Annotated in this window: 184 protein-coding genes, 2 tRNA genes and 1 pseudogene (2 of these 187 running past the window's edge); 95 read left to right on the top strand and 92 right to left on the bottom strand. The window is 56.3% G+C overall.

Annotation, left to right across the window (positions count from 1 at the left end; all coding sequences use genetic code 11):
• The 4 genes in view from hutU to argE are tightly spaced (each overlapping or abutting the next) and all read left to right on the top strand, a layout consistent with a single transcriptional unit that may run on beyond the window.
• Positions 1-1,553, top strand: the 3' portion of a protein-coding gene (gene hutU, locus RBB75_RS12060; RefSeq protein ID WP_353068231.1) for a urocanate hydratase. It extends 142 nt beyond the left edge of the window; only the last 1,553 of its 1,695 coding nucleotides appear in the window; its start codon lies beyond the left edge, outside the window; its stop codon occupies positions 1,551-1,553.
• The gene (gene hutI / locus RBB75_RS12055) at positions 1,550-2,773 is read left to right on the top strand and encodes an imidazolonepropionase (protein ID WP_179636869.1); all 1,224 of its coding nucleotides are present in this window, start codon (positions 1,550-1,552) and stop codon (positions 2,771-2,773) included. Before hutU ends, hutI begins: the two co-directional genes overlap by 4 nt.
• Positions 2,770-4,158: a formimidoylglutamate deiminase gene (locus RBB75_RS12050; RefSeq protein ID WP_179636867.1), complete on the top strand. Its 1,389-nt coding sequence runs from the start codon at positions 2,770-2,772 to the stop codon at positions 4,156-4,158. The genes hutI and RBB75_RS12050 overlap by 4 nt, the downstream gene beginning before the upstream one ends.
• Positions 4,155-5,291 carry an acetylornithine deacetylase gene (argE, locus tag RBB75_RS12045; RefSeq protein WP_179636865.1) on the top strand — a complete coding sequence of 379 codons (1,137 nt, stop codon included), beginning with the start codon at positions 4,155-4,157 and terminating at the stop codon, positions 5,289-5,291. Before RBB75_RS12050 ends, argE begins: the two co-directional genes overlap by 4 nt.
• 52 nt (positions 5,292-5,343) lie before the next feature.
• Here the strand turns inward: argE and RBB75_RS12040 are convergent, their stop codons facing one another.
• Positions 5,344-6,792, bottom strand: coding sequence for a glycoside hydrolase family 125 protein (locus RBB75_RS12040; protein WP_353068230.1), 1,449 nt, complete (start codon positions 6,790-6,792; stop codon positions 5,344-5,346).
• Between the two features lie 244 nt (positions 6,793-7,036).
• Here RBB75_RS12040 and RBB75_RS12035 point away from each other — a divergent pair, with 244 nt between their 5' ends.
• Positions 7,037-9,385 carry a GH92 family glycosyl hydrolase gene (locus RBB75_RS12035; protein WP_353068229.1) on the top strand — a complete coding sequence of 783 codons (2,349 nt, stop codon included), beginning with the start codon at positions 7,037-7,039 and terminating at the stop codon, positions 9,383-9,385.
• A 46-nt stretch (positions 9,386-9,431) separates the two neighbouring features.
• Positions 9,432-10,466 (top strand): glycosyl hydrolase family 18 protein, encoded by a 1,035-nt coding sequence (locus RBB75_RS12030; protein ID WP_353068228.1) that lies wholly within the window; start codon positions 9,432-9,434, stop codon positions 10,464-10,466.
• A 63-nt stretch (positions 10,467-10,529) separates the two neighbouring features.
• Here RBB75_RS12030 and RBB75_RS12025 read toward each other — a convergent pair whose 3' ends face one another.
• The 7 genes from RBB75_RS12025 to RBB75_RS11995 form a co-directional block, all read right to left on the bottom strand.
• Positions 10,530-11,969 carry an efflux transporter outer membrane subunit gene (locus tag RBB75_RS12025; RefSeq protein WP_353068227.1) on the bottom strand — a complete coding sequence of 480 codons (1,440 nt, stop codon included), beginning with the start codon at positions 11,967-11,969 and terminating at the stop codon, positions 10,530-10,532.
• Positions 11,966-13,267 (bottom strand): efflux RND transporter periplasmic adaptor subunit, encoded by a 1,302-nt coding sequence (locus RBB75_RS12020; RefSeq protein WP_353068226.1) that lies wholly within the window; start codon positions 13,265-13,267, stop codon positions 11,966-11,968. The genes RBB75_RS12025 and RBB75_RS12020 overlap by 4 nt, the downstream gene beginning before the upstream one ends.
• A gap of 55 nt (positions 13,268-13,322) precedes the next feature.
• Positions 13,323-16,496: an efflux RND transporter permease subunit gene (locus RBB75_RS12015; protein ID WP_353068225.1), complete on the bottom strand. Its 3,174-nt coding sequence runs from the start codon at positions 16,494-16,496 to the stop codon at positions 13,323-13,325.
• A 141-nt stretch (positions 16,497-16,637) separates the two neighbouring features.
• Positions 16,638-17,309, bottom strand: coding sequence for a TetR/AcrR family transcriptional regulator (locus RBB75_RS12010; protein WP_179636854.1), 672 nt, complete (start codon positions 17,307-17,309; stop codon positions 16,638-16,640).
• A 310-nt stretch (positions 17,310-17,619) separates the two neighbouring features.
• Positions 17,620-18,534: a sugar phosphate isomerase/epimerase family protein gene (locus RBB75_RS12005; protein ID WP_353068224.1), complete on the bottom strand. Its 915-nt coding sequence runs from the start codon at positions 18,532-18,534 to the stop codon at positions 17,620-17,622.
• 168 nt (positions 18,535-18,702) lie between these two features.
• The gene (locus tag RBB75_RS12000) at positions 18,703-20,181 is read right to left on the bottom strand and encodes a PLP-dependent aminotransferase family protein (RefSeq protein WP_353068223.1); all 1,479 of its coding nucleotides are present in this window, start codon (positions 20,179-20,181) and stop codon (positions 18,703-18,705) included.
• A 173-nt stretch (positions 20,182-20,354) separates the two neighbouring features.
• Complete coding sequence (locus tag RBB75_RS11995; protein WP_353068222.1) at positions 20,355-20,810, bottom strand: hypothetical protein; 456 nt, start codon at positions 20,808-20,810, stop codon at positions 20,355-20,357.
• Between the two features lie 693 nt (positions 20,811-21,503).
• On the opposite strand from RBB75_RS11995, the gene RBB75_RS11990 reads away from it, so the two are divergent.
• From RBB75_RS11990 to RBB75_RS11960, 7 genes are all read left to right on the top strand, one after another.
• On the top strand, positions 21,504-22,190 hold the full coding sequence (locus RBB75_RS11990) for an STAS domain-containing protein (RefSeq protein WP_353068221.1): 687 nt from the start codon (positions 21,504-21,506) through the stop codon (positions 22,188-22,190).
• Positions 22,191-22,376: 186 nt separating this feature from the next.
• Positions 22,377-22,550 (top strand): hypothetical protein, encoded by a 174-nt coding sequence (locus tag RBB75_RS11985; RefSeq protein ID WP_353068220.1) that lies wholly within the window; start codon positions 22,377-22,379, stop codon positions 22,548-22,550.
• A complete protein-coding gene (locus RBB75_RS11980; protein WP_179636845.1) occupies positions 22,547-24,010 on the top strand; it encodes a sensor histidine kinase in 1,464 nt (487 codons plus the stop codon). The genes RBB75_RS11985 and RBB75_RS11980 overlap by 4 nt, the downstream gene beginning before the upstream one ends.
• 69 nt (positions 24,011-24,079) lie before the next feature.
• A complete protein-coding gene (locus RBB75_RS11975) occupies positions 24,080-25,126 on the top strand; it encodes a YncE family protein (protein WP_257030840.1) in 1,047 nt (348 codons plus the stop codon).
• 42 nt (positions 25,127-25,168) lie between these two features.
• A complete protein-coding gene (locus RBB75_RS11970; protein ID WP_353068219.1) occupies positions 25,169-26,644 on the top strand; it encodes a TolC family protein in 1,476 nt (491 codons plus the stop codon).
• A gap of 2 nt (positions 26,645-26,646) precedes the next feature.
• The gene (locus RBB75_RS11965) at positions 26,647-27,972 is read left to right on the top strand and encodes an efflux RND transporter periplasmic adaptor subunit (RefSeq protein WP_353068218.1); all 1,326 of its coding nucleotides are present in this window, start codon (positions 26,647-26,649) and stop codon (positions 27,970-27,972) included.
• Positions 27,972-31,136, top strand: coding sequence for an efflux RND transporter permease subunit (locus RBB75_RS11960; protein WP_434557133.1), 3,165 nt, complete (start codon positions 27,972-27,974; stop codon positions 31,134-31,136). The genes RBB75_RS11965 and RBB75_RS11960 overlap by 1 nt, the downstream gene beginning before the upstream one ends.
• Positions 31,137-31,297: 161 nt before the next feature.
• Here RBB75_RS11960 and RBB75_RS11955 read toward each other — a convergent pair whose 3' ends face one another.
• The 3 genes from RBB75_RS11955 to RBB75_RS11945 all read right to left on the bottom strand — a co-directional run bounded on the left by RBB75_RS11955 (position 31,298) and on the right by RBB75_RS11945 (position 39,460).
• Complete coding sequence (locus RBB75_RS11955; RefSeq protein WP_353068217.1) at positions 31,298-34,120, bottom strand: TonB-dependent receptor; 2,823 nt, start codon at positions 34,118-34,120, stop codon at positions 31,298-31,300.
• 449 nt (positions 34,121-34,569) lie between these two features.
• Positions 34,570-35,820 carry an alpha/beta hydrolase family protein gene (locus tag RBB75_RS11950; RefSeq protein ID WP_353068216.1) on the bottom strand — a complete coding sequence of 417 codons (1,251 nt, stop codon included), beginning with the start codon at positions 35,818-35,820 and terminating at the stop codon, positions 34,570-34,572.
• Positions 35,821-35,998: 178 nt separating this feature from the next.
• Positions 35,999-39,460 carry a TonB-dependent receptor gene (locus RBB75_RS11945; RefSeq protein WP_353068215.1) on the bottom strand — a complete coding sequence of 1,154 codons (3,462 nt, stop codon included), beginning with the start codon at positions 39,458-39,460 and terminating at the stop codon, positions 35,999-36,001.
• 178 nt (positions 39,461-39,638) lie between these two features.
• On the opposite strand from RBB75_RS11945, the gene RBB75_RS11940 reads away from it, so the two are divergent.
• From RBB75_RS11940 to dctA, 8 genes are all read left to right on the top strand, one after another.
• Positions 39,639-41,006: an NAD-dependent succinate-semialdehyde dehydrogenase gene (locus RBB75_RS11940; protein ID WP_353068214.1), complete on the top strand. Its 1,368-nt coding sequence runs from the start codon at positions 39,639-39,641 to the stop codon at positions 41,004-41,006.
• Between the two features lie 130 nt (positions 41,007-41,136).
• Positions 41,137-41,946, top strand: coding sequence for a FadR/GntR family transcriptional regulator (locus RBB75_RS11935; protein ID WP_179636833.1), 810 nt, complete (start codon positions 41,137-41,139; stop codon positions 41,944-41,946).
• 16 nt (positions 41,947-41,962) lie between these two features.
• A complete protein-coding gene (locus RBB75_RS11930; RefSeq protein ID WP_353068213.1) occupies positions 41,963-42,856 on the top strand; it encodes an NAD(P)-dependent oxidoreductase in 894 nt (297 codons plus the stop codon).
• Positions 42,853-43,845: a thiamine pyrophosphate-dependent dehydrogenase E1 component subunit alpha gene (locus RBB75_RS11925; RefSeq protein ID WP_179636829.1), complete on the top strand. Its 993-nt coding sequence runs from the start codon at positions 42,853-42,855 to the stop codon at positions 43,843-43,845. The genes RBB75_RS11930 and RBB75_RS11925 overlap by 4 nt, the downstream gene beginning before the upstream one ends.
• The gene (locus tag RBB75_RS11920) at positions 43,838-44,836 is read left to right on the top strand and encodes an alpha-ketoacid dehydrogenase subunit beta (RefSeq protein WP_179636828.1); all 999 of its coding nucleotides are present in this window, start codon (positions 43,838-43,840) and stop codon (positions 44,834-44,836) included. Before RBB75_RS11925 ends, RBB75_RS11920 begins: the two co-directional genes overlap by 8 nt.
• A gap of 40 nt (positions 44,837-44,876) precedes the next feature.
• Positions 44,877-46,217, top strand: coding sequence for a M24 family metallopeptidase (locus RBB75_RS11915; protein WP_179636827.1), 1,341 nt, complete (start codon positions 44,877-44,879; stop codon positions 46,215-46,217).
• A gap of 36 nt (positions 46,218-46,253) precedes the next feature.
• The gene (locus RBB75_RS11910) at positions 46,254-47,432 is read left to right on the top strand and encodes a dihydrolipoamide acetyltransferase family protein (RefSeq protein ID WP_179636826.1); all 1,179 of its coding nucleotides are present in this window, start codon (positions 46,254-46,256) and stop codon (positions 47,430-47,432) included.
• Between the two features lie 79 nt (positions 47,433-47,511).
• Positions 47,512-48,810, top strand: a complete 1,299-nt coding sequence (gene dctA / locus RBB75_RS11905; protein ID WP_179636825.1) for a C4-dicarboxylate transporter DctA — start codon at positions 47,512-47,514, stop codon at positions 48,808-48,810.
• 131 nt (positions 48,811-48,941) lie between these two features.
• Here the strand turns inward: dctA and RBB75_RS11900 are convergent, their stop codons facing one another.
• Both RBB75_RS11900 and RBB75_RS11895 read right to left on the bottom strand, forming a co-directional pair.
• Complete coding sequence (locus RBB75_RS11900; RefSeq protein WP_353068212.1) at positions 48,942-50,966, bottom strand: LVIVD repeat-containing protein; 2,025 nt, start codon at positions 50,964-50,966, stop codon at positions 48,942-48,944.
• Positions 50,963-51,745 (bottom strand): DUF305 domain-containing protein, encoded by a 783-nt coding sequence (locus RBB75_RS11895; RefSeq protein ID WP_257030838.1) that lies wholly within the window; start codon positions 51,743-51,745, stop codon positions 50,963-50,965. The genes RBB75_RS11900 and RBB75_RS11895 overlap by 4 nt, the downstream gene beginning before the upstream one ends.
• Positions 51,746-51,854: 109 nt before the next feature.
• Between RBB75_RS11895 and RBB75_RS11890 the strand changes: the two genes are divergently transcribed.
• Positions 51,855-52,847 (top strand): TolB family protein, encoded by a 993-nt coding sequence (locus tag RBB75_RS11890; RefSeq protein ID WP_179636824.1) that lies wholly within the window; start codon positions 51,855-51,857, stop codon positions 52,845-52,847.
• A 62-nt stretch (positions 52,848-52,909) separates the two neighbouring features.
• Here the strand turns inward: RBB75_RS11890 and RBB75_RS11885 are convergent, their stop codons facing one another.
• The 12 genes from RBB75_RS11885 to RBB75_RS11830 form a co-directional block, all read right to left on the bottom strand.
• A complete protein-coding gene (locus RBB75_RS11885; RefSeq protein WP_353068210.1) occupies positions 52,910-53,596 on the bottom strand; it encodes a hypothetical protein in 687 nt (228 codons plus the stop codon).
• A gap of 38 nt (positions 53,597-53,634) precedes the next feature.
• Positions 53,635-55,167: a hypothetical protein gene (locus RBB75_RS11880; protein WP_179636822.1), complete on the bottom strand. Its 1,533-nt coding sequence runs from the start codon at positions 55,165-55,167 to the stop codon at positions 53,635-53,637.
• A gap of 43 nt (positions 55,168-55,210) precedes the next feature.
• Positions 55,211-57,085: a sensor histidine kinase gene (locus tag RBB75_RS11875; RefSeq protein ID WP_353068209.1), complete on the bottom strand. Its 1,875-nt coding sequence runs from the start codon at positions 57,083-57,085 to the stop codon at positions 55,211-55,213.
• Positions 57,075-57,815: a response regulator transcription factor gene (locus tag RBB75_RS11870; protein ID WP_306459656.1), complete on the bottom strand. Its 741-nt coding sequence runs from the start codon at positions 57,813-57,815 to the stop codon at positions 57,075-57,077. Before RBB75_RS11870 ends, RBB75_RS11875 begins: the two co-directional genes overlap by 11 nt.
• A gap of 153 nt (positions 57,816-57,968) precedes the next feature.
• Entirely contained in the window at positions 57,969-59,255 is a 1,287-nt protein-coding gene (locus tag RBB75_RS11865; RefSeq protein ID WP_179636818.1) for an O-antigen ligase family protein, read from the bottom strand.
• Positions 59,256-59,278: 23 nt separating this feature from the next.
• The gene (locus RBB75_RS11860) at positions 59,279-59,749 is read right to left on the bottom strand and encodes a c-type cytochrome (RefSeq protein ID WP_179636816.1); all 471 of its coding nucleotides are present in this window, start codon (positions 59,747-59,749) and stop codon (positions 59,279-59,281) included.
• Positions 59,750-59,751: 2 nt separating this feature from the next.
• On the bottom strand, positions 59,752-60,117 hold the full coding sequence (locus RBB75_RS11855; RefSeq protein WP_179636814.1) for a cupredoxin domain-containing protein: 366 nt from the start codon (positions 60,115-60,117) through the stop codon (positions 59,752-59,754).
• Between the two features lie 232 nt (positions 60,118-60,349).
• On the bottom strand, positions 60,350-61,540 hold the full coding sequence (locus tag RBB75_RS11850) for a glycosyltransferase family 4 protein (protein ID WP_179636812.1): 1,191 nt from the start codon (positions 61,538-61,540) through the stop codon (positions 60,350-60,352).
• Entirely contained in the window at positions 61,537-62,877 is a 1,341-nt protein-coding gene (locus tag RBB75_RS11845) for an oligosaccharide flippase family protein (protein ID WP_353068208.1), read from the bottom strand. The genes RBB75_RS11850 and RBB75_RS11845 overlap by 4 nt, the downstream gene beginning before the upstream one ends.
• Positions 62,874-64,205, bottom strand: a complete 1,332-nt coding sequence (locus RBB75_RS11840) for a Wzz/FepE/Etk N-terminal domain-containing protein (protein WP_257030837.1) — start codon at positions 64,203-64,205, stop codon at positions 62,874-62,876. Before RBB75_RS11840 ends, RBB75_RS11845 begins: the two co-directional genes overlap by 4 nt.
• A gap of 123 nt (positions 64,206-64,328) precedes the next feature.
• Positions 64,329-67,202, bottom strand: coding sequence for an SLBB domain-containing protein (locus RBB75_RS11835; RefSeq protein WP_353068207.1), 2,874 nt, complete (start codon positions 67,200-67,202; stop codon positions 64,329-64,331).
• A 670-nt stretch (positions 67,203-67,872) separates the two neighbouring features.
• Positions 67,873-69,135 (bottom strand): nucleotidyltransferase family protein, encoded by a 1,263-nt coding sequence (locus RBB75_RS11830; protein ID WP_218884474.1) that lies wholly within the window; start codon positions 69,133-69,135, stop codon positions 67,873-67,875.
• A gap of 395 nt (positions 69,136-69,530) precedes the next feature.
• Between RBB75_RS11830 and RBB75_RS11825 the strand changes: the two genes are divergently transcribed.
• Entirely contained in the window at positions 69,531-70,529 is a 999-nt protein-coding gene (locus RBB75_RS11825; protein ID WP_179636808.1) for a hypothetical protein, read from the top strand.
• Positions 70,526-70,840, top strand: coding sequence for a c-type cytochrome (locus tag RBB75_RS11820; RefSeq protein ID WP_353068206.1), 315 nt, complete (start codon positions 70,526-70,528; stop codon positions 70,838-70,840). Before RBB75_RS11825 ends, RBB75_RS11820 begins: the two co-directional genes overlap by 4 nt.
• 244 nt (positions 70,841-71,084) lie before the next feature.
• On the opposite strand, the gene RBB75_RS11815 is transcribed toward RBB75_RS11820, so the two are convergent.
• Together RBB75_RS11815 and RBB75_RS11810 are read right to left on the bottom strand one after the other, a co-directional pair.
• Entirely contained in the window at positions 71,085-72,089 is a 1,005-nt protein-coding gene (locus RBB75_RS11815) for an aldolase (protein ID WP_179636804.1), read from the bottom strand.
• 162 nt (positions 72,090-72,251) lie between these two features.
• Positions 72,252-73,490 (bottom strand): putative sugar O-methyltransferase, encoded by a 1,239-nt coding sequence (locus RBB75_RS11810; RefSeq protein ID WP_353068205.1) that lies wholly within the window; start codon positions 73,488-73,490, stop codon positions 72,252-72,254.
• A 381-nt stretch (positions 73,491-73,871) separates the two neighbouring features.
• Between RBB75_RS11810 and RBB75_RS11805 the strand changes: the two genes are divergently transcribed.
• From RBB75_RS11805 to RBB75_RS11785, 5 genes are all read left to right on the top strand, one after another.
• A complete protein-coding gene (locus tag RBB75_RS11805; protein WP_179636800.1) occupies positions 73,872-74,894 on the top strand; it encodes a phytanoyl-CoA dioxygenase family protein in 1,023 nt (340 codons plus the stop codon).
• Positions 74,891-76,741, top strand: a complete 1,851-nt coding sequence (locus tag RBB75_RS11800) for an ABC transporter ATP-binding protein (RefSeq protein ID WP_353068204.1) — start codon at positions 74,891-74,893, stop codon at positions 76,739-76,741. The genes RBB75_RS11805 and RBB75_RS11800 overlap by 4 nt, the downstream gene beginning before the upstream one ends.
• A gap of 116 nt (positions 76,742-76,857) precedes the next feature.
• Positions 76,858-78,138 (top strand): hypothetical protein, encoded by a 1,281-nt coding sequence (locus tag RBB75_RS11795; RefSeq protein WP_353068203.1) that lies wholly within the window; start codon positions 76,858-76,860, stop codon positions 78,136-78,138.
• A complete protein-coding gene (locus RBB75_RS11790; protein ID WP_353068202.1) occupies positions 78,122-78,901 on the top strand; it encodes a DUF2306 domain-containing protein in 780 nt (259 codons plus the stop codon). Before RBB75_RS11795 ends, RBB75_RS11790 begins: the two co-directional genes overlap by 17 nt.
• A gap of 124 nt (positions 78,902-79,025) precedes the next feature.
• Positions 79,026-80,054 (top strand): flavin reductase, encoded by a 1,029-nt coding sequence (locus RBB75_RS11785; protein ID WP_353068201.1) that lies wholly within the window; start codon positions 79,026-79,028, stop codon positions 80,052-80,054.
• 126 nt (positions 80,055-80,180) lie between these two features.
• Here RBB75_RS11785 and ribA read toward each other — a convergent pair whose 3' ends face one another.
• Together ribA and RBB75_RS11775 are read right to left on the bottom strand one after the other, a co-directional pair.
• Complete coding sequence (gene ribA / locus RBB75_RS11780; RefSeq protein ID WP_353068200.1) at positions 80,181-80,873, bottom strand: GTP cyclohydrolase II; 693 nt, start codon at positions 80,871-80,873, stop codon at positions 80,181-80,183.
• On the bottom strand, positions 80,870-82,972 hold the full coding sequence (locus tag RBB75_RS11775; RefSeq protein ID WP_353068199.1) for a glycosyltransferase 87 family protein: 2,103 nt from the start codon (positions 82,970-82,972) through the stop codon (positions 80,870-80,872). Before RBB75_RS11775 ends, ribA begins: the two co-directional genes overlap by 4 nt.
• 278 nt (positions 82,973-83,250) lie before the next feature.
• Between RBB75_RS11775 and RBB75_RS11770 the strand changes: the two genes are divergently transcribed.
• The 11 genes from RBB75_RS11770 (at position 83,251) to RBB75_RS11720 (ending at position 95,142) form a co-directional block, all read left to right on the top strand.
• Positions 83,251-84,759: a B12-binding domain-containing radical SAM protein gene (locus RBB75_RS11770; protein ID WP_179638725.1), complete on the top strand. Its 1,509-nt coding sequence runs from the start codon at positions 83,251-83,253 to the stop codon at positions 84,757-84,759.
• 136 nt (positions 84,760-84,895) lie between these two features.
• The gene (locus tag RBB75_RS11765; RefSeq protein ID WP_353068198.1) at positions 84,896-86,335 is read left to right on the top strand and encodes a B12-binding domain-containing radical SAM protein; all 1,440 of its coding nucleotides are present in this window, start codon (positions 84,896-84,898) and stop codon (positions 86,333-86,335) included.
• A gap of 63 nt (positions 86,336-86,398) precedes the next feature.
• Entirely contained in the window at positions 86,399-87,745 is a 1,347-nt protein-coding gene (locus RBB75_RS11760; RefSeq protein ID WP_257030833.1) for a B12-binding domain-containing radical SAM protein, read from the top strand.
• A complete protein-coding gene (locus RBB75_RS11755) occupies positions 87,745-88,557 on the top strand; it encodes a class I SAM-dependent methyltransferase (RefSeq protein WP_353068197.1) in 813 nt (270 codons plus the stop codon). The genes RBB75_RS11760 and RBB75_RS11755 overlap by 1 nt, the downstream gene beginning before the upstream one ends.
• 86 nt (positions 88,558-88,643) lie before the next feature.
• Entirely contained in the window at positions 88,644-89,546 is a 903-nt protein-coding gene (locus RBB75_RS11750) for a class I SAM-dependent methyltransferase (RefSeq protein WP_353068196.1), read from the top strand.
• Entirely contained in the window at positions 89,543-91,006 is a 1,464-nt protein-coding gene (locus tag RBB75_RS11745) for a B12-binding domain-containing radical SAM protein (protein WP_179636780.1), read from the top strand. The genes RBB75_RS11750 and RBB75_RS11745 overlap by 4 nt, the downstream gene beginning before the upstream one ends.
• On the top strand, positions 91,003-92,955 hold the full coding sequence (locus RBB75_RS11740) for a methyltransferase domain-containing protein (RefSeq protein WP_353068195.1): 1,953 nt from the start codon (positions 91,003-91,005) through the stop codon (positions 92,953-92,955). The genes RBB75_RS11745 and RBB75_RS11740 overlap by 4 nt, the downstream gene beginning before the upstream one ends.
• A 49-nt stretch (positions 92,956-93,004) precedes the next feature.
• Positions 93,005-94,027 (top strand): radical SAM protein, encoded by a 1,023-nt coding sequence (locus tag RBB75_RS11735; protein WP_179636776.1) that lies wholly within the window; start codon positions 93,005-93,007, stop codon positions 94,025-94,027.
• Positions 94,028-94,224: 197 nt separating this feature from the next.
• Positions 94,225-94,485: a hypothetical protein gene (locus RBB75_RS11730; RefSeq protein ID WP_179636774.1), complete on the top strand. Its 261-nt coding sequence runs from the start codon at positions 94,225-94,227 to the stop codon at positions 94,483-94,485.
• Between the two features lie 6 nt (positions 94,486-94,491).
• A complete protein-coding gene (locus tag RBB75_RS11725; RefSeq protein ID WP_353070384.1) occupies positions 94,492-94,827 on the top strand; it encodes a VOC family protein in 336 nt (111 codons plus the stop codon).
• A 78-nt stretch (positions 94,828-94,905) separates the two neighbouring features.
• Positions 94,906-95,142 carry a hypothetical protein gene (locus tag RBB75_RS11720; RefSeq protein WP_179636771.1) on the top strand — a complete coding sequence of 79 codons (237 nt, stop codon included), beginning with the start codon at positions 94,906-94,908 and terminating at the stop codon, positions 95,140-95,142.
• A 119-nt stretch (positions 95,143-95,261) separates the two neighbouring features.
• Here RBB75_RS11720 and RBB75_RS11715 read toward each other — a convergent pair whose 3' ends face one another.
• Positions 95,262-95,528 (bottom strand): hypothetical protein, encoded by a 267-nt coding sequence (locus RBB75_RS11715; RefSeq protein ID WP_353068194.1) that lies wholly within the window; start codon positions 95,526-95,528, stop codon positions 95,262-95,264.
• A gap of 713 nt (positions 95,529-96,241) precedes the next feature.
• On the opposite strand from RBB75_RS11715, the gene RBB75_RS11710 reads away from it, so the two are divergent.
• From RBB75_RS11710 to RBB75_RS11695, 4 genes are all read left to right on the top strand, one after another.
• Positions 96,242-98,038: an HAD-IIIC family phosphatase gene (locus RBB75_RS11710; RefSeq protein ID WP_179636769.1), complete on the top strand. Its 1,797-nt coding sequence runs from the start codon at positions 96,242-96,244 to the stop codon at positions 98,036-98,038.
• Complete coding sequence (locus RBB75_RS11705) at positions 98,031-98,273, top strand: acyl carrier protein (RefSeq protein ID WP_179636767.1); 243 nt, start codon at positions 98,031-98,033, stop codon at positions 98,271-98,273. The genes RBB75_RS11710 and RBB75_RS11705 overlap by 8 nt, the downstream gene beginning before the upstream one ends.
• A 77-nt stretch (positions 98,274-98,350) precedes the next feature.
• Positions 98,351-99,787, top strand: a complete 1,437-nt coding sequence (locus RBB75_RS11700; RefSeq protein WP_179636765.1) for an MBOAT family O-acyltransferase — start codon at positions 98,351-98,353, stop codon at positions 99,785-99,787.
• A gap of 9 nt (positions 99,788-99,796) precedes the next feature.
• Complete coding sequence (locus RBB75_RS11695; RefSeq protein WP_179636763.1) at positions 99,797-100,705, top strand: hypothetical protein; 909 nt, start codon at positions 99,797-99,799, stop codon at positions 100,703-100,705.
• An 832-nt stretch (positions 100,706-101,537) separates the two neighbouring features.
• Here the strand turns inward: RBB75_RS11695 and RBB75_RS11690 are convergent.
• The 4 genes from RBB75_RS11690 to RBB75_RS11680 all read right to left on the bottom strand — a co-directional run bounded on the left by RBB75_RS11690 (position 101,538) and on the right by RBB75_RS11680 (position 103,009).
• The gene (locus RBB75_RS11690; RefSeq protein ID WP_353068193.1) at positions 101,538-102,131 is read right to left on the bottom strand and encodes a tyrosine-type recombinase/integrase; all 594 of its coding nucleotides are present in this window, start codon (positions 102,129-102,131) and stop codon (positions 101,538-101,540) included.
• A complete protein-coding gene (locus tag RBB75_RS21110) occupies positions 102,092-102,433 on the bottom strand; it encodes a phage integrase central domain-containing protein (RefSeq protein WP_373563102.1) in 342 nt (113 codons plus the stop codon). The genes RBB75_RS11690 and RBB75_RS21110 overlap by 40 nt, the downstream gene beginning before the upstream one ends.
• Complete coding sequence (locus tag RBB75_RS11685; RefSeq protein ID WP_353068192.1) at positions 102,394-102,654, bottom strand: Arm DNA-binding domain-containing protein; 261 nt, start codon at positions 102,652-102,654, stop codon at positions 102,394-102,396. The genes RBB75_RS21110 and RBB75_RS11685 overlap by 40 nt, the downstream gene beginning before the upstream one ends.
• A 265-nt stretch (positions 102,655-102,919) precedes the next feature.
• Positions 102,920-103,009 (bottom strand) — tRNA-Ser (locus RBB75_RS11680).
• 367 nt (positions 103,010-103,376) lie between these two features.
• On the opposite strand from RBB75_RS11680, the gene RBB75_RS11675 reads away from it, so the two are divergent.
• From RBB75_RS11675 to RBB75_RS11650, 6 genes are all read left to right on the top strand, one after another.
• Positions 103,377-104,843 (top strand): hypothetical protein, encoded by a 1,467-nt coding sequence (locus RBB75_RS11675; RefSeq protein WP_179636761.1) that lies wholly within the window; start codon positions 103,377-103,379, stop codon positions 104,841-104,843.
• Positions 104,844-105,560: 717 nt separating this feature from the next.
• Positions 105,561-105,764, top strand: a complete 204-nt coding sequence (locus RBB75_RS11670; protein WP_179636759.1) for a hypothetical protein — start codon at positions 105,561-105,563, stop codon at positions 105,762-105,764.
• Positions 105,765-105,948: 184 nt separating this feature from the next.
• Complete coding sequence (locus RBB75_RS11665; protein ID WP_353068191.1) at positions 105,949-106,536, top strand: ferritin-like domain-containing protein; 588 nt, start codon at positions 105,949-105,951, stop codon at positions 106,534-106,536.
• Positions 106,537-106,987: 451 nt separating this feature from the next.
• Positions 106,988-107,590: an RNA polymerase sigma factor gene (locus tag RBB75_RS11660; protein WP_353068190.1), complete on the top strand. Its 603-nt coding sequence runs from the start codon at positions 106,988-106,990 to the stop codon at positions 107,588-107,590.
• 444 nt (positions 107,591-108,034) lie between these two features.
• Positions 108,035-108,541: a zinc ribbon domain-containing protein gene (locus tag RBB75_RS11655; protein WP_179636753.1), complete on the top strand. Its 507-nt coding sequence runs from the start codon at positions 108,035-108,037 to the stop codon at positions 108,539-108,541.
• Positions 108,542-108,589: 48 nt separating this feature from the next.
• Positions 108,590-109,009 carry a DUF6632 domain-containing protein gene (locus RBB75_RS11650; protein ID WP_353068189.1) on the top strand — a complete coding sequence of 140 codons (420 nt, stop codon included), beginning with the start codon at positions 108,590-108,592 and terminating at the stop codon, positions 109,007-109,009.
• Positions 109,010-109,290: 281 nt separating this feature from the next.
• Here the strand turns inward: RBB75_RS11650 and RBB75_RS11645 are convergent, their stop codons facing one another.
• Complete coding sequence (locus tag RBB75_RS11645) at positions 109,291-109,989, bottom strand: GNAT family N-acetyltransferase (protein WP_353068188.1); 699 nt, start codon at positions 109,987-109,989, stop codon at positions 109,291-109,293.
• A gap of 487 nt (positions 109,990-110,476) precedes the next feature.
• Between RBB75_RS11645 and RBB75_RS11640 the strand changes: the two genes are divergently transcribed.
• The 4 genes from RBB75_RS11640 (at position 110,477) to RBB75_RS11625 (ending at position 117,569) form a co-directional block, all read left to right on the top strand.
• Positions 110,477-111,916 carry a trypsin-like peptidase domain-containing protein gene (locus RBB75_RS11640; protein WP_353068187.1) on the top strand — a complete coding sequence of 480 codons (1,440 nt, stop codon included), beginning with the start codon at positions 110,477-110,479 and terminating at the stop codon, positions 111,914-111,916.
• A gap of 204 nt (positions 111,917-112,120) precedes the next feature.
• Complete coding sequence (locus tag RBB75_RS11635) at positions 112,121-114,511, top strand: GAF domain-containing protein (protein ID WP_353068186.1); 2,391 nt, start codon at positions 112,121-112,123, stop codon at positions 114,509-114,511.
• A gap of 8 nt (positions 114,512-114,519) precedes the next feature.
• Positions 114,520-115,422, top strand: a complete 903-nt coding sequence (locus RBB75_RS11630; protein ID WP_353068185.1) for an efflux RND transporter periplasmic adaptor subunit — start codon at positions 114,520-114,522, stop codon at positions 115,420-115,422.
• The gene (locus RBB75_RS11625; protein ID WP_353068184.1) at positions 115,419-117,569 is read left to right on the top strand and encodes an HlyD family efflux transporter periplasmic adaptor subunit; all 2,151 of its coding nucleotides are present in this window, start codon (positions 115,419-115,421) and stop codon (positions 117,567-117,569) included. The genes RBB75_RS11630 and RBB75_RS11625 overlap by 4 nt, the downstream gene beginning before the upstream one ends.
• Positions 117,570-117,732: 163 nt before the next feature.
• On the opposite strand, the gene RBB75_RS11620 is transcribed toward RBB75_RS11625, so the two are convergent.
• The 10 genes from RBB75_RS11620 to RBB75_RS11575 form a co-directional block, all read right to left on the bottom strand.
• A complete protein-coding gene (locus RBB75_RS11620) occupies positions 117,733-118,017 on the bottom strand; it encodes a hypothetical protein (protein WP_179636741.1) in 285 nt (94 codons plus the stop codon).
• Positions 118,018-118,211: 194 nt separating this feature from the next.
• Positions 118,212-119,624: a sigma 54-interacting transcriptional regulator gene (locus tag RBB75_RS11615; protein WP_179636739.1), complete on the bottom strand. Its 1,413-nt coding sequence runs from the start codon at positions 119,622-119,624 to the stop codon at positions 118,212-118,214.
• Between the two features lie 127 nt (positions 119,625-119,751).
• Positions 119,752-121,434 carry an energy transducer TonB gene (locus tag RBB75_RS11610; protein ID WP_179636738.1) on the bottom strand — a complete coding sequence of 561 codons (1,683 nt, stop codon included), beginning with the start codon at positions 121,432-121,434 and terminating at the stop codon, positions 119,752-119,754.
• Positions 121,435-121,492: 58 nt separating this feature from the next.
• Positions 121,493-122,374 (bottom strand): signal peptidase I, encoded by an 882-nt coding sequence (lepB, locus tag RBB75_RS11605; protein WP_353068183.1) that lies wholly within the window; start codon positions 122,372-122,374, stop codon positions 121,493-121,495.
• Entirely contained in the window at positions 122,371-123,201 is an 831-nt protein-coding gene (gene rnc / locus RBB75_RS11600) for a ribonuclease III (protein ID WP_353068182.1), read from the bottom strand. Before rnc ends, lepB begins: the two co-directional genes overlap by 4 nt.
• A 219-nt stretch (positions 123,202-123,420) precedes the next feature.
• Positions 123,421-125,148, bottom strand: a complete 1,728-nt coding sequence (locus RBB75_RS11595) for a tetratricopeptide repeat protein (RefSeq protein ID WP_353068181.1) — start codon at positions 125,146-125,148, stop codon at positions 123,421-123,423.
• A 145-nt stretch (positions 125,149-125,293) separates the two neighbouring features.
• Positions 125,294-125,953, bottom strand: coding sequence for a haloacid dehalogenase type II (locus tag RBB75_RS11590; RefSeq protein WP_353068180.1), 660 nt, complete (start codon positions 125,951-125,953; stop codon positions 125,294-125,296).
• Between the two features lie 140 nt (positions 125,954-126,093).
• On the bottom strand, positions 126,094-126,453 hold the full coding sequence (locus RBB75_RS11585; protein ID WP_353068179.1) for a nuclear transport factor 2 family protein: 360 nt from the start codon (positions 126,451-126,453) through the stop codon (positions 126,094-126,096).
• 50 nt (positions 126,454-126,503) lie between these two features.
• Positions 126,504-127,187: a zf-HC2 domain-containing protein gene (locus RBB75_RS11580; RefSeq protein WP_353068178.1), complete on the bottom strand. Its 684-nt coding sequence runs from the start codon at positions 127,185-127,187 to the stop codon at positions 126,504-126,506.
• A complete protein-coding gene (locus RBB75_RS11575) occupies positions 127,184-127,900 on the bottom strand; it encodes an RNA polymerase sigma factor (protein ID WP_353068177.1) in 717 nt (238 codons plus the stop codon). Before RBB75_RS11575 ends, RBB75_RS11580 begins: the two co-directional genes overlap by 4 nt.
• 210 nt (positions 127,901-128,110) lie before the next feature.
• Here RBB75_RS11575 and RBB75_RS11570 point away from each other — a divergent pair.
• Positions 128,111-128,186: transfer RNA gene (locus RBB75_RS11570), tRNA-Ala, on the top strand.
• Positions 128,187-128,450: 264 nt separating this feature from the next.
• Positions 128,451-128,708 carry a hypothetical protein gene (locus RBB75_RS11565; protein WP_353068176.1) on the top strand — a complete coding sequence of 86 codons (258 nt, stop codon included), beginning with the start codon at positions 128,451-128,453 and terminating at the stop codon, positions 128,706-128,708.
• 185 nt (positions 128,709-128,893) lie between these two features.
• Here RBB75_RS11565 and RBB75_RS11560 read toward each other — a convergent pair whose 3' ends face one another.
• The 4 genes from RBB75_RS11560 to RBB75_RS11545 all read right to left on the bottom strand — a co-directional run bounded on the left by RBB75_RS11560 (position 128,894) and on the right by RBB75_RS11545 (position 134,775).
• Positions 128,894-129,532, bottom strand: coding sequence for a TetR/AcrR family transcriptional regulator (locus RBB75_RS11560; protein ID WP_353068175.1), 639 nt, complete (start codon positions 129,530-129,532; stop codon positions 128,894-128,896).
• A 145-nt stretch (positions 129,533-129,677) separates the two neighbouring features.
• Positions 129,678-130,895 (bottom strand): esterase, encoded by a 1,218-nt coding sequence (locus tag RBB75_RS11555; protein WP_353068174.1) that lies wholly within the window; start codon positions 130,893-130,895, stop codon positions 129,678-129,680.
• Between the two features lie 190 nt (positions 130,896-131,085).
• Positions 131,086-131,268: a hypothetical protein gene (locus RBB75_RS11550; protein ID WP_179636729.1), complete on the bottom strand. Its 183-nt coding sequence runs from the start codon at positions 131,266-131,268 to the stop codon at positions 131,086-131,088.
• A 507-nt stretch (positions 131,269-131,775) separates the two neighbouring features.
• On the bottom strand, positions 131,776-134,775 hold the full coding sequence (locus RBB75_RS11545; protein WP_353068173.1) for an alkaline phosphatase family protein: 3,000 nt from the start codon (positions 134,773-134,775) through the stop codon (positions 131,776-131,778).
• A 423-nt stretch (positions 134,776-135,198) separates the two neighbouring features.
• Between RBB75_RS11545 and RBB75_RS11540 the strand changes: the two genes are divergently transcribed.
• From RBB75_RS11540 to RBB75_RS11520, 5 genes are all read left to right on the top strand, one after another.
• Entirely contained in the window at positions 135,199-138,297 is a 3,099-nt protein-coding gene (locus RBB75_RS11540; RefSeq protein ID WP_179636727.1) for a TonB-dependent receptor, read from the top strand.
• A 52-nt stretch (positions 138,298-138,349) separates the two neighbouring features.
• Positions 138,350-138,838: a hypothetical protein gene (locus tag RBB75_RS11535; RefSeq protein WP_179636726.1), complete on the top strand. Its 489-nt coding sequence runs from the start codon at positions 138,350-138,352 to the stop codon at positions 138,836-138,838.
• A 100-nt stretch (positions 138,839-138,938) separates the two neighbouring features.
• Positions 138,939-139,610: a heavy metal response regulator transcription factor gene (locus RBB75_RS11530; protein WP_179636725.1), complete on the top strand. Its 672-nt coding sequence runs from the start codon at positions 138,939-138,941 to the stop codon at positions 139,608-139,610.
• Positions 139,591-141,054, top strand: a complete 1,464-nt coding sequence (locus tag RBB75_RS11525; protein WP_179636724.1) for a heavy metal sensor histidine kinase — start codon at positions 139,591-139,593, stop codon at positions 141,052-141,054. Before RBB75_RS11530 ends, RBB75_RS11525 begins: the two co-directional genes overlap by 20 nt.
• A gap of 211 nt (positions 141,055-141,265) precedes the next feature.
• Entirely contained in the window at positions 141,266-141,757 is a 492-nt protein-coding gene (locus RBB75_RS11520; RefSeq protein ID WP_373563101.1) for a MarR family winged helix-turn-helix transcriptional regulator, read from the top strand.
• Here the strand turns inward: RBB75_RS11520 and RBB75_RS11515 are convergent.
• The 5 genes from RBB75_RS11515 to RBB75_RS11495 form a co-directional block, all read right to left on the bottom strand.
• Complete coding sequence (locus tag RBB75_RS11515) at positions 141,744-142,202, bottom strand: hypothetical protein (protein WP_353068172.1); 459 nt, start codon at positions 142,200-142,202, stop codon at positions 141,744-141,746. The genes RBB75_RS11520 and RBB75_RS11515 overlap by 14 nt on opposite strands.
• A gap of 18 nt (positions 142,203-142,220) precedes the next feature.
• On the bottom strand, positions 142,221-143,633 hold the full coding sequence (locus RBB75_RS11510; RefSeq protein WP_179636721.1) for an alginate export family protein: 1,413 nt from the start codon (positions 143,631-143,633) through the stop codon (positions 142,221-142,223).
• A gap of 65 nt (positions 143,634-143,698) precedes the next feature.
• Positions 143,699-144,295, bottom strand: a complete 597-nt coding sequence (locus RBB75_RS11505) for an isochorismatase family protein (protein WP_353068171.1) — start codon at positions 144,293-144,295, stop codon at positions 143,699-143,701.
• A 405-nt stretch (positions 144,296-144,700) separates the two neighbouring features.
• Positions 144,701-148,504 (bottom strand): pullulanase-type alpha-1,6-glucosidase, encoded by a 3,804-nt coding sequence (gene pulA / locus RBB75_RS11500; RefSeq protein ID WP_353068170.1) that lies wholly within the window; start codon positions 148,502-148,504, stop codon positions 144,701-144,703.
• A 380-nt stretch (positions 148,505-148,884) separates the two neighbouring features.
• Complete coding sequence (locus RBB75_RS11495; RefSeq protein WP_353068169.1) at positions 148,885-149,301, bottom strand: hypothetical protein; 417 nt, start codon at positions 149,299-149,301, stop codon at positions 148,885-148,887.
• Between the two features lie 337 nt (positions 149,302-149,638).
• Here RBB75_RS11495 and RBB75_RS11490 point away from each other — a divergent pair, with 337 nt between their 5' ends.
• The gene (locus tag RBB75_RS11490; RefSeq protein ID WP_353068168.1) at positions 149,639-150,043 is read left to right on the top strand and encodes an STAS domain-containing protein; all 405 of its coding nucleotides are present in this window, start codon (positions 149,639-149,641) and stop codon (positions 150,041-150,043) included.
• 414 nt (positions 150,044-150,457) lie between these two features.
• A complete protein-coding gene (locus RBB75_RS11485) occupies positions 150,458-150,751 on the top strand; it encodes a DUF1330 domain-containing protein (protein ID WP_353068167.1) in 294 nt (97 codons plus the stop codon).
• Between the two features lie 47 nt (positions 150,752-150,798).
• On the opposite strand, the gene RBB75_RS11480 is transcribed toward RBB75_RS11485, so the two are convergent.
• Positions 150,799-151,272, bottom strand: a complete 474-nt coding sequence (locus tag RBB75_RS11480) for a DUF4188 domain-containing protein (RefSeq protein WP_353068166.1) — start codon at positions 151,270-151,272, stop codon at positions 150,799-150,801.
• Between the two features lie 305 nt (positions 151,273-151,577).
• Here RBB75_RS11480 and RBB75_RS11475 point away from each other — a divergent pair, with 305 nt between their 5' ends.
• The gene (locus tag RBB75_RS11475; RefSeq protein ID WP_353068165.1) at positions 151,578-152,714 is read left to right on the top strand and encodes a multiheme c-type cytochrome; all 1,137 of its coding nucleotides are present in this window, start codon (positions 151,578-151,580) and stop codon (positions 152,712-152,714) included.
• Between the two features lie 3 nt (positions 152,715-152,717).
• Here the strand turns inward: RBB75_RS11475 and RBB75_RS11470 are convergent, their stop codons facing one another.
• From RBB75_RS11470 to RBB75_RS11460, 3 genes are all read right to left on the bottom strand, one after another.
• Positions 152,718-154,187, bottom strand: a complete 1,470-nt coding sequence (locus RBB75_RS11470) for a tetratricopeptide repeat protein (protein ID WP_353068164.1) — start codon at positions 154,185-154,187, stop codon at positions 152,718-152,720.
• Between the two features lie 74 nt (positions 154,188-154,261).
• On the bottom strand, positions 154,262-157,546 hold the full coding sequence (locus RBB75_RS11465) for a carboxypeptidase-like regulatory domain-containing protein (protein WP_179636711.1): 3,285 nt from the start codon (positions 157,544-157,546) through the stop codon (positions 154,262-154,264).
• Positions 157,547-157,731: 185 nt separating this feature from the next.
• Positions 157,732-158,790, bottom strand: a complete 1,059-nt coding sequence (locus tag RBB75_RS11460; RefSeq protein WP_257030829.1) for a LacI family DNA-binding transcriptional regulator — start codon at positions 158,788-158,790, stop codon at positions 157,732-157,734.
• A gap of 307 nt (positions 158,791-159,097) precedes the next feature.
• On the opposite strand from RBB75_RS11460, the gene RBB75_RS11455 reads away from it, so the two are divergent.
• From RBB75_RS11455 to RBB75_RS11445, 3 genes are all read left to right on the top strand, one after another.
• Entirely contained in the window at positions 159,098-160,087 is a 990-nt protein-coding gene (locus tag RBB75_RS11455) for a GRP family sugar transporter (RefSeq protein WP_353068163.1), read from the top strand.
• A 24-nt stretch (positions 160,088-160,111) separates the two neighbouring features.
• On the top strand, positions 160,112-161,056 hold the full coding sequence (gene rbsK / locus RBB75_RS11450) for a ribokinase (RefSeq protein ID WP_179636709.1): 945 nt from the start codon (positions 160,112-160,114) through the stop codon (positions 161,054-161,056).
• Positions 161,057-161,410: 354 nt separating this feature from the next.
• Positions 161,411-163,282 carry a formylglycine-generating enzyme family protein gene (locus tag RBB75_RS11445; protein ID WP_353068162.1) on the top strand — a complete coding sequence of 624 codons (1,872 nt, stop codon included), beginning with the start codon at positions 161,411-161,413 and terminating at the stop codon, positions 163,280-163,282.
• A gap of 45 nt (positions 163,283-163,327) precedes the next feature.
• On the opposite strand, the gene RBB75_RS11440 is transcribed toward RBB75_RS11445, so the two are convergent.
• The 7 genes from RBB75_RS11440 to RBB75_RS11410 all read right to left on the bottom strand — a co-directional run bounded on the left by RBB75_RS11440 (position 163,328) and on the right by RBB75_RS11410 (position 174,344).
• Positions 163,328-163,660: a hypothetical protein gene (locus RBB75_RS11440; protein ID WP_353068161.1), complete on the bottom strand. Its 333-nt coding sequence runs from the start codon at positions 163,658-163,660 to the stop codon at positions 163,328-163,330.
• Positions 163,661-163,744: 84 nt separating this feature from the next.
• Positions 163,745-164,155 carry a hypothetical protein gene (locus RBB75_RS11435; protein WP_353068160.1) on the bottom strand — a complete coding sequence of 137 codons (411 nt, stop codon included), beginning with the start codon at positions 164,153-164,155 and terminating at the stop codon, positions 163,745-163,747.
• 128 nt (positions 164,156-164,283) lie between these two features.
• Positions 164,284-164,490 (bottom strand): hypothetical protein, encoded by a 207-nt coding sequence (locus tag RBB75_RS11430; protein WP_353068159.1) that lies wholly within the window; start codon positions 164,488-164,490, stop codon positions 164,284-164,286.
• A gap of 178 nt (positions 164,491-164,668) precedes the next feature.
• Positions 164,669-165,235 (bottom strand): cupin domain-containing protein, encoded by a 567-nt coding sequence (locus RBB75_RS11425; protein WP_179636705.1) that lies wholly within the window; start codon positions 165,233-165,235, stop codon positions 164,669-164,671.
• 707 nt (positions 165,236-165,942) lie between these two features.
• Positions 165,943-167,211 (bottom strand): anti-phage dCTP deaminase, encoded by a 1,269-nt coding sequence (locus RBB75_RS11420; RefSeq protein ID WP_353068158.1) that lies wholly within the window; start codon positions 167,209-167,211, stop codon positions 165,943-165,945.
• A gap of 106 nt (positions 167,212-167,317) precedes the next feature.
• Positions 167,318-170,830 (bottom strand): vitamin B12-dependent ribonucleotide reductase, encoded by a 3,513-nt coding sequence (locus tag RBB75_RS11415; protein ID WP_353068157.1) that lies wholly within the window; start codon positions 170,828-170,830, stop codon positions 167,318-167,320.
• A 499-nt stretch (positions 170,831-171,329) separates the two neighbouring features.
• Entirely contained in the window at positions 171,330-174,344 is a 3,015-nt protein-coding gene (locus RBB75_RS11410) for an IPT/TIG domain-containing protein (RefSeq protein WP_353068156.1), read from the bottom strand.
• A 335-nt stretch (positions 174,345-174,679) separates the two neighbouring features.
• Between RBB75_RS11410 and RBB75_RS11405 the strand changes: the two genes are divergently transcribed.
• Positions 174,680-175,180, top strand: a complete 501-nt coding sequence (locus RBB75_RS11405; RefSeq protein WP_353068155.1) for a hypothetical protein — start codon at positions 174,680-174,682, stop codon at positions 175,178-175,180.
• A gap of 27 nt (positions 175,181-175,207) precedes the next feature.
• Positions 175,208-176,530, top strand: a pseudogene (locus RBB75_RS11400) (glycosyltransferase family 39 protein); the annotation flags it as partial.
• 6 nt (positions 176,531-176,536) lie between these two features.
• Here RBB75_RS11400 and RBB75_RS11395 read toward each other — a convergent pair.
• Complete coding sequence (locus RBB75_RS11395; protein WP_353068154.1) at positions 176,537-177,013, bottom strand: HNH endonuclease signature motif containing protein; 477 nt, start codon at positions 177,011-177,013, stop codon at positions 176,537-176,539.
• A 176-nt stretch (positions 177,014-177,189) separates the two neighbouring features.
• Here RBB75_RS11395 and RBB75_RS11390 point away from each other — a divergent pair, with 176 nt between their 5' ends.
• From RBB75_RS11390 to RBB75_RS11380, 3 genes are all read left to right on the top strand, one after another.
• Entirely contained in the window at positions 177,190-177,828 is a 639-nt protein-coding gene (locus tag RBB75_RS11390; RefSeq protein WP_353068153.1) for a thioredoxin family protein, read from the top strand.
• Between the two features lie 72 nt (positions 177,829-177,900).
• Complete coding sequence (locus RBB75_RS11385; protein WP_353068152.1) at positions 177,901-178,551, top strand: carbonic anhydrase; 651 nt, start codon at positions 177,901-177,903, stop codon at positions 178,549-178,551.
• Positions 178,548-179,462 (top strand): bestrophin family protein, encoded by a 915-nt coding sequence (locus tag RBB75_RS11380; RefSeq protein WP_353068151.1) that lies wholly within the window; start codon positions 178,548-178,550, stop codon positions 179,460-179,462. The genes RBB75_RS11385 and RBB75_RS11380 overlap by 4 nt, the downstream gene beginning before the upstream one ends.
• Before the next feature lie 61 nt (positions 179,463-179,523).
• Here the strand turns inward: RBB75_RS11380 and RBB75_RS11375 are convergent, their stop codons facing one another.
• Positions 179,524-179,784, bottom strand: coding sequence for a hypothetical protein (locus RBB75_RS11375; RefSeq protein ID WP_179636696.1), 261 nt, complete (start codon positions 179,782-179,784; stop codon positions 179,524-179,526).
• Between the two features lie 137 nt (positions 179,785-179,921).
• Positions 179,922-180,806, bottom strand: a complete 885-nt coding sequence (locus tag RBB75_RS11370; protein WP_353068150.1) for a magnesium transporter CorA family protein — start codon at positions 180,804-180,806, stop codon at positions 179,922-179,924.
• Positions 180,807-181,002: 196 nt separating this feature from the next.
• On the opposite strand from RBB75_RS11370, the gene RBB75_RS11365 reads away from it, so the two are divergent.
• On the top strand, positions 181,003-182,925 hold the full coding sequence (locus tag RBB75_RS11365; protein WP_179636694.1) for a M1 family metallopeptidase: 1,923 nt from the start codon (positions 181,003-181,005) through the stop codon (positions 182,923-182,925).
• Between the two features lie 44 nt (positions 182,926-182,969).
• Here RBB75_RS11365 and RBB75_RS11360 read toward each other — a convergent pair whose 3' ends face one another.
• The 3 genes from RBB75_RS11360 to RBB75_RS11350 all read right to left on the bottom strand — a co-directional run bounded on the left by RBB75_RS11360 (position 182,970) and on the right by RBB75_RS11350 (position 185,530).
• A complete protein-coding gene (locus tag RBB75_RS11360) occupies positions 182,970-183,518 on the bottom strand; it encodes a DUF2007 domain-containing protein (RefSeq protein ID WP_353068149.1) in 549 nt (182 codons plus the stop codon).
• Positions 183,519-183,769: 251 nt separating this feature from the next.
• A complete protein-coding gene (locus RBB75_RS11355) occupies positions 183,770-184,621 on the bottom strand; it encodes a JmjC domain-containing protein (RefSeq protein ID WP_179636692.1) in 852 nt (283 codons plus the stop codon).
• Positions 184,622-184,828: 207 nt separating this feature from the next.
• Positions 184,829-185,530 (bottom strand): ABC transporter ATP-binding protein, encoded by a 702-nt coding sequence (locus RBB75_RS11350; RefSeq protein WP_353070383.1) that lies wholly within the window; start codon positions 185,528-185,530, stop codon positions 184,829-184,831.
• A gap of 123 nt (positions 185,531-185,653) precedes the next feature.
• On the opposite strand from RBB75_RS11350, the gene RBB75_RS11345 reads away from it, so the two are divergent.
• From RBB75_RS11345 to RBB75_RS11325, 5 genes are all read left to right on the top strand, one after another.
• Positions 185,654-186,247 carry a hypothetical protein gene (locus RBB75_RS11345; protein WP_353068148.1) on the top strand — a complete coding sequence of 198 codons (594 nt, stop codon included), beginning with the start codon at positions 185,654-185,656 and terminating at the stop codon, positions 186,245-186,247.
• 575 nt (positions 186,248-186,822) lie between these two features.
• Positions 186,823-188,178 carry a hypothetical protein gene (locus RBB75_RS11340; protein ID WP_179636690.1) on the top strand — a complete coding sequence of 452 codons (1,356 nt, stop codon included), beginning with the start codon at positions 186,823-186,825 and terminating at the stop codon, positions 188,176-188,178.
• A 73-nt stretch (positions 188,179-188,251) separates the two neighbouring features.
• Positions 188,252-188,662, top strand: coding sequence for a hypothetical protein (locus tag RBB75_RS11335; RefSeq protein ID WP_179636689.1), 411 nt, complete (start codon positions 188,252-188,254; stop codon positions 188,660-188,662).
• A complete protein-coding gene (locus RBB75_RS11330; RefSeq protein ID WP_179636688.1) occupies positions 188,662-189,342 on the top strand; it encodes a C39 family peptidase in 681 nt (226 codons plus the stop codon). Before RBB75_RS11335 ends, RBB75_RS11330 begins: the two co-directional genes overlap by 1 nt.
• A 40-nt stretch (positions 189,343-189,382) precedes the next feature.
• Complete coding sequence (locus tag RBB75_RS11325) at positions 189,383-190,636, top strand: transporter (protein ID WP_353068147.1); 1,254 nt, start codon at positions 189,383-189,385, stop codon at positions 190,634-190,636.
• A gap of 16 nt (positions 190,637-190,652) precedes the next feature.
• On the opposite strand, the gene RBB75_RS11320 is transcribed toward RBB75_RS11325, so the two are convergent.
• Complete coding sequence (locus RBB75_RS11320) at positions 190,653-191,018, bottom strand: hypothetical protein (RefSeq protein ID WP_353068146.1); 366 nt, start codon at positions 191,016-191,018, stop codon at positions 190,653-190,655.
• Positions 191,019-191,209: 191 nt separating this feature from the next.
• Between RBB75_RS11320 and RBB75_RS11315 the strand changes: the two genes are divergently transcribed.
• The 5 genes from RBB75_RS11315 to RBB75_RS11295 all read left to right on the top strand — a co-directional run bounded on the left by RBB75_RS11315 (position 191,210) and on the right by RBB75_RS11295 (position 198,184).
• The gene (locus RBB75_RS11315) at positions 191,210-191,590 is read left to right on the top strand and encodes a holo-ACP synthase (RefSeq protein ID WP_353068145.1); all 381 of its coding nucleotides are present in this window, start codon (positions 191,210-191,212) and stop codon (positions 191,588-191,590) included.
• A 260-nt stretch (positions 191,591-191,850) separates the two neighbouring features.
• Positions 191,851-192,936, top strand: coding sequence for an MlaD family protein (locus RBB75_RS11310; RefSeq protein ID WP_353068144.1), 1,086 nt, complete (start codon positions 191,851-191,853; stop codon positions 192,934-192,936).
• A 192-nt stretch (positions 192,937-193,128) separates the two neighbouring features.
• Positions 193,129-195,207: a M13 family metallopeptidase gene (locus tag RBB75_RS11305; RefSeq protein WP_434557132.1), complete on the top strand. Its 2,079-nt coding sequence runs from the start codon at positions 193,129-193,131 to the stop codon at positions 195,205-195,207.
• 235 nt (positions 195,208-195,442) lie between these two features.
• Entirely contained in the window at positions 195,443-196,699 is a 1,257-nt protein-coding gene (locus tag RBB75_RS11300; protein ID WP_353068142.1) for a beta-propeller fold lactonase family protein, read from the top strand.
• Positions 196,700-196,804: 105 nt separating this feature from the next.
• Positions 196,805-198,184 (top strand): lactonase family protein, encoded by a 1,380-nt coding sequence (locus RBB75_RS11295; RefSeq protein ID WP_179636682.1) that lies wholly within the window; start codon positions 196,805-196,807, stop codon positions 198,182-198,184.
• 910 nt (positions 198,185-199,094) lie between these two features.
• On the opposite strand, the gene RBB75_RS11290 is transcribed toward RBB75_RS11295, so the two are convergent.
• Together RBB75_RS11290 and pyrH are read right to left on the bottom strand one after the other, a co-directional pair.
• Positions 199,095-200,321 (bottom strand): acyltransferase family protein, encoded by a 1,227-nt coding sequence (locus RBB75_RS11290; RefSeq protein WP_353068141.1) that lies wholly within the window; start codon positions 200,319-200,321, stop codon positions 199,095-199,097.
• Positions 200,322-200,644: 323 nt separating this feature from the next.
• Positions 200,645-201,349 carry a UMP kinase gene (pyrH, locus tag RBB75_RS11285; protein WP_179636681.1) on the bottom strand — a complete coding sequence of 235 codons (705 nt, stop codon included), beginning with the start codon at positions 201,347-201,349 and terminating at the stop codon, positions 200,645-200,647.
• Between the two features lie 218 nt (positions 201,350-201,567).
• Here pyrH and RBB75_RS11280 point away from each other — a divergent pair, with 218 nt between their 5' ends.
• Complete coding sequence (locus tag RBB75_RS11280) at positions 201,568-201,993, top strand: hypothetical protein (RefSeq protein ID WP_353068140.1); 426 nt, start codon at positions 201,568-201,570, stop codon at positions 201,991-201,993.
• Positions 201,994-202,214: 221 nt separating this feature from the next.
• Here RBB75_RS11280 and RBB75_RS11275 read toward each other — a convergent pair whose 3' ends face one another.
• Together RBB75_RS11275 and RBB75_RS11270 are read right to left on the bottom strand one after the other, a co-directional pair.
• Entirely contained in the window at positions 202,215-202,799 is a 585-nt protein-coding gene (locus RBB75_RS11275) for a beta-class carbonic anhydrase (RefSeq protein ID WP_353068139.1), read from the bottom strand.
• Positions 202,800-202,870: 71 nt separating this feature from the next.
• On the bottom strand, positions 202,871-203,311 hold the full coding sequence (locus tag RBB75_RS11270; protein ID WP_353068138.1) for a hypothetical protein: 441 nt from the start codon (positions 203,309-203,311) through the stop codon (positions 202,871-202,873).
• A 225-nt stretch (positions 203,312-203,536) separates the two neighbouring features.
• On the opposite strand from RBB75_RS11270, the gene RBB75_RS11265 reads away from it, so the two are divergent.
• Positions 203,537-203,791 (top strand): hypothetical protein, encoded by a 255-nt coding sequence (locus tag RBB75_RS11265; protein WP_179636677.1) that lies wholly within the window; start codon positions 203,537-203,539, stop codon positions 203,789-203,791.
• Here RBB75_RS11265 and RBB75_RS11260 read toward each other — a convergent pair.
• The 6 genes from RBB75_RS11260 to RBB75_RS11235 all read right to left on the bottom strand — a co-directional run bounded on the left by RBB75_RS11260 (position 203,788) and on the right by RBB75_RS11235 (position 210,272).
• Positions 203,788-204,450 (bottom strand): translation elongation factor Ts, encoded by a 663-nt coding sequence (locus RBB75_RS11260; protein ID WP_179636676.1) that lies wholly within the window; start codon positions 204,448-204,450, stop codon positions 203,788-203,790. The genes RBB75_RS11265 and RBB75_RS11260 overlap by 4 nt on opposite strands.
• Positions 204,451-204,595: 145 nt before the next feature.
• Positions 204,596-205,531, bottom strand: a complete 936-nt coding sequence (rpsB, locus tag RBB75_RS11255; protein ID WP_179636675.1) for a 30S ribosomal protein S2 — start codon at positions 205,529-205,531, stop codon at positions 204,596-204,598.
• Between the two features lie 259 nt (positions 205,532-205,790).
• Positions 205,791-206,186, bottom strand: a complete 396-nt coding sequence (gene rpsI / locus RBB75_RS11250) for a 30S ribosomal protein S9 (protein ID WP_020712730.1) — start codon at positions 206,184-206,186, stop codon at positions 205,791-205,793.
• 93 nt (positions 206,187-206,279) lie between these two features.
• Complete coding sequence (rplM, locus tag RBB75_RS11245) at positions 206,280-206,783, bottom strand: 50S ribosomal protein L13 (protein WP_179636674.1); 504 nt, start codon at positions 206,781-206,783, stop codon at positions 206,280-206,282.
• Between the two features lie 533 nt (positions 206,784-207,316).
• Entirely contained in the window at positions 207,317-208,453 is a 1,137-nt protein-coding gene (locus RBB75_RS11240) for an acyltransferase family protein (RefSeq protein ID WP_353068136.1), read from the bottom strand.
• A 127-nt stretch (positions 208,454-208,580) separates the two neighbouring features.
• The gene (locus tag RBB75_RS11235) at positions 208,581-210,272 is read right to left on the bottom strand and encodes a hypothetical protein (RefSeq protein ID WP_353068135.1); all 1,692 of its coding nucleotides are present in this window, start codon (positions 210,270-210,272) and stop codon (positions 208,581-208,583) included.
• Positions 210,273-210,460: 188 nt separating this feature from the next.
• Here RBB75_RS11235 and RBB75_RS11230 point away from each other — a divergent pair, with 188 nt between their 5' ends.
• Positions 210,461-211,468, top strand: coding sequence for a hypothetical protein (locus RBB75_RS11230; protein ID WP_353068134.1), 1,008 nt, complete (start codon positions 210,461-210,463; stop codon positions 211,466-211,468).
• A gap of 374 nt (positions 211,469-211,842) precedes the next feature.
• On the top strand, positions 211,843-212,556 hold the full coding sequence (locus tag RBB75_RS11225; RefSeq protein ID WP_179636670.1) for a DUF4386 domain-containing protein: 714 nt from the start codon (positions 211,843-211,845) through the stop codon (positions 212,554-212,556).
• A 17-nt stretch (positions 212,557-212,573) separates the two neighbouring features.
• Here the strand turns inward: RBB75_RS11225 and RBB75_RS11220 are convergent, their stop codons facing one another.
• The 5 genes from RBB75_RS11220 to RBB75_RS11200 form a co-directional block, all read right to left on the bottom strand.
• Complete coding sequence (locus tag RBB75_RS11220) at positions 212,574-213,164, bottom strand: hypothetical protein (protein ID WP_179636669.1); 591 nt, start codon at positions 213,162-213,164, stop codon at positions 212,574-212,576.
• Between the two features lie 252 nt (positions 213,165-213,416).
• Positions 213,417-214,241 (bottom strand): alpha/beta fold hydrolase, encoded by an 825-nt coding sequence (locus RBB75_RS11215; protein ID WP_179636668.1) that lies wholly within the window; start codon positions 214,239-214,241, stop codon positions 213,417-213,419.
• 252 nt (positions 214,242-214,493) lie between these two features.
• Complete coding sequence (locus tag RBB75_RS11210; protein ID WP_179636667.1) at positions 214,494-215,174, bottom strand: hypothetical protein; 681 nt, start codon at positions 215,172-215,174, stop codon at positions 214,494-214,496.
• A 92-nt stretch (positions 215,175-215,266) separates the two neighbouring features.
• On the bottom strand, positions 215,267-216,358 hold the full coding sequence (locus RBB75_RS11205; RefSeq protein WP_179636666.1) for an ABC transporter permease: 1,092 nt from the start codon (positions 216,356-216,358) through the stop codon (positions 215,267-215,269).
• Positions 216,359-216,431: 73 nt separating this feature from the next.
• Positions 216,432-217,958 (bottom strand): hypothetical protein, encoded by a 1,527-nt coding sequence (locus tag RBB75_RS11200; protein WP_179636665.1) that lies wholly within the window; start codon positions 217,956-217,958, stop codon positions 216,432-216,434.
• Between the two features lie 343 nt (positions 217,959-218,301).
• Between RBB75_RS11200 and RBB75_RS11195 the strand changes: the two genes are divergently transcribed.
• Positions 218,302-218,718 carry a helix-turn-helix domain-containing protein gene (locus RBB75_RS11195; protein WP_179636664.1) on the top strand — a complete coding sequence of 139 codons (417 nt, stop codon included), beginning with the start codon at positions 218,302-218,304 and terminating at the stop codon, positions 218,716-218,718.
• Positions 218,719-218,993: 275 nt separating this feature from the next.
• The gene (metK, locus tag RBB75_RS11190) at positions 218,994-220,166 is read left to right on the top strand and encodes a methionine adenosyltransferase (RefSeq protein ID WP_179636663.1); all 1,173 of its coding nucleotides are present in this window, start codon (positions 218,994-218,996) and stop codon (positions 220,164-220,166) included.
• A gap of 79 nt (positions 220,167-220,245) precedes the next feature.
• On the opposite strand, the gene RBB75_RS11185 is transcribed toward metK, so the two are convergent.
• Complete coding sequence (locus RBB75_RS11185) at positions 220,246-220,866, bottom strand: TetR/AcrR family transcriptional regulator (protein ID WP_179636662.1); 621 nt, start codon at positions 220,864-220,866, stop codon at positions 220,246-220,248.
• A gap of 80 nt (positions 220,867-220,946) precedes the next feature.
• On the opposite strand from RBB75_RS11185, the gene RBB75_RS11180 reads away from it, so the two are divergent.
• Both RBB75_RS11180 and RBB75_RS11175 read left to right on the top strand, forming a co-directional pair.
• On the top strand, positions 220,947-222,056 hold the full coding sequence (locus RBB75_RS11180; protein WP_179636661.1) for an aldo/keto reductase: 1,110 nt from the start codon (positions 220,947-220,949) through the stop codon (positions 222,054-222,056).
• 199 nt (positions 222,057-222,255) lie between these two features.
• Positions 222,256-223,215: a transglutaminase-like domain-containing protein gene (locus tag RBB75_RS11175; protein ID WP_353068133.1), complete on the top strand. Its 960-nt coding sequence runs from the start codon at positions 222,256-222,258 to the stop codon at positions 223,213-223,215.
• 1 nt (position 223,216) lies between these two features.
• Here RBB75_RS11175 and RBB75_RS11170 read toward each other — a convergent pair whose 3' ends face one another.
• Positions 223,217-223,717 (bottom strand): DUF3455 domain-containing protein, encoded by a 501-nt coding sequence (locus RBB75_RS11170; protein WP_353068132.1) that lies wholly within the window; start codon positions 223,715-223,717, stop codon positions 223,217-223,219.
• Between the two features lie 117 nt (positions 223,718-223,834).
• Here RBB75_RS11170 and RBB75_RS11165 point away from each other — a divergent pair, with 117 nt between their 5' ends.
• The 4 genes from RBB75_RS11165 to ahcY all read left to right on the top strand — a co-directional run bounded on the left by RBB75_RS11165 (position 223,835) and on the right by ahcY (position 228,302).
• Positions 223,835-224,962 carry a bifunctional transcriptional activator/DNA repair enzyme AdaA gene (locus RBB75_RS11165; protein WP_353068131.1) on the top strand — a complete coding sequence of 376 codons (1,128 nt, stop codon included), beginning with the start codon at positions 223,835-223,837 and terminating at the stop codon, positions 224,960-224,962.
• Between the two features lie 61 nt (positions 224,963-225,023).
• Positions 225,024-225,314, top strand: coding sequence for a hypothetical protein (locus RBB75_RS11160; RefSeq protein ID WP_353068130.1), 291 nt, complete (start codon positions 225,024-225,026; stop codon positions 225,312-225,314).
• 16 nt (positions 225,315-225,330) lie between these two features.
• Positions 225,331-226,632 (top strand): MFS transporter, encoded by a 1,302-nt coding sequence (locus tag RBB75_RS11155; RefSeq protein ID WP_353068129.1) that lies wholly within the window; start codon positions 225,331-225,333, stop codon positions 226,630-226,632.
• A gap of 203 nt (positions 226,633-226,835) precedes the next feature.
• On the top strand, positions 226,836-228,302 hold the full coding sequence (gene ahcY, locus RBB75_RS11150) for an adenosylhomocysteinase (protein WP_353068128.1): 1,467 nt from the start codon (positions 226,836-226,838) through the stop codon (positions 228,300-228,302).
• Between the two features lie 262 nt (positions 228,303-228,564).
• Here the strand turns inward: ahcY and RBB75_RS11145 are convergent, their stop codons facing one another.
• The 3 genes from RBB75_RS11145 to RBB75_RS11135 all read right to left on the bottom strand — a co-directional run.
• Entirely contained in the window at positions 228,565-228,903 is a 339-nt protein-coding gene (locus tag RBB75_RS11145) for a hypothetical protein (RefSeq protein ID WP_353068127.1), read from the bottom strand.
• Positions 228,904-229,092: 189 nt separating this feature from the next.
• The gene (locus tag RBB75_RS11140; protein WP_353068126.1) at positions 229,093-229,845 is read right to left on the bottom strand and encodes a DUF4397 domain-containing protein; all 753 of its coding nucleotides are present in this window, start codon (positions 229,843-229,845) and stop codon (positions 229,093-229,095) included.
• Between the two features lie 181 nt (positions 229,846-230,026).
• Positions 230,027-230,686 carry the 3' portion of a PP2C family protein-serine/threonine phosphatase gene (locus RBB75_RS11135; protein WP_353068125.1) on the bottom strand. 1,815 nt of this gene lie beyond the right edge of the window, so 660 of the gene's 2,475 nt are visible here — the last part of the coding sequence; its start codon lies off the right edge, out of view; the stop codon is at positions 230,027-230,029.

The raw sequence follows: 230,686 nt of genomic DNA, 5'->3' as shown, positions 1-230,686 counted from the left end.
GAGGGCGCGGGAAGGCGGCGCGGAACTGGGAGGCTTACCATACGCTGGTTCAGACGCTCGATCGCCTGAAGAACCACGAGACGATGCTGGTGCAGTCGGGGAAGGCGGTGGCGGTACTGGAGACGCATCCGCTGGCTCCGAGGGTGTTGATTGCTAATTCGAATCTGGTGCCGCACTGGGCTAACTGGAACGAGTTCGACAAGCTGGATCGTGCAGGTTTGATGATGTACGGACAGATGACGGCGGGCTCGTGGATCTATATCGGGACACAGGGGATTCTTCAGGGGACCTACGAGACTTTTCTCGGAGCGGCGCAAAGGTACTTCAATGGGTCGCTGAAGGGAACAATTACGGTGACTGCCGGCCTGGGGGGCATGGGAGGCGCGCAGCCGCTGGCGGTTAAGCTGGCTGGAGGAGTGAGTATCTGTATTGAGGTGGATGAGAGCCGTATTCAGCGTCGCATTGCTACGCGGTATCTGGATGAGGTGGCGACGTCGCTGGAAGATGCGATTGCGCGGGCAACGGTGGCACGCAAGGAGGGCCGCGCGGTTTCGATCGGATTGCTGGGAAATGCGGCAGCGATTTTGCCGCAGATCGTACGATTGGGTTTTGTGCCTGATGTTGTTACAGATCAAACGAGTGCGCATGATCCGCTCTATGGCTACTGGCCGATTGCCAAAGAAGATGAAGATTTGACGGCGCAGCGTAGTCGGGAGCCGGAGCGTTATCTCGACCGTGTGCGCGTCGATATTGCACAGCATGTTCAGGCAATTCTGGAGCTGCAGCGGCGGGGTGCGATCTGTTTTGACTACGGCAACAATCTGCGAGCGCAGGCGAAGATCGCCGGTGTGAACAATGCGTTCGACTATCCGGGATTTGTGCCTGCGTTTATTCGTGATTCTTTCTGCGAGGGGCGAGGACCGTTCCGGTGGGTTGCCCTTTCTGGTGATCCGGCTGACATCGCAGCTACCGATGCGGCTCTGCTCAAACTTTTTCCTGAGGATGCGCGGTTGAATCAGTGGCTTCCTTGGGCCGGAGAGCATGTCGCTTATCAGGGTCTGCCTGCGCGTATATGCTGGCTGGGCTATCGGGAGCGAGATAAGGCCGGCCTTCTGTTCAACCAGATGGTGCGGGATGGCCGGCTGAAGGCTCCGATTGTCATCGGTCGCGATCATCTGGATGCCGGGTCGGTTGCGAGTCCGTACCGCGAGACCGAGGCTATGCTGGATGGTTCGGACGCTGTCTCCGATTGGGCACTGCTGAACTTTGCGACAGGAATCGCCAGCGGGGCTGGGTGGATGAGCTTTCATCATGGGGGCGGTGTGGGCATGGGATACAGTCAGCATGCCGGGTTGGTCGCTGTGGCTGATGGCAGCGAGGAGGCGGATCAACGATTGCGGCTCTGCCTGACCAACGATCCGGCGATGGGCGTGATTCGCCACGCCGATGCGGGGTACGAAAAGGCCCACAGGATCGCGGCCGAACGTGGCCTCGATAGGCCGGGCATTCAAAGTGCAGATAGCGTCAGTTCAGATGGCACCGGGGCAAAATGAGCGAGTTGCTTTTGACCGGGATCTCGCAGGTGGTCACTTCGTTTGGGCAGGGGCCGAAGCGTGGGGCAGCGATGGGGCAACTACAAGTTGTTCCAGAGGCGGCAGTTGCTGTGGATGCGGGCGGAATCTCGTGGATTGGACCGGAGCGTGAGTGGCGTGGCTCTGCTAAGTCGGTGATTGATCTTGGCGGTCGCGCAGTCGTTCCTGGGCTCGTCGATCCACATACCCATGCAGTGTGGGCGGGTGATCGTCTTGCCGACTTTGAAGCACGCAGTAACGGGGCAACCTACGAAGAGATTCTCGCAGCGGGCGGCGGGATATGGCATACGATTCGTGAGACCGCGGAGAAGAGCAGTGAGGAGATGGCGGCGCTTGCGTTGCCTCGCATCGAGGCACTACAGCGTTCGGGCGCTACGACTATCGAGGTGAAGTCTGGTTACGGATACACGCTCGAAGCGGAGTTGCGAATGCTTGAGGCTGTTCGTTTGCTGCAGGAGCAAACTCGAAGTCGCCTGGTCCCTACTTTGCTGATTCACATTTGTCCTGAAGAGCTTGGCGAGCGACAAATTTATCGTGAGATGATTTGCAACAAGTTGATACCGGAGGTTGCGAGGCGAGGTCTCGCTTCTTCGGTGGACATCTTTGTTGAGCATCATGCGTGGAGCGCTGAAGATGCGAGGATCGTGCTCGCTTGTGCGCAGGCGGCTGGGTTGAGTATCAAGATGCATACGGAACAATTTCAACGGGTGGGCGGTCTGGAGTTGGGAGTGGAGATCGGAGCTCTGAGTGTCGATCATCTTGAAGTCTGTTCGCCCGAGCAGTGTGGGTTGGTCGCGAGGTCGAAGACGATTGCAACGATTCTGCCGGGCGTGAGTCTTCATCTCGGCCTTACTGCTGCGCCAGGGCGAGCGCTGATCGATGCTGGTGCTGCGGTGGCGATCGGCACTGACCTGAATCCGGGGTCGAGCCCTCTGTTCTCTACGGCAGTGGCGATGGGCCTGGCGGTGCGACTGAATGGACTGACGGCGCCGGAGGCTCTGACCGCGTGCACGGTGAATGCAGCGGCGGCGCTTGGGCTTTCGAATGTTGGGAGGCTTGAGGTTGGGATGCAGGCAGATCTGCTTGTGCTTGAGAGTTCCGACTGGCGAGACCTGCCTTACACGCTTGGACAAAATATGGTGCGTGAGGTCTGGGTCGCCGGACGAAAGCAGGCTGCATGAGCGTGTCTTATCAGCCGGATCTTGTTTATGTCGACGGGCGATTTCGGAGTGGTTATGAAGTTGTTGTCGCGAAGGACGGAACGATCTCCTCGATTGGACCCGTTAAGACGGACAGCGTCTCCGAGGTTCGGCGTTTGCCAGGTCGTGCTCTGTTGCCGGGAATGATCGATATTCATTCGCACTCGTTTCAACGTGCGTTGCGCGGCAAGGCGGAGTCGAGGCGCAGGAGTGGACCTGACTTCTGGTCGTGGCGGAACATTATGTATCGCTGCGCGCTTGCGCTGACGCCGGAGGAGATCTACGACGTTGCCCGCATGGCGTTCCTTGAGATGACGCTTGCGGGCATCACTACCGTTGGGGAGTTTCACTATCTTCACCGCACACCGGCGGGTGAAGCCTATGCCGATCCGAATCTGCTGGCGACGCAGGTGATTCGCGCTGCGGAGAGTGTTGGGATACGGATCGTTCTGCTTCGGTGCGCCTATGTTCGGGCGGGCTTCACGCTTCTTCCGGACTCTGGGCAGATCCGTTTTATCGAGCCGGATGTGGAGAGATTTTTGCGTGATTCGGAGACGTTGCGGAGTGAGATTGCTGCGATGTCTTCGACGGTTAGCTTTGGGCTTGCTCCGCATAGTGTCCGGGCTGTTCCGCGTGACTATCTCAAGGCTGTTTCGAACTGGGCGCAGACGCATGGTCTGCCGATGCATATGCACGTTGCAGAACAGCCTGCGGAGATTGAGGCTTGCGTTGCTGAGTATGGAACGACTCCTTTTGCGTTTCTCGATGAGCTTGGGCTGATGACGCCGGACTTTACCGCGATCCATGCGATCCATGTGCAGGGTGGCGAGATTGAGCGGATGGGACGCGGAAAGATTACGGTGGGGGCTTGTCCTACGACGGAGCGAAATCTCGGGGACGGGATTCTTGATGCGGATGCTTTGATCGATGCGGGGGTTTCGATTGCGTTCGGGACGGATAGCCATACGCAGACGGATGCGCTGGAAAATGCTCGCGAGCTGGAATCGAACTTGCGTCTGCGACACCTGCAACGTGCAGTCCTAGATGGTCGACAGGGTGAAACTTTGCCGGTTCTGCTATTCGACTTCGCGACGCGCGCTGGGGCTCGATCGCTGCATGTTGAGGCGGGGGCGCTGGAGGCTGGTAAGGCTGCCGACTTCTTTACGGTCGATCTCTCTGAGGCTTCGATTGCGGGAAGTCTGCCTGATGAGTTGCTGACTAATATTGTGTTCAGCATGTCTCCGCGGGCGATCCGGGATGTTGTCGTCGATGGGAAGGTCGTCGTCGACAGCGGATGTCATGCGCTGCAGGACGAGATCGTGGAGGCTTTTCGCAGAGTGCAGACGCGGCTGGGGACAGAGCTATGATCCGTCCACAGGCACTGCTGCAGGAGCTGGTGGCGATTCCGAGTGTGTCCAGCATGAGCAATCGCCCGGTGGTGGAGTGGATTCAGAGGTTTCTTGAACCGCTTGGGTGGCATTCTCGCCTGTTTTGCTATGACGATGAGGCGAGCGTGGAGAAGGTGAATCTTGTTGTCTCGCCTCAGCCGATGGGAGAGGGGAGGATTGAGGCGGAGCTTGCTATCATCTGCCATACGGATACGGTTCCCTTCGCCGCTGAATGGACGGACGCAACGGCGCTGCGTGAGCGGGATGGGATGCTGCATGGCTGTGGCGCCTGCGATGTGAAGGGTTTTCTTGCGTGCGTGCTTGCTACGGCTGCGTCGGTGGATGCTGGTGGGATGAAGAAGCGGCTTTGCCTAGTGTTTACTGCGGATGAAGAGGTTGGTTGCCGGGGAGCTCGTTTTCTTCTTGAGGCTGACGCGATTCGTGCGCGGTACGCGATCGTCGGGGAGCCTACGTCGCTTACTCCTGCGCGCGCTGGGAAGGGCTATTGTCTTGCTTCGATCAAGGTAACGGGGCGAGCTGCACACAGCGCTTTTCCTGAGGCTGGGAGGTCGGCCATCTTTGCTGCGGCGCGGTTGCTGCGAGAGATTGAGGATCTGGCAGTGGAGTTGATGGCGGACCGGAATGATGCTTTTTCTCCGCCATGGACGACGTTGAATGTTGGTGAGATTCGCGGAGGGACGGCCAAGAATGTTGTCCCGGCTGAGTGCTCTTTTTTGTTGGAGTGGAGACCTGTTCCTACGCAGCGTCCGGAGGTTGTTCTTGAGCAGCTGCTTGAGGTTGTTCGTCATTTCGAGGAGGAGAGCCGGGACGGGTTTAAGATACAGGTTGAGGTTTTGAGGATGGAAGGCGGGTTTGAGACTCGCATCGATAGTGCCGTGATTCAGGCTGTGTTGAAAGAGACTGACTCGGAGGTCCAGACTATCGCCTTTGGCACGGAGGCACCATGGCTTGCCCGAATGGGCGCTGAAGCAGTGGTGATTGGACCAGGATCTATGCTGACAGCGCATAGTCCACGCGAGTGTGTGCCTATTGCGGAGCTCGAGGAGTGCGTTGTGATTTTGCGGCGGGCGATCAAGCAGCTTTGCGGCTAGAGACTTCGTCTGTTTGGTTGCTTCTTTGAATGTTGCTCGAGCCGCGTGTGGGTTAGCGGGCTACCTGAAGTAACGCAGGACGGGTCGTGGCGACGTTCGCGACGAGTTCGCCAAAGAGCGAGTTGGCCCAGGCGAACCAGCTTCTCGTGAACTTTGTGGCGTCGTTGCGATTGAAGCTCTCGTGCATGAAGCCTGATCCAGCGCTGGCGTGTTTCAGCATGGCAAGGGCGTGGGCGATCTCTTTGTCCGATTGACTGGTGAGGGCGTAGGTGGTGATGGACATGGGCCAGATCATGTCTTTGCCTTCGTGTGGTCCGCCGATTCCCTCACCTGCGCTTCCCTGAAAGAACCATGGATTGCGTTCGCTCCAGACGAAGCTGCGAGTGCGGGCGTAGAGCGCGGCGTCGGGTGAGCTGTGAATGTAAGGAAGTCCGAGCAGGCTTGGTACGTTGGCATCATCCATGAGAAGTTGGCTGCCGTAACCGTCCACCTCGTACGCCCAGATAGTTCCCTCTGCGGTCTGCGCCACGGCATGTTGTTGGAGTGCCTTCTTGACCTCGCCTGCTAGTGCGTCCGCCTGATTGGCGAGAGCTGAGTCATGGAGGATCTCGTTGGCCATCTGCGCGAGATAGCCGAGGGTTGTGACGGCGAAGAGATTTGATGGGACTAGGAATGGGAAGGTGCAGGCGTCGTCCGATGGGCGAAAGCCGGATGCGATGAGGCCAACGGGCAGTACCGGAGCGCCGTATCCGTCGCCGGGCAGGGTTTCGGTCGGCGTCTTTGAGGTGCGTTGGAAGTGATAGGGGCCGGGGCCTTGCCTGCGCTGCTGAACGCGCATGGTCTCGACGACCAGCTTCATTGCGGCGTGCCAAGTTTTGTCGAAGGGAGAGGAGTCTCCGGTGGCGCGCCAGTATCCGTAGGAGAGACGGATCGGATAGCAGAGCGAGTCCAGCTCCCATTTTCGCTCGCCAACGCCCTGCTTCATCTCGGTCGAATCTGTTCTGCTCCACTCGAGCGGCGGCGCGTCTAGATTCGCCATGAAGGCATTCGCGTAAGGGTCGATGAGGATGCATCTGGCCTGTCGACGGATGATGCCCTCGAGCATCAGGCGAAGTTGCGCGTCCTTCGCAGCCAGCGGAAGATAGGGCCACACCTGGGCCGAGGAGTCGCGCAGCCACATTGCGGCAATGTCACCTGTGATGACTGCTGTATCCGGCTTGCCTGCGAAGGTGCCGAATTCGATAGTTGTGTCGAGTGTGTTGGGGTAACAGTTTTCAAAGAGCCATGCCAGTTCGGGATCGCCGATTTTGCTGCTCGTGTTCGTAAGGTAGGCTTCGACGGCTGGACTGTGAAATTTTCTGTCCTGAACGGCAGGCCGTTTGGAGGGAAATGAGGAAGGCGGTGCGTCTGCAAAGACGGTGGAGGGTTGAAGCGTAGCAGCTGCTGTGGCTCCCGCTGTCATTCGGAGCATGTCTCGGCGGCTGATTTTATCGTTTTTCATCTTTGGTCAAAAGCTCCGGATAAGAAGGTTCGGCTATGGTCCGTCGACACGGAAAGCCTACTTTTTCGAAAACACTTCAGAGTGATGACTTTTTGATCGATGATCAGTCAATATTTTGATCGAATTATCTCTCTGTTCAGTTTAGTCTACGTCAATAGAGCAAGTGTTTGTGAAAGACGCGAGGCTGTCTGAGCGACACTGGTTTTTAGATTCAACATTCCGACTCAGTATCTATGGAGCATCAGTGATTTCCAGAAGAAAATTTCTTGGCGGCGTCTCGGCTGTGTATGCGGTGGGTGCGACTGAGACCAGCGCGTTTGGCAGAGTGATCCACAAGTCCAGAAAGACGGATGAGACCTTCGACGCCGCATCGCTGGTTGATATACGGATCGGTACTGGCGGACATGGACATACGTTTCCTGGAGCTACGGTGCCTTTCGGTGCGGTCCAGCTCAGTCCTGATACTTTCAATGATCAATGGGATTGGTGCTCGGGTTATCACATCTCCGACACGTCGATTATGGGCTTCAGCCATACTCACCTGAGCGGTACGGGCTGTGGCGATCTGCTCGACTTTCTGGTGATGCCTGGAACCGGTGAGTCGAAGATTGTTCCTGGTCCGCGTAGTAATCCAGACGCTGGCTATCGCTCGCGATTTGACCACGCAGACGAACATGCCGAACCGGGTTACTATTCTGTTCTTCTGAAGGACTATGGAGTTCGCGCCGAACTGACGGCCACAGAGCGAACCGGACTGCATCGATACAGCTTTCCTACGTGCAAGGATGCTCCGAAGTCTGGCCATATCATCGTCGACCTTGAGCATAGCTACGCCTACAACGGCCAGTCTGCCGTGGTCACCGCTTCGCTAGAACGTACTGCACCCGACACACTCGCGGGAGGCCGTACCACCAAAGCGTGGGGCGATGGGCGTCAGATCTACTTCACGATGAAGTTCTCTCAGCAGCCGGCTCGGGTCGTCTTTTATCAGGAGGGTATTGAGGTACAGGATGGGACGCAGGCGCTGACAGGCAAATCCCTAAAGTGCGTTCTGTTCTTTGACACGGCGAAGGATCCAGTGATTCTGGTGAAGACCGGGATCTCGGGCGTCAGCGCGGAGTCTGCTGCGAACAACTTGAAGGTTGAGCTACCGGGATGGGACTTTGAAAAGGTTCGCCGCAGCGCGAGGGAGAAGTGGAATCAGCAGCTCTCGCGCATCAAAATCAAGACTGAGAATGAGACCCATCAGCGAATCTTTTATGCTGCGCTGTACCACGCCTCTGTTGGGCCTTCGCTCTTCGACGATGTCGACGGTCGCTATCGAGGGATGGATAAGCAGATTCACAAACTTCGTGACGGGCAGCGAAACTACACTGCGTTTTCGCTGTGGGATACCTATCGAGCTACGCATCCTCTGTACACGCTGATGTCCGCGGATCGCGTGCCGGACTTTGCGAACGCGCTGATTCGCATGGCGGAGGAGAGCCCCGCAGGAATGCCGGTGTGGCCGCTGCAAGGTTGCGAGACCGGGACGATGACCGGATATCACTCGGCTGCCGTGATAGCAGAAGCATGCAATAAGGGCATTGCAGGTGTGGACTACGAACGCGCTTACAAGGTGATGATGAAGCGCGCCATGGTGGATGATTATCGCGGCCTCGGATATTACCGCTCGAAGGGTTATATTCCTTGCGACCTCGAAGAAGAGTCGGTCAGCAAGACGTTCGAATACTGCTATGACGACTGGTCAATCGCACACGTGGCGAAGAAGCTTGGGCACTCGGACGATGCAACGATGCTGGTGGAGCGATCGCGCAACTATCGCAACTACTACGATCGCTCCATGAACTTTGCGCGACCCAAGCTGGCGAACGGGGAGTGGGCTGCGCCGTTTGATCCGATTGAGATGGGCACCTCCAAGAAGTGGCGCGACTTTACCGAGTCGAACTCTTGGCAGACTACGTTTGGGATCCAGCACGATGCTGCGGGATTGATTGAGATTCTTGGTGGACAGAAGCAGTTTCTCGAGAAGCTCGATCAGTTGTTCGATCAGCCTTCGACGCTGCCTGCCGACGCTCCACCAGATATCGCCGGGCTGGTGGGTCAATACGCGCATGGCAACGAACCGTCACATCATATCGCCTATCTTTATGCCTACGCAGGCCAACCGCACAAGACTCAGGCGCGTGTGCGCATGTTGATGGAGAAGATGTATGCTGCGCTCCCGGATGGATTGCAGGGCAACGAAGATGTGGGCCAGATGTCGTCGTGGTACATCCTGAGTTCGCTGGGTTTTTATTCTGTCGACCCTGTGAGCGGCAACTACATCTTTGGGACACCTTTGTTCGATCAGGTCAACGTTCAACTGGGCAACGGCAAGCAGCTTGAGATTATTGCGCATCGCCACTTGGCGAGCGATCAATATATTCAGTCGGTCACCTTCAATGGAAAGCCGCACACGAAGTCCTGGTTCAACCATCGGGATATTGTGAATGGCGCGCGCATCGTCTTCGAGATGGGTGACAAACCGAATCTCGAGTTTGGGTCTCAGCCGACGGACGTTCCGCCTTCGTTGACTCTTGAGAACACCTAGAACGCACGACTTATCGAATTTGCTTTCAGCTATGTGAAAGGTCTTGATGACGAAGCTTCTGCTCTGCCTTTTCTTTGTCGTGCCAACAGTCTTCGCGCAAACGAAGACGCTGTTTTATATGACTGATCATCCAGATTCTGTTCGCGATTTCATGGAGCATCAGACCAAGATCGATATCATCGTTCCGACCTGGTATGGCGTTGATTCGAACGGACTGGTGTACGGGGAGCCGGATCCGAGCGTGATGCGCGTGGTGAAACAGAGACATATCTCCCTGTTCCCCATTATCGCTATCTTTGACAAGACCGGTGTGCATTCGTTGCTTGCCAGCGATCAGGCGCAGACGGCGTTGATTGGTTCGCTGATCTCTGAGTGCAAGCAGAATGGTTATGACGGCTTTCAGCTCGACTTTGAGAATATCTCGTGGACCGATCGAGATGCTCTCTCGGCTACGGTGAAGCGCATCGCCGATGCTATGCACCGAGAACACCTGCAGTTGCAGATCGCGGTTGTTCCTAACGCGCCGGGACACCCAGGCCACAGCGCCTTCAGCAAGTGGATCTTCGCGGATTGGCGTGGCGTGTTCGATCTGAAGGCGCTTAGTGAGTCGGTCGACCTGATCTGCCTGATGACCTACGATCAGCACACGCGATGGACTACGCCTGGGCCGGTCGGGGGATGGGTGTGGATGAATGAGAATTTGGATTATGCGCTGAAGGTCGTGCCAAGGGAGAAACTATCGCTCGGAGTTGCACTCTATGGATACCACTGGTACGCCGGCGATCCAGGGCTCAACGACAAGGAACAGAAGCCGAACATTACGGCAGATTACATTAGCGCCGCTGACGTACAGACTTTGCGTGATACCTACGACGGCCATGAGCAATGGGACCCACAGGATCACAGCGCTTATTTTTTCTTCTATCGGGATCAGATGCGCGAGTGGATTTTTTATACCGAAAAGCGGGGATTCGCAGATCGCTACAGCCTCGCCAAGGAACAACACCTACAGGGGATTTGTGCGTGGGTTCTCGGGCAGGAAGATGAGGCTATCTGGAGTGTTCTGCCAGAGCGACGATAGCGGAGGATCGGTGTCGGCTCAACATACATGTGAACCGACGCCTTCTTTGATGAGTGAATCGCCCTAGTTGGCGGGGAGTTGAGCGGAGTTCCAACCGCCTCCAAGCGCCATCTGCAACCGAGTACTTGCGACAATTCTCCGAGAGACTAAAGAGGCAGCAGCTCTCTCATCTGTCAGTTCGATTGTCTGATTCGTCAGCACTTCCAGGTAGGGAGCGAGACCGCGTTTGTAGCGAAGTGTGGAGAGTTCCGTGCTCTTTTTTGCTGCATCTACTGCTTTGGCCTGGACCGATGCTTCTTGTTCCAACACTCGTAGGGCGGACAGCTGGTCTTCTACATCGCGAAACGCCGAAAGCACCTGCTCACGATAGAGAGCTGTGGCCTGCTCTCGTTGCGCAATTGCCAAGTCCATCTGTGCTCTTCTACGACCGGCGTCGAAAAGAATCTCATCGGCCGAGGGACCAGCGTTCCATTGCGTGCTGGTTGAGTTAAAAAGATTGCTGATCGTACTGCTTTGCACGCCGCCACCTGCACCAAGAAAGATGGTGGGATAGTAGGCGGACTTCGCAACGCCGATTAGAGCATTCGCTGAGGCAACACGACGTTCTGCGGCCGCAATGTCCGGGCGCCGCTCGAGCAGTTCCGATGGAACACCGGTGGGGATAGCAGGCGGATCGCCGATCATCGGATGTTCTGCGATGTGAAAGCCTGTTGCGGGTTCTCCTATAAGAACAGCGATTGCGTGTTCGAACTGTTCGCGCTGTACTCCAATATCTATGAGCTGAGCCCGAGTTTCTTCCAACTGCGCCTTCGCCTGCTGGACGTCACTATCCGAACTTAGTCCACCTGTCAGGCGGTCCTCTGTGAGTTGAAGGGCTTCGGTATAAGCATCGATCGTCGATCGGAGAAGTTGTAGCTGAAGGTCCAGTCCTCGGATCTGAAAGAAGGTGACAGCGAGTAGTCCCTGGAGACTGAGCTGAGTGTTTGCTAGATCCGCGGATGTCGCCTGTGCATTGGCTGCGCTCGACTCAATCTGCCTGCGGATGCCGCCCCACAGATCGGGCTCCCAGGAGATATTTAGCGGAATGAGGAAGTCCCAGTAGCTCGCGGCCGTGTTGACCGGTCTCAAAGGAGCGTTGTTTGAGATGCGATTGCGGGATGCGCCGGCGCCTAGCGATACAGTTGGGTAGAGCGAGGAACGATTTTCGCGAACAAGATCGTGGGCCTGATCGTAAGCCTGGAGAGCAGCGGCAATGTTCTGGTTAGCGGTCGCGCATCGCTGCTCAAGATTGTTGAGTTCATTATCCTGATAGACGGCCCACCACGTTCCTCGGTCTACTCCATCAGCCGGCTTAGCAGAGGCCCAATCACCGTTGTGTCCGTCGTCCGTGTAAGCGGGAGGGGCCGGCATGGCTGGAGCCTTATAGTTTGGTCCAACTTTGCATCCGTTCAGCAATAAGGTGCCGAGCAACACTCCTGTGAGCGATAAGACGCGGGCCTTCATCGCTTCCCCTCGGGCGCCTGTGTTTGATTATTGCTGTTATTGATAACGCGGACTTCCTCTCCGTCGAGTATTGAGTCGGGCGGGTTGCCGACGATGGGTTCTCCCGGCTTGAGGCCAGCTAGAATTTCGACAGTCGTACCGTAGTCGCGGCCTGGCGTCACCCGCGTCATGTGAACATGATGATTGGCATCCACCGTCGCGACCCGCAAGCCGTCCGGTTCCAAGATCAGCGCACTCACGGGCACTATGAGGGCCGGTGCGTCACTCGACACACTCAGGTGTACCTCAGTGTAGCTACCTGGAAGGAGTTCGCCGCTACGATTGTCTACGTCTACCTCTGCGAGTAGGGTTCGCGTTGCAGGATCGACCGAGTCCGACGAACGAACAAGCTTGCCTTGAAAGGTGCGGCCTGGGTACTGCGGCAGAGTCAACTTTGCGATCGTTCCGTTCTTGGCGTCGGGTGAATAGATCTGCGGCACGTTGATAAACACGCGGAGAGTGCGAACAGCGGATATGTCAAAGATCTCCTTGTTTCCCGAGATCGTTCCGGCTCCGGCGGTGGTAGTGCTGCCGGTAGCTGAGATGAGCTGTCCTATATCGATGTTGCGGGCTGTGATCACACCATCGAAGGGCGCGACGATACGTTCGAAGGAGACCAACTCCTCCAACCGCTGTACATTCGCTTGAGACGAGGCTACCTGCGTACTCCTTGCTTCCAGCGCCTGCACTGCGTTGTCGGTGTCTTGTTGCGAGACGGCGTTGCGGCCTATCAGGTCGTTGTAACGATCCGCCGTAACCTTCGCGATACCGGCGTTGCTCTTTGCTGTTGCGAGGTCTGCCTTCGCGGAGGCGAGTTGTTGATCGAGTTCAGGCGTTTCGATCACGGCAAGTAGTTCGCCCTTGCGTACCGGTGCTCCAATGTCGTGATACCAGGCTTTGACATAGCCGGTTGTCCGCGCATAGATCGGCGCCAAGGCAAAGGCCTGAATGTTGCCTGGAAGCACGATCTCCCTAGCATTCTGCTGCATGACCGGTTGCTCCAACGTTACGGGCGGGGCAGAGGTATTCTCGGTGTACTTCGTCAGTTCCGCACTTGCATGTTTGCGCGAGACGATACCGACAGCTGCCACAACCGCAGCTACTATCAGCGCGATCACGACAATAGACAGCAAGGATCGGCGCGAAACCTTCGGCGGTTCAGGCTTTGTCTGCGCAACGTCGTGCCGAGCTGGCTGCTCTTCCGTTTTGCCTGGGTCTTGATTTGGTTCTATCTTTTGCTCGTCGGGATTCATTGCCATCTCTCCAAATGCGCTGCGGGCGCGGCGTTCCATAGGTTGAACGATCCTGAGCTACTCATAGTGATTCTTCCGCGTCCTGGGCCACGGGAGGAGGATCATTTCGATGCATAAACGAAAAGAAGACCGGAACGAAGGTTAGCGTTCCAAAGGTAGCCAGTAGCAGCCCTCCAATGACGGCACGGCCGAGTGGCGCGTTTTGTTCGCCTCCGTCGCCGAGTCCGAGGGCCATTGGCACCATGCCGATGATCATTGCGAGTGCGGTCATGATTACTGGACGGAATCGCGTGAAACCGGCTGAGAGTGCCGCGTCGAGAGCATTCATTCCCAGGTCCATCTGCTCTTTCGCAAAGCTGACTACGAGAATAGAGTTTGCCGTCGCTACACCCACGCACATGATTGCGCCAGTCAGTGCGGGGACGCTGATGTGTGTGCCGGTTAGAAACAGCAACCATACAATTCCGGCCAAAGCCCCGGGTAGCGCGGCGATGATGATGAATGGGTCGAGCCAACTCTGGAAGTTCACTACGATGAGCGCGTAGACGAGCACGATCGAAAATAGAAGTCCATAGACCAGCCCCGTGAAGGAGGTGTGCATCGTCTGGATCTGCCCGCGAACAAAGAGCTGGGTTCCACGAGGCAATTTGCCTTGGCTGTCTTTGACTATCTGTTCAATCCTGGTTGAAACGCTTGCAAGATCTGTCCCTTCCACCGCACCATAAATATCGATTACTGGCCGCGCGTTGTAGAGACTTACCGTTCCTTGTTCGACCCCTCTTCGAATGGAGGCTAGATTGCCGAGAATCTGGGGTTGCTGCGTCGAGCCATTTGTTGCGATAGGAAAGTTCTCAAGCTGTTGCAGGCTTTGCACGTTATATTGTGGCGTCTGCACGGCGATGTTGTAGCTGACATGATTCTGAGGATTGAGATAAAATGTTGGATTGGTCTGGAAGCTGCCGCTAAGACTGGTAAGCACACTGTTTGTGACGTCTCGCTGGCTATACCCTACCTGCTGGGCGCGAGTGCGATCGACATCGATGGTCCATGTTGGTAGATTGAACGGCTGTTGAATTCGAAGATCGGTCGTTCCTGGAATATGACTGATCTGCTGCATCATCTGCTCGGCGAGGACGCGATTTTGTGCGACCTGCTGTCCAACAACCTGAACGTCAATCTGCGCCGGCAAGCCGAAGTTCAGGATCTGGCTCACCATATCGGTTGGCAGATAGTAGAACTCTGTACCGGGAAACTGCGTGGTAAGTTTGTCACGCAGGCTATGAGTATATTCGGCTGTGGGGTGATGCTTTTCGTCGAGAGAGACCAGAATGTCTGCGTCTGCCGTACCCACAGGAGCGGAGTTCGAGTAAGAAAGATTCAGGCCAGAGTAAGGGATGCCGATGTTGTCGATAATTGAGGTTAGCTCTGCGGCTGGGATTTCGCGACGAATTACGTCTTCGATCTGATCGCAAAGCCTGGCCGTATCTTCTATCCTGGTGCCGGTGTGAGCACGGACGTGCAGTTTGAATTGTCCTCCATCCACTGACGGGAAAAAGTCCTGTCCCAGCCATGGATAGAGAAGCACCAGAGAAGCTAGCCAAAAGGCCCCAATCGATAGGAGAAACGGGACTCGATATTCCAAAAATAAGTGCAACAGGCCGTGGTACCAATTGCGCAGTTTTTCAAAGTACTTTTCAAAGGTGAGCTGGAAGCGAACCAGGGGGTTGCGGCTGACTTGGGCTGTTTGTCCCTCTTGATGCGGTTTCAACAGGTACTTCGCCATCGTTGGGACAATCGTTCGCGATAGGAAGTATGACGCGAGCATTGCAAAGACCACTGCCTCCGCCAGAGGAACGAACAGATAGCGGGCCACGCCTCCGAGAAAGAACATAGGAACGAAGACGATACAGATTGAAATCGTTGAAACGAATGCGGGGACTGCGATCTGGGCTGCGCCATCGAGAATCGCCTGCTCTACCTCCTTGCCCTCTTCGAGATTGCGATTGATGTTCTCGATTTCGACAGTCGCGTCGTCTACGAGAATACCGACCGCCAATGCCAATCCACCGAGCGTCATGATGTTGATTGTTTCGCCGAGTGCGGCCAGCATCAGGAGGGAGCAGATCACCGACAACGGGATGGAAATCGCGATAGTCACGGTGGAACGCCAGCTGCCGAGAAACAACAAGATCATCGCAGCGGTAAGGCATGCGGCGATTAACGCCTCGCGAACGACGCCGCTGATTGCCCCCCGGACAAAGACCGATTGGTCGGCAATCGGTTGTATCTTCAGGGCTGGAGGCAACTGAGCTGCGATCAGCGGAAGCTGGGCCCGCACGTTGGAGATGATTTGCAACGTCGAGGAGTTCCCTGTCTTTTGTATTGTCATCAACGAAGCGCGCTGCCCGTCGACGCGCACGATATTGGTCTGCGGAGGAAATCCATCGCGGACATTCCCGATGTCGCGAATGTAAGTAGTCGCGCCATTTACCGTTTTTATAGGCAGATTATTCAGTGCGGCAATCGAACTTGGGGCGCTGTTCGTTTCTACCTGGTAGTCAATATGTCCCATCTTCATGTCGCCAGCTGGCAGAATAATGTTCTGCGCAGACACGGCGTTGACGACATCTGAGGCGGAAAGACCATAGGCCTGCAGTTTTTGGGTGTCAATATCCACCTGGATTTGGCGCTGCTTCCCCCCATAGGGGTATGGCGTGGAAGCGCCCTGAACTGTAGCCAGCTGTGTGCGGATGAAGTTGGTGCCGAAGTCGTTCAACTGCTGTTCGCTGAGACCGCGGCCAGACAATCCAAGCTGCAACACTGGGACGCTCGAGGCGCTGTACTGGATTACCAGCGGCGGTGTTGTACCCTGCGGATCCTGGCGAAGAACTGTCTGCGAGACAGCCGTAACCTGTGCCACGGCCTGCGCGATGTTTACCGACGGCTGAAAGAAAACTTTTACTACGGAGACGCCATTCAACGTCTGAGATTCGATGTGTTCGATGTCGTTGACTACAGTCGTCAGATTTCGTTCGTAGGGCAGAACGATGCGATCGTTCAGCTGCTCGGGCGACAATCCTGCGTAGGCCCACACGATGGACACGACCGGGATATCGATGTTCGGAAAGATATCGACGGGCGTCCGCAGCATGACGACGGGGCCGATGACGAACAAGAGCAGCGACAAGACGACAAAAGTATAAGGTCTCCTAAGCGCGAGACGAACGATCCACATCAAAGCTCCTTGGGCGATACTTTCTTATTTTTGCCTACTGCGTCAGAGGCTTCGTAAGTGATGTCATTGTAAAAACGGCTACGTTTGAATCATGTAAAACCAAGCGTTTAGAAATAAGATGCCGCGATGGCAGAACAAGACTCAAAGTTGCCCGTTGCGGCGGTTTATTAGAGAAGACAATTTCTTCCGAGGACGCTGATAATCAAGTCGCCTCAACCCTCCAAATACAGCTTCGACCATTGCCTCGGACTCTGAGTCATTGAGTGAGCCGTGGCCGGCGAGCAATCGAAAGATCGTGGGCCCGTAGATTAGGTCGAGAACGATCTCCCCATCGATAGCGTTGCGAATCTCTCCACGATCTACGCCGCGCCGCCACATGACACGCGCGGCGTCTCTGCGGGCATAGAGAAAACGTTCTCGAAACGAGGCCAGAAATCTCGGATCACTCTGCCCTTCTGCAATGAACTGGCAGAAGAGCCGCCCCAGAGTAGATGTGTAGAAAGTGGTCAATGACTTCAATTGCTCGGTAAAATCTTCTTCCGCCGACCCCGTATCCGGGGTTGGAACTCTGTCGGTCATTCCGGCCAGATAAGCGTCCAAGGCCACCATGCTCTTGTTAGGCCACCACTTGTAGATCGTGGCTTTGCTGACACCCGCTCGCCTCGCGATCGCGTCCGCAGTCACTTTGCGCAGAGATTCGCGCTCCAACAACTGAAGTGTCGCCTTGAGAATAGCGGCTTTTGCCTCGAGACTGCGGTGTCTCCCGCGTTTTTTCGGCTTCTCCGTATCTTTCAGGGTTTGCTGTTTTCTCATACGTCTGTTTCTCAACAAAAACATGCAGGGCGATACCAGCTGCTCGGGTAAATCTGCACCTTCATCCTTAGCAGTGAGACTCTGCAATGATTGTGAACTATACGTTCAGTATATATAATTGCGAACAATTAATCGAGTGACGAGTCTCTCCTTGAAAGGACGAGTCTTTCCGGCAGATTGTTTCGCCAATTTTTTATTAATCGGTGATTTTAGAGTGTTTCCGGCTGATTTCAGGGACGACACGGCGCAGCGCTTGAAAATCAAGGCTTGAGGTCTTACAAAGGTTGATTGTCTGGAGAAACGGCGCTCTCTAAACCGTGAGTTTTTTCATGTAGTCGGCGTCGATTTTGAGCGCTTCCAGCGGCGGGATGTCATATGCCTCCTGCTCGACAAAGTAATGCCTGATGTTTGCTTTCTTCGCAGCCTCAAAGACTGGACGATAATCCAAGGTTCCCTTCCCCAACTCGGCGGCGGGGGGCGGTTCCATGACAGACGCCGGCTTATCGGTGTGCTTGAAGTCCTTGACGTGGAGCATGGAGATTCGAGAAGGATAGCGCTTAAGATAGTCCACCGGATTGGCACCGCCGACGATGACCCATCCGCAGTCCAGTTCGAAGGTCACTAACTCGGGATCGGTCAAGCGGATCATCTCGTCGAGTGGGATGACATTATCCTGTTTGCCAAACTCCATAGTGTGGTTGTGATAGCCGAACTTCATGCCCGCGGCCTTCACTTTTTCACCAAACTTGTTGAACTGATCGGCGTTCCACCGATAGTCCTCCAAGGTGAAGGAGTGGATCAGTGAAGGATAAGATGTGTCTTTCAGCCGGGATGGGTCCTTGATTCCAGGGAAGGCGCAGATGATGTAGTGCACGCCAAGCTCTTTGTTGAAGGCGACGATCTTATCAAAGTCTTTGCTCAGATTCGAGTAGGAGTAGTGAGCGCTGACGCACGTGAGGCCAGCAGCCGACATCGCGCTCTTGACCTGCTGGGGCGAGTGGTCGTAGTAGCCCGCCGCCTCGACCTCCTGATAGCCAAGGGCGGCAAGCTGTTTGAGTGTTCCTTCGTAGTCCTTTGCGAGCATCTCGCGGACTGAGTAGAGCTGGAGGCCGATCGGGAGACCGAAGGGGGAGGCTGATAGTCGATTAGTCTTGAGAAGAGAGGAGCCACAGACGATCGCGGCAGTGGCAGACTGGAGGAAGTTTCTACGTGTGTGACGGGTCATCTGGATCCTCTACTCCTCAGGGGTTAATCGTTAGGCAAAGCGCCTCTATCATTCTTTGGACGCAACTGGGTGCTCTGCCGTCGCGCTGATTCAACGATGATCACAGTACATCACATCTGAAATAGTTGCCAGAGAACGAAGGAGCGAATCGATTGGATCAGAGTTCCATCAAGAGAGAAAGGCGTGAGCCAGTTTTTCTGCTGCGAGAACTAGCTCCTCTTCGCTGCGAGCTGCGAAGGTAAAGACGAATTGGACGTGCCCGGGGCGCTCTACCTCGGAACATGCGGGCCAATAGACGCGCTCTAACCGCACGCCGGCGGCTAGGGCTCGCTCGAAGGCCTCGGGTTCGGCGAGGTCGATCTGGAAGTCCGCCAGGAAGTGCATCCCTGCATGATCTCCGTAGATTGTGACTCTGCGGCCGAAGTGTTTCTGTAACGATTCGACCAGCACGGCGCGCCGCTTCCGGTAGATGATCCGCATCTTTCTGACATAGGGTTCAAGGTGTCCCTCGGTGAGAAAGTCTGTGAGGATGCGCTGGTCAATTGAAGAGCTTTGAAGATCGCAGAGCAGCTTAGCCCCTGTGAATACGTCCTGAAAGGCAGGGGGCACTACGAGATAGCCCAGCCTCAAGGTGGGGAACAAGAGTTTGGAAAAGGTTCCGATGTAGAGGACGGGAGCATTGGGCACCATCCCCTGGATGGAGGGGAGCGGCCTCTCGTTGTATCGATACTCGCTGTCGTAGTCGTCCTCCAGGATCAGTGCACCTGTCTGCTTTGCCCACGCCAGCAGGTCCATGCGGCGTGCGACCGAGAGCGCAACTCCTCGGGGGTACTGGTGCGAAGGGGTGACGTAGACAAGCTTCACCGCCTTGTCGCTGTGTTTTTTGAGTTGCGAGACTTGCATTCCGTGGCGGTCGACCGGGATGGGGAGGAGGGTGGCGCCCTGGGAGGAGAAGATTCGACCGGCGAAGCGGTACCCCGGCGCTTCCATGGCGACGTAGTCGGCGGGATCGAGGAAGATTCTTGCGGCGAAGTAAAGGGCCTGCTGCGATCCGCTGGTGATGATGATCTGATTTGGATCGCAGACGACGGCACGGGACATGCGCAGATAGTGGGCCACGGCTACGCGGAGATCGGTGCTTCCACTGAACTCCTGGGTATATTGCAGGAGGGTTGAAGGATCCTCCTGCATGCGTCTGACCAGGAGCCTGGTCCAAAGCTTTCGCGGAAAGGAGCTTACATCTGGCCCGTGCGAGTCGAGGCGGATGAGCTCGGGGGGGATGGGGGGGCGGATCGGCGCATTGATGAGCTTTCCATAGATGGAGAGCCGGACGGGCACAGGGCTCTCGAGCTCTGGATCGATCGCTATGGGGACGCTGGAGGCGTACATATCGGTTTCGGGCAGCGAGGAGCAGACGAAGGTTCCCGAACCGCGACGGGTTTCGAGATATCCCTCCGAGATCAGGCGCTCGTAACACTCGGTGACGGTGATTCTCGAGACGCCGAGCGAGCTGGCCAGAGCGCGTGAGGCGGGCAATTTAATGCCAGCCTCGAACCTTCCTCCGACGATTCCGTCGCGCAGACCGTCGTAGATCTGGCGATAGAGAGCGATCGGAGAGATGGGATCGAGATTTAAGGCTACTTCCATAGCGTTGGATGAGAGGTCTACGTTGTGGACCGGGGGCTTGTTCCCTTAAGTGGCTTGTTCCCTATGTCCCCTTAGACGCCAGCCAAGCTCACTAGTCAGGTTCCATGCTGCGGAGCCTTGCCCCGATTGGCAAGGCTCTCCGGCATTTTTCCGGCGGGCTACGGGCCAGGGAGCTATCGGGGACTGGGGTCGACGGCGAGGTCCCGGCCCGATTTGGTTCGAGCGAGGGTACGGACGATGGAGGCGGCTGCGGGTTCGATGGTGACGGAGCGGGCGTTGGTGGAGGCGAGCTGGAGACCGTAGAGGAGGACCGCCGCCCTTTTAGAATCAATGCGATTGCGGGCGAGGGCAGCAACGAGCAGGGAGATGGAGACCTGAATGGACTCGACATCTTCGAGTGGGGGCAGGTCGAGTTCAAGGGGAAGGGCCTCCGGCAGATACTGGGGCACTCCGGTCGCCGAAGGTGGATTGTCCGGCTGGCTTGGGGGCAGGGTGGGGGCGGTTTCGAGCAGAGTTCTGTGGCGGCGGAGGAGGCGAGAGTGGAAGTAGCAGAAGGCGGAGACGCCGAGAGAGGGTGATTTGCAGCGGCGTCCGTTGGTTTTGATGTGGCGACAGATGGCGGTTTTCATGTTTGCGGCTCCTTTGGAGTGCGGTTGGTACCCCCCTCCCCCCTACGGGGTATTTTGGGGGCAAGTGGAATGGATGCAATGATTTAGCGGAAGGGCGTGTCGCTAAACCATTGCATCCAGGTGGGTTACGGCTAAAATACTTGTTTTGTTTTAGTTAGTGGAATTTTCGTGCGGTTTCCTTTCTCTAAGGGGCTCTTTGGCTGCGAGATGGATGCTGCATTTCATGGTGCTTCGGTGACTCCTTCGTGGTGAGTTGGTGGTGATTGGTGGGACGTTAAATGCGAAGGGCTGCTGCAGCTTTCGCCGCAGGCAGCCCTTGGTTTTGATCTCTTATTTAATTGTAACGAATTGGATATAACTCATACGCCAAATTTGGCGAAGATTTTTTGAATTATTTTTTTTGATCGAAGCTCTGTCCTGCCGGACGGGCGCCCTGCGCGGGCAGCGGTCACTTCGTGACTTGTATACCGCTTCGTGTGGCGCTCCCATTAGTCGCAAGCGGGAGTTGGTGCCGACCAACGGGAGGACCGTGGATATTAGGTTCTGGGAGCGGTGAAAGAAGAATGGCTTTGGAGCGGTTTGCGGTGCGATGATTGGGGACCACAGCTTCAGGTCATCATTATTCTTCCTGCGGGTTATTCTTCCTGCGGGGCGAGTGCGATCCCGTGTCGAGCCTGGCTGACGAGGTAGTCCATGCTGTTAAGTCTGAGTTCGCGGTTTGTTAGAAACGTCTACCTGATTCAGTGCAAGGGGCGTATTGTTCTGGGCGCTGAGGTGAAGGCGCTGGAGGCAATGCTGGATGAGGGGGCGCGTGAGTTCTCTCGGCTGGTGGTGGAGTTGAGCGAGGTGAGCCGGCTGGACAGCATTGGGCTGGGTCTGCTGGTGCGATTCTCCGAACGGATGCGCCGACGCGGGGGCGATCTTCGGCTGGCTGGGCCGCCGAAGTTTCTTACGGACCTGCTGAAGTTGACGAAGGTCTCCGCTTTGCTGGAGAGCTATGCGACCGAGGAGGAGGCGATTCAGTCGTATTTGAGAGAGCGGCCGACGGTGGCGACGCAGAAGCAGGAGGGCCCGCGGGTGCTGGTGGTGGATGAGTCGGCGGACCTTTGCGTGTTTGTGAGGACAGTGCTGATGCAGCATGGATATGACGTGAGATCGACCTGCTCATTCCGCGACGCGAAGACGCTGCTGCAGGTGGAAGGGATAGAGTATCTGGTGGTGGGGCCGAGCACTCCGCGTCTGTCTGCAGAGACGGTGATGCAGTCGCTGACGGCGCTGGCTCCGCGGGCGAAGGCGCTGCAGCTTGATCCTGAGTTCAAGATTCGAGATGTGCAGGAGGCTAGTGATGCGCTGCTGCAGTTGTTTGCGAGCGGCGATTAGGGCGGGAGAGAAGTGGTAGAAGCTTTCGAGCCAAAGCCGGTTGATCGGCATGTGCGCTGTAAGACGCTCTGTGCGCTGCAAGACGCTCTGTGCGCTGCAAGACGCTCTGTGCGCTGCAAGAATTGTTCGGCCTATGGGCAATTTAAGGCTGTCTTAAGCTTTGTGTGGTGAGATCTATTCATGCGTGTGCTGCTGGTTGAAGACGAGATCCGCCTAACTGAAGACGTGGGGCACGCACTGCGCGAGGGGCAAGGCTTCACGGTGGACCATGCCGAGGATGGGCGGATGGGGTTGGATGGCCTGACGGTGCTTCGCCGGCTTCGCGAACGAGGCAATAGCACCGGAGGCGAATCGGCATGAAGAGTTACTCGCTGACGCGGCGACTGATTGCGGCTGTGCTCCTGGTGGAACTGTGCTCACTGCTGGCTTTGATTGGAATCGCCAGTGTTTATGAGGGCATTTCACACTTTCGCGCGTTCGATGTAACGCTTCGCGGCCGGGTGGATTCGGTACTGGGAGCGGTGCAGGACGCAGAAGACCCTGAAGACAACCTGATGCTTTATGGAACCGAAGGGCTGGCTCCGCGGCGAGACATTTATATCGTTCGCGACGACCGTGGCCGCGTGATCGGGTCGCAGGGGTGGCCGGGGGGCGAGCAGGAGCTGGCCAGTAAGGACACGCGGGAGTTTCGCAATCTGACGGTTGGAGGGATTCACTATCGCGTCATACGCAGGCCCGGTCTGCGGATCGTCGATCCGGGGGATGCGAAAGGTGGCATTGCCCGGCATGTCATTATTCTCTACGGCTCGCGCACTCATCCGGTGTGGGAGCGAGTGCGGAATGCCATAGCGTTCTATGCACTCTCGGGCCTCCTGCTGCTGATGATCACCGGCGTTGTGCTGCTGCACCTTTTGCGCAGCGGACTTCAACCGTTATACGAACTGGTCGAGCAGGCGGGCAAGATCTCGGTCAACTCGTGGAATCTGGGTCCCTCGAGTCAGGCCCGCTATGTGCGGGAGCTTGAGCCGCTTGTCTCGGCCATTGAGTCGGCGCTGCTGAGGCTGGAGCAGTCCTTCGCGCAACAAAAGCAGTTTGTCAGCGATGCAGCCCACGAACTGAAGACCTCGGTGGCGGTGGTGAAGTCTTCCTTTCAGCTTCTGACGATGCGGTCGAGGTCGGCGAAGGAGTATGAAGAGGGGCTTGAGCGAGTGAGGATCGACTCGGAGCGGATGGAGGAGCTTGTCGCCAAGATGCTAACCCTGGCGCGGCTTGAGGATGGCGCGGAACAGCCGGAGTCGTATCGGATGGTGGAACTTGGCGATGTTCTCCGTGATGTGGCGGAGCACTTTCGGACGCTGGCGAGCTTCCACCGCATCAACCTGGTGATCAACGCGGAGAGGCCGGTCTTCGTTTCCTGCGATCCCGACCAGGTTCGGCTGCTCTGCTCGAACCTGATTCATAATGCGATTCAGCATAGCGGGGAGGGCGCAGAGGTTCGCGCGATCGTAACGAGCCGGGACAGTGTGGCCCGATTGGTTATTGAAGACGATGGAATCGGAGTTCCAGAGGAGGTACTTCCTCATGTCTTCGACCGTTTCTATCGTGGAGACCCGTCGCGTAGTCGACGAACGGGCGGTACGGGTCTGGGGCTGGCGATCTCAAAGGCGATCGTTTTGCGATACCACGGAGCGATAAGCCTGGAGAGCAGGCCGGGACAGGGCACGAGCGCTATTGTTACTCTGCCACTGGTCCAGATCGCAACAGAGAAAACGTATCCTGGGACCGCGAGTAGCCGGGAAAAAGGAGTTCCTACTTCTTAAGCGTACATTAAGCCAGCTCTGCGATATTTGTAGGGAACAAATTTTCTTTCATTCTGGAGTGTTTTTGACATGCCGAATACAAGCAGACGAGTCGTCTCTTCTCTCCTCTTTGCCGCATCGACGCTGGTTCCCTTCTTCACGATAGCGTCTGCTACGGCGCAAAAACCATTTCAGATTGAACAACGATGGACCATCGGAGGCACGGGAGGTTGGGACTACCTGACGGCCGATCCGGCAACACACCGCCTTTACATCGCGCATCTGACCCGGGTCGACGTCGTCGATACCACGACTGGAAAGGTGATCGGAGCGATTGAAGGATTGACCCGATGCCACGGCGTCGTCATCGCTCCCGATGGCAAGACCGGCTTCGTCTCCGATGGCGGAGCAAACGACGTTGTGGTGTTCGATACCTCCAACTTCGCGACGCTGACGAAGATTCCGGCCGGAACCAATCCTGACGGCATCGTCTACGAGGGCTCTACCAACACGCTCTGGGCGTTCAACGGAACCAGCAAGAACGCGACGGTGATCGATGCAGCCAGTCGCAAGGCAATCGGTACGGTCGCGCTGCCCGGCAAACCGGAGTTTCCGCAGAGCGACGATGCAGGAACTGTCTTCGTCAATATTGAAGATAAGAACAGCATCGTGCGACTGGACGCCAAGGCGCAGAAGATTTCGGCTACGTGGGCTCTGTCCGGGTGCGACTCACCGTCTGGGCTGGCCTTCGATAAGGAGGGCGGACGTCTGTTTTCGGTCTGTGACGGTAAGAAGATGGCCATCACCGATTCGCACACCGGCAAGTCACTGGGTACGCCGACCATTGGCGATGGGCCTGATGCCGCTGGATATGACGCAAGCAAGAAGCTGGCCTTCTCTTCGAATGGCGATGGCACGTTGAGCGTCGTCGATGCCAGCAAGGCAACGTATCCAGTGATTCAAACGCTGCCGACGATGAAGGGCGCGAGAACGATGGCGTTCGACTCGTCAACCGGAAAGATCTACACGGTCACGGCCAAGTTCGGCGCCACCCCGCCTGCAACCGCTGCGACTCCTCGCCCGCGACCCTCTATTCTGCCCGACAGCTTTACGGTGCTGGTGATCGGCCAAGACTAGCCGCGGGAGATCGTCCGTGCAATGGGTGTGTGCAAGTAAACCATGAAACGAATCTTTTTATTCAATCCGATCTTCGCGTTTGGCTGGGTGATGGCACTGGTCCTCGCGCCATCACCAGCTGAAGCGTGGCAGACGACAACTTCCGGGGTAGCTGCACCGGAGCTTACAGGTGCGCCGCAGAGTGCAGCCTCGCCAACAACTGACGCTGGAGCCACGCAGGCGAATGGTGGCGTGATGGCACAGGCGAGTGTGCAGGGTACGAACCAGGCTGGTCAGGCCGTTACGCTTGACCAGGCGCTGTCGCTGGCAAGGGCGAACGAGCCCGCATTTGCCGCGGCGGTGGCAGCGAGTAAGACGGCACAGCTTGACCGATCAATTGCCCGGGCGGCGTTGCTTCCCTCTGTGGTGTACCACAATCAGTTTCTCTATACTCAGCCGAATGGGGCGCGTAACGGGACCGGCTCGATCGGGACGACACAGCCTTCGCCCAGGTTCATCGCCAACAATACAGTGCACGAGTACATCAGCCAGGGCGTGGCTACCGAGACGATTGGGCTTGCACAGTACACTGCTCTGGCTCGCGCTGGTGCGGCTGCTGCAATTGCCAGTGCAGAGATGGAGATTAGCCGCAGGGGTTTGACCTCGACGGTCGTCGGACTTTTTTACAATTCAACTGCTGCGCAGCAACGGATTGTCGTTCAACAGCGCGCCACTGACGAAGCTGCCGACTTTGTGAAGCAGACGCAGCAGCGCGAAGCGGCAAGAGAGGTGGCCCATGCGGATGTCATCAAGGCGCAGTTGACGCTGCAACAACGGCAGCGAGATCTTGGAGACGCTCAATTGCAGGCGCAGAAGGCTCGGCTTGATCTTGGCGTGCTGCTGTTTCCTGATCCGCGCTCGCCGTATAGTGTGACGCTTCCTGCGGCAACTTCGCTTCCGGAGCGAACGGTGGTGGAGACACAGGCCGCCGCGAATAATCCTGAGTTGAAGAGCGCTCTGGCAACGCTGCGAGCGAAGGATCTCGACATTACGACAGCGCGTGCTGCTTACCTGCCGGACCTGGTGCTGAACTACTCGTATGGTATCGATGCTCCGCAGTTCGCCGCGAATGGCCCTGACGGTGTTCGCAACCTTGGCTACTCCGCTTCGGCGACGCTCGATATTCCTGTGTGGGACTGGTTTGCGACGCAGCACAAGATTAAACAGGCGCACATTCTTCGTGATGCTGCCAAGGTGGCACTGACTTCGACGCAGCGCACCTTGATCGCCCAGCTTGATGAGTTTTATGGAGAGGCTTCCCTCGCTCACGATCAGCTTGCTTCGCTGGAGTTGAGCGTGCAGACGGCGCGGGAGAGCCTTCACCTGACACGGATGCGCTACTCCGCCGGCGAGGCGACTGTTCTCGAAGTTGTCGATGCGCAGAACTCGTTGACCAGCGCAGAGCTTGCGTATCAGGACGGCACCATTCGCTATCAGCTTGCGCTGGCAAATCTTCAACTACTTACGGGGACGATTTAACCGTGGCCGACAAAATGGTAACTACGACGACTCAACGGGCTGGGACACCGTCATTGGCCGTGTCTTTGCTGTTCCTGTCTGCTTCCCTGCTGCTTCAGAGCGGCTGCAAGAAGGCGGACGATTCAGCCGATAAGCCAGTGGTCACAGTGCAAGCCGTCCATCCCACGAGCGGCTCGATCACTGAGGAGATTGACGCAGATGCAATACTTGCTCCTGTTGCGCAGGCCGCAATTTTACCTAAGGTGACTGCGCCGGTGCGTAAGTTTTACGTTCAACGCGGCTCCCATGTTAAGGCCGGCCAGCTTGTGGCAACGCTTGAAAACGAAGATCTCGCGGCGGCCGCGATGGATAACAAAGGCGCGTTCGATGCAGCGCAAGGGGCCTATGCGACGGCAACGCAGTCTGCGGTTCCTGAAGAGCAAACCCGATCGCGGCTTGATCTGGAGCAGGCCAAGGCGACGCTCGATCTGGACAATAGCATCCTCGAGGCCCGCAAGCAGTTGCTGGCTCAGGGAGCGATACCTGGCCGCGATTACGATACTGCGCGAACGACGGCACTACAGGCGCAGGCCGCTTACGATATCGCGAAGCAGAAGTACGAGGCACTTACCAAGGTTGGCACCAGCGCTTCGCTAGAGTCGGCCAAGGGGACGCTCGCCTCTGCAAAGGGAAAGTACCTGGGTGCGCAGGCGCAACTTAGTTACACCAACATCAGAACGCCGATCTCTGGCGTTGTAACGGATCGACCACTGTTCGCAGGGGAGACTGCCGCTGCAGGAACTCCCGTTGTGACGGTGATGGATACCTCTTTCATGATCGCGAAGCTGCACGTCGCACAGATTCAGGCACAGCGACTGAGCCTGGGCTCTCCCGCTACGATTACGGTACCGGGAGTCGAGGAGCCCGTGGATGCCAAGGTTTCGCTGATCAGTCCGGCGCTCGACCCTGGCAGCACGACGGTGGAGGTCTGGCTGCGAGTACCCAATTCCAAGGGTCATCTGAAGGCCGGAACTTCGGTGCGCGCTACTCTTAAGGGAAAGACTGTGGAGAATGCGCTGCTGATTCCGACGGAAGCAGTTCAGCGGTCGCCAGAGGGCGCGGGCAAGATCGTCATGGTGGTCGGCGCGGACGGCGCGGCTGCAAAACGAGCGGTCACAGTAGGCATACAGACTGACGAATCAGCGGAGATCCTTAGCGGTCTCAAGCCGAGCGATACGGTGATTACGACTGGCGGCTATGGGCTGGACGAAGGCACGAAGGTGAAGGTGGGGCCGGCCGAGGAGAAAGGTTCGGCAGGCAAGAGCGACGACGATGCGGGAGGCAAATAGTGAGTCTGCCGAATGCACCTACCGCCGACGAAAAAAGCTTTTGGCTGACGCGTACCGCCAAGCCGATCTTCTTCTTCCTCATCGTGCTCACGATTGCCGGCATTTACGCGGCCTTCCAGGTACCGATCTCTGTCTTTCCGGATACTAACTTTCCGCGTGTGGTCATTGGCGTCGATAACGGTGTGATGCCGGTTGAGCAGATGCAGGTCACGATCACGAAGCCTATTGAAGATGCCGTCAACAGTGTTCCCGGACTGATGACGGTTCGCAGCACAACCAGTCGTGGATCTGCCGAGGTGAGTCTGTTCTTCGACTGGAGTGTGGACATGTTCCGCACGCTGCAACTCACTGACTCCGCTTTGGCGAAGATACAGTCGAGCCTGCCCAGTACAGCGAAGATTACGACGAACCGGCTGACCTTCGCGACCTTTCCTATCCTGGGGTATGCGCTGACCGCAGATGACCGAGGGCCTAACACCGTGTCACCCACGGCTCTCTGGCAGATTGCGACCTATGACCTCAAGCCTCCTCTGAATCGCGTTACCGGGGTGAGCACGGTTGTGGTTCAGGGCGGTAAGGTTCCCGAGTTTCACATTGTTCCGGATCCTGCGCGCTTGCAGATCGCGGGCATCACCGTTCTCGATCTTGTGAACGCGGTGCAGACGTCGAATATCATCGATTCTCCGGGGCTTTATGAGGCCGATCATCAGCTGATCCTTGGGCTGGTGGGAGCGCAGGCGCATGATGTGGAGTCGCTTGGCCGACTCGTCGTCAAGACCACGGCGGCCGGTGTTCCGATTCACATCTCGGATGTAGCAACCCTGGGGCCGGCTACTCTTCCTGTGTATACCGCCGTCGACGCCAACGGCATACCGTCTGTGTTGCTCAACATAACGCGGCAACCTAACAGCAACACGGTTGCCGTGGCTGCCGCGGTCGCCGTCGAGATCGCCCAACTCAGCAAGACTCTACCCGCGGGGGTTCATCTCACACCGTTCTACGATCAGTCGGAGCTTGTTCGTGAGAGCATCGCCAGCGTTCGCGACGCCATTCTGATTGGCCTTTTGCTGGCGTGCGTGATTCTGTTTTTATTTCTGCATGACTGGACTTCTTCGCTGATCGCCGGGCTGGTGATACCTGTCACCGTTGCAGTTACAATTCTTTTTCTCTGGATCATCGGACAGAGCTTTAACCTGATGACGCTTGGCGGACTTGCCGCCGCTATCGGTCTTGTCATCGACGACGCGATCGTGGTCGTGGAAAATATCGTCGTGCATCGGGATCGTGGGCAGTCCCGCGTCGATGCGGTACGGACCGCTCTGCACGAGATCACGATTCCTCTTATTGGATCTACCGTTACCCCTGTAGTCGTCTTCCTTCCTTTAATCGCAGTTACCGGGGTGACCGGCAGTTTCTTCCGAGCGCTGGCTGTGACCATGACTGCGGCTCTTCTCACGTCACTCCTGTTGGCTTTAACCTTTACGCCTGCGCTTTCACTTTCGCTTCTGCGTGAGCGTCGTGAAGATGCCCCCTTGAAGCCGTCTGAGGAGAACGCAGCCGCGAACCATGACGATAATGGTCCTTTTATGCGCCGCGTGCTTAGCTTGCACAACCGCGTTCTCGGCTGGACGATTCGTCGAACCTGGGCTCTGGCAGCCATCTCCGGCGTTCTTATCGTCGTTGGCTACTTAGCTTATAACGCACTTGGATCCAATCTGCTGCCAGCGATGGATGAAGGGAGTTTTATCCTTGACTACATCATGCCTGCGGGCAGTTCTCTTGCGACGACGAACAAGGCTCTTGATCGAGTGGAAAAGATCCTCCGCGATACGCCGGAGGTTTCGATTACAACACGCCGCACCGGTCTTCAGCTTGGCCTCGCTGCCGTCACGGAGGCAAATACCGGCGATATCTCGGTTCGTCTGAAGACGAAGCGATCACGAGCGATCGACGAGATTATTTCGGAGGTGCGGGGAAAGATTAAAGAGCAGGAGCCTGAACTTGATGTCGAGTTTGTGCAGGTTCTTGAGGATATGATCAACGATCTCTCGAACTCTCCTGAGCCGATTCAGATTAAACTCTTCTCTAACGACATCACACTTCTGCACGATCTGGGGCCGAAGGTGCAGGCGGCGATCTCGGCGATTCCGGGGGTCGTCGATACTCAGAACGGCGTCGACAACACACTGAGTGGTCCTGCGACTACCTTCCAGGTTGACCCTGGTCTGGCGAGCCGCCTCGGTTTTACGGTTCAGGAGGTGGCCGAGGACGCAACCTCGCTGCTTGATGGCCTGCCTTCTACCGATCCGGTGATTGTGGCTGGTCGACCCTACACGGTCCGGGTTCGCCTGTCAGACGAACATCGCTCTTCGTTGAGTGCGATCCAGAACACGGTCTTCAACTCTGCGACGGGACACACTGCGACGCTGGGTGCGCTTGCCGAGATCAAAGAGCTGCCTCCGCAGAATGAGATCCGCCGCGAAAATCTTGAACAGGTAGTGCTGGTCAGCGGACGGCTGGAAGGCTCGAATCTTGGCGGCGCCATGGTGAAGGTGAAAGACGCTGTGGCTAAGTTGAATCTTCCCGCGAGCGTTCGGGTTGATTATGGCGGCACGTATCAGGAGCAGCAAAAATCTTTTCATGAGCTGGTTCAGGTTCTCCTCCTTGCGCTTGCGCTTGTCTTCGGCGTTCTGCTTGCTGAGTTTCGGAACTTTTCCGCGCCGATCGCAATCCTTACGAGCTCGGTCCTTTCGATGGCTGGAGTCGTTCTGGCACTGCTGATCACTAGAACCGACTTCAACGTTGCAAGTTTTATGGGTTTGATCATGGTGATCGGGATTGTGGCGAAGAACGGCATTCTGCTGCTGGATGCTGATGAACGAGCGCGGGCCGAGGGCGCAGAGGCGCTGGATGCGATGATGCATGCGGCACAGAGGCGGCTAAGGCCGATCGTGATGACGGCGACGGCGGCGATGTGCGGGATGCTGCCGCTGGCCTTTGCGCTGGGGGCGGGTTCGCAGATGCTGCAGCCACTGGCAATTGCCGTGATTGGCGGACTGTTGATCTCGGTGGTTTTGAGCCTAATCGTTACGCCGGCTATGTATTACCATCTGACCGCCAGAGGCGAGCGGACAAAGGTGGAAGAGCCACAAGCAACCGTCTAAAGAGGTTTCTTGCAGTCGCGAGGTTCGTGCGGCTTGTAGCTTGATGGTTGCTGTCTCTTTTGTGTTTGTGGATTGCGTTCCGCGAGAAAGTGGGCCAGGGCTGCGCGTTTTGCAGGATGGTGCCGGAGGCGTGAGTAGCGCTCTCCGGCACCCTTTGTTGTCTATCGTTCGCGCGTGGGAGACCACCGGAGACCGCCGCCGAAGGTCTGTTTGTAGAACTCACGCTGGATCGGATTCACCGTGCTGCCATTGTAGAAACCAAAGACCTCATTGTTCAGGTTTAACGCGTAGGCTACCGCGGTGAAGCCCTTCGGCAGCCTGTAGGTTCCCTGCAGATCGACCTGCAGATGGCCGTACAGATAGGTGTCACCGTTCGGCCCCTTGATGCCGCCACCTGACGCGAGATACCCGGTGTCCGTGGGGTTTGGCTTCTTCTGCGTGAACACAATCGGCCCGGCGGTGGCATCGGTGTACTGATACGAGAAGATGTTCGCCGCGTTGTAGCTCAGTCCCAGCCGCACCGAAAGATTCCGCTTATCGTAAGTGGGACTAATGTTCCAAGTGTGCGGTGCCTGTCGCAGCAGATCCGGTTTATCCGACCTCCCGAACGCCGCAGGGAAGTTGATCTGCGAAGCAGAGTAGCCATAGTTCGCCGACAGGCCCGTTCCGTTCAACAGCCCAGGCAGATACGTGAAATGCTGCTGAAACGCAATCTCGAACCCATAGACATACGCGGTGCCGGCGTTCTGCGGCTGCGTCTGGATCGTCCCATCCGCAAGCGTCGTTTGCAGCGGAACGATCGGATCAGACAGATGCTTGTAGTACACCCCCGCCTGCAAAAGCCCGACAGGACTCAGGCTCCGCTCATACAGCAGATCCAGATTGTCCGCGTGCTCCGCCTTCAGGTTCGGGTTGCCAATGCTGGAGGTCGTACGCACCCCGCCCGGCGAGATCGTCGCAAACGAGACCAGGTCCGAGAAGTCCGGCCGCGACAAACCCCGCCCATACACCAGTCGCACCCCGCTCGACGGCGTAATGGAGTAGCGCACCGACGCGCTCGGCAGCACATCGAGATACGATCCGCTCCGGGCTACAGGCGGCTGGTCAGGAGTAATGGTGCCGTTGTCTTTTTCACTGGTGTTCTCAAAACGCACACCTACCAAGAACCGGAACCTGCTTATGTTGGTCGTGTTCATCAGGTACCCTGCCGAAACCTTCTCGACCAGGTTGAAGTTGTTCGTATTCACGTTCGGATTGGATGGATCAGGCCCCACCGCGGTAAATGCATTCACCTTGTCGTAGTCCACCGCCGGCCCAAACTGATAGGTGCCTCCGTAGTAGCCGGTATCGTTGAACGTGTTCAGGAAGTTCGTCATCTGCAGCGAAGGGTCGTTCGCTGCCGCCGTCGGAACTGTGTAGACGTCATCCTGGTTGGCGAACTTGTGCAGGTTCCGGAACCGCCCTCCAAACTCGAAGCTCGACGCGTGGCCAAAGAGTGAGTAGGACGTTGCCAAGTCGGCTCCGAAGCCAAGATCAACCTCCGGATTGTAGTAGCTCTCCACCCGCTGGCCTGCGTAGTAGTACTGTGTCGGATCGTAGATATTCACTCCGCTCGGAGCCACAAGCTTGGGCGTTAGAGGTTTGGAGTTATCGAGCGCGAACTGGATATTCCCATTGAGCACCGAGTCAGCTCCGGGATTGAACGTCGCGTCCGAGTAGCCCTCATCGCGCGTCCGTCCCACCGAGCTCTCCACATCCCAGGCGAGCAGCGAGCGTCTGATCACGTGTCGTCCGCCGAGCTGAATACTTCCCAGGTCCTGCACAGGGCGTCTGATCTCCGCTCCAAAGGTCGTATTGCCTGTGCCGTCCGGCTCTCCCGTCGAGGTATATGTGGTCGCCACGTTGTAGTCCCAGCGATTGCCGAAGTTGTGAAAGAGCGAGTACAGGCCCTTCAAATAAATACTCGAGGTCTCACTGAAGCGATAGTCCACCGTGCCGGCGTAGCCAATCCGGTTGCGGTAGTACTGATAATCGCGAATATCGTATCCACCGAGAAGCACAGGCCCCGGCTCTACGTCGTTAATCCCGCGCCCGTTCCAGTCGTACGATCCGCCGAACAAGACGCCCAGCTTGTTCCCCTCCAAAAACCGCTTTCCCAGCGTGCCGTCGAATTGGTAGACCGGCCGGCCACCAATGATGGGGGTGTATCCGCCGGTGGACTCCAAAGCTATCGTTGGCTTGTCGCCGGCACTCTTCGTGCGCAGGTCTACCGAACCGCCGATCCCGTCGCCGGGCATGCTCGCCTCAAGGGTCTTATTGATCTGCACCGACTCCACGAGATCCGCGGGAATGATATCCAGCTTCACCTGGCGCACTGTCTCTGCCGAGGCGAGGTTCACTCCGTCGACCGTCACATTGGTCAGCCGCGGTTCGGTGCCACGCACCTGCACGTACTTGCCCTCGCCCTCGTCGCGCTCCAGCGTCACGCTTGCCAGCCGCCCGATCGCATCCGCCACGTTGGCATTCGGGAGGCTTTTGATCACATCAGCAGGCAGCACGTTGATGATGTTGTCCGCATTGAAGGTGCGGTTGATCGACTCGATCTCTCCACCCTCGCGACCCGCGTAGACCTGCACATCCTGCTTGTTTGAGGCTACGCTGAGCGAAGCAGCCAACCGCACGACCTGCCCCGAAACCACCGTCACTTTTTTGGTGAAGGGGGCGAATCCTGCGTAGGAGACGGTTACATCGTGGTCGCCTGCACTAAGCCCGTTCAATGTAAATTGCCCCTGTGCATCGGTGAGCGCCGAGGCTGCCCCTGGGTTGACTTCTACCTTCGCGCCCTGCAGCGCGCCGCCCTGGCTATCGACCACTGAGCCTGATAGCAGCCCGATTCCGGTCTGCGCCGTTGCCGGGAGCACGCAGACGAGTAAGAGCATGAACATCGACACTGCGAATTGCTTCGCATAATTTCTAAGAGACATCGCCAACTCCGTTTTCTTGAAGGACTGGAAGATCGCGCCCGAAGAGGTGCTTCGGTTGACCCGAGCTGCTATACAAGGCAGATTGCACTTTTGGGCTTCCACCTAAACTAGAGAGAGGCTTTTGCGGGGATGTGAACACAGCGTAACAAGCCCGTAAAGCGCTCTTAAGGGTGGCTTAATCTTTGATGGTCCGGAGATTTTTAAGCGAGATTGTGGTGATACGGAGATTCGAGACGGAGTTATGCGCATCTGGGATCGGGGCCACCATCGTTCCGATGGTAAGACATCACCGCTAGAGTCAATCTCGAAAGATCCTGCCGCGAGCCGCTAGCATCTATAAGAGCTAAGACGAAGATACTAACGATCCCGCAATAGGTTTAAAGCGGGATCGTTATGGCAAGCTTGTCGTTCTACCGCTATTCACTCTTTTGGAGTTTCAAACGTAGCTGTTACGGGTTGGATTTGAGATTTCGGTCGAGCCAGGGAAGGATGACCTGCTTGAAGATGCGAGGATCAGGCCAGACGCCTACCTGTCGGCCGAGGTGACCGCCCTGCGGATTGATCCATGCGTCTTTTGGAACGTCGCCACTGTCGAGGAGTTTGTAGACGTCGGAGATCGGAACCTGGGTGTCTTTGGTGCCGGCTAGGATCAGCATGGGCGCTGTTGGCTTGCCTAGCAGATGCTGATTGACCAGAGACATCTTCGCGAACTCGTCGATCACCTGATCCAATGTGGTTACATTTTCGAAGATGGACATCAGGGCGGGAACCTGATCGAAGAGATACTCGCGGTTGCCTACCAGAGAGTTCACGATAAAGTCTTTCTGGAAGAAGAGGTCGGTGGGTGGGGATTGGACGCTGACGCATTTGAGGCGATCTTTCTCGATGATTGCCATCTTAGTGCCCCAATAGGCTCCCCAGCTGACGCCGTGCATGGCGATGCGGTGGGAGTCGACTTCGGGCCGGGTGGCGAGGTAGTCGAGGACCTTGGAGAGGGCGCGGTCTGCGGTGGGACTGGCTTTGACAGGAGATTGGCCGGTGCCGGGGCCGTCGACGGCGATGTATCCGATGCCGTAGGGGAGGATGGCGGAGAAGCTCTCGGTGAGGTCTTCCTTGCGGCTATCGAGCCCGTTGACGGCGATGACCATGGGGATTCTGCCCGTGGCGCCTTTGGGCAGCCGCAGGTAGCCGATGATCTCCTTGCCTTCGAAGGGAATGTGAACGACCTCTACGGGTGGATCCATCAAGCGGGCATGAGCTAGAAATGCTTCGATGCCTTTGGCGTAGGAGAATTTTTTCTTGGGGGAGGAGTCGGTGGGCCAGCGGCCGAAGAAGTAGAGATGCCACGCGCGGATGTAATCTGCGTTGGCCTTGGCGGGATCGGTCTTTTCGAGGCTTTTGCCCTCGGCCATGTAGCGGTCGGCGACGCCCATGAAGCCTTCGGCCCACTCATCCTTGTCGCGGTTGTGGATGGACTTGAAGGCTTCGCGGACGTCGTTAGGATCGAGACCGATGAGGGGATATCCGCCGACCTCGGCGCGGTGGACGGCCTCAACTTTGATCTCATCCAGAGTGCGCTCCGGTGCTCCCTGGGCCAGAAGGCTGGCTGAAGAGAGCCCGGCACAGACGGTGAGTAAAGATGCGATGGTCTTGAAGTTCCTGGTTGCAGGGTGCCTGGATACGGAATGCCTGGTTGCCACGATTGGAGTTCCTCTCTTCCACACTTTTCGAAAAACAGTTACCTTCAATGTTCGCCTTGAACCGATGCCGAACGCTTTGGAACGATGCTGTAGAGACTGCAAAACGCAGATTCCCTTCGGGAATGACAACAAAAAAGACAAGCAAAAACGAGAGCTGCGCTACTGCTGCGGCGTTGCGCTAGAAGGAGAGCTTGAGGCCGAGCTGCACAGCGCGACTGCCTCCTGAGCCGATGACAGGATTTGAAGCCGCTACGTCTGGGGTTGCGCAGCCGCAGCCGAATTGGCCTGGAACGGAGGGATCGTTGTGGCCCCAGCCGTTCTGGCCACCGAAGGGGTTGGCGAAGTTGGGATGATTGGTGAAGTTGAAGAGCTCCGCGCGGAACTGCGCTGCGTAGCGCTCGTGGAAGTGCCAGTTCTTATCGACGGAGAAGTCCCAGTTTTTATAGCCGGTGTCGCGGAAGGTATTTCGGCCCATGGTGCCGAAGGTTCCCGGCGCGGGCGGAGTCATGACGGAGTTGCCCACTCTGTAGCAGCCGGCTGTGGCCAGCGTGGCGAGCGAGCGAGCATGGGCCATGCAGACTGGATCGCTAGCACCTGTTACAGGGATGCCTACTGCGCCGCCTGACTTGAAGTCGCGAGGATTGCCGAAGAAGTCCCAGCGATCGACTCCTTCGCCGGTCTGACTGAGGTCATTGCCGGTATCGATGGGACCCCAGGGCTGCGCTCCGTAGAGGCTGACGATGGAGTTGATCTGCCAGCCTTCGAGGGATTGAAGGAATGATTTTCGGCCGGGGATGGCGTAGCTGGTGGTGAGGGTGAGGCGGTGGCGAATGTCGAAGTCGCTGCTGGCGTATTCGCGTTCGGGATGGGTGCTGTCCTGGGGGATGCCGGAGCCTGCGCCGAAGTCCCAGTTCGCGCCTACGTTGTCGAGCGAGTGAGAGTAGGTGTAGCCGGCGACGGCGGTGAAGTGGTGGTAGTTGCGGGCGGTCATGGTCATCTGCAGACCGTCGTAGTTGGAGCGGTAGATGTTGCCCATCTGATAGATGAAGCTAAGATAGGGATAGAGGGCGTTGAAGGGGCGACCGGACTGTTCGTCGTGGTTGAAGTCCGCCGAGGGAACGTTCTGGTTGATGTCGTGAATGCCGACGAGTTTTTGTCCGTGGTTGCCGACGTAGGCGACCTCGAGCACTAGGTCGGGCTTGAAAGAGTGCTCGACGTTCAGGTTCCAGCTGTAGACCTGCGGGGTGCGGAAGTTCTGCACCATGCCAAGGATGCTGCAGGGGTTGGCTCCGCAGTTGATCACGCCGGTGGGAAAGACCGTGGAGGCACCGCTGTTGTAACCCGCGTTCCAGTTGAGGGCGGAGCCAGTGAAGTTGACGGTACCGACCGAGATCGAACCGGTTCCCTTGCCGCCGTTAGGACCAACACCCAGCGCGCCGGTGGGGATGGTGCTGATGCCGAGCGAGTTGTTCAGAGCGAGGAAGGACTCCCAGTTGACGGTCTCGTAGATGAGCCCGGCTCCGCCGCGCAGTACGGTTCTGCCACTTCCGGTGATGTCCCATGCGAAGCCCAGGCGCGGCGCGAAGTTGTAGTGCTCGCCGTTGTAGGGGCCGTTGATGCCCTGCCCTACCTGGACCAGTCCTTTGGCGGGATCGAAGTTTCCGAGGAGGTTGTTTGCTTCCTTGACGACAGTGTTCAGTTCATAGCGAAGGCCGAGGTTGAGGGTGAGGTTCTTGGTGAGCCGCCAGTCGTCCTGAGCGAAGCTGGCGAATCCCCAGTTGTGAATCTGCCGGGTGGGATCGCCCGTGAGCAGGCTGCCGGATGCTGGCGTGCCGGCGAAGAAGTCTTCGAGCGGCGTGGCGCCGGGGAAGGCGTCGGTGCCGAAGCCGAACTTGATGCGGCCACGACCGCCGGCGTAGGCTCCGCCGGAGAAGCTGTCACGGTGTATTTCGCCGCCAAACTTGTAGGCGTGTTTGCCGACGGTATAAGAGACGTGATCGATGAACTGAAAGCGGCGGTCGGGACCTTGGATCTTGGGCCAGTTAAATCCGCCCAGTTCGTTCAGCGCGGGGAAGAAGTCCGAGATGTTGATGCGCGGTAGACCGAAGTATAGGGGATTGGTGACGCCGGTGTTCAGGCCGTAAGCAGAGGCAGGCTTGTTGCGGTCGTTGGTGAAGGTGGGCTGGTAGACGGTGTTGTAGCCGAAGCGCGCTTCGTTGAGCCAGCGCGGGTTGATGATGAAGGTCCAACTCGCTCCAACGACCTGGGCGCGCGTGTGGATCTGAGTCAGCCACGCGGTCTGGAGTTCGTTGGCGTCGGAGACGGTTCCATTATTGTTGCCGAAGAAGTAGAGGCCGTTGATCGAGTGGCGTTGATTGATCTGATAGTCCACCTTTGCGACGGCGTTGTCGGTGGTGACGTCATTGGGCAGTCCGTAGTTGATGAACTCAGGGCCAGCCGCACTGGTGCCGTTGTTGGTGGGAAAGCCTGTACCGTTACAGACGATGGGCGGACCGACGGAACAGCCTCCGATGGTGAGACTGGGGGTGCTGGGGACGATGCCAGCCGCTTCGACCCCTGCAATGGCGTCGACAACACTGTTCTTCGGGTCGTTCCCGAAAGGAACGGTGAGCGGGGTGTTCAACTGGCTGATGCTCGCTACCTCGTAGGTCTGCCGTTCGTATCCGCCGAAGTAGAAGAGCTTGTCCTTGAGGATGGGGCCGCCTACGGTACCGCCGAACTGTTCGAGGCTGCGGGGATTCTTCGGCCCTGCCGAGATGGGATTGAAGTAGTTGCGCGCATCCATTGGAGTGTTTCGGCCAAAGGCATAGGCGGTGCCGTGGAGCGTGTTGGTGCCGGATTTAAGCGCGACGTTGACCATGGCTCCGGGCTTCCAACCGTACTCCGCCGGCGGATTTTCGATAAGGTTGAACTCCTGGATCGCGTCGACAGGGAGGATGGTTGCGGAGTCTCCCGCGATGCCGGCTCCGTTGATGATGCTCTGTCCGGAGAAAGGCTCGCTATTGAACAGGCCGTCGATGATATAGGCGTTATCCTCAGCGCGCAGGCCGTTGGTGCTGGTTGTGGAGAAGCCCCCGCCGGGATAACGCACGATGCCGGGACGAAGCTGGAGCAGATTCTCGTAGTTGCGGCCATTGAGCGGGAGATCGTTGATCTCCTTGTTGCCCAGCGTGCCCCCGAGGCTTGAGGAGGTCGTGTTGATGAGCGGCACCTGCATCGTGACTGTGACCGTCTCCGAGGCTGCTCCCGTCTCCAGAACAAAATCGACCTGCGCGTCCGAAGCCACTTCGATCTGAATATTGGTGCGCTCGGTAGCTTTGAAGGTTGGCGCTTCGACGCGCACGGAGTAGATGCCGGGCAGGAGGTCGGGGGCCACATACTGGCCCGCCTGCGTTGTCACCAGGGAGCGCTTGGTTCCGCGCTGTACATCCGTAATGGTGACCTTTGCCCCGGGGACCAGAGCTCCTGAGGAGTCGCTGACGTCGCCGAGGATGCGGCCAGTGTTGGTCTGGGCGTGGGCGAAGAGGGAGAGAGAGAGAGAAAGCACCGGAACCGCGAGGGCAACAGCGACCCCTTGCATCGTTCTGGTTACAAGGCCGGCTGCTCTGTGAAAGTTCATTGCGTGTACGCCCCCTAATTTTTGGTACGACAGCTTTACCACCACACCACAACACCGGTCAAGGAATTTGCAAAATAAATTATCTTTTAAAGCCGCTTGACAAACCAATCCGGACTTGCGGTATAACTGTCAGACCACAGGGATCCCTTTTATGGCGCCCTAAGAAAGGTTCTTCAAGATGGGCATTGCAAGCATCAATCCGGCCACCGGCGAAGTCATGAAAACCTTTGATCCGCTGACCGATGAGGAGTTGGCCGCGAAGCTCGATAAGGCCGCCGCAGCCTTTGTTCTTCATCGTGGGACCAGCTTCGCCTATCGCGCGGAACGCATGATAAAAGCGGCAGAGATTCTTGAAGCGGAGAAGGAGGAGTTTGGCCGCATGATGAGTCTGGAGATGGGGAAGCCCATTCAGGCTGCGATCGACGAAGCCTTCAAATCTGCCTGGGCCTGCCGTTACTACGCCGAGCACGCCGAGAGGTTTCTAGCGGATGAGGCGGTCGAGACCAGTGCAAATCGCAGCTATATACGCTATCAGCCGCTGGGGCCGGTTCTCGCCATCATGCCGTGGAACTACCCTTTCTGGCAGGTGATTCGCTTTGTCGCTCCGGCTCTGATGGCCGGCAACGTGGGGCTGCTCAAGCACGCCTCCAATGTTCCGCAGAGTGCGCTGGCTGTCGAAGATGTCTTTCTTCGTGCGGGATTTGCTGAGGGAGTCTTTCAAACTTTATTGGTTGGCGCCTCGAAGGTTGAAGGCATTCTGGCTGATCCGCGCATCGCCGCCGCAACGCTTACGGGGAGCGAAGGCGCTGGCGTTCAGGTGGGCATCTCTGCAGCCAAAGCGATCAAAAAAGTCGTGCTGGAGCTGGGCGGAAGCGATCCCTACATTGTGATGAAGTCGGCCAATTTTGCTGAAGCTGTCGCAACCGCGGTCAAGGCGCGTGTCGCAAATAACGGCCAGTCCTGCATCGCAGCCAAGAGATTCATTGTTGAGGATTCGATCGCCGACAGGTTTGAGAAGGAGTTCGTTGCGCGGATGGAAGCACTGAAGGTTGGGGATCCGCTGGATCGGGCAACAGAGCTCGGTCCGCTGGCCTCGACCAGCGCAGTCGAGGATCTGCACCGCGATGTCCAGAAGTCTGTCGATGCAGGTGCGAGGCTTCTGACTGGTGGCAAGCCGATTCCAGGAAAGGGCAGCTTTTATCCGCCGACCGTCCTCACCGACATCCCACGAGATTCGCCGGCCTATAGCGAAGAGTTCTTCGGTCCGGTTGCGACCATCTTTCGCGTGAAAGATGCAGAGGAGGCGATCCGCATCGCCAACGACACGCGCTTTGGTCTGGGCGCGAGTGTGTGGACCCAGGACGAGGCGGAACGAGACCATCTGATCCAGGAGTTGGAGGCAGGAATGGTCTTCGTCAACAAGATGGTCGCCTCCGATCCGCGGGTGCCCTTTGGCGGAGTCAAGCAGTCTGGATTCGGGCGTGAGCTTGGACCCTTCGGCATTCGCGAGTTCACGAACATCAAAACGGTTTGGATTGAAAAGTAGATGGCACGACAGCAATTTGTCCTAAAGTGGCATTATGGTATAACCACTTGTCCTTAAGTATTTTCTAACCCAATAACCCAATCGGTCTATTGGTATAACCGAATACCCTAAACGAGAACCCTCCATCGAAATGGCAATTTCAACCCCTGGCGTCCTGTATAGTGTTTCGACCACGACCACCCTCAAAGGTGGCCAGACGAAGGGGATGCCAATGTACAAAGTAGTTCGAACAGCGAGACTTTATGAACAGATCGTGCAGCAGATCGAGCAGTCGATCCAGGAAGGAAAGCTGAAACCAGGGGACCAGTTGCCGGCGGAACGGGAGCTAGCCCAGGAGTTTGGGGTCAGCCGCACGGCGGTACGCGAAGCCGTCAAGACCTTGAGCGAGAAGGGGCTGGTCGAAGCGTACTCAGGCCGCGGCACGTTTGTCAGCACGGGAAAGTCCCAGGCGATACGCCACTCCCTCAACTCCTTTCTCAAGAGCGGCGACCTTGAAGACTCCGACTATGTTGCGGAGATGCGCGAGATTCTGGAGCCTGAGTTCACGGCGCTGGCCGCGACTCGCATCGAAGAACAGCACCTGGTCATGATGCGGGAGGCCGTCGCGGTGATGGACCGCAGCATGAAGAATCCAGACGCTTATATTGAAGCCGATCTCGACTTCCATCTGGCTCTGGCCGAAGCTGCTGGAAATCCGCTCATTCTGTCGTTGCTGGATTCGCTCGTAGGAGTTTTGCGGGAGCAGCGGCTGGGAATTTTCTCTGTCACCGGGGGGCCGGAGCGTGGTCAGGTCCATCACAAACTCATCCTGGAAGCGATCGAAAAGCGGAGTGCCAGTAGTGCACGCAAAGCGATGCGTGCTCACCTGCAACAGGTGCACCAAGATTCGAAGGTTTCTGCAGTTATGAAAAATAAATCACCTAAGAGGCAGTCCTCTTAATGAAAGGCAGAATCGAATGGCGAACCTCGGATTTATTGGCCTTGGAGTAATGGGAAGTGAGATGGTGGACCGGCTCCTGGCCAAGGGCCATACTGTGACCGGCTATAACCGGACACGGTGCAAAGCGGAACGACTCATCGAGAAGGGAATGAAGATCGCAGAGTCTCCGCGCGAGGTAGCCGAAGCTGCTGATGTTGTTCTCTCCATGGTCACGAACGGTCCCGCATTGAAAGGTATCGCGGAAGGCCCGGATGGTTTTCTCGCTGGGCTCAGCGCCGGAAAGATCCTGGTCGATATCAGCACCGTGGGGCCGGATTTAAGTCGCGAGATGGCGGAAAAGGTTCGCGCTCTGGGCGCTGACATGCTGGATGCTCCTGTCTCGGGAAGCGTCATTACTCTGCAGGAAGGCAATCTCTCCGTGATGGTAGGCGGAAGGGCAGAGACCTTCGAGAAGGTCAAACCGATCCTGTTGGATATAGGCCCCAAGGTGACGCACGTTGGCGGCAATGGACTGGCACTGTCCATGAAGATTGCTTCGAATCTGAGCCTAGCGGTACAGATGCTGGCCTTCTCCGAAGGCGTGCTGCTGGCTGAGAAGAGCGGCATCAAGCGCGAAGTTGCGGTGGACGTACTCACTCACAGCGCCATCGCTTCTCCTATGATCAAGTACCGGGGCCCCTTCGTTCTTCAGCAGCCGGAAGAGGCATGGTTTGACGTGAACATGATGCAGAAGGATATGTTGCTGGCGCTGGATCTTGGACGGCAATTGAATGTGCCACTCCCGACCACTGCTGTTACCAATGAATTTCTAGCTGCTGCGCGGGCCATGAACTGGGCCAAGCTGGACTTCGCCGTAATCTTCGATGTTCTAGCGAAACTATCTGGCATCGACACAGGAGTTGGAAGATGACATCCCAAACCGAAGAAGCCGTGAACACGTTCGGCAAAGAGTTGGCGCTGCATGCCTATCGGCAGATGTTGCGTATCCGCATGTTCGAAGAGCAGGTGAACGAGCTCTACACGCGTGCGTTGATGCCTGGCCTCGCTCACTTGTACAGCGGCGAAGAAGCCATTGCGGTCGGCATCTGCGAAGCTCTCAAAAAGGAAGACTACGTCACCAGCACACATCGTGGACACGGTCACTGCCTGGCCAAAGGCGCTACGCCGAATCTCATGTTTGCCGAGCTGCTGGGGAAGGAAGCGGGATACTGTCATGGCAAAGGCGGCTCGATGCATATAGCCGATCCTGCAACCGGTAATCTGGGTGCGAATGCGATCGTTGGTGGCAGCATGGGCATCGCGACAGGCGCCGCCTTCTCAGCGAAGTACCTGAACAATGGCCTGGTTGCTGTCTGCTTCTTTGGCGAAGGAGCACTCGGTCAGGGTCTGCTCTATGAGGTGTTGAACATCGCTCAGCTCTGGAAGCTCCCTGTGATCTACGTCTGCGAAAACAACCTCTACAACGAGTACACACACTACAGTGAGACCACGGCGGGAGATATCTGCGCCCGAGCCACCGCATTTGGCGTAAGAGCCGAAGCCGTAGATGGGCAGGATGTGCAAGCCGTCTATAGAAAGGCCAAACAACTTATTGACAGTGCGAGAGCTGGCGATGGTCCGGCTTTTCTTCTCTGCAATACCTATCGCTACACCGGCCATCACGTAGGCGACATCAATCGCGATTACTACCGCACCAAGCTGGAAGAGCAGGAATGGAAGACACGCCGCGACCCCATTCTGCTTCACGGCGAACGGCTGGTTCACGAAGGGTTCACCGATAAGGCAACGCTCGACGCACTTGAAAGCGAAGTAAGAGAAGAGATGAAAGCCGCTGTCGAGTTTGCGATCGCTGCTCCGTACCCAGCATTAGAAGAAGTGGAGATGCACGTCTATGCCTGACAGTACTGATCGTGAATTGACCTTTGCACAGGCCGTAAGGGAGGCACTCGCGGAAGAGATGCGTCACGACTCGCGAGTCTGCATCCTTGGCGAAGACGTGGCCGAAGCAGGCACCCCTTTCAAAGTGTTATCGGGGCTGGTCGAGGAGTTCGGAACCAATCGAGTCTTTGACACACCGATCTCCGAGGCAGGTTTTACCGGCATAGCCGTGGGCGCTGCCATGACCGGGATTCGCCCCGTGGTCGACATCATGTTCGGCGACTTTCTTACCTTGACGATGGACCAGATGGTTAATCAAGCTGCAAAGATCCACTACATGTCGGGTGGCAAGTGGAAGGTGCCGATGGTTCTGCGGACGACGCTCGGAGCAAGCAGGCGCTCTGCCGCTCAACACTCGCAGTCTCTCCACGCATGGCTATGCCACGTGCCCGGACTGAAGGTTGTGATTCCATCCACTCCTGCCGACGCAAAGGGTCTCTTGAAGACTGCGATCCGCGACGAGAATCCCATCATCTTCTTCGAAGACAAGATGATGCACCACAAGCTGAAAGGCCCCGTCCCGACCGGAGAATACACGATCCCTCTCGGCGTTGCGGAGGTCAAGCGCGTCGGCAAAGACATCTCACTGGTAGCGACCAGTAGTATGGTGCAGGTGGCGCTGGGCGCGGCAGATATGCTCGCGGAGATTGGCATCAGCGCGGAGGTTGTCGACCCGCGAACTCTCTGGCCGCTCGATGAAAAGACGCTCATTGACTCTGCAAAGAAGACGTCTCGCGCCATTGTGATCGACGAAGGGTACGGCCGCTACGGTGTGACCTCGGAGTTGGCCTCGGTGATCTCGGAGGGTGCTTTTTACGATCTCGACGGCCCGGTACTTCGTATGGGAGCGATGCATGTTCCCATCCCCTTCTCGCCGCCGCTTGAGGACCTGACCGTACCGACTGAGAAGATGCTCTTTAATGCGGCGAAGAAGCTTTGCAGCAAGTCGTAGAATCACGAACGTCTTTGGACCACGAACGGGAGAAGCAGCAATGGCACAGCCGACTTACGGAACCATGGGAGTTGATTGGGAGCAGCGAATCGATTTTGATCGTCTTCGTGTAGAGAGACTCCAGCGCGCGAAGAACCTGCTTGCGAAGTCTGAGATGGGGGCGCTGCTCTGCTTCGACATGAACAATGTGCGTTACCTCACGTCGACGCACATTGGCACATGGGCCCAGGACAAAGCGAACCGGTTCGTCTTGCTCCCGCAAAACGATGAGCCCATCCTGTGGGACTTCGGCTCCGCAGCCCGACATCATCAACTGCACTGTCCGTGGCTCGGAGAACGCTCGCGCCCGGGCATCTCCATGTTGCGTGGCACGATGTCTCCTGAGCACGGTCGTGCGGAAGATGTCGCCAAGAAGATTCGCATTGAGCTAGAGATGCGTGGGCTGCATAAGGAGCCGGTAGGAATCGACATCATCGAATTGCCAGTCCTGTTTGCTTTGCAACGCGAGGGTATTACCGTCATCGACGGTCAGCAGTTGATGTCCGAGGCCCGCGTCATCAAGACCAAAGACGAGATTGCGCTTCTAAACACCTCTGCTTCGATGGTTGATGCGGCCTATCACGAGCTTTACATGGCGATGAAGCCGGGCATGCGGGAGAACGAAGCCGTAGGCCTGGTAAGCAAGGTGCTCTACGACCTTGGCTCAGAGTACGTCGAGGCGGTCAATGCAATCTCCGGCGAACGATGCAATCCTCATCCGCACGTCTTCTCCGACAGAATTATGCGCCCTGGCGACCCCGTCTACTACGACATTCTTCACTCTTACATGGGCTACCGAACGTGTTATTACCGTACCTTCTCAATTGGCTATTCGTCCCACGCGATGGTCGACGCTTACAAGAGATGCCGCGACTACCTGGACGCTGCGATCGATCTGATTCGTCCCGGCCGTTCGACGGGCGATGTCGCCTCAGTGTGGCCGAAGGCGCAGGACTTCGGATTCCCCAATGAGGAGGCGGCCTTCGCGCTCCAGTATGGGCACGGCATCGGACTCGCGATCTGGGAGAAGCCGGTCATCAGCCGCCTTGTCTCTCTGGATCATCCGCAGGAGATCAAGCCTGGAATGGTCTTCGCCCTCGAGACGTTCTGGCCCTCGAAAGATGGCTGGAGCGCGGCACGAATCGAAGAAGAGATCGTTGTCACGGAGACCGGCCATGAGGTGATCACGCGCTTCCCTGCTGAGAAGCTTCTAGTCGCTGGCGCGCATTACTACACGGTCGGCGGCCCGCTTCCAACCGTGCGAGAGACAGAATCAGAACCTAGCGCAGATGTTCGCAACCTGGTTGCAGCCAGTGCACAAAAAGAGAGGATCGGGAGCTAACGCTGCGGCCTTAGGGCCCGCGTATCCCAATAACTTATGGCTATCAGTGTCGTAATGCCCGCACTCGAGATGGCGCAGGAGACAGGGAAGCTCGTCTCCTGGCTTAAGAAGGAAGGCGACAAGGTCTCGAAAGGGGACCTGTTGCTCGAAATCGAAACAGACAAGGCCGTGATGGAAGTGGAAGCCACTGCCGATGGCGTTCTCGGTGGAATCACCGGCGAAGTGGGGACCGACATTCCAGTCGGCCAGACTATTGCCTGGATTCTGAAGCCTGGAGAAGACGTGCCGGCTGAGGCAAAACCTCACACACAAGCGGCTCCTTCACTTGCCGAAGCAGCCCGCACCACTGAAGAAAATTCTCAGCAGCCGGTGATTGCTAACTCCACCGGAAGAGTCTCTCCTAAGGCGCGTCGGCTCGCGAAAGACAACGGTATCGATCTCACTTCGGTGCAGGGTTCAGGCGATGGCGGAGAGATTCTGGCTTCGGACATTCAGGCAATCATCGACGGTGGTCCTAACGACTCTCGCGCTCCTGCGGTTCAACACGAAACACTCTCTTCTATTGGCCGACTGATGGCGGAACGAACGGTGCAGAGCTGGACCACGGTCCCGCACTTCTTTCTGCAGCGAGAGGTGAATGCAACGGCATTGAATTCCCTACGCGCAGCTCTCGGGCCCGAGGTCGAGCGATCCTCCGGAGTAAAGCTCACGCATACCGACATCCTTGTCGCGCTCGTGGCTCGCGCTCTGGCCCGGCATCCGCGCGTTAATGCAAGCTGGATCGAGAACGGAGTCCGTCTGAACCGTGACGTAAACGTCTCCGTCGCGATGGCCGTCGAGGACGGTGTCGTAGCGCCTGTGGTCCACAACGCAAACACTGCGACGCTGGGTGAGATCGCCAAACAACGTCGCGAGTTGACGGACCGGGCAAAAGCAGGTCGCCTCCGTCCTACGGATTTTGCTGGCGGGACCTTCACGGTCAGCAATCTCGGAATGTTCCACATCGATTCCTTTTGCGCCATCATCACTCCGCCCCAGGCCGCAATCCTGGCCGTAGGTCAAATCGTACAGAGAGCAGTCGCGGTAGACGGAGTCGTTGTTGTGAGGCCAATCTTCAGCCTGACGATCTCCTGCGACCACCGTGTGTTGGACGGGGCAAAGGCCGCGACTTTCATGCATGACCTTGCTGAGTCGATCCGCGAACCAAAACTTTAGCTTGCCCGAGCGCTCGGCTTGTGATGATGCGCAGCCAGGCATGGACTTTCCCGGACGACCGTAGGCTGAGGCATAAGACATGGAAAGCGTTGGTGTAGAGCAGCTCCCTGTAAGTACCTCCACTGAATCAAAGGGTAAAACCCCTTTTTATTTTAGTTTCTGGTTTCAGGTCTGCATCGCCGTTGTGCTGGCGATGGTATTCGGGTACCTAAGCCCGGCGCGCGCCGTTGCCATGAAGCCGCTGGGCGATGCGTTCATCCGCCTCATCACCATGGTTGTTACACCGATCATCTTCTGCACGGTGGTCTCCGGAATCGCCGGCATGCAGGATTTGAAGAAGGTGGGTCGAGTTGGCGGAAAGGCGTTGATCTACTTTGAGGTGGTTTCCACACTGGCGCTCTTCATCGGCTTAGTGGTGGGAAATATCGTTCATCCGGGTGCAGACTTTCACGTAAATCCAGCGACTCTTGATGCGAAAGCAGTAGAAGGCTATGCAGGACAAGCGAAGGCGCAGACTGTAACCGAGTTCGCAATGCACATCATCCCGACAACGATCGTGGATGCCTTTGCCAAGGGCGACATCCTGCAGGTTCTGCTGGTCGCCTTGCTCTTTGGCTTTGCACTGTCGTTGATGGGAGATCGGTGCAAGCCGCTTCTCTCTCTGCTCGATACCTTTACGAGTGCCATCTTCGGAGTCGTTGGCATCATCATGCGCTTCGCCCCGCTGGGAGCATTCGGCGCGATGGCCTTTACCGTGGGCAAGTACGGCATCGCATCCCTCGGGCCGCTGCTCAAATTAATTGGAACGTTTTACGTTACTTCAATCTTCTTCGTTGTGGTCGTGCTGGGAGCAGTCGCGCTCCTTGCCGGATTCAACATCTTCAAGTTTCTGTCGTACATCAAAGAGGAGATTCTTCTCGTCCTGGCTGTCAGCTCCTCCGAGCCTGCACTTCCCACGCTCATGGAAAAACTTGAAGCCCTGGGGTGCTCGAAGGCGCTCGTAGGGCTCGTTGTCCCTACGGGATACGCCTTCAACACGGATGGCACGAGTCTCTACATCACGCTGGCTGCTCTATTTGTGGCCCAGGCTACGGGAACGCACCTCACTCTGGCGCAGCAGTTGACCATCTTCGCGGTAGCAGTCCTTACTTCAAAAGGAGCCAGCGGCGTTCAGGGCGCCTCGTTCATCGCATTGGTCGGAACCTTATCGGTCGTTTCGACTGTTCCTGTCGCAGGGATGGCCCTCATCCTCGGGATCGACCGCTTTATGAGCATGTTCCGCGCAGCCGTGAACATGATCGGCAATGGAGTAGCGACGTTGGTGATAGCACGATGGGAAAAAGAGATCGACAGATCGACACTCCGCATTCATCTATGACGACTTGGTGAAGACCAGACGAATGGTCCACCCGCTTCGCAAAAATAACAACCATGATTCATAACAAGAAACAGTGATGGGCCTGGCCAGCGAGACCAGACCCATCACTAAGAAACGGCAAGCCGCTAAGCTCAGGCAGTTGGACTTTCCAGTATCTGAGCCAGTGCATGCAACCTCTTGGCATCCTCTGGGTTCTTCGCGTCCGAAGCACTCGTCTCAACAGACGCCGCCATGCCATGCAGTTTTGCCAGATCCTTCTTGCCAAGGTGCGACCTCTGCGTCCGCATAATCGCCTTATTCAAATCAGCGATCCGCTCTGACGACAATGCCTGCGAACGCCCCAGCTGATCGAGATACGCTCGCGCCACCGTCAACTGAGACGGCCACGCAATCTTCTGCTGGTTCTGCACGTTCAGTTCGGTGACCTTCACCAGGCTGGCCGCATCGATTTCGTTCTGTGTCAGAAATTTGCTTGGGACCAGCTTAAACACATCCAGTCCGCGCGCGATCTCCGACCCGTAGATATAGCCGTTATACCAATAGGCAGACCAGTCGCCACCCAGGATCAGCGCCTTGGCATCGACAGGCCCGCGATCATAGTAAGCGATCTCGTACGGATGTGCCGCGTCCGTAAAGTCCATCACGGAGATGCCACCCTGATACCACGCCTGCACCTCAATATCACGTCCTGGAACTGGAATCAATGAGCCGTTGTGAGCAACGCAGTTCTCCGTCTCCGTCTGTGCGGCCGGCATCTTGTAGTAACTCGCAAACGACAGCTTGTCGTCCTTCAGATGGAAGATCGCATCCGCTCCCCACTTGTTCGGGTCCGTCGAACGGCAGCGCGGCTGCAGACCGCCGCCCCACTCATCGGTGAACACCACCTTCGTTCCATCGTTCGAGAACGACGCCGAGTGCCAGTACGAGTAGTTTGGATCGTTTACGGCATCCACGCGTTTCGGATGCACAGGGTCCCTGATATCCAGCAGAATGCCGTTGCCGGAGCAGGCTCCGGCTGCGAGCCCCAAGGCCGAATACACCGTTATGTCGTGGCACTGGTTGGTGTCCGCAGGCTTCTCGGCTTTCTTATCGTGCCTTCCGCCATTGTTCAGGCCGTTCAGAGCGCCGGTGCGCGGATCGATAAATACCCGCGGACTCGAAACCACTTTGGCCTGTTGCGGCGCGGCAAGCGGCACCTTGATCACGTCGATCCGGAACAGCGAAGTGTTCGAGTCTTTCTCCGGCTTCTCCTCCCGCGAGCAGCCCGCAAGCTCCTCACTCTGCCGCACAAACGATGTCCCCGAAACATAGATGTAGACGTTGTCCTTATCGTTAGGGTCCACCACCAGGGTATGCGTGTGCGACCCGCGGCAGGTCTGCACCGCCGCCACCTGCTTCGGATTTTTGATATCCGAAATGTCGAACACCCTTACGCCGCGAAAGCGATCCGGGCTCGCCGTCGGAATCCGATGGTCCTTCTCATGCCCCGGCTCCGGCGGGGGCAGCGGCGGAAACCCCTGCACTCCGCAGTCCAGCCGCCCGTTCGGCATCTCCACCGACATAAACAGCAGATTCCCATAGACCGAAACATCGCCCTGCCCGCCCGGGCACACCAGTGTCGTAATCAACGACAGCTTCGCCGGGTTCGAGATGTCATAGAAGCTCACGCCATAAAAGTTGCCCTGGAACAGATGCGTTCCCTGAAACGCAAAGTCGGAGTTTGCGAAGGCGAGCTGCGCAATCACCAACTGCATCGGCTTCGGTATCTTGTCCCTGTTACCCACCCCGATCAGGTCCAGACTCTTCTGCACCGCGGGATCGTCTGGATTCGTAGATGACAGTTGAAACGCGTTAGGCTTCTTCAAAAACGCGAGGTGCTCAATCCCCATCGCAGCCTCACCTGCGTCGTAGAGTCCCGGCTTCAATCCCACGCGCGGATCGTTTGTCGTCGACCCCGTCATACCCGGTGGCAACGGCACAGCGGGCTTCGGTAGAAACGGATTATCGTCTTCCTCTGGCGCCGCCTGCGCAGCGGGAGCAGAAGGAGCCTGTCCAGCGGGAGCCTGCGCCCACAGAGCTACCCAACCGGAACACACCAAAGCCGCGCCAAAGGCCACACCAGCCAAACGGAAAGCGTGAGACTGCCTACGATTCATCGTTTCTCCTTCAACATATTCTGCATAATCCCGATCTCGGCCCTTTGCGAGTTATCTGCATCCGTAGCGAAGTCGAACAGCTCCGCATCCTGTCCCGCGCCGGGCGTATCGAACAGTTGCCTGACCATCACCAGCGCACCATTGTGATGCTGAATCATCCCTGTCAAAAACAGTTGGTCGAACTCTGCGCCCCTGGCCTGCTGCAACGCCTCCATCTGCTTCGGCGTCAACATCCCCGGCATGGCCTGCATCGGGCCCCCGCTCTTATCCATATCCGGCATACCCGGCATGGACATTGACACGGACTCCCCGCGCGCCGTAAGCCACCGTTTCATGAACTTCATCTCATCTGCCTGCGAAAGGCCGATGCGCGCCCCCAGAGAACGAATCTCTTTGTTCTCCGTGTGCGACGGAATCAGCGCCGTCATCTCGACCGCCTGCCCATGATGCATAATCATGCCCTGCATGAACTCGACGTCAGCCTGCGATCTTTGGGGAGCCGTGGCGGTGGTCGAGGACGGCAGTCGCCTGCTGGGAGTTCCCGGCGCACCCGGCTGCACTACCACCGGCGCCGAACCCGTTTGTGCCTGTTGAGCATGAGCTGGAGCAGACGGTCCGCCGCAAAACACCGCAGTCAGAAACCATCCACCAAACGCTGCGAGTGTGGACGCCAGGGGCCGCGGCTCGCGGCTGCGACCAGTAGAGTCGAAGTTCAATCTTCCCATCGTGCCGGGCATATTTTCGTTCTCCCACGGTATCATGGCGGGTGTGAGTCGCATGAGAGAAAGCCACTCTCCAGAGCGCTATGGGGAGCGAAGTATGCCGTTCCAGAATCGCCGTCACGAGCGAATCCCCCGCGACTTTTCAGCAAAAGAGGAGTGTCACCCCATGAAGTCTCTCTCGGTCCCAACGCGGGACTTCTGCAAACTTGCCGTAGTCGCAGTCTCTCTTCTAACACCGGCTCTTCGCGCACAAACTACGCCGTCACAGCCAGCCGAGCAGCATCTGCGCAGCCGTCTCTTCGTCTACGACCTGCACACCGGCTCCTCGCATCTGGTCTACACGGCCGACTCCATCTGGGAGGCGCCAAACTGGTCCCCCGACGGCAAATACCTCATCGCCAACTCCGGCGGGGCCATCTACAAGCTCGTCCTCAAGCAGGACGGCACCGCGGAGCCGACAAAGCTGGCCATCCCCGCCGACTATGAATGCAATAATGACAAAGCCATCTCGCCCGACGGCACAAAGATCGCCTTCTCCGCTACCGTCCCGCCGCAGAAAGGCTCGCAGGTCTTTCTCGCCGACGCCGACGGCAACAACGCAAAGGTGATGACGCCCGACTCCCCCAGCTACTTCCACGGCTGGTCGCCCGACGGCAACACGCTCGCCTTCGTGGCCCAGCGCAACGGCAGCGGTCAATTCGACATCTATGGCATGCCCGCCGCCGGTGGACCCGAGAAGCAGTTCACCTCTAACCCTCATCACGATGACGGGCCCGACTACTCCCCTGACGGCAAGTGGATCTACATCAACTCCGACCGCTCCGGCAAAGAGGCCATCTGGCGGTTCCCTGCCGAGGGCGCAGGCCACAACGACGAGAAGGCCGAGATGGTCGTCAGCGACGGACTCGAAGACTGGTTCCCCCACATCTCGCCCGACGGCAAAAAGATGGTGTACATCGGCTATCCCGCCGGCACTCCCAATCACAACCCCCGCAACGTCTCCATCGAGCTGAAACTAGTGGCAATCGACCACGGCAAAGTAGCGCATACGCAAAAGAAACTCATCCAGGCCACCGGCGGCCAGGGAACAATAAACGTAAACTCCTGGGCCCCTGACTCCACCCGTTTCGCCTACGTCACCTATGAGCTTCTGCCTTAGAAGTACCTATGCCTGGTGGCTGCCCACTAACGCAAAAACCTGTTATGCATGGCGGATTGAGTTTAGTGCTCGTAGGGTGACTTAGGAATGGGATCATAGGGGTTGCCGTACTTATTTGAATGCGTATCGCTTGCGCCAGCCTTGGCAGGAATAGTTACAACGCCCAGGTCGACATTTTGTCCCGTCAGATGCAAGCGTTGCGTCAGCTGATCGGCGGTGGTTTGCGGCAGGCCTTCTACCCACAGATGGAGGATGTAGTCGCCCGGGGGAATATTGGGCAGGACGAACGCGTCGTTTGCGTCAGCGATCGCGTACAGGGGTGTGGATAGTGCCAGTACGACCGCGCTCATCTCCGGATGGATGTTGCAGAAGATATAGGACACGCCCTCTCGAGAGAAGATCACAGATTTGCTCGAGCCGGCTTCGTAGAGACCTAGATCAAAACGTTTTCCATCGAATAGCGAGAAGACGTTGTGGAAGAAGGGATCGGCGTTGGGGAATTGAACTGACGTGCCAACCGGAATGACCTGCAGATGCGGGATGAAAGTTCGATTCTTTTGAAGCAGAGTATAGCGACCGTGGGGCCGGAAGCTAAGGGCTGGTGTAGCCCCGATCGGCTCCAGCCAGATGACCGCTGGCGCGGGATGATGCTTCGCGGACTGAGTCGATACGGCGCGCAGTCGCAACTCGCCCACAGGATTCGGCGAGGAGTTGGATTGGGCATAGATCAGGCAAGACGCCAAACTCACGCAGCAGACCAGCCATCTTCGGAGATGTGTTCTCGCCATCAGAACCTATATCCCGCGCCGACACCGATGATGTTGCTGCCGGCAGTCAAGCCATTGACAGGTGAACTCTCAAGACGACGATACTCGAGAGAGAAGAGCAGGTAAGCGCTTGGGCTATAGAGGATGTTGCCGGTGTATGTCCGGTTTCTTGCGAGGTTCTGATAGATACTTCCGCCTGTGATGGCGTATGGCCGCAGCTCTTTCGAGAAGACGTTGTCGAGCCCGAACGCAGCGTTGAATTCCAGCCGTTCACTGAGCTTCTCTTTCAGTTGTGCCCACCCTCCGACGTCATCGAGCGGACGGGAGTAATATTCACCGGGAATTGAACCGGCGATATAGGTGAAATCTTTAAAGGCTCCGCCTCCAAGTCCGCCCAGTGCCTCTCCGCGGTAGAAGCTGCCGCTGAATGCGAGGCGGAACGGCAGAAGCAATTTTGCATCGAGCGTTCCGGCCCAAGCGTCGAAGCGTTTTCCGAACGGACTGAGATGAGGAGCGAAGTATCCCCCGAAGCCGAGATGGCTGCCATCATCCAGTTTCGACCCAAGCAGCGCGACACGGGCCTCCGCACCCGGCCAACGGCTCTGTTGTGCGGTGGTTGCGGAGGTCCCGCCAATCGCCATAGAGATTGGCGGGGCAGGCCATGGGGCATCCCCGACATCGACCAGAGCTCCCTGCAGACGAACCGTGTGAGAACCAACGGGAAGGTCCTGCGTGACACCGAGCTGCGGATTCCACGTCCAAAGGTTACCGGACCAGGCGAGCGAAGGCTCCGCCACCGCAGTCAATGAGGTTGGCGTATCCGGGCTGAAGATAGGGCGATCCAACGAAAAGTACGCCTGGGTGTGTTCCCATTGCAGACCCGCATGAGCTGTCCGCAGCCGTAATAGTGTAGCGTTGGATGCGTCGTAGCCGGCGTAGTTGGTTGTGGTGCTGACGGACGACGGGTTGCCGTCAAAATCCACGCTCAGATCTGCGTAGCTTCGAGCACCGAAGAGATGCGGGCCGCGAGCCGCGATACCGAGAACAGTCTGACGTAACGACGCGCCACTGCTGCCCGGTCCAGAGACCGCGACTGTGGGCGTAGGCGCTGCGTCCACTTGTCTGGTATTGACGAATCCGTTGAGCAGTAACAGTCCAGTTACTTTTACGGGATACTTTGATTCGCTCTCTACCTTTGTCTGATCTTGAGTTTTGATCTGCGCCTCGTCTATTGCTTGACGTTCGCGAATTTCATCGATATCGACGCTGGCAGTCGTTGATGGCGGCTGTGAAGTTGACGAAGTTGCCTCTGGGGTGGCTGCAGGCGGGGACGTAACATTCGCTGAGGAACCGGACTTTGCCATGAGTGCCTGCAGAGCACTCATTTGTCGGCGCATCTCATCCAGTTCGCGTTGCGACTGCTCGACCTGAGCCTGGGTTCGCGCCATCGCTTCCGTCAACCTCTGGAGCTGATCCGACAAATCCGGCGGCGTTGCGTTCTGCGCATACGCACCACGGGCGAAGAGTCCGCAGGATAAAGCCAGTAACGACATCCACGATAGGCTGCGAAGAGAACTCAAGAAACGACAAGTTCTGCTAGGACCGTATATTCTCATGTTCGATAACCTGATTTTGCGGATTCGCTTCCGGAAGAGCCGTCACGTCAGGGATTAGAAGCCCGCGCGACAACCTCATCTGAAAGACAGTTTCACCAGGGCGGCTTTTGAGAAGAACGACCTCTCCTCCGTGCTCAATAGCAATGCAGTTAGCGAGCGTGAGACCGAGACCTGTGCCCTTCTGTTTTCCCTCACTCACAAAAGGTTCGAACAAGCTGTTACGAATGGCGTCCGGGATTCCCTCTCCATTATCGATAATGTGGATAAACATCTGAGTTTCGTGGACCTCAAGGGTCAACATCACTTTACGCTCCCGCTCGGCCGGCCGCGTGGCCTGGCAGGCGTTGAGTAAGAGATTGCAAAGTGCACGTTCGATTTGCTTTCCGTCGGCCGCGATTGTGGTCTTCGCGGGATCACCATATTGCAACTTCAATGAAACGTGCTCCGAATCCGGATGCGCACGGACCACCGCGGCAGCTCGTTCGAGCAGGGTAGCCATTATCTCTGGAGAACGCTTCATGGCAGCACCGTTGCGGCTGAAGATGAGAAGCGACTCGATCATATCGGTGGTGCCGTGCACGGCTGCACGAACGTCTGCGAATATCTCCGCACGTTCCTGCTCTGAAAGCTGACGTGAGGCCAAAAACTCCGAGTTGGCATAGATCGCAGCCAAGTAGTGCCGGAGGTCATGTGAGACCGAACTCGCCATGCGGCCGATCGTCGCCAAACGCTCAGACTCCAGCAGTTCCCTGCTCTTCTGTTGAATCTCTTTCCGCATGCCTGAGAAGGCTGTACTCAGCTGGCGAACCTCCTGCGTTCCATATTTAGGGATACGATATGCTCCATCCCCCACACCAAATGCGATCACACTCCGCGAAAGCTCTTCAAGCGGACGAGTCACAAAGCGTGAGAGAACAATCATCAAAGGGGTGCCCAGGAGAAACGCCAGAAGCCCCGCACTCAGCACAATCTGATCGATCCGGTGGATCGACCGGTCCGCTTCCTCAAAGGATCTCAATACAACCAATTTAAGCGGGGCAGTTGCCCCAGCTGTGAGATCCTCGGTATCGGCGAGAAAACGGGTTCCTCCAAGGTTCAACACGGCAGGAGTCGGCATCATGTTGGACCTCAACAGCGGTTCGGCTGTCAGGCTAGCCTGTGCTGATGAACTCAGCGTACTGGCTACCACTTCGCCACCGTTCAGGAATGTAGCCTCAGCGCCAGTGGGCCGGCTGATCTGACGCACGGTCGGTTCGATGGACACACCGCTTACGACATAGCCAAGCAGTGTGCCATCGCCGTCGCCACCAAAGTAAAGAGGCTGCAGAGAACAGACGTAAAGCCCTCGGCCGTCAATCAGGTAACGCTTATCCGGTGAGGTGGTCAAGGTCTGCAGCCCACGGACCAGGGTCGCATCAGGAGCCGCGTGCTTTCTATAGACAGCGACCACACGTCCGCTGGGGTCCATCAACGCGAACAGATCGTTTCCGCTAAGCCGCCAAAATTCGGTAGCGCCATCCTGAATGGTGAGGTCGTCGCCGCTGGTCATCAGCGCCTTCAAAGTTGGCAGTTGGGCAAGGAGCGAGTTCTCACGCTCCAAAGCTGCTACGCGCTCTGCCTGCAGGTTTTGGAATGTGGTGACAGAGTGAGTCAGGTCCTGGGACAGCTCCTCTGTAACTTCGACGCGCAAGCGATGGCGGATGAGTAACAGCGACGAACCCGTAACAACTGCAATTACCAACGCCATGGCAACGACCAACAGGATGTGTGTCCGAATCCCCGGCTTCTCGTTGAGGCCTACTAACTCGTTGGTCATTTGGGCAGCCGGCCTTGACTGGGAATACTCATGGAACAAATTTATATCCTGCCCCATAGATAGTGAGGATATGTTTTGGATCGGCCGGGTTGGTTTCCAGCTTTTGACGCAGTTTCAATATCTGATTATCAACTGTCCGCGTTGTGGGGTAGGAGTTATAACCCCACACCTCATTCAACAGGAGTTCTCGGGTAAGGACACGGTCAATGTTTTCAGTAAAGTATTTAAGCAGCTTGAACTCGTGTGCCGTGAGACTAACAGGCACTCCGCTACGCCGTGCGGTCATACTCTTGAAGTCGATTTCGCAGTCGGCGAAGCGGAAGATCTCTGCGCGGGCGGGTTTGCGCTGCCTTCGGATAGCCGCTTGAATGCGGGCCGTCAGTTCGCGTGGACTGAACGGTTTTGTAACATAGTCGTCAGCCCCCAGTTCCAGCAGCAAGACCTTGTCCACTACTTCGCTAATCGCGCTAAGCACGATGATCGGAGTTTCGCTGGAGATCGACTTGAACTTCTGGCAAAGTTCGCGGCCAGGAATGCCAGGCAGTATTAAATCAAGGACTACCGCCACGGGCCGCTCCGTGCGGAACAAATTCAGCCCGGTCTGACCATCTCCTGCAACGAGCACGGTGTAGTGTTCTTCAGCGAAGATCCGGCGAAGGACTTTTTGCATGCGCGGATCATCTTCAATGATCAGGATTGTTCCGAGACTGACTGAATGCGTCGATTCGAGTTCGATGCTGTCTTTCACAAAATCCGCTTCCATGATCATAATTTCCGGACCTCTCTAGTTTATTCTCGTCGACTGGTGTTAGGAATTGAGGCTTCGATCGGCACAAATGACAAACAGATGACAATTCCGGTGGTGAATTCTAGCTCTGCAACTGGCTGTTTAGTAACCCCGCCCGGCCGTTTCCCTACTCCTTTAGATTGCGCTGTCAGCGATGGACTCAAATTCGGGGTCGTACACTCGCATTAATGGCAACAGACGAGGCTGTATACGATGCCCGGCTACAGCATCCCGAGTAACGAGCGAAGTAACTAAGACGATAGCCCATAGAGGAAACAAGAGATCAAAGGGTTCGGCCTCTGCAAAACCTCGGACAAGGACAAACATCAGCATCCCGACGAAGATGATCCGGAGCGGACCTTCGTTGAGTTTGCGAACCTTCCGATATAAATCTCCATATACGCCACAGAGTATGACTAAGCCGACGATTCCGTACGAATAGAGTTGCTCTAACACTTCGTCCTCGGCGTGCCGCGCCTCGAAGGTTCCGAAGGCAGGAACTACTTTCCACATGGAATCGAAGCCATGGCCGATCCAAGGTTTTTCAAGTGCCGCATTGGTCACATAGGCCCAGATCGCGGTGCGCCCCGTCAGAGTCTCTGACTGATTACCATAGGATGTGTAGAAGTCGTAATACGCCTCAAACAGGCCCCAGAAGGCGAGGACGACTACCACTACCCCGACCGTCAGGTATATCTTTGTCCGACGATTCATGGCCCGGTCCTGGATGATGAGATAACCTTCGCTGATCAGAAACGCGACAATGGCTGTCTTGCTGAGACTGCGGACAAGTGTAATCGCAAGGAAGAAGATCGCGAGTCCCCAACGGGCTTTTCTAGACCTCGAGAGATATTGAGAAAAAAAGATGGCAAAAGCACAGAGATTTCCGATTGTGTTGCCATTGAGATAGTCTTCATCTCCAAGACGCATATCAAATTGAGCCGGCATCACCCAGGCGACTAAGGCGATGCAGCAGCAGCCCCATACAAAACCCGTCATCAGCCCTTCCGCTGCCTCAACTCCAGATCGATTGCGCAGCAGTAAGATAATCATTACGACATCAGATACGGTGCCGCACCAGTATGCAGCCGACGCCAATGGCGACGCTGTTTCACTCCACAGCAGACTGCACCCTGAAAATCCGAGAAAGATGAGAACCCATCGAATCTGCGCAAGCGTCAGTACGGAGGCGGAATCGTGACTCCTTGTTCCCAGTGTCGATAGCCAGATGAAGCCCAACAGCAGGAAATTAAGAGTCAGGTCTGTTGCTGCACCCACTTGCGGATCCGTACCCAGGATACGGACAAGGAAGACAGTCGTAACAACGCGGATTGCAAAATAGAACCCGACGCAAAATGCCGAAGCTGAGTACTTCGACACTTGTGGTTGTAGCGCGATGGTCGAGTTACTGATGGTTGCCATTGTTCACTTGTCTCGTTGAAGACTTAGTGGTTGTACATCTCTGGAATGCCTTGGCTCCCGGCTGGCGGTAGATGCCGAATGAACACTACGATCGCCCAAAGCTCATCATCGCTAAGTGTTCCCTTAGAACCAGGCATACCTGACGGCCAGATTCCATTGTCGAGAATCTCTTTGAGCTGGCCATCCGAGTATCGCTGGACCTCATCTGAAGTCAAGGAGGGGATGGGTGGTGAGATGTGATCCGCAAATGGAACTCCAGTGTTCTGTCCATCCATGCCGTGGCAAGCGACGCAATAATGCGAGAACGCCTCTTTGCCATCCGCCCAGGTTGCAGCGTTAGGCTCCAGTGGATTTTTTTGACTCTTGTTGCCGATGAAGATGTGATGCTTGACGAAGGTGACAGTCGCCCTCTCGATCTTGCCTGGAGGGCTCACCTTACATCCAGTCAACGCTGCCGCGAACGCTGCGAGAATTACTCCGGCAGGCAGCCGCATGACTACTCCACCACATGCAATGTCAAGCTCATCGCACCATGACCAGATCCGCAAAACACAGAGCAATGCCCTACGAAGTCGCCGGTTTTATCCGGGATGAAACTCAACTGGGCCGATCCACCTTTGTCGACCTTAGCATTCAGGTTAAGTTCACGAAAGCGGAGGCCATGAGCTACATCTTCGCTCTTGATGATTAGTACAACGGGCTGTCCCTTTTTTAGAGTGATCTCACCCGGAGCATACGCAAAACGCTTGGCGGTAACTTCCACTTGACGCGGTGCTCCCTGCGCCTTGACCACGTGGCCCGGGAAGCCGATTGTTATTAAACCTGCGGCCAAGGCGCCCATCAACGTTTCATTTCTCTTCATATACTCTCCTCTAGCTACATTCGTTTGGGTGGAAGCCGGGCGCAATTGTCAATCGCGTAACATGCCTGCTTGCTTGTGCGAAATATCTCAGCGCTCTTCATACCGTAGAGAATTAATCGCCTCAAGTTGTCATGTGTCAGTTAGTCAATTGTCAAAATTCTGTCTAGTCTCATTAGACCCAATCGCGCGTCGTCAGCCCACGTTAACCAAGGCCGGGGCGTGTCTTCTTCTCTCATAGGGACTGTCTTTCTGGGGCCACCAGTTGGATTGAAGAGTTGCGGGTCATACTTTTTGCTATCGAGGCGGCGGGTATCAAGTCGCGATAAAGTCTCGCGTACTCGTTCGCAAGAACTTCTGCCGAGAGGTGCGGAAGCGACATGGGCTCTTTGGCTGGATTATCCAATGTTGCTCTGATCCCCGTCGCGAGAGCCTCCTCGGCATCTTCTCGCAGCTCGATGAACCGGCAATGGCGGTCGCCGACCTCGCGGAACGCAGGGATGTCTGAACAGACCACGCGGCAGCCGGCGAGAAGCGCCTCCACGACAGGCAGGCCGAAACCTTCTGTCACTGACGGCAGCACGACGGCCTCAGAACACGAGTAGCACCATTGCAATTCCATCTCTTCCAGTCCTTCCAGGAAGATCACACTTTTGTGCAGACCACGCCGAGACACCAGTGTTTCGATGAGATGAGTTTCCGGTCCTTTGATTCCGATCACGACCAGCTTCGTCGCCGGGTGTATCTGCTCTTGCTGCAACAAGCGATCGAATGCACGAATGAGCAGAGGGATGTTCTTGTTCCGCCTATGCTGAGCAACGCTAAGCAGAAAAGGCTCACCCTGCCACCCTGGAAGCGGAGATCGCGTTGCACAAAAGGGTTCGGGCTCAACGCAGTTATAGAGGCGGGTCGCTTTTTGATAAGTCTTGGTCGAGGCATACTGCTTCAGCCGATTCATCGTCGTCTCGGAGACACAGGCAATCGCATCAACGGAGTTGAGGCAGTGCTGCAAGATCACTCGATTGAAAAGGACTTTATGCAGCCCGAAGTTTCTCGGTATCTCGTACGGATAAAGATCGTGCAAGGTCAGCACCGTCGGACATCGGATCGCCTCTGCATCGACCGGCATCGGATAAGTGAGATGAACCAGATCGGGTTTCAATCGGGAGACGAGCTGTGGAAGCTTCCTGTAGTACCACAGGTTTCGCGCGAGGGTTCCTCGGTCCATCTCTTCAAAATGGATTGCAAGGCGCGGGTCCGAACCCAGTCCGGCCGACGCGGCCATCTTTCGCTGCCATGGGGCCAGGACCAGGTGTACCGCCGTGATATCTGGATTAAGCAGTAGACAGCGCACCATATTGAAGGCATGGCGTTGAAGGCCAGAGATGTTAGCCGAGTAGGAGGCGGCGACGACGAGAATTTTCATAGACGAGGCCCTTCATGAAGTTCGCAGGCTGTTGCGAGAGATGAAGCCCTTACCGTCTTCTTGCGTACTATCCCTAGCTGATAGCCGAGAGGCAGATACACCAATAGTGCAATTGAGCCATATCCGACTCGCGAAATTGCCAATCCTTCAATCCCCATATGGCGCAGCAGGTAGATCATCACAACCAACATGACTGCCCTGCCTCCAAGGCTGATGCAGGCCGCCATGCGAAATAGCCCCAGAGCCTGCATGGCATAGATGCCAGTCACCCCCAGACCCATAAGGGCCGAACCGATCACAATCGGAGGAAGGATAGCGGCGGCGCTTTGTGCCACTGCCCCTCCTGCCCAGATCCTGATCAACCTTGGTCCGAAGCTAAGTAGCATGGCCGCACTACCAGAAACAAGCAGCAAATTGCATGCGAATGCCTTCAACACTGTGCGCTTCAACACTTCGCGGGAGACTGTAGCCGCGCGTCCAGAGATATAGGGGAACAAAAAGTGGAGTCCTGATGCAGCTAGCCCAAAGACGGGCTGCGCAAACTGTATGCACAGCGCGTAAGGGGCGAGGGCCACCGCACCCAAATAGACACCAAGCAACAGTCGGTCTAGCTGTCCAAAGATAATGCCACACAGAGCCTGCACCCAAGCGAAGATGCCGAGACGCAGCAGCGATCGCGTCTCACCAGGATGAAAGGCAGGCAACAAGGAGGGCCTGCCGAGAAGCCGCCAGAGTTGACGAAACTGAAGGTACGTCCCCGAGATAAGGAAGGCAGCGGTGCCTGTCAGAATGGAGATGACACTGTGGCCAGATTGGACGAGTAGAGCTGCCGCAGTGAGCGTCAAGAGTCTAACCGCGACGCTTACCTGCACTGCATCGCGATATTGTTCAAATGCGCGCTGCGTGCTTACACTTACACTTTCGATAGCGCGGACCAGGATCAGCAGGCTTGCTATGCGGAGGCAAATCAGGCACTCCTGAACCGGAGTGAAAGATGCGACCGTGATATGACGCGCAGCATACGACGCGGCAATCCAGGAGGCAACCGTTAACGTAATGCCAAGCACCAGATTGATGCCCAGCATGCTGCGTACAGAGTTCACCATCGAATCAGTTGCGCCTATTCCTCGAAGTATGGCAACCCGCTGAATGTTGGCGTCACAGAATCCCGAGGCGATGATGCCTCCAGCGCTGACGACCGCCGTTGAGATCATCCAAATCCCATACTCTGCCGCACCGAGTTTGTGCAGCACAATGGGCGCAACCAGCAACATCCCGAACGGATATGAGCCGTAGTCGAGAACTCCATAGACTGCGTTGACGAGATGTTTTTTCATTCGGCAACATGCCCCTGTCGGGATACCCGGAAAAGGCGTTTGCGTATCCACGATAAAACCTCAATCGCCAGTTCTTTACGCGGGTCGCGGCTGTCGGCTGCACGCCAGTGTTCACGAACCACGATCATTGCTGAAGTGGCCGCAAACGCGAGGAAGGTACCCAATAGGGTCAGCAAGAGACGAGGCGGAAAATACTTCTTCTCTGGTATTCCCGGAGGATCAATGACTGACACAACTGGAATGATTTTCGCCTCTTCGATGCGAGCCAGCTCGTATTGCTGTGTGAGCAGCTCGAATACTGCCTCCTGCACTCGTACGCGGCGGTACAGGTTGGCATACGGAACGGCGAGACGGGGAAGCTGTCTCAGCGGCGGATACAGTTCCCCCTGATCGCTGGGGTTCGTCGAGGCGTGGCTGCCGGTAGCGTCGCCTATAGTCAGCGGGGCAGAAGTCCCAGTCATCTTCTGCAGATCTCGCTGCAGCGACGCGATTCGCGCTTCGGTCTCACGAACCCGCACATTTCCATCACCGTAGATCTGACGCAGTGATTGAAGGCCAGATTGCTCAACCAGCAACTCACCTTGCACTCTTGCTCCTGCTTCGACCAGTCCACGTGTCTGCTCTTTGATGTCGATCGTGCTGTTCCTGCTAGAGAATTCGCTCAACTCAAGCTGGGCCTGTTCGAGATCCGCCCCTACCGAGTGAAGGCGGCTCTCGATGAAGATGCGTTCCTGCCGGGCGGAGGACGAGCTCGTTCGCGTCAGTAAATTATTCAATTCATCCAGATAGGCCTGGGCCATATCACGCGCCCGCACCGGGTCGCTGTCTTGCACCGCAATGGTGATCACGCCACTCTTCTTGTCGTCCGTGATCTTCGTCATATTCGCCAGGTGTTTCGCAGCGGTAAAGCGGTAACGCGACCGGTAGACTTTTTGCAGATCGAAGCGATCGATGAGACCTCCCCGGACAGTCCCACTTTCCAGCAGGCTCTCGTAGAGTGCAGTGCTGGTGTGCCCACCGAGCAAGCCGCCGGCAATGCTTCCCAGACTACCGAGGCTGCCCAAACTACCAGAGTGTCCAGCCAACGCAGCCAGCAGCATCGCACCTGAGCCCTGTTGGTCGGGAGGCATTATGCTCGCAATGGACTTGTAACGCTTGGGAATCAGGAATGCGATGGTGAGGCTTGCTACGAGCGCAACGGCCGTGACACGCGCAAGCGTCCGGCGGCTTTGCCAAAGGAGTCTTGCGCGACTAGGCCAATCCGTAGGCGCTGAAGCTGCTAACTTCGCAGCGGATTCGACGTACGGGGTCATAACACTTTCGCTCATATCCTGGACCTCGGCAGGGAGCGGTGTTGTTGCTTACTGCCCGGATTGGTCTTGCATTGAAGCGTCCCGTTCGGCATAGGAGTGTCAGGGTCCAGTACGCGGAGTGGTGCAACCACAGCGACCTTAGATATTCGCTACGGCTGCGGTTATGGCAATCGACGACGCGAGTTGTGCAGCAGTGAGGAGATTTTTCCAGAAGAGGGAGGCCCCAATCACTTTCTGCGGTACAACCACAACGTCGCCGGGGCCAAGCTTTGTGGAGAGGACAGAAGGATCGAACAGGCCGCCCGAATGTCGACCAATGACCGAGCCATTGGCGCGGATCACGAAGATCTCCCTTCGGTTCGCCGTATCACTCGTACCGCCCGCATGCTGCAGATACCAGCTCGCAGTTTTGCCAGGTGCAAAGGTCAGTGCCGTGGCGTTGTATACCTGACCGGTAATCAGAACAAACCCGGGACGTTTAGGAATCGTCAAGACGTCGCCGCGACGCATTTCGATGTCGATAGAGGTGTTCGCCCAAATATCGATGTCCGACGAGATGTGGACGACAAGGCGGCCTGTTGGTGGCTCACTCTTCAAGCGGGCTAATACCTGATCCTGTTGCGCCTGGATCAATTTCAGCGTTGCCCCGGAGTCGCCTGCACCCAGATTCGGTGAAAGACGTGCCGAAGCCGAGCTCGTCTCAATTTGTCGAATAAGTTCTTCGCGGCTCTTCTGTTCGAGTTCGCGCACCTGATCACGAACAAGTACTGCACCTGCTGGATATGCCGTTTCGCGGAATCCACCAGCGCGTCGCAGCACAGAGCTGAGGCGCTCTCCTTCTCGAAATCCATACGTGCCGGGATAAGCGACCTGTCCTTCGATCTGTACCGACTGACCGATTTCATTCCATCCGGTGATCTGGTGGATGGTTAGGATGTCTCCCGGTTTGAGCAGAACGTCTGCTTTCGGCTCCGTCCCCGCAACGGCCGTACCGATGTGAACAGTAACCAAGTTTCCCGTGACTCGAGTTCCGTTTGCCACGCCGTAGCTTGTCAGATCTGCCTCATCGAGCATGGCGTCGCGTTTGAATCCACCGGCCATACGGACGAGTTGTGCAGCCGTCATGCCATCGGACAATGGGTAAGTAGATGGTCGCAGTACCTCGCCCTGGATCGTCACCTTTGGGGCATCCGCTTGGTATCGACCCAGAATGCGAATCGTATCGAATGTCTGAAGGTCGAGATTGCTGTTCCCGATGAGCACATTCGGCACATTGAAGTTGATGGTCTCTGCGTGGAGATCCGGTGGGACGAGGCGGATAATCTCCCCTACAGGCGACGGCTCCGGCAGCAAGTCTTGGTAACTGTGCAGAACGTCACTGAGACGCATGCCGTCACTGTACGAACGCCTGCCTGGGCGAACGACGTGCCCCTCAAGATAAATCGCTCGTTGACTATAGGGCAGAATGGGTGCAATCCGAATGCGATCACCATCCCGGATCTGGAACGCCGCAATGGTGGCACGGTCGGCGTCAGCAGCTCCGGTCGCAGAGGTCTTAAGTGTGACTGTCTCGCGTTGTCGATTGATATCGATTCTTTCGATCGTGATGTTTCCAAGAGACGCTGCCGCAGTAAGACCTCCGGCATCGCTGATTGCGAGGTCCAACGTCGATTCGCCGGGCTTCAATTCATAGATCGCGGGCCGCTTGACCGCGCCTGCGACGGCAACCTGTGGTCCTATAGGTGATATCAGCAAGGTGTCACCGCTCTCGAAGCGGGCGCCCTTTGCGCGGACTCCATGCAGCAGAAAGTCGTAAAGATCTATATTCTCAACAAGCTGCTCTCCACGGAGATGGCGCACCATCCGAAGGGACCCGGCCGCGGTAGGGCCACCCGCGAGATAGAGTGCACTTAACGGAGTTGCCAGAGAACTGATGTCATACCCGCCGGGCCGCTGGACATCGCCAACAACGTACACTCGCACGGAGCGAAGACGCGACACGGTCACGGTCACCTTAACATCTCGATATTGTTTCTTAAGTGCGCTGTCAATCAGGCTCTCCGCGCGATCGAGCGAAAGCCCGGCCAAGTCCAGCGAACCCGCCTCAGGCAACAAAATGCGTCCGTCGCGGTCGATAACTCGATTCACACTCTGTGTCATGCCACCCCACATGTTGATCGTGAGTGTGTCACCTGCGCCGATCACGTAGTCGGGACCCAGTGGCACGTCCAGAGGGGTGTCCCGACCAGCCCCGCCACGAGCCATTGCGGAGACGTTGCGGTTGACAAATACATCTGAACCGAAGCGCTTGAGCGGGAGAGTCTGTTCGGGGATCTGCGTATATAAATCACGCATCGATTGCAGATTATAAGGAGCAGGCTGCCGCAGAACCTTTGGTGGGTCAGTGGAGCCATTCACCGGTTCACGGCCACGCATCGGTTCGTTGGAAGATTGATTGGCGGCCGAGCCTACCAACTGAGCTGCGCGACCAGAAGCCTCGATTTGATCGGGCGAAGAGAGATCAGCTGCGGCAAGTCTGGCAGTATCACTTCCAGCCAACGCAGGAGACTGACCTGATAGTCCAGTGCTTTCTTGGCCGGTCAGGTCACTGCCTTCCGCGGTTCCGATATTTGAATTGGAGCCCAAACTTTGGAGATCGTCCTGCGAAACGTACCCTCTTGCGCGAAGAAACATCGTGATGTTCGCGCGCAGATCGCCGTTTGTTGCGATCTGGCTGTAGAGCATCTGGTCGGAGATATCGTTGGCGTCGATAGGCGTCCCCTGCTGTTGGAGGTGATCGGCTACCTGGGACTTCAACTCCACGACCAGATCGGGATTCTGCTGCAGGATATGGATGATTTGATTCGAGGAAAGGGTAGCCGGAACGGCGAGGGTGCTTGAGGAGCTGCTTTTATCGTCCTGCGATCCGTCACTTTGGGATTGCTCCGTAGCTCCTAGACCTGGGCCTGGAGTTGAGGGAGATTGGGTCGTAGTCTGAGGAGGTGAGAACACTCCTTGCGCTCGTGAAGACTGACCCAGCATCGCCGTAATTGCCAACAAGCCGCTTGCCGCAACCGCGTGCGAACGCGACATACGACAGCGGGAGGCAGTCTCAAGCGAGGGTATGATTCGAATTGGCTTGAGAATGCGGAATGGCCTGGAAGATATCAGCATAGGTTTCTCTTCGTCTCTCAACGTAAAGAACTCGAACCGCTGCGGTGTCATGCCTTCGTAAGGCAAATGTCAATCTCTTGTCTGCGCGAGATGGGGCTTGCAGCGTCTATCCTTGCGCCGATTGACAATCTTCACAGCTTATGGCTCGATGGCCGATCAGACTTGCTGTTCAGGATGCGGGGGCTTGCGACAGAAAAACAGACGGAGAGATGGATAATGACGGTCACATACGTGCGTTGCCTCAGAGATGTGGCTTAGACCAGTGAAATACCGGCTCACTGAATTAATCCCGGTGTGCACCATAGACCCTAGCGAAGTAGCACAACTGCGATGTCATGCGCGCGCGATTGAACTCAAGAAAGTTGAGCACGCGCCTTGAGTCTTTACACCAACAGCAAAACGGGGCTTCAGGCAAATAGGACTTGGCATAGATTGCCTATTCCGCCCTGTCGAGCTTGTTTGAATACAAATGAGCCGCTGCCAACATGAAGCGAGGTGGAACCTCAATTCAAAGTGCAAGTCGACGGGTTCCCTGACGCCATTTGACCGACTCGCAGAGATAGCGGAGACCTTCAAATACGTGAAAGCGCAGGCGGAAACATACAAAACTAACTTGCATAAAGTATCGTCTGATCCGCTCCGGAACTGTCTCGTTCGGAGGCGTATGGGCAATCGCGGGCGGCAAACTCCGCGGTAGCAGTGATTTTCGGAGCGACCGCTTCGAGGGCATACCTTCGCGTTCAAGCTCTCTCTGGAGCAACAGGTAAAGTTTGCTGCCCGGAAAGCTAGCAAGAACAGACTTGCATCCATACAGTCTTACCCAGGACCGTACGCGAGCCGGAACGTGAGTAACCGTCCAGTTTGTCAGTGTCTCAGGAGCGAAATTACCCATAACCTGAGTAGTCAACATAGTAATGACCCCGAGTGCCAAAGCCGCTTTTGGATTCTCCTCAGCTGCAGCCTGGACTTCTTCCCAGAAGAGGTCATCGTGATGACGAGCGAGCACATGCCGGTAGAATTCGACGAGGTGTGCAGTCCGTGAAAACTCGCTGGCTACATGCTTGAACAGGTGCAACCCCTGCCCTACGAAAAGATCGCTGCGAGAAAGCACCGGAATGGAGACATCATTGAAGTCGAGTTCATGTTTTCGCGCGAGCACTGAGGGGTAGCTCTGATCGCTTGTTTCAGCGTGTAGCTCTATGCAACTCAACGGAAGAGGTTTGTATAAATCCTTCACGGACCTGCCCGGAGCATGGGGCGTCTTGAATTCCCAGCTCTTGCCGCTGACCGCGTGGAGGTAATAGCCTCGTTGTTCCAAGATCCGGCGCGCCTCTGGTATATGATCCTCCGCTACTAAGAAATCCAAGTCTAGTTGCGATCGCAGCCACGGCTTTGGCGCCGAAAGTGGCCAGAGCGAAAATCCTTTAAGGGATGCATACGAGAGGTGTGCGTGCTGAAACTCACTGTGAATCGTATTTGATTCGGCCGCCATGCTCTGAGTGCGGGCAATGTTGTCATGGAGATTCTGCTGCAGACGTTCCAGTACCAATGGCGGTAGCATTTCGGATCGTTGCAACGCCAGCATCCGGTCGAGAAAATACAGTGCAAGACCACTGGTATCCAGCCAATGCAGCAGCTTCTTCCAATCCTTATAGGAGATATGCCGCAGTAGCGAACACTGGGAAGGAGGCGGGTCGCAGAAGGTCAACAGCACCGCATGCCTGATTTGTTGTTCGGCGCTCAGAGAATCTTTTATCGCTTCAAATTTCATGCGGACTCGGAACCAAGACAAATACCAAGCCGTTCCGCGACGCCGTGAGCTGCTCGCCAACCTGCATTGGTGACTTCAACTGTAGGAAAGATTCTAGGGACGTTTGTCATAGGGCTGTAAACCAATTGTCATTTTCCCCTCGCGCCAATCGACGATTGCCGAGCATACAGATCAGTGAATGCGCACACGTAGAAGGTTGAGCCGTTGGGCCACTATCCCGGGGTGGTACACCAGAAGATTTCGCTTGATGGTGAATGACAAACCTTTGACAAAGGACATACGAGCCTGAGACACATCCGGCTGGAGACGTAACTACAGTTGCATTTATGCCGTGCCCCAGACGAGATTTCCGCTTTTTCAAATCACGATGGTCTGCGAGACTGCTCCTATTCGGCGTGGCCGTACTCTTCGCTACACAGTACGGCAAAGCCCAGGACACACCGCTAATCTCCGGCGGTGTTGGGTTCTTCACAAACACCACTGCGGGCAGTACCACCTATTTGCCGATCGTTTCGCCCTTGTTAGCCGCACCAATCGGAGATCACTTTTTCATCGAGTCTCGAGCGGCACTGCTCGAGGACTTTACACCCAAGGCTGACGGTCAGTCCGGCTACGACCATAGTCATTTCATTGGGTTGACCTACCTTCAGGGCGATTACATTGCTTCTTCGCATGTGACCGTAGTGGGCGGGAGTTTCTTGACCCCATTCGGAACCTACAACGAACGGCTATCTCCAATCTGGATTAATAATCTTCAGGATGGACCATTGATCCAGACACTAGGAGTTATGACCACAGGAGTTGGTCTCGGCGGTCAGGTGCGAGGATCCGCAATCTCACGGCGTAACTTCTCCATTGACTATGCTGCATACTTCTCTGCGCGCAGTGGGAACGAACAGTTCAATTCAAAGCGCTCCTCCGGTGGGCGCGTGAGCCTGTATCTGCCGGCGAAACGTCTGGAGGTAGGTTTTTCTTACGGCCGGCTTTTGCAAGGCACTCAAGAGAACTTCTACGGAACGCATGTCTGGTGGGAGCCCAAGGATAGTGCTTTTCGTTTGCGTTCAGAGTGGGCTCGGGGACAGCACGCACAGGGCTATTGGGTGGAAGCTGATTATCGGCCCACATACTTCGGGGGACTTAATAGCTGGATCGGCCGAGTGGAGCCTATCTTCCGTATTCAGCAGACGTTTCGAATCGACAGCATAGCGAGCGATAGTTTGCCAATAGTCAACTCACAGCGTGCAGACTTCGGCCTGGACTATAACCTACCGCACAATACGAGAATTCTCACAAGCTATTCGCGGCAGTTCTCTTCCAGCGGAAACGTCAACATCTGGGAGACTGGAATCGTATATCGATTCCTCTTCCCGGCCTGGAAAGGAAAGCAAAAATGAACCAGCCGTATCCCTTCACCTATGCTTTTGGTTTAGTTGCGCTTCTTACGCCGTTTATGGCCGCGCAAACTCAGCCTCAAGCTAATCAGCGGACCTCCGCACACGTTGATCAGAAAGCATCCGCGAAACAAAACTCGCCGGTGCTCCATAATGAGGGCGATCGCATCTTCGCACAAAACTGCTCGCGATGCCATACGGCACCTGATGGGTTCTCGCCCAATATATCGGGCACGGTAGTGCGCCACATGCGGGTGCGAGCATCGCTCAGCCAGCACGATGAACAAGAGCTCCTTCGCTTTCTAAATCCCTAAATAGCTGACATATCTCAGTGACAGTCGATCCGTTCCTGACTTCGAAAAATGTGCGTTCTTCGCGTCGATTGAAATCCCGGATTGGTTTGCAACATGATCTTCCTCCCGCGCTGGATTTGCGTTCTTCAAGTCTTCGCCGAAGGTGGATTGCCCGGTTGTTTATGCTTGGTGGGATCGCTAGGGGGTCAGAGATGGCGTCTCTCCTTTTTGCCCGGCTAACATTTCAGATGTAAAGCAAAATCCACTACTGTCTGTCGTGAACCAGCTTCTCCAGCCGATGAACTGCCCAGTTTAGATCCTTGTACCGCAGTTCGAAGACTTCGGCGGTCAACAATTGTTCAATAGCCGCATGTTGCCGATCGCGTGTATCTGGTGGTCCGAATAGCATCTGGCGCATAAAGTTGCGCGTCACGTCCTTGCGATAGGGTACAAGGCCCTGCCTACCTTCCGAACGACGATTCAAGAACACGATGAAGTCGACCTTCGTTGCCTGAGCACAGGTCAATCCCGGGATCATTGATGTCTGCATCTCTACGGATGGTTTACCGGCCGCTCGTGGCATCATCTTGAGCTCTCCGATCTCCGGAAACAGCTCTGCCGCGGTCGGCCGGAACCTTACCTGATGGCAGTTGCCTGTAACCACGCGATCCTTGCCACCGCTCAACAGATAACTTCCGTCGTCAGAGACGTACGTCCATCCCTTTCGCGCGCATGCGTAGGACAATGTAGATTTGCCTGCTCCTGAGTCTCCACAAAGCAGCACACCGCGCCCCTTCAGTGCCACGCATCCTGCATGTACCGGTGTTGTGTGACAAGACGCAATGCAGGAGACCGGGGTTCCGAGGAAGTAATACCCTGCGTATAGTTTGTGATGGAGGGCCGCATCCGATAGACATATCTGCGTGGTATTCCGCTCCATATCGACGATGCTGTAGTTATCTTTGTCCGCGATACTTATAAACAATGGCGACATAAGACGGTACACCGGCAGGGGCGGACAGTCGAGAGAATCGCTCGTTACCAAATGCACTTCGGAAGAGATGGGAGTTGTGTTGTACCGCTGCTCGAATTTGCCCCAAATACCCTCCAGCACCTCTAACACGTCGGCTGAGTTTGTTCTGACTTCGACGGGAAATCCATATGGGTAGAACCTTCTGGTCAGTGTGAGTTCGGGTTTCGGAAGCTCGGGTCTGGAAAAGTCCGGTAGTTGTGAGTTGTCACACGCCCGTTCGATCTCCTGGATCGTCATATTTGGGTTCCTTTATCTTTGCGAGGCCGAGAAATATCCGACGCTCCGAAGAGTTGCGCACAGGAGATGCTGATGTCGAATTTGTGAAGTTGCTTTGTCATATACTCGTCTGCCTTAAAGCTGATTATGAACAGAGTCTCTTTGTGTGCTGTTACCGATTTGTCACTCTTTTGTCCCAACATGGGCGTTCGTTCTCGGACTGGCTTGTTCAGACGTCGGTATGGATGTAGGTGAACGGCTAATTTGGTAAATACATTCCACATGACCAGCTTTGGGCGCGATATGACGATTCCAGCCGGACTGACGCGACTGCAACAATATGAATTGGCTAGGCATAGCTTCGGAGAAGTCCGCAATTCTCGCCGCAGAGATTTCGGTTCCTACATAAAGAAAATGATTTCGTGTGGTCCGGGCGATGTCGCATAAGTATTCCGGCATGACTTCCGGTGCGAGATCTGACATGGCATGTGAGCTAAAGCTAAGGTCGACTATGTTGTTCGGGAGATGCGCAAGCTCGAATAATGGCATTAGGATGACGTCGGCCTGCCGGATCGTATCGAAAGTCAACTCTGCCTCACCATACAAAACAGTCTTGAGGTGCGGGAAGTTTTTCAGCAGGTAATACGACGTGAGAGATATGCTTTCTGGCACATCGAAATCAATGTAAGTTGTTCCTGGGCGATCGCGAAGAAGATAATATGCCATTCCACCGAACCCCCCGCCGATCTCAGCGATCGTGGCGTGACCATGCAGAAGCCGGGCAATTCTCTGCGCGCAGTAGTGCTGGTACTCAGAGCCTACTCTGACGAGAGTATCTTCCAGAGCAACGCCGAAAGGGTTTCCGGTCGCCGGACCTGCCAGATCGCCAACCGTATAAGAGCCGCTTGTCTCCGCCTTCCAGTAGTCCAGGCGATAGAGAGCATCGACTAAATACAGACGGCGATAGAAATCGGCAATGATATGACCGAAATAATTGTTTTTTACCCGTTGTACGGGGAGCAGTCCCGTTGAACAATCATCGCGGAAGAAGTTCTCGTACATCTTCTGCAATGTATCTAGGTCGTGCGAAGCCAAAGCCCGCATGACAGACTCAAGTGTGTGATAGCGGTGTTGCTGCCACCAAGGGGTTGGATCGTATTTCCTCGGGGTAACCTGTTCTTGGCTCATTGCCAGGGAGTAGGCCCTGCAAATCCTTTGTAGTAATGGCCGATCGGAGCCGTTGTCACCGATGCGATCACTAAAGCCGCGAGTGACGCCATCAAGATCGTATCGGGGATCACCTTTGAAGTGATGGCCGCCTCGATACAAAAGCTCCCGATTTGTCCACGCCGTCCGACATCTGAGTCCGGCGGATTTCAGCGTTTGAACCGGATCACGTAGATACTTAGAAGCTAATTTCATATCGCCGTTCATGTAGTGGATTAGTCGGGAGGTTCGAGATGATGGGCAGGCGCATACAGCTTCCTTTACCGCTGATGGGCTTCTTAATTCGCAGCGTCTTTCCCAAGGTATGTGCCTGGCTGTTTCTACTTGTCGCTAGATTGTCTAAATGTATTCATTGCATTGTCGAGGTCCCTTGCACGAGCAAATTGGAATCCGATTCGATCGGCAGGCTGGCATATCTCGCGAGGTCTAGAGATTCAAAAGACAATGAAGTGACAACTCGATGACAAACGATAGCAGCACCGACCATATGCTCTGGAGGTCTGTTAGTACGCCGATGAACTACGCGTGCCAGTATGTTTGTCGTGATCCAGAGGACAACGAACTAGAGGTCATTAGATGCAGTCATTTCGCGAAATCGATGCTAGTCACGTGGATTCAGCTCACCTAAAGAACGAGTTGGATTCGCGTGGTTACGCGCTCATCAGGCGGCTCCTGCCATTTGAAGACATTGAGAATTTGCTGCGCAAGATCGCGCAGATTCTCTCTGACGAAGGCTGGCTGCTGCCAAATCAGCAACCCATAGCGCGAGCAGCCAACCTAAGGGCAGCCTGTAGTGAATCTGATCCTGCATTCAAGCGACTCTACGAAAAAGTTTTCAACCTTGAAGCCTTGCACTCTTTTGCTCATCACCCAAAAGTTTTTGAGGTAATGCGTTTGCTGGTTGGCCCAAAGCTGCTTGTTCACCCGAAACCGATCGTTCGATTGATCTTTCCTAATTGCGATCGATCAGTGATTCATGCACATCAGGATCACTTAGCCGTTGGAGGTGATACGAACTGCTTTACAGCGTGGTTGCCACTTCACGACTGTCCAGCTGAACTCGGTCCGCTGCAGGTTCTGGAAGGTTCCCATCGTTTCGGCCTGCAGGACGCCGATCCTGACACCGGAGTAATCTCAAAAGGTAATGTGCGAGGCAGAGAATGGGTGAGCGGGGCGATTAATGCGGGAGATGCGCTGATCTTCCATAGCTTAACTGTTCACTCCGCCTCTCCAAACACATCCAGTCAACTCCGAATTTCTATGGATTGCAGGTTTCAGGATTACTCGCACATTTTAAATCCTGCGAACTTCGTATTCCCCGGCTCGAACGATCGCTCATGGGAAAGCACCTATGCCTATTGGGTGTCGAAGGATCTTAAGTATTTCTGGAAGCACTTGCCCCTGAGATTCAAGCCATCAATTGACGAACTGACGACGCTTGTCAATACCGTCGATTCTGAGCGGATGCGAGTGCGTTACGGCAGAATCCTGAGCCAGATCAAGCTTCAGATGCCACTCGATACCATGTCAGAAGTTGATCAGGGCTCTCTATCGAGCCAGCTTCCGCTGCCGCAGAATCCGGTACACGAGGGCTTATGAATTCCTCTTCCGGAAGATCCAGCGACAGAGGCAATGTATATGCATCGGGCTGCGGATGGAAGCCAAAGCTTGTCACGGCAATCCCCGAGGTCTGGATGCTCGTCAAGCCATTTCGCTGGCTCATCTTTGGTTGTTTTACGTTGATGATCGTTAACCGCATATGTAGCCTTGCAGTTCCCGTCGCTTTCCGTTACTTAGTCAACGATGTAATGTACGGACATCGTTTCGATAAATTAGCGCTTATCGTGGGTGCCGTCGCTGGGGCGACATGCATTCAGGGTGTTACTACTTTTTTTCTTTCTCAAAAGCTTTCCATTACTGGTCAACGTTTGATCGCGGACCTTCGGAAACAAGTTCAGAAACATATTGGTCGCCTCCCCATCTCGTTTTACGATGGCAGTCGCGCGGGAGATCTCACCGCCCGCATTATGAACGATGCGGAGGGTGTACGTGACCTGGTAGGCGCCGGCCTCGTGGATTTGGCAGGAGGTATTCTGACAGCGATCATCGCTCTAGTCCTTCTTTTACGCATCAGCACCTTGATGACAATGTTGACTTTCTGCGTTCTGTTCGGTTTTGGATTCTTTCTTAAGACTGCACTTGGCATTACGCGTCCGATTTTTCATGAACGCTCCAAGCTGACTGCTGAGGTAGCTGGGCGCTTAACCGAATCGCTTGCAGCTGTGCGTGTAGTAAAGGGCTACCGTGCCGAAGCTAGCGAGGCTAATGTGTTCGCCAATGGCGCTGAGCGCATACTTAAGAACCATGTGAGCTCCATCAGTGCACAATCATGTATGTCACTGGCGTCTACTATCCTGTTCGGCATAGTTGGCGGCCTGATCATGTATCTCGGGGCACTAGAGGTGAAGGGACACCGTTTAGACATCGGCAGTTATGTGGAGTTCATCGTGCTGCTGGCTTTTATGGTGGCTCCCATTGCCCTCCTCGTTAGTGTCGGAAGTCAACTTACAGAGTCCATCACCAAGCTTCACCGTACCGCGGTCCTCCTTAGAGAACCTAAGGAGGACAGTGAGATATGCCGTACCCAAATGATTGGTCCAATCCAAGGTAGCGTCGTCTTCAGGGATGTCTCATTCACTTACACAACCGGGAAGGCTGTATTGCATGGAGTTCAGTTCGAGGCCGATCCAGGTACAGTGACCGCGCTGGTCGGCGCTTCCGGTGCTGGTAAATCTACAATCATCTCGCTAATTTGCGGATTTTATATTCCAGTTAACGGCAAGATCTTTATCGATGATGTCGACTTGTCAACCGTGCAGCTCGACAGCTATCGCCAACAATTGGGCGTAGTGCTGCAGGATACATTTTTGTTCGATGGAAGCATCCGTGAAAACGTTCTATTCAGCCGTCCTGACGCACATAGAGAACAGTGGCTGGAGGCTTGCCGTATCGCCCGGGTGGATGAATTCGTCGAGCGACTTCCGGATCAGTATGAGACAGTCGTGGGCGAAAGGGGAATCCGGCTTTCGGGGGGACAGCGTCAGCGAATCTCCATCGCACGCGCCATTCTAGCGAACCCGCGCATTCTCATCCTCGACGAGGCCACAAGTTCGCTTGACTCAGAATCCGAAGCGATGATCCAAGCAGGTCTGAGTTCTTTAATGAGTGGCAGAACAACTTTTGTTATCGCTCATCGGCTTTCCACAATCCGGCGCGCAGACCAGATTCTTGTGCTTGATCACGGGAAGATCGTCGAACGCGGAACGCACGAATCTCTGTATACCCTCCAGCAGCATTACTATGACTTCTACACGAAACAATACGGACTTGAAAGCAACCTGTTTCTGGCAACAGGCGAAGGAGAACTATGCCCAACTCCAGTTTGACGGTTTGAGGTGTATGTTGCACCACGAGTCCAAGTAGCTATAGCAAGATGGCGAGTCATTGTGCCGGGTGTTGAATGTGCCCAAAGTTTGTCCAGGAATTCAGAGGATATGATCCCGTGAGTTTGACTTATATAAGTCATCCACTTAGCAGCGCCAGGAAAGCGAAGTCGTGGTTTGCCGCTCATGTTCACATGTGGAGGTTTGGCAACCATGGCCGAAGACGTTTTAAGAAAGATCCCCGCTATGACCTGCAACAGGTTACAGCTGGCTTCGCCAATCGTACCGATAAAGCGTCTGACGATACACCTCTTCTTGAACGGATCTGTGCAGCCTACAATAAAGCCGAAAGCGAGCCGCATTCCATGCTTGGCGCATATTTGGCGTCGGAGTCAGTGCGAAGGCTGCGACAAGGAAGTTTGAGCCCATCGATCCGGATGCTCATTGAGCATGACACTGTTGCTTTAGGAGAGATGTACCGAAACTTCTACCGCGATCCTTGCTCCGCCGGCTTGCTGGCAGCTCCTCAAGGGATGTCGGATGCGTACTTTGGACCGCAAATCAGAAACATTTACCGTCATTTTTATCTAAGCCACGTTTTATATCGCCTCGACTATTGGAAATATCTTACGGGCGACCGCTTCTCTCTGAAGGACCTAGCCGGATCGGGAATCGGAAATCCGTTTGGCGTCGTGATCGACGGGACGCATATCGCCGTCGGGGCGGAGTACTCACACTATTGCGCGAACCGGGTCGCGGGTTTAGTCGATCGCTTCTCCATACCCCATTCGACCATTGCGGAAATCGGTGGCGGCTTCGGCGCTATCGCCTACTATCTTCTCCGTAATCATCGACCTCTAACCTATTTTAATTTTGACATTCCCGAGCGAATTGCTCTGAACTCTTACCATTTGATGAGGGCATTTCCCAAATTAACTTTTTTACTATATGGCGAGAAGCCGCTGACGCAAGACAGTCTCTCAGAGGTTGACGTCGCACTGTTGCCTATATCTGCGCTGGCAGCCATTCAGAACGCCTCAGTCGACATCACTTTTAGCTCCAATGGAGTTTCGTCTCTATCGGCGGGCGCGACGACTGAGTGCCTGCAAAGGATTGCGGTCATCACCAGGCAGTCGGTGCTGTACATCGGCAATCAGGCGTCCAGCGAACTGATCGGAAGGCAGCTTGGCGAAGGAGCAGATGCTTTCACGCTGACGGATAGACGTACGTCGGGATGGCACAGTCATAAGGTTTCCGGCGCGGGTGTGGGAGGTGCAGCGGCCCTATCCAACTCTACATTGATCGAGCAGACTTTCAGTCGCAAGCCCGCGGTTGGCCATTCCGCCGTCGATGTGCCGGTGCTTGCTGCAAGAGAAGGAGCGCATGGTGCTCAACGGTGATCGAGACAATCACGCGATGCTGAGAGGACCACACGAGGGCATAGGGTCGTCGCCCGTGGGTGCTCCCCAAGACCCATCCAGAGGGATCGCGCAATTTGGTAAAGTAGCGACAGAAAAACAGGTTCCCCTTCCTTCTCAGCAGCGTTTTATGAAGGTTGCGCTTTGGATGCTAATCGGCGCGATGACACTCTGGGTTACGCTCTACAGCGAAGTACCGCTTCTCCGTCAAGCAGCGGAACGGGCGTATCTGGGCACCATTCTTTTTCTCATAGTCCCGCACATAACAGGCGGCGTCCTCGCACTTCTTATCGGGCCAATTCAGTTTTCGAGCCGAGTGCGCAGACGTTATCCAAGATTTCACCGGGGACTTGGAAGGATTTATGTGACTGCCGTATTTGTCGCCGCTCCGCTCGCGATAACGTTGTCAAACCACCGGCACGACCCCCGCGCTATCCATTTTGTTGTGGCCACTTCTGTTCAAGCCTGCGCATGGATACTTACTACTCTTGCAGCGTTTTTCACGGCTCGTAATGGCCACTTTAAGCAACATCGCGAATGGATGGTTCGTTCCTATGCTGTGACACTTACATTTGTGGGCACTCGTGTGCTTCAACCCATTCCGGCGTGGAACCGGCATAGTGAGGCCGGTTTCGCTATCGAGATCATCATAATCACATTTTTAGCCATCCTGATTCCAGATATTGCTTTCCATTGGCGGCAGCTGACAACACACCGTCCTAGAGCCGTTGTACTAAAAGCGTAGAACGAGAGAGCATCTGCCGGATGCTGAGATAAATGGTCGTCGTCCGGAGTTCAACAAGAGATTTGCTCGTTTCAGGTTCGACGTCCCCTCCATTCCAAAGAACCATTCAAGGAGAATCTTCTGTATGTCGATCGATACTGGAGTCCGCGCACGGATCAAGAGAGCTGCCTTAGGAAGAACCTTACTCCCCCAGGAATTCACCCTCGGGCTGCCGGAGCCGCAGACCGAGATCAGTGTCTTTCTGCGCGGTGCAGGTGTGAATCGTGACGTAACGGAACACCTTTCGACGGCATGTGCCGAGCCGTTGACGATCTGCATCGGCTTCGATGAAGGTACCTGCCCAAGCCGCAGAGAGCTCTCTGATCTGACCTTGGTGTTTTCGGAACGAAACGGCCAAGAGTGCGTCCTGGGTGAAATCGGTCTTGACTACAGGCAAACTTTGACTGGGGTACGCACGGAGTTCGTGTTCTTCGAACCGAGGAGTTCAAAGAATTTCTGTTTGCCGAATGGGCAGCTCGGACTCCATTACATTCTTCACGCATACCGGCAATGGAGGAGAGACAACACGCAAGGCATTACGATGTCATTCCTCGAGAGACGTGCATCTATGGTCACGTTCATCCGGCCTCACCCTATCATGTTGGTTAGTGTTGGCAATCACGAAGAAGGCAACCTCTTCCCCATGAATCTCTGCGGATATCTCGGTAACGGAAACTTCGGCTTTGCGTTGAGAACGGAACGAGTTGCCGGTACAGTTGTCCAGCGAGCTGGCTATGTGGCTCTCAGCAGCCTGCCCGAGCAGCAAGGCTATTTGGCTTATCGTTTGGCAAATCAGCACAAAAAAGAATCCGTTGATTGGAGTGAGCTTCCCTTCGCAACCAAGATCTCAAAGGTACTCGGCATTCCCATTCCAGAGTTCGCGCAGAGAGTGAAGGAGCTTGAGATTTGGAACTCCATCGCGGTTGGCAGCCACCGCTTCTTCATCGGGCGGATCCTTGAAGAAGAAACATACTCCAATGAATTGGCTTTTTGCTCAATCCACGGTTTTTACCAATCCTGGAGACTCAAGAAATTTGAACAACGCGATAGAGAGCTGGGGCGTTCTCTTGCAGCGGACAAATTTCACAAGCGAGAACGTCATCCCGCAAAGTAACGAAGCAATCACAAATGACGAAGACGCGAAGCTTGGCTACATGCTTCGGGCATGTTTACGCAAGAAAAGGAATGATGGTCCTCCATGGCCACGAATATTCTCGCCGACCTGGAGTTATGCAGAGGATCAGTTTATTACGCTCGCAGGAGGCTGGGTCGAGAGATGGCCGAGTTTTTCTCGTTTGATGGTAACGTAGTCCTCACAATGAGGATCTATCGGAACTTCAGCATTCAAACGTTCGACAATATGGATTCCTGATGATGTAAGCGCCCGGATCTTTTCTGGGTTGTTGGTCATCAGACGGACTCTCCGAATGTTCAGCGAACAGAGAATGTCTACCGGTAGCTGATAGTCACGGTGATCGATTGCGTGTCCTAGACGGAGATTTGCTTCAATTGTGTCGAGACCCTGATCATGTAGCTCATAAGCTTTCAGCTTCTCCATGAGGCCTATTCCCCGCCCTTCCTGGTGCTCGTACAGTAGTATCCCTGTACCTAGCTCCGCAATTGTGCGCAACGCAAGATGAAGCTGGTCGTGGCAGTCACACCGGAGAGAATGGAAGACATCCCCTGTGGCGCATTGAGAATGAATACGGACAACAGGAGCATCGCGGTAGAGGTTACCCGCGATGAGGGCGAGCGCTGTCTGTACACACTTCTCCTTGTTGTCTGGACTCGTGTACGTTCCCTCGAAAGCTAGCAGATGGAAGTCGGTCCACCGGGTTGGGAACTTCACTTGGGCGATCTGTTTTAGCTCTATCAGTGACAACCGGATCTCCTTTGCTATTGAAGGTGCTGATCCACGAGTGGACGTCTTCATGGAACGACTCGCCTGCGTGCTATTGCGGTAAACCATAAGCTGCGACCGCAGTCGGTGCCGTAAAGCAGAGTTTTCGAGTCCACCTCCCAACTTGGCTCAATTTGATTACAAGGAACATCCGCAATGCGTCTCGTTTCGCCGGTTTGTTGATTTCGGATCCATAGGTTCCAAGCGCCGCGATCGAAATGGCTGTATGCCATCCAGCGTCCGTCGGGAGAGAGCGCTGGATACCGCGACTGCCCCAGACTCAGCGGTGTGTTGTTGTGTAACGCGTCGCTTAAGTAAATCCCAGATGGGTGATTTCCCTCTACCGCAGAAAAAGCATACACGTGCTCAGAGAGGAAAGATGCCTCATATAAGTTGAGCGATGGAGGCGTAAGTACCACATCTGATGCCATCTGGGACTGGAAGTTTCTTCGGACGAGTAAACTGCCGTGACCATGGTAGTCGCGAACAAAAGCCAAGCTCGCTTGATCGGCGGAAAGCATCGGCTCACGTGCGTTCTCCACTATCACGTGTGAAGAACCTCCTCCTTCGAAGATTCGTGACTCCGGGTTCAGAGCCTCCTCGATCCACAGACCTTTCGCACCGGCGGTAAACGATAGGTCATCTCCTAAAGTAATGCCGTTCCTTATCGCGTCAGTCGTGCCCTCCAGGTGATATCCCGTCGCCGTGAATGCCAGATATCTGACTTTGTTTCTGGTGGATTCTGGGCTGGCAGAAAGCAGAGCTTGAGTCTGGAGCGGTAGCCGGTAAGCGTACTCTTGACGGACGGCCCGCTCCCGTTCGAGGGTGTAATGCACGCTGAACATAACTGCGGCGGTCATTGCCGCGACCCACGAGTATTGCGTCCAGCTCCACGACGAGCTCGGGGCCCACCGTTCAGAACGCAACAACATATAAGTTCCCAGTAGCAGCGCAAGCATCAATGGCAAACGCGGGATATACAGCAGAACTGCTGGGCCCATCACGCTGCCTGGGGCCGGCAGGGGCAGCCCGATACCCAAGTAGACGATGGCTAAAGCCAGAAGCCATCCATACCTCTTGCGTTTCAGCAGCATCGCTGTCAACACGCATACGGGAAAGGCGAGGAGAACGAAATTATATGAAGCCGGTATGGTGGAGATGGCTAGGGAAGCCAACAGCAGCGCCGACCACTCCAGCTGTGTCCGGTGAGGGTCTCGACCCTTCCCCCGCATGAGCAGAATCGCTGGCGCCAACAATACCATTTGCAGAGTTGGTTGCAGAATGGCATACCAAAATGGAGAGTAGTGCCAAGGATGCGGATTCCACTGTGGTTCATCGAGTAAGAGGTAATGCAGAACGCTCGAGATAGAGCCACTGGCTGTTACATACGGTGGCAGACCTTCCCCATGCAGAGTCCATGGAAGAATTTCCTGGAGATAGGTGCGATGTACGTTCCAGCCGAAGATCGAGACAGATGCCGCGAGAGTCGCTACCCCGGTAAGCACACCCGCAGTGAGGGTGCGCCATGCCTTGCGCTGCACGAAAAAGACAAAGAAAAATATCGGAAATACTTTGCAGGCTGCCGCGACAGCGATCAGGGCACCGGCAAGCGTATCTTTCTTGTGTAGATATGCCCAGCAGGCAGCCACAATCAGCAACAACAACACTAAATAGAACTGGCCATATAGCAAATTTCGATGCAAAGGAAAGCTTAGCGCGAAGATAAGTGCGATCCGCTGATAGGACAAGCCGGTTAGAGAGCGCAACAGCCAGCAAAGCGGGACTAATAATCCAAGATTCAGCAACAGCCACAAACGTTTTGCGGTAAGCGGTGAGAACTGCGTCAGTGGCCACATAGGCAAGGTAGATATCGGCGTGATGGGCAACATTCCAATCACACGAATATCTAAAGCACGATGGTCCTTCTCCCGCTGTAGCCAGACCCATTCATATATCCGGCTGGTATCGTACCCCTCGCGCGCCAGTCTCGCAGACATGTAATAGTTTGGGAAATCGGTATTCAGTTTGCCCCATGCACGTGGCAGGGTGTGTGCTCCCAGATAGAGCAACAAGATGAGGAGGAGGCCACCCTCTAGCCAGTGCAGAATACGATTGTGCGGCAGTGCGGTCACATCTCATCTTGCTGAATAGCCGCTCTGTGATTGTCACTCGGCCGTCATTTTGCGGTCATTCGGTTGTTGTCATCCCCGGATGGCGCATCTGATCGCGCAACTGCACCTTTCGTATCGCGTTATCGACGATAATTCCTGTGCATCTTGTCGGTTCGTAGATTGCCGTGTCTGACAGGCGGCCTTCTTGCCCGATAACAAGATGACAGACCGTTGACAACCTGGTGACAAGCTCCGCTGCACCGGCTCGCTATGCTCTCCATAGAAACGGCGGGTATAGCGTGCGAACATCTCGAAAGATCGTCTTCTTCTTTCCATCGTTTGCCAGTTCTGAGGCGACGGCACCGCTTGGCATTTTGGCGGTAGCGACCCCGCTGATCCGCGCTGGTTTCGAAATCGTACTGATCGATTCGACGATCACACCCGACTTCAAGAATCGCGTCCTGAAGGAGGTCAAGGATGCACTATGTCTGGGCGTATCCCTGGTGACTGGTCCGATGATCCGCGAAACCGTTGAGATCGCGAAGGCCGTGAAGGCATGGAACCCGGACTTCCCGATCGTGTTAGGAGGGTGGCATCCTTCATTGCTTCCAAAGCAGACGCTTGAGGCGCCCTACCTCGACTACATTGTGCGAGGACAAGGAGAAGAGAGCTTTCTGGAGTTGGTGCAGCACCTGCAATCAGGGTCCGCTCCGGACTTCGTTCCAGGGATCGGATTCAAACGTGACGGCAGGCTAATCATGACGTCAGAGCGTCCGCTCCGTCCGCTGGCCGAGATGCCACCCAAGGCATACCACATCGCGGATTTCGATGCTTATGAGCGCAAGTGCGGGCGGCGTTGGGCAATGTACACGTCCAGCCTCGCCTGCCCATTCAACTGCGCTTATTGCACCAACGCCGGCGTCTACGGACGCAAGTGGAACGCTCTATCTCCGGAACAGTTTGTGGAAGAGACGGTGGATCTGAGCCGCAGGTATGCACTCGATATGATCTGGGTGGTTGACGACAACTTCCTCGTTGACATGGACCGAGCCCGAGGAATCGCAGACGGTTTGGTGAGCGAAGACTCTCATTTCCAGTGGAGTATTCAAGCAACCAGCAATGTGGTCGCACGGCTTACACCAGAGGATCTGCGCATGCTGCGTCGAGCGGGCTTGCAGCAGATCTGCCAGGGTGTGGATTCTGGCTCACCTACAGTGCTGAAGGCTATGAATAAGGATTGGCAAGACTTTGATTCTATCTACGAAAGCGCGGCACGCTGTCTGGAAGCCGGAATACGACCGTCTTTCAATATCATTTTCGCATTTCCGGGTGAAGGCAGGAACGAACGCCGCGAAACTATTGATTTTATGATGAACGTCTGCCGAAGGTTTCCGGGCGCCGAATTCTGGACAAACATCTTCACCCCCTACCCCGGCTCACCGATCTTTTCAAAGGCCACGGAGCTTGGCATCGAGTTGCCGACTTCACTTGAGGCGTGGGCAGATTACTTCCCGCGGTACACCAGGCTTCCCTGGCTTAATGGAAGGGAGCACGACAGACTTCAGGTGACCCGGGATTATCTGCGCGTTGCATTCGACCGCATACCAATCGGAGCCGATAAGCGCGGTAAGATCACCCGCCTGATGCAAAAGTGCATTTCGCTCCCCGCACGTTGGCGATTGGATCACGATATATATCGGATGCCAGTAGAGCTCTGGCTCAACAACAAGCTAAAGCAATACACCTCAATGAAACCTGCCGTAGATGCTAAACGGCTTGCGAATACGCCAGCGGAGGCCGCGTGCTAGGCCGGCGCTGCTTCGTCAGGTCCAGGTTCGGTGAGGCTTGCCTGCACGCGAACTTGATGCGCAGAGGTGATTCTTGGTAGACATTCTCCTCACACATTCGTATCACCTTGCCTACGATCAGAAGCAAGTGCGAAAGATGCAGCCTTACCGTCCGCTCGGCACCCTGTACGCAGCGGCAGCTCTTCGCGATGCAGGTTTTTCTGTCGCCCTGTTCGATACCATGCTGTCGGATCCCGAGACGGAGTTCAGAAAGTCTTTGGCTTACCACGACCCAAAGATTGTGGTGATTTACGAAGACGACTTCAATTTTCTGACGAAGATGTGTCTCACACGAATGCGAGAAGTGGCCTGGCACCTAACCGACGCCGCAAAAGAAAAAGAAGTTCCGGTGATCGCGCATGGGTCAGATGCCACTGACCACCCCGAACTCTTCTTGAGTCATGGAATCGACTACGTATTGCGTGGCGAGGCGGAACAGGCTCTCGTAGCCCTTTGCACATACTTAATTAAGGGAAGAAAACCCGCCGAGATTGACGGACTCGTACGCATTGGAGACAGCGGTGAAGCGACCTATGGTGATCGATCGCTCTCGAGAAATCCTGATTGGACCGCTTTGCATCAGCCGCCTACCGATTTGACAGACTTCAATTCGTACCGTCATGCATGGAATAAGGCACATGGATTCTTCTCGGTTAACATGGTCTCGAGCCGCGGATGTCCATATCAGTGCAATTGGTGCGCGAAACCGATTTCAGGCAACAAATTTCAGCTGCGTGCTGCATCTTCTGTTGCGGAAGAGATGAGGCAACTCAAACATGAAGCGGGAGCTGAGCACATCTGGTTCAGTGATGACGTGTTCGCGTTGAATCGTCATTGGGTCCAGGAGTTTGTTTCAGAAGTCTCTCAAAGAGGGGCCGCGCTGCCATTTAAGATTCAGTCTCGCGCAGATCTGATGACTGAGGAAACGGTAGCAGCGTTGAGGTCAGCCGGTTGCGCGGAAGTATGGATGGGTGTTGAATCCGGTTCGCAGAAGATTCTGGACGCAATGGACAAAGGCCTGAATATATCTTCGGTCCGAGAGGCACGACAAAGGTTGAAGGAATTCGGGATTCGCGCAGGTTACTTCCTGCAATTTGGCTATCCAAGAGAATGTTGGTCCGATCTGCAAGAGACTATCGCTTTCGTCCGCAATACACGGCCGGATGACATTGGGATCTCATTCTCATACCCTCTTCCCGGCACCGTTTTCTATGAGCGCGTCCAGACACAACTTGGGTCTAAGCGCAACTGGGCCGATAGCGATGACTTGTGCATCATGTTTCAAGCAGAGTATACGAGCGGATTTTATCGCGCTGTCCGCGATGCTCTGCACGCAGAAGTCGACACCTGGACTCTCGATAGGCAGCGCTTCGAGGTAGGCTTTGCTTCCGTCGAACGCCTGTGGAATGAGGTATCTCTTCTGGAGCCGATTAGTAGAAATCCAGATGCAATCGAACTTACCGCGACGAACGCAAGTGGGAAGACTCGGGTGAATCTGGTTCCCATTCATCAGCTCACTGGAGCGACGGGGGCATAGATGCTCGACCTTCTACTCACTCACGGATACTTTCTATTCGAAGACCCAAAGGAACGGCAGATCATGAAGCCTTATGCCCCCCTGGGAATTCTGTATCTCTGCTCACACCTGCGTAACCGGGGTTTCGATGTCGATGTATTCGACACGACTTTTTCAAGTCGTGAGCAACTATTCAACCACCTGCGTACAGAGAAGCCTTCGGTGCTTGGCGTGTACGCAAACCTAATGACGCGAAGTAACGTTGTTGAAACTCTTTCTGTGGCTCGAGAAGCGGGTTGGATGACCGTGGTGGGCGGGCCTGAACCGGGCGCTTATTCGCTGGAATATCTCCAGGCTGGAGCCGACTTTGTGGTTGCCGGTGAAGGTGAGCTAACAATGGAGGATTTGCTCCTTGCGATTCGATGCCGAGAAAAGGACTTCTCCAAAATTGCCGGCTTATCGTATCTAGACACCTATGGGAACCTTTGCCAAAACGCCCCACGTGGACAGATTCAGAATCTCGATTTGCAGCCCTGGCCGGCACGTAGCGCAATCGATATCCGTCGATATGTTGAGACCTGGCGGACTCATCACGGCACGGGATCGATAAACTTCATCACGGCTCGTGGATGTCCGTTTCGTTGCAATTGGTGTAGCCACCAAGTCTTTGGGCAGTCCCATCGGCGGCGTGATCCTATCAAGGTTGTCGACGAGGTGGCATGGCTGCTCGAACAGTACAGCCCGGACATGGTCTGGGTCTCCGATGATGTGTTCACCATCAATCACGCATGGTTGCGCACCTATGCTGCAGAGATGAAACAACGTGGAATCCGTATTCCTTTTGAGTGCATCTCGCGTGCGGACCGGTTGAGTCCCGAGATGATAGACCTTCTGGCAGAACTGGGCTGCTTTCGCATATGGATAGGATCGGAGAGCGGATCGCAGCGCATCCTTGACGCGATGGATCGCGGCGTCAAGATTGAGCAGGTGCATAAGGCCGTGAAGATGTGTCGCGAGCGCGGTATCCAAAGCGGCATGTTCCTTATGTGGGGCTACGAGGGAGAAGAAATGGAAGATATCGAGGCAACAATTAAGCACGTCAGCACCTCGAAGCCAGACATCTTCTTTACAACCGTCTCGTATCCAATAAAGGGAACGCCATACTATAACCGCATCGCTTCTCGGATCATTCAGATTTCTCCCTGGGGAAAAACCTCAGACCGCGAACTTGAAATCAAAGGGAGGCACTCGCGTGCTTTTTATACGCATGCGGACAGAGTGCTGCGAGATGAGGTCGCTCTAGCCCGTATATTGGACAACTCAAGAGGCATCGACCAGGCGATCGATCCGGGACAGGCAGCCTTGCTGCGGCAGGCTATTGCAAGCGAACGTGCTGCTCTACAAGCGACCTACGCCGAGGTGGAGCGGTAATGAATACTTTCGAAACCTCCACAGCCGGACTGGCATTTGACCGTCTGGCGACTACTTATGATTCGCTCTTCACATTTTCGGTGATCGGCAGGTCACAAAGGAAGGTAGTCTGGGGACGCGCGCTAAAAGCATTCACAAGAGGCAGCCACATCCTTGAACTGAACTGTGGGACTGGACAGGATGCTTTGTTTCTCGCCGAGGCAGGCATGACGGTGACTGCATGCGATGCCTCGCTGGGCATGATCGAACAAGCCCGCTACAAAATGGCCTTAGAGGCCCCGGGCGCTACTGTAGAGTTTCTCCCACTTCGCACGGAAGAGATCGACACTCTGCCTCAGACACTGTGCTTTGACGGCGTGTTCTCCAACTTCTCTGGGCTGAACTGTGTTGGCAATCTGACTAGCGTTGCACAACAGTTATCCGAGCGACTGACATCAGGAGCGCCGTTGTTGCTGTGCTTTTCTACCCGATACTGCTTGTGGGAGATCGCCTACTTTCTGCTACGTGGAGACCCGCGCAAGGCGTTTCGTCGATGGAGTGGCATGACAGAGGCATGCCTCGATGGTCTAAAGTTCCCTGTGTACTATCCGAGCATTGCACAGTTACGTAGCGCTTTCGCGCCTGAGTTTCGCCTTGTCTCTACGACTGCTGTCGGTCTTACCGTGCCCCCATCCTATGTCGACTCCTGGGTGACGTCTCGCCCACGCCTTTTGAAGCTTTTCGAGGCAATCGATGAGACCGTGCGCACCTGGCCAGGGCTGCGTGCTTTGGGAGACCACATGTTATTGCATCTGGAGAGAGTGGGGCCATGACAAGCGTGATGGGACACCCAAATGCAAGTTGCGATAGAACCGCTGCAGATCTGATGTCGAGGTGTCCACGTTGTGGTGGCTCGCTCGTGATTAGGCAGAATCGGCAGGAAGAAAAAACTCTAATCTGCGATGGATGCCACCTCTCCGCGGTTCCCCGCGAAGGGATCTGGATTGCACTCACCGAAGATCGCATGGCGCACTATTCGCAGTTCATTACAGATTATGAGATGATTCGCGCCGCCGAGGGGCGTGGCGGTCAAAACGCGGATTACTATCTGGCACTCCCGTATAAGGATCTCTCAGGCAAGAATCAGGCGCAATGGACAATCCGTGCGCGTACGTATTCCTATCTTGCTAAGCAGATTCTTCCGAAGATCCAGGCGGAAGTGGGAGTGAATGCACGCGTTCTGGATGTGGGTGCTGGTAACGGATGGATGAGCTATCGGTTTTCGCAGATGGGGCTTCGACCTGTAGCGGTAGACCTGCTGGTTAATGATCAGGATGGGCTGGGCGCCGCAAAACATTATCAAGAACACCTACAGGAGATGTTTCCGCGTGTACAGGCCGAAAGTACGCGCCTACCATTTGCCTCAGCCCAGTTCGATGCGGTCTTCTTCAACGCCTCTTTCCACTATGCGGAGAGTTACGAGGCAAGCCTGCGGGAAGCGCTGCGTTGCCTTAGGATCAGCGGAACAATCGTAGTCGCAGACTCGCCGTGGTACTCCAACAAGAGTAGCGGTGAGCTGATGATTGCGGAACGGCAGGCAGCGTTCCTTAAGCGGTTTGGCACCTCTTCGGACTCAATTCGAAGCCTCGAGTTTTTGACAGACGAGCGGCTTAGAGATCTGGAGCATAAATTCGGTATCCGCTGGGAACGCCACAATCCGTTCTATGGATTCCCCTGGACGATGCGGCCGTGGATTGCAAGTTGGAATCGCCGCCGCGAACCGTCACGTTTCCAGATTTATACGGCTAGGAAACCCGCATGATTCTTCTTTTCCATCCACGAGCTACAAAACCACGCAACTGCCGGCTGCCTTTGGCCGTGCTCGCCCTTGCCGCCGTTTTGGAGGGGCGTGAAGAGTACGAGATCGTTGACGGCAACCTCGAAGAGAAGCCGGTCGAAGCGCTATTGAAGCTTATCGACGCGCACCCGGTGCAGTTACTCGGTGTCTCCACTATGCCTGGACCGCAAATGGTCACAGCCATGGAAGTTTCGAGTGAGATCCGCAAGTTGCGACCCCATGTAAACATCGTGTGGGGAGGATACTTTCCTTCGATTTACCCGGATGCGGCACTGAACGCCAAGTACGTAGACTTTGTCGTTCGGGGGCAGGGTGAGGATACCCTGCTGGAATTGATCGACGCGCTGCGCGGCAATCGTTCCTTGGATTCAATCCGCGGGCTTGCCTACAAAGATGCGTTCGGTCTGCATCGCAGCAATGCTGAGCGTCCGATGAAAGGTCCGGATAGCTTTCCATGGTCTCCGTTCCATCGTCTGCCAGTAGAGAAGTACCTGCGACCCTCCTTCTTCGGCAAGCGCACGGCAGTCCATCACGCCAGTATTGGATGCCCTTTCAACTGCAGCTTCTGTGGCGTTCATGCGGCCTATGGGCGCGACGAAAAGATGGAATCGCCGGAACGTACGGTGGCAATCCTCAAGCATCTGATCGACCAACATGGCGCGGATTCGGTGCAGTTCTACGACATGAACTTCTTCCTTCGCGAAGACCACGCACGCAAGCTCTGCGATCTGATGACTCCCTTAAGGCTGCGGTGGTGGTGTGAAGGACGAGTAGATATCATGTCACGATACTCGGACGATACGATGGCCGCAATTGCCGGTGCCGGTTGCGCGATGATCTTCTTTGGTGCCGAGTCCGGCTCCGATTGGGCATTAGAAGAAATGCAAAAGGGTATAACCACGGAACAAACCATTATCATGGCCAAGCGGACGCGAGAGTTCGGAATCATTCCTGAATTTTCGTTCGTCGTCGGAAACCCTAAAGATCCTGAACGGGACACGCGAGAAACTTTGAGGTTTATTCGAAGGATCAAACGAATTAATCCGGACTCGGAGATCATCGTCCAGCACTACACACCCACTCCGCAGAAAGGCTCTATGTACGGGGACGTGGACGACCAGATTTCCTTTCCCGACAGCCCGGCAGGATGGGCGACTAAACGGTGGATGGACTTCACTCTTCGCATCGACACTAATGCCCCTTGGCTGAAATCGACGACGAAAGAGCTGATCGACAACTTCGAATTAGTTGTAGCATCTCGATGGCCAACCGTTCAGGATATTCGCGCGCCTAAGTGGAGCCGTATTCTACTGAAAACCTTAAGCTCATGGCGGTATACGCTGCAGGTGTACAACTATCCGGTTGAGTTGCAGTGGGCGAACAGCTTCATCAAGCTACGTAAGCCAAAGCGGGAAAGCCTGTGAGGGCCGCTGAGTTTGAAACAAAGACGGAAAACGAGCATGCCTTCGCAGCTTGGGCGAAAGTATATGACGAGCAGCCGAATCCGCTGCTTGCGCTTGAGGAACGTTATTTCGCTCATCTTCTGCCGCACACGAAAGACCGCGATGTCTTAGATGTGGGCTGCGGCAGTGGAAGATGGCTGTCGCGCTTCGTGCACGGCGGACCAGCCACATTGCACGGTCTGGATAGTTCTAGCGAGATGATTGAGATAGCCGCTCGCAAAGAGCTTTCAGGTGCGGAGCTAATCCACGCCGCACTTCCTCTTATCCCGATTGCATCCGGCAGCAAAGATCTGGTACTCGCCTCGTTCGTGCTGAGTTATGTGGAAGACCTAGAGCTATGTGCGTCCGAATTAGCGCGGGTGATCCGTCCTGGTGGAGATTTATTTCTGTCGGACATGCATCCGGGCACCGCAGCTACACTTGGCTGGAAACGTGGCTTTGATACTCCCGTCCAGACATATAGACTCAAAGTGCATACTCGGCCTCTGATCGATCTGATCAGCACGTTCGTCGCTCATGGTTTCGCGATTGTCGTATGCCTCGAACCGCCATTCGACGAGAGTGAACATGAATTGTTCATGGCGGCAGGTAAAGAGACAGCGTGGCAGCAAGCGGCTGGAAAGCCTGCAATCTGCTTGCTTCATTTTCGCAGGATGTCCGTGTCTTCACCCGCAATTAGGGAGTCTGAAGGTCTTCATCTGCGAGGAGCGCAATGCGTTTTAGGCGCACATGAGAGTCTTGCAGCCTCTATCACCGTGGACAGCGGACTAATCGCTTCAATTGCGACAGAAACTGCACGGTCAGCCAATAGATTAAAAAACAGAGTGAATCAAATTGACCTGACTGGATATCTCGTCTTTCCGGGACTGGTGAATGCACACGATCATCTTGAGTTCGCGCTCTTTCCCCGGTTGGGCTCTCCTCCATACGAGAACGCAACTGAGTGGGCGCTGGATATTCAAGTCAAGGAAGCCGAAAAGATTGCGCTTCACAAAAGAGTTCCGAAAGACGTTCGCCTGTGGTGGGGTAGCATCCGCAACCTGCTGTGCGGAGTCACCACCGTATGTCAGCACAACCCGGTCGATCCGGTGCTGATGATGAGGGACTTTCCCATTCGGGTGATCACGAACTACGGATGGGACCACTCGCTGGCATTCGCAAAAGATATCCGGTCTGCCCTAGAGGGTACTCCCGCCAATGCTCCCTTTCTCATCCATGCGTGCGAAGGTGTTGATCATGTTGCAGCTAAAGAGTTATACACACTCGATGCAGTTGGCGCGATTGAAGAGCGTACCGTCCTTATACATGGATTATCACTGGATGCCAAAGGCGCGGCTCTCCTGAACGAGCGCCGCTCTGCCTTGGTAATTTGCCCTTCTTCAAACAGCTTTCTCTTCGAAAAGACTCTCACACGTGAACTATTACATTCCATCAAGAGGCTTGGACTTGGAAGCGACTCACCGTTGACTTCAAACGGTGATCTTCTAGATGAGATTCGTTTTGCTAGGTGGGCCTGCGACCTTAACGATGACAGACTCTTCTCAATGGTTACTGAGGAAGCAGCACAGCTTTTACGGCTGCATGGTGGTGAGGGTTCACTACGCGGAGGTGCCGTAGCCGACCTTATTGCTGTAACTCAGCGAGTTGGAAGCCCAGCACATATCTTAAGTGAGTTGAGTTGGCGGGATGTGGAGTTGGTGATTGTAGGCGGCTTGGTACACCTTGCTTCATCTGAAATCTTCGACAGGCTCACAGTACAGATGAGGCGAACACTTGTCCCGCTTATGGTTGAGAAGGAAGTCCGTTGGTTGCGCGCTCCAGCCACATCGCTACTCGATGCAACGGAGAATGTTCTGGGTGATGGTAACGTTCGTGTCGGCGGTCTCCACGTTTCCAGAATGCAGGCATAGCCATGTCAACGAACCCACTACCATACATAACTTTGTCGCAGGAGATGCCATGTCAGTTGAATTGGAAGCAAAGACGCAACTTTCTCACACGTTGCCGCATAAGCTCACATCGCTTCCAATTTTATTGCTGAACCTGCATGAGAACTGCAACTGCCGCTGTCTTATGTGCGATATTTGGAAAAGGCCGCCTGGCTTGGGGCTCGACCTTGCAAGCTTCAAGCACCACCGTGACTCCATTATGGCTTTGGAGGTACAGCAGGTCGTACTGACTGGCGGCGAGCCCCTGCTTCACTCGAACTTTGAAGCACTATGTAGCTTCCTCAAGAGCTGCGAGGTCCGAGTTACTCTTCTAACTACCGGACTGTTGCTTGAGAAACGAGCGAATATCGTAGCAAGGTCCGTGGATGAAATCATCATTTCGCTTGACGGCCCAGAAGTGGTCCATGACGGCATTAGGCGGGTCACTCGAGGATTTGATCTGATTCGGGCGGGCATAGCAGCAATTCGGTGCCATCGGCCCGGTATGCCGATCCAAGCCCGCAGCACCGTGCAGCGTGCCAACTTTCTTTTTTTGCGGGAGACGGTAGCCGCGGCGAAGCGGCTGGGCTTTGATTCCATCTCTTTTCTGGCGACTGACGTATCGTCGCACGCATTCAACCGAGACCTCATTTGGCCCGGCGAACGGCAGAGCGAGGTTGCGCTGACACGGTCAGAAATAGCGGGCCTTGAAGTCGAGATTGAATTGCTGCTCGAACAATTCCGCGACGAAATCGCTCAACGCTACATCGTAGAGCCTCCCGAGAAGCTACGACATATCGTGCGCCGATTTCGCGAGCATCTGGGCGAGCTGACGCCAGAGTCGCCTGTCTGCAATGCACCCTGGGTTTCCGCGGTAATGGAGGTCGACGGGTCTATTAGGCCTTGCTTTTTTCATCGTAAGATTGGCACAGTTGAGAGGGGCTCATTAGAAGACGCCATCAATTCTGAAGAGGCGCAGCAATTCAGGCGTACATTAGACATCGCCCAAAACCCCACATGTCAGAGGTGTGTTTGCTCGCTCAATTACACCTGACTTGCTGAAAGCTAAGCTGCTTGACCACCTGCTCACCATCGCGTTGAGCGTTTTTGCTTCACTCGTTTCGAGCCACGACAATCCCAGCCTTCGTCAAGTTGAAACCGATCGTGGATCTGCTGGAGGCTTGATAGAAATACCTGCATCGGGCGAACTACTTCAGCTTCTTTGGCAAAGGCGGCAAAGACGTCGGCGGCATGATGACCTGGGCTGGCGCCGGTGCGCCTGAGCTACCACCTGAGTGGATGGGCCATATTCACACCGCAAAACTCGATGAAGAACTGAAGACTGTAACAGTCGATGGCGGAACTATCGTAAAACCCGCCCAGGATATCCCTAGTGTCGGCCGTTTCGCCGTCGTGCTGGACCCGCAAAAGGTGAAACACCTGCTCTTCGAACCCGGAAAGCAAGATGCTCCACCACGTCTCGATCAAATGGCAGCGGGCAACGTGGGCTGACACGAACTGCTCACCGATGACGCATCAAAAGCCTTCGATTATTACTTCAGGCATTACGGCTGGCAGAAGGACTTTGCGCACGACATGGGCGCCATGGGTACCTATCAAACCTTCCGGACCGACAAGCCCCTCTATACCGGCGGAATGATGAATCGTAAAGGTCCCGGCATGCCCGAAGGTATTCCGCCGCATTGGCAGTTCTACTTCACCGTCGACGACATCGAGGCCGCGCAGAAACGTGTGATTGACGCCGGCGGTAAAGTATTCTGCCTCCCATGGACGTACCCGGAGGCTCACGCATTTTGCAGGCCACAAACGACCAAGGCGGCCACTTTGCTTTAATGCAAGGTCCAAAATCGTAACCGCGATTATTTTATGCCCGGCGAAGCCGTTCCTTCGTTCGCAGGAGAACGGTCGCCGATGCACAGCGAAATTCACGGCACGTCTTCTAAATCTAAGCGCGATGAAGTCGCTCTTACGATGAGCGCTGCATCAATGGAGAATGAATGCGCCAAATACCTGACTTTATTTTCTGTTTTTGTCTTGCTCCTGTGTTTGCCTTTTGGGCTGCGTTGGAAATCAGACCTAAGACGAGGTGGTGTCTTTTCCAATCAAGGCCCACCGTCTATTGACCCGGGTAGATTCATCGGTAAATAACTGTGGTGAAGCAATACCTTATCTGCCACTTTCTTTCCACGATCGGCAAACACACGGAGCCAGAGCAAACGCCTCAGCTCCATAGCCCGCCGTTGCGGCGGCTTTCCGGGGAGAGTGCATCATTCCATCCACCCACGCACAGGAGTTGCCGAGTCGCGTAATAGAAGCGAGAGCCGATAGAGCAAAGGAAGTTTTCCTGGGCGAGCTGCTTCGCCGACCTCGGTGATGCAGCCACGCGGAATTCCGCCGCCTACGATCTCATCTACTGTAGTCATACCGCTGGCGAAAGCCCTGGGGGCATGCTTGATCTTAAATGTCAGGACAGCAGGTACACGCTGAGCCAACTTTGTTTCGATCTGAAAACGGACTGCACGATCGGTAGCCATTAGTAGATTCGCTTTATCTTCGCCTAACTGCTATTGCGACACTCCACCAAACAAATTTTGTTTGTACTCGACCCAAACACATTCAAACAGGAGCTTTAGCTTTCCACATGCGTCCACCAAGGATTGCCGTGGCCAATCTGCTTAGGAGATTGCATGCGCAAAAGGCTCATAGAATCATATAACTAACCCAGGCTGAGTAAGTTGCAGTTTACATATGAGCTTGGACAGGTATCAGACGTATCCAAGCCTGCCAGGATGGGCGTGAATCTGCTTCAGCTGTCCTTTGCGCTCTGGATACTAGAAGGTACTCTACCGAACGTTTTGGATTGGCAGGTGATGTCTCAAATCTGAAAGCCTCATCGAAATTTTAACAATAAGCGGGATCTGGCTTTTCTCTTCCGAGACCTTCCTACGCCGACTGATCTTCCCCTGTCAGCAACGTTGACGATCTGCTCTTGGCGGGATCTATGACGGTCTTTCCAGTCAAGGGCAGATCGCTTAGACAGAGCTAAGTTCTCGGTGAAACGCGTTTTGCGCTTCCATAGAGAGAGGCACGGGTTTAGATCTGCAGTAAGCCTGGGTACCCTATACATCCAGATTGGTTACTTTCGATACGTTGCCATCCGTATGTGGAATTATTCTTATTATCGCTTCTTTACGGGTTGAAGCTATTTGGTGCTGTGGTAGCTTTTAGACACTTTAATAGGTGAAACATGCAGCCAACTGCCCTTTGCAATTTTGCACTGGAGAGCATCATTTTTCAACGTAAGAAATTACGTCGGCAGTTGCTCGCCTGCACAGATCTTAAAGAGATACGAATCGCCATTTTGAGTGGAACCACTACGAATGAGCTCGCGGATCTGTTGGAGATCTTATTGTTGCAAAACGGGTTCCGACCAATCTTTTATCAAGGAGAGTATGGAAGATTCTATGAGGATGCGGTGTTAGAGCCGGAAACTATCGTAGCTTTTAAGCCAGATTTAGTTTACGTTCACACTTGTGCTTTAAACATCCGTAAACTTCCGCCTGTTAGCTGTTCCGAAAAGTATTTCTCTGAGCTAGTCGAAAGTGAGATTGTCCGTTACCAGGCCGTTTGGGACTCACTCACTAATATAGTCGGTTGTCAGATTGTACAGAACAACTTCGAGCTGCCTGGGAACGCAATTCTGGGAAATCTCGATGCTGCAAGTGCCGGAGGAACGACACGCTTCATTAACGAGATGAACCATCGTTTTGTTTTGGAAGCACGTGCCAATCCAACGCTTGCGTTACAAGATCTGTGCAGCATTTCTGCTCGCATTGGACTTGATCGCTGGTCCGATCCGGAACGATGGTATCGGTACAAAATAGCCAATACGATCGAGGGCAGCTTTGCAATTGCGACGTCTCTCGCGGCACTCATCCGTGCCACATACGGGCGTACTCGCAAGGTGCTTGTTTTAGATTTAGATAACACCCTATGGGGCGGTATCATTGGAGACGATGGCCCCGACAAGATCGTACTCGGACGCGAGACTCCGATCGCGGAGGCCTACACGGCCTTCCAGGAATACTGCTTGTCCTTGCGTGAGCGCGGCATCTTACTCGCGGTGTGTTCCAAGAACAATGAGGAGGTTGCTAAGCAAGGATTCGTGCATCCAGACTCTGTTCTCAAGTTGGAGCACTTCTCCGCATTCAAAGCGAACTGGGAGCCGAAGCACGAAAACATTTTCAGCATAGCTGAGGAGCTTCAGCTTGGTGTGGATAGTTTTGTATTTGTTGACGATAACCCTGCCGAACGCGCTATCGTTGAGGCCCAGATCCCAGGCATAGCAGTCCCGAACGTCGGAAATGATGTGACTCGATATGCCACTATTATCGAATCGCACCGTTATTTTGAACAGCTATCGCTCGGAAAAGAAGATCTCACTAGGGCAAAACTGTATCAAGAAAATATGCAGCGCTCAACGCTTATGAGTAAGTTTGCTGACTACGGGGAATATCTTGACTCGCTTGAGATGTGTGCAGAGATAGACGTATTCAACTCCACGTACATGGAACGTATTGCGCAGCTTACGAACAAATCGAACCAATTTAACTTAACCACACGACGCTACACGCTAGCGGAAGTCGAAGCCACAATCAGCAGTGGCAAGCACATTGGAATCTACGGAAAACTCATCGATCGCTTCGGCGACAATGGTTTGATCTCGGTAGTTCTCGGAACGATTAGAGGGCGAGAGCTTCATCTGGATCTTTGGCTCATGAGTTGCCGTGTCCTCAAACGCGAAATGGAAATCGGCATGCTAGATGGTCTAGTGGAGCGCGCCAGAAATCGCGGTGTCGAGATAATCTTTGGATACTATTTGCCCACCGCAAAAAACGGCATGGTTAAGGATCATTATCAAAAACTCGGCTTTTCAATGGTGTCAAGTGACCAAACCACTGGCGCTTCCGTTTGGTCACTTAGTATCACAAACTACTCTGTCCGCAGCCGCCACATCAGGATTCTGGAGCCAATCAATGGATGATCGTTTGCCCGAAGTACAAGAAATTTTTCGCGATGTCTTTGATTCGCCCACGCTCATTATTACTCGTGAGTCAAGTGCCTATAACGTGGAGGGCTGGGACTCTTTAGCACATATCGATCTTGTTACTGCGATCGAGACGAGATATAAAATTAAGTTCGCCCTCGGCGAGCTAGAAGAGCTTAAGAACGTCGGCGATCTCTTGGACCTTATTGATGCCAAAATGCGCGTAAAGTAATGTCGATTTCCACTAATTTGGAACGGATCATTACCTCGTTTGATAGCACTTATCACCGACTCTAGAGGAGCACTCCGATGAACTTTAGCTCTTTTCAATACATCCTCCTCTTTTTACCGGTAAGTTTCGCCTTTTATCTCCTGGCTCAACGCTTTTCGATTCCGAAAATCCCTCAAACATGTATTTTGCTGGCATCGATTTGTTTTTACGCATGGTCAAAACCGTCCTATTTGCCATATCTGTTGGGCTCAATTCTGGTAAACTGGCAACTTTCACAATGGATCGGGCAAGCTGCTGGACTTCGACGTAAAAGAATACTTCAACTTGGTTTGATCCTCAATGTCGGTTTCCTTTGCGTCTTCAAATATCTAAATTTCTTTTTTGGCAGCATTCCTTATCTCGTCGATCATCTCCGCATTCCAAACTTCGCTTTTCCTCTCGGAATTAGTTTTTTTACCATCACGCAAATCATGTATTTAGTTGATTGCTACGAAGGGTTGATCCCTCCCAGCAGTCTCTTTGACCACGCCACTTTCGTTTCATTTTTTCCGTATGTCATATCAGGTCCTATCAGCAGGTCTAAACGCATCATCCATCAATTTCCTATTCTGAATGAACGTGCTGGACCTTCGGCCGATTTGTTTGCTCGTGCCCTATACCTCTTCTCCCTGGGTCTTATCAAGAAGGTCGTACTTGCCGATGCCTTTGCGAAAGCCGCCGATTATGGCTTCAGCAACATTTCAAGCCTATCCACAATAGAGGCGTGGGCCTTCGCAACAGCATATGCATTACAGATCTACTTCGACTTTAGCGGTTATTCCGACATGGCTATCGCTTCAGCCTTGTTTTTTGGCATTGAGATACCACGCAACTTCGATGCCCCCCTAAGAGCTAGCTCAATTATTGAATATTGGCAGCGCTGGCATATCTCCCTTACGTCATTCATTACCACTTACATCTACACTCCTCTTGTGAGGTCGTTTGGACGCGTCACACTCTACACGTCTGCAATTGCTACTATGGTTGCGATGACGATTGCGGGGCTTTGGCATGGATCCAATTGGACCTTCGTCATCTTCGGCGCTATCCACGGCGTGGCTTTGGCCGTAAACCAATTTTGGCGAAAAAAAAAGATGCCAGCAGTCCCAGGATTGGCATCTTGGCTAATGACTCTTGCAGTCTTCGACATTGCTTTTGTTTTTTTTCGCTCACCGAATTTATGGACTGCATTCAGCTATCTGCCGCATTTATTCAGTTTGCAGAACATCTTTGGCGTTGAGAACCTCCATAAGATGAATGGTGTGGGGGTCGGTACAGGAGTCATGTTTGTGGTTTTTTCCCTCTCCCAGGCTGCAGGCATTGGAGCCGCGTTTTTAGGTAAATCCACCGACCAACTGTCAGTCAGTTTTAAACCGACACTCCTCAATTCGGCAACGACTTCGGCCTGCATGTTGTTTTCGTTGTTTTATTTGAATTCCAACGTAGTCAAGCCATTCGTATATTTTGCTTTTTGAGGTCTACCGATGAATTCTTGCAGCTGGAATACCATCACTCTTGCTACGATTTTCACTGTTGCGATAGCCAACTGCGCCCTCGCTTGCATGTTAGACCCTTACGGTTTATGGCGCGATCCGGTAGGACGCAAGCTTTCCGTGGCCGTCATCACAAATGGAAGAAAAGCAAAGTTTCTCATGAGTAAGCGTTACATTCCCGCCAACTTTGGCGGACTGATCATTGGTCCATCGTCGATCGCAAACTGGGATGTTCCAAATCTCGGAGGCGCTCAAATCTACAATCTAGCTATCGATGGCGCGGACTCCGCAGAAGAGAGACTCGTTTTGGATCAAGCTCTTTTGCGTGGGCATTACAAGATCGCTGTTTTCGCACTTGTCCCGATTATTACGGCAAACCACGAGGTAAAGGGTGGACTAGACTCAACCACGACGGCTGAGTCCGTAGCTAGCTTCCATTTGTACATTCAAGAAGTGGCGTACGCGCTCCGTGCAGCTCATCGCGAGACAGATTTTGTCGACATTGCACCGAACGGTCATTACAACTATCACAAACAAAAAAACCTCGAACATTGGGAACTTAATCCTGATTTGTTCACAATCGATCCCGTTGCCCTAAAACATTACCGCGAGATGATTCTTAATTTGCAAAGCCAAGGTGCAGCGATCGTTTATGTCGTCCCCCCCATTTACGAGGGGTTCTATCAACTGCACAGGGCGGATTATGAAACATACAACACAACTGTCCGAGCTCTTCTGCCCAAAGCTCCGGTAATTGACTTCAGCTCCTCTGAGTATGCGGCCTTGCGTAATGATCCAAGCAACTTTGTGGACGTAATGCACTTAGAACCGCAAGGAGCTCAGACGTTTAGTGCGCTTCTAAGCACTTTTGTGTCACAGACGTTACAACGGGTACAGTAGACCCTCCCCCATCCACTAGGGTCCGGAAGTCGTTTTGCCACGCGCTTTGCTCCTCAACAGAATATCGGCTATATCACCATCTACCTATGACTGTTTATTACAACCTTTCTAGGTCTACCCAACTAATGCCCTCATAAAACACAAGAGTTGCTCTGTACGCTATGTGTGCCAAATGCCCCTAAAAACCTGATCCAACCGCACCAACCGAATGAACATACGTAATCGCCTTGAACCATACATGTTTACCACTCGTAAAAATCTCTCCAGCTGCCCAACTTGGAGAAATCATCTACCCGGATGAGAATGACGAAGAGTGTCGGCTTCTCTGGAGATCGTGCTCAGGGCAAGAAAAGCTAATTTAATGGAGAATTCTCGCGGGTCTCTATGGAAAATCACAGAACCGTTGGCGCTACATCGAGATCGCATTGCGTCTCGGCGTAACCCTTGCAGAGGCTGAGATCGTCTCTCAACGCATCTGGTCTGCCTGGGCCTCCAGTCCGCGGCCCGATAGGATGTGCCGGAGCGGGAGCTTGCATGCAACGGGTGAGCGTTTCACTTTTGATAAACAGGACCGACGCTTCATAGGCGATCGAATGGGCGACCTGGTTGAGCTTAGACTGAACGAGCGGATTTGCAGCAACACTTTGGCGAGTGTGCATGATTGCCTCCTATGGGCGGTTGTGCGGGCTGTAGCCCGCGTTTCTCTCTTGGTCACGTCACCTTTGGCGTGACCGCTTCGTGGAAACTCATTCAGCGCCACTATCAGCTCTCACCACCAGGCGGACCGGCTGACGACGGTGCGGCTTAGTGCGCTGCGATTTGATTATCGAGACTATGCCACCACTTCCCGGAAGGCCAAGACCTTGGCGCCGCGTTGGGTTTGTTCCAGGAAGTCCGCCCAGTCCTGCATCATCTTTGTTCGCGCCTTCAGATGGAGGGCATGATTGTAGGAGGCGCTTACTGCATTCCGTGGGGAGTGCGCAAGCTGGAGCTCTATGTGCTCATGTGAGTACTCCTGCTCGTGCAAGATCGTTGAGGCCACCCCGCGGAAGCCGTGCCCGGTCATCTTGCCTTTGTACCCCATCCGCTCAAGCCCTTTGAGGATGGTGTTGTTGCTCATCGGTTTGGCCGGGTTCCGATCGCCTGGGAACAGCCAGTCGCTATGCCCAGACAGTCCACGCAAGACATCCAGAATCTCTAAAGATTGCTTTGCCAGCGGCACAATATGCGGGGTACGCATCTTCATGCGCTCGGAGGGAATATCCCAACGGGCTCCTTCAAGATCGAATTCGAACCACTTCGCCTCGATTAATTCACTCGTTCGAACGAATGTCAGTGCCAAGAGTTTCATCGCGAGTCGAGTGACATGCGTCCCTTGATAGACCTCTATCTTTCTAAGAAGGTCTGGTAGCTCCTTGGCATCCACCCGAGCATAGTTCGTCTTGCGGGTGGCCTTGAGGATGTACTCGGGCGAAACTCAACGGCGGGATTACGAGTGGCGTATCCATGCGCAATCGCATACCGAAAGACCTGTGCCGCTACTTGTAGAGCTCGTTTGGCGATATCACCCGCTCCGCGTTGCTCAATCGCTTTGGTCATCGCGACCAGCTCAGATGCGTCTATCTCGGCGATAGGGCGTTGGCCCAGCCGGGGGAGGATGTCGGCCGCAGTCCGCCGGCGCACCGAGTCTAAATGGCGAGAACTCTTCCCCTGCTGCCAATGCTCCAACCACCGATCCGCAAGACTGGCGAAGGAGTCTCGCCGGCAACTTGATCCGCGATCTTCTTGGCCTTTCGTTCTGCCATGGGATCGAGACCATCAGCCAGCAATGTCCGAGCTTCTTCGTTACGCTTCCTGGCCAGCGCAAGCGATACCTCTGGGTATCTGCCGAAGGTCATGAGCTTTTCTTTTCCCTCGTACCTGTAGGCCCAGCGCCAAAGCTGATCCACAGATAGAAGTTTCTGCCATCGCTCAGCTTGTAGGGCTTGTCTCTCTTCTTCGCCTTTTGATCTCCGTATCGGTCAGCGCCATTGTGCCCTCGAGCCCGCTTTTTTGGATATACCCGCGTTGCGCAAGTGAGATACCCGCAGATGTACCCGCGCTCGACGCTGGCTTTCACTGTACCTCACTGGAAGCCAAAAGGACATAACCCCAGCATTTGCTGGGGCTTTTTTGATTTGTCCGGATGTCTGCGGAACTCGTGGAACTAGATGGTGGCGGAAGAGGAGGGATTCGAACCCCCGATACCCTTTCAGGTACGCCAGTTTTCAAGACTGGAGCCATCAACCACTCGGCCACTCTTCCCTGTTTGAAGTTTAGTACGCAGCAGGCTATCGCGCAAAAAAAGATCACCGTCACCACCTAGACGTTATAGCCCAGGGGCGGATTCATCGACGATCTGTGAATCTATACTCGTTGATAGCCGCAGCGCAACGCATGAGACATGCATAGCACAAGAAAGTGATGTCAACGCTTGTCGAACCAAATCCAAAATCTTAAGCCGGAACCATCGGCCTCCTCCTTGCTTCATGATGACTCCTTACATAAGGAGCCAGAGGCAAAGCCCGCATGGCCGGGGCGCGCACTAGTGTGGTTATTGGGGATTTCTGGCGCAATCTGGCTGAGTCTTCTGATGATTGTGCCAAAATATTTTCTTCCTGCAGAAGATGCAATGATTTTGTTTGCCTACAGCAGAAACCTTGCGGTGCATGGCGCCATTACTTTTTTTGCGGGCGGCCCCCACGCAGAGGGTGCAACGGATTTTGCGTGGATGGTCCTGATTGCGGGGGCGATAAGAATTGGCTTTGATCCATATTGGTTCTCGGCCGTGGTCAATGTGGCGTCGCTGTTGGGACTAGCTGTGGTGTTGTTGCGGATCGCGCGGGTTCGGATCTCAACGCTTCGTGTGCTTGCGATTGCGGGATTGGCGGCGCTATTCCCACAGATCTTAGCGGCGGCGGCGGGATTCGCGGTTCTTCCGGATGCTTTGCTGCTTGCGACGGTGACGCTGATGGTGATCGAGCGGCGGGTGGCTTGGGCTTCGCTTGCCTCGCTGGTGTTCTGCCTGTTCCGGCCGGATGGGGTTGTCTTTGTGCTGCCTCTGCTGGCTTTTGCTGGGGTCTCTGCGAAAGATAGAAGGGCTGTGGGAGGGAGGGTGACGGCTTTTTTTCTGGTGCCGGGAACAGCATACTTCGCGTGGAGAGTGCATTACTTTGGTGAGCTTTTTCCGCTGCCGTTCCTGGTGAAGTCGGATGCGCATCGCGCGTTGGGGTTTGTTGTCGTTCATTCGATGCAGCAGAGCTTCAAGTATCTGTTGTTCGACACGGCAGTCCTAATGCCGGGGGTTTTGCTTCGCGGGTTTCGACCACGATATCTGTTTGTGAGTCTGATCGCCGCGCCGACGGCGTTCTATTGGATGATGCGGCTGGATCAGAATATCGGCGACCGTTTCTTCTTCTATCTACCGCTTGCCGCCGCTATTTTGCTCGCGGTCCATTGGGAGCAGACAACACCTCCGGTGTGCAGAACTGCGTTGCGCATTGGCTTCGTTGCGTGGCTGCTTTTGATCGCAATGCCGTTCTACCGCGAGCTTCGTACTTTTAGGGATATGCAGTTCAACGAATCGAAGGACATTGCCCAAGAATTGAGCGCTATGCAGGAACATGGCTCCATGATTACGACGGAGGCTGGCTTTTTACCCTACTATTCGGGGTGGACGGCGTACGATCCGTGGGGCCTGAACACCCCGGAGTTTGCCCATCGTTTCGTACAGCCTGAAGATGTCGGGCGCCTGCACGCAGATGTGATTGTGGTGCATCCGGATCGGCCGGAGAGCTGTCTGATACAACCCGGATGGCAGGCACAATACGCAGGCAGGACGTGGCAAAATCTAAGTCGAAATCTGGTGATTGGCGCTGACGCATCGCAGTATGAGTTGTGGCTGGTCTCATACGGATCGGAGTTTTATCGACGGCGAAAAAGTTGGCGTTACGGTGAGGGCGATCGTGAGTGCTGGTTTTTGCTGAGAGATTCACCGCGCTACTCCGGTATAGCGGATGCGCTTAGCCGACATCATGGAGTTGGTCCGCCGGAGTCAACTCGCCTTGAGCAAAATCACGCGCTGCACGCAGCCCAATAGCTGCTGATTTGAGGCATACCCCCCTCCCCACCCAGGGGTATTTTGGGAGTAAGTCCCGTATGTGCAATGATTTAGCGGGAGGGTATGACGCTAAACCATTGCATCCAGGTGGGTTGCGCCTAAAATATCTGCTTTGTGCGGGTTGGCGCGTCGGAGGTAGTTGAATTTGGTCTTTGCGTCGTCAGAGCTATGTACGTGGACGTGGTGGCTTGTTGTCCTTTCGTGGTGCGTTCGTGGTGATTTGGGTACGCTAACGGCGAAGGGCTGCCGCAGCTTTCGCCAAAGGCAGCCCCCGATCTGATCTCTACTTGCAATTGTAGCGAATTGGATATAACTCATACGCCAAGTTTGGCAAAGATTTCTTGAATTATTTTTTCTCATCTTTTTTTACCTCTCATGGTGTCGCTAGTGTCTGAACCTGAGGTGGACACCATAACAGAACTGCAGCTCGATGCAGGCGGCATCCTGCAAGAGGACGTGAATAGATAGCTACTTGAAAAGAGCTTGCCCTGAGCTTGGGCTCATAGACTTTAGTTTATGAACGCGACATGTGGCCGGGCGCGGGGCGGCGTTCTATGGGAGAGACGCACTCTGTTGAACGGATGAATAATTTCTGGAGGAGTGTTGATCGTGGCCGGGGATGCGGATAACTCCGGCTGAAGCGATGTCATCGTACCCGATCAAGAGCTGAAGCTCTTAGAAAAGGTAGTGGACACAATGGCAAAACAAGCACACATGGATGCTGCGAAGCATCACACCGAGGCAGCAGGTCACCACATTAACGCAGCCGGTAAGCACGATCAGGGGCAGGTTGATGAGGCGAACGAACACTCCAAGAAGGCCCATGAGTCCTCGACGGCGGCGCATGGCAAATCGACGGATGCGCATTCGAAGTCTGCGGCATCGGCCGGCAAGAAGTAGTTAGAAACATTAATTAGAACGGATTTGAAGGGGCTGCGGTGTTTCCGTGGCCCCTTCGGCATTTAAACGTGCGGGCGGCCAACTTCCTACAGCTGGCGCGTCTCTCACTGATTGATTCACAGGTGGCAGTATGGCCGGAGTCGTACTGCTGGAATCGGACGACAGATCGACACAGGAGAGGTATATGCCGCTTAAGGATGTTTTGCTGGATGAGTTACGCGATATGTACAGCGCGGAGAATCAATTGGTGAAGGCGCTGCCCAAACTGGCCAAGGGCGCGAAAAATGCAAAGCTGAAGGAGCTGTTTGCCGCGCATCTGGAAGAGACAAAGGGCCATGTTGAACGTTTGAAGGAGGTCTTCGGGCATCTGGAAGAAAAGCCAACCGGAGAGCATTGCAACGGGATGGAAGGAATTGTAGAAGAGGGCAAAGACGCGCTGACGAAGGATGAAGAGGGAGCGTCGTTTGACTGTGGTTTGATCGGCGCGGCACTGCGGACCGAGCACTACGAGATTGCGGGATACCAGGCGACGATTGCTATGGCGAAGACGCTGGGAATGCAGGATGTGATCGATTTGCTAACGGAGAACCTGAACGAGGAGCTGGCGGCGGCAGCGAAGATCACCGAAGCTGCTCAGCCGATTCTGCGGCAGAGTTCGGAGGAGCCGGAGCATAAGAAGAAGCCCAAGTCTGCCAAGGAAAAGTACTCTGCACAGAAGAGCCTCGAGGATGAAAAAGAGGCCGCTGCAGGTTTGAAGAAGCGCGCTTCCTAGCCCGGGCAAAGCGTCTTCAAAGAGGGCCCCGCGATTGCGGGGCCTTTTCTTCAGGCAAAGATATGCACTCGTATCGCGACAGCGCCCATAGAGAGAAGGACAGGGCGCAGACACTCAGATAGGAGAAGTTGAATCGTAGCTTCTCCGAGTGAAGGGCGAAGGTGGCAACGAACGGAGCGAGCATCACGAAGCTGTGATGCTGAGAGTAAAGAATAGACGCGGAAGATCCATCTCCACAAAAAGCGTGGAACAGGCAACAATGACCCCAAGTAGAGGTGTCTTGGTTTAGCCTGAAATGGAGAAGCGACCTATTTGGGGTCTGCCAATAAACGAGTTGTACACGTCAGGCCCTTGCCGTCCATTGATCCGATATCCGTCCGAGGCAAATCTTAGCGTGATTTTTCTGTCAAAAGTTGAGTAATCCGCCGGGGTTTGATCGTATACGGGATATATGTTGGCTCTTCCCATGACATTGAATACGACAGCCGAAACCGAAACGGCAAAAATTGCGCGAGGCTTACGTGAGAGGGATATGGAGCTTCTTGCAGACCTGGTGGAGCGCTATCAGCATCGACTGGTGCGCTACATGCTATACCTCACCGGGAGGCGAGAGTATGCGGAGGACCTTGCTCAGGAGACCTGGATTCGCGTGCTGCAACGGGGCAGCCAGTACAACGGGCGACAGCGGTTTGATCCATGGTTATTCGCGATCGCCCGCAATTTGGCAATAGATTACCTCCGGAAAAAACGAAAAGCGGTACAGACAGTTTCCTTGCCAGATGATCACGATGCAGTGCTGCTGTTACCCTCCTCCGATCCTTCCCCATTCGAAGCCGCAGCTCGAAGCCAAGACGCAATGCGTCTGGCCGGCCGGCTGCAGATTCTGGCACCCCTGTATCGCGAGGCTTTGCTGCTGAGGTTTCAAGAAGACATGTCTCTTCCGGAGATCGCTCAGGTCGTGGGTGCCCCTGTTACAACGGTGTCGTCCAGAATCTATCGCGGTCTTGCAGCACTGAGATCCGCGTTTGAGGAGGGTGATTCGCATGGAGAGTGACAAGAGATTTCGCGAGCTTATTGACAGGTCTTTCGTAGAAGAGATTTCAGAGGGCGAAAGACAGCTCATCCGTGACCACATCCGCGACTGTGATGGCTGCAAGCGCTACGTCGAGCTAACTGCGCGTACGATTCGGGGGTTGCGGGAATTCACTTTTGTGAGTGGACCAGATTCAAATGCCCAGGTCCGTGAGATTCTTGCGCATCACACCGGGACAATGCGACAGCACAAAGTGCAATTCAAGATCTGGGCTGCATTCGCTGTAGCGCTCTTGATGTCATTTGTGGGATCGGCACTCGTGTACCAGGTGGCTAGGCTCCTGGCGGCCCCAATGCATTTCGACACTTCCCAAGTCCAGCCAGGCGTGCTGATCTTTTGGCTGCTGCCATCTCTTTGCTCGGCCTTATGTCTGCTCGCAGCCCCTGGTGAGAATAGAGGTATTGCATGACAGAGCAATCGGCGGTGCTTTTGGTAGCGTTCTTGGTCGGCCTTGTAGTTGCGGCTGTCTTGTTGGAAACCGCAAGACGGAATGTTCTACCCAGGTCTGCAATGGTCATCGCAGGACTGGCGATCCCGATGTGGGTAGTCTATTTTGCTTCCAGCCAGGGCCGTTCCTTACTTGCTTCCAAAGGATTTCTCAGTACCATGCCAGAAGCGCTTTGGTTTGGCTTGACGTTTGGCGCCTTCACCGCGGCTTTTTTCCTTGCCCTCGGATATATCTATGGGGACGCAAAAAGGCGTCTAATGCCTGCTTGGGCCTGGGTGATTGCCGCTTTCCTCATACCCAATTTGATTGGATTCATCCTTTATTTTCTGTTCCGAGGGCCTCTCCTTGGGCCTTGCAGTTCCTGTGGCAAGCCTATTCGGGGAGGAGAAGCATTCTGCTCACACTGCGGATGCTCGCAGGGTTCCAGTATCGGACGCACCGCAGCTGACAATCGCACAATCTGAAGTAAAAACGGTGGTAACAACCTTGCATCGCACAAAACGGAGGATGGTATGAAACGTGAGCGCGCCTTACAGGTAGTGTTGGTGGTGGTGGGCTTGCTTTATTGCTTTTGGGGCTATCTCCTGTTCGACAATCTGTGGCACCTAAAATGGCTTAGCGGGCATAGTGACGTCATGCCGATGTTCCTGAGCCTTAATACGGCGCTTGGGGTCTGTCTGTTAGTGGCCGTTAAGCATCCGGCCAAGCATCGCTTAATGATCGCCTATGGGGCGTGGTCAAGCCTTGCCCATGGGTTCACAATGACCATCATGTCGGCGCAGGCCGTGGCGCACGGGACGCATAGGAAGGATAGCCCCCAGGACATTGTGATCTTTGCCGTGATTGGAGTCACGCTGCTTGCACTCCTCCCGGCAAAACAAGCATCGCCGGTTGGCGCGCCTATCAGTGAACCGCGCTTTGCCGAACGCTAGGGGAACCTTCCACCGCCGCGCGTGCAGCGAGATATAAGGACTCCTCAGGAGAACGCGGCGATTCGCTTTGTTGAATATATGGGATGAGCACCCAAGCAGCGCAGATGCTGAAGATAAGCAAGAACCGATGGACGGATGGATTCATCGTTTGAGTACTATAGAGCGATTCCACCGTTACGGTGTCTCGGGCATGTTTGCGAGATGTCATCTTTGGCTGAAGAACCCTGTCAACCTTGCCTCTGCAGAGTTCTTTTGGGTAAGTTGATTCGAAATTCTTTTGGTTAATTGTGGGTGCGGCTTAACGTGGTCAGCTGGGTGATCTGGCGTCCGTCTGCGTTGAAGTTTGCGGGATCAAGCCAGCGTTCAAAGGCGCGCTTGCGATCGGGCCACTCCGTGTCGAGCATGGAGTACCAGGCGGAGTCGCGGCTGCGCTTTTTTATTACCATGTGTTGACGGAAGATGCCCTCGAAGGTAAATCCGAAGCGTTCCGCTGCCCGCCGTGATGGTAGATTGAGCGCGTTGCACTTCCACTCGTAGCGTCGATAGCCCAACTCCTCGAAGGCGTATCGGGCCATAAGATAGATGGTCTCGGTTGCCGCGCGGGTTCTTTGCAGTTGCGGAGAGAAGAGGATGTTGCCGACTTCAATGACGCCGTTGGGTGCGTCGATGCGCATGAGGCTGGCGTAGCCGGCGGCACTTTCGGTTTGCCCAGAAGGCTGCTTCGGGAGGATGGCGAAGAAGCGGGAGACGCTGTCGTTTTCTTTGGCGCGGAGAGCCTGAAGGAGGTCCTCTTCGCGTGGGTAAGGGCCGTCGCCCAGCCACATCCAGACAGAGTCGTGGCCGTTGACGGCCGACCAGATTGCTTGGCCGTGCTGCGCGGTTACGAGCGGTTCAAGTCGAACCCATCGACCCTCCAGCACGACGGGTTGAGGCAGGCGTGCGGGCTTCCAGTCTTCCAGGTTGAGAGGGTGCTCAGACACCGGAACATGATAGCAGTGAGGCCTGCGGGCTTTGGGTCCGGCTGGAGAGAGTGCGAAGGGAAAAGAGGCACGGCTTACGCCGTACCCATCTTCTAGTTGGTCGGGTGAAAGCCGACCAAAACTATAACGAAGATCACTCCAAAGAGAATGACCAACAGCGGCCACCAGCGATCCACCCAAGACATCGACTCAGTTGACGAACTCATCGCAACATCCTCCGTTAGCTACCTTCAAATCCTAACCGAGAATCGATGTCTGACTCAATGTGCTGGTTAGGGAGCCATGAGGAGATAGAGATCGCGCGAAGGGAATACGAAGTAATTCAGCCTCAACGTGGATTGCCGGAGTAGTCTGGCAAGGCCCGGTGATTCCCCAGAGATTGGCATTTTCGGAAGAGCGAAATTGTATGGGTAAGACGTGGCCTTGATTTGGGGGGTATGCAGTAGTTGTAGATTTGTAGACGTCAGCTCGCGTAGAGGAGTCTTGCATGAAAGTCGCACTCTCGATGGTCTCTGCTCTTTTGCTGCTTTTGGTATCGTTGCCTGCATCTGGCCAGAGTCCAGATACGACGGGTACTTCCGTAGACAAGACGGCGATTTTACGGGAGTACGACCAGGCGATTGATGAGGTTGCCGAACACGCGATGCGCTCGGTGGTGCAGATAGAAGTCACCGGCTTTGGAAAGCCGGAGAGCAAAGAGGACGAGGAAGATCCGACGGCGATGCAACGACAGCGCGTGATCGGGTCGGGAGTTATCGTCGATCCGGATGGCTATATTGTCACCAACAACCACGTTGTAACGGGTGCGCTGCGGATTCGCGTGATCGTTGCACCGACGACCGTGGAGCTGATAACAGGGCACACGCAATTGGCTAATCCCCAGCGCGTGTACGAAGCTAAATTGATCGGCACGAATCGATACGCTGATCTTGCGGTCATCAAGATTGAAGCGCATGACCTGCCTGCGATTGCACTGCCGGAGGCATTTCATGTTCGTTTAGGACAGACGGTGATTGCGATTGGATCGCCACAGGGGCTGGACCATACGATCACCAAGGGGATCATCAGTGCGGTGGGAAGACAGCCTGAGCTGGATCGCCCGATGGTGTACGTGCAGACCGATGCGCCGATCAATCCGGGCAATAGCGGCGGGCCGCTGATCGATCGCGATGGCCATTTGATTGGGATCAATACTTTTATTTATAGCTCCGGGGGCGGAAGCGAGGGCCTGGGATTTGCGATCCCTGAACCTGTGGTTCGGTTTGTTTATCACGAGTTGAAGGCGCACGGATTTGTGCCTTCTGTTTCGATTGGAGCGCATGCCCAGGCGATCAGTCCGGACCTTGCGGCGGGCTTGAAGCTGCCTCAGGATCATGGGGTGATCTTCTCTGACGTGGATGCAGGAGGGCCGGCCGCGAACGCGGGGATAAAGGCCGGCGATATTGTAGAGAAGATCGATGGCGTTCCGATCGACTCGTTTCCGAAGTACACGGCTTTTCTTTATGTGCACCAGCGAGGAGCGCCGCTTCGGGTTGAGATTTTACGCGGGGGCAAGCCGGTCACACTGTCGGTAAATCCGGTTGATTCGCTGCCGATGGTAGATAGCTTGTCGGATCTGACGAATCCAAAGAAGGATCTGATTCCCTCTCTCGGCATCTTTGTGATTGACCTCAACGACTTTATCGCTGCGGCGCTGCCTGGACTGCGCTCGAAGCGTGGAGTTGTCGTGGCCGGCGTTCTGGCGGGAGAGCCTGCTACTCTCGCCACACTTGAGGTGGGTGACGTGGTCCGTTCGCTTAATGGTAGGGAGCTAAATAGCTCGGAGGAGTTGCGGCAGCAGCTTGCGAACTTCAAACCGGGCGAGTCGGTGGCGTTAGAGGTGGAACGTCAGGGAGTCTTGCAGTATGTGGCCTTCGAGGTGGAGTAGCGGGGTATGACGGATTGTTACGCTAGCTGCTCATTTGGATCCTGGGATTTTGAGCCACCTTGCATTCCGTTGCATGTACGGGAGAAGAGTAATGGTGCGAGGTTCGGAGGAGGTCTCGTCTCACAAAAAGAAAACGTAACACGGTGGTGCGCGACAGGATAAGATTTAGCGAAATATTCGACATGGTTTTCCTGAGGACTTAGGTTGAACGATCCGGCCCGCGCGTCTCTGCTTGAAAGATTTTCGATCTCCCTTCTGGCGGAGTTGGAGAGCGGTCCACGTGCGCGACTTTTGTCGCTCGGCATCTCCAAGCTGCTGCCGGAGTCTTCCGTTCTGGTGTATCTGCTCGACGAGAGGCGATCGATCTGGATGTTGAAGACTGCCGTTGGTGAGGTGTCCGCCGATCGGCATGGCATTGCACTCGATTCAGGAGGCCTGGGCGCTGTGGCGACGGAGCGTATTGTGCTGCAGTTCAGCGCCGAGGAGTTGAGCCGGGAAGACTTTGCGCATCTTGATATTCGTCAGAGCTTTCGTTCTCTGACTTATATTCCTGTCTTGCTTGAAGAGCAGTTACTGGGGTGCGTTGAGGTGGTTAGTTTCTCTGAACCGCCCACGGAGGATGTGCTTTCAACCATCGTGGAGATGACCGATTGTGCAGCCGTTGCCCTCGGCGCAGCTTCGCTTTATGAGTCGGAGCGAAGCGCCGGCCTCTCTTCTGTGCTTCGACTTACGCAGCTTTACGACATCGAAAAAGTGTTCAACGCGACGCTTGAGATGCAGGAGCTGCTTCCTGTGATCTGCTCGAAGGTGCAGGATCTGGTGGGGGCTTCTGCGGTGAATTTGTGGATGGTCGATCAGGACGACTTGATGCTGATCCAACAGGCGGGGGAGGATTCTGCGGCAGGAGTGGGTGATCGCCAGGTGGCCGGCGGGGGCATCGTTGGAGATGCCGGTGAAACTGGCGAAGCGGTGCTGCTGCAGGCTGAGGACGATGCACTGCAACAGCGGAATCTGCGACCGACAGACGTTGCGGCCACTTCGTTGATGGCTGCGCCTTTGGTGAAGGATGAGAGTTTGACTGGCGTGCTCGAGGTCGTCAGCTATGACCCGGAGTTTGTCTTTAGTGATGACGACCTCTTTACCTTGACGCAGGTGGCTGAGTCGGCTGCGCAGGCGCTGCACAACTCCTCCCTTTTGCAGGCAGAACGAAAGATTGAGATTCTTCAGACGCTGGTGAGCGTGAGTCAGGAGATCACCTCCACGCTGAATCTGCAGCGGGTCCTGCAGGCCATCGTGAATCAACCGCAGCTTGTGATTCCGTATGAGCGCGCCGCGATTGCCCTGGAACAGAGAAACAGGGTGACCGTGCAGGCTATCTCCGGCGTGACGAAGCTCGATCTGTCTAGCCCGGAGGCGGAGACGCTCAACGGCCTGCTGCGCTGGGTGGCGGGATTGGGGACGGAGGTTTATGTTACGCAACACGAGGAGGAGATCAGTGACCCGCGACCCGAGACGCGCGAGAAGTTTCTCCGTTATTTTGAGACGACCGGGTCGCGCAGTTTTTACGCCATCCCTCTCGGAGATGACGAAGGCACGCTGGGAATTCTTTCGTTTGAGAGCTCCGATCCCGATTTTCTGACTACGCTGCACTTTGAGATCATCAAGATTCTGGCGAGCCAGGCGACTTTGGCGTTGCGGAATGCTTCGCTCTACAAGGAAGTTCCGTTTATCGGCATACTCGAGCCTTTGATTGAAAAAAGACGTCGCTTTATGGCGATTGAGAGGCGCCGACGCGCACTGATTTTGACGTCGTGCGCTGCCGTACTGCTTGCGTTGATCCTGGTGCCGTTTCCGATGCGGGTTGTCGGACAAGCGCAGGTGAGCCCAGCACAGACGCAATATGTTCACGCAGAAGAGGATAGTGTTGTGCAGCGAGTCTTCGTGCATGAGGGAGATCCAGTACAGCCTGGAACTCCGCTGCTTCAGATGACGGATTGGGGGCAGCGGGCGAGTCTGGCTGCGGCACAGGCGAAGTACAACACGGCTATGGCACAGATGACTCGGGCTCTGATCGACAACGATGCGACGGTAGCGGGGCAACATCAGCTCGAGTCGGACTATCTGCATGAGGAGGTGACCAGGTTGAGCGACAGGCTCTCGCGAACAACGGTCCATGCGGAAATAGCGGGTGTGGTCACGACCCCGCATGTCGAAGATCTTGTCGGAAAGAAACTCTCGAGCGGAGACCCCCTGGTGGAGTTGGTGAGCACAGCGAGCGTGGTGGTAGATGTTGCGGTGCCGGAACGGGATGTCGAACTTCTGAAGACGGGTGCGCCGACCAATATCAAACTGGAGTCGTTCCCGACCGCGACGTTTAGCGGGACGGTTAGTGTGATCAGTCCATCGGGCAAAGCTGAAGACGACAGCCATGTCTTTTTTGCGAGAGTAGCGGTACCCAATCCGGCGGGTGATCTGAGGCCGGGGATGCAGGGTCTTGGAAAGATTCGAGTGGGAATGCGGCCGTTGGGCTATGTGCTGTTTCGTGATTCGGCTCTCTGGATGTGGTCCAAGCTTTGGAGTTGGTTTAGCTGGTGAGGATCAGGATGAAGCATCTTTTTGCGGTGATGATTGCGACGGCGGCTTTGCTGGTGAGTCTTGGTTGCGCTCCGAGTAAGGCGCAGCTGCCCGCCGCGCCGGTTCAGGTAGCGCACAGCACGGAGACGGCGAAGTCTCAGCTGACTAAGAACGTGCCGCCGCCGCACGAGCTCGTGGTCAGCGGCCCGATTACGCTGGAGCAGCAACTGGATATTGTGGCTCTTCGATCCGGGGTGATCGTGATGCTTCCTGTGGACGTAGACACGGTGGTGCAGAAGGGTCAGTTGCTGGCCGGTCTGGACGCGCGTCAGTTGGAGGCGGATCGCAATACGGCTAGGTATAAGGTCGAGAGTCTTGAAGCAGACCTGAAGAACTGGCAGTCTGAGCTGCAAGTTCGTGAGACCGATATGCGCCGGGCGGAGGCGATGCATAAGGAAGGCATCACAACCCAGGAGGCGTATGACCACAGCCGCTACGAGGTTGCCGCGAGCCAGTTTGAAGTGGAGCGGCAGCGCGGAGAGATGCTGAGCGCAAAGGCTAACCTGCAGTCCATCGATCTGGAGTTGGAGAAGACAAGATTCGTAGCGCCTTTCAAAGGGGTGGTGGCGCAACGCTATGTGCGGCTTGGCCAATACGTAACGACCGGAGATAAGCTTTTTCGGGTGATGGGCGCGTCGCCGCTCGAGGTGCGATTCACTCTGCCCGGGGCAGAGGCAGTTCTGTTGAAGCGTGGGGATTTGGTGACCGTATCGGCAACACCCGAGTTTCAGCAGGCGACCGATGCGACGGTGACACATGTAAGTCCCGTCGTCGACCCGGGCAGCGGCACGATTGAGGTGACTGCGGTGTTGAAGAACCGGCTGCCGGGACTTATCCCTGGCACGGTCGCCTCAATACGGATTGCGAGATGAATCTCGCCGAAGCATTCAACGCGGCGCTGCCCGATCTGCCTGCACGCAGAGGCCGGACCGCGCATCCGAAGCTGAACCCTGCGCTGGTGTTCCGCGAAAATATTGAGGATGGCAATCCGATTATTGTTGCCCTCATCCGCGGCACGGACAAGATCTTTCGGTTCAGCCTGGAGCAGTGGCGAATTGTGGAGTTGTTCGATGGAACACGCGCGTACGAAGACGTAACTAAGGCCCATGCAGAGCTCTATAACGTGGTCTACAGCACGGATGATCTGAAGGAGTTTGCCGGCGGCCTGGACGACGCTGACTTCTGGTACAAGACGCCGCTGGAAAAGAATATTGCGCTGCAGCAGAAGCTTGAAAGCAGCCGGCATCAACATACGCATCGCAAATCGAAGTGGGGCGACATCTCACACATGCAGTTTTCGGCGTGGGATCCTGACCGGTACTTCAATTGGATCTATCCTTATTCGCGATGGATTTACTCGCGATGGTTTACGGCACTCACGCTGCTTCTGTTTGGGTTCATGATGACTTTGTTCATCGCTAACTGGAGCCAGATTGGTCGAGATACGGTTCAGTTCTATACGTTCACGGAGAAGAGCGCGGGCGATCTTGCGGAGTTCTGGATTCTGTTTTTGATACTGGGCTTTTTTCATGAGTCTGCGCATGGGCTGACCTGCAAGCACTACGGAGCGGAGGTCCACGCGATGGGCTTTCATCTTATCTTTCTGACTCCGGCATTTTTTGTGGATGTCAGTGAGGCCTGGGTTTACGCAAACCGCTGGCAACGTCTGGTTACGATCATCGCCGGGATATGGGTGGAGATGATCTTCTGTGCTTTTGCGACGATCGTGTGGTGGGGTACCCCTGCGGGAAGCGATGCGCACGACCTTGCTTACAAGATCATGCTGTTGACTGGTGTCGCGGTGATCGTTGTGAATATGAATCCGCTGATCAAGCTGGATGGCTACTACGCTTTTTCTGAGGTGATTGGCTTCTCGGATATCAAGGAGAAGTCGACGGCGTATCTCTCGGGTTTGGTCAGGGGGAGGATCTTCGGGCTTCCGGTCGAGGTAGAGTATGTGCCCAGGCGCAGGCGTTTCGGCTATCTTGCGTATGCCATTCTCTCTGGTGTTTATAGCTACAGTCTTCTCTACACGGTGATACGGTTCAGTCATAATGTCTTTCTGAAGTACAGTCCCGACTGGGCGTTTCTGCCTGCCCTGGCGTTGGGTATGGTCATCTTCCGCTCGCGTATTCGCATCTTTCTGAGGTTCGCTCAAACCGTGTATCTGGATAAAAAAGACCGGGTTCGATCGTGGATCACCGCTACTCGCTTGAGTGTGGCTGCGGCTGTTCTCCTTGTTGTTTTGTTTGCGCCGGTTTTGCATGAGACGGTGAGCGCCAGGTTTGTTCTGGAGCCAAGCCGGCGTGAGGTGGTGAGAACGATTGTTCCTGGCCGGGTTGCGGAGGTTCTGGTTGCTGAGGGACAGAGTGTTGCGGCAGGCGAGCCATTGGTCAGAATGCAAAATGCGCAGGTAGATGCCGGGCGTACAAGGTCGCAGGAGGACTTTGCACTTACCGGGGTGAAACGGGTGCAGGCTCAACTTACGCAAGCCGATCTCGGGGCTGTGTCCCAGGAGCATACCCGCGCGGGAGTAGAGCGAACCATTGCAGAGGAGGAGACTGCCCAACTTGCTCCGAGTGCGCCGGTGGCGGGTACGGTGATGACGCCGCATCTGCGGGATCTTGCGGGCACCTACCTGGATGCGGGAGCGGCGATTGCAGAGATTGGCGAGACCGAACAGATGCGGGTTCGCATGTTCGTCGTGGAATATGCAGTGCCACGGGTGCGGAACGGAGCCAAGGTTCATCTGCTGGTGGATGGACGATTCTCGCCGGCATACACTCGCGTTGAGGATATGCAGCCGGCACCGGAGGTTTTGGCGCCTGCGCTCGAGGGAATCAAGAAGGGCAAAGAGGGAGACATTCTGAAGTACTACGTGGCCGATGCGTTGATACCCAACGATGGGACTCTGCACGATGGGATGACTGGAACTGCAAAGATTGCGGTGCGAAGTCGAAGCGTGATGGGGCTCATGGGCAAAGAGGTACGGGAGTTTTTTGATCGGAAGATCTGGTGAGGGAGAGCTTAACGAGAAGGAGGAAGAGCCTTAACTCTTCCTCCTTTACGTACTTCGGCAAGAGAACCAAGAACGAACTTCCAAAGAAACATCACAGCCCTAAAGAACCGCAAAGCGTGCAATCACATCTGGATGGAGAGGCCCAATTGGCAGATATCTGCTTCTAAAAGTCCACTGCTCTCTTGGAGAGAGCCACTTTGGACAGGTGGGCTTGCTTGGAAAGCGAGATCTGCTTGGACAGGTGAGCTTGCTTGGACAGCGAGATCTGTTTGGACAGGTGAGCTTGCTTGGACAGGGAGACGCCGCCAGCGGCCTTCTTTGCCAGCATGACGCGGCTGGCGACTGGAGCGTTCGATACGGAAACGTCTGACTTGGCGCTCTTGGTGGCTGGGGCAGACTTCTTGGTTGATTCGAGGTTGCTGATCAATGATTTCTTCTGGATAGCCATGATGTGTTTCCTCCGAATGTCTGAATCAGCTAGTTGCTGTTGCCATACATCGCTGCAATCCCCGTGCCAAACGCTAATGAGCTCGTTCCATGCGAAAACAGGGTGATTTTGTGGGGTCTCCTGCTCTGCTGCTGTCTTCTATGTCTCCAATAGCCTGAGCCTGGGGGCAAATTTAACCTGGCTAGGGTTAAATTTTAACCCTCCTGACTGAGCTGATATTTGCGACAGAGATACTTCATCTTTTCCTTGGAGATCTGCAACAGGGCGGCGGCTCCGTTCTTAGTGCCAGCCCTGCGCAGGGCCGCCGTCAGATAGGCGACTTCGATACGGGCTAACTCATCGTCGAGATCGAGGCCGTCGGCAGGGACCAGGATCTCATCCTGCTTGGCCTTATTCTCGTACAGCACTTTGTCGGGGAGATGCTGAACTTCAATCAGATCGCCATCGACCATGAGGGCCAGACGCTGGGCCAGATTTTCCAGTTCTCTTACGTTCCCCGGCCAGGTGCTGGTCTCGAGCACCTGCAAGGCCTCGGGCGAAAAGCGCTTCTGCGGCAGATCCCCTGCGGTGCAATACATCCTGAGATAGTGGTCCAGCAGGAGAGGCACATCTCCTGTGCGCTCCCTCAAGGGCGGAAGGAAGACAGGGATGACGCAGATCCGGTAGTAGAGGTCTTCGCGGAACTGACCCCTTTTCACCATCTGGTCGAGGTCGTCGTTGGTCGCGGCGATCAGTCTGAAGTCTATCTTCCGCGGACTTTTGCCGCCGATTCGCTGGACGACCCTCTCCTGAAGCACGCGGAGCAGCTTGCTCTGGAGCGGCAGGCTGAGTGAGCCGATCTCGTCGAGGAATAATGTCCCGCCGTCGGCTAACTCAATCTGTCCGGGATGGGTGGCGTGAGCACCGGTGAAGGATCCTTTTTCGTGGCCGAAGAGCTCGGACTCCATCAGGGTCTCGGGGAGAGCGGCGCAGTTGACGCTGATTATGGGCTGATTGCGGCGGGGGCTTAAGGAGACGATGGCGCGAGCTGCGAGTTCTTTCCCGGTGCCGCTCTCTCCGCGCAGCATGACGGTGCTGTTGCTCGCTGCTACGCGGCGGAGGATGTCATAGACACGCTGCATGGCTTCGCTGGCGCCGATCATCTCGCAGAAGGTGCTCTTGCGCGCGATCTCGCTGCGAAGCTGGTTTGCTTCGAGCCGCTCGCGATGGCGGGCACCTGCCTCCAGGAGGTACTCCCGGAGTTCGGGAAAGTCTACCGGCGCGAGGAGGAACTCGTCTCCGCCAGCTTTTTTTGTACGCTGACGGGCGTTTCGCAGAGGGGTGCGCGAGATGGCGAGGCATAGAATCTGCGGCGCGGCAGCACGCACGGATTCGATGTAGGCAAAGACGTCGGTGCCGTTGGGGACGATCGTGTCGAGATCGATGACGACGATCTCGGGGGCTTGCTCGGCGAGGCTTTGGAAGAGGGCTACTGAATCGGGAGCCATGCGGATGAAGAACGCCGGTGCCAGCTCCTGGCCGATATCAAGAAGAGCCGCGTCATCGCTGGTTGCAAAGAGCAGCTTTAGTCCGTCATGGGGTCCTTCTGCCGTTGCAATCTTTGCCACGTACAGCCTCAGTTGGAAAGAGTTGATTCGACATTACAGCAAAGCTGCGACGATTTCGGAATTTATCTTGTGAACTGTGCCTTGATCATGGCTCTGACTTATTGGGCGACTTGAAGGTTCCCGGAGTTCAGCGCACCTCGGCGGTAAACTGCCTCACCCACTCGTGTCCCTTCAGTACGAACATGCCTGAGTCAACCGTCCCGACGGGGCCCAGGTCGTTGACGTCGATCCGCATTGCGAGCTTGCCTCCATCCAGCACATCCACCCTTCGCGCTACCTTTATACCGTTGAAGTCGCTAAAGTTCATTCTTCGCGTCTCTAACCCATTCCCATAGGTCTTTACTAGTTGCCCTATCTGATCGAACCAATAGCCATTGAACTGCTTTGCGTCTGGTATGCCGTCGGGGCTCTCGTATCCTCTCGCCACCCGGATGGTTGGGTTCCCGTCAATTGTGTCGCGCTTGATCCTCCAGTCTGACTCGACGAATGTGTCGTCGGCCGGTATTGGCTCCATGTCTACTAGAACGATCCGCAGGAGTCCTGCCATTGGACCCTCCGTAAGCAGATAGCGCTTATCGCCATTCCGGCTACGCACGACGCGGCTGGCACCCAGCGCCGCTTCGCGCCGCCACTGAGTGGCGCTCACCCATGTGTCGGTATAGTTTCCAGTTTCCAAATTGCCTGAACTTCCGCGAATCTTGAACTCCGCTCGAACCACATACGACGGACCAGATCCCGCGGCGGGAAAACTAGCCTTCCTGCCACGATCAAAGTAGGTTCGCGCAGTCTCGAAGCTCTCTACTCCGGTGGGTCGCACGGTCTTGAACGGGATCGTGACTGTTGTTACAACCTGAACCGGCAATCCATCGAAGACATACGGCTTGAAGTTCATATTCGTGATTCGCTGACGAGCCGAGTCATTGAGTCCTGGGTTGTCGCTAAGAACGCTGCCGATATCTCGGATCGTGCCTTCGCGATCGATAACTACTTTCGCCATCAATACACCTTCCAAGGGACCTTGCTCCAGCGGCGGCCATTCAGCAATATTCTGCGGGAGGAGATTCTTTCGCATCGCTAGTTCGTCGACCACTCTTGTCTGCAAGATGGGATCACCAGCGCTTGTTCCTATATCGAAGAGCTGCGGTGTTGTGTCTTTCAAGTCTTCGAGCAAGATAACCTTCGCGGTGACCTCGGCTCCGCTGCCACCTGACGTAACCTTGCGGGCGATACTCCGCCCGTGAAAATCGGCTACGTCTTGAAGGCCCGCCTCGTATCCTAGTCCGCTTACAAAAGACACACCGCTTGCACCGAGATAGATCCCCGCTCCAATTCCCTTCGAGACAACCCCGTCGCTTCCCATCTCGACCCAACTGATGTGTGTTTGTCCGACGAGAGTCTTCTCTTCTCCCGTTCTCACATTTGCGAGCAGCCTCTCCAGGTCGGGCACCGGTTTGACCAGCGCCACGGCTGTTTCGCGCAGCCATTCCGGAAAGTATTCGCCTTTATTTTTCTGCCGGTCTTTCCCATCGTTCACGATCTCGATCTGGTGGAACTCCGGAGACTTTACCTCTCTCCGCCACCTGCCAGGTCCGGCCCACCAAATCTCTACTTCACCTGTTCGTCCTGATGCTTTGTCTCGCTCGAAGCTTGGTGCTAGCACAGCCTTCAGGTGAAATGGCTTAGTCCCTGGCTGATCCAATGTATTTTGCTCTACTGCCTTCTTCACTTTTGCAGTTAGATCTTCAGCTCGCATTGTGACGGGGCACACCACAGCCGCCACCATCACCGCTGCTACTAGTCTCTTTCGCATTGCTGAACTTTACACGCTTTGGCAAGCGTGAAAAAGCAATATGAGACGATCCACACGGCTAGCGGACGACCTGGAAGGTGCGGCCCCAGCGGGCGAAGTCGACTACGGAGTCTATTTTGCCGGGGTGACGGCGGGTGGTGGCGGTGGCGGATTGGGCTATGCTGGCGTCGTTGCCGCCGTAGCCGTCGGTGTCGTCGGCTCCGTGGGGCTGAAGGGAGAAGTAGATGAGCAGGGGTTTGCCTACGATGGCTTCGCGGGGGACGAAGCCCCAGTAGCGGCTGTCTTCGCTGTCGTTGCGGTTGTCGCCGAGGACAAAGTAGTTGCCGATGGGGATGATGAGCTCGTTGTTTTCGATGAGGGAGCGCATGCGGATCCACCAGTGGGAGTCGATCTCGGGGTCGGCACTCTGGAGACGGGGGAAGTTGTCGCGGAAGTTGTCTGGTGGGCTGGGGCGGTAGACGGCGTAAGGCTCAGTGAGGGCGTGTCCGTTGATGTAGACGCGGCCATCGCGGAGGCGGAGATGGTCGCCGGGGAGTCCGATGACGCGCTTGACGAGGTGGAGGGTGGCGTCGACGGGATCGTGAAAGACGATAACGTCGCCGCGGCGAATGGCGGCGGCGGGAAGGAGGGTGCCGGCGCCGTCGGGTGCCACGGCCTGCTTATCGACGAGGAGGAAGTCGCCGACGAGGAGGGTGGACTCCATGGATTCGGAGGGGATGCGGAAGGGTTGTACGCAGAAGGTGATGATGAAGATGGCAATGACGATGAGGTGCAGAAGGGATTGGAGCGCGGTGAAGACGCTGGGCCGGTCGTGGTGGGCTAAGTGATGCCGGTGGGTTGAAGGGTGGCTGGGCAGCGGCGGACGGGCCTGTGGGGTGCCGGACGTGACGGAAGAGCTGTGGGTTCCGGGACGGCAGGAGGCGACGGCGGGCTGGGTCATTCGACCACCTCCGCGGTTACTTCCAGGGCGGCGGCTTCGGCGACGAGGCGGGCTTCGGCGACAAGACGCTCGAATGCCAGGCGCGCTGCGGCTTGCTGGGCTTGTTTCTTGGTGGAGCCTTCGGATTCGGCTAGTGCACGGGAGACGCCGGATTTGTCTTCGATGCGGACTTCGACGCGAAAGCGCTTCTGATGGTCGGGTCCGCTCTGGTCGGTGAGAACGTACTGGGGCTGGCCTGCGCCGGTGGCTTGCAGATGCTCCTGTAGGGCGGATTTGTGATCGCCGATGGCGCCGCTGAAGGTCTTGCTGCCCTGGAGGGCTAGGTTGAGGTCGGGGAGAGCGGGTTCGATGATGTGTCTTTCGATGAAGGCGCGGGCGGCGTCAAGGCCTCCGTCGAGATAGAGGGCTGCGATGACGGCTTCAAGGGCATTGGCCAGGAGCGCGGGCTTCTTGCGGCCGCCGCTTTGTTCTTCGCCGCGACCGAGACGGAGGAGCGAGCCGAGGTCGATGCGTGCGGCTACCTCGCCGAGGTGGCTGCGGCTGACGAGGGAGGCGCGGAGGCGGGTGAGTTCGCCCTCGCGAGAGGCTGGGAAACGACGGAAGAGAGCTTCGGCGACGGCGAGACCGAGGACGGCATCGCCGACGAACTCAAGCTGCTCGTTGTCGGCGGCGGGGTCGGGGAGAGTCTCGGGGCTGGTCTCATAGGCGAGCGAACGGTGAGTGAGAGCCCAGGTGAGGAGTTCGGGACGCTGGAAGATGTGATCGAACAGGGCCGGAGGGGCGGCGTTCGACTGCGATCGTCCGGGCTTTTTGTGGCGCGTCGTCATAGAACTTCCCTGCTCTACTTTACCGGACCGAGATGGTCCCGTGCTAAGGGGTAGACGCTCGTTGGTAAAGGAATGAAGCGGTTTTTCAGGGAAAGCTTACTCTTGCGGATGGGAGCAAAGACAGAAACGAGTTGACGGGATAGAAAGCGAAAGCAAATGCGGGGATTCTTCGCTGCGCTCAAAATGACGACGCAAGAACAAGCAAATGCAACGGCATCCCTAATGCGGGGGCGGGGGGCGGTAGGCGTCTTTTTCGGCTTTGCCACTGGGGTCCAATGGGGCGTCGTCGTCTTCTTCCTGTTGGTGGGCGACCTTTGGCGCGATGAAGGGCTCTTTGATTCCCTTTTCGGCGGCGGCTTTAGTGTCGGGCTGGGCATCGCGGACGGTGAGCGCGGCCTGATACTCGGCGACGGCCTTCTTGCGATCATCTTTGACGTCGTAGAGACGGCCTAAGTAGATGTGCGACCAGGCGAGGGTTCGGGGGTCCTTGGAGGAGTCGAGCACCTCTTGAAAGTCGGCGAAGGCGGCCCCGGGCTGGCGCTGCATGAGGTTGACGCGGGCGAGGACGTAGTGGGCCTGGGCATGGTCGCCTTTGGGGTCGGCGAGAACTTTGTTGGCGATGTCGGAGGCACCGTCGAGGTCGCCCTTGAAGATCTTCTCTTCGGCCAGTTGCAGGCCCGTGAGCTGCTGGGGGGCGCGACGAAGAACATCGCGGCTGCCGGAGGGCAGAAAGGCGATCTGCTGGGCATGATGGCGCTCCCGCTCTACGTCCATACCGTAGACCATCTCGCCCATGTACTCCTTGAGGCTGACGGACTCCTTCTCCATCTGGCCGACCTGGTTGTAGAAGTACTCGGTGAGGATCCAGCCCTGACGCATGGCGAAGTCGACGGCTTTGCGGCGGGTGGCTTCGGCTTCGCGATCGTAGGCGCTAAGGTCGGCGTTGTACTGCTCGATCTCGGCGCGCTGCTTGACCGCGGTGGGCTTGGTTGGTTTGGAGATGCCGACATCCATGGTTCTGTCTTCGACCGCTTTGATGAGGCACTCGGTGATGAGAGGAACGATCTCAGTCTTGTAGACGTAGTCGAGGGGCGCGTCCTGAACGGCTTTGAGCAGAGGCTGGAGGCGCTCCATGGCGGAGGCGCGGGAGTAGACCAGAGGCTCAATCTCGTAGTGAAGATAGCTGTGGCGGATGTCGTCCATGTGGACTGCGCCGAGAGGTTCGGCCGAGGGCGAGGTGACGACGATGTAGTCGTTGGAGTAGATGCGGGCGTTAGTGGTGGAGGGAGAGAGCATGGGCTCGAGGAGGACGAGGAAGCGGCGCCCATCGTAGCTGCTGACTGGAAGGTGGAGGTAGACGTTCGTGTTGAGGATCGTGCGTGTAAGGGGATCGTGGACGCGCTTGAGGAGGTCTTCGTACTCGGGACGATGTTCGATCCAGATGGCGTGGAGGTGGACGTCGTCGGCGAAGGTTCTTAGCAAGGGAAGAATGTTGACGACCTGGGTGGAGTCGGGAGGCAGCTCTGTCTCGCCGACGATGGGGGAGAGGGTTGGGGGCGGAGATAGATAAAGAGCGAGCGAGATGTACTGGGCAAGGTTGAGACTGGCGTCGTTCAGGGTGTGCTCGCGGACGTAGCCGCAGAGTGCGTCCCTGCTGGTGCGGGCTTCGGGAGAGGCGGCAACCTGCGCGTTGATGTCATCGCGAATCCTCAGGCGTACTGGGGCGGAGTTGGCGAGGTCAGCGTCGTAGCCGCAAACGTTGAGCGCAACGGCGAGGTAGAAGAGAGGCTCGCTGGTTTCCAGAGTGATGGCCGAACCGCCGGCTTCGGGTTGAGCAATGCGGGGGGCGGATTTGGTGGGGGGTTCTTTGGAGATGGTCGTGTCGGTTGCGCCCTCGGAGCTGCTGCTTGAGGAGCTTGACTGTGCCCTGACAGCGAGAGGCGTCAAGAAAAGGGATGACGCGAGACACACGGAGAGAAAGGCGGGATGGTGCCAGGAAGACGGCTTTACTGAAAAGGACACGATAGATTCGACGCTCACGTGAAGTTTATGGGAGCGGGGGCAGGGGTGGCAACTTACCGTCTGAGAGCTTTCAGCCAACAAAACTCAATAGGCCTGAGAGGTCGGGTGTTACGACATCCGGCTGTGCATCGAGATCGTCCAGGGGCGCATTGGCACGATTCACCCAAACGGTGGGATAGCCAAACCACTTCGCACCCACGGCGTCCCATGGAGCGAATGCGGCGAAAGCTATCTCTTCTCGTTTCAACCCAAACGCATCCGGCCCCATCTGATAAGCACTCGGGCTTGGTTTATATGCTCTGACTCGGTCAGTGGTCAGGTGCGGTTCAAAGTAGTCGACGAGATTGGCTGCTTTGATGTTCGTCTCCAACATCGCTTCAGTGAAGTTAGACAGAAAGACCATTCTGATGCCACGGCGACGGAGCTCTTTGAGAGCTGCAGGCACATCGGGCCAGAGTGGGAACGAGCGATACGTCTGCATCAAGTCGTCGCGTTGCGCGGTTGTGAGCGACAGCTTCATAGCGCTGGCAGTGTATTGGAGCGAGTCTTCGGTGACTTGCCAAAAATCCTTGTACTGATTGCCGAGAGTGCGAAGCCAGGTGTATTCGAACTGGCGTGTTCGCCAGAGATTCATGAACTCCGCGCCTCTGCCGGGAAACTCGTTCTGCACCTGCACCGCGACAGGGCGTGGATCGAAGATCACGAATCCGTCGAACGCGATCGCTTTCATGCGCTTTTGATTAGTGGACGGTTGTGCCTCAGCGGGAAGCACCGATCCTATCGAGGCTACAGCCAACATATTCACGAACTCTCTGCGCTTCATAGGGCGTTTTCGGGCACGAAGGCACCTATCTTCCGTAGCTACAGGGTTCAGGAAGCAGCGTGGTCGCGGATGTGCATGCTGCGTATGAGGCCATCCTGCACATGGTAGACGTGTTGCACCATCGTATCGACGAGGACTTTGCCGTTGAGGTCGCGAACGACCTGATGGACGTGAACGGTGGTGCGGCTATCGGATTCGGGTGTGAAGCCGGTTGGTTCGACGTGAGGGTCAAGGATGGCCCACTGGCGAGTCCAGTAGTCGCGAACCTCTGCGTGGCCGTGGGCACGACAGTTTTCCATCAGGTTGGGCCAGTCCACATCGGAGTGCATGAGGTTCAGGACGGCGTCGATGTCGCGGGCGTTGAAGTGTTTGTAGGCGGAGACGAGAAGTTCGCGGTCGGTCGGCATGGACTTCTACTTTTGCATGGACTTTCTACTTTATTGGGGTGATCGGCTTTCTAGCCGCGGACGGAGATGCCTGAGAAGGTCAACACGACGCGTCCGCGCACCGGAGCACCGAAGACGCTGGCCGGCTGGAAGACGCTGGTCAATAGCTGATCGACCACCTGGCTTTGGACCGCAGGACTCTCAGGCCCGGAGACCATGTGGTAGTCATAGACCTTCCCCTCTGAGTTCACAGAGGCCTCAACGACGATGACTCCATCGTGATCGGTGAGGATGGCGTGCGGGTTGACCGAGGAGTAGAGATAGTGGGGAGAGGTCATCGCGCCGAGGGGTTCGTCGTTTGCCATCACGGGCTCCGGCGCAGCAAAGAGCCCGAGGAGCAGCGCGATGCTGCCAACGAGTGCGACGGTGCCTGCGAAACCTGCGGAGACCTGGAGAAGCATAGGACGAGCCGTGTTGTCCCACTTGAGGGACAGGGTATCGATCCAACTGGATTTGCGCTTGGAATGTTCGTGCGAGATAGCCAGCCTAAGCCGGAGCGCCAAGTTAGCAGGCGCCTTCGCCGGTCCGACGCTTGAGAGAATGTGCTGCGTGGTACGCCAGGCGGCAAACTCGCGCTTGCAGTCGGAACAGCTTTCGAGATGCGACGCGATCTTATGCATCTGCTGTCCACTGACATCGCCGTCGAGATAGGCCGAGAAAGAAGACTGGCACTTCAGACAGGTTAGGGAGGTCATTGGGCCACCTCAAGCTTGGACGTTTGAGGGTCAGTGGAAGATGCAGAAGAAGATGCAGAATTAGCTGCGGCGATGACGCCGTCGGGGTTCAGGATTGCGCGAAGGGCGGAGCGGCCCCGGGTGAGTCGCGACTTGACGGTGCCAAGGTTGACGTTGAGGATTTCGGCAATCTCTTCATAGGCGAAGCCTTCGATCTCGCGCAGGATGACTACAGTGCGAAAGGCCTCGGGGATCTGGCGGAGAGCAGCTTCGACGCGCTCGCGAACTTCGGCTTGGGCGGCGTGGTCGAAGGGAGAGCCGGACTGATCTGCGAGTGTTGATGCGAGGCTGAGGTGACTGTTTTCCGCATCGGGATCGGATTCGAAGGAGGAGTCGATGGTGATCTCCTGCTTCTTGTGTCGGGACCACCATCGTCTCTGGTTGGAGGCCTCGTGGAGCGCGATGCGATAGAGCCAAGTGCGCAGGCTGGCCTCGCCGTGAAAGCCGCGAATGCTGCGGAATACCTTGATGAAGACTTCCTGGGTGATGTCTGAGGCGTCGGCGGGGTCGTTGAGGCTGCGTGCGATGAGCGAATAGAGGGGCTGATGGTACTGCGCGATGAGCACAGCGAACGCCTCCTCGGAGCCGGCCTTGAGGTCAGCGATGAGAGCGACGTCTTCTGTTGTGATGCCAATCGCACTGACTAGATTGCCCACTATCGTGCCCGCCTGCATATCGGGTGTCCTTTACATTACGACGTGATGAATCGCTATGCAACTTTCGAGCATGCGACGCTCCAAAAAGGTGTTAGAAACTGCGCCGCCGGCGGCCGAGTGCTCGCTCACTCTATTAGCTTTAGACACCGGGAGGGGGGAGATAAGTTCCCGCGCACGTTGACTAATATCGCGCTCTCGGCCAGAATAGAAAGAGTCCTTCCTGAGAGTGGGCCTGTGGCGCAGCTGGGAGCGCGCTTCCATGGCATGGAAGAGGTCATCGGTTCGATCCCGATCAGGTCCACCAATAATCCAATTCAAAATCAGCAGCTTGCGGACAACGTTCGAGCATCAGAAGCTCTCAGATCGGGGCACGATAAGGGCACACGCTCAGAACAGGGCCAGTCCGTGCAACACGGTAAGCGAAACAAAAGCCCACCATTCAAGGTGGGCTTTCATATTTCTGGCCAGTTCAGCTGGCTATCTTGTGGACGGAGCCATGCCTGACGCAACAGCAGACCGGCCTGGATCGTCTTGCCGAGGCCGACTTCGTCCGCGATAAAGGGACGCGGTGGCCAGTTCCGATACCTCCGGGAGAGCGAAACGCATTCTCATCTTGGCCCCGAAGGCCGTGCTCAAGCAGTGGCAGTTCGAGATCCGCGAGAAGCCACGCTCGCTCGCCCCGGCCTCGAAAGCGAAGATCAAGAGCAGGATGTACTCGCTCTTTGAGCACGCAGCACGCCAAGCGCCACAAGTTTTGAGAGAGGAGATTTTAGAAATGAAGATCTTTGTAACGGGCGCCACGGGATTATCGGATTCGCGATTGTAAAGGAACTTGTGGCAGCAGGCCACCAAGTGACCGGCCTTGCTCGGTCCGAGGTATCTGGCAAGAGGTTGATTACGGCTGGAGCGCGAGTGCAGCTAGGTGCTAGCTCTGAGCGCCGGCCGCTGGTATATCCGCTTAGTTATAAGGGTGTACGCCGACAAAGAGCATGTTTGCCATCTCTTAGGCCGCTACGAGAAGTCGCTCATCGCTGAATTACCTGGCCACGCCAGCATAGCCGTAGAAGCTATAGCTGAGAGTTTTTCCTTCGTGGCACCGTCGCGAGCCAAGGTGGACATTCCCTGGATTACTGCCATAACGTGACCCGCCAGTGCGTCTGCATCGGCCGTGTGCCTGAGCTTGCTCATCGTTCGATCGCTGGTGATTTTCTTCCGCAGGCGCTTTTCGATGTTGATACGAATCTCTGCCAATGCTTTCTGCACGTCGGCAGCCGCAGGTGAGCAGCTGATCGCCGAACTCGCCAGCAAACATCCCGTTGGAGTGCTTTTCCCGGTAAATCCCGTCGCTGAAGCCTGTAGCAAGCCAGCCGCCGCATCGCGCGCAGTTGGTGCCTCATCGATGATTGACTCGGAGGTGACCGGGCCGGAAAGATAACACCGAAGCGCTTCAAGAAAAAGCTGCTTCTTGTCTCCGAACGCGGTATAGAGGCTAGGCGGCGTAATTCCCATGGCGGCGGTTAGATCATTGACCGAAGTAGCTTCGTATCCGTGCCGCCAGAACAGCAGCATCGCCTGATGCAGTGCGGCTTCGCGGTCAAAGCCCAGAGGTCGTCCTGGCTTGCGTCTCACTGAACTCACAGCCTTTTTCATAGTTATTACTATGAAACACTTGACGTGCATTTGCAAATAGGTCTACTCAATTTCGTAGTGAACACTAAGTTGACGCGGACATATGAGTTCGCAAAGAGAGGTGGGCTCTCGATACATATAGTTCTTGTCAACCAGATACACTAACTCACTTCACTTGAAACAATAGCGGAACGAACTTGCTTAGGTTGTCCCTCCAGACCATCCAGGCGTGCATGCCGGGTGTGGAGACAGCCATCGGCGTCATCCCGTTGCTTTTGAGCCAGGCGATGAACTTCTGGTTGGGATCGTACAGGCCGTCCTCGGTTCCGCAGGAGATCCATAGCAACTTCAATTTTGATTGCACCTGCGCGCCGGTCTTCGCGGTTATAGCCGGAAACAACGGCTCGAAGTGATCGCTTCCGACTCCGCCCGCGCTAAAGGCACCGATCCAGGCGAAGTCGTCAGTATGATTCAGTCCCACCAGCAGGGTCTCGGCGCCGCCCATCGAGAGGCCGGCGATAGCATGGTCTTCGCGTTTTTCCGAGAGCGGATACTCGACTTTCACGCGAGGCATCACCTCGGTATACAGCGCCGTCCCGAACTTCGTGAAGTTGCTTATCAACACGGCGGGGTCGCGCCAGGCCGCCCACCCCTGTTTGATGATGGACATGTCGCCGTAGCCCCACGGCATCACAACTATCATTGGCTTCGCTTTGCCAGTGGCGATCAGGTTGTCGAGGATGATGTTTGCCCTGCCCATAAACGTCCAGGCCGTGGGCTCATCACTGTAACCGTGCAGCAGGTAGAGCACTGGATACTTCTTCGTGCTGCGCGGATCAAATCCCGGCGGCGTATAGACGAAATACTGGCTGTTGATACCGACCACATCGGAACGGTAGTAATGGTGGTGCACCTCTCCGTGCGGCACGTCCGCATCTTCCCAGGGCATAGGAGGATGGCCGGGCACGAGGGCGACATTGTCGTTGCTGAAGAAGCTGGTTTTGATCAAGGTATTGTGCGGATCGAGAACCTTCGTTCCATCTACCGTGAAGGAATAGCTGTAATATTCTGGCGCCAACCCTGGAACTGTTGTCGTCCACATTCCATCGGCTCCTTTGATCATGGGAAGAGCGCCCTTTACGCCTTCGAGATCCAGTCCAACGCTCTGTGCATTCGGCGCGGCCAGCCGGAAGACCACCGACCCATCATCGTGAACCTCAGGAGTTGCAGCGGGCGCAGGAACCAACGGCACTGGCGCTGTTGGACGCGCGGCCGAAGCTGCAGGCTGCTGAGCCTGGATGGCGGTGGAAAAAATGCCAAGGGATGCAAATAACAATGAAGCCGCGAAAATGGATTGCGGACCTCTGGCGTGCAGACGAATCATGGAATACCCTTTCGACTTCAATCATCTTCGGTATAGCCGGCTGGCAACTTCGAAATGCCGGACGATTATAGCTTCCGCACATCACTGAACGCATCGCATAGCCGGGTCGGCTATGTCCGCCACACATCGGCAGCGATCTCACACAACTCGAACATATGGCCGCCAGAGACGCAGTCGCTTTCCGTGCCAACTATGCGTACGCCTGTTTTCGGGAGATGCGTCTCGACTCTGTGTTCTCGATGGCCTTCAGCACGCGCAGCACTTTGAAGGCTTTTTGTACTTCATCGATGGTCATCAGATCGAATCCACGCACAAAGCAAGCCGGATCGTTACGAGCGGCTTCGAGGGCACCTTCACCAATGTGCTCAATCACACGAACTTGGCCGACCCCACTCTCGATGCAGCTTCAGCAAGATCACGCGGGCGATAGGTTCTGACTCGGCGGAGACAGAACCGGCCAGATCTCTCTGCGGGTGATCTAGAGAGTACGCTGTTCTCGCGGAACCTACTCGGGCGTTGTCAATGTAGCTTATGACCTTCGTCTCCAAAGGAGTCGCGAGGTGCGAAAGGCAACCCCGTGAACCATCCTGAGTGGGTTCGACAGCCAAAGGATCGGTTCGTCAAAACTTCACCCCACGGACCGCACACCCCGAGGACACAAGCCGTGGACCAAACGCCCATCACATGCGGTAAGAACTGAAACAGAACTCCAGGCCTCGTCGCCATCGCATGCTGCTCGCGATGGCTTAGACGAGCGCGGGTTTGTTGGAAAGCCTCAATCGCTGCTAGTGCTGGTTTCTGTTCCGTTGCTATTCAGACGCAAAAAGCCCTCTCCTCGCTAAGCGAAGAGAGGGCAATGGGAAGCGTTGGAAGGGATTGGTTATTCTCCGTCGTCGTCCTTGTCTCCTGCGGGTGCCTTACGGTTCTTGAAGTCACTCGCCGGCCGAACTTTCGCCTCGCCAGGATAGGGCCGGATAAATCCGGTGGCCTCGTACCAGGTGAGGTGGTTGACGGTGTCCGGATCCTCAGAGTCCGGCTTCGTGTGCTTGCCGGCGAAGATCTGGGCCTTCTTCTTCATCCAACCGACCCTCAGAACCTTGGCCGCAGGACTTTCGTCCTTGAGCGCCACAGCCGGGCTGACGCCCTGATCCAAGGGGATAAGGTTCGGCACGTGATTCCATGGCTTGAAGTTATCTGAATCAGGATCGTCAGTGAAGATTGTCTTCATCGGCGAGGCTACGAGGTCGAACTGATTCATCGGCTTCAGACCGAGGATCTGCTCGATGGTGCGGGTCATGTTGACCTGGGTGTAGGCAGTGGAGTCAACCACTCCGTCCTGCCTTACGTATGGGCTAAAGACGTATCCCGGGCTGCGGTGACCATCAACGTGGTCCACGCCGTCCTGAGCATCGTCCTCTTCGACGAAGACTGCTGATGAAGCCCATACCGAGCTGTGGCTGATGATATCAACGAAGCGCCCAAGCGCGAGGTCGTTATCGGCCTGCATGGCCACCGCGGTCGGGGGGCCACCGGTATGGTCGGAGCTGATCCACATAATGGACAACTGAGGTACGGTCCCCGCTTTCACATCCTTTTGGAAGTCCTGCTCCCAGATATCGACGCGGTACTGGTCGGGAATGTCCAAATCGAACTGAGGATAGTTCTTGACCGTGTTTTTGATCAGGTTCGGAAGTGGGGAGTAGGAATCAATCGTGTCGTAGTACTTGAGTTCAGGTTCCTTTTTAGATTCATATGCTTGCGTGTCTGCATAGAACTGGCTCCAGGTCGGGTGGCAACTACCGGTGAACCCATGAATACGTGGATACAGAGTCCCGGCACTTGAAGTCGCAGTGCAACCCGCAACACTAAAAGAATTCCACTCGATGTATTCCCCGAAGTTCTTGAAGCTAATGCCGGCCTTGACCGCCTGATCCCAGAGGTGGCCCTTCTTCTGGTAGGCAATCGCATCGCCGCCGTTGGAGGGATAATCACGGACCCAGTCAGGCGACTGGATGTCGTCGGAGTAGGGCGCCATGGCCTGGACGATCCAGTTGTGACCGTCCGCTGATTGGCGGCTGGGGTCGTAGAAGTTATCGAGGAGCGGGAAACGCTTTACCAGAGCGTGCGCGTTAGGTGTGACGCCAGCGCCGAAGACTGCCAGGGTGGGATCGCCATTGCCGCCGACAACGTCGCCCAGAATCTGGTCGTAGGTGCGGTTTTCACGAATGATCAGGAATACGTGTTTGATCAACGATGGGTCCCCGATGTTCCTCGGGATTACAGTTGCTTTGACGTGCGAATCGCCGTCGGCGGCAGTCCGGATATTCCGGGTCAGGTCCCAGTGATTGTTTTGATAGACCTGATTGGTCCAGTCCGCCAACGTGCCGACACTAGGCAGTGGGATGATGCTAACCGTTCCAAGGTCCTGGTGAGTGTTATAGCTGGTGACGCCGTGAGTAGTTCCGAGCGAATTTTGCGGGGGAATTCCTTTGGAGCCTATGCCCTTGTCGTTGGCAACGATCAGGGTGCCGTTCTTTTTGTCTAGCACGACTGAGCTTGGCGCATACGCAGTCGGGATCATTCCAAGAATAGCGTCCCTCGATACGCTGTTGAGGTCGACCACAGCAATCGTATTCGCGTTGTACAGCGCAACATAGGCAATGCTCTGGTTGGAATCGATGGCAATTGAGTTCGGTCCAGCACCGTAGGCGGCTTTCTTCTCGCCTGGCACTCGGATGGGAAGCCCAACGTCGATCGTGCGAACTACTTGGTTGACTACCGTGTCGATGATGGAGATGGTGTCGTCGTAGGTATTGGCGACTACCAGGTAATTGCCCCAGAAGGCCATGCCGGTTGGGTGCAGACCAGTGGAGATGGTGTTGGTGACTTTAAAGGTGGACAGATCGACTACCGAAACGGTGCCGGTGGACGTGGAGCCAGTGACGTCATCGGCTACAACCGGAGTGCCATCAGAATATTGCCGCGGATCGCTCTCTTTCGCGATCCGGCCGGCTTCGTTGGAGACGTAGGCGGTCTTGCCATCGGGTGAGATCACGACACTGTGCGGGACGTTGCCGACGCGGATCTGGGCACCCTCAGTCGGTGTCTCTGCAGACAGGTCAATTTTGGTTAGTGTGTCGTTCACGTCGAGCACGGAATATGCGGTCTTTCCGTCGGGAGAGACGGCGATGCCGAGGGGATACGAGGAAGGGTTAGTCCCAACCGTGTGGCTGCAGTAGTGGGCGAAGCTGCCATCGGTTCCCGGAGCGCTGCTGGGGGGGCAAGTGACGGTGTTGAGCTTGTAGTCGAACGGCATTCCTTCGATTTTGTAGAGGCTGCCGTCGATGGGAACACTGACGTGGGCGTAGTCAGAGAGCTTGCCCGTCTTCGCATCGACTTTGGCGATAGCGACGTAGCTGCTGTCCTGGCTGAAGAGCAGGTACTTGCCGTCCGGGGTATAGGTGATGCCGGCATGGCTGCCGCTCGAATCGGTCCCGGCGAGGCTGCTGTAGCTCTGTAGGACAGCCCCGGTTTTGGTGTCGAAGATCTCAACGGCTCCGTTACCGTTGGACGGCGACGTTCCCATGGTAAGAACGGCGGCGGTATGAGTCTTCGTGTCCGGGTTGAGCGCAACGGCTTTGGCGCGGACCCGGATGCCCAGATCGACCTGGGTGCCGGCGGGCGTGATGATCGTGCCATCGCTGACGACATAGGAGCCATCCGGCTGAGGGCCGACGGTGTAGGTCGGAAACGGTACGGATTGCGCGAGCGCCGAGACGCTAAGACCCATCGACAGCAGTCCGAACCATGCCGTCAGGCTATTGTTGCGGGGTCTGTTGACAGTAAGTGGTGAGTTCTGGTGGAACGTGTTTCGAGACATATAGAGCTCTCCTCCAAGTTGTCTTTCATTAGGTAATCGGCGATTGGCACAATCTTGCGGTGCACATTGCGGTCGCCGTACTTCTACAAGGAAGTTGAAAGGGGATCTGCCGAAGCCGCGGTAGAACTGTCGACGGCTGAAGAGTAAAACCCCGGGCCGGACAGCGGCATGACAGCAAAATTACATTCTTGTCATTTTGGTTCGCGAGCCGCTTTCGTTGACGGCACGCCGAAAATTCAGTGAATTTGCCGTTGAATTGAAGTCACATCGAACCGAATTACTTATTAACAATTCTGTTCGGAATTTGTAACAACCGCGAAATATCCAGGCTCCTAGAGTACGAAATTGTAATGTTCTCGATCCCCCAATAAGAATTTAGAGCCTATCGGTCGCCGATAGCAGTTTCATCTTGCGAGGCTAAACATGGAAAAAATCCGCTCTTTTTTCTTCCAGTCTGTGCTCGTTGTTTTCACGATCTCTTCTCTCTCTTGTGTGATTCCTGCTTTCGCGCAAGTGGACCGCAGCGGGTTGAACGGCACGGTCACTGATCCGACGGGCAGGCTGCTGGCGCAAACACACATCGTTGCAATAGAGGACTCTACCCAACTCCGGCGTGAAGCGGCGTCGTACACGGATGGAAGATTCAGCATGCCTGAGCTTCCGGTGGGTAAATACACCATCATCTTCGATCACCCCGGCTTTGAGACTCTTACGTTTGCGGATGTGGAGCAGGTCATCGGGAGAACGCGCACTCTGGATGCAGCTTTGCGGGTATCGGGCGGTAAGGAGCGCGTGGAAGTCTCGGCCAGTTCGGAACTGCTAGATCGCAACACCGCCGCGGTGACCGGCCTCATCGAGAGAACCCAGGCCGACGAACTACCACTGAATGGCCGCAACTGGGCCGCGCTGACGGCATTCGTTCCCGGCGCCATCGACACCGGCGGGAGCAATCAGCGGTCGATCCGGTTCGCCGGACGGGGCCTCGACGACAGCAACTTCACCTATGACGGCGTAGACGTGACCAACATCGCGAATCAGACGCAGCGCGCCTGGGCGCGGCTCTCCATTCCGCTGGACGCGATCGCGGAGTTCCGGGTTGACACGCTGCTGGCAACCGCCGAGGAAGGCGCGACCGGTGGCGCCCAACTGGCAGTCACTTCGCCTTCAGGCACAAACCGCTTCCACGGGCGCCTCTTTGAATACTTGCGCAATGACTATTTTGACGCGCCCGAACCGTCCTGGGCCTCTAACGGCGAATCGCAGCAGCCGCTTCGTCTGAATCAGTTCGGCGGATCACTCAGTGGTCCCATCGTGCACGACAAGACCTTTTTTTACCTAGCTTCTGAAGCCTACCGGCAAGTCTGGGGGTATCCGGTGAGCGGCGACGTGCCAAGCGCAGCTTTCAAGGCAAAAGTTCCGAATTCGTCTCAAGTCTATGACATCGTAAACGCCTATCCGGGAGCAGGTCCAAATACGATTGTGACGCCCTACACGCCAGCCAACGGCGGTCCGAACTACGCGGACTACGACCTGCTCACCTGCTCGTGCAGGCAGGTGGTTAACGAGAACTCTGCAATGCTGCGCCTCGATCAGCATGTTTCCGGCAAGACCACCGCATTCCTTCGCTTCAACTACGACCGGTCGGTCAATACGCAGCCGGTTTCGACTACCGCGACGGACTTGCAGCAGAGGGTGACCACGCCGATCAATGGCGCGCTCGAATTGCTCCACATCTTCAATCCCAGCCTGGTGAATGAAGCCAAATTTGGATACAACCGTTCCACCTCCAACACCTATAACTCCAGTGAAACCGGCTCCGTCTATCAGATTGCAATTGCCGCGGGTCCGGGTCCCGGATTTGGCATCCAGAACTACGATTACAACAGCATCTACGTGGGCAACACGTTTTCGTGGATCGACAACTTGACCTGGAGCCATGGCCGGCAAACCTTCAAAGCCGGAGTCGAGGTCCGCCACATTCAATTGAACCAACACTATGGGGAACACGGGACAGTTACGTTTTCCACGCTCCAGGCACTGGCAGCGAACCAGGCGAGAAAAGCAAGTCTGACCGGTTCACTGCCGGTCAACGACTTGCGCAAGAACTGGATTATCGGCTACATCCAGGACGAATTCAAAGTGCGACCCAATCTCACCTTGAACCTTGGCGTGCGGTACACCGTCTTCCAACTGTTTGACGAAGCGCACGGCAAAGGGAACCCCTTCGATTTTGCCACCTGCGGCCCCCAGGGATTCTGCGGAGTGGGCGCCAGCTTTGGTCATCAAAACTACGGCGACCTTGATCCGCGTGTTGGCCTCATCTGGTCCCCTGCCGGGAATAGAAAGACAGTGGTCCGCGCCGGATTCGGGATGTACCACGAAGACGGCCAGCTGGACGATCAGAATCTGCCCGCCAAGAACGAAGTGCCCTCCTACTCGGTGAAGAATGTGATCTATCCGCCCGATCCGTTTTTTACCGTCGGAACCATCTCACCGAATGCCGAACAACGGGACCGCAAGGACAGCTATGTTGAGCAGTGGGACTTCTCCGTGCAGCGGGAACTACCTGCGAACTTCGTGACCACGATCTCCTACCTGGGCAGCCATGGCGTGCATCTGCTGGAGACTAACGTGGTGAACCTGATCGACCCGACTACCGGAATTCCACAATATCCGGCGTTTGCCCCCGCCATTGGCTGGCGCGGGTCAGTCGGCGCGAGCTCGTACAACGGCCTTTCCGTGTCGGTTCGGCGGCCGCTCTCGAACGGGCTCTTGATCGCAGCAAATTACGCCTATACGCACGAGATCGACAACGGCTCGAACGGCAGCGGCGACGGCGACGAGATATCACCGCAAAACGCACTGTGTCTGGCCTGTGAGTGGGCCAGTGGTGCCTGGGACGCTCGCCATGTGGTCAATGGCAACGCCGTCTATCAGCTCCCCTTCGGCCGAGGCAAGCAGATGCTGAACCAACGCGGGGCGGCCAGCGCCATCGCCGGCAACTGGCAGCTGACTACGACGGCGCTCGCTCGCACCGGCTTTCCAGTGAACGTGCTTTTACCCAGCAGCTACGTCGCGCCGGATGGTAACTCGGGCACACAGCGGCCCGACCTGGTCCGAGGCGTCTCGCTCACTCCGCAAGGAGGCAGAAGTGTAGCGCATTGGATTAATCCTGCGGCCTTCACTCTCCCCGTGGCTGGAGAGTTCGGCGACGCGCCCCGGAACTTCGTTCGCGGTCCGGGCACGTGGCAGATCGATCTCGGCGCCGCCAAAACGATTGCACTGCGCGAGCGCGCACAGTTGGAGTTCCGCTCGGAGTTCTACAACATCTTCAATCACCCGCAGTTAGGCCAGCCGCAAGCTACGTGCGACCTTTCGTCGTCAGCTCCAACGGGCTGCCAAACCGGGTTTGGCAGCATCATCAATACGGTGAACTTGAACACGGCGATCGTGTCGCCCATTACCCCTGTCGGCTCGGGAACGCCGCGCGAGATCCAGTTCGCGCTGCGTCTGCAGTTCTAATGAGGGAGTGCGGTCTAGGAAGTATGGCATGGCGGGATAGAGGTCTGCGAGCGTGAAAAGACGATTCTTTCTGGGTTTGCTTTCGGCACTGTTTTTGGCGTCTACCGGAATCTGCTCGCCACCGAACTTAGACTTCTCCGGGACGTGGAAACTGAGCAGCGAACGCTCGACGCCGAAGCGAACCGGCAGTGTCACGCTGCACATCGAGCACCGCGATCCTGACTTGATAGTGGAGACTGCCGCTCTCCGCAATTCTGGGCCGCCGCGGTACGCTGTGCAACGCTACACCACGGATGGTAAGACCTCTGTATCCATAGGGAATGATGGGGATGAGTTTCACACTTCCATCGTTTGGAACGGACCATGCCTGGTCTTTTCTGTGGAAGAACACGAAGACGGCCGCATCATCCTTTCCAAAGAGACGTGGACGCTGATTGACAATGGCGCCGCTCTTCAGAGAGTTCGCAACGGCCTGAATGCGTCTCCGGATAAAGCCGAAAGACAAACACTCATCTATCTCCGGCAATTGCCACAAACCTGAGCATACTTGCTGGAGCCCGAATGATGTCACGGGAAGGCACTAATAGAAATCGTTCGAATTGAGGCAAAATGCACTGTCGCTCGAGAAAGGTTGGCGAATCATGAAAATTCTTGTCGTCGAAGATGAAGCTAAAACCGCCAAGTTCCTGAAGAAGGGCCTTGGAGAAGCAGGGTTTGTCGTTGACGTCGCCGAAGACGGATCGGAAGGATTGCACCTCGCGCAGGAGATGCATTTCGATATCATCATTCTCGATATCATGCTCCCAAAGCTGGATGGTTGGCAGGTTTTGACTCGCTTGAGACAACAAAGCGGGCGCTCCCTGGTACTTCTTCTTACCGCTCGCGATGCGGTGCACGAACGGGTACGAGGGTTCGAATTAGGAGCGGACGACTATCTGGTAAAACCGTTCGCTTTTTCCGAATTGCTGGCACGCGTACGATCGTTGCTACGCCGAGGACCGGCGCGTTCGCAGGAAAGTATGCGCTTGGCTGACCTTGAAATCGACTTGTTGCGTCAACGTGCCATGCGAGGCGGTCAGCGGTTGGATCTAACTCCTAAAGAGTTCCTTCTCTTATCGTTGCTGGCAAGGCGCGCAGGTGAGGTGCTGTCGCGAACTCTGATCGCCGAAGCGGTCTGGGACATGAACTTCGACAGCGACACGAATGTCGTAGATGTGAATGTGCGACGGCTACGCGGCAAGGTCGACGATCCTTTCCCGCTTAAATTGATCCATACCGTTCGAGGCGCAGGCTATGTCCTGGAAGCCGAGTAGCAGAATCACGACAGTCTCGCGCTTGTGGCGTACTCTGGCCTTCCGGCTAACCGCCGGCTACGCACTCGCGGGCTTATTTCTTGTAACCATCGCCATAGTTAGTCTCTACTTAGTGCTCGAGAGCGAACTCGACAAAAGTACTGATTTGTTTCTCGCGGACAAGGTACACGTGCTTCGTACTATGTTGCAGGAAAGACCCGATGACGTGGACGCACTGCGGGAGGAGATCGAGCTGGAATCGGCGGCGCGCCAGTACGAACGTTTTTATATTCGGCTGCTGGATGATCAAAACACCCCTGTGCTAACGACGCCAGGCATGGCAGACCAGTTGGACCTGGCGCAATTAGCCGGCAAAACCAAAAACCACTCAGAGCGCACGATCCGAATCAAAGGCAGCAACGGACACGCTTTTCGCGTTACCAGCGCATTGGCTCAGGTGGGGCTGTCCGCAACTCATACCGACACCGTTCAGATTGCGATTGATGTCTCGCAAAAAGAGGAGCTGCTGGCACGCTACCGGTTCTGGTTTTGGGTCATTCTGCTGGGGGCCTTCGCCATTTTTCCGTTGATCGGGTACCAGATTGCGCGGCACGGCATTCGCCCTGTGGAGGAAATGGCGACAACTGCGCGCCACATTAGCTCGAGCAACCTGAAGGAACGTATCCGTCCGGAAGGATATCCGTCCGAACTGGCATCTCTGGCAGGCACCTTCAACGAGATGCTGGATCGCCTGCAGGAGTCGTTCGAGCGCATTTCGAGGTTTTCGGCAGACATCGCGCACGACCTGCGCACGCCCGTGAATAACATTCGCGGCGAGGCAGAAGTGGCTCTCGCCCGCGCGCGCACTTCCGGCGAATATCGCGATGTGATCGAATCCTGCCTCGAGGAAGCTGTGCGGCTGTCGGATCTGATCGGCGACCTCCTCTTTCTCGCACGGGCGGAGAGTCCGTTGTCCTATTTACGCCGCGAGCGGGTGGATGTGGGCGAATTGCTGGACCAAGTAAGGGAATACTACGAAGCCTCGGCTGTGGACGGCGAAGTTTCGCTCACCGCTGCCGTTGCCAGCGAACCGGTTGTTGCCGAGTTGGACCGCACGCTTTTGCAAAGGGCGGTAGGCAACCTGGTCGCAAATGCGTTAGCTCACACCCCACCCGGCGGAACAGTCGTGTTGAGCGCAAATGCAGATGTTTCCACGGTTCACATCGAAGTCTCCGATACGGGCATCGGTATCCCGGCAGAAGCCCTACCAAGAGTCTTTGACCGCTTCTTCCGAGTCGACTCAGCGCGGTCCCACGGTTCGGGGGGAACTGGCCTAGGGCTGGCAATCGTGAAGAGCATTGCGCAGCTTCACGGTGGCAATGTGGAAATTGTGAGCCCACCGGGACACGGTACTCAGGTTACGCTCCAAATGCCGGTCCTCCCCGCAAGACAGCCGACGATGTAATCGTAGAAACGATGGCAATCTGGCGTCGAGCGATTTGGCAGCCGGCGCCGTACCCGGCGACGCTTTAGCCATGCTGCACTTGGCCACCTTCATCCGACCGAGTCGCGAATTGGACTGAAGCGCGCATTGCCACGTGAACTCGGGTTGAACGGGCCGCAAAACGTCAGGCAGAGTTCGAGCGGCAGAGAGCAGAGAGCGATAAAATTGCTGGATGCAGGGATCTCAATTGGGCGGCGACTCCGCGCAGGGAAGGCCGCAGGGACCCACCCCGGAAGGGTCAGCGTCCCTACAGCTCATTCTTTCGATTGGCAGGGCATTCAAGTTTGTCGACGACTATGTTCGCCCGCGTATGCAGAAGCATGGGCTGACTATGACCGAATTCTCAGTACTGATGGTTCTATTTCACGGCGGACCAACGCCACTCGGTGAACTAAGCGAGAGGATTCTGCTCACGGGCGCGAGTACAACTTACACAGTGAAGAAGTTAGAGAAACGCGGGTTGATTGCGCGCGAATCGAGGAGCGAAGATAGGCGCATCGTGATGGGGATCATCACAGAAAAGGGCCGCGTGCTAGCGAGGAAGATCTTTCCTCTTCATGCAAAAGATCTGGTTGAGGCAATGCATCATCTTTCGACCGAAGAGAAGAACGCAGCAGCGCAATTGTTACGCAAGTTGCGTGGGCTAGCACCTAATGAGCGCTGACGATCTGATGCATTAGGACAACGGTTGCGGCCAGCCTGACGACGTCAGCCCCCTTCCTGATCCAGTCGGTGCGCAGCAGTTTTCTCATCAGTGCGGGCGAGTAACCGTCTCGGTTCAAGGCGGCATGGATGGGAAGCTGAAGCGTCACCGTAGAGACTGCGCCGACTGCGGACGCGATGATCATCACCCACGGGACCATTGGGTTCACGGCGACGGGCACAATCCGCAGAAACCATATCTGCAACACGAACCCAACGGCGATGGGAGCAACTACGAAGGCCTGGATCAGCGGCTGTTGCGCTTTGTGATACGCCGTGAAAGAGGCCGCGGCAATGAGAGGCCAAGTTTGATAGTTAACGAAGCGTTCCACACAATTGGCGCCGAAGCTGTAGGCATTGAGTAGGACGATGCCGAAGACGAGTGCTTGCTCGAGAGGTGTTTGCATGGGAAGTCTCGTGGGGCGTTAGAAGTTCCAAGTCAGCTGCGGAGAGATAAAGTTGAGGCTGTGGCCGGGCGGACTCTGCTTCAGGAACTCGCCGGCGAAGAAATGTTCATAGACCAGGGAGCCGCTGAGATGGCGGGTGAAGTTGTAATCAAATCCCTGCTGGATTTGCGTGCCGATGGAGCGTGCGGTGGAGTTGTCTGGAGGATGGGTGAGAATGCCTACGATGTTGTAGACCCCATCCCGTGTGGCTTGCCGCCAGAGGAGTTCAACATTAGTGTTGCTGCTCACTTTGCGGGTGAGCGCTGTCTTGAAGGTGGGGCGCACGATGATGAGATTGAAGGGGCCGAGCAAGATACTCTGACTGAGGTAATTGCCGTTGGGGAACAGTGGATTGAAGGTGCCGAGTGTGTTGTCGTGGGCGTTGTGATCACCGCTTAGGACGCCGCCGTCAACTTCAGGGTGCGGCGCGAAGCGGGCATGGGTAAAGGTGTAGCCGAGGTGATATCCGGCTCCCATGGCACTAATTTCGCCGGTGTTGAAACGGCCGAACTGGCCTGTGTATTCAAAGTCGTAGTCCCACGTGGAGGTGTGGGACCAGATGCGCGCGCCGATGGTCTCACGCTGCTCGCGACCAGTACCCTGTGCGTAGCGGACGGACTTGTGGTCGTAGCCGAAGTAATAGAGATCCAAATTGGTGTGGAAGGACGGAAGCGCCCGGCTAACGTAGAGCCCCCAGAGTTCTTCAGCGGGGTTCGGTTCGTTGTCCAAGAAGCCGGTCTTCGTCTCGGTGGGGCGCACAGCGATACCATCGGCGGTCCAGTAGCCGGCGAGGAGCGTAAGGCGGAAGCCATCGAAGGGCTGCTCGACGTTGAGGCCGGCACCAGTGGCGACGAGACGTGTAGAACCCAGGGAGATGAGTTGGCGACCGGCGCGAACCGTGAGGTTGTTATCAGCGGACTTAAAGGGAGTGATGTCGATGAAGCCCTGGTTGACGTCGAGCTTGTCTTCGTCGATGCCAGGGCGCGGTCCGCCGTCGCGTCCGTCAATAAGGCCGCTGTCGAACTGGATGAAAGTGCGGAAGCGCTGGCTGAGGTGCAGATCGGCGCTGAAGAGATAACGCTGCAAGAGGTAGCCGTTATCGGGTGGCTGCGCGCCGAAGGCAGGGTGATCCTGATACTCGCCACGCTCGCGGAGTTGGCCGTTGATAGAGAGAAACCTGGTGTCGCCGAGTGGGATGTAGTGGAGGCGGTCCGTCCAGTCGGCGGCAACGCTATCGCGCGCGGCAGGCTCGGCGAGGTAGGACCAGTCGATGTCCCAGACCTGAGGTGTGTAGGGCGGTGGGGTGGCAGTTTGGGCGGTGAGACGGGAGTGGGCGCATAGCAGCATTAGTGCGAGCGTCGCCGCGATGCAAAAGGGATCCCGAGTGTTCACTGTTTGGCCTTTCTAAAGAGGCCGCGCCCGGAGAGTTTGCCTCGGGCGCGGCACAGTGCGCAATGCTAAGTGAGCTTGGAGATGACTTCGTCGGAGAGGATTTGTTGGGCTTTGAGACCGTCGGGGCTGCCGAAGTCGTTCTCGAGCTCGGTGACGATCTGGTTGACGACGCTGACAGTAACACCGAGGGCGCGGAGACGGTCGAAAGTTGTGTCGTCGCCTATGGTGGACATGGTGCCGCAGGCGTCGGCGATGACGTTGACGTTGTAGCCGAGACGCACAGCGTCGCGGGCGGCCCAAAAGAGACAGATGTCGGTGGTGAGCCCCGCGAGGATGAGGTTGGTGCGGCGGGTGGCCTTGAGGGCAGCCGTGAGTTCGGGCTGGTCGAAGCAGCTGAGGATGCCGCCACGCTTGAAGCGCGCAGCGAACGCGTCGGGGGCGACCTCCTCGATCTCGGGCAGCGTGGGGCCTACGTATTCCTCCATGGTGGTGGTGACAAAGAGCGGTATCGAGAAGGTGACGCCCATTCGGGCGAGGACGCGGCAACTAGCGATAACAGTGGCTTTGGGCAGGCTCTTGACCCAGTCGATGGTGGTCGATTGGTGGTCAACCAGCAGGATAATGCTGTCGGTGGGCGAGAACCGTGGTGTGACGGTGGGCATAAAGGTCTCCTTGTTGATTGTTTAATACATTTCTAATTCTAAACAAATTCTAAGGATAATGCAGCACTGATTACCTGCTATTAGCAATTCTCGGAATGGCCCTACACTACGCCGCCATGAGAGTTTGGAGCCGCCCCTGGTTCCGATGCTCTCAACGCGTCGCTTCGTGATCGAAAGCAGCCAGAAAAACCGCCCGCTTATCCTTGAATGCCTTCCTTAAGATGAGCCATGTGATTCCAGTACTTGGATAGTTGGCATGAAATTTGCTGAATTTAAACTATCGATCAAGTCCTCTAGAAGGAAGGAGTGGGTCGTCCTTTAACTCATGTCCTTATAGAGTTAGCCGCGAGTCACGAGCTGAGTTATTACCTCTCATTCCGCCCTTAGGAACAGCGACCGGCTCGCCTACTCGGATTCGCCCACAAAGACTGCGGTTGTGAGTGCGGGTACTGTCGCAGTCCCCTCCTTAGAGTTGAACGTGGATAGCCTCGTTTCCGGATCACTAGAGCTTCGTTGCACTGGGTGCAGATGCAGGGCCAAACCCTGCAGTCGACTGTTGGTGAAAGTCACGGACGCATTGGTCGCGTTGAAGATCACTACGATATGCTTGTACATTCCGTAGTTGCCACCATTCGCGTCCAGCTTCATGACGATTAGCCCCGGCGTCTGGCTTGGCCCCGTATTCAGGAAGATTAGGTTCTGCTGCACTTCGCTAAACGTGGACATGCGGAACAACTCTGAGCTATAGCGGATATTCAACAGTTCGCTGAACGCTGCTTCACTGTACGCGATATTTACTGGAAGAGGCGTATACGCGGAGTTGCTGAGCAGCGGCGTCATGATGGGCCACTGGGCCTGATTCTGGCTTGCAATAGGCAGGCCAATACCCCAGTTTGCCGTCTTCCCGCTCCAGTCGATTTTATTGAACCAGTCTCCGGAGTTATAGCTGTTCTGGTCCATATCCTTGGAGCGGAGCAGATCATCGCCTGCCTGGAAGAACGGAATTCCCTCTCCCAGCGTAACCAGGCTCATGCCCATCACCTGCCTCCGGGCACGAGTAGCAATGTTGTCGTTGTAGCTCGACTTTAGCTGTACCTTATCGAAGAGGTCCTGATTGTCGTGGACTGAGGCATAATTCACCGCCTCAATTGGGCTCTTCGTATATCCCGTCGGTTGCCCGTTGTAGTTCACTTGAGCGCCGGTTACTGTCGCCCCAGCGCTATCGATAAAGCTGTAATCGCGCAGGTTGCCCGTCAGTCCTACATCGATCCAGTCAGAGTATTGCAGCAACTGGCTTTGCTGACCGCTCAACGGCGGATTCGAATTGGTGTAATCGCTTGGATCGGTGAAGAGCCCTGTGGCAAAGCCCTGCACCCGCTCATCGGTAAACGGACTGCCGCCGTGGATGCCATCACGTATGCGGTCGTTGAAGGTGCCAACTCCAAACCCATAAAGATTAATCTGTGAAGCGTTCGGACCTATTTGATTGTTCGCGGTATCTGCGAAGTTGAATCCTTCTCCGTAGAGGTAGATCTTCGATCCGTCAACGCCGTCTTTCTCGGGAGTAAGCGCCTGCAGTGCCTGCTGAATATGCTGAATGTTGTATGTGAACATGAAGCTCAGTATGTCGAAGCGGAAGCCATCGATCTTATAGTCTCGCGCATTGAGCACGAGGGTGTCGATGATCAGCTTTTCCATCATGAGATGTTCGCTTGCTGTGTCGGGGCAGCACGAACCTGTCTCAAGATTTCCATTCGCGTCGAGGCGTTGATAGTAGTTTGGCACCACCTCGTCGAGATTGGAGTTCGGACCTTCGCCGCTGGCGTTTGTGTGGTTGAAGACCACATCCTGAACCACACGCAGTCCCGCCTTGTGCAGCCCATCCACCATTCCTCGATACTCGCGCACGCGGTTATCCGGATTGATTGCGTAGCTGCCCTCAGGCGTCATGTAGTGCACGGGATCATATCCCCAGTTGTACGCAGGATTGGTCTGGCTTGTGGTGACGGCCGCCTGCTGCTGCTGCCCGTCCGGCGGATATGCCGCGAGACCTGTGGGGATGATCCATGTGGATTTGTCTTCATTCACGCTGGCGAAGTGGAAGGAAGGCAGGATATGAATTGCCTTCAGCCCACTGGCAGCTAAAGAGCGAAGATGCTTCATACCGTCCGAGCCATGATCCTCAAAAGCATCGTACATACCACGATGAGCCAATGGAACCGTGAGATCGTCCACGCTAAAGTCGCGTACATGCAACTCATAAATGCTCATGTCGCTGAGGCTTCGCAGCGGAGGCGAAGTATCCTCGTCCCAGCCTGCGGGCTTCGTCTCACGGGAGTCGAGATCGGTAAACCTGCTCTTGGTGCCGTTCAAGGCGATATCGATTGAATAGGGATCGCTGGTTACATTTGTGTCCACCGCGCCGTCGGCTGACACCCAGACTTTCACGCTGTAAAGGTAGTACTTATCTTTCCAACCAGGCTCCCCTTTTGCGACCCATACACCATTATGCTCATGCATTGCCACAATGGCAGAAGGCGACGTATCGGATTCGTGGTCAAAGATTTGCAACGAGACACTCTGCGCCGTGGGTGCCCACAGCTTTAGCTTCATGGCGCAGTCCTCGTCGTCAGGCCAGTCGTGCCAACCTGTATCGTCCCAATGGTGAAAGACAACGCCAAGCTTGCCTGGGTAGTAATAGAGGTCATCCAGAACACCCGCAAACTGTATGCCAGTGGCATACTGCAACGCTCCATTCGAACCGATCGCTGAAAAAGCGAGCTGCCCTTCCAGAGCCGTCTGCAAAGTTGAAAGTTGCGTATTCGCCGGTAGTTGAAGGACGGTATACCCACTCAATTGCGGGTAACGGAGCAATTCATCCGCAGTCAGGGCTCCGCTAACAGTGAGCGGAATATTGGTGCCTCCCGTAATACCGGTGGGCGTCACAGAAAGGCCGCCGGTCAGGCTGGTGCTGATCGCGAAGGTATCGCCACTTTGAGCAAACTGCGGTTGAATAGCCACTCGCTGGCGATCAAGCCAGTATGCCTGCTCCACATTCAGCAGACTATCCAGTATCTGGGTCGGAGTTGGCGTTGACGTGAAGACCATCGCGTTCCCTGAAATCGCCCACGCCTGGGTATTGGTGGCGACATTCAGATGCATGTCAGGCCCGGGATCTTTAACGCCGGTAGAGATATTGTGGATGATGAATCCAAGGTTCTGCGCATTGGGAATCAGACTTATGTCGAAGTACGCGCCATAGGAGTCATGGCTGGTCACTCCAGTCAGTCCGTCGTTGAAGTCGCCGGTATATTCTGCAGTGTCGTTAAACGCATATACGGTCCAGTTCGCGTAGTTTCCGTCAGGCCGGTAATAGTGGATGCGAGCGTATCCGGGTAACTGCGCGCTGGGATTGGTCAGGCTCGGCTGGCTCTTGTACAGTTTCCCAATCCCTGTGTAGCCCCAGTACTCAAAACCTTCCGTAGTCGGATCTACAAACTCGTTCGTTCCCGGGTCTTTCTGGTCGCCGTCCGACGCCGATGGATTGTGAATGATCAGCCCAAGGTTCTGCGCGTTTGGGACAACTGCTACATCAAAATACACTCCATACGCGTCAGTATTCGTCACAGGTACTAGCCCACTGTTGTAGTCTCCGGTGTACTCCGTTGTGTCATAAAAAGCATAGATCGTCCAGCCGCCATAGTTGCCATCCGTCCGGTGGTAGTGTACGCGGACGTATCCTGGCGGTAGCGCGGTGGGATTGGTCAGGCTGGGTGCGGCTGTATACAGTTTGGCTATCCCGGAGTAAGCCCAATACTCAATCCCCTGCGTAGCCGGATCGACAAACAGATTGTTTGGAGTGTCCTTTTGGTCTCCGCCCGAAGCCGTCGGGTTGTGAATAATAATCCCAACCTCTTGCGCGCCGGTTGTTACTCCAACGTCAAAATACGCGCCGAAGCTGTCCGTGCCAGTCACCTCAACCGGGCCGCCGCCATAGTTGCCAGTGTCTTCCGTGGTGTTATCGAAGGCGTAGACCGTCCAGCCGCTATAGTTGCCGTCCGGTCGGTGGTAGTGAATGCGTATGTTCCCCGAGGTGATAGCCGGATCGGCTCCAAAAGCCGGGGCCGACGCGAAAACGCATAGCAAAAACATCAGGGCGTGAGAACTGGCCCTGCACAGAAGGCGCTGTGTTCCAATCCGGATTTTCATGAGTGGCTCCCTGAGGAAATTGGCTGGATTCGTTTTGAGTCAAGGAGCCCGGTCGTTCGCGGTCGGCGAAGGCATCCAATGGCAGCGCCGCGACATTAGTTGAGTAGAACTTGTGGTGTCAAGGAAATTGCAGGCCTCTTCGCTTCAGCCCGGAAAAGAGCCATTAGGCGGCGACGCATCGTTGTTGACGACGCAACTTATTTGCCCGCAAGCGATGGCTTGTGGCTGCTCACAGAGCAACTGCTCAGCCGTCTGATGGTGGAATGAGTAGACGGCCCAAACCAGCGCATTGGCTAGCTCAGCACATGTGGCTTGTGATTATCCGTAACATTCCAATTGACTTAAGCGGTCTCTAAGATTGGATTTGTGTGCTAGTTGGGTTAATGGGACGGAGTTGCGTCCTCGTCGTGATGGCCGTGGTGGAAGATCTTGCCTATACCGCGACCAGTGCCCTTGGTAATTTTGCCTGTGCCCTTGACGGCTCCAACTCCGACGTCTTTGCCTGCGACGCCTGCGCCTTTGCCAACGTTGCCCGCAGCGTCAATGGGGTGGAGGGTAACAAGATCGCCGGCACCTTTGCCGACGCCCTCGGCTGCAGATCCGGTCCCTTTGGCAGCACCCTTGCCGATGTCGCCGGTTCCGCTTCCGACGTCACCTCCGGGGCTGCGCGGTTGCGTCTGAGCGGGCGTATTTCCGGTGGAGGGCGCCTGGGTAGTTTGGGCGGAGGCGCTCTGGCTGTAAATGACGAAGGCTAGAGTAAGGAGTGCGAGGTGTAGGGTTTGGAATGTATGGCGCACGGATGACCCTCCTTACGATTTGATGCGCTAGAGAAGGATTAGGAAGCGTACCGCGTCGGAGGGTAAGCGCTTCTCGAAGCCTCTTTCATAGATCGAGGTGGGGCAGCGGTTGGCTCATTTTTTTTAGGGGTGAGGTTGTGGTGTTTTATTGGGGGTTTTGAGAAAAACGGGTATTTTGACGTGGTGTTTTTGTGGTGCGGTTGTGGTGTTTTGTGTGGTGAACGTGGCGAATAAGCAGTCATAATTATGGTGACGAAAGATGTGACACGAATTCTGGGTTTATTTTTGGGGTTTCCCGTTTTGGGAATGAGCTTGGGGACAGGGAGTTATTGGCTCGATGACGGTAGCCCAGGTCTGGAAGAGTTCGAAGTTCACGATTGAACGCAGTCAAGGCGAGAAGCCCGGCACAGTCGTCTTTCGATTGTCCGGACCGTTTACGGCGCGGGACATGCACGCTTCCCTTTCGCCTGATGTACTTCGCAGTACGTTTGAATCGGAGGAGGGGAGCGATCCGCATGCGCCCCCTGTTGCTCCTCGCCACGTTCTGGATCTGACAGAGGTCCCGTATATGGATTCTGCGGGGCTTGGTTTGATCGTCAGCCACTATGTCCGGTGCCAGAGCAGAGGAGTTCGGTTGGTTTTGGCCGGGGTGAGTTCGCGCGTGCTTCAACTGTTTGAGATGACCAAGGTAGACAAGTTCTTTCCGAGGGCCGCGACGGTCGAAGAGGCAGAACGGTTGTGAAGACTCGGTTGCCGGCGAAGCTAGTGAGATTCGCTCTCGATGGCTCCTTCACAGAATCGAGATGTGGAGCGCCCGACCGTTCGCAGATTGAAGTCTTACAACCCACCCTTCGCAAGAGCGCGAAGGATGGGGCACCCGGACATTGTTGATAAGTCAACTCTTGTTTGAGGCACTCTTGTGGGCAACCGTTCGGGATGCGTGGCTGACGTGGGCGTTCGGGTTTGGTTCAGTCGGTTGGCGGGGCAATGCGGGTGGCGAGGAGAAGAGCCAGGGCGCCGGTGGTGAGGAGAAGAAGGGTCGGGGGCTCGGGCACGGCAGGTTGAAGTCGGATGGAAGATGAAGTCCGGGGCGGCCACCGGAGAGATGAGTCGTAGCTTCGGTGGGCCGCATCCAAGTGTGCGAATGGAGAGTGATATGAAGAAGGGTTATTGGGTGGTTGCATACCAGACGGTTGGGGATGATGCGACGATGAAGAGCTATGCAGAGTTGGCTGGAGTTGCGCTGAAGCCGTTTGGGGTGCGTCTTCTGGTGTCGCCGCGTGGCGAGGTTACGGCTTTGGAGGCTGGGTTGAAGCAGATGACGGTAGTGGTGGAGTTTGACAGCTACGCGGATGCTTTGGCTGCGTATGAGACTGCGGATTATAAGAAGGCTCTGGCTGCGCTTGGGCCAAATGTAAAGAGAGACTTTCGGATCGCTGAGGGAGCTTGATCGGACGCGCTTGATAGAACGCGCTTGATCGGACGCACTGGGCCGGTTCAGGGCTGCATGCGGGAGCGGGCGTCGCGGAGGTGTCCGGTAGCGGGTTCGTGGGTGCCAGCGACGGCCAGGCCGAAGCGGGGCATGTTGGCGTAGATGGATTCGTACTTGCCGGCGGCGACCTGATAGGTTTCGTGCCAGATGCCGACGGAGCCGTCGTCGCCGATGTTCTGGTTGAAAACCTTCCAGGCGGGAAGGTGGGCGGCGTTGCGGGATTGGGCGTAATTGACGAGCTGGTCGAAGCTGCGCCAGTACTGGGTGACCATGACGCCGGGCCAGTAGACGGAGGAGAAGCCGCCGAGGAAGCCCAGGGACGGGTTGGCGTAGAGCTCGCTGAGCATGGGTCCCATGGCTTTGCCGACGGAGAGCCATTTGTTGACGGCCAAGAAACGGTTGATGCGAAAACCTATGAGGAAGACGACGAAGGGCCCTTCGATGTGGGTGGAGTAGCGGCCTGCGTGGATAATGGGCATGTGGATCGGATGATTCTAATTGGGCTTCGGGTGCATGGGAGAGCGCGGATTTAGCGTGCCAGCGGCTGGCCGATCACCGTAAAGCTGCACCAATAGTCCATGCCACAGGGCTTGTTCTGGACGCTAACCGGGGGATCTTGGGACCGCATGTTTCTATGACTGGGCCTCAAGATTCTGTTGTATCGTCTGGATGAGCTATGGAATGGGGTGCGCTAAGGGTGAACTCATCAGGCCCAACAATTGCCGTGTGCGCGATGGGGTTGATTTTGATTGCACACGCGAGGACCAGTCACGGATTACAGATATTGCATGACACAGCGCAGGGATCCCATGTTCGCGAAGGCTATGTGGGCGATGCAACATGCAAGTCGTGCCACGCCGACCAGAGCTTGTCTTATGTGCATACGGCGCATCGCCTCACTTCACAGAATCCGACAGCCGAGGCCATACTCGGTTCTTTTGCAGAGGGCTCAAACACTCTGAAGATAGCTGATCCTGCGCCAGCTATCGGCGACCCCGGTATCTCTTATGAGATGGAGAAGAGAGGCGCGGATTACTACGTTTCGGCAGTTACTGGTTTTGCCGGAGACCTCCAGAGGAGAAGCGAAGAGATTGGTGTGGTGATTGGCTCAGGAGTGCGTGGGCAGAGCTATCTGTATTGGCGAGGAGATGAGTTGTTCGAGTTACCGGTGAGCTACTGGTCGGATGGCGGCCGATGGATTAATAGTCCGGGCTATAGGAATGGTCCGCCAAACTTTGATCGGCCTGCGTCTGCGCGATGTCTGGAGTGCCACGTCAGCTATATTAAAGCGCTATCGGACGACCCGATGGGCAATCGGTACGACAGAGGAAGTCTGGTCCCGGGGATCTCCTGCGAGGTGTGCCATGGGCCGGGATCGCGGCATGCGGCGCTCTTTGCAAAGGGAGAGACGAAGAGGCACTTGCAGGAGACGCTGATCTTGAACCCGAAGCATTTCGCGCGAGACAGGCAGGTGGACCTGTGCGCACTTTGCCATAACGGTGCCGCACAGAAGGAGAACGCGCCTGCATTTTCCTTCCTACCCGGGGAGCCGCTTGCGCGATATCTGAGCGAGGATACTGCGAGCGCAGACATGCATCCTGATGTGCACGCGAACCAAGTGGGCCTCCTGAAGCGGAGCCGATGTTACTTATCGTCTTCGGAGATGAGTTGCTCCACGTGTCATGATGTGCATGCGGCTGAGCGGCCGGCCGCGGCGTACTCCGAGAGATGCTTGACGTGCCATCGTGTGGAAAGCTGTGGGATGGAAAAGACGATGGGCGCTTCGATCAAAGGCAACTGCATCGACTGCCACATGCCGATAGAGCAGACAAATGCAATCGTCTCTGAGACCGGCGACCGGGTGATTCGGACGAGGATGCGTACTCACTGGATCAAGGTGTATTCGCCGGCTGAACCATAATGACTAGGGCTGCGCCTGATGCGTATTGGCGGTGCGGGCAGGGAAGGATTTCCTTTCCTGTTCGATCTCATTATTCAGCACCGATTTGAGATGTTGGAGGATTTGAGCCGCCTCGTCGTTGCGGTGCAGCCTGCGCAGAAGAATGAACTGACGGTCGAGTGCAGAACGGTTGTCCGGCTCTAACTCGATCGCTTTGCTGTAGTGACCCACCGCGGCTGAGATATCGTTTTCCTGTTCCAGCAGGTGGCCCATAAGGATCTGGGCTTCGGCGGAGTCTGGCTTCGAAGCGAGAGAGGTGGCGAGATAGCCTTTCGCTTCCTGAAATGCCGGCTGTCCAGGTTGAACTCCGGCACGGATGATGAGGTCGGCAAGCAAATAGTTTGTGACAGAGTCTTTAGGAGTGATGGCTAGTTGCTTGGTGAGGAGCGCCTTCTCTTTATCGGGTTGATTGCGATCGGAGTACAGCATGCTCATGGCAACTACACTATGCGGCTGATCTGGTTCGAGCTGCGCGGCATCCACGAAGTCTTTTTCAGCCTGGTCGTATTGGGCTAGCTGCGCATAGGCGACACCCCGAATGAGATAGAGAGATGCAGCGTTTGGGATTCGTGCGATTCCCGCAGTTGCTGCTTTGACAGATCTGTTTTCCTGGTTGTGCTCGAGGCAGAGTATGGCGAGGTCGAGATAGTTTGTCTGATCCGTTGGTTTAAGCTCAATTGCCTTCTCGAGGGCATGAAAGGCATCGTCGGGCTGATCTGTTTGAATGTAAGCTGAGGCCAAGAGATTGAGCAGATCGGAGTCGTTGGAGTTTGAGAGAGGCGTGAGTGTTTTGATCGCTTCTGCTGGCTGGTGAGTGCGCAGCTGTGCCACGGCAAGATTGTAGGTTAGGTCAGCTCTCTCGGGATGCAATTGAGTTCCGCGCAGAAGGACATGCAGGGCCACATCGTTTTGTCCTTGTTTCAGAAGGCAATCAGCGAATTCGTCGAGCGCTTTCGGATCGCGATATACCTGATCGTTACTGAGGGTGAAGTATGTGATCACGGCTGCGCAGTCATGTGCCTGGTAGGAGAGCGCTCCAGCCATAGCGTTGCCTACATCGTTGGCGGGCATAACCGCCAGCAGCTTCTTGACGTATTCCAGTGCACGAGGATTGGCCCGGAGATAAGAGATTTGCGCTGCTCCCTTGAGTGCGGGGACGAAGGCGGGATCAATCGAAAGCGCCCGGTCGAAACTCGAGAGGCTTTCTGTGGTGCGGTCGAGGCCATCCAATGCGACACCACGCATCGTGAGTAGCATTGGATCGCGAGGGTGCTGTTTTAAGAGCGGTTCAAGGTCGCGAAGAGCCTGGTTGTACTGACGAGATGAGAGTGCGGATGCTGCGGCCTTACGAGCGGCCGTGGAGTCTTGACCTTGAGCGAAGCAGGCGGCGACGAGAGAGACGCCAATGAGATAGATAAACCGCTTGCTGGTCATTTCAGAAAAACCCAGGAGATGAGATCCGCTGCGTATCAGTATAGAGACACTACTGATACGCAGCGGAGTCGTGATCAGAATCGAATCCGGCCAAGCACCTGAATAGTGCGGGGAAGATTCTGGTCTGTAGATTTGCCGAACTCACCATTGGAGAGATCGCTTACGGGATTGGTCAGATTAACTCTGTTGAAGAGATTGAGAATCTCTCCCCGCACCTGGAAGCTCCCGGCATCACCAAGGAACGGTAATCGGAAGAGCCGTTCTGCGGCAAGGTTAGTGTTGGCCAGTCCGGGCCCGTTGTAGGTGTTTCTCCCTAAATTTCCCTCGGTTCCCATTGCTGGTAGCGGGAAGTCAGAGACCGCGAAGACCCCTTTGAGGAAATCGGAGCGGCTTGTCGCCTTATTGCTGCCAAAAGCCGGCATGTTGGGAACATCATAGTTATAGCCGTCTGCGTTGAAGTCGCCTGATGGATAAGGGGCCGTGGTGTAAACCGTAAACGGCTGCCCAGATTGAAGGACGATGACGGGAGAGAGGGTCCAGCCACCTGTAATCAGGTGCTCAATTCCTTTTCCGACACCTGGAATATTCCAGACAGCGTCGATTGAGATTCGATGCCGTGAGTCATAGTCGGAGCGGCCGTAGTTGCGGCGTGGATTATTGACGTCGATGACATTCTCTGCTCCGCCAACTCCATTGTCATTACTGCTGGTGTAGTCCAAGGCTTTGCCGTAGTTATAGATGGCATGAACAGACCAGCCTCGAGAGAAGCGCTTGGAGATGGCTAATGCTCCGACTTCGGCATTCGCCTTCCCGATGCTTTGGCCATAGACGACGGCACCGAAGCTGGAGTTGAGTCTAGAAAGTGACCCATCATGTTGAATTAGATCGCCAGCGTAGCGGTTGGAGTCGGTCTGAAAGTAGAGATGGGTGCTGGATGTGCCGAAGTAATCAGCTTCGATAACGACACTGCTGCCGATGCTTCGCTGAATACTAACTGACCAATCCTGCACTTCAGGAGGAACGAGATTGGGTTGAAGACCACCGACCCCAATGCGAGTTCCGACGAGGCCGCCATGGGGATCGACCTCGTACGAGATACCGGGTGGAGGCGCAAATCCAGTTGGGCCGCTGGCACTAGCGCCGTAGGAGAAGTTTGCCAGGGTGGTCCCAGCGTTGTAGATGCTGATACTGGGGTCTGCAAATTGAGGTGGATTGGTTCGAATTCCGTCTACGTATGACAGGTCTCCGATTTTGTTGTTGAAGAGTCCCCATCCGCCGTGGATAGACGTTGTACCGTCGCCAAAGACGTCATAGGCGAATCCGAAACGAGGAGCGAAGCGCCACATGGCATTGTCAACTACCTGACCGTTTGAACCACGGACGAGCATCGAGCCGTTTGCGATCTGAGCTTGAGCTGTTCCGCCAGAGCCAGGAGTAAATAGCGCCAGAGGATTCTTTCCGTAGCTTACGGTGCCGAGATGACCGAAGTAGTCCCAGCGAAGGCCAAGGTTCAGCGTGAGTTTCTTGGAGACCTTCCAGTCGTCCTGGAGGAACGGGGCTGTCTGCAACATGAGAACACGAGAGTAGAGGCTCTGTGCTGTGCCACCAGCCTGAACGTTCACGATTGGACCGCTCTGGTAGTTTGGTTTGTCGACGGCGAAGTCAACGATATTTGTGAAGTAAAACGTAGGTCGATCCAAACCGGCAGTGAAGTTGTCGAGATCCTGCTGGCGATCGACGTCTACACCGATACGGATGTTATGCGATCCTTGCACGTAGGTAAGGACATCGTGCCAGTTCCAGTTGTTGTGGACCCATCCCGATGGACCCCAGGATGAGAATCCTCCGCCGAGACCGCCAGGATAAGCATTCGGGAGATTGGGAAGATCATTAGGCGCGGCTGGCTGGTCTCCGACGGCGCGCACGTAAGAAACACTGGCCTCGTTGAGCAGCCTGGCAGAAAAAGTATGGATGTAGTCGACTTTGTGATACCAAGTCGCGTTAGGGCTCACATAGGCCAGGTTGGGCCGGGGATTGGCCACGCCGCCTTGGGTAGTGTTGCGGAACAGGCTGTAAAAGAGCTTATCGCTGCCATCGTGGAAGTTATGATCGAGACGTACGTGGCCTTGAAACCCGTTGTTGATGGGCGATTGGTTGATCGATACGTTTCCCAGAGCAACAAGATCTCCTGGAATACCTGGAGGGAGATAAGGGCTAACGAGCGATTGCTCAATCTGGCTGACTGTTTGAAAGCCGCTGGTTGGAATTCCACCGGCTGGTGCGCCTTTGAAGAAGGCCGCGGCGAGGCTGTTGGGATAGTTCGTCTCCACATAGTTGACGAACTCGGGCGTTTCCATCGGTTGAGTGAGCGTGACGCCCTGGCTGCTCTTGCTCCAGAAGAGAGAACCGAAGAAGAAGGTCTTGTTCTTGAAGATAGGGCCGCCGACCGATCCGCCGAAGTCGTTGCGAAGATAGCGAGGAACCTTAGTCTGGAACTCCGTGCGGGCGGTCAGCGCCGAACCTGTATAGAACTCCGAAAGATCACCATGGAAGCGGTTTGTTCCGGGCCTGGTGAAGACTTCGATCAACGCTCCGCTCTGTCTTCCCTTGTCGGCCGAGAAGACGTCGGTGCTGATCTTAAGTTGCGCAACGGTAGCAGGCTCTGGAGTTAGGTTTGTGATTCCATCACGAGAGTTGCCGTTCACGCTGGTTCCGTCGACTTGATATTCGTTGGCCTCCTGACGTTGACCGGCGCCGATGATTTGAAAGCCCGGTTCGGCGTTGAAGCTGTTTGTTCCCTGCGATCCTGAACTGCTGGCGCCACCGAATGATCCGCCGAGACCAGTAACGCCGGGAGCGAGAGTAGCTACGCTGGCGTACAGGTTTTCTCCGACGAGCGGAGCATTCTCGACAGTCTGTCTCTCAAGCACTCGGCTGATCGTTCCGCTTGTCGTTTCGACTGCGGAGGAGTTGGCTGTGACTTCGACCGTGGCTTGCGTGGAACCGATCAGCAGTTTGGGGTAGATGGAGCGAACATCGGTTCCTTCAATGTCGATATCCTTCTGCTCCCAAGTGGTAAATCCAGTGGCGACAACGGTCGTATGGTAGCGCCCTGGGGGCAGGTGAAGAATCTGGACGAAGCCTTGAGCGTTTGAGATTGCGGTCTGCTTTACCTGCGTATCTTGATTGGTGACGGTGACCTGCGCGGAGGGAATTACGGCGCCACTCTGGTCGGTGACGGTTCCTTCGATTCCGCTGCTGTACTGGGCTATTGCTGGGAGTGTGGCCGCTGCCAAGAACAGGACCAATACGCTGAGGGATCGACTCCAGAGATGCTGTGTTCCTTTTTTCTCGCGCATGTCGGCTCTCCAAAATGAAGGTTTATGAAATGCTTTTCGACACTTTTCGGGCAGATCGCTCAAGAGTCGGGCCTGTTTGAAAGCTTTCATTTAGATCGCCGAGAAGACTAGAACACGCATTGCGATCTTGTCAACGGCAAAATCTGCAGACCGCCGAAGACAACAGATCGCAGTGAAAAGGTCGACTATTTGCTAAGTTTGCTCCGGCGAGAGGAGGGGGATTTCTGGGCCGAAGTCAGGCCAGGAGGAGCCACCGAATCTCTAATCTTCAGCGCGGTTTCAAGGACGAGATGCTTTGCCGGGCCGTCATCGCCGCGGACGCGATCAATCAGGATTTGAGCGGCTTTGGTTCCCATTTGAAAGCCTGGCTGGGATACGGATGAGAGCGGAGGGCTGGTCATCTCGGCAAATTGAAGATTGTCGAAACCAATCAGGGATATGTCTTCGGGGCAGTGGAGGCCGGCTTCGCGAAAGGCCAGCAGGGCGCCGAACGCAATCATGTCGTTCGCTGCGAAGATCACCGTCGGCCTCGGGATCATGCGAAGAAGAAGCATAGTCTTCGCGTAACCGCCGTGTTGGTCGAAGCTTGCCTCCTGAATATATTCGGGACCGATTGGGATCTTTTTTTCGAGTAAAGCGCGTTTAAAGCCTGCCAGGCGGTCTTGTGCATTTGTCAGGTGACGTGGGCCCATGACCATCGCAAGCTGCCGATGTCCTTGCCGAAGCAAGTAGCTGGTGGCCTCATAAGCTCCCTTCTCGTTGTCAGCAGTAACCGTGTCGCCGTCCCACCCTTTGGGAAGACGGTCGACACAGACTACTGCTGTTCCAGACTTTCGATACGACTCGGCCTGTGCGGTGAGGTCACTGAAGTTGGACGGAATCACGATCAGACCGGACGGAAGGAACGTTCGAAGTTCATTGAGGTGAACGATCTCTTTGGAATGGTCGTTGTCGGTGTTGCAGAGGATCAGGCGATAGCCGTTTGCGAAGGCGACGTCCTCTGCGCCGCGAACTACGGCCGGGAAGAAGGGGTTCGTTACGTCTGGAATGATCATGCCGATCATGTTGGTCTTGTCCAGGCGAAGGCCACGCGCCAGTTGGCTGGGTTGGTAGCCGACCGCATCGACGGCGTCCATGACCCGCTTGCGAAGGTTTTCGCGCACCGGAGCAGATTTGTTGAGAACATTGGATACGGTGCCGAGTGAGACACCAGCTACCTTTGCGATCTGCTTCATGTTTGCCATTCGCTAACTCCTGCGGATTTGAGTTCGTCCGGCTCGTGTGCTTTTTTTGAGCGTGTCGTTGAAGGCGAATGCCTGAACTGGTGCTGTGATGCTCAGGATTGGAGCGGCTCCGGGGCATACTTTGAGTCTCGCATACCTTATAACGATTGTGATTTTTGTCCGATCGATTGAAGGGAGTGCAGAAAACTTCCTTGACAAACTACCGCTGTCTTTTTATGCTTCGGAGGCTTCTATTTGAAAGCTTTCATCAAAAGCAGCCATACGGTAGACTTTCAGCGGTTGCAGAGATCTAGAAGGAGTTCGACCATTGTTTCAGCCTCAAACCTATGCGATTGCTCTTTCGTTGATGCTCGTTACGATGGTCTGTTGGGGTTCGTGGGCCAACACGATGAAGTTGTGTCCGGGCTATCGATTCCAGCTCTTCTACTGGGATTATGTAATCGGTTTGATCCTGGCAGCTCTGATCTTGGGCTTTACGCTGGGAAGCATGGGAGGCGTCGGCCGGCCCTTTCTAGCTGACATGATGGCGGCGGATTCATCGCACATCGGACTAGCGGTGACAGGAGGCATCCTCTTCAATGTCGCCAACCTGCTGCTCGTTGCCGCCATCGAGATTGCTGGTTTGGCCGTTGCATTTCCGGTTGGAATCGGGCTAGCGCTTATTGTCGGGGCAATCAGCAGCTACATTATTTCCCCAAGCGGCAATGTGTTGATGCTGTTTGGAGGAATCGCACTCGTCGTGGGAGCGATCGTTCTTGATGCGATGGCGTACCGGCTGCGCGAGACGGAACGCCGATCGCTGAGCATGCGCGGGTTCGTCATCTGCCTGGCAGCGGGTCTGTTGATGGGTAGCTTCTATCCCTTTGTCTCACGGTCCATGTTGGGCGACGGCGCTCCTGGGCCGTATGCTGTGGCGATGTTCTTTACGATTGGCGTCGCTCTATGCGCCGTTCCATTCAACTACCTGTTGATGCGCAAGCCGTTGGATAAGAGCCAGCCCGTGTCGATGAGTGGGTACTCTTCGGCACGTGGATCGTGGCATCTTTGGGGCATCCTCGGCGGAGTGATCTGGTGTACGGGCGCGACCTTAAATTTTGTGGCATCTCGCGCTCATATTGTGGGGCCGGCAGTCTCTTATTCGATTGGTCAGGGCGCTACCATGATCTCTGCCGCGTGGGGAGTCTTTATCTGGAAGGAATTTGCAACCGCGCCCGCTCGAGCCAAAACTTACCTGTTTTGGATGTTTATTTTGTTCCTCTGCGGATTGAGCGCGATTGCGCTCGCTCCTATTTATTGATCCTGTTTGCGAGTTAGGAGGCCTATGCCCGTTGAAAAGAAGGGAGTCGTCGTGGTGGGGAGCATAAATATGGATCTCGTCGCGTACACGGCGCGGATTCCCACTGAGGGGGAGACCGTCGTCGGGACAGCTTTTCAGACTCATCCCGGGGGAAAAGGCGCGAACCAGGCGGTTGCAGTAGCGCGCCTGGGGTTTCCGGTCGCGATGATTGGAAGGATCGGAGATGATGCCTTCGGTACGCAGCTTAAAGAGCACCTGAAAGATGCGGGGGTGAATGTCGACGGTGTCTCAACTTCGCAATGCAGCTCAGGTGTTGCTGTGATCGTCGTGTCTGAAGCTGGGGAAAATTGCATTGTGATCACGCCAGGCGCCAACGCACAGTTAACGCCTGAAGATCTGGATGCAAAGATCGAGATTCTTCGAGGCGCAGGGATGGTGCTAACACAACTGGAGATTCCGACGGAGACTGTTCAACATCTGGCGACGATCTGCGCCCGTGAGGGTGTGCCGCTGATTCTCGATCCTGCGCCAGCGAAGCAATTACCAAAGGACCTTCTCGACAAGGTCGATTGGTTCACTCCAAACGAGACGGAGGCGGCATTCTTCATCGGGGATGGAGAGGTTGAAGTCGACGAGCCCGTGATGATGGCGCGGACCCTTATGCGCAAAGGGGTTCGAGGGGTGGTCCTCAAGCTTGGATCGCGCGGAGCCTATCTTGCATCGGCTGATGGATTGAGTGCTCGACTGGAGCCGTTTGCGGTTCAGGCAGTGGATTCAACAGCTGCGGGAGACGCTTTCAATGGAGCGTTTGCGACGGCTTTGATGATGAAGAAAGATCCGGTCGAGAGCGCACGCTTCGCCGCAGCAGCAGCGGCGCTTTCCGTGACGCGGACAGGGGCCCAAACCTCCATGCCAAGAATGGCTGAGGTGGAACAGATGTTGGCGGGCGTCGGAGCGAACGAGTTATAGAACGAAGACGGCAGGACGCAAGATGGAGGCGGAAGAGTGAATATTCTAACGGGACGGAAACAATCTGCACTTTTGATATGTCTTTGCCTTTTTGCCGCTGGGCTCACATCGCCAGGGAAGGCGCAGGACTGGCGCTATCAGCCAAAAGAACAACAGATCCCGCCTCCAGCTTGTCTGACGCTGCATATGCCATGGGAGGGTGGAAATGTGCCATGTACGGCAAAGACACACGATGAGTGGATAAAGGCTGTAACGGATTGGCGCACCGAACGGCGAATTCGCGTCGGTTATGACGGATCAAGGTATGACCTTCCCGCGCTACAGTGGGCTCAATCCAGTTTCATACAGCCGCAGATGATGGTGCACGATCGCTACTTTTACGACCCATTGGCCGGTAAATACACCGTCGATCGCTATCTTGACGATTTGAAGAAGCGATACGGCGGGATTGATGCGGTGCTGATCTGGGCGACCTACCCCAACATGGGCATCGACAATCGCAATCAGCAGGATATAGTCCGCTCGATGCCGGGCGGGGTCGAAGGGCTTCGCAATATGGTTGAGGAGTTTCATCGACGCGGAGTGAAGGTGCTTTTTCCAATCATGATGTGGGATCAGGGCACGCGCGATCCGGGAAAGCCCTGGCCACAGGCGACCGCTGAGTTCATGAAGGAGATCGATGCGGACGGCATCAACGGTGACACGCAGGATGGTGTGCCTCTTGCATTCTCGCTTGCTGCCGAAAAGGTGGGGCACCCTCTCGCATTCGAACCGGAGAATGGGCCTTCTGATGAGGCGTTGGCGTGGAACGTCCTGACATGGGGTCAGTACAAGTTTCAGTTTGCGCCGACGGTTGATAAGTACCGGTGGCTCGAGACGCGTCACCAAGTGAATATTCAGGGCAGATGGAATCGGGATAAAACGGATGATCTGCAATACGCCTTTTTCAACGGCGAGGGATGGGAGAGTTGGGAGAACGTCTGGGGGATCTGGAATCAGGTGACTCCAAGAGACGCTGAGGCGACGCGAAGAATGGCGACGATGGAGCGCGGAGTCGCACCCTTCCTTGTCAGCCCAGGCTGGGAACCTCTTTATCCGATGCATCGCTATGGGATCTTCTCCAGCCGATGGCCGTTGAACGGACAGGCTGTGTGGACGATCGTCAATCGCAATGAGTACGACGTTCAGGGACGCCAGATGACGATTCCCTTCGAACAGGGCACCCGTTACTTCGATCTCTATCACGGGGTTGAACTGACGCCGGAGAAAGAAGGTAGTGACGCGATTTTGTCTTTTCCGATTGAAGCGCACGGATATGGAATGATCCTGGCCACGGTGGGTGAACCGAGTGCTGCGATGCACGAGTTGATGGGGACGATGAAATCAATGACAGAGTCGAAGCTCGCGAGTTTTTCGCACGAGTGGAAGACCCTGCCGCAAAGCATTGTAGAGATCGCTTCTACTAAGCAGGCGTCGGCAACACCTGAAGGCATGATCAAGATTCCGGGTGGCGACTACTTATTTCGCGTGGAAGGCATTGAGGTTGAGGGCTCTGACGATGTTGGGGTCGACGTTCAATATCCATGGGAAGATACTCCGCGAAGATTTCACGAGCATCCTATGAAGTTGAAGGCGTTTGACATGGACAAATTTCCCGTGACCAACGCTGAGTTCAAGAAGTTTCTCGATGCAGCGCACTATCATCCGAGCAACGATCTCAATTTTTTGAAGGACTGGAGCAATGGAACTTATCCCGAGGGATGGGATAACAAACCTGTGACCTGGGTGTCGATTGAGGACGCTCGAGCGTACGCGAAGTGGGCAGGTAAGCGCCTGCCTCACGAATGGGAGTGGCAGTTTGCAGCTCAGGGAACGGATGGCAGAACCTATCCGTGGGGCGATCACTGGGATGACAAGGCAGTGCCGCAGCCAGACTTCGGGCGCACTATGCGCGGGCCTGACAACGTCGATGCGCACCCGTCGGGTGCAAGTCCCTTCGGTGTGATGGATATGGTCGGAAATGTCTGGCAGTGGACCGATGAATATGTGGATGAGCACACGCGCGGAGGAATTTTGCGCGGAGGAAGCTACTACAAGCCGCAGGGATCTATCTGGTATTTTCCCCAAGCCTATCGAAACGATAACCATGGAAAGCTGTTGATGATGGCTCCAAGTTATGACAGGTCCGGCGCGCTCGGCTTCCGTTGCGTGAAGGACGGAGAATGAAGGGCGTCTCACGGGATCGCAGCGGGGGTCATTCAAGACCCCTCGTTAGTTCATAACGCGCCAAGCAAGAATGCTGCTCTTCCGTGAGCGCCAACGATTTCCAGTAACCTGCGCCCGCTGAGGTTTCCAACAGGGGTGGCCCTTTTGTGAAGACGTTGCAAGCTCAGGATAGTTGACCAGGAGCAGTCCCAGCGAGTGAATTGCCGGTATGTATCCATCGGCGGCGGATGGGCGCAAATAAGCCTCGGCTTTGCGCAGATCATGCGGATGGTCCGCATCCACCGAGAAGAGTGTGCCGAGATTGTAGGAGGCGACAGGATCGTGCAGTTGGGCGCCGGTTTTGTACCAGCTCTCAGAGGCAGCCTTGTCCTGCTTCACGCCGATCCCAAAGTAATACAGGTCTCTCAGATAATGTCGAGATATGGGGCACCCGGCACATCAAGTTTCAGCCTAAGCCGTAGCCTATTGGGTTTGAGTAACGCTGGCTTTGACGATTGTGGCTTTTTGCTGCTTCTGGTCGTCGTCGAGGATGGTCATCTTGTTGCCTTGAACCATGAACTTTACGTCTTCGCCGAGGGCGATGTTGGCGGGTTTGGACCAGGGGAAGTTGAGCTTCTGGCGGACGACGTAGGTTTTGGTGGGGGTCTGGATGGTGAAGACCTGGTAGGTGTCGGTGTCGTCGGTGGAGTGGGCGGTGGTGTTCTCGGAGTATCTGCCGTTTCTGGCTTTGGCGTCGGTGTTATAGGTGGTGGTGCTGCCGGTGGGGACTTCGATCTTCTCGGTGTCCATGAGCTTGCCGTGGTGCCAGTCGGCGGCGAAGGCGAGGGCGGAGGAGAGGAGAAGTGCGGGCAGGAGCGCTGAGGTGAGTTTCATCGTGGTCTCGCGGTTGGGATGAATTTACGGGAGCCCGGTGCTGGTGCGTGTGAACCATCCTAATTGAGTTGGGAGGAGTTGTGTGCTGGGGGTTCTTCGAAGGTTCGCACTGAGGCGCGAATGCCCACTCATGCGATGTGGTGGGAGTCTTCCAACGCAATGGCCTGCCTGAGACTTGCAGCCATGCCGCGATAGGTGCGCTGGATCTCTCGCAGGCGCAGCAGTTCGCCAGAGGTGTCGGGAGGATCGCTGGCGATCTGGTACTCGATCGCATCGATATCTCGCACGACGGACTCCAACTCTTTTTCCAGTAACTCACGCGGTGATAGAGGCATGGTCTCCTGCCCTTTGTCTCTATTCAGGGTACCGCTTTTTTCATTGGCCGTCCTAGACAACCGCGCTGCGCCAGAAAACCCACTCATGCGATGAGACCGCATGAATGGGGCACCCAAGGTATTGGTTGATTTGATGTATGGGCCACCCGCCTTCGCTCGAATGCTCACTGGTGCGCGACTATGTGATGGCGAGAGGCGGTCCGATGAGTTCCATTCCATAGGCTCGCATCTTCTCGGCGTCGTTGACGTAGGTTGTTCGACCGCCTGCGCGGTCGCGGGTATCGAAGAACTCTTCCATTCTGCCGGCGGGGGCGTAGGTGATGAGGAAGCGTCCGGAGCCTTCTCCGACAAAGGCGAAGGCATGGGGAACGCCGCGGGGACCGAGGACGGAATCGCCTGCTTTGAGGTGGTGGAGTTTGCCGCCGACCTCGACGAAGTATTCGCCCTCAAGGACGTAGAACCACTCGTCCTCTACGTGGTGAAGGTGGCGCGGCGGGCCGCCCTTGGTGGTGTGATGGTGCTCCATGGCGAAGAAGTCGCCACGACAGTCTTTGGAGGATACTTTGAAGGTGGTGGTGCCGTTGGGGAGGACGCGTTTGAAGTCATAGCGGTCTCCGCCGCTGAGGACGGGGACGGCGGGCTGTGGTTGGGTGGCGGGTGGGGACTGGAGGGTTTTGGCGAACAGGCTCGAGGGAAGGGCTGCGGCGGCGAGCTGGAGGAACGAACGGCGTTTGAGCAGGGTCATCGGTCAAGTCCTCTTTAGATTTTGGAGTGAGTATAGACCGATTGGGGAATAGAGCTGATTAGTAATGGAGAATGGGGAGCCCGCTATGATGAGGCTCTTCGAGCTTATACATCCCATCCTTCGCAGAAGCGCGAAGGATGGGGCACCTAATCATTAGAGGTACGTCAAATGTAGGGTGGGGCACCCGGCATGAGTAGGGCACCCGAAAGTTAAAAAAAAAAGGCGCCGAGCTTTTCGGCGCCTTGATAGGATTTACTTCTTTATTGGTGGTGCCGACTCGTAGTATGCAGCTAGCCGCTTTGAATACACCGTTGCTTCTGCACTTTCCCGCTTTGAATCTGTCCATTTCCCCACTGTTTTAGATGCCTCATTTAATCGTTCTCTTATTTCTTGGACACGACGTACGCTTTGGGCAGATGCGCTCATAGACCCTCATTCCTGTGCTTCCCCGTTTGAGTCAACCAAACCTAGCGGAAGTTGCTTCAGTGAATCATTCAGTCGGGAGATCGCGATAGTCTCCCTTTCTACATATGAAATTGATGCCATCTTTAGTCGTAATGGCGTTTTATTTCTTTGCCATTTGACAGCCTGGCCCGTGCTTAGTTTTCGGTCGACTTCTCTACTGTATAACGGTTTCACTGTGAATATGTCCAGATACTTTCTTGGGCTGATACCAACAAACGGTACGAATGGTACATAGAGCGCGTTCAAACCGTTACGCCCAAACCCGCCAAGATTATGGCATCGTCATGCAGTTCTTTCGCTTTACTTTTCGGATAAGGCTCAATATACACAACCTTTTTGATACCAGCGCCTACGATATGTCGAGCGCAGTTATGGCAAGGAAACGTAGTTGTATATAGAGTCTTCCCCACTGTCGAAATTCCTTTTCGCGCACATGACAGGATGGCTTCCATTTCGGCGTGGACCGCTCGGCCAAACTCGGTGATGGAAAAGAGGGAGGTCTTCCTTAGTTTTTCGCTGATGGCTTCATCAGATTGCAAACTTTCAGGGAGAATCGATAAAACTTCCTGCAACATGGTGTTTTTGCGTAGGTCGTTAGAATCGTGCCCTTTTACATGATCCCTCTCATCACCGTCGTCCTTGTCCCAGTACTGCCCACCTCCAGCCTTCGGCACCTCGTTGCAACCCATTGCGATTACATCTCCATCTTCAGATGCAATCGCCGCGCCTACTTGCCTTCCAAATTGGGCAGATCTTAGAGATGCTGCATGCGCCATGAACATTGCCTGCTCGTCGCGCGTAGGCGTCTTATACGGATGTGAGAAAAGCAGGTCGAGGAAACGTCCTAATTGATGTTTCCAATCATCGGAATTACCTCCGACGTCAAGAAAGAGGTCTGACAGATGAAAAGCGTCCCCTGTCCGTTGCCCACCATCTTGTTTGTCATCTTCGTCCGTTTTCACTAGAGATGAAGCTTGCTCTAGTGACATGACCCCTCTTCTGTGAAGATGCTTAACCCTGTCTTCTTCTGTAGCAAACACGCCGATTATATGTAGTCCGATTCCATATACCTTACGAAGGTAATTGACCTCTTGCGGACGCTTCAGCGTTACAAGAATATGTGCTCGATCGAGCAAAGCATCGTCGGGCGCATCCTTCTTTCGTACACTTGAAATGTGATCAATTGCGGCCAGCGCAAGGAGCGCGTTGCTCTCCTCTGTTTTCACATTGGCATTGAACTCTCTGTACATCTCATTTGCTGCTTTTATCCTTTTGTCGATCCGCTCATACTCATTTACAAATTCCAAGTCAGGATTCAGACCGAGTGTTTCACTAAATGGCTCAATGAAATCACTCAACCGCAGCAGCTCGGATTGATACCTAAATTCCCTTAATTGGGAACTTAGGTTTTCCGCAACCTGATTTGCATCAGTCCCAATCGGTGCCACCAAGCCGAATACGAGCTCAGCATTCTTATTGTTTGTCTCTGTACTGAAAGTTTTCTCTGACATCGCGACCTCTCTACTCGATGTGTATAGCTTCGTTGATAGATATCTTGGGTTTCAAAAAAAGGGGCGCGGTGATTAACCACCGCGCCCCATACCTAACTTGAAGCTCTTAGCTGCAGCCTGAGGTGCTGCCGCAGGACATGCAGCGGTAGCAGGAGCCGCTGCGGGTCATGATGGCTCCGCAGGTGGCGCAGGAGGGTGAGTCGCCCATCTCGTACATGGACTTCATGGCGTCGGAGGCGTGGTAGATGCCGCGGTCTTCGAGGGACATGGGGTTGGGGGATTCGAGTCCGCTGCGTGCGCTGAGGTCCTTGGCTATGGTCGCCGACGGCTCGGGTGCGATTCCCTGCTGGGGTGGTGTGGTGGGGTGGTAAGTCTCCTCAAAGTTGGGGGCGGGTTCGGAGGAGGACAAGATGCGGGGGTTCCTCCCTTCGGCTCCGCTCAGGGCAGGCTTTTCCGCGCTTTGCGCTTCGCTCGGAATGACGGCATTTGAAGAGGCGTTGAGGTTGGAGAGGACCGAGGTGCTGGAGGGTCCGCTAAGGTTGAGCGATTCGATGCGGTTGCCGGGGGCGTTGACGGTGCCTTCTACGGGGATGCTGGTTGGGATGGTGGACTGGCCCTGATTTTGGGGGGTGAGGCCGGCGAAAAGGTCGAACTGGTGTCCGGAGAGGAAGCGGATCTGGATCCAGCGGAAGATGTAGTCCATGATGGACTTGGCGTAGCCGATCTGCTCGTTGCCGGTCCAGCCGGAGGGCTCGAAGCGGGTGTGGGCGAACTTCTCGCAGAGGACACGGAGAGGAACACCGTGCTGGAGGGCGAGGGAGACGGCGGTGGCAAAGGAGTCCATGAGTCCGGAGACGGTGGAGCCTTCCTTGGCCATGCGGATGAAGATTTCGCCGGGCTGGCCGTTGGGGTAGAGGCCGACGGTGATGTAGCCTTCATGACCCGCCAAACCGAATTTGTGGGTCACGCTTGCGCGCTCGGCAGGGAGACGGTGGCGGACGGCGCGGGGCGGTGCTTGCGAGTCTGCGGCATCGGAGTTCTGGAGAGCGGCTTCGGCGATCTGCTTGAGCTGGACTTCAAGAGAGTGGATGCGGACGTGAGCGGCGGTGGCGGTCTCCATGGCCTCGGTGAGCTGCTGGCGGGCGGCGGTGCGGGCGGCTTCGACGGCTTCGTCGATCTCGACCTGGGCTGCTACTGCGGGCGCTACCGATGCTGCGGGGGCTGCTGCGGCTACGGCGTTGGTGCTGCGGGTTCCGGCTACGTTCGTCGATCTTGTTCCTTTTTTGTCATCGTCGGTCTGAGCGGTGACGTTGAGGGGCTGGGTTCCCTTGGAGTTGTCGCGGTAGATGGCTACGGCCTTGAGGCCCTGGCGCCAGCTCTCCATGTAGGCTTCGGCGATGTCGTCGACGGAGCAGTCCTGCGGCAGGTTGACGGTCTTTGAAATCGCCCCCGAAAGAAACGGCTGTGTCGCCCCCATCATCTTGATGTGGCCCATGTAGGAGATGCTGCGGGTTCCCTTGGAGGGTTTGAAGCTGCAGTCGAAGACGGCGAGGTGCTCGGGTTTGATGGCGGGCGCGCCTTCGATGGTGCCGGTGGCGTCGATGTAGCTGACGATGGCGTTGACTTGCGCCTCGTCGTAGCCGAGCTTGATGAGGGCCGAGGGGACGGTGTTGTTGACGATCTTGATCATGCCGCCGCCGACGAGTTTTTTGTATTTCACGAGGGCGAGGTCAGGCTCGATGCCGGTGGTGTCGCAGTCCATCATAAAGCCGATGGTGCCGGTGGGGGCGAGGACGGTGACCTGGGAGTTGCGGTAGCCGTGCTTTTCGCCGTGGGCGAGTGCGCCGTCCCAGGCGTGACGGGAGGCTTCGATGAGGGTGTCGAGCTGGGGGACGGAGAAGGGCTCGGTGCTCTGCTTGGACTTGCCGATGTTGTTGACCTCGGCACGATGCATGCGGACGACGTCGAGAAAGGGCTCACGGTTGACGTAGAAGCCGGGGCAGGCGCCGCCTTCGATGGAAGCCTGCTGGGTGAGCGGGGTGGCCGCGCCGAGGGGCGGGCAGGTTTCGGCGATGCGGGAGGACTGCCAGTAGGCGTCGCCGCAGAGGATGGAGGTGAGGGTGGCGGCGAAGTCGCGGCCGGCGTCGGAGTCGTAGGGGAGACCGAAGGCCATGAGGAGCGCACCGAGGTTCGCGTAACCGAGGCCGAGGGGGCGGTAGTCGTGCGAGTTTTTCGAGATCATCTCGGTGGGGTAGCCGGCGGAGTCGACGATGATCTCCATGGCGGTGGTGACGATCTCGATGGCGTGGCGGTAGCTGGGGATGTCGAACTGGCCGCCGGGGGTGAGGAACTTCAGGAGATTGAAAGAGGCGAGGTTGCAGGCGGAGTCATCGAGGAACATGTACTCCGAGCAGGGATTGGAGGCGTTGATACGGCCGGTGTTCTTGCTGGTGTGCCACTTGTTGATGGTGGTGTCGAACTGCATGCCGGGGTCGCCGCACTGCCAGGTGGCTTCGGCGAGCGAGTGCATGAGGTCGCGGGCCTTGTACTCCTTCACCGGGGTGCGCTCCTTCACCGTGCGGGTGACGAAGCTGCCGTCGGACTCGACCGCGCGCATGAACTCGTCGTTGACCCGGACGGAGTTGTTGGCATTCTGGAAGAAGATGGAGCTGTAGGCCTCGGAGTCGGGGCCGCTGCCGTCGTAGCCAGCCTGCATCAAATGCCAGGCCTTCTGCTCTTCTTTCACCTTGCACTGGATGAAGTCGTTGATGTCGGGGTGATCGACGTTGAGGATGACCATCTTGGCGGCGCGACGGGTCTTGCCGCCGGATTTGATGACGCCTGCGAAGGCGTCGAAGCCACGCATGAAGGAGAGCGGGCCGGAGGCGGTGCCGCCGCCCGAGAGGGTCTCCATGGAGCCGCGGATGTTGGAGAGGTTCGAGCCTGCGCCGGAGCCCCACTTGAAGAGCATGCCCTCAGTCTTGGCGAGGGTGAGAATGGAGTCGAGCGAGTCCTGCACGGAGTTGATGAAGCAGGCGGAGCACTGGGGCTTGGTGTAGCCGGTGACGGAGAACTCGACCTTGCCGGTGGTGGCGTTCCAGTGCCAGTTCTGGGCGTCGGAGTTGGGCTCGAGACGGTCGCAGCCTACGTTGAACCAGACGGGCGAGTTGAAGGCTACCTTCTGGTTGAGGAGGAGGTGGGCGAGCTCGGCGTAGAAGGTGTCAGCGTCGGCCTGGGAGGCGAAGTAGCCGCCTGCGATGCCCCAGTCGCGAATGGACTCGGAGACGCGGGTGATGAGGGCGCGGACGCCGGACTCGCGCTCGTCGGAGCCGTTGAGGCCGTGGAGGTACTTGGAGGCGACGATGTTGGTCGCAGTCATGGACCAGTCGGCGGGCACCTCGACATTCTTCTGCTCGAAGATGATCTTGCCCTTGAAGTCCTGGATGATGGCATCGCGGAGCTCCCAGACGATCTCATCGTAGGGGGAGACGCCGGGTTTGGTGGAGTGGCGATCGAAGGTCAGGCCCGGGGTGCGCTGGTTCTTGAAGCCGGCTGCTCCGGGTGTGGTCTGGGTGCCGCTCTGGCCTTGGGTGTGGGTCTGGTTGGGGATGGTCGCCATGGGGAAGTACTCCTTCTAATTTGATGAAAAATCTGAGTTGCCGATGCCTCCCGGAGGCGTTCGGCCGGGAGGTAAAAACTAACGACGAGAGCGCTGGATATGTATCCGGCTCAAATGGCCGGCGGCGTTCTGGGTCGTGAAATGTAAGGAACTTTGGCCGCGTTTTGCGTGGCTGCAGTCGTGAAAGTAACGCCCCCTATGGGGTGTGTCAAGTATAAAGCACAACATGTTGTGTTGGTTGTGCGAATACCCCTGTTTACGCGGGGTTAATGTGTCTGTCCCATGAAAATTGCGGCTTTTGCTGTGGATTTTGCAGAATCTACGCGCCAGTGGCGACTTTACCGCTCAGTAACGGTGCTGGTTTGAGACTAGGCGCAAACCAGCCCCGGAACAAGGGGCGTGGTTATGGAGAGAAGGTGGAAATGTGGGAAAGAGGCACAGAATCGGGCTGCCACGGATACCCGCCATTCCCTGGGCGAAAAAGAACCCGTGCCCCGAACTAGAAGTGGGGCGCGCCGAGGGCTTTGGGGTTAGAGAGGTCGTAGCGCATAAGCAGGTGGGGGTGGGGATAAGAGAGGGGCATACTGTTTGGGTGGGAGGGATCCGTATGCTGAGAGATCCCCTGAGAAAATGGATTCCTGACCGAAGGAGAGATGGGCAAGGCAGAAAGATCGACGAAACTTACGCCTGCCGCAGTGATGATGCCGTACACCCCGACGTTTGTGGCAGGAACGACTGGATCGTACACCTGGGCCACCGTGATCGGGAGCTGAACCCGATAAAGGAGCCGCCCTGTGTTGCGTGAGATCAGGTCGATGCCATCAGTCAGGGGCTGGACGAGGACTGAACCATCGGAGTAGAGCTTCTGTCCGTATGTAGGAGATGGAAGCCAAGTCTCCCAGTCAATGTAGGCTGGCACCGAGATGGCGTTGAGAGACGAATCGGTAAGATCATCGTTTGTGACAAGTGTGGAACCGTCAGCAGAGAGGGCAAGGTCAGAATATCCGCCGCTATTACTGGCGGTTGAGATTGAAGAGTGGACAGTATCAGTTGCAGTGTCGAGCCAAAAGGCTTCGCCCTCGACCTCTGAGTAGACGCGGGTACCATCGGAACTCAGAAGCACTCGACTCGCCGCGTCGAGCGCTCCCCCACTCTGAAGGGTTCCGAGACTCGTAAATGTGCCTGCAAGAGTGTCCAATTTATAAAATGCAGGAGTTCCGGTACCCCCGAGATCAACGGCGTCAAAGTAGATCTTCCCAGTATTTGTCACCGCAAGGCCGGCAGGGCCAATGGGAGTGAAATTGGCGAAACTGGGCACAGCGAATCGCTGAGCCGATGAAGGGCTGTCTGGATTCAACACATAAATCGCCTGCCCATGAAGGTCTGAGACCGCGAGCAGGGAGTTGTCTGGAGATTCCGTAATCGCGAGCAGAGTTGACGTGGAGGTCGTACCGGGAAGAGAGATCGGCGTCTGCCAACCGGACTTACGGGACAGAACCTGGATCTTTGACGTATCGCTAAAGAAGTAGAGATCGCGCTTCGCGTCATAGAATCCGGCCTGAAGATTGGCGGATATGGGGAAGTTCGTCACTGGGGCGGCGTAATGAAACACTCCAGAGCTGGTGGTGATCCCCGTGGGGGTAAAAACGGTTAGATCGACGGAAGACCCAGCCGTTCCTGGAGGAATAGTAAAGAGCAGCGTCTCCACCGGGAAGGGATAGGGACTGTAAGGAGCTGCAGGATAAAGCTGGGTAACAGGTGCGTTTTTCCCGCCAACAGATACTTGGAGACCCGTGGTGTTCTGGCCAAAGCCATATCCAACCACCGCACCAGTGGTGCCACCTTCGGCGGTTGCGGCATTTGGAACAACTTCGAGAATCGTAGGGCCATAGCTGAACGCCTCAGGGGCAATCGCAACGGCGTTATTGTTGAAAATTGCGGATATATCTACAGGGCCCGGGAACACGGATGCAGGAGTGGTAGCCGTGATCTGGTTGGTAGCCGAATTGCTATTCGGGCTTGGCGATACCTCGACGTTTGACGCCGCTGAGGCTCCAACGTAAAGAAGCGGCGTTCCAGGATCGTTTGCCGGAGTGACATATAGATTTGCAATTTGCAACTGTGTCCCGCCTGACTCCGGCCCTGTTGATGGAGTCACGGCCAGCGGTCCGGCCAAGGTGGCTGCGGTCGTAACGGCGGCATCGATGAAGCCAACCCCATGACCCATTGGCCCAAGAATCAGGCCGGTCTCATCGACGGCCGCAATCACTAGAAAATCCTGAGTGTCACTTATTTTGAATGCTGGAATCCAATTGCGCAGCGTCAGGGATGTGGTGTCGAAGGCGGCAACGGAACCGAAAGATTGATCGACGAGATAAAGCGTCTTCCCATCGAGACTCATGACTGCTCCGCCTGCAGCGTTGGGTAAACCCGGAACACCGGAGACATCGCTGGCGGGACCAGGTATCTGGCCGATCAACGCGACTGTCGCGACGTTAAAGACCAGGACGCCGTCGAGATTAGACGTCAAAAAGAAGCGACTGCCATCCGGACTTGGAATAATCTGTCGGACAAAAGTATCGGAGACGTACTTGCTGAACGCTGCCTTCTTGGCAATCGGATCGTAGGAGCAAACGGGTAGAACTCCACCACCAGAGTCGATGGTCGCTGCCAGCACATGCGTGCGATCGCCACTTACGGCGAAGGCTCCAATGTTTTGAATGTTGGGGCAGACGGTCCCCGGAAAAAATGGCTCGGTAGGATTCGGCGTCCCCGAATCGAGAGAGTTGGTCTGAGGATCCCAGACTACGACGCTGGCGCTTCCATCAACAGAGAGTCCTCCGGCACCACCCAGCAGGGCAAGCCGTCCATCCGCCAAGACGAAGACCTCGGTTGGCGCGTAGCCTTGTGGACCGATGGATGCTGAAGGATAGCGCTGGATGATGCTGTTTGTACTCGTATTGATGGTGTAGATATCCCCGAACAAAGTGGCGACGTACAAGGTATCTCCGGTTGGAGCAACATCGAGACCCCAGGCGAGGGGCACTGCGATCGCGGCTATCTGAGACTCTGTAGTGGCGTCAAAGACATCAATCTCATTGAGGAGTGCGTTACTTACGAAGAACTGTCGATGGGCCGGGTCGTATGCAGCGAAGTGGGGTGGGGCGAATTCCAGCGAGTTAGGATCATAGGCACTGTTTGTACGTAGATACCGTGTGCGAATGGGCGCATGCGCCGTCATCGTGGGAGGGAGTTGAGTCATGACCGTCACCACAACGGTGATGGTATGGCTCAGGAGCCCTGCGGTTGCTTGAGCTGTAACCGACGTATTCCCGATGGCTGCTGCTGCCGACGGGCTGAAGACAACGGTCTGTTGTGCGCCAGGTAGCACAGAGAAGGACGACGGCGATACGGCAATCGAAGAAGGTAAACCGGTGAAGGACACATTGACGGGCTGATTGAATCCATTGATGGCTGCCAGCGTGAAGACGATCGACCCGCTGCTGCCGGGCACAAGGCTAGCTGGTGAGCCAATGGCGGAGAGAACGAAATCACCAGAGGAGCCTGTGCCGGAGCTGGGACCAACTGAGGAATGCGGCGAACTCCCGGACCCACAACCGATCATTGCGAGACTGCCAATTACGCTGAAAATCGAGAGTGATAGCAGGTACAAATTCGGCAGTTTTGCAATCGAGACACAATTCTTCATACACGAAGGCCTGTAATTCCGAAAATTTATCTGAGCTAATGATTGCCTCTGGACATTACCTGAGAGGAGCAATAAACACAATACTTCTCCAGGTTATGGCTCATACGTATTGTCAGAACCAAGACAGACCAGGTAGGCGAATGGATCGCTGGGCGAGACTGCCGTTTGACCCCTTGGAAAGTGGGCAGTCCCAAAATGGGAATCCCCTCGAAATAAATCCGGAAATAGTGGCATGTTTTTCAAGCCTGAAAAATGACAGTCAGCTGACCAGCTTTCACCAGCAATCCACCACGAACTCACCATCAAAAGACCACGTTCTGCACCCCCTTTTTTGCCAAAACCCCAAGCAAAACCAGAGAAACTCCTCCAGAAAAAAAATCCCGTCGGAACTTGCGTGTACCGTGATGCGTAAAGCTTGGAAGACAACAACCAATCAGGCAGATAATCAAACGGAGATGCGGATGGAAGTGACAAATCCGAAAGAGCGTTTTGTGCAACCAGAGGCTGGCTTGCGATCTAACTCTATAACCTTGTGGGGGATAGCCCTGGTGGTAGCACTCGTTCATCTGCTGACGAACGGGCGGTATGGGTTTCATCGGGATGAGTTTCAGTTTCTGAGCGATGCGCGGCATCTGGATTAGGGATTCGTCGCGTATCCCCCGTTTACCTCGTTTGTGGAGCGGGTGGGGCTGCAGTTATTTGGGGCGTCGATGGTGGGGTTGCGGCTGTTTTCGGTTGTTGCGCAGGCGCTGGCGATTGTGGTGACGGGGCTGATGGCACGGGAGCTTGGCGGTGGCCGGGTGGCGCAGGTGGCGGCGGCGTTTGCGGTGGCAACCTCCGGGCTGCCGGTGTTCGAGGGAACGGAGTTTCAGTACTCCTCCTTCGACTACCTGTGGTGGGTTCTGATCGCTTACTTCGTAATTCGGCTGTTGAAGACTGAGAATCCGCGGTGGTGGCTGGCGATCGGAGTCTTTGTCGGACTGGGGTTGATGACCAAGTACTCGATCCTGTTTTATATCGCGGGGATTGTGAGTGGGATGCTGCTCAGTACGGCCCGGCGTTACTTTGCGAGTGGCTGGTTCTGGGGCGGAGTGGCGGTGGCGCTCCTGATCTTTGCGCCTAACTTCATCTGGCAGGTACGGCATGGATTTATCTCGATGCATTTTTTGCAGCACATTCATGCGCGGGATGTGAGGCAGGGGCGGGCGAACGGCTTCGTATGGGACCAGTTCAAGATCTGCGCGAATCTGGCGGCGGCGCCGTTGTGGATCGCTGGAGCGATCTGTTTTCTGCGGGACAAGCGGTATCGGATGCTGGGGTGGATGTACGTGGTGCCGTTGGCGCTGTTTCTATTTGGTAAAGGACGTGGGTACTATTTGGCGGCCGCTTATCCGATGCTGCTGGCGATGGGTGCGGTGGCCGGGGAGAGATGGGTCGCGACTCTTAGCCGGGTTTGGCGACGGGTTGTGTTGAGCGTGGCTTTTGCGGGGATGGCAGTGTATGGGGTCTTTGTGTACGCGATTATTGTGCCCCTGGCTTCGGATGGGCCACTGAAGCAGTTCGCACTGAAGAACAATGGCGACCTGCGGGAGGAGTTCGGATGGGATGAGTTGGTGAAGACGGTTGCAGGGATCCGCGATTCTTTGCCGGCCGAGCAGCGAGGTGAAGTTGGCGTGCTGGTGGGAAACTACGGCGAGCAGGGAGCGTTGGAGATTCTGGGGTCGGCGTACCATCTGCCGCCGCCGATCAGTATGACAAACTCGGCATGGCTGCGGGGGTATCCTGCGGCGCCCCCTTCGACGCTGATTGTGATTGGCTTTTCGCGCGAGGCTGCAGATAGGGCGTTTTCGGCATGCAGGCTGGCTGGGCATAATGGAAACTCGGCGGGCGTGGAGAACGAGGAGAGCCAATCGCACCCGGATATCTTCCTTTGCGGACCTCCGCGGTTGCCGTGGCCGGAGTTCTGGAAGGAGTATCAGTCGTATGGGTAAGGTGCACTAAGAGACGCGGGTGAGGCGGAGACGTTGGCGGAGTTGGGCGGTGGCTTCGCGGTGGCAGAGCAGGCAGAGGGTGCGGAGGTTGTCGAGGTCGCACTGGCCGCCGCCTTCGGCTACGGGACGGATGTGGTCGGCGTCCCAGAGGCTGCGGCGAGAGGCGATGGACTTCATGCCGTAGAGACGCAGGCCGGCGGTGTGGGCCGGGCCTCGGGAGCGCTTCAGTGCGGCATAGGCGGCGAGGGTGTCGATGGCGCAGACGCTGCAGATGCCGCGGTCGCGGATGAGGACCTGCTCACGAAGGTAGCCGGGGTCGGTACGGAGACGCCACTGATGGACGCAGTAGTCGCTGCAGAAGGTGCGGCGGCGTTTGGCGAGGATTTCGAGTTCGCACCAACGGCAGAGAGGCAGGTTGTTTGGGCCGACCGGGAGCGCGTGGCGGGTGGTGCGGCCGCCGGTCAGGGTGCGTGGGACGATCATGCTGGCTTGAGGATAAGGCGCTCACGGTGGGTTTGGGGATGGTGAGGTGGGTTCCCGGCTCGCGGAAGGGTGTCGCAGAGAACGAAAGATTTCGCGGGCGAAGACGAAAGAAAGAGCTTCGACGGTAGTGGTGTTAGGGCAGAGTTGGCTATGATCGTGAAGAAGCGGAGGGCACGATGTCCAGGACACAGTCGGCGATGGTCGCATTGGGAGCTACGGCTCCGGCGTTTGAACTGATAGATGTGGTGAGTGGCAGGGCCGTGGGGCGGGATGATGTCTTCGCTGCGAGCTGGGACGATGGCCGGTCTGATGCGGACAATCTAATGACCGGAGGAGGAACGTCGCCGTCGGGACGGCATGGGTTGCTGGTGATGTTTCTTTGCGTGCATTGTCCGTTTGTGATTCATGTGGAGGAGGAGCTGGCGCGGATAGGGAAGGACTATGAGGGAAAGATTGCGATCGCGGCTATCTCGTCGAATGATGTGGAGGCTTATCCGCAGGACGCGCCCACAGAGATGAAGAAGCAGGCGGAGCGGCTTGGGTTCCGCTTTCCGTATTTGTACGACGAGACGCAGGAGGTGGCGCGGAAGTATGACGCGGCTTGTACGCCGGATTTCTTTTTGTTCGATGCCGAGATGGCGCTGGTGTACCGTGGGCAGCTGGATGATAGCCGGCCTCGACGCGGGGATTCAGGCAACGACCTTCCAGTGACGGGGCAGGATCTGCGGGCAGCGATGGATGCGGTCCTTGCGGGTAAACGACCTGATACGAATCAGCGATTTTCGGTTGGATGCAATATTAAGTGGAAGGAATAGATCAGAATAGATCAGCAGCTTGCGCGATGAGGCGTGGTGAGATCGATTGACGTACATGAGAGAGAGGGAGCTATGGATGCTGTACTCGAAAAACTGAAGGTAGGGATACGGAAGTTTCGGACTGGGGTTTACCCCGAGCACAAGGACAGGTATGTCAAAGCAGCGAGCGAGCCGCAAAAGCCTCATGCTTTGATTGTGACTTGCGCGGACTCTCGAATCGATCCCGAGTTGATTACACAATCTCGGCCGGGCGACGTATTTGTAACTCGAAATGTCGGCAATCTGGTACCGGCGTACGGCGATATGCTTGGCGGCGTGAGCGCGGTGATCGAATACGCCGTGACAGCTCTGAAGGTACAACATGTTGTGGTGTGCGGCCATTCGGATTGCGGAGCGATGAAGGGCTTGCTGCATCCCGAGGCGTTGGAGAAGATGCCGACGGTGAAGAAATGGTTGAACAATGCACATGCGGCGTTGAGTGTGGCTAATTCGCTGGCCGAAGATGAGGAGAAGCCCGATGTGCTGTTGCGGCGGGTTACGGAGGAGAATGTATTGCTGCAGATGCAGCATTTGCGGACGCATCCGTCGGTGGCAGGAGCGATGGCGCGGCAGGAATTGACGATTTCTGGCTGGGTGTACGACATCGGCAAGGGCGAGGTGAGGATCTCGGAGGATGGCGGACGGGTGTTTGTGCCGGTGAGGATTGAGGGCGCAGGCGAATGATCGTTCCGCGCGGACGACAGCTTACGGCGATGCTGAAATACGTCGGCTTGCCGTTGCTACTGCTGGTGCTTTATGACTTGGCGGTGGTGGCGGCGTACAAGCTGATGCATTGGCAGTGGGTGGCGCTGCCGCATATTCCGCTGGCACTGTTCGGGTCGTCGATCGGAATTATCGTTGCGTTTCGAAACCAGTCTGCCTATGCGAGGTGGTGGGAGGCGCGAATTCTGTGGGGTTCGGTGGTCAATAACTCACGAAGCTGGGCGCGGCAGGTGACGACGGGGATGTTGTCGCTGACGGGTAGCGATGCTGCGGAGCTGAAAGAGATGCAGCGGCGAATGGTGTATCTGCAGATCGCGTTTGTGCATGCGTTGCGGCAACACCTAAGAAAATTGGAGCCGTGGGCTGAGCTGAAGCCGCTCCTTGACGAGCGCGAGTTGGAGGCGCTGCGGGTGGAGAAGAATGTTCCGCTTGCGATACAGCAAATGATGGGGAAGTTGCTGCTGGAGTGCCAGACCAGGGAGTGGATTGACGCGCTGCAGTGGCGCGCAATGGATGAGAGCCTGAACGATCTGGCAGACGCGCAGGGGGGTGCTGAACGGATCAAGAACACCCCAATGCCCAAGCAGTATGACTACTTCCCACAGCTTTTTGTACAGATCTATTGCGTGTTGCTTCCGCTGGCACTGGTAACGAGTATGGGGTGGTTTACTCCGCTTGGCTCCACGCTGGTTGGCTTTATCTTTTTGGCGTTGGACAAGATTGGGCGGGATCTTGAGGATCCCTTTGAAAATTCGGTCTACGACGTTCCATTGACTTCGATCACCACGACGATCGAGACGAATCTCAGGCAGATGCTGAGTGAGAAGACGCTGCCAGCTGCTAGTACGCCCATTGACGGCGTGCTTTGGTAGGCAGCGAGGTATGTAGAGCCCCGGCTTTCACTCCGGGGCTTTATTCAGCTATCTGGGAAGGTCAGGCGTGGGAAGCGCCATCGGAGCCATGAAGTTTTACGAGCTTGTTGTAGATGCCGAGGATGAGGAATGGGGCCGCCCACTGGCCTACGAATAAAGCGTCGTGGTGTTTTTTAGCAGCTTGGAAGCCGACCGAGACGGCCATTGAGCCAAGTGCCAAGGCCAGATAAACGCTGGATGGCACCTGCGCAGTTACCTTTTCGATGGCTGCAGTTACTTGATCTTCTTGAACGTCCCCTTGACTTACACGATAGTCGGTCATGAACAAATCTCCTTGGCGGCGTGGCCGCCGTACTTCAGAAGATGCAGGATTAGGTAGAGGTGCGGCGATCACCTTTCAGGTGAGTTTTGCCTCGTCAACAGGGGTTTCCATTGCTTTGATGAGATGGAGCCGATCGGCTAAAGCCAGTCCAGCCTGCGGAGGACGAACAGCATGAGAGCCGTGATAACGACGGTGATACCACCGACCCACTCCGCCCCGTGGGGCGAGTCTTCAAAGGGAAGGCCTTTGAGGTTCATTCCATAGATGCCGGAGATGGCGAGGACCGGAAGGACGATGGTGCCTAAGACCGTCAAGACCTTCATGACTTCGTTGGTGCGATTTGAGACGGACGAGAGGTAGATGTCGAGCGTGTTGTTGAGCAGGTCGCGCTGAGTTTCGACAGAGTCGAGCAGGCGTGCGATGTGATCGTAGGTGTCGCGGACGTAGGGCTGATAGTCGGCATCGATGATGGTGTTGGGATCGCGCTGGAGATGGAGGGCTGCGTCGCGGGTGTTGACGAGAACGCGGCGGAGGTCGATGAGTTCGCGCTTGATGGCGAAGACGGATTGGAGGATCTCCGGCGACGGATCGTCGAAGACTTTGTCTTCGAGCTGGTCGATGCGGTCGTCGAAGTGGTCGATGGCCGGGAAGTAGAGATCGACGATGGTGTCGAGGATTAGGGAGACGAGTTTTCCGGGGTGTTCGTCATCGCCGTCGCGACGGGCACGGGCGAGGGCCTGCTCCGTGGTGGGGCAGGTGGGGTCGGAGATGGTGATGAGGAAGTCTTTGCCAGCGAAGATGTCGACAGGTGAGAAGGAGGGCATCTCTTCGCCGGGATTGTCGGGGTCGGGGATGAGACGCACCGGCTTGAAGACGGCGAAGGTGTAGGCTGCGCCGGAGTCAACCTTGACGCCTTCGTCTTCGTTGCGCGTGTCTTCGAGATGAAGAGGGTGGAGGTTGTACTGTTTGGCGAGCGCGTCGAGCTTGGGGTCGTTGGCGTCGTTGAGTTGATACCAGGGCATGGGAGTTCCTTTTGTATGCGATTTGAAGCCAAAAAGACCGTAACTCGAGTCCATCCTACTTTGGCACACGTCTATGATCTAGAAAACACCCTCAGATTCTAGAAAGCGAGACCTACCCCTGATGCAGATCCGGTGCGATGTTCGTCTATTCGTGTTGCTGTTGACTGCTTTTTGGCCTGGTTTTAACGTAGAGCCAATGCTGGCGCAGGCTGGCGCTGGTGTGGCGTCCGGGTATGACCCGCGACTGACGTTTGCGCCGCTTACTCTGCCACAGCCGGTCAATGGATATCGGTCGAGCAACGGTTCGCCGGGGCCTAGCTATTGGCAGAATGAGGCGGACTATGAGTTGCATGCATCGCTCGATACAGAAACGAAGCAGCTGAGCACAACGGAGATTATCACTTACACCAATAACAGTCCTGAGGTGCTGCCAAGTCTGTGGGTACAGGTGGAGCAGAACATTTATCGGAAGGATTCGCGGTCGCGAGTTGCGAACGGAGGAGCAAGGCGTAGGCGTGGAGGGGATGAGGCTGGGCCGACGCCTTCGACCGAAGGCTATGTCTTCGATTCCGTTGAGATCGAACAGGGGAAGCAGACCGTGAAGGCGGAGTATCTGATTAACGATACGCGGATGCAGATTCGTCTGGCGACTCCGTTGGGTGGGCATGGCGGCCAGCTGAAGATTCACATCAAGTACCACTACGTAATTCCTGGCGTCTGGGGTGGCAGGACTTCGTGGGGCGCGACCAAGAGTGGGGAGATCTACGACATGGCGCAGTGGTATCCGCGGATGTGCGTCTATGACGATCTGCGCGGGTGGGACACGCTGCCTTACATTGGCGCGGAGTTTTATCTGGAGTATGGGCACTTCGATTATTTTGTGACGGCACCTTCGGCGATGATTGTGGCGGGGTCGGGGGAGTTGGTGAATGCGAAGGAGGTGCTGACGAAGGCGGAGATGGAGCGGTTGGACCAGGCGAAGAACAGTGATAAGACGGTGTACATTCGCGCGCCTGCAGAGGTGAGTGACCCTGCGAGCCGCCCGAAGCAGGGTGGAACGTTGACGTGGCACTTCCACATGGAACACACGCGGGATGTGGTGTGGAGCGCGTCGCCGGTGTTTGTGTGGGATGCAGCAAAGATCAATCTGCCGGATGGGAAGAAGAGCCTTGCGATGAGCGTGTATCCACCGGAGAGTGTTGGCCCGGACGCGTGGGACAAGTCGACCGAGTATACGAAGGATACGATTGAACGATTTTCGAAGCACTGGTATCCGTACCCGTGGCCTGCTGCGGTAAGTATCGCTGGGTTTTCAAGCGGGATGGAGTATCCCGGTGTGGTCTTCGATGGCGTTGAGGACAAGGGACCGTTCTTCTTCTGGCTGACGGCGCATGAGTTCGGACATAGCTGGTTTCCGATGATCGTCGGCTCGAATGAACGGCGGCACGCGTTTATGGATGAGGGGTTCAACACGTTCATCGATATTGAGGAGTCAGCCGAGTACGCGGGCGGGAAGTATGGACCGAAGCGAGACTCGGAGTATTCGGCTGGAGGAGAGCCACCGGACACGATTCTAAAGGTGCTGGACAATGCAGAGGCAGGGACGTTGATCATGCCGGCGGATAGCTATCCGGGGCAGCTTGGGCATCCGGTGAGCTACTTCAAGGGTGCATACGGCATGGTGCTGCTACGCGAGCAGATCCTTGGGCCGGAGCGGTTCGACTGGGCGTTCCGAAAGTACATCAAGGACTGGGCGTTCAAACATCCTTCGCCTTCTGACTTCTTTCGTGCGATGGAGAGCGAAGGCGGCGAGGACCTGAGCTGGTTCTGGCGGGGATGGTATCTCAACAACTGGAAGTATGATGTCGCCGTCGATAAGGTGGAGGGATCGGTTGTCACGATCAGTAACCGTGGACAGCTGGTGTTGCCAACTCCTGTTGAGGTGCGGTTCAAAAGCGGGGAGAAGGTGCGCGTTACGCTTCCCGTCGAGACTTGGCTGCAAAAGGGAGTTTATATGTGGACGCTTGAGAACAAATCGCCGATTGCTGAGGTCGTGGTGGATCCGGATCATGTGCTGCCGGATGACGATCGCAGCAATAGTTCGAAAAAGGTGGAGTAATTGGCCAGAATTGAGAGATGTTTACGCTTGTGATCTATTCCGATTCATCGGCGGTCAAGCTTGGTTGACTTCATCGACCCAACGAAGGTCGCAGCTGTTGCAGTGCCAGGACTCAGAACCACGGGGCAGTGGCAAGGAAAAAAGTAGAGCGAGGCAAGTGCCGCCTTACGGCCCTGACGCTCCCAGGTGATGTCGATGGAAGTGCAGCGAGGACAGCGTGGCTGCGAGAAGCCTGGCTGGTCCGGGACAGCAAACTCGGTGGGGACAGGCTGTGACAGAATCTCTTCGGCTGCATCGACATCTGTCGAAGCGACCTGAAGGCGGATGCCCCCGATAAAGTTCGAAACCTGCCAGTCGAGCCGGACAAGATTCTCGTCTTTGAGGAAACAAAAAATGCCGGCCGATTCAAGAACGGCGCGAGCCACGATTGCTTCGGAGAGATCGCGGTACCGGCGAACGGTGACAAGTTCGCGAAACTCTGGAGGTGCCTCATCTGGAATCGTTGACGGCTCGGTAAACTCCATGCGGCGAGAAGCGAACTCGGCGGCGAGTGCAATGCGGGCCTCTGGCAGCAGCGAGTGCCAGTCAGCCAAAAGGCTTTGTAACTCCGACTCAGACATTGGGCGATATAGGTCGGCGAACGTAGGCTCAGGTTCGGAGCGAAAAGGGTTGAACACGCCTTGGATGTTAGCAGACCACGAGATTTATCCAAACGGAGCAACGTGCCTGAACTGACCACGTTTTGACCACTAAACAACCACGCTCAGCATGGCTATTTATTGAAAGACCCCTGCAAGAGGTTTTTCTGACTTCCTAACCTAAAAACAGGGCGTACTCTTGAAAGTTACTTATGTTGAAGGTTCTTGAGTGTCTTGGTGATGCCTTTGGCGCCGGCGACCACAGCCATCTTGGTGTTGTCGATGACCTTGCTCTTGCCTGGGGGTGTGGGGTTGAGACCAAGTTTGCGCAGCTGGTGATTGACGCGGAAGAGATCTCGATCGAAGGCGATTGATTCGTATCCGATACTGAGGGACATCGAAGACGTGGGACCGCTTTCGACCATGTGGGGGAAGTGCATGGGAATGTGGACGCCGGTTCCGGGCTCCATATCGAAGCGGACGCCACGCGACCTGATCTCTTCGCGGAGTGCGATCTCGTTCTGCGCCCAATACTTTTCGATATCGAGGTCTTTGAGAATCTCTTTGTCGCTTCCGTCGAAGATATAGATGGTCTTTGTGCCTTGAATCTGAAGAAGAAAGCTGTCTTCGCTGTCGATGTGGTACGGGGTGAACTCGTTTGGCGAGGTCAGGAAGAGAGTCTCCATGGGCGCGCGGTACTCTTTGACGAGGTCGACGTGAGTGAGCTCTGAGAGCTCTTGCGTCATGGTTTCGAGGACCTTGTCATACTTTGGCTGCGTATGAATGAAGCTGAGCTTCATCCTCATGCGGCTGAGGTCAGAGTGGCGAAAGGCCTCTACCAAGCTGGCCTTGTGATCATCGCTTCCCCACTCTCTGAACTTTCTATCGAGGTAGAAGAAGCCGGATTTGGTGTTGTCGCGGCTCCAGATTTCGGCGAGCTTCTCGACCGATGCCGTCGAGAAGAGATCGTTTGAGTCCAGGTTGTGAGAGAAGAGAAAGGGCTTGCGCCTAAAGCAGTCAGTAAATTGTTGTTCTGGTTGAAAGTATGTGTAAGTCACAGAATCCCCCGGCAGATCGCTACCCCAAAAATCAGTTGCGACAAGCGAATGGTACAGGGGGAGGAGTCTCGACTTCAATTCTAAAGTGGTCTTGTGGGGGGATTTGTGCACTACTTTAGCGGTATTTTGCGCAAAGTAACCGGAATTTAGTTACTATTCTCCCGCTTATCGGTCGCTGGCTCTCACAATTCAAGCCCAGCGGATGCGCTAGCGAGTAACGGTTTCAATATGAGTGATTTCGCCGTCGCGCATATGGAGGATTCGATCGGCGATCTGTGCGGCCTCGGGATTGTGGGTGATCATGAGGACGGTCTGGTTGAGTTCGCGGCTGGACTGGCGAAGCATTTTTAGAACGGCATCGGAGTTTTTCGTATCGAGGTTGCCGGTTGGCTCATCAGCGAGGACGATCGCGGGGCGGTTGATGAGAGCGCGGGCGATGGCTACGCGCTGCTGCTCCCCGCCGGAGAGCTCGTTGGGACGATGATCGAGACGACCCTGGATGCCGAGCATCTCGGTAAGGTGGGTGAGAAGAGGGCTGTCGAGTTCTCGCTTAGTCGAGGCGCCGAGGTTGGCGATGTCATGGGCGATCTCGATGTTGCCCATGGCCGAGAGGGTGGGCAGGAGATTGAAACGCTGGAAGATGAAGCCGATCTTGGCACGGCGGGTGCGGGTTCGCTCTGCGTCGGTGAGGGTGGCGAAGTCTACGCCGTCGATGAGGACGGAGCCGGTGGTGGCTCCGGTGAGGCCGCCGAGGATGTAGAAGAGGGTGGACTTTCCGGAGCCCGAGGGGCCGACGATAGCGACAAACTCGCCGGGTGTGATGGCGAAGTTGACCTTGCGAAGTGCGGGGACCTCGAGCTTGCCGGAGCGGTAGGTCTTGCCGAGATCGCGGGCGAGGATGACGGGCATTGCGGCGCTGCCATCGGGCATCGAGTGCAGAGGCGTTGTGGAGGGGGAGTCGGGTTGGGGGGGCAACGTGGAAGAATGAGGAGGCATGTACGTATAGAAAGTCTATCGCGAATGGGGTGGGGAGTGAGGCTGACCGAGCTTTTGCTGGCAGGCGTGGTGGGTTGGACGGCACTGGGAGTGGTGGGTATTGGGGTGTCGTGGCTGCGTGGCGAACGGGCACGAGTGCGTCGAGGGACAGCCTGGCTGGCCGCGGTTTGGGTGGTGTATCTATCAGTGCTGATAGCGGTTTCGCTGGGGCAGAAACAGAGAGTGGTAGCGGTGGGGCAGCCGCAGTGCTTTGATGAGATGTGCTTTACGGTCACGGGGGTGGAGGAGGTGAAGGGCTTCATGGTCCGCGATGGACGGCGCCTGGTGCGAGTAACCGTCCGAGTTACAAATCGGGGACGGTCGGCGCAGAGCGAACGCTTGATACAGGTTTATCTGACGGATGCGCAGGGGCGTCGCTGGGAGGAATCGGCTGGAGTCAATGGAGTGGGATTGGCTACGAAGGTGGGTGGCGGAGCTTCGGTGGTGAGTGAGCCGATCTTCAACGTGGCTGGAGATGCGACAGATTTGAGACTGGTTCTGACGCATGGCTGGAAGCAGCCGGGATTGCTGGTGATTGGCGACTCTGACAGTGTGCTGCACCGCAAGACGGTGGTGGAGCTTGGGCGCTGACTGTGGACTGCGGCGGCCTTGAGATAACGAGCGAGGTGATGGCGGGAGAATAAAACAGCGTAAGTTACGCAGATCATAGCAAGGAAGTTACTGACGTGGGAGCGGCAGCGAGATAACTTTTTCCTCGGAATTTGCAAGCTGGTGCATGATGACGCGTGAGAGGCACGAGAATTCCCTGTGGAATGCGGGGGCACGACATGGCACGTGAATTGCATGTCGTAATGCTGTCGGAAGTCTGAAAGATACTTCTGAAACGGGCTCCATCTGTCGCGCACTATCTGCAAGACAGAGATGACATTCATTAGTAGTGACGGGCTTCATGCACGAACTACATTACGGACGCGATCGGCTTGAACGACCAGTCAGATTCGCATGCAGCATTCCGCTTTTTACGTTTTACGCTGACTTTATTCAGCTTGAGTTGAAGCCCTAACCCCGGATAGTTACGTGACGCACCAACTGCGCCCGCTGAGTCTCCGCGTGCGCCCGCAGAGTGGTGCGTCAATTTTGTCCCCTATGCAGCCGGCCTTGCTGCGTAGCAGGTCGCGCTCGCCAACAAAGCCCAGGAGGCAGAAGTGAATAAACTCATTTGCACTCTCGTTACCGCATCGGTTCTCGTCGGCGGCTCCGCCTACGGCCAGAACAAGACGAAATCCAGCAACGACAAACATGCGAAGCAAGCGCTGCGTGACAACCAGATGGACAAAGTCACCGCCGCCGGCGAAGAGAACTCTTCGATCGCGGCCAACAACTCAACCGTTACTGAAAACAACACAGGTGCGGTGAATCTCTCGGGATCTGCACTGATGGGTGCCAGCGGCATCAACATCGTGAGTTCGACTGACGCGCTGGTTGCCAATGGCGTGAACGTCTACGACAGCAGCGCGTTGTCGGATGCCTCATCCAAACCAACCGCTGTGACGCAGGCCAACGGTATCAGTCAGGATAGCTCATCGTCAGCAGTTCTCACTGGTTACAAGCGGGGCGCAAACAGCCAACTCGACGCCACCTACGCAGACACCGCGACGGCGACGAGCAGCTCTTCCAAGAGCCTCAATGCTTCTTATAACCATACGGATACCAGCAGCGCATCCTATGCGGACGACTTCACAACCAGCTCAAGCAAAACGCTGGCCGCGACACTTGCTACTACATCAAACCGCTCATCGATGTATAGCAACGTGAAGTCGGCTTCTGGGACAGCGAGCGAGACGGCAACCGATGCAAGCACCAGCAACAATACAGCGGCTTCAAACGAGACGTATGCGACCTCGGCTTCCACCAAGCCGGGAAGCTCCTCATCGGCCGGCACTTCGTCGAATAACAATGGTGCTTCAAGCCTTGGAGCCACATCGTCGACCGTAGGCAGCGGGACTGACAATCTTGCCACCACGAATAACGGATCTGCAAGCAACTTCACGGCTGGCACGGCGAACACTGCTTCAAACACGGCAAACAGCTCTGACCAGACAGCTGAGATGGCCAGCTGGTCCAAGAATAAATCCGCGTCTAAAACCTCAGCGAAGTCGCTGAATGCAAGCCTGAACACCTCCGATACCTCCTCGACCACTCACGACCAGAGTGCGACAGCTTCCGACGCGACCGCTACGTCTACCAGCATAGCGACCAGCAAGATGAAGTCAGACTCTGAGAGCGAATCCACGAGCAGCCACGTTATTCAAAACATACAGGGCGCAGTCAGCTTCGATGCAGCCGCCGCGAAGAACATCGCAGTCGATGGATCGACGATCAGCGACACCAATAGCTATAGCGTGACCCTTGCCGGTACGGCAGAGCAGAACGCGAAGGCGTTGAACATCGTCAACGCGGCCGGCGGTATGGTTGCCAATGGGCTGAACATTGCTCATACGACAAACCTGACCACGATGCCGACCCTTAGCCAAGTCAACAGCATCTCGCAATCCCGCTAAAGACGGCCGCAGGGAGGGCTCCTCTAACCAGGGAGCCCCGCCCTACGCTTCTCTGTGGCATCAAGGAGGATTTATGCGTCGTCTTTTCGTAGTTGCGAGTCTTGCGTTGCTAACTCAAGCAGGACTGGCCCAAAGCTCAACCAAGCATAAAGGCCAATCGCTGAACGACGCTGCCATGGATCGGGTTACGGCAGCGGGCGTTTCGGCGAGCTTGTCGAATGGAGTCGTGCAGTTTCAAGGGTCGGCGTCAACTGCGAACGGACTGGTGACAGGTGCCGGTACGCTGCAGGTGTTGACCGGACCGCTGACCTCAACCACCAACATGGGCACGCTCACGTTGAATGGCAGCGCGCAGCAAAATCTGAGTTCGCTGGTCAACATCAATGCTGTGAACTCCAATATCAATGTGCTGCTGAACCTGACCGTCAATATGAACTCGACGGTAGGGAGCATTGTGCAGTCCAACCTGACTGGGAAACACTGATGAACTGCTTACGATCGATACTTGCTGCTGGACTGGCGGGTCTTGTTCTCTTCCCAGCCCCCGTGCGCGCTCAGAACACTGGAGAAGCAACGGGGGCGAGGGGAAGCAAGAATGTCCGAAGCCTGAAAGAGATTCGCGATGAGGGCGTCGTGAAGCAGCGTTGGGATGTCAGTTGCGGCGCCGCGGCGTTGAGCACACTCCTTACTTATGACTTCAAGGACGATACGACTGAGACTTCGATTGTGGTGTGGCTTCTTCATCGCGTAGATGCGACTCGTGTGCGCTCCCGAGGCGGATTTTCATTGCTCGATTTGAAACACTTTTCCGAGGCGCGGGGATACCATGCTGAGGCTTTCAGTGGTATGACGATCCAGGATCTGGCGCAGGAAAAAGCTTCTGTGATCGTCCCGATACGAGAGAAAGGCTTCGACCATTTTGTGGTGGTAAAGGGCATTGTGGCGGGGCATGTGATTCTGGGCGATCCGGGCTTCGGCAATATCACGATGCGAGTCGACCGGTTTCAGACCTTGTGGAAGAACGGCATCGTCTTCGTAGTGCATCCGCCAGACGACCGAATGATCGGAGACAAACGTCTTCCTGTGGCCGCACGCATGGTACCGGATGAATCGCTGATCTCGCGCAAGATCGGAGTTACGGCTCCGAGCAACTATTTGTACTGAAGGGAAAGGCGGGTCGATGTTGCGGCGAAGAGTTTTATCAGTGATTGTGGTTCTGCTGGCGAGCACGGGATCACTCCTTGCTCAGACATCAGCGAATGGTCAGCCGCAGACACAGGAGATTGCCAAAGCTACAACGGCGGCTAGAGACCCTGTGGATCTGAAGCTGCAGGAGGCGCTGCGAGAGCGCGATGCGATCATCCGCAATCTGCTGGAGCGCGTGAATGAGCTTGAGTGGCGTATGAATGGAGGCTTTACTACTCCGGCGAAGGTGGAGGATCGTCCTACTCTGCCGGCCGCCTCGACCAGTCGCGTGATCAACTCGGTGGTGTCGACGTCAACCTACGACAGCACGGAACGGCAGGCAACGGAGGCTCTGGATCAAGCTTTGATTGTGCGTGGCGGATTGCTGCTGCCCTCTGGAACCCTGGAGGTCGACAACACCACGTCTTACTTCAGCGCGTCGTCGGACCATGTGACGGTGAATGGTTTTGCGTTGCTGCCGGTGCTGGTGGTGGGTGATATCGCTTCGGAGCGTGTGAGGGAGGACTATCTTCTGCCAAACTTCACGGCGCGGCTTGGATTGCCGCATAAGCTCCAGGCCGATCTCACGATTCCTTATGGGTATGAGTTGATTCGGACGGTGGACGCGAATAATGTCCAAACCTCTTCGAGCAGTTTTGGTTTGGGCGATATCTCTGCCGGCATCTCGCGGCAGCTGACCAGCGAGCATGGAAAGATTCCAGACATGCTGGCAAGTGTGCGGTTCAAATCGACGACGGGGAAAGATCCTTACAATTTGCAGAGCAGCCAGGTGGCGCTTGGGACAGGCTTCAATGCAATACAGGGAAACCTGACTTTGGCGAAGTCGAGCGATCCGGTGGTGTTCTTCGGGAATCTTTCTTATACGGCGAATCTGAAGGGTGATCATACGGTTTCAGCTAACGATCCGAGTAACCCGGCGGCGACAATGGTGGGGCACTTCAACCCGGGGGATGCGGTGGGATTCCAGATTGGGTCGATCCTGGCGTTGAACCCGGACGTATCGATGACTCTTGGTTGGGATCAACGGTTTACTCGCAGCACTACGTTGAACGGGGTGGATATTCCTGCTTCGTATCTGGTGGAAGGCACGTTGCGGTTGGGAACGAGTTATGTGTACGCGCCGGGTAAGACGATTGATCTGAGCTTTGGCGTGGGGCTGACGCCGGATACGCCGAATCTGCAGTTCTCAGTGGGTGTGCCGTTCCGGATGGGACTGTGGGGACCGAAGCAGAAAAAACTGACCGTGCATTAGGTGTTGCGTGGGACGATCAGGCGCACTCTCCGGCGGAGAGGAAGAGAGACTGCAGTGTGGCGTCTTCCAGGAAGCTAATCTCCAGACGGATGGTGATGATCTGACCGAGGTCAGCCGGGGTGGCGAGATTTTTACGGCATGTGCAGAGGTGGGTAAAGCCAAGGTGACCGGCGCGGGTGAGCTCGAGGCCAGAAGAGATGATGGAGGCGTAGAGGTCGATGACGGCGCGGAGCTGGATCTCGACGCGGAACTCCATGGTGGTGGGCGAGGTGGTCCTGCGGTTGAGGATCCAGCCTCCGCAGTCTGCGAAGGCCGAGGTGAGCGAGGGCAGAAGGCCTTGGCGCTCTTCGTAGCTGAAGCCCTGAATATCAAGCGATTGCATGGGATGTTGAGCCTCTGCCGAATCGAATGTGCTTGCCGATAGGGTGTTCATCGGAAGGGGAGGGGGGAAGCGTGAGTCTCTGACGGGGTACTGTGGTCATGTGGGTTTACTGTTTGATAATGTTGAAAAGAGATGACTTGCGATTTGTCTGTTGTTGGTTCGCGTAACAAGGTGGCGCAAGCGAGGTTCTCATGGTGCTGGGTGTAGGAACGGATCTGATCGAGACGAGACGGATACAAGAGAGTATCGACCGGTACGGCGAGCGGTTTCTGGAGCGGATTTTTACTGAGGGAGAGATCGCTTACTGTGTGCGCAAGAAGAAGAATGCCGCAGAGAGCTTTTCGGCCCGGTTTGCAGCGAAGGAGGCTGGCGCGAAGGCGCTGGGAACGGGAATTAGCCGAGGCGTTACGTGGAAGGAGCTTGAGGTGCGGCGTGAGGCGAGCGGTAAACCTACGCTTCACTTGAGCGGGCGGGCGGCAGAGTTGGCGAAGGCGATGGGGGTGCGCAGGGTACAGTTGAGTTTGACCCATAGCCGCGAGTTGGCGATGGCGGTGGTGGTGGCGGAGGATTAGCGTGACGGTCACGCGTCACGGGCGGTACGGCAAGGTCATAAAAGGTTGAAATCAGGGGAAGTTGAAACCATTAGAGCGGTTTGGGCATCCATAACAGATCGACGACTTAGCGCGAGGCGATGCCAGGAGTTTTCCTGGGTGATGGATTGGGAGGGTAATGTATTCTCCTAGTTACTGACACCCTGATTGCGCTACAGGCGGGAGGCGGCAGTGTAACGCCGCGGCAGTGAAGTTTTGCGAAACGGTCTTAAAGGAGAGCTATGCCCAGCCAGCAGGAGGTTCGGTGGTCGCAATTGAAGGTGGGCGTGATTGTACTGATTTCGACGGTGGTGCTGGTGACCCTGCTGTTCCTGATGACAAGTTCTTCGGGGCTGGGAATCTTCTCGCATAAGTTGACGGTGGTGACCTTCTTCGAGAACTCGGCGGGGCTGAAGACGGGGGCGGCGGTGAACCTGGAAGGTGTGACGATCGGGACGGTGAAGTCGGTGACGATCGACAACTCGCCGGAGCACAAGCTGACGCCGGTGAAGGTGGTGATGAAGATGAACGAAAAGTTCGCCACCAACCTGAAGAAGGATTCGAAGGCCTCGTTGTCGACGGTGGGTGTACTGGGCGATACGGTGGTGGACATCAACAGCCAGTTTGCCGTTGGGCCGCTGTTGCAGGACGGCGATGTTTTGAAGACTTTAGAGACGCCTAGCTTGACCGATGTCGTGAAGGCGAGCCAGGGAACGATTGAGAGCCTGAATGTGATTCTTGCGAAGATGAACATCATCGTCGACAACATTCAGTCGGGGAAGGGTTCGATTGGACAGCTGATCAATAATCCTGATCTTTACAACAAAGCGAATAATACCGTCGATGAGCTGCTGAAGCTGGAGAAGAATATCAACGCGGGCCGCGGATCGATCGGCAAGTTGATGACTGACGACACGCTGTACAACCGTCTGAATGGTACGGTTGCGAAGCTGCAGGACATCGCGGACGGGATCGACAGCGGCAAGGGCACGGCGGGCAAGCTGCTGAAAGACGACACCCTTTATAAAAATCTGAACTCGACGCTTGCGCATGCGAACTCTCTGCTGGCCGATGCCGACGCTGGCAAGGGTGGACTTGGGCTGATGCTGAAGGATCCGAAGTTTCGCCAGGATCTGAGCAATACGTTGACACAGGTCAATACGCTGGTGTCGGGAGTAAACGATGGGCGGGGTACGCTGGGCAAACTGGTGAAAGATGATGCCGCTTACACCAACTTGAATAAGCTGCTGGTGGCCAGCACGGATCTGGTGACGACGATTCGAAGCGATCCAAAAAAGTACCTGACGATCCACCTGAAGATCTTTTAAGAGAAGATGCGGCGACGGGAAGCAGGGGTTGGGCTTCGGCCTGAGCCCTTTTTTCTGCGTTTCGTGGGCCGGAAACTTTGTGATATGGCGTCTCGTCTTCGTAGAATCACGGAGAGTTACGTTTTTGACGGCAGACGAATCGTCTTGTTGTCTGAGCCGTTGCCTTCTATTGGGATTTTTATGAGGTGCGACATGATTTCCAAGTCTTTAGCGAGCCTGTTGATACTTTCTACTGCCGTGTGTCTGGGACAAGCATTTACGGAAACAGATGTACCGGGAGGCCCAACTTCGGAGCCAAAGCAGCCAATCATCCTTGACCTTTCCGCAATCGATAAGACCGCGGACCCTTGCATCGACTTCTATCAATATGCATGCGGCAACTGGATGAAGAAAAATCCGGTTCCATCTGATCAGGTGCGGTGGGGGCGGTTCAACGAGTTAGCGGAACGCAATAATTATCTGCTCTATACGGAGTTGAGGGCAGCGGCGGACGATCCGAAGAATCCGCTGCAACGCAAGTATGGCGACTACTTCGCGGCATGTATGAACGTCGATCTGGCCGACAGGCTGGGGACAAAGCCGCTGCAGCCTGCGCTGGCGACGATTGCGTCATTGAAGGACAAAAAACAACTGGCGACGATCGTGGCGGAGTTACAGAAGAACTACTCTGTGGGCGTGTTTTATGGATTGAATGTGCAGCAGGATCAGAAGGACTCGAGCCAACAAATTGCAAGCACGATTCAAGGCGGCCTCTCTCTGCCGGACCGGTCGTACTACCTGACCGAGGATGATCGGAGCCAGAAGCTGCGGGATCAGTATGTCGAGCATGTCGCGAAGATGTTTGTCTTGCTGGGCGATACTCCGGAGAAGGCGTCGGATGAGGCTAAGAGTGTGATGGCCATCGAGACGGCGCTCGCCAAGGGCTCGATGGACCGAGTTGAGCTGCGTGATCCGGCGAAGCGATATCACATCATGTCCAAGGAGGATCTCGAGGCGCTGTCTCCTGATTATGATTGGCAGACCTATTTGAAGGAGGTTACGATTGGCGAGTTCAGTACGCTGAATGTTGCAACACCGGACTACTTCAAGGCGATGAACGCCGAGATCGATGCGGCAAGTTTGGATTCGATCAAGAGCTATTTGCGCTGGCATGCGCTGAGGACTGCTGCACCTGCTTTGTCGAAACCATTTGTGGATGAAAATTTCAACTTCTTTTCGGCGACGCTGCAAGGCCAGAAGGAGCAGACACCGCGATGGAAGCGTTGCACACGCGCGACCGATACAGCACTGGGCGAGGCCGTGGGTCAGGACTGGGTGAAACAGTACTTCCCTCCCGATGCGAAGGCCAATATGGACAAGCTGGTGGTGGCGCTTGAACAGGCACTAGGACAGGACATCCAGCAACTGCCGTGGATGAGCCATGCGACCAAGGTCGAAGCGAAGGCGAAGCTGGATGCAATTCGCAATAAGATCGGCTATCCGGAGAACTGGCGTGATTACAGCTCGTTGACAGTGAAGCGGGACGATTATCTCGGCAATGTGGAGAGGGGTCAGAGTTTCGAGCGGGCTCGCAACTACGCCAAACTAGGCAAACCGGTTGACGAAAAGGAGTGGGGGATGACACCCCCGACGGTGAACGCGTACTACAGCCCTTCGAACAACGACATTAACTTCCCTGCTGGAATTCTGCAGCCTCCCTTCTTCGATAACAGTAAAGATCCGGCAGTGAACTTCGGCGGAATCGGCACCGTGATCGGGCATGAGATGACGCATGGCTTCGACGACCAGGGATCGAAGTACGATCCGAAGGGAAATGTGCGTCCGTGGTTCACAGCCGAGGATCGAGCGAAGTTTACCGAGCGCACCGATTGTGAGGTGAAGGAGTATGACGGGTTCAAGGTGGCTGAGGGACAGAACCTTAACGGCAAGCTGACGCTTGGCGAGAATACGGCCGATAATGGTGGGATTCGAATTGCCTTCCAGGCGCTCGAAGCAGCTCTTACGCAACAGGGAGCTACCGCCGAGCCTGGGTATGTTGATGGGAAGCGTGATGGATATACCGCGCAGCAGCGCTTCTTTATTACCTTCGGACAGCTATGGTGCCAGAATCAGACGGAGCAGAATGCGCGTGTACTGGCGAAGACCGATCCACATAGCACGGGCGAGTGGCGGGCGAAGGGCACGGTGCGGAACTTCGATGAGTTCGGCAAAGCGTTTGGCTGTAAAGCGGGCCACGCAATGATGCCGGTGAACTCCTGTCGCGTGTGGTAGAGGTGCGAGTGAACCAGAGGCCCGGGCTGCGGCCTGGGCTTTTGTGTGGATGGAAGGTGGCGGTAACCACGACGTGGTGACCACATACGCTGGGGGTAGGCCAACCAGAATGAAGGGCATAAGTGGCACAAAGTCGCGACAGCTTCTACAATAAGCGAAGGAATCGTACCCTACAGAGTTGCTCGCGGCAAAAGGTGGACGGAGAACCGTTCACTGGCGAGGATTAAGGAAGCGCATGAAGTTGAGCAGGATTGGCCGGGTTTCAAAGGCCTTGGTAGTGTCCGTAGCGATGGGTCTAGGCATGACGGCGTGCGGTGGCGGCACGATCGGGTTCATGTGGGTTCTTGGAACGCAGTACAACCAGATTGCGGGATTTAAGATTGACGACTTTACGGGAAACCTGACGGCGATGCCGCACTCCCCGTTTACCTCCGGCGGAGCTGATCCGGTGTCGATTGTGGTGAAGCCTGGCGGCCGCTTCGTCTATGTGGTCAACAAGGGCGGCGGGAGCGGACCAACATCGAACCTGCCGTGCGGGAGTGCCGGCAGCATCAGCGAGTTCAGCGTTGGCGGACAGGGCGTGTTGACCTTCCAGCAATGCTTTACAAGCCAGGGAAGCACTCCCGTCTGGGCTGCGGTCGACACTACGGGTAATTTTCTGTACGTTCTGGATCAGCAGGCACCATCGCTCGATGGTGCGCCACCTCCCGCCAATGGTGACATCACGGTCTTCTCGATCGATCCGAATACGGGTCGGTTGACACTGGTACTGAATCAGCAGATCAAGGATCCTCAGACGGGATTGCAGTTGACCTACTTCCCCGTTGGCGAAACGCCAACGATGATGGCGGTCTCGGGCGGATGCTTGTTAACTCTCAACACGGCTGACCAGACTGTGTCTCCTTACGCAGCCGGAACTGCTGGTCAGTTGACCCTTACGACGACACAGAAGTTCAATGCGCAGACTGGACGCGCTACGTCGATTATTACCGGCGGAAGCGCGGTGTATATCACCGATGCGGCTCCCACTGCGAGCAACCCTGGTGGACGGATTCTTCCCTTCTCGGTCGCGGCTACTACATGCACTTTGAATCCGATCACGGGCGGACCGATTGGAAATGTCTCTCCAGGGGCGAATCCGGTTTACTCGCTGGTTGGCGGAGCTGGCTCGGCGAAGAACTTCTTATATGTGGCGAACCAGTCGACTACCGATACCACGAATCCGAACAGCTCCATCTCGGCGTTCCAGGTCCAGACGAATAGTACTTTGCTGGCGATCGATCCGGGTAACAATCCTTACTCTGTGGGGGCCGGGCCGGTTTGCATGGTAGAGGACCCGTCGAATCAGTACATCTATACGTCCAACGGAGATGGAACTGTGACTGGCAAGTCGATCTCGACGCAAGGCTTCTTGCAAGACCTGAAGCGAGGATCGAAGTTCACGGCGACCGGACAGGCGACGTGCCTCGCAGTAAGCGGAAACGTAGACTAGCTGGCAATAAGGCAGCTGGAGAACCAGGACAGGATGTCTCGAGGAATCCTGAGTATCGGGACAGCAGGAACGGGCGGAAACGATTTGCCCTGGAGTTAGGCAAGCATGAAGTGGAATAAGATGGGTCGCGGAACAGTGGCCTCGATATTGTCTTTTGCGTTGGTGAGCGTAACGGCGTGCAGCCGCGACTACACGCTGGCGTACGTTTATGTGACTACGGCAAAACCGTTGACGAGCACCTCTCCCAACGGTGGCATCAATGCGTACGCGGTGGACTACCAGATTGGTTCGTTGACGCCGCTTGCGGATTCCCCGATCCCGGCAGGCCGGAATCCGGTTACCCTGATTGCCTCGCCGAACGGGTTGAATGTGTATGTCGTGAACCACGACGATTCAACGATTGGAGAGTACTCGGTCGGCACCGACGGGAAGATCTACCTGCAGAACACGTACAACATAACGGGGAGCAACGGGACCTCAGTTGCGATGGATGCGGCAGGCACCTTCCTTTATGTCACGTTCCAGTATCAGCTCGGTCCACAGGGACAGCAGCTTTACTCGACCGCATCGCCCGGGCCGGGCGGTATTACGATCTTCCCGATCAATAAAGACGGCTCGCTGGGAACAGCCGTAGCAAATACGACGATTGGAACCACGACCTCTCTGACCTCTCTGAACTACGTTCCGGTTGGCAATACACCGTTTGGCGTTGTGGTGAGCCGTCCGCGCTGCCAACCATTGGCCGCCGGAGGTACCAGCTCTGCAAACTGCATCCTGTCGACGACGCCCACAGCTACTGCCAACAACGGACTCCTGACCAACTATGTGTATGTGATCGATCAGGAGACACCGACCACACCGAAGGCGACGGTTCTGGGCTTCGTGCAGAACTCGACGACGGGCACATTGACTCCTACTCCTGGGACCACGATTACGACTGATAGCACGGGCAAGACGGTCGCCACCGGATACGGCGCAGGAACAACACCCAGCGCCATTGCGGCAGATCCTTCTTCGCGTTTTGTTTACATTACCGATCAGGCGACGAACCAACTGTATGGCAGTACGGTGAATTCAGATGGGTCGCTGACTCCGATGACCAACGGCAGCCCGTTCGCCACTGGTATCTTTCCGGTGGGTGTGACGATTGATCCTCGGGGCAAGTTCCTGTATGTAGCGAACTTCTCCTCGGGTACGGTCGGCGCTTATACGATCGATCAAACCTCGGGGAATGTGACGGGCGCTGTCGGTTCTGCTTCGACGGCGACGGGTACGGGTCCAACCTGCGTTGCGATCGAGCCGGCGCTGGGTATCTACCTCTATGCGACGAACAACCTCGAAGGCGATGTCTCGGCGTTTCAGCTCGCTCCTCAAAACGGCACGTTGAAGCAGGTGCAAAATACTCCGTTCCCCTCGGGCGCGCTGCCAAGCTGTGCTGTGGCCGTAGCGAACGGATCGCATCCTACGCAGATCATCGTCGAATAGCCTGTTTGTTATGTGTCAACGAAAAAGCCCCGTTGCCCGCGGGGCTCTTTCGCGTCCTCTTTTATGAGCAGATAGCACTCTTCCGGTTTGATGGCTACAAGGGTGATGAAGAATACCCTCCGAAAGCGAAAGACGGACCTCAGCGGCTGAAGCCGCAATGCTTGCAACGCTCTAGCGGCACTGCTGAAGCCGTGCCCTTAAACACGACAGGATTTTTAAACAGCCTCTAACGTCGCTCTTTCGTCCTCTCCTCCGTTATTCCAACGCCTTATCCTGTGAGATACCCCCCTCCCCCTCTTGGGGTATTTGCGCGCAAGTTTATTAGTTTGAACTGTTTATACGGCATACCCGCCCGCAAGCTACTCATCCTAAATGGTTTATTGCTAAAATACTTGAAATCAATGAGTTATGGCCAATGTTTCTGGCTGTGTCTTCTAGACACTGCTCGCTTCTAAACAACGATGCCCTCGGATTTTCGTCCGAGGGCATCTTCTTTGAGCTTGATTTAAGTATAGCTGAGGGAGTGAAACTAATACGCCACGCGTTTGTCCTTGTCTGGCGCGGGAATTTGCTTTTTTGGGGCTTGACAGGATTTCGGGGATCGATGGCAACGGTAACAGCAGATCCCCTGAGGGATGACAAGAAGGACACAGCAAAGACGGAGGGCAGGCAAAGGCCAAAACGTCAGACACGGCGTGAAGATGATGGGCGGAAGGGATGGGCGGTTCGGGTAGGTCTGAGCTCTTCGGGATCCTTCGCTGCGCTCAGGATGACAGCAAAAAGACCTGATATGGGTTCGTCAGCCTAATGCGGGCTTCGCCATTCGACTTTGCTTAGGGACAAAAGTGCGACGTAAAGAAATAAAGCCGACAACAAAGGTGAATTTGCCACGAACTCAAGACTCTCAACACTAGGAAGAGGCTGGGGCGAGGGGGCGGGGTTTACGGGAGAAGCGGCTGAGGATGGCCTTGCGGGCGGGAGTTTCTACGAAGTGAAAAGCGGCCAGAGCGAGCAGAATGAGGATTGCGTAGGAGAGCCAGGGCTCGAGAGCGGCCAGGTGGAGGCGCTCCGGCACATGGTAGAGGTGGATGAGTTGGAAGACGTTGAAGTGGAGCAGGTAGAGGCAGTAGCTGCTCTCGCCAATGAGCAAAAGAGGGCGCCAGGAGAAGAGGGCCGAGATGGCGTGAGGCCCGCTGAGGCCGAGGACCAGGGCGGCGAAGACAGGGGTCAAGAGGCCGCCGTGCATGAGGAGGTACGGCGCGCGGAGGACGAGGGTGTAGAAGAAGACAACCACGAGCGCCAGGCTGACGGACGAGAGCAGGAGGCGCTGACGAGAGGAGATGGTGAGGGCATGCTGGAGTTTGCCCAGGGTGACCCCAATGAGGAAGGTGCAGACGTAAGGGAGCGGGGTGTACTTGAGGAAGCGGATGAGCTGGGTCGAGCTATAGCGGTCGACCGGACCTACGATGTGGTCGGGGTTGAGCCAGAGATAGAGGGAGTGGGGGATGAGGCCGATGACCCAGAGGGCGATGATGAGAAGAACCAGCTGGGCCGGTTTTTTGGGCCATGGCAGACGAATGAGCCAGGGGAAGGCGGCGTAGAGAACTACCTCGCTCGAAAGGGTCCAGGCGACGGTGTTCCAGAAGGTGGCGACGGAGGGGTTCCAACCCTGAAGGACTAGAGGGGTGAGGATGATTCCCTGCCAGAACTCAAAGTGGGAGCGGGCGTGCCACTCGTCCTGCACCATGCGGAAGGAGATCAGCAGGACGAGGAGGTAGATGGGGTAGAGGCGGGAGAATCGGGCCAGCCAGAACTCGCGCTTGATGAGGGTGCTGGCGCGGTCGGCGTAGTTGTAGGTTAGCACGTAGCCGGAGATGAGGAAGAAGACGCCGACGAAGACGTAGCCGTTGTCGATGATGGGGTAGAGGAGGCCCAAGTGGGGCGGGGTGAAGTGAAAGAGAATGATGAAGATGGCGAGGAGTGTGCGGATTCCGGTGAGAGCCGGCAAGGGCGGCTTGCGCGTGGTCCTGGTTGCAGGCTGCGGGGCAGGCGCTTGCTCGATCTCTGGTTCCAGAAGGCTGAGGTTCACACGGTCGTCCTGCTTGAGTGGGATGCTGCTGCGTTTCAAACTTATCAAACGCGGTTTCTTTGAATTAGACGTGGGGAGGGGCGAAGAAGACGACATTATTCTGGCAACAGAAGATTTCTTCGCTACGCTGCGGAATGACATGGACGGCCACAGCAGGCGAAAGACTGGCAAAAGAACGTAGCAGCACAGCCAAAGGGCAAGCAGCAGCAAGAACAAATACGGGGGTCTCTCCACTGCGCTGCACACGATAAAACTGTGAGCAGCTTCGGTCGAGATGACGATTTGGTGGGTTGTGTGGTCGAGATGACGTTTCGGTGGGTTGGCGTCGGTCCGAGATGAAGATTTATTTGGTTGTGGGTAGAGAAGACTGGTCAGGCGGTGACGAGGGAGCCAATCTTTTCGCCGCTAACGACGCGGACGATGTTGCCGGACTCGCGCATGCTGAAGACCATCATGGGCATGTTGTTGTCGCGGCAGAGGGAGACGGCGGTGGTGTCCATGACGCGGAGGTTGAGGCGGAGCATCTCGCTGTAAGTGATCTGGTCGAATTTGGTGGCCTTGTCGTCGACTTTGGGGTCGGCGGTGTAGATGCCGTCGACGGAGGTGGCCTTGAGGAGGATGTCGGCTTTGATCTCCATGGCGCGGAGGCTGGCGGCAGTATCGGTGGAGAAGAAGGGGTTGCCGGTGCCGGCGGCAAAGATGACGATGCGGTTCTTTTCGAGGTGGCGCATGGCGCGGCGGCGGATGTAGGGTTCGGCGACCTCGTGCATCTCGATGGCGGACATGACGCGGCAGAAGAGGCCGAGCTTTTCGATGGCGTCCTGGAGGGCGATTGCATTGATCACTGTAGACAGCATGCCCATGTGGTCAGCCGCGACGCGGTCCATGTCGATGGCCTGCTGGGCGACGCCGCGGAAGAAGTTTCCGCCTCCTACGACGATGCCGATCTCGCAGCCGAGGGCGTGAACGGCGGCGATTTCGGCGGCGATTTTGTGGATGAAGACGGCGTCGATGCCAAAACCTTTGCCTGCGGCCAGAGCTTCGCCTGAGATCTTGAGGAGGACTCTTTTGTACATGTCAGAACTAAGTATCGCATGGGGCGGGGGAGGATTATCGGATAGCGGACATAGACGACCTCGAAGGTCGGTTTGTTTACAACTTTGGTGGAACCCGTATTTATTGTGCACAACTTTGCGGGGTGAGGTGGGTCTTGCAGGGTGCGGGCACGATACGACGCAGCCCAAGGAGAACGTTACATGGTTAGTAAAGTCCGTTTGATGGTTTTGACAGCTGAATGATTGCAGCGGTGACGCCGATGACGATGCAGGCACAGGAAGTTCCGGGCCCACATCCGGCTTATCTGCATGCGCTGAGCGATCTGCGAGCGGCGCGGCACTATCTGAATGATGGATGGGCGTGGGGTCTGGTAAAGCATGACGACAATGAGGCGATCAAGCATATCGATGCGGCGATCAATGAGATCAAACACGCCTCGATCGATGACGGCAAGGGATTGAACGATCCGTTCCACATTGATACGGGTTTGAGCCCGCATGACAGGTTCCGCAAGGCTAATGAACTGCTCTATGCCGCGCACCGGGATTTGGAGCATGCGGAGGATGTTCCGCAGGCGCATGGGTTGCGGGATCGGGCGATTGAGCATATCGACTATGCGCACACGATAGTCGATAATGCGGAGCGTACGGCTCGCTGGGAGTAAATGCCTGGGATAGAGGAACAGGGGGAGCAAGAATGCTCCCCCTGTTTGGCTTGCGGCGGTAAGGGCGTGGTGGCAGGACTCTCCTTATTTTTTGCTGCGGTCGGCGATAGTTTGAGGGCGGAACTGACCTAAAGCAAAGGTGAATAAAGGGATCATTCGCTACGCTCAGGATGGCGACTTTTTCTCCTTCTCGTTACGAAGAACTTCGAAACCGCCACTCCCTATGGCGTAGCGCGGCCTGTTGTGGTGGCGGCTGGAACTTCGATGAGTTTGCCGGATTTGACGTCGTAGATGTAGCCGTAGATGGGGATGGACTTCGGCACGAGGGGGCTGGTGCGGATGCGGGTCACGTCTGCTAGGACTGATTCGGCCTGGTCTTTGATGGTGAGGAATTCGACGAACTCGGCCGCTGTGGAGCCTGGGCCATGGCCTACGTCTTTGAAGCCTTCGGGGGTGAGGGCGGCGGTTTCGAGGCTGCTGGCGAGGAGGCCGCGGATGATGTCGTTGGTGAAGAACTGCATGCCGCAGTCGGTGTGATGGATGACGAAGAACTCTTTGGTGCCGAGGAGCTTGTAGCTGATGACGAGGGAGCGGATGGCGTCGTCGCTGGCTCGGCCGCCGGCGTTGCGGATGACGTGGGCATCTCCTTCGGCCAGGCCTGCGTATTTGGCAGGGTCGAGGCGAGCGTCCATACAGGTTAGGATGGCGAAGCCTCGGGCTGGTGGGAGGGCGAGGTTGGCCTTTGCGCCGAAGGTGTTGGCGTAGGCTTCGTTGGCGGAGAGGACTTCGGTGAGGATCTTGCTCATGGCGGTGTCTCCTGGGAGTGGTTTCTTGATGGTGGGGTTGTGGTGAATTCGTGGTGGGATGATGGTGCGAATTACTCGGCGTGGGGATCGACGATGTGGATGGGCAGATCGTAGTGGTTCGAGGTGAGTTCCCAGCGGCGGTTCTCCTCTTTGTGGAGGGTGTTCTGGTCGGAGAAGAGTTGGTGGAGGACTTCGCCTTCGTGAGTGGAGGAGGGTTGGTCCTTGTAGTTGATGACGATGCGGTAGTCCCAGCGACTGTCTTCTGAGGTGTGCAGACCGGGGCCGTAGACGGTGTAAGTGGTGACGTAACCGAGCTGCTGGTCGCGGTCGAGGGCGGCGATCTGATACTTGCGGAAGAGGGACCACCACTCGTCCTGATGGCCGTACTGGACTCGGTAGACCCACTCGACCAGATAGGGCTTTCCTGCGGTGGATGCTGCCGGCTGGGCCTTGATTGTGATGGGTGCGATGAGGGTGAAGGCAGCGAGGGAAAGGCTTATGAATCTGCGCATCGGTATGGTCTCCTGATTGTTCGTCGTTGGCTGAGATGTCGGCGCTGGAAGCGGATGCCTGACCGCGTGGTCAAAGCAAGATGAGAGCGCTCTTGGTTGCCTGACTGACGATGGATCTGGAGGGTTCTACAGTGCCCTGAGGTGTCGTCAGCCTAGAGGCTGGACGGACAACAATAACGGGCTGCAGAGACGAAGTGCATGGTTGGAGATTATTGGAGGTGGGGTGTGGCGTCAAGCATCGCGATTTTGGAGCAAAGGCAAATACGGGGATCCTTCACTTCGTTCAGGATGACGATTGTGAGATTTGATGGATTGATGTTGCGTAGAGGCAAGCATGATACAAAGCAGATTCCTCCGCTTCGCTGCGGAATGACAACAAAAAAAAGCAAGGACAAAGCTAAAGAACGGAAGCGTTTGAAGGAAAGCAAAGCCCGGGACGACGCCCGGGCTTTTTTTGTTTCGATGATGGTTACAGATTAGGAAGCGGCTTCGTCGGTGGGGGCGGCTTTGGTCTGGGCTACGGTCCAGTCGGTGGCGCCTACCTTGAAGCGGGCGAAGCGGCGGACGCTGATGTTTTCGCCTAGCTTTGCGACTTTGCTGGCGATGAGCTGGCCGATGGTCTGTGAGGCTTCCTTGATGAAGGGCTGGTCGAGGAGGCAGAACTCTTCGTAGAACTTGGCGAGCTTGCCGGTGAGCATCTTCTCGATGATCTCGGCGGGTTTGCCGGAGGCAGCGGCTTGGGCGCGGTAGACGTCCTTCTCGCGCTCGAGGTCGGCTTCGGTGACGTCCTCGCGGCTGACGAAGCGCGGGTCAACGGCGGCGATGTGCATGGCGACGTCGCGGAGAAGCTCCTGGAAGTCGTCGGTGCGGGCTACGAAGTCGGACTCGCAGTTGAGCTCGATCAGAACGCCGATCTTTCCGCCAGCGTGGATGTAGGTTCCGACTGCGCCCTCGTTGGTGGTGCGGGTCGCCTTCTTGGCGGCCGAGGCCATGCCACGCTTGCGGAGGACGACGAAGGCGGCTTCCATCTCACCTTTAGCCTCTTGCAGCGCCTTCAAGCAGTCGCCCATGGGGGCGCCGGACTTTTCACGGAGTTCTTTGACGAGTTTTGCGTCGATCTTTACGGCGGTTTCAGTCATTGTGCGTTTCCTTGAGTTGCGGTTTTCTGCGAAAGGGGGCGCGGGCTGAATGCCCGCGCCCCACCAAAATAACAAGAGACGGTTACGGCACGGCTAATGCCCTGCCCTTTCCTCTTGCGACGGCCTTTCGGCACGATAGATGGTGCTAGACGGCGGCCTGGGCTGAGATGGGCTCGGACTCGGCTTCGGGCTCGCTGGCGGCAGACGGTGCCTTGCGGATGTTTCCGCCGAGAACTGCGGCGAGGTCGACGGTCTCGTCTTCTTCGGGAGCAGCTTCGGTGGGCTCGGCGGCAGCATGGATCTCGGCACCTTCGTACTCGCCCTCTTCCCCGACGTACTCGGGGGAGACTGCGAGGGGTTGAACGTCAGCGGACTCGGTGGCGAATGCCTTCTCGGAGACCATCTGGACGCCTTCGTAGGCGGAATCTGCGATCTTCGTGGTGAAGAGGCGGATGGCGCGGAGGGCGTCGTCGTTGCCGGGGATGACGTAGTCGACGACGGTGGGGTCGCAGTTGGTGTCGACGACGGCGACGACCGGGATGCCAAGCTTGCGGGCTTCGGCGACGGCGATGGCCTCGTTGTTGGAGTCAACGACGAAGATGGCGTCGGGAAGACGCTTCATGGTCTTGATACCGGCGAGGTTGGTGGTGAGGTGCTTGCGCTCGCGCTCGAGCTTGATGACTTCCTTCTTGGTGAGGAGCTCGTAGCGGCCGTCGGTCGACATGTCGTCGAGCTCGGTGAGGCGCTTGACCGACTTCTGCACGGTGACCCAGTTGGTGAGCAGACCGCCGAGCCAGCGGCTGTTGATGTAGGGCATGCCGGCGCGGGTTGCTTCTTCCGCGATGGCATCCTGCGCCTGGCGCTTGGTGCCGACGAAGAGGATGAGCTTACCGGTGGAGGTGAGGTCGGTGACGAACTTCGACGCCTCTTTGAACATCTTGAGGGTCTTCTGCAGGTCGATGATGTAAATGCCGTTGCGCTCGCCGAAGATGTACTCCTTCATCTTGGGGTTCCAGCGCTTGGTCTGATGCCCGAAGTGAACGCCAGCTTCGAGCAGTTCTTTCATAGTGATATTTGCCAATGTAGCTCCTTGGTTTAAGACAGCCGGACCGATGCTCCGGTGCCTGGATTGATCCCTCGTAAGGGAGATTTGACTCCTTGCCTCGCGATGCTCCGAGAGGGTAGTGCTGAGCGGTGATTCCTTTTCGCCGCTTTGAAACGAGGCCTGTGGTGCGGTGGAAGCCGGGCTAAAGCCTCGGCTTCCACTTTGAAACGAAATGCAAAAGCAACAGCAGATCCCCTTCGGGGATGGCAACCAGAAAAGCAACGACGCAAAGCAATTAGCGTTTGCTGAACTGGAAGCGAGCGCGAGCGCCCTTCTGACCGTACTTCTTGCGCTCTTTACCACGCGAGTCGCGGGTAACGAGGCCTTCTGCCTTGAGCGCCTTGCGGAGCTCGGGGTTGAATACCATGAGGGCGCGTGCGATGCCGAGCTTGACGGCGTCGGCTTGGCCCATGACGCCGCCACCCTTTACGGTGGTGATGACGTCGAAGGTCTCGCCGATGTCGGCGATGCCGAGCGAGCGCTTGGCGGCTGCGCGCTGTTGTGCGGTGACGAAGTAGACGTCACACTCTTTTTTGTTGACGGTGAATTTGCCGCTGCCTGGACGCAGGAAGACGCGTGCGATCGAGGACTTGCGACGGCCGGTTCCGTAGTATTGAATCAGATCTGCCATGGTGCTCCTTGAACTTTTACCTCAGGGGCTAAAGCCCCGAATTTCGTGTGCCGCATGGCACGGCTGAAGCCGTGCCCTTAACAAAACGGACGCTTAGCCTTCGAGGGAGTGGGCCGGATGCGCCGGGACCATGACCTTGGAGGTGAGAACCTTGGGCGCGTTGGAGGCATGGAAGTCCATGGCAACGGGCTGTTGGGCGAGGTGGGGATGCTGGGCACCCTTGTAGACCTTGAGCTTGGTGGCCATCTGGCGGCCGAGCTTGGACTTGGGCAGCATGCCCTTGACGGCCTGCTCGACGATGGCTTCGGGGCGACGGGCGAGCAGCTTGATGAAGGACTCTTCGCGCAGACCACCGGGGAAACCGGTGTAGCGGCGATAGAGCTTCTGGTCAGACTTGAGGCCGGTCAGCACGATCTTTTCGGCGTTGACGATAACGACGTGATCGCCCATATCGATGTAGGGGGTGTAGAGGGGGTTGGTCTTGCCGGCGAGGACGGAGGCGGCCTGGGTGGCGAGGCGGCCGAGGGTCTTACCGCTGGCATCAAGCACGTACCACTTGCGCTTAATATCTTTGCCGCTCGGAATGGTGGTGGACATCGTTGGGTTACTCCTTGTTTCTGCCGTCTTCAGTGTTCGGCGTGGTGCATGAAGAAAGTGGTGCAAGGTTGATGGTTCGCCAATAAAATTACTGAAAAGCCAGAAAGAACGTTTTCCCAGAGCAAGGCGACGTGCGGGAGGGGAGAGTTTACTCTCCAAACACGCGGGACGGCCCGCTTGGCCTGGACTACAGCTGGACTACATCTCGACTACGCACAACCTATGGGAGGGTGCTTCAGGGGCGGCTGTGTTGAAAGCTGCTCCCCAGTGGATCCACCACGGATGTCTCGGTGAACTGACTCGCCTGAGAGTAAAGCTGACACAGACGTACAGACGCGAGACTGCGCGAGTTTTAATCTTACTGGCCTCTCCGGGGTTGCGTCAAGGATTGTTTGGCGTGTTTTCTAACGCTTGTACGGGGTAGCGAGGCTGAGAGCGCACAATAAGACCGTTATTTAGAGGTGCCGGAGGGTTCGGCGTATTGCTGAGAGCAATGTTGGTGAGAGGAGCGCAGAGAAGAGAACGAGCCCCCATCAGATAGAGATCTTTGATGCTGTTTCGACAGACCGATTCGAGAAACGATTCTTCAGGTTGAGAAACGGTGTTTCAAAGAAGTGGAAAGAGAGCCATGCAGTGCAGACCGACCCAGCGGCAGCGATGAGAAGTAGAGCCGCACTGGTGACGAACTGACTGCGTGAACCAAATATCTTCTGTTCGATAGCAATAAAGATCCCCAGGAAAAGCATGTGGAAGACATACACCCCATAGCTGATGCCTCCGAGCCATCGCAGCCATGCTGCTTCGGCGCAACGCTGCACAACGCCGGGCTCCATGGCCAGAACGAGCAGAGCTGCGGCGCAGACGGTGATGCAAGGCAGTCCGGTGACTGCCTGCCAGAAGCCGATCAACTCGAAGGTCCCGTTGAGTACCCCACTGATGAGGAAGCCCGCTAAGCCTGCGAGAGCCGCATAGGGGGCGGCGGCTTTGACTCGAGACCACTCGGGACCTCGATAGGCGAGAGCAAGCCATCCGCCGGCGGCCAGTTCCCCAGCGCGGGTGAGGAGAAACTCGGAAAACTGGCTCGGGTTGGGTGCCAGGTGCCAGATGAGAAGGCGGAAGATGCAGGCAAAGAGGAAGACACCGAGGCAGAGGGTCCGAGCGCGGCTTCGGGATCTCTGAAGAAAGAGAACAGCAGGCCAGAGAAGGTAAAACTGTTCTTCGACAGCAAGGCTCCAAAAGTGGAAGAGCCCGAGCGGCGATGGGATTTTGTCGACTAGGCCGTTGAGATGCGGCATGTTCTGGAGGAAAAAGGCAGGGATCCAGATGAGGCGGAGCGTGGGATAAAAGGTCCCTTTGAGCGCAGCAGCTAGTACGACGAGAACAATGCTTGCGTAGTAAAGAGGAAAGATACGCAGGGTTCGGCGCATCACAAAGTTTCGCCACCAGTGCGGCTTACCCCGGGAATCCCAGAGAATGCCGGTAATCAGGAAGCCTGAGAGGACGAAAAAGAGAGTGACACCGGCCCATCCGCCTTTGTTTAGATAGCCGAAGACGCGCATGGGGAGTAGCGAGGAGTGGGTTCCTCCCCCGTAATGAAATAGAAAGACAATGAGGACGGCCATACCGCGAAGACCGTCCAGAGCAGGAATATGCGGCCTTTTTTTGAGCACCTACTCCTCGATGGGCCAAGATGGTTTGTTGAAGGTCAATTTTATGCCTAGATGAGATTGGTGTCCCGCAGATTTCGGCGAATCCCTGGAGACTGGCTTCAAATGGGCACAGCTCGGGTGTCTGGAATCAGTGCATGAGTTGATCGAGGCTGGGCTGCTGGCCGAAGCTGGTCTCGAGGAGGCGTGGAATGACGGGTTTGCGATGGCGGCGCGGGTGCGTGCCGGGGACGGCGGGGTCCAGACGATAGAGGATGAGGAGATTGCGCTCGGGGTCGTCCATGGTTGGAAAGGCGGCGACACGCTGGAGGTGGTAGATGGGGGAGAGGGCGTCCATCTTGTCGTCGTCAACCTGATTCCAGGCAACATACCAGCCGGGGTGGTAGGCCTGGACGCGGACAGCGAGGTCCATGGTGCCGAAGTCGTCGCAGATGGAGGGGAGACCTGTCATGAGAGAGAGGTCGGAGCCGCTGATGGAGAGGATGAGCGGGTTGTGGGTGTGGTCGGCGGAGACGATCTTGCGGATCTGGGCGGCGGCGGAGGTGTAGGTGTAGTCGGGGGTGCGGACGTAGTGGAGGGTCTGGCGGGCGTCGGTGACGGTAAGGATGGTCAGGACGGCTACGATGCTGGCGGTGCCGAGACGGCGGAGGGGAGATAGCGGTTCGGAGTTTTGGCTGCGGGTCGGGTGGCTGCGAGTCCAGAGCGTGGAGAAGACGACGGGGATGAGCAGGGTGAGGGGGACCGCGAGGACGAGGTAGTAACGCGGCTGGAGGTTGTTGTGATAGGCGAGGAAGGAGGCGTAGCCGGCGGTCCAGAGCAGGAGGGCTGGGACGAGCGGGTTGCGGAGGAGGCGGGGACGAAGGAGGAAGGCGGAGAAGATGGCGAGAAGAGCCAGAGGGTAGAGGATGTTGCCGATCCAGAGGCCGTCGGCGATGGTGTCACCCAGGACGGAGAGGGCGGTGGCGGGGGTGATGCAGGTGTAGCCGTTGGCGCTGAAGAGGTAGTGGTAGTCGTCAAGGAAGTTTGGGCGGATGACGAAGGCGTAGTAGGCGGTCCAGGTGACGGCGGCGAGCGCGGCGGCGGGGAGGGCGAGGCGGAGGAAGGGGCGAAGACGGTAGCCGGCGCGGGCCCAGAGGATCCAGGCGATGGAGGGGAGGAGGAAGATGGCGGTGGTCTTGGTGAGGACCATGAGGGGGAGAAGCAGGCCCAGGGAGACGATGGGGAGAGCTTGATGGAGGCGGTCTCGCAGTGCGATCGGCTCGATTCCCTGCACCGGGTTGGCGTACGACGCGGCGAGGAGGGCGAGGAGCGTGAGGAGGATGAGCAGAGGCTCGAGGATCGCCATGCGGGTGAAGACGTAGCAGAAGGGACTTACCGCCAGGAGGAGAACGGCGATGGCGGGGGCGAGAGTTCTTTGAGGGGTCTGGCCTGCGGGGGTTGCCAGATGGTGCCAGCGGCGCAGCAGAAGATACGAGGCGGCAAGGATGAGGCCGAAGATGGCGACGGTGAGGCCGCGGACAGCGGTGAGGCTGACGCCGGTGAAGCGAAAGAGGGCGGCTTCGAGGAGGGGCCAGATGGGGAGGGCGGCGGCGGGGTTGAAGTCGCCGGGGACGTACCAGTGGCCCTGGAGAAAGTGGCGGATGGCGCCGTCGCCGTACCAGCCCTCGTCGGTGTACTTGGCCCAATCCATCCAGGGGGAGTGGTTTGGGAAGTCGGCGCTGAGGTGGAAGGCGTGCAGGATGAAGAAGATGGCCGAGGCGAGGAGGAGTGACACCTCGAGGAGGCGAACAAGAGAGAACGAGATGGAGCCTGGCCGCTTCATTGTGTACAGAGGGTTAAACGCAAGTATGTTGTAAGAGTTCAGGGTATTACAGAATTAGTACGAAGTGGTGCAGGGAGTTGCAGATGGATGGATAGCCAAGGTATCGGCCGGGCACGGGCTGCGAAAGTCGATTTTAGCGGAGTGCTATTCTTCCACTCAAACCCAAAGGGAAGCGAGCGAGAGAACGGATGAGGCAGGGCCCAAAGAAGGTCGTCGGTGTTTTGCTGAGTCTTATCGTCCTGTCGGCAGGTTTTCTGGACTATTGGAGCTATAGCCGGGCGTTTCACGCAGAGCCGGGGATCTGGATGGACGTGGTGGGGGGGGCGGCAAATGCGCCGAACCAGTATCGGATCGGGGTGATCGATACGGCGTATTTTCTGGCTGAACATACGCATCTGGGGCTGCGTCATATGCTGACGGTGGTGGATGTGATCGCGGGTCTGGTTGCGGTGTTTGCGCTGTTTGCGGTGTTCGAGCGGTCGGCGAGGTACCGCGCGGCCGGGGTGGGGGGGCAATGGTTTGGGGCGGCTGGATTTGTGGTGCTGGTGCAGTTTTATCTGGCGTGGCTGCTGTGGTATCAACGGCCTGAGACGCTGCCGACGGCGGCAATCTTAGCGGTGGCGCTGTTTCTGCTGGCTGTGCCTCTGCGCGGGGGAGCGGCGGTGGTGGGGTTTCTGGTGCTGGCGGTGGCGCAGGGGTTTGTTCGGGCCGATGTTGGGTTTGCGCTGCATATTGGGATTCTGCTGGTTTGTTTGACTCCTCTGGGGCGCGGGTTTGCGCTGCCGCGTGGCTTGCAGGCGGGGACGAGCGTGGTTTCGCTGCTGGTGGTGGTAGGGATTCAGTACTGGCTGATGCGGCGAATGTTTCCTCTGGCGACCTATGGCAGTACGCCGGTGTTTCAGCTGCTTTTGAACTTGAGTTCTCCTGTGTCGTGGCTTCCGTTTGCGCTGTTTATGGGGCCATTTGCGTGGACCGTGGGGTTGGTGGTGAGGCATCGGGAGCGGGTGGAGGCGGCGGGAGCGGGGATGCTGGCGGGGGCGCTGGTCTTTCTGGGGATGTGGCTGGTGGTGGGGAGGATGGAGGAGGTGCGGATCTTTTTGCCGTTCGCGCTGGCGCTGGCTCCCCTGACGGCGGAGTTGGCGATGCGGCGGTTTTTCCTGGGTGAGGTGGCGGATGCGGCGGCGGGATCGGTCTGAGTTTGGGCGTTGCAAGCTGATGGTGGATGGTGGTGGGGAGGTGGTTTTATGGTGGTGAGATGTGGTGTTTTGACTGCGTCATTTTGTGGTGGAGGGCGCCCCAGTGGCGGGGTTTCGCGTTCTAGCGGTGGATTTTTATTTGGGTGCGGCAGCTTGAAAGTGGGGGATTTGGGGCGGCTGTTTGTCAAGCGGCGGCCTTCCCGGTGTAGGTCAGTTTCCGGTTAGCCCGTGATCCGCCAGAATCCGGATCAGACCGGTTGCAAGAGGTTCTGTGCGAAATCGCCTGATTTGCTGTGTGGCGTAACATTTCGATAGCCTTCGGCGTCTCCCCGGTGGGACCCTTTTATCAGGCTGCTTACAACAAGGGAGGGAACATGAGTTCCACGAGGAACCCAGGCAGATTCGCAGGACTGCTGTATGTACTGTTCTCCATACCGGGCGTCTTCGCCATGGTCTATGCTCCCAGCAAGCTGATCGTGCACGGGAACGCAGCGGCGACGGCCAACAACATTGCGGCCTCCGAGACGCTTTTTCGTCTCAGCATCGCGGCCCAACTCATCAGCCAGGCCGGTTTTATCTTTGTGGTTCTGGCGTTATACGACCTGCTCAAGGGGGTCAACCGGCGGTACGCCTCGCTCATGGTGACCTTAGTTGTTGCCTCCATCCCGATAGCATTTCTGAATGAGCTGAACTCAATCGCTGCCCTCCTTCTCGTGCGCGGGGCTGACTTCCTATCCATAGTTGAAAAGCCTCAGCGCGATGCTCTGGCTATGCTATTCCTCAATCTTCATTTTCAGGGATTTGTTGTTGACGAAATATTTTTTGGCCTGTGGCTCTTGCCGCTCGCGCTGCTCGTGTACGAGTCTCGATTGCTGCCGCGCTTGCTGGGCGTCTGGCTCGCCATCGACGGCTTGGCGTGGATAATCCTGAGCCTTACTGGCATACTGTTGCCGCGATACTACGACAATGTGTTTCGCTGGGCTCAGCCCGCCTTCTTTGGGGAGGTGGCATTTATGCTGTGGCTTGTCATCAAGGGCGCCAGGTCACCAGCACTGGACGCCGCAGGCTTCTCGCCGGCGGTTAGTTAGGATGCCGTGCGTTGGTCCTACAAGAGAGAAAGCCAAGCGACAAGCGCAGCGAACTTCTCGTCCTGTGACCACGGGACACCAAGCGGGCGGCCTAGATCGGCGAGGCGACGGGCAAGCTCATCAGGTTGCAGGTGAAGGGCATGCACGGCCCGTTCGAGCAGTTCGCTCTCTTTCGCAGTGAACGTCTCGACGCCGCACCGCTTGCTCGCGTGGAGCAGTGCTTCGCGGAAAAGTTCCCCATCCGCAGCGTGAATCAACGCATGAGACGCCAGGATTTGAGGTAGACCCGGAAGCGGCCTTCCGGAGGCTAGAAGAAGACAGCAGCGCTTGAGCTCATATCCTTGCAGGTGAAGGTTCCCCTGTGCAGACTGGATGGCTCGATATGCGAGACGTCTTGCTTCGGCGCGCACGCCCGAGATAAAGCCGGGGGCCTCGGCAGGCGGTCTTTTTCCAGCGGTGTGATAGGGCTGACGAAGTTCATAAGTGAAGGTTTTGACGAGGTGAGGGTGCTCACGCAGAAGCACCAGCGGAGAGCCGTCTTCAAGCGATATCGCGACAAGAGCGGTCCATCCGGAGTGGACGCGAAGACCAAGGACGGCGTGCTTCATAGAACTCCCGCCAGACCAATCCGAGTACGCGGCGAAAATAACACGCAGGACTCACAACAGCAAAGGAGAGAGATCACTTGATGGAAGATCGCCAATTAGCGGATACAAGAACGAAAGGCGGATACCGGTCATCCACTTCCGGATGGTCGGCAAAGGGGAGTGACCCGATTATCTCCGGTTAGACGTCACTTGCCCGGAATCTGGGGGGCTTTTGAATCACGACCCCTCAAAGACGCTCCTATCTTAAGACGCTCATCCCTTGAGAAACGCGAGTAGATCTGCGTTGATCGTCTCCGCATTGGTAGTAGGCATACCGTGCGGGAATCCTGGATAGAACTTCGACTTAGAGTTTTTGAGCAGCTTCGCTGAGAGGGGACCGGCGTCGGCGAATGGCACAATCTGATCGTCTTCGCCGTGCATCACCAGCACTGGTACCGTGATCTTCTTCAGGTCCTCGGTGAAGTCGGTTTGGGAGAAGGCGACGATGCCGTCGTAGTGCGCCTTGGCGCCGCCCATCATGCCCTGGCGCCACCAGTTGTCGATGACCGCCTCGGAGGATTTCGCGCCGGGGCGGTTGTAGCCGTAGAAGGGACCGGCGGCGATGTCGCGATAGAACTGCGAACGATTGGCGGCGAGCTGGGCCTGAAATCCGTCGAAGACCTCCTTGGGAAGGCCTCCCGGATTGGCCGCTGTCTTGACCATGAGCGGCGGCACCGCGCTGATGATCGCAGCCTTGGCCACGCGGCTCTCTCCGTGCCGTCCCAGATAGCGCACTACTTCGCCGCCGCCGGTGGAGTGTCCGACGTGGATGGCGTTCTTCAGATCGAGATGGGCGGTCAGCGCTGCAAGATCGTCGGCGTAGTGATCCATGTCGTGGCCGTCGGCTCCCTGGCTGGAGCGTCCGTGGCCGCGGCGGTCATGGGCGATGACGCGATAGCCGTGATTGAGGAAGAACATCATCTGGGTGTCCCAGTCGTCGGCGGAGAGGGGCCAGCCATGGCTAAATACGATGGGCTGTCCAGTGCCCCAGTCCTTGAAGTAAATCGATGTTCCGTCTTTGGTCCTGATCTCGCTCATGGGAGTTGCTCCTTGATTTATGCGAAGCGTGTGCTGAACAGAGTTGTGATGCGATGATCTTTGGAAAGGTGGCATTTTTACTGTTCCGGTCCGAGAGATTATCAGAGCCGAAAGATGTGCTGTCTCAACCCTTGAAGTAGACAGAAGCGATGGCTGTTGCAAACAGGCACAGACGGCAAAATCAGAGGCGAGTGGCATGGTGGCGGTGGGGAATGCCGAGGGCTTTTTGCTGACACTGATGCATTGGAAGCTTCAAGGAGTCGCGGGCATCGGCGTGGGTGGGGGTTGTACTTTGTAAGCCTTGCTGAAACGGACGCGGACGAGCCAATAGATCATCAATGGGAAGGGCAGGACGGCGAGGATGGTGAGGAAGGTAGAGCCGCGCAGGAAAGCGGGAAAGACCTGTTGCTGGCCGAGGAAGAAAGAGCCAGTGGCGATAAAGAGTCCAAAGCACATGCGCCAGAGGTGACGCGTGATGCGCTGTCGCCCGGCGATTCCGCCTCGAGTGAGCATACGGATGTCTCCGGCGGCAGCAAGCAGGAGGACGACGCCGAAGAAGAAGCACATGCCTGCGGGGGCGTTTTTGTCGGGGTGGTGGCGGGTAAGGACGCCGAGCGTGATGACGGCGGCTGCTCCACCGAGGCCGACGAAGAGCGCGGCCCAATCAGGCTGGCCTATGTTTCTGCGACGGCCGGCAAGCCATGCGGTGGTAATCATGTAAAAGGTGACGATGCTACCGATGATGTTGCCACGCTGCGATTTGAGTATAGCGAGACAGAAGCCGCTCGACGCCAAGGTCAGCATCGCGATGGTGAAGACGTTTCCCGAGGCACGATGTAGTCGGCTGCCTTTGCGGACGGCAATGGCAAAGGTGCCGGACAGCAAGCCAATGCTGCCACCGAGGATGTGCAGAATTAAAAGCGGGAGTCGCATGCTTCACCGCGTTTCAGCGCCTGCGAATGCAAAGATCGCCTGTGAAGAGAGTCTACGCGGTTTGTGGCGGAGACGTAGTTTGGCTGATCGGGTTACTCGTAGGAGAGGGCGTCGATGGGGTCTTTGCTGGCGGCTTTTAGGGCTGGGTAGAGTGCGCCCAGCAGAGCTCCTATGAAGGCTATAAGGGTGGCCTTCCAGACGTAGGGGACGTTGATGACGAAGTCGAGTGTGGGGAAGCGGGACTCGAGCGCGGCACTGAGAGCAAAGCTGGCTGCGATGCCGATCACGATACCGATGGTGGCGAGGACGCCGGTCTCGCGGAGAACGATGCCTACGATGTAGGAGCGGGAGGCTCCCATGGATTTGAGGATGCCGATCTCGCGGGTGCGCTCCATGACGGCGGTGTACATGGACTGAAAGATGACGAGGAAGCCGATGATGACGGCGATGCCGATGACGACCTGGAGGCCGATGTTGAAGCCGGGGAGGCGGTCGGGTGAGATGGAGGAGAGGTACTCTTCGGCGGTGGCGACGTTGTAGGTGCTCATGCCGGGGGTGGCAAGGATGTCTTTGCGGACTTCGTCCTGGTACTTCGGCTGGTCCTCGGTGCGGAGGTAGAACATGGTGGCTTTGCCCTCGGTGCCGGTGAGTGCGCCCATGGTGTCGATGGGGACGAACTTGCGGCCGCCTTTGCCGTGGGCGACGATGCCGCAGATGCGGAAGGGGTGGTTGAGGATGCTGATGGGGTCGCCGACCTTTTTGCCGGCGGCGGCGTAGTCGTCGAGGATGACGTCGTCGGGGCCCTGGAAGGGGGTGCCGGAGAGAAAGACGAAGGGGAGAAGGGCGTCGAAGCTCTTGAAGTCGATGCCGTAGATGGTGTCGAGGGAGCTGTTGATCTGGACGTTGACGGGGGCGGAGACGATGACGTGGGGGACTTTGGCGAGGATGTCAGCGACCTTGATGGAGGCTCCGGCGGGGCTCATGCCGATGAGGTTGCTGGCGGTGTTGGGGCGGACGAACATGTCCATGCCGATGCCGTTCTGGCGGGTCTTGAAGCCGTTGAGTTTGCCCATGAGGATTGCGGTGATGGAGAGGATCATGATGACCTCGATGGCGATGGCGAGGCAGCTGATGAGCGAGCGGAGGGGGCGATGGACCAGATTGCCGACGACTAATTTGTTCATGCTTGTACCAGTGTATGGGAATGTCCTGCCGGACGGGCCTCCCGCGCAGGGATCCCGTCCGGCAGGACAGATGTCAAGAGGCGGGATTCTGATCCGGCTTTGGCGGCGGCGGGAGGAGCAGCCGGCCGGCGATGCTTCGAATCGAGGCTCCGCGGCGGAGTTCGATGCCCTCGGGTCCGATAAAGAGGGTCCCGATAAGAGGAGCAATGTAGGCGCCGACAACCGCGGCAAAGACGATACCGAAGGCCGCGTAGGTTGCTGTGTAGACCATGTTGCCGATGTCGCCTTCTGGAGCGGTGTGGGTGTAGAGGACCAGGACCAGAAGTCCCCATGGGGTCTCTCGCGTATCTCCGCAGAGGGATTCGAAGACGAAGAAGAGGAGGAACCAGATGGCCGGTGCGAGGAGGAAGATGCCCTTCCATCCGATGAGATGGAAGGCGGTGGCGGTGGAGGAGAACGATACGCCGGTGGATTCGTCGTTTTCGCCTAGAAGGCCAACCTCGTGGGCGTAGATATTTCCGGCCAGCAATGCGGGTTTATTGGGCCAGATAAAGTGGGGGACGAGATTCTCGAAGGCTTCAACGATGGGGTAGATGCCAAAGTTTCCGAACTGCGCTGTGTGGTTGATGAGAGCGTCGTCGATCGAGATCATCTCAAGGCGGTCAAAGAATCCCTGGGAGTTGTTGTAGTAGCCGAGGATGCGTTCATCGTAGGAGCCGGCGGAGGTCAGGAGGTATTGTTCGCGGACGTACCCGAGATTGGAAAGGAGAGAGAACACTGTGGAGATGCTGACGCCGCCATTTTCTTCTCGATAGGTTCTTCCATATTGGGCATAGGGGACCAGGTACCGGAAGATAAAGATGGTGACGAGAATTCCGCCGAGAATCTGCGCTCGATTGAGTTTGTACTTCTGAGAAGCTATCGCCAGGAGCCAGCAGGCAAAGGGGGATAACATGCCTTCTTTGGAAAAGCCCAGGACGCCGAAGGCGAACATGAAAGATCCGGCGAGCAGAACCGGCAGATTGACGCTGCGCTTTCCGCCGCTGCGGCGGATGGTGTTGATGACCCCCAGGACGACCGCCAGGGACCAGAAACGATTGAGCTGGTTGAGAGCGCTGAGGACCGATCCGCTGCCGGCGGGGAAGACGACAAAGGCGATTTGGAGCAGGACGCCCGCGATGAGACTGCCGACGGTGGCTGTCTGCATCTTGGCGTCGGAGACCATCTTTCCCAGGAGCGCATGCCGTGGGGCGGATCTTTTGGTGAAGTAGACGGCGACCAGCATCATGCACATGCCGGCGAGTAGAACCCGGATGGTGAGCTCGGGGTCAAAGAGATTGGAGTCTGCCGCTTCGTCGAGGTACGCCTTCATGCAAAGGCCGACGATGACGCCGAGGACGGAGTTGAAGAAGATGAAGGCTCCGGAGGTTCGGGTGAATCCTCCTGCGACGTTGAAGGCATGCGTAGCGACGAGAATATAGAAGAAGCAGCAGAGCACGAAGGTAGGGCTGGTGCCTTGAGCGAGCTGGATGACCATGAGGGTCACCGCAAAGAAGAATACGGGGACGATCGGAATGCGTTCAGGAAATGGGAGGCGCACTCATTCTCTTTCTCAATCGGGTCGATTCCGCGAGGCGTGTGCTGGCAGGTGCGAAGCGTGCGGGTGATCGTCAAAAAGCTTTGGAAGAACTGGATCGAGGCTTCACCAGCGATGATAGCGATTGGCCGGGGGATCGTCAAAGCTATCCCACTTAAGGGGAGTATGGGGGATCACCGGGAAGTAACCGTTCTAAGTACCATGGTTCCAATGGGGTAGGCGAGTAGAGCATCCCCCAAAAGTGGCTTTGACTTTGACAAATGCTCAGGTCTATTCTTCGATCAATTAACGTGCGTTGGACTGGAGTTGTGGCGGTTCGCGCCGATTAGAGTTAGACGGAAGCCAAATGGAACGATTCGGCGTCGAGCTACGAAGGGAGCGCGAGAGACGGCAGGTCTCGATGGAGCGGGTCTCCACGGAGACCAAGGTTTCGCTGCGCCATCTGGAGGCGCTGGAGGCCGGGGAGTATGGCGAGCTGCCTGGTGGGGTCTTCCGAAAAGGTATTGTTCGCGGCTATCTGACGGCGGTGGGACTGGAGGAGTCGCCGTGGATGGAACGATTCGAGGCTAGTCTGCGGGAGAGCGGAGCAGATAGCCAAAATACCGACTGGACGGAGTTTGCTGAGAATGTACGGCGAAACCGAAGCGGCGGCGGGCAAAAGACGAACATGCGCTGGATGGGCGTTGGCTCCATGGTGACGATGCTGGGGGTTCTGGGCTGGGCGGTGTGGAAGTTCGCTCTGCATGGACGATTGATCCCGTAGCGCGATTCCTTTAGCTCGATCCAGAAGAGTTGCGGGAAGCTTGCATTCAGTTTCGGGTCTGGGTGGGCAGGATGAGTGTTTCGTGGAGTTCCCTACGATAAACGGGCGCGGCGTTGCCGCCTGATGCTGACCGCTTGATGCAGAATATGGCCGTTGAATGATCGTCCGACGCCGATGGATGTGTCTCTTTGCCCGGTTGACCTTTGCGCGGGTAAAATGAAGGGATGCATGCTGCTCCGGGCTAAGTGTCCGGGCAGGTACTCTTTGGAGGAGTTTTGGCTAAACGCGACCGTTTTCTGTTTACGAGTGAGTCTGTCACTGAGGGGCATCCGGATAAGATTGCCGATCAGATCTCCGATGCGATTCTGGACGCCTGTCTGGCGCAGGATCCCTATAGCCGCGTGGCGTGCGAGACGCTGACCTGTACGGGTCTGGTGGTGATCGCCGGGGAGATTACGACGAAGGCTTATGTCGATTTTCAGAGCCTGGTGCGGGGCACGGTTGCCGCGATTGGGTATGACAATGCGCTGTATGGGTTCGACTCGAATACCTGCTCGGTGATCTCGACGATCAATAAGCAGTCGGGCGATATCGCGATGGGCGTGGATACGGGCGGAGCGGGCGACCAGGGCATGATGTTCGGGTATGCGACGAACGAGACGCCGGAGCTGATGCCGACGCCGATCTCGCTGGCGCACAAGCTGGCGTACCGGTTGAGCGAGGTTCGCAAGAATGGCCTGATGGCTTACCTGCGGCCCGATGGCAAGAGCCAGGTGACGGTGGAGTATGACGCGGACAATAAGCCGAAGCGGGTGGATGCGGTTGTGATCTCGACCCAGCATGCTGAGAACGTTGGGAACGAAGAGCTGCGCGGGGATATTTTGAAGCACGTGATTCAGGCTGTGATTCCTGCGGCGCTGCTGGACCAGGATACGAAGTACCACATCAATCCGACGGGGCGGTTTGTGGTCGGCGGACCGATGGGCGATACGGGTTTGACGGGCCGGAAGATCATCGTGGACACGTATGGCGGCATGGGACGGCATGGCGGCGGAGCGTTCAGCGGTAAGGATGCGACGAAGGTGGACCGTTCGGCGGCTTATATGGCGCGGTATGTGGCGAAGAACATCGTCGCAGCTGGGCTGGCGGATCGCTGCGAGGTGCAACTGGCCTACGCGATTGGTGTGGCTGAGCCGGTGAGCGTGTTGGTGGATACGTTTGGCACGGGCAAGATTGACGAGTCGAAGTTGGAGGATCTGGTGCGGAAGAACTTCTCGCTGACGCCGAAGGGCATCATCGAAGGGCTCGATCTGCGCAAGCCGATCTTCAAGGCGACGGCTGCGTATGGTCACTTCGGCCGCAAGGGAGAGGGCTTTACGTGGGAGAAGACCGACAAGGCCGCTGCGCTGGCGGAGCAGGCTGGGGTGAAGCAGTTGGCTTCCCACTAGATTTTCTTCTGGATGGATTTGGAAAAGATGGCGGGTCTTCGGGCCTGCCCTTTTTTCTTGTCGTAGTCCTTGTTGTGGTCTAGTTTGAGGTTGGCCACGCCAACATCGCTACAGCGGCGACAGAGGACAGCTTTTCCCGATTGGAACCGTCGCGAGCCAAGGTGGACATGCCTTGAATGACGGCCATGATGTGACCGGCCAGGGCGTCTGCGTCGATCTTTGGCGTCAGCTTTCCTACTCTCTGATCTTGAAGTATTTTGTCTCGAAGACGCTTCTCGATGCGGATTCGAATCCGGGACAGAGCCTTCTGCACATCGGCCGCGACAGGCGAGCAGCTGATGGCCGAACTTGCCAGCAGACATCCTGCAGGAGTGGCTTCGTCCGTGAAGCCGATCGTGGCAGCATGCAGCAAACCGGCTGCCGCCGCCCGTGCCGTAGGGGCTTCCTCGATGATCGACTTTGAAGTCACCGGGCCGGAGACATAGCGATGAACGGCATCCAGGAAGAGTTGCTTCTTGTCACCGAAGGCGGTGTAGAGGGAGGGCGGGGTGATCCCCATAGCTTTGGTCAGATCGTTCACAGAGGTTGCTTCATATCCGTGCTGCCAGAAGAGCAGCATCGCCTGGTGCAACGCTGCTTCGCGATCAAACCCCAACGGCCTTCCAGGCTTGCGCCTAGCTGTTTGCTGAAGCGTTTTCATAGTTATTACTATTAAACACCTTGACATCATCTTGCAAGCGGAGTGTACTTATTTTCATAGCGAACACTAAGGAAACCATTATGCCTTTTACGAACTATCGCACTCTTGGCCGTTCCGGCCTCGTCGTCAGCCCAATCGCTCTTGGCACCATGACCTTCGGCACCGCACGGTGGGGGATGGATGAAGCTGGATCGAGCGCTGTGTTTAACGCCTATGTGGAGGCGGGCGGCAACTTCGTCGACACGGCGGATGTGTACGCTGGGGGCCGCAGTGAAGAGATGCTCGGTGGCTTCCTCGCTGAGCGGAAGTTGCGTGATCAGATCGTGGTCGCGACTAAGGCCGGGTTTGCGGCAGGCCAGGGTGTCCACGTGGGCGGGAATGGCGCGAAGCATCTCCACGCCGCTCTCGAAGGCTCGCTGAGACGGCTGCGAACCGACTACGTTGACTTGTTCTGGATTCACGTCTGGGACTCGGTTACGCCTGCCGAGGAGTTGCTCGAAAGCATGACCGCGCTGGTACGAGCGGGCAAGATCCGTTACTGGGGGATGTCGAATGCGCCTGCCTGGTATGTCGCGAAACTCGCGACGCTTGCCACGGTTCGGGGGCTTCCGGGTCCTATCGCCCTGCAGTATTTCTACTCTTTAGTAAATCGCGACCTAGAGGATGAGCATGTGCCGCTTGCGAAGGAGTTCGGGATGGGAGTTGTGCCCTGGAGCCCGCTTGCCTATGGACTGCTAACGGGCAAGTACGACCGCGCGACCGTTGAGGCGGCAGCGCCACGAGCGGGTGGGTTGCCACGAGATGCGGCTACAGGGAACGCGAAACGTCCTGATGGCGACAAGCGGCTTGATGGAGCAAATCCTTTCGGCAATTCGCTGTTTACGGAACGCAACTGGAAGATTGTGGAGGAGCTGAAGCGGGTTGCCGGAGAGGCTGGCCAGAGCCCTGCTCGCATGGCGCTGGCCTGGGTTTGCGGGAGGCCGGGCGTCACATCGACTCTGATGGGAGTGAGCCGGGCCGAGCAGGTGACCGACAATGGTGTGGCTTTGGACATCGTTCTTTCACCGGAACATCGCGCTGCACTGGATGCAGTGAGTGCACATGCCGATCCGAAGCTCTATAGTCTCTTCACACCCGCAGTGCGCCAACAGGTTGTGTTCGGTGGGAGTGCTGTCACGGCTTGGACATAAAGTCACGGCCTGAACATAGACCCGATGGGTTGGCGCGAAGTTCAAGTCCACAAAAGCGCATCGTTGCGCCTATGGGTTTGAGCCTGCCGGTTGATCTGCTTTTTGGTGGTGGGGTATTGGGGGAGATGCAGTAGACTGCTGGCTATCGCTTAATTTGCATCACACTTTAATACCAACCCCAGTAGAAAAGAGGGTATTGATGCTCGTTAAGTCTGAATACGATATTCAATTTCATCTTCCTATGCCTACGCCGATGGTGGCTATGCTGCATCTGCACCCTTCACTGAAGTCCCAGGTGAGGGCGGGCAATGAGCTGAAAGTTGAACACATTAACGGAGAGACTAAAAGCGATGTTCCGGTGTCGGAGTATCACGAGACTGATGTTCCGGTGTTGGAGTATCACGATGTGTTTGGGAACCGTTGCACGCGTTTTATGGCGCCGGCTGGTGGCATCCGATTGAGCGGGACCAGTGTTGTTGAGATGGAGGGGTTGGCGGACCCGATCAATGCGTATGCCCAGCAGGCTGCGGTGGAGGATCTGCCTTCGGAGGTGCTGCAGTTTCTGCTGGCGAGCCGGTACTGCGAGGTGGATAAGTTTGGGCCGATCGCGCAGGATCTGTTTGGGTGGATGACGCCGGGATGGACGAAGGCTTCGGCGATTCGCGACTGGGTGCACGAGAAGGTGATGTTCAACTACAAGACGGCACGGCCGACGAAGACGGCGATGGATGTGTTTACGGAGCGGGTGGGGGTGTGCCGGGACTATCAGCACCTGGCGATTACGCTGTCGCGTTGCCAGAATATTCCGGCTCGTTATGTGACAGGGTATCTGGGGGATATTCGCGCGCCGTTTAGCGGGCCGGGGGATTTCAGCGCGTGGTACGAGGTGTTTCTCGATGGGCGCTGGATGACGATGGATGCGCGACATAACGAACCGAGGATTGGACGGGTGTTGATGGCGGCGGGGCGGGATGCGGCGGATGTGGCGATTACGACTTCGTTCGGGAATGCGATTCTGACGAACTTTTATGTGGACAGCTACGAGGTGCTCGAGGATGGGACGACGGTGCCGAGTCTGCCGGGCACGATTGCGCAGGAGCCTATCGTGACTTCGTCGAATCGCGGCTCGGCGGGGACGGTTCAGGGCTTCAGCGAGTAGCTCAGGGCTTCGCGGAGTAGAAGGTGTAGGTGGCGGTGTAGGGTACGCGGGCTACGGCGTCTGCGTGGCATTCATCACAGCCGGTGGTGGGGGCGATGCCGCCGTGGGTGTCGGAGCGACGGATAAAGTCGGCTTTAGTGAGGATGCCGGTGCGGGCGGGGTTGACTGCTTTGAGAAGGAGCCAGGGAATGGAGGCAGGGTCGGGCGATGGGACTTTGACCTGGACGATGCCCTGGATGGAGCTGCTGTCCTGATAGTTCCAGACGGGGCCGTCGCCGTGGGTGGCGACTTCGTTGCCGGCGTCGTTGAAGAGGCGGGCAGCGGGTGCGGTGAAGAGCCATTGGTAGGAGTTTTCGTTGCGCTGACAGAGGTAGATCTGGGAGCCCTTCGCGTGGAGGGTGAGGATCGGCTGCTGGGGCGGCGGAGGGATGGTCTTGTCTTGGGCCCTTGCGGTGAGGGAGAGGGCAGAAAAAGTTGTGGCGAGAGTGACAGTTCGAATCATGCTTCGCATGAATTGAGTTTAGCTTGACGGCGTGCGCGATTGAAGTGATCTGCATGATGCGAGTTTGGGTGACCGAAACGGAGTGTGCGGATTTGGCGGGGATGGGAGGATACTGGAATGACAGAGACCATGATGATGACCAGTGCAGCGAAGAGCGATGTGGAGGTTCCGAGTTACTTTCCCGGGAAGCAGTGGCAGCAGGTGCTGGGGCGGGATAGGAGTGCGGATGGGCAGTTTGTGTATGCCGTGAAGTCTACGAAGGTTTATTGCAAGCCGAGTTGCGCGAGCCGGCGGCCTTCGCGGAAGAATGTGACGTTCTTCCCTACCCCGGCCTTGGCTGAGGCTGCTGGGTATCGTGCTTGTTTGCGATGTGAACCCGATAGGACTGAGGCGAAGGCCGATCCGCAGGCGGGTGCGATTGCGGCGGTGACTGAGTATATGCGGGAGAATGCGGGCTCGGAGACGCGGACGCGGCTGGCCGATGTGGCGAAGGCTACGGGCGTGGGGCGGTTGACGATTCTGCGTGGGTTCAAGCGGGTGCTGGGGGTGAGTCCAGGACAGTATGCGAAGGAGGCTCGGCTGGAGCGGTTCAAGACTAAGGTGAGGGAGCCTAAGAAGGTGAAGGCTCCGATTACGGATGCTATCTATGAGGCGGGGTTTGGTTCGAGCAGCAGGCTGTATGAGAAGAGTGCGGCGACGCTGGGGATGACTCCGCGGGTGATGCGGGAGGGTGGGGCCGGGTTGCTGATTCGATACTGCACGGCGGCTAGTCCGCTGGGACGGATGCTGGTGGCGACGACGGATGTGGGGATCTGCTCGATTGCTTTTGGGAAGGATGACAAGGAACTTATTGCTGGGTTGCGGGAGCAGTTTTCTAAGGCGCAGCTGGTGGTGGCTAAGGGAAATACTGGTTGGCTGGCAGATGCTGTGGCGTTTGTTGCGAGCCAGCTGGGGGAGCATCCGCTGGCGGCTACGTTTCCGCTGGACGTGAGGGCTACGGCGTTTCAGCAGCGGGTTTGGAAGGCACTGCAGGCGATTCCGCGGGGAGAGACGCGGAGCTACTCGGAGGTGGCGTTGCAGCTTGGTGCGCCGACGGCTTCGCGTGCGGTGGCTGGGGCTTGCGGGGCGAATCCGATTGCGATTGCGGTGCCTTGCCATCGCGTGGTGGGGAAGGATGGGGCGATCACTGGGTATCGTTGGGGCGTGCAGCGGAAGCGGCGGCTGCTGGAAGCTGAGAGGGCGTGACGGCATGGTAGGCTGCATAGGGTTGGATTGGGTTGGATAGGGTCCACTGATGAGCGCGGTGATGAGTAAAGCGATACCGGATGGCGCGAAGAAATGGCTTGTGGCGTTCCTCGGAGTGCTGCTCCTCTCTTTGCTTCTGGTGTTGGGAGATATTGTTGCGGCGTTCGTCTACTTTGCGGATAAGAGCAATCCGCTGTGGGTGACGTTGTTGGGTGTTACGGGAGCGTTTGGAGTTGCGGTGGGCTTTGGCGGATTTTTTCTTCTGATGGCAATTGCGGGTTGGCAGTCGCTTCGCGAGGCGCGGCGTGTGCAGGTGATTCCTCCGGTTTCTCGCGGCGGATCGACGACCTAATACGAAAAGGATCGGGATGGAATCGACGGCGACGGTGGATGGGCGGGCGCTTTACTCGAAGATTACTTGGCGGCTGATTCCTTATATTTTTCTGCTTTACATTGTGGCTTATCTGGACCGGGTGAATGTGGGATTTGCTGCTTATGATCTGCAGCGGGATCTTCACTTCAGCAACACGGTGTATGGGACGGGCGCGGGGATTTTTTTTCTGGGGTCGGTGCTGTTCGATCTGCCTAGCAATTTGATGTTGACGCGCGTGGGGGCGCGGATATGGATTGCGCGGATCATGATCTCGTGGGGTGTGATCTCGACCTGCATGATGTTTATGCACTCGAAGGAGTCGTTCTATGTGCTGCGGTTTCTGCTGGGGGTGAGTGAGGCGGGATTTTTTCCGGGGATGATTATTTATCTGACGTACTGGTTTCCTACACAGGAGCGGGCGCGGGCGGTGGCGAAGTTTATGACGGCGACGTCGCTGGCGGGAGTGGTGGGTGGACCGCTGTCGAGTTATCTGCTGAAGCTGGATGGTGTGGGTGGGTTGGCAGGGTGGCAGTGGTTGTTTGTGTCGGAGGGAGTTCCTACGGTGCTGCTGGGGATTTCGGTTTTGTTTGTGCTAAAGGATGGACCGGCGAATGCGGGTTGGCTGCGGCCTGAAGAGCGCACATGGCTTGAGGGGGAGTTGCAGCGGGATAAGGAGCTGTCTGGTGCTTCGACACACCATCGGCTGCTCGATGCGTTTCGGCTGCCAGCTTTGTGGGTGCTGGCGGGTGTTTATTTTGTGAGCCAGGTGGGCGTGTATATCGTGAACCTTTGGATGCCGCTTATTCTGCAGAGCTTTTCGCATGGTGGGGACAGGGATGCAATTTTGATCGCGCGGTATGCGACGTTTCCTTATCTTGCTGCGGCGGCGATGACGGTGGTGGTGGGGTGGAGTTCGGATAAGCGGAAGGAGCGACGATGGCATATCGCTGGGTGCCTGACGTTGTCGGCGGTGGGGTTTGCTTGGGCGGCTTGGGCACATGCGCTGGTTGTGGCTTTGTGTGCAATGACGCTGGCGGCTATTGGGCTCTGGAGCATGATGGGGCCGTTCTGGACGCTGGCGACAAGCATGTTGAGTGGGACAGCGGCGGCGGGGGCTGTGGCGATTCTGCAGATGGTGGGTGGCGTAGGCGGATTTGCGGGCCCCTATATGACCGGGCGGCTGAGGGATGCTACGCAGAGCTTTACCGGCGGACTTTATTTGATTAGTGCCATGGCTCTTGGTGCGGCGGGGCTGGCTTTGGTGGCTAGGAATCGACAGACGCCGATTGTTAAATGATCGCTAAGCATTCCTGCCTTATGAGTTTTGTTGCTCATTGATTGCCGAAATTCTGGGTGACAAGTCCAGGCCTGGTCATCTCACTGAAAAGACTCAGGAAGAGTTCGATAGGGCAAATCGCTACTGCGCCTATTTCATAAGGGAGAAAAGCTGCGATGGTATTCTGGAGTAAGTAAAAATTCAGCATTTTGAGGTTTTTAGACATGGCGACAGCGACAGTCGATAAGGCAGCAGCAGGGGCGGATTACAAGGTAGCCGACATTTCTCTGGCGGATTTTGGCCGGAAGGAGATTGAGATCGCCGAGCAGGAGATGCCCGGGTTGATGTCGATCCGCAACAAGTATGCCGCGGGGAAGCCGCTGGCTGGCGTTCGCGTGACCGGCTCGCTGCATATGACGATCCAGACGGCTGTGCTGATTGAGACGATGGTAGCGCTGGGCGCGAAGGTTCGCTGGGCGAGCTGCAATATCTTCTCGACCCAGGACCATGCAGCGGCTGCGATTGCGGCGGCGGGTGTGGCGGTGTTTGCCTGGAAGGGCGAGACACTGGAGGAGTTCTGGTGGTGCACGAATGAGTCACTGAAGTTCCCTGACGGCAAGGGTGGATTGCTGGGGCCGCAGCTTGTGATCGACGATGGCGGCGATGTGACGCTGCTGATCCACAAGGGCGTCGAGTTGGAGAAGGGTGCCGCGGCCGGAGCAAAGGACCAGTGGGTTGATTCGCCTTCGAGCTCGACCGAAGAGGATGTGATCAAAGCTCTGTTGAAGAAGGTACATGCGGAGACTCCGACACGCTGGCAGGATGTGGCGAAGGAGTGGCGCGGCGTCTCCGAGGAGACGACAACGGGCGTTCACCGGCTCTACAAGATGCTGGAGAAGGGCACGCTGCTGGTTCCGGCGATCAACGTCAATGATTCGGTGACGAAGTCGAAGTTCGATAACCTGTATGGCTGCCGCGAGTCGCTGGTGGATGGCATCAAGCGCGCGACCGATGTGATGGTTGCGGGTAAGGTTGCGGTGGTCTGCGGTTATGGCGATGTGGGCAAGGGCTCGGCAGCTTCGCTGCGTGGGCTGGGGGCGCGAGTGGTCGTGACGGAGATCGATCCGATCAATGCGCTGCAGGCTGCGATGGAGGGCTATGAGGTCACGACGATTGAGGAGACTCTTGGTCGTGGCGATATCTACGTGACCTGCACGGGGAACGTGGACATCATCACGGTGGAACACATGAAGCTGATGAAGGACCAGGCGATCGTGTGCAACATCGGCCACTTCGACAACGAGATTCAGATGGAGCCGCTGAATGCGCTAAAGGGCGTGAAGAAGCTGAACATCAAACCGCAGGTAGACAAGTACACGTTCGAGAACGGCAACAGCATCTTCGTTCTAGCTGAGGGCCGGCTTGTGAACCTGGGCTGTGCGACCGGGCATCCGAGCTTTGTGATGTCGAATAGCTTTGCGAACCAGACGCTGGCTCAGCTTGATCTGTGGAAGAACAAGGATACCTACAAGATCGGGATCTACATTCTTCCGAAGAAGCTGGACGAAGAGGTTGCACGGCTGCACCTGGAGAAGATCGGCGTGAAGCTGACGACGCTCTCCAAGAAGCAGGCAGATTACCTGAGCGTTCCGGTGGAAGGACCTTACAAGGCGGATCACTACCGGTACTAAACTTCAAGACGAAACAAAGGGCCGCTGAGGAGTTCCTCGGCGGCCCTTTTGTTTTGCTGCATGGAGAGAACGAAGCAGGTTTGATTCAGTCTTCAGGGTTGCAGTTATTGAAAACTCCTGTCGCGGGCAGAGACTAAATACGGGGGTCTCTCCACTGCGCAGCGGACGATGATACTGTCCGCTGCTTCGGTCGAGATGACGTATTTTTGGGGCATCACCGGGACGGCTTGCTCGAGATGGTCCGCTAGGCGCGGGTTGTGCACTACCTCACCTTGTTGTTGTGCTTGTCGCGGTAGATGCGGCGGGACTCCTGATTCTGCTGGTGGTGGATGGTCTGGCGATCGGATTTGGTGAGGTGGCCGTTGTCCTGGGCGCGCATACCACGCTCTTCCCTGTTGATACCAGCTTCCTGATGCTCGAGGTGCGAGGTTTCGCCGGCAGTGAGTTGGCCGGTCTGAACACCCTGACCGATGCGCTGCTGCTGGTCGCCTTTGCGCTGGTTGATGTTGTAGTCGTTCTGGCCCGGGGTTGGAGTCTGCGCGAATATGGCAGCGGGGGCGAGAGTGAGTGTGGCGATGAGGGCAAGTTTGGTAAAGCTCATATTGGCGCTCCTGTGATCTTCCTGCGGCGGCTTCGATCTTGCTGCTGCCGCTTTCGGAGGGAATAGACACAGGGGTTTTGCGGGTGTTGTGGTGAGACGGAGAAGTATATTTTTTTAAATGCCGCGACTTTAGAGCTTTCTGAGGGTATGCGCGAGGCTTGTAGGGGGTCGTTCGGTGCTGGTCCGGGGCTAATTGGCGGCGGGATCAAAGTCGCTGGCCGTGATGACCTGGAGGCCAGGTGCGGAAGGCTGCTGCGGGTCGATCAGGATGATGGTGCGGGCCGCGCCTGAGGCATAGGTGACCTGGGGGCCGTTGTAGATCGCGAGAGGTGGCGCGGGTGGAATGGTTCCGGCGGGCATCGCGACCAAGGAGTAGGCGCCCGCCGGGAGGTTGAGGTAGCCGGTGTTGGCTCCGAAGAGAGTGTTGGTGACTGTGGGGGCGACTGCGACGAGTCTCTGGCCGGCGGGGACGAGGTAGATGTCGATGGGGCCGGAGTGGGTGGCCTGGTTGAGGAAACGGAGTGCGATCTGGCCGGCGGGAGCGGGCTGGCTCTGGTCGGTGAGGGTGAGCTGCTGCAGGCTGGCGGCGGTGCTGCCGATCAGAACCGTGTACTGGCCGGAGGTCGCGAAGTTCGCCTTGGATGCGGAGAGGACCTGCCTGGTTCCGGCGGTGTTGGCGGCGATTGTTTCGTTGCCGGGCGAAAGGGGAATGTAGGAGGTGACGGTGCCGAAGCCGAGATTGTGAGCGAGTGCGTTGGGGCCCTGGTAGATATCGAGTCTAGGAGCGTCGGGTGAGGCCGTGACGACGCGCAGCTGGGGCACGGGGGTACTGCTGATGATGGCGCCGCAACCGGTAAGTGCGAGCAAGAGCGCTGCGGCTCCAACGACACGGGTGATGGGACGGACGAGTGAAGTGATGTTGAACATAAATCGTCGAACCATTTAAATCCAGAAGGACATCAGGAGACGTCGGTGCTGTGTCGGTTGAACTTTGGCTGCCCTACCTTCACTCTACTTGATTTCGTCGCGCCGGCGAAGGCAGAGTGAAGGGTGGTTATAACCCATCTGTGGGATTACGAAGGATTTATCAATTTTTATTGAGGGCGTCTTTTTTGCGGTCGGACTAAGCGTGGGTGCGGCCGATGGTGCAGACGAGGAGGGTCATGTCGTCGTGTTGAGGAGCGCCGTCGGTGAATTTGTCGGCGGCGTCGAAGATGCAGGTGAGGAGCTGGTCGGCGGTTGTGGTGCAGTCAGGGCGAGAGAGGAGGTGTCTGGCGGAGGCAAGCATGTTGTCTTCGCCCCACTCTTCGTCGCTGTGGTTCATGGCTTCGGAGATGCCGTCGGTGAAGGCGAGGAGAACATCGCCGGGATGTAGTTGGAGGGTGGCCTGGGAGTATTCGGAGTGAGCGAGAAGGCCTACTACCGTTCCGGTGGCTTCGAGAGCGATGGTTTCGGCGCCACGGAGGACGTAGGGCGGGTTGTGTCCGGCGTTGACGTAGGTGAGGAGATGGTTGACGGGATCATATTCGGCGTAGAAGAAGGTGGCGTAGCGGCTGGCGGTGGAGGACTCATAGACCATGTCGTTGACGCGGGAGATCAGAGTACCCAGATCACCCTGCCGCAGGCCGGCGATGCTGCGAAGGCTGGCGCGGAGGCTAGCCATGACAAGAGAGGCGGAGATGCCCTTGCCTGAGATGTCGCCGAGTGCGAGAGCGAGAGGAGCTTCGTCTGCGGAGGTTGAGGGAAGGAGAAAAAAGTCGTAGTAGTCGCCGCCGACGACCTG

Source organism: Tunturibacter empetritectus, from assembly GCF_040358985.1.
Classification (GTDB): domain Bacteria; phylum Acidobacteriota; class Terriglobia; order Terriglobales; family Acidobacteriaceae; genus Edaphobacter; species Edaphobacter empetritectus.
Note: the sequence above shows the minus strand (reverse complement) of the source record. Positions and strands in the feature narration are given on the sequence as shown.

What these genes read in the sequence shown, in the direction of transcription:
- hutI (WP_179636869.1), top strand. Translation starts at nt 1,550, where the DNA reads ATGAGCGAGTTGCTTTTGACCGGGATCTCGCAGGTGGTCACTTCGTTT.
- RBB75_RS12050 (WP_179636867.1), top strand. Translation starts at nt 2,770, where the DNA reads ATGAGCGTGTCTTATCAGCCGGATCTTGTTTATGTCGACGGGCGATTT.
- argE (WP_179636865.1), top strand. Translation starts at nt 4,155, where the DNA reads ATGATCCGTCCACAGGCACTGCTGCAGGAGCTGGTGGCGATTCCGAGT.
- RBB75_RS12040 (WP_353068230.1), bottom strand. Translation starts at nt 6,792, where the DNA reads ATGAAAAACGATAAAATCAGCCGCCGAGACATGCTCCGAATGACAGCG.
- RBB75_RS12030 (WP_353068228.1), top strand. Translation starts at nt 9,432, where the DNA reads ATGACGAAGCTTCTGCTCTGCCTTTTCTTTGTCGTGCCAACAGTCTTC.
- RBB75_RS12025 (WP_353068227.1), bottom strand. Translation starts at nt 11,969, where the DNA reads ATGAAGGCCCGCGTCTTATCGCTCACAGGAGTGTTGCTCGGCACCTTA.
- RBB75_RS12020 (WP_353068226.1), bottom strand. Translation starts at nt 13,267, where the DNA reads ATGGCAATGAATCCCGACGAGCAAAAGATAGAACCAAATCAAGACCCA.
- RBB75_RS12015 (WP_353068225.1), bottom strand. Translation starts at nt 16,496, where the DNA reads ATGTGGATCGTTCGTCTCGCGCTTAGGAGACCTTATACTTTTGTCGTC.
- RBB75_RS12010 (WP_179636854.1), bottom strand. Translation starts at nt 17,309, where the DNA reads ATGAGAAAACAGCAAACCCTGAAAGATACGGAGAAGCCGAAAAAACGC.
- RBB75_RS12005 (WP_353068224.1), bottom strand. Translation starts at nt 18,534, where the DNA reads ATGACCCGTCACACACGTAGAAACTTCCTCCAGTCTGCCACTGCCGCG.
- RBB75_RS12000 (WP_353068223.1), bottom strand. Translation starts at nt 20,181, where the DNA reads ATGGAAGTAGCCTTAAATCTCGATCCCATCTCTCCGATCGCTCTCTAT.
- RBB75_RS11995 (WP_353068222.1), bottom strand. Translation starts at nt 20,810, where the DNA reads ATGAAAACCGCCATCTGTCGCCACATCAAAACCAACGGACGCCGCTGC.
- RBB75_RS11990 (WP_353068221.1), top strand. Translation starts at nt 21,504, where the DNA reads ATGCTGTTAAGTCTGAGTTCGCGGTTTGTTAGAAACGTCTACCTGATT.
- RBB75_RS11980 (WP_179636845.1), top strand. Translation starts at nt 22,547, where the DNA reads ATGAAGAGTTACTCGCTGACGCGGCGACTGATTGCGGCTGTGCTCCTG.
- RBB75_RS11975 (WP_257030840.1), top strand. Translation starts at nt 24,080, where the DNA reads ATGCCGAATACAAGCAGACGAGTCGTCTCTTCTCTCCTCTTTGCCGCA.
- RBB75_RS11970 (WP_353068219.1), top strand. Translation starts at nt 25,169, where the DNA reads ATGAAACGAATCTTTTTATTCAATCCGATCTTCGCGTTTGGCTGGGTG.
- RBB75_RS11955 (WP_353068217.1), bottom strand. Translation starts at nt 34,120, where the DNA reads ATGTCTCTTAGAAATTATGCGAAGCAATTCGCAGTGTCGATGTTCATG.
- RBB75_RS11945 (WP_353068215.1), bottom strand. Translation starts at nt 39,460, where the DNA reads ATGAACTTTCACAGAGCAGCCGGCCTTGTAACCAGAACGATGCAAGGG.
- RBB75_RS11940 (WP_353068214.1), top strand. Translation starts at nt 39,639, where the DNA reads ATGGGCATTGCAAGCATCAATCCGGCCACCGGCGAAGTCATGAAAACC.
- RBB75_RS11935 (WP_179636833.1), top strand. Translation starts at nt 41,137, where the DNA reads ATGGCAATTTCAACCCCTGGCGTCCTGTATAGTGTTTCGACCACGACC.
- RBB75_RS11930 (WP_353068213.1), top strand. Translation starts at nt 41,963, where the DNA reads ATGGCGAACCTCGGATTTATTGGCCTTGGAGTAATGGGAAGTGAGATG.
- RBB75_RS11925 (WP_179636829.1), top strand. Translation starts at nt 42,853, where the DNA reads ATGACATCCCAAACCGAAGAAGCCGTGAACACGTTCGGCAAAGAGTTG.
- RBB75_RS11920 (WP_179636828.1), top strand. Translation starts at nt 43,838, where the DNA reads ATGCCTGACAGTACTGATCGTGAATTGACCTTTGCACAGGCCGTAAGG.
- RBB75_RS11915 (WP_179636827.1), top strand. Translation starts at nt 44,877, where the DNA reads ATGGCACAGCCGACTTACGGAACCATGGGAGTTGATTGGGAGCAGCGA.
- RBB75_RS11910 (WP_179636826.1), top strand. Translation starts at nt 46,254, where the DNA reads ATGGCTATCAGTGTCGTAATGCCCGCACTCGAGATGGCGCAGGAGACA.
- dctA (WP_179636825.1), top strand. Translation starts at nt 47,512, where the DNA reads ATGGAAAGCGTTGGTGTAGAGCAGCTCCCTGTAAGTACCTCCACTGAA.
- RBB75_RS11900 (WP_353068212.1), bottom strand. Translation starts at nt 50,966, where the DNA reads ATGAATCGTAGGCAGTCTCACGCTTTCCGTTTGGCTGGTGTGGCCTTT.
- RBB75_RS11895 (WP_257030838.1), bottom strand. Translation starts at nt 51,745, where the DNA reads ATGCGACTCACACCCGCCATGATACCGTGGGAGAACGAAAATATGCCC.
- RBB75_RS11890 (WP_179636824.1), top strand. Translation starts at nt 51,855, where the DNA reads ATGAAGTCTCTCTCGGTCCCAACGCGGGACTTCTGCAAACTTGCCGTA.
- RBB75_RS11880 (WP_179636822.1), bottom strand. Translation starts at nt 55,167, where the DNA reads ATGTCGTTACTGGCTTTATCCTGCGGACTCTTCGCCCGTGGTGCGTAT.
- RBB75_RS11870 (WP_306459656.1), bottom strand. Translation starts at nt 57,815, where the DNA reads ATGATCATGGAAGCGGATTTTGTGAAAGACAGCATCGAACTCGAATCG.
- RBB75_RS11865 (WP_179636818.1), bottom strand. Translation starts at nt 59,255, where the DNA reads ATGGCAACCATCAGTAACTCGACCATCGCGCTACAACCACAAGTGTCG.
- RBB75_RS11860 (WP_179636816.1), bottom strand. Translation starts at nt 59,749, where the DNA reads ATGCGGCTGCCTGCCGGAGTAATTCTCGCAGCGTTCGCGGCAGCGTTG.
- RBB75_RS11855 (WP_179636814.1), bottom strand. Translation starts at nt 60,117, where the DNA reads ATGAAGAGAAATGAAACGTTGATGGGCGCCTTGGCCGCAGGTTTAATA.
- RBB75_RS11850 (WP_179636812.1), bottom strand. Translation starts at nt 61,540, where the DNA reads ATGAAAATTCTCGTCGTCGCCGCCTCCTACTCGGCTAACATCTCTGGC.
- RBB75_RS11845 (WP_353068208.1), bottom strand. Translation starts at nt 62,877, where the DNA reads ATGAAAAAACATCTCGTCAACGCAGTCTATGGAGTTCTCGACTACGGC.
- RBB75_RS11840 (WP_257030837.1), bottom strand. Translation starts at nt 64,205, where the DNA reads ATGAGCGAAAGTGTTATGACCCCGTACGTCGAATCCGCTGCGAAGTTA.
- RBB75_RS11830 (WP_218884474.1), bottom strand. Translation starts at nt 69,135, where the DNA reads ATGAAATTTGAAGCGATAAAAGATTCTCTGAGCGCCGAACAACAAATC.
- RBB75_RS11820 (WP_353068206.1), top strand. Translation starts at nt 70,526, where the DNA reads ATGAACCAGCCGTATCCCTTCACCTATGCTTTTGGTTTAGTTGCGCTT.
- RBB75_RS11815 (WP_179636804.1), bottom strand. Translation starts at nt 72,089, where the DNA reads ATGACGATCCAGGAGATCGAACGGGCGTGTGACAACTCACAACTACCG.
- RBB75_RS11810 (WP_353068205.1), bottom strand. Translation starts at nt 73,490, where the DNA reads ATGAAATTAGCTTCTAAGTATCTACGTGATCCGGTTCAAACGCTGAAA.
- RBB75_RS11805 (WP_179636800.1), top strand. Translation starts at nt 73,872, where the DNA reads ATGCAGTCATTTCGCGAAATCGATGCTAGTCACGTGGATTCAGCTCAC.
- RBB75_RS11800 (WP_353068204.1), top strand. Translation starts at nt 74,891, where the DNA reads ATGAATTCCTCTTCCGGAAGATCCAGCGACAGAGGCAATGTATATGCA.
- RBB75_RS11790 (WP_353068202.1), top strand. Translation starts at nt 78,122, where the DNA reads ATGGTGCTCAACGGTGATCGAGACAATCACGCGATGCTGAGAGGACCA.
- RBB75_RS11785 (WP_353068201.1), top strand. Translation starts at nt 79,026, where the DNA reads ATGTCGATCGATACTGGAGTCCGCGCACGGATCAAGAGAGCTGCCTTA.
- ribA (WP_353068200.1), bottom strand. Translation starts at nt 80,873, where the DNA reads ATGAAGACGTCCACTCGTGGATCAGCACCTTCAATAGCAAAGGAGATC.
- RBB75_RS11765 (WP_353068198.1), top strand. Translation starts at nt 84,896, where the DNA reads ATGCAGCCTTACCGTCCGCTCGGCACCCTGTACGCAGCGGCAGCTCTT.
- RBB75_RS11760 (WP_257030833.1), top strand. Translation starts at nt 86,399, where the DNA reads ATGAAGCCTTATGCCCCCCTGGGAATTCTGTATCTCTGCTCACACCTG.
- RBB75_RS11755 (WP_353068197.1), top strand. Translation starts at nt 87,745, where the DNA reads ATGAATACTTTCGAAACCTCCACAGCCGGACTGGCATTTGACCGTCTG.
- RBB75_RS11745 (WP_179636780.1), top strand. Translation starts at nt 89,543, where the DNA reads ATGATTCTTCTTTTCCATCCACGAGCTACAAAACCACGCAACTGCCGG.
- RBB75_RS11735 (WP_179636776.1), top strand. Translation starts at nt 93,005, where the DNA reads ATGTCAGTTGAATTGGAAGCAAAGACGCAACTTTCTCACACGTTGCCG.
- RBB75_RS11730 (WP_179636774.1), top strand. Translation starts at nt 94,225, where the DNA reads ATGATGACCTGGGCTGGCGCCGGTGCGCCTGAGCTACCACCTGAGTGG.
- RBB75_RS11720 (WP_179636771.1), top strand. Translation starts at nt 94,906, where the DNA reads ATGCACAGCGAAATTCACGGCACGTCTTCTAAATCTAAGCGCGATGAA.
- RBB75_RS11715 (WP_353068194.1), bottom strand. Translation starts at nt 95,528, where the DNA reads ATGGCTACCGATCGTGCAGTCCGTTTTCAGATCGAAACAAAGTTGGCT.
- RBB75_RS11710 (WP_179636769.1), top strand. Translation starts at nt 96,242, where the DNA reads ATGCAGCCAACTGCCCTTTGCAATTTTGCACTGGAGAGCATCATTTTT.
- RBB75_RS11705 (WP_179636767.1), top strand. Translation starts at nt 98,031, where the DNA reads ATGGATGATCGTTTGCCCGAAGTACAAGAAATTTTTCGCGATGTCTTT.
- RBB75_RS11700 (WP_179636765.1), top strand. Translation starts at nt 98,351, where the DNA reads ATGAACTTTAGCTCTTTTCAATACATCCTCCTCTTTTTACCGGTAAGT.
- RBB75_RS11695 (WP_179636763.1), top strand. Translation starts at nt 99,797, where the DNA reads ATGAATTCTTGCAGCTGGAATACCATCACTCTTGCTACGATTTTCACT.
- RBB75_RS11675 (WP_179636761.1), top strand. Translation starts at nt 103,377, where the DNA reads ATGATTTTGTTTGCCTACAGCAGAAACCTTGCGGTGCATGGCGCCATT.
- RBB75_RS11670 (WP_179636759.1), top strand. Translation starts at nt 105,561, where the DNA reads ATGGCAAAACAAGCACACATGGATGCTGCGAAGCATCACACCGAGGCA.
- RBB75_RS11665 (WP_353068191.1), top strand. Translation starts at nt 105,949, where the DNA reads ATGCCGCTTAAGGATGTTTTGCTGGATGAGTTACGCGATATGTACAGC.
- RBB75_RS11660 (WP_353068190.1), top strand. Translation starts at nt 106,988, where the DNA reads ATGTTGGCTCTTCCCATGACATTGAATACGACAGCCGAAACCGAAACG.
- RBB75_RS11655 (WP_179636753.1), top strand. Translation starts at nt 108,035, where the DNA reads ATGACAGAGCAATCGGCGGTGCTTTTGGTAGCGTTCTTGGTCGGCCTT.
- RBB75_RS11650 (WP_353068189.1), top strand. Translation starts at nt 108,590, where the DNA reads ATGAAACGTGAGCGCGCCTTACAGGTAGTGTTGGTGGTGGTGGGCTTG.
- RBB75_RS11640 (WP_353068187.1), top strand. Translation starts at nt 110,477, where the DNA reads ATGAAAGTCGCACTCTCGATGGTCTCTGCTCTTTTGCTGCTTTTGGTA.
- RBB75_RS11630 (WP_353068185.1), top strand. Translation starts at nt 114,520, where the DNA reads ATGAAGCATCTTTTTGCGGTGATGATTGCGACGGCGGCTTTGCTGGTG.
- RBB75_RS11625 (WP_353068184.1), top strand. Translation starts at nt 115,419, where the DNA reads ATGAATCTCGCCGAAGCATTCAACGCGGCGCTGCCCGATCTGCCTGCA.
- RBB75_RS11620 (WP_179636741.1), bottom strand. Translation starts at nt 118,017, where the DNA reads ATGGCTATCCAGAAGAAATCATTGATCAGCAACCTCGAATCAACCAAG.
- RBB75_RS11610 (WP_179636738.1), bottom strand. Translation starts at nt 121,434, where the DNA reads ATGCGAAAGAGACTAGTAGCAGCGGTGATGGTGGCGGCTGTGGTGTGC.
- lepB (WP_353068183.1), bottom strand. Translation starts at nt 122,374, where the DNA reads ATGACCCAGCCCGCCGTCGCCTCCTGCCGTCCCGGAACCCACAGCTCT.
- rnc (WP_353068182.1), bottom strand. Translation starts at nt 123,201, where the DNA reads ATGACGACGCGCCACAAAAAGCCCGGACGATCGCAGTCGAACGCCGCC.
- RBB75_RS11590 (WP_353068180.1), bottom strand. Translation starts at nt 125,953, where the DNA reads ATGAAAGCGATCGCGTTCGACGGATTCGTGATCTTCGATCCACGCCCT.
- RBB75_RS11585 (WP_353068179.1), bottom strand. Translation starts at nt 126,453, where the DNA reads ATGCCGACCGACCGCGAACTTCTCGTCTCCGCCTACAAACACTTCAAC.
- RBB75_RS11580 (WP_353068178.1), bottom strand. Translation starts at nt 127,187, where the DNA reads ATGACCTCCCTAACCTGTCTGAAGTGCCAGTCTTCTTTCTCGGCCTAT.
- RBB75_RS11575 (WP_353068177.1), bottom strand. Translation starts at nt 127,900, where the DNA reads ATGCAGGCGGGCACGATAGTGGGCAATCTAGTCAGTGCGATTGGCATC.
- RBB75_RS11560 (WP_353068175.1), bottom strand. Translation starts at nt 129,532, where the DNA reads ATGAAAAAGGCTGTGAGTTCAGTGAGACGCAAGCCAGGACGACCTCTG.
- RBB75_RS11555 (WP_353068174.1), bottom strand. Translation starts at nt 130,895, where the DNA reads ATGATTCGTCTGCACGCCAGAGGTCCGCAATCCATTTTCGCGGCTTCA.
- RBB75_RS11545 (WP_353068173.1), bottom strand. Translation starts at nt 134,775, where the DNA reads ATGTCTCGAAACACGTTCCACCAGAACTCACCACTTACTGTCAACAGA.
- RBB75_RS11540 (WP_179636727.1), top strand. Translation starts at nt 135,199, where the DNA reads ATGGAAAAAATCCGCTCTTTTTTCTTCCAGTCTGTGCTCGTTGTTTTC.
- RBB75_RS11530 (WP_179636725.1), top strand. Translation starts at nt 138,939, where the DNA reads ATGAAAATTCTTGTCGTCGAAGATGAAGCTAAAACCGCCAAGTTCCTG.
- RBB75_RS11525 (WP_179636724.1), top strand. Translation starts at nt 139,591, where the DNA reads ATGTCCTGGAAGCCGAGTAGCAGAATCACGACAGTCTCGCGCTTGTGG.
- RBB75_RS11520 (WP_373563101.1), top strand. Translation starts at nt 141,266, where the DNA reads ATGCAGGGATCTCAATTGGGCGGCGACTCCGCGCAGGGAAGGCCGCAG.
- RBB75_RS11515 (WP_353068172.1), bottom strand. Translation starts at nt 142,202, where the DNA reads ATGCAAACACCTCTCGAGCAAGCACTCGTCTTCGGCATCGTCCTACTC.
- RBB75_RS11505 (WP_353068171.1), bottom strand. Translation starts at nt 144,295, where the DNA reads ATGCCCACCGTCACACCACGGTTCTCGCCCACCGACAGCATTATCCTG.
- pulA (WP_353068170.1), bottom strand. Translation starts at nt 148,504, where the DNA reads ATGAAAATCCGGATTGGAACACAGCGCCTTCTGTGCAGGGCCAGTTCT.
- RBB75_RS11490 (WP_353068168.1), top strand. Translation starts at nt 149,639, where the DNA reads ATGACGGTAGCCCAGGTCTGGAAGAGTTCGAAGTTCACGATTGAACGC.
- RBB75_RS11485 (WP_353068167.1), top strand. Translation starts at nt 150,458, where the DNA reads ATGAAGAAGGGTTATTGGGTGGTTGCATACCAGACGGTTGGGGATGAT.
- RBB75_RS11480 (WP_353068166.1), bottom strand. Translation starts at nt 151,272, where the DNA reads ATGCCCATTATCCACGCAGGCCGCTACTCCACCCACATCGAAGGGCCC.
- RBB75_RS11470 (WP_353068164.1), bottom strand. Translation starts at nt 154,187, where the DNA reads ATGACCAGCAAGCGGTTTATCTATCTCATTGGCGTCTCTCTCGTCGCC.
- RBB75_RS11465 (WP_179636711.1), bottom strand. Translation starts at nt 157,546, where the DNA reads ATGCGCGAGAAAAAAGGAACACAGCATCTCTGGAGTCGATCCCTCAGC.
- RBB75_RS11460 (WP_257030829.1), bottom strand. Translation starts at nt 158,790, where the DNA reads ATGGCAAACATGAAGCAGATCGCAAAGGTAGCTGGTGTCTCACTCGGC.
- rbsK (WP_179636709.1), top strand. Translation starts at nt 160,112, where the DNA reads ATGCCCGTTGAAAAGAAGGGAGTCGTCGTGGTGGGGAGCATAAATATG.
- RBB75_RS11445 (WP_353068162.1), top strand. Translation starts at nt 161,411, where the DNA reads ATGATGGTGCACGATCGCTACTTTTACGACCCATTGGCCGGTAAATAC.
- RBB75_RS11435 (WP_353068160.1), bottom strand. Translation starts at nt 164,155, where the DNA reads ATGAAACTCACCTCAGCGCTCCTGCCCGCACTTCTCCTCTCCTCCGCC.
- RBB75_RS11430 (WP_353068159.1), bottom strand. Translation starts at nt 164,490, where the DNA reads ATGCCTCTATCACCGCGTGAGTTACTGGAAAAAGAGTTGGAGTCCGTC.
- RBB75_RS11425 (WP_179636705.1), bottom strand. Translation starts at nt 165,235, where the DNA reads ATGACCCTGCTCAAACGCCGTTCGTTCCTCCAGCTCGCCGCCGCAGCC.
- RBB75_RS11420 (WP_353068158.1), bottom strand. Translation starts at nt 167,211, where the DNA reads ATGTCAGAGAAAACTTTCAGTACAGAGACAAACAATAAGAATGCTGAG.
- RBB75_RS11415 (WP_353068157.1), bottom strand. Translation starts at nt 170,830, where the DNA reads ATGGCGACCATCCCCAACCAGACCCACACCCAAGGCCAGAGCGGCACC.
- RBB75_RS11405 (WP_353068155.1), top strand. Translation starts at nt 174,680, where the DNA reads ATGGATCGCTGGGCGAGACTGCCGTTTGACCCCTTGGAAAGTGGGCAG.
- RBB75_RS11395 (WP_353068154.1), bottom strand. Translation starts at nt 177,013, where the DNA reads ATGATCGTCCCACGCACCCTGACCGGCGGCCGCACCACCCGCCACGCG.
- RBB75_RS11390 (WP_353068153.1), top strand. Translation starts at nt 177,190, where the DNA reads ATGTCCAGGACACAGTCGGCGATGGTCGCATTGGGAGCTACGGCTCCG.
- RBB75_RS11385 (WP_353068152.1), top strand. Translation starts at nt 177,901, where the DNA reads ATGGATGCTGTACTCGAAAAACTGAAGGTAGGGATACGGAAGTTTCGG.
- RBB75_RS11380 (WP_353068151.1), top strand. Translation starts at nt 178,548, where the DNA reads ATGATCGTTCCGCGCGGACGACAGCTTACGGCGATGCTGAAATACGTC.
- RBB75_RS11375 (WP_179636696.1), bottom strand. Translation starts at nt 179,784, where the DNA reads ATGACCGACTATCGTGTAAGTCAAGGGGACGTTCAAGAAGATCAAGTA.
- RBB75_RS11370 (WP_353068150.1), bottom strand. Translation starts at nt 180,806, where the DNA reads ATGCCCTGGTATCAACTCAACGACGCCAACGACCCCAAGCTCGACGCG.
- RBB75_RS11365 (WP_179636694.1), top strand. Translation starts at nt 181,003, where the DNA reads ATGCTGGCGCAGGCTGGCGCTGGTGTGGCGTCCGGGTATGACCCGCGA.
- RBB75_RS11350 (WP_353070383.1), bottom strand. Translation starts at nt 185,530, where the DNA reads ATGCCCGTCATCCTCGCCCGCGATCTCGGCAAGACCTACCGCTCCGGC.
- RBB75_RS11335 (WP_179636689.1), top strand. Translation starts at nt 188,252, where the DNA reads ATGCGTCGTCTTTTCGTAGTTGCGAGTCTTGCGTTGCTAACTCAAGCA.
- RBB75_RS11330 (WP_179636688.1), top strand. Translation starts at nt 188,662, where the DNA reads ATGAACTGCTTACGATCGATACTTGCTGCTGGACTGGCGGGTCTTGTT.
- RBB75_RS11320 (WP_353068146.1), bottom strand. Translation starts at nt 191,018, where the DNA reads ATGCAATCGCTTGATATTCAGGGCTTCAGCTACGAAGAGCGCCAAGGC.
- RBB75_RS11315 (WP_353068145.1), top strand. Translation starts at nt 191,210, where the DNA reads ATGGTGCTGGGTGTAGGAACGGATCTGATCGAGACGAGACGGATACAA.
- RBB75_RS11310 (WP_353068144.1), top strand. Translation starts at nt 191,851, where the DNA reads ATGCCCAGCCAGCAGGAGGTTCGGTGGTCGCAATTGAAGGTGGGCGTG.
- RBB75_RS11305 (WP_434557132.1), top strand. Translation starts at nt 193,129, where the DNA reads ATGATTTCCAAGTCTTTAGCGAGCCTGTTGATACTTTCTACTGCCGTG.
- RBB75_RS11300 (WP_353068142.1), top strand. Translation starts at nt 195,443, where the DNA reads ATGAAGTTGAGCAGGATTGGCCGGGTTTCAAAGGCCTTGGTAGTGTCC.
- RBB75_RS11295 (WP_179636682.1), top strand. Translation starts at nt 196,805, where the DNA reads ATGAAGTGGAATAAGATGGGTCGCGGAACAGTGGCCTCGATATTGTCT.
- pyrH (WP_179636681.1), bottom strand. Translation starts at nt 201,349, where the DNA reads ATGTACAAAAGAGTCCTCCTCAAGATCTCAGGCGAAGCTCTGGCCGCA.
- RBB75_RS11280 (WP_353068140.1), top strand. Translation starts at nt 201,568, where the DNA reads ATGATTGCAGCGGTGACGCCGATGACGATGCAGGCACAGGAAGTTCCG.
- RBB75_RS11275 (WP_353068139.1), bottom strand. Translation starts at nt 202,799, where the DNA reads ATGAGCAAGATCCTCACCGAAGTCCTCTCCGCCAACGAAGCCTACGCC.
- RBB75_RS11270 (WP_353068138.1), bottom strand. Translation starts at nt 203,311, where the DNA reads ATGCGCAGATTCATAAGCCTTTCCCTCGCTGCCTTCACCCTCATCGCA.
- RBB75_RS11260 (WP_179636676.1), bottom strand. Translation starts at nt 204,450, where the DNA reads ATGACTGAAACCGCCGTAAAGATCGACGCAAAACTCGTCAAAGAACTC.
- rpsI (WP_020712730.1), bottom strand. Translation starts at nt 206,186, where the DNA reads ATGGCAGATCTGATTCAATACTACGGAACCGGCCGTCGCAAGTCCTCG.
- rplM (WP_179636674.1), bottom strand. Translation starts at nt 206,783, where the DNA reads ATGTCCACCACCATTCCGAGCGGCAAAGATATTAAGCGCAAGTGGTAC.
- RBB75_RS11235 (WP_353068135.1), bottom strand. Translation starts at nt 210,272, where the DNA reads ATGAAGCGGCCAGGCTCCATCTCGTTCTCTCTTGTTCGCCTCCTCGAG.
- RBB75_RS11230 (WP_353068134.1), top strand. Translation starts at nt 210,461, where the DNA reads ATGAGGCAGGGCCCAAAGAAGGTCGTCGGTGTTTTGCTGAGTCTTATC.
- RBB75_RS11225 (WP_179636670.1), top strand. Translation starts at nt 211,843, where the DNA reads ATGAGTTCCACGAGGAACCCAGGCAGATTCGCAGGACTGCTGTATGTA.
- RBB75_RS11220 (WP_179636669.1), bottom strand. Translation starts at nt 213,164, where the DNA reads ATGAAGCACGCCGTCCTTGGTCTTCGCGTCCACTCCGGATGGACCGCT.
- RBB75_RS11215 (WP_179636668.1), bottom strand. Translation starts at nt 214,241, where the DNA reads ATGAGCGAGATCAGGACCAAAGACGGAACATCGATTTACTTCAAGGAC.
- RBB75_RS11210 (WP_179636667.1), bottom strand. Translation starts at nt 215,174, where the DNA reads ATGCGACTCCCGCTTTTAATTCTGCACATCCTCGGTGGCAGCATTGGC.
- RBB75_RS11205 (WP_179636666.1), bottom strand. Translation starts at nt 216,358, where the DNA reads ATGAACAAATTAGTCGTCGGCAATCTGGTCCATCGCCCCCTCCGCTCG.
- RBB75_RS11195 (WP_179636664.1), top strand. Translation starts at nt 218,302, where the DNA reads ATGGAACGATTCGGCGTCGAGCTACGAAGGGAGCGCGAGAGACGGCAG.
- RBB75_RS11185 (WP_179636662.1), bottom strand. Translation starts at nt 220,866, where the DNA reads ATGAAAACGCTTCAGCAAACAGCTAGGCGCAAGCCTGGAAGGCCGTTG.
- RBB75_RS11180 (WP_179636661.1), top strand. Translation starts at nt 220,947, where the DNA reads ATGCCTTTTACGAACTATCGCACTCTTGGCCGTTCCGGCCTCGTCGTC.
- RBB75_RS11175 (WP_353068133.1), top strand. Translation starts at nt 222,256, where the DNA reads ATGCTCGTTAAGTCTGAATACGATATTCAATTTCATCTTCCTATGCCT.
- RBB75_RS11170 (WP_353068132.1), bottom strand. Translation starts at nt 223,717, where the DNA reads ATGATTCGAACTGTCACTCTCGCCACAACTTTTTCTGCCCTCTCCCTC.
- RBB75_RS11165 (WP_353068131.1), top strand. Translation starts at nt 223,835, where the DNA reads ATGACAGAGACCATGATGATGACCAGTGCAGCGAAGAGCGATGTGGAG.
- RBB75_RS11160 (WP_353068130.1), top strand. Translation starts at nt 225,024, where the DNA reads ATGAGTAAAGCGATACCGGATGGCGCGAAGAAATGGCTTGTGGCGTTC.
- RBB75_RS11155 (WP_353068129.1), top strand. Translation starts at nt 225,331, where the DNA reads ATGGAATCGACGGCGACGGTGGATGGGCGGGCGCTTTACTCGAAGATT.
- ahcY (WP_353068128.1), top strand. Translation starts at nt 226,836, where the DNA reads ATGGCGACAGCGACAGTCGATAAGGCAGCAGCAGGGGCGGATTACAAG.
- RBB75_RS11145 (WP_353068127.1), bottom strand. Translation starts at nt 228,903, where the DNA reads ATGAGCTTTACCAAACTTGCCCTCATCGCCACACTCACTCTCGCCCCC.
- RBB75_RS11140 (WP_353068126.1), bottom strand. Translation starts at nt 229,845, where the DNA reads ATGGTTCGACGATTTATGTTCAACATCACTTCACTCGTCCGTCCCATC.